Annotated in this window: 181 protein-coding genes, 5 tRNA genes and 4 pseudogenes (1 of these 190 running past the window's edge); 104 read left to right on the top strand and 86 right to left on the bottom strand. The window is 61.2% G+C overall.

Going from position 1 to position 220,092, the window contains the following annotated elements; genetic code table 11:
• The first annotated feature begins 104 nt into the window (after positions 1–104).
• Positions 105–1,919, top strand: a complete 1,815-nt coding sequence (locus AC5PZ0_RS09470) for an ABC transporter ATP-binding protein/permease (protein ID WP_493854775.1) — start codon at positions 105–107, stop codon at positions 1,917–1,919.
• 32 nt (positions 1,920–1,951) lie between these two features.
• Here the strand turns inward: AC5PZ0_RS09470 and AC5PZ0_RS09465 are convergent, their stop codons facing one another.
• Positions 1,952–2,656, bottom strand: a complete 705-nt coding sequence (locus AC5PZ0_RS09465) for an SOS response-associated peptidase family protein (protein ID WP_493854774.1) — start codon at positions 2,654–2,656, stop codon at positions 1,952–1,954.
• Between the two features lie 100 nt (positions 2,657–2,756).
• Here AC5PZ0_RS09465 and AC5PZ0_RS09460 point away from each other — a divergent pair, with 100 nt between their 5' ends.
• Positions 2,757–3,185 (top strand): LexA family protein, encoded by a 429-nt coding sequence (locus AC5PZ0_RS09460; RefSeq protein ID WP_027593988.1) that lies wholly within the window; start codon positions 2,757–2,759, stop codon positions 3,183–3,185.
• Between the two features lie 7 nt (positions 3,186–3,192).
• On the opposite strand, the gene AC5PZ0_RS09455 is transcribed toward AC5PZ0_RS09460, so the two are convergent.
• The gene (locus AC5PZ0_RS09455; RefSeq protein ID WP_493854773.1) at positions 3,193–4,395 is read right to left on the bottom strand and encodes an MFS transporter; all 1,203 of its coding nucleotides are present in this window, start codon (positions 4,393–4,395) and stop codon (positions 3,193–3,195) included.
• A gap of 135 nt (positions 4,396–4,530) precedes the next feature.
• Between AC5PZ0_RS09455 and AC5PZ0_RS09450 the strand changes: the two are divergent.
• From AC5PZ0_RS09450 to AC5PZ0_RS09420, 7 genes and pseudogenes are all read left to right on the top strand, one after another.
• Positions 4,531–4,845: pseudogene (locus AC5PZ0_RS09450) on the top strand (Y-family DNA polymerase); the annotation flags it as partial.
• A gap of 79 nt (positions 4,846–4,924) precedes the next feature.
• Positions 4,925–6,214: a site-specific integrase gene (locus AC5PZ0_RS09445; protein ID WP_493854772.1), complete on the top strand. Its 1,290-nt coding sequence runs from the start codon at positions 4,925–4,927 to the stop codon at positions 6,212–6,214.
• A complete protein-coding gene (locus AC5PZ0_RS09440; RefSeq protein ID WP_493854771.1) occupies positions 6,204–7,940 on the top strand; it encodes a site-specific integrase in 1,737 nt (578 codons plus the stop codon). Before AC5PZ0_RS09445 ends, AC5PZ0_RS09440 begins: the two co-directional genes overlap by 11 nt.
• Positions 7,937–9,979, top strand: a complete 2,043-nt coding sequence (locus AC5PZ0_RS09435; protein ID WP_289717644.1) for a death domain-containing protein — start codon at positions 7,937–7,939, stop codon at positions 9,977–9,979. Before AC5PZ0_RS09440 ends, AC5PZ0_RS09435 begins: the two co-directional genes overlap by 4 nt.
• Entirely contained in the window at positions 9,954–10,415 is a 462-nt protein-coding gene (locus tag AC5PZ0_RS09430; RefSeq protein WP_289717643.1) for a hypothetical protein, read from the top strand. The genes AC5PZ0_RS09435 and AC5PZ0_RS09430 overlap by 26 nt, the downstream gene beginning before the upstream one ends.
• Positions 10,416–10,508: 93 nt before the next feature.
• Positions 10,509–10,937, top strand: coding sequence for a LexA family protein (locus tag AC5PZ0_RS09425; protein ID WP_493854770.1), 429 nt, complete (start codon positions 10,509–10,511; stop codon positions 10,935–10,937).
• Positions 10,927–12,201, top strand: a complete 1,275-nt coding sequence (locus AC5PZ0_RS09420; protein WP_493854769.1) for a Y-family DNA polymerase — start codon at positions 10,927–10,929, stop codon at positions 12,199–12,201. The genes AC5PZ0_RS09425 and AC5PZ0_RS09420 overlap by 11 nt, the downstream gene beginning before the upstream one ends.
• 233 nt (positions 12,202–12,434) lie before the next feature.
• On the opposite strand, the gene AC5PZ0_RS09415 is transcribed toward AC5PZ0_RS09420, so the two are convergent.
• Entirely contained in the window at positions 12,435–12,710 is a 276-nt protein-coding gene (locus tag AC5PZ0_RS09415; RefSeq protein WP_493854768.1) for a helix-turn-helix domain-containing protein, read from the bottom strand.
• Between the two features lie 90 nt (positions 12,711–12,800).
• Between AC5PZ0_RS09415 and AC5PZ0_RS09410 the strand changes: the two genes are divergently transcribed.
• Entirely contained in the window at positions 12,801–13,217 is a 417-nt protein-coding gene (locus tag AC5PZ0_RS09410; protein WP_493854767.1) for a hypothetical protein, read from the top strand.
• 299 nt (positions 13,218–13,516) lie between these two features.
• Here the strand turns inward: AC5PZ0_RS09410 and AC5PZ0_RS09405 are convergent, their stop codons facing one another.
• Positions 13,517–13,696 (bottom strand): lipocalin-like domain-containing protein, encoded by a 180-nt coding sequence (locus AC5PZ0_RS09405; RefSeq protein ID WP_493854766.1) that lies wholly within the window; start codon positions 13,694–13,696, stop codon positions 13,517–13,519.
• Between the two features lie 9 nt (positions 13,697–13,705).
• Positions 13,706–14,470 (bottom strand): SDR family oxidoreductase, encoded by a 765-nt coding sequence (locus tag AC5PZ0_RS09400; protein ID WP_493854765.1) that lies wholly within the window; start codon positions 14,468–14,470, stop codon positions 13,706–13,708.
• Positions 14,471–14,572: 102 nt separating this feature from the next.
• Here AC5PZ0_RS09400 and AC5PZ0_RS09395 point away from each other — a divergent pair, with 102 nt between their 5' ends.
• The 3 genes from AC5PZ0_RS09395 (at position 14,573) to AC5PZ0_RS09385 (ending at position 17,872) form a co-directional block, all read left to right on the top strand.
• Positions 14,573–15,508 carry a LysR family transcriptional regulator gene (locus AC5PZ0_RS09395; protein ID WP_493854764.1) on the top strand — a complete coding sequence of 312 codons (936 nt, stop codon included), beginning with the start codon at positions 14,573–14,575 and terminating at the stop codon, positions 15,506–15,508.
• 148 nt (positions 15,509–15,656) lie between these two features.
• On the top strand, positions 15,657–16,766 hold the full coding sequence (locus tag AC5PZ0_RS09390; protein ID WP_493854763.1) for an alcohol dehydrogenase catalytic domain-containing protein: 1,110 nt from the start codon (positions 15,657–15,659) through the stop codon (positions 16,764–16,766).
• A gap of 104 nt (positions 16,767–16,870) precedes the next feature.
• Complete coding sequence (locus tag AC5PZ0_RS09385) at positions 16,871–17,872, top strand: AraC family transcriptional regulator (RefSeq protein ID WP_493854762.1); 1,002 nt, start codon at positions 16,871–16,873, stop codon at positions 17,870–17,872.
• Positions 17,873–18,297: 425 nt separating this feature from the next.
• Here the strand turns inward: AC5PZ0_RS09385 and AC5PZ0_RS09380 are convergent, their stop codons facing one another.
• The 5 genes from AC5PZ0_RS09380 to srpA all read right to left on the bottom strand — a co-directional run bounded on the left by AC5PZ0_RS09380 (position 18,298) and on the right by srpA (position 24,721).
• Positions 18,298–18,591, bottom strand: a complete 294-nt coding sequence (locus AC5PZ0_RS09380; RefSeq protein WP_493854761.1) for a LysR family transcriptional regulator — start codon at positions 18,589–18,591, stop codon at positions 18,298–18,300.
• Positions 18,578–18,898 carry an antibiotic biosynthesis monooxygenase gene (locus AC5PZ0_RS09375; RefSeq protein ID WP_493854760.1) on the bottom strand — a complete coding sequence of 107 codons (321 nt, stop codon included), beginning with the start codon at positions 18,896–18,898 and terminating at the stop codon, positions 18,578–18,580. The genes AC5PZ0_RS09380 and AC5PZ0_RS09375 overlap by 14 nt, the downstream gene beginning before the upstream one ends.
• A 112-nt stretch (positions 18,899–19,010) precedes the next feature.
• Positions 19,011–20,423: a solvent efflux RND transporter outer membrane subunit SrpC gene (gene srpC, locus AC5PZ0_RS09370; RefSeq protein ID WP_493854759.1), complete on the bottom strand. Its 1,413-nt coding sequence runs from the start codon at positions 20,421–20,423 to the stop codon at positions 19,011–19,013.
• Entirely contained in the window at positions 20,413–23,559 is a 3,147-nt protein-coding gene (gene srpB / locus AC5PZ0_RS09365) for a solvent efflux RND transporter permease subunit SrpB (protein WP_493854758.1), read from the bottom strand. Before srpB ends, srpC begins: the two co-directional genes overlap by 11 nt.
• Before the next feature lie 13 nt (positions 23,560–23,572).
• On the bottom strand, positions 23,573–24,721 hold the full coding sequence (srpA, locus tag AC5PZ0_RS09360) for a solvent efflux RND transporter periplasmic adaptor subunit SrpA (protein ID WP_493854757.1): 1,149 nt from the start codon (positions 24,719–24,721) through the stop codon (positions 23,573–23,575).
• 221 nt (positions 24,722–24,942) lie between these two features.
• On the opposite strand from srpA, the gene srpS reads away from it, so the two are divergent.
• Both srpS and AC5PZ0_RS09350 read left to right on the top strand, forming a co-directional pair.
• Positions 24,943–25,722, top strand: a complete 780-nt coding sequence (gene srpS / locus AC5PZ0_RS09355) for a solvent efflux transporter transcriptional repressor SrpS (RefSeq protein WP_493854756.1) — start codon at positions 24,943–24,945, stop codon at positions 25,720–25,722.
• 5 nt (positions 25,723–25,727) lie between these two features.
• Complete coding sequence (locus AC5PZ0_RS09350; protein WP_493854755.1) at positions 25,728–26,360, top strand: TetR family transcriptional regulator; 633 nt, start codon at positions 25,728–25,730, stop codon at positions 26,358–26,360.
• A 246-nt stretch (positions 26,361–26,606) separates the two neighbouring features.
• Here the strand turns inward: AC5PZ0_RS09350 and AC5PZ0_RS09345 are convergent, their stop codons facing one another.
• From AC5PZ0_RS09345 to AC5PZ0_RS09320, 6 genes are all read right to left on the bottom strand, one after another.
• On the bottom strand, positions 26,607–27,233 hold the full coding sequence (locus AC5PZ0_RS09345) for a glutathione S-transferase family protein (protein WP_493854754.1): 627 nt from the start codon (positions 27,231–27,233) through the stop codon (positions 26,607–26,609).
• Between the two features lie 326 nt (positions 27,234–27,559).
• The gene (locus tag AC5PZ0_RS09340; RefSeq protein ID WP_493854753.1) at positions 27,560–27,859 is read right to left on the bottom strand and encodes a putative quinol monooxygenase; all 300 of its coding nucleotides are present in this window, start codon (positions 27,857–27,859) and stop codon (positions 27,560–27,562) included.
• Positions 27,860–28,909, bottom strand: a complete 1,050-nt coding sequence (gene curA / locus AC5PZ0_RS09335) for an NADPH-dependent curcumin/dihydrocurcumin reductase (RefSeq protein ID WP_493854752.1) — start codon at positions 28,907–28,909, stop codon at positions 27,860–27,862. It abuts the gene before it with no gap.
• A gap of 22 nt (positions 28,910–28,931) precedes the next feature.
• Positions 28,932–30,365, bottom strand: a complete 1,434-nt coding sequence (locus AC5PZ0_RS09330; protein WP_493854751.1) for an aldehyde dehydrogenase family protein — start codon at positions 30,363–30,365, stop codon at positions 28,932–28,934.
• A gap of 110 nt (positions 30,366–30,475) precedes the next feature.
• The gene (locus tag AC5PZ0_RS09325; protein WP_493854750.1) at positions 30,476–31,153 is read right to left on the bottom strand and encodes a type 1 glutamine amidotransferase domain-containing protein; all 678 of its coding nucleotides are present in this window, start codon (positions 31,151–31,153) and stop codon (positions 30,476–30,478) included.
• A 30-nt stretch (positions 31,154–31,183) separates the two neighbouring features.
• Positions 31,184–31,783: a TetR/AcrR family transcriptional regulator gene (locus AC5PZ0_RS09320; RefSeq protein ID WP_493854749.1), complete on the bottom strand. Its 600-nt coding sequence runs from the start codon at positions 31,781–31,783 to the stop codon at positions 31,184–31,186.
• A 191-nt stretch (positions 31,784–31,974) separates the two neighbouring features.
• Between AC5PZ0_RS09320 and AC5PZ0_RS09315 the strand changes: the two genes are divergently transcribed.
• On the top strand, positions 31,975–32,913 hold the full coding sequence (locus tag AC5PZ0_RS09315) for a GlxA family transcriptional regulator (RefSeq protein ID WP_493854748.1): 939 nt from the start codon (positions 31,975–31,977) through the stop codon (positions 32,911–32,913).
• A gap of 630 nt (positions 32,914–33,543) precedes the next feature.
• Here AC5PZ0_RS09315 and AC5PZ0_RS09310 read toward each other — a convergent pair.
• From AC5PZ0_RS09310 to mhpB, 9 genes are all read right to left on the bottom strand, one after another.
• Positions 33,544–35,187 carry an acetolactate synthase large subunit gene (locus tag AC5PZ0_RS09310; RefSeq protein ID WP_493854747.1) on the bottom strand — a complete coding sequence of 548 codons (1,644 nt, stop codon included), beginning with the start codon at positions 35,185–35,187 and terminating at the stop codon, positions 33,544–33,546.
• A 199-nt stretch (positions 35,188–35,386) separates the two neighbouring features.
• Positions 35,387–37,135, bottom strand: a complete 1,749-nt coding sequence (locus AC5PZ0_RS09305) for an FAD-dependent monooxygenase (RefSeq protein ID WP_493854746.1) — start codon at positions 37,133–37,135, stop codon at positions 35,387–35,389.
• A gap of 413 nt (positions 37,136–37,548) precedes the next feature.
• The gene (locus tag AC5PZ0_RS09300; protein WP_493854745.1) at positions 37,549–38,817 is read right to left on the bottom strand and encodes an OprD family porin; all 1,269 of its coding nucleotides are present in this window, start codon (positions 38,815–38,817) and stop codon (positions 37,549–37,551) included.
• A gap of 41 nt (positions 38,818–38,858) precedes the next feature.
• A complete protein-coding gene (gene mhpT, locus AC5PZ0_RS09295; RefSeq protein ID WP_493854744.1) occupies positions 38,859–40,076 on the bottom strand; it encodes a 3-(3-hydroxy-phenyl)propionate transporter MhpT in 1,218 nt (405 codons plus the stop codon).
• A 266-nt stretch (positions 40,077–40,342) separates the two neighbouring features.
• The gene (gene mhpE / locus AC5PZ0_RS09290; protein WP_139657518.1) at positions 40,343–41,353 is read right to left on the bottom strand and encodes a 4-hydroxy-2-oxovalerate aldolase; all 1,011 of its coding nucleotides are present in this window, start codon (positions 41,351–41,353) and stop codon (positions 40,343–40,345) included.
• A gap of 11 nt (positions 41,354–41,364) precedes the next feature.
• Positions 41,365–42,303, bottom strand: coding sequence for an acetaldehyde dehydrogenase (acetylating) (locus AC5PZ0_RS09285; RefSeq protein ID WP_493854743.1), 939 nt, complete (start codon positions 42,301–42,303; stop codon positions 41,365–41,367).
• Positions 42,304–42,315: 12 nt separating this feature from the next.
• A complete protein-coding gene (mhpD, locus tag AC5PZ0_RS09280) occupies positions 42,316–43,110 on the bottom strand; it encodes a 2-keto-4-pentenoate hydratase (protein WP_023383534.1) in 795 nt (264 codons plus the stop codon).
• A gap of 11 nt (positions 43,111–43,121) precedes the next feature.
• Positions 43,122–43,979, bottom strand: a complete 858-nt coding sequence (locus AC5PZ0_RS09275; protein ID WP_493854742.1) for an alpha/beta fold hydrolase — start codon at positions 43,977–43,979, stop codon at positions 43,122–43,124.
• A gap of 23 nt (positions 43,980–44,002) precedes the next feature.
• Positions 44,003–44,947 (bottom strand): 3-carboxyethylcatechol 2,3-dioxygenase, encoded by a 945-nt coding sequence (gene mhpB / locus AC5PZ0_RS09270; RefSeq protein ID WP_493854741.1) that lies wholly within the window; start codon positions 44,945–44,947, stop codon positions 44,003–44,005.
• Positions 44,948–45,275: 328 nt separating this feature from the next.
• On the opposite strand from mhpB, the gene AC5PZ0_RS09265 reads away from it, so the two are divergent.
• Entirely contained in the window at positions 45,276–45,941 is a 666-nt protein-coding gene (locus AC5PZ0_RS09265) for a GntR family transcriptional regulator (protein WP_493854740.1), read from the top strand.
• Here the strand turns inward: AC5PZ0_RS09265 and AC5PZ0_RS09260 are convergent.
• From AC5PZ0_RS09260 to AC5PZ0_RS09250, 3 genes are read right to left on the bottom strand one after another with little or no spacing between them, the layout of a single operon-like run.
• Positions 45,936–46,853: a SphA family protein gene (locus tag AC5PZ0_RS09260; protein ID WP_493854739.1), complete on the bottom strand. Its 918-nt coding sequence runs from the start codon at positions 46,851–46,853 to the stop codon at positions 45,936–45,938. The two genes, AC5PZ0_RS09265 and AC5PZ0_RS09260, sit on opposite strands and share 6 nt — an antisense overlap.
• A gap of 20 nt (positions 46,854–46,873) precedes the next feature.
• Positions 46,874–47,413: a cupin domain-containing protein gene (locus tag AC5PZ0_RS09255; protein ID WP_493854738.1), complete on the bottom strand. Its 540-nt coding sequence runs from the start codon at positions 47,411–47,413 to the stop codon at positions 46,874–46,876.
• A 45-nt stretch (positions 47,414–47,458) separates the two neighbouring features.
• Positions 47,459–48,574 carry an alcohol dehydrogenase catalytic domain-containing protein gene (locus tag AC5PZ0_RS09250; protein ID WP_493854737.1) on the bottom strand — a complete coding sequence of 372 codons (1,116 nt, stop codon included), beginning with the start codon at positions 48,572–48,574 and terminating at the stop codon, positions 47,459–47,461.
• 1,085 nt (positions 48,575–49,659) lie between these two features.
• On the opposite strand from AC5PZ0_RS09250, the pseudogene AC5PZ0_RS09245 reads away from it, so the two are divergent.
• Positions 49,660–50,625, top strand: a pseudogene (locus tag AC5PZ0_RS09245) (Y-family DNA polymerase); the annotation flags it as partial.
• A gap of 58 nt (positions 50,626–50,683) precedes the next feature.
• On the opposite strand, the gene AC5PZ0_RS09240 reads toward AC5PZ0_RS09245, so the two are convergent.
• The 3 genes from AC5PZ0_RS09240 to AC5PZ0_RS09230 form a co-directional block, all read right to left on the bottom strand.
• Complete coding sequence (locus tag AC5PZ0_RS09240) at positions 50,684–50,998, bottom strand: helix-turn-helix domain-containing protein (RefSeq protein ID WP_099429958.1); 315 nt, start codon at positions 50,996–50,998, stop codon at positions 50,684–50,686.
• The gene (locus tag AC5PZ0_RS09235) at positions 50,985–51,305 is read right to left on the bottom strand and encodes a transcriptional regulator (protein WP_099429957.1); all 321 of its coding nucleotides are present in this window, start codon (positions 51,303–51,305) and stop codon (positions 50,985–50,987) included. The genes AC5PZ0_RS09240 and AC5PZ0_RS09235 overlap by 14 nt, the downstream gene beginning before the upstream one ends.
• 104 nt (positions 51,306–51,409) lie before the next feature.
• Positions 51,410–52,693: an arsenic transporter gene (locus AC5PZ0_RS09230; RefSeq protein WP_027593985.1), complete on the bottom strand. Its 1,284-nt coding sequence runs from the start codon at positions 52,691–52,693 to the stop codon at positions 51,410–51,412.
• 240 nt (positions 52,694–52,933) lie between these two features.
• Between AC5PZ0_RS09230 and AC5PZ0_RS09225 the strand changes: the two genes are divergently transcribed.
• The 5 genes from AC5PZ0_RS09225 (at position 52,934) to AC5PZ0_RS09205 (ending at position 58,111) form a co-directional block, all read left to right on the top strand.
• The gene (locus AC5PZ0_RS09225; RefSeq protein ID WP_493854736.1) at positions 52,934–55,174 is read left to right on the top strand and encodes a TonB-dependent siderophore receptor; all 2,241 of its coding nucleotides are present in this window, start codon (positions 52,934–52,936) and stop codon (positions 55,172–55,174) included.
• Between the two features lie 176 nt (positions 55,175–55,350).
• Positions 55,351–55,638 carry a hypothetical protein gene (locus tag AC5PZ0_RS09220; RefSeq protein ID WP_027593983.1) on the top strand — a complete coding sequence of 96 codons (288 nt, stop codon included), beginning with the start codon at positions 55,351–55,353 and terminating at the stop codon, positions 55,636–55,638.
• The gene (locus tag AC5PZ0_RS09215; protein ID WP_493854735.1) at positions 55,635–57,155 is read left to right on the top strand and encodes a PepSY-associated TM helix domain-containing protein; all 1,521 of its coding nucleotides are present in this window, start codon (positions 55,635–55,637) and stop codon (positions 57,153–57,155) included. Before AC5PZ0_RS09220 ends, AC5PZ0_RS09215 begins: the two co-directional genes overlap by 4 nt.
• Positions 57,152–57,484 (top strand): DUF3325 domain-containing protein, encoded by a 333-nt coding sequence (locus tag AC5PZ0_RS09210; RefSeq protein WP_027593981.1) that lies wholly within the window; start codon positions 57,152–57,154, stop codon positions 57,482–57,484. Before AC5PZ0_RS09215 ends, AC5PZ0_RS09210 begins: the two co-directional genes overlap by 4 nt.
• Positions 57,485–57,571: 87 nt before the next feature.
• The gene (locus tag AC5PZ0_RS09205; protein WP_099429954.1) at positions 57,572–58,111 is read left to right on the top strand and encodes a histidine phosphatase family protein; all 540 of its coding nucleotides are present in this window, start codon (positions 57,572–57,574) and stop codon (positions 58,109–58,111) included.
• A gap of 12 nt (positions 58,112–58,123) precedes the next feature.
• On the opposite strand, the gene AC5PZ0_RS09200 is transcribed toward AC5PZ0_RS09205, so the two are convergent.
• Positions 58,124–58,909, bottom strand: a complete 786-nt coding sequence (locus AC5PZ0_RS09200; RefSeq protein WP_027593979.1) for a sulfite exporter TauE/SafE family protein — start codon at positions 58,907–58,909, stop codon at positions 58,124–58,126.
• Between the two features lie 121 nt (positions 58,910–59,030).
• Positions 59,031–59,636 (bottom strand): helix-turn-helix domain-containing protein, encoded by a 606-nt coding sequence (locus AC5PZ0_RS09195; RefSeq protein ID WP_033694146.1) that lies wholly within the window; start codon positions 59,634–59,636, stop codon positions 59,031–59,033.
• 115 nt (positions 59,637–59,751) lie between these two features.
• Between AC5PZ0_RS09195 and AC5PZ0_RS09190 the strand changes: the two genes are divergently transcribed.
• The 3 genes from AC5PZ0_RS09190 (at position 59,752) to AC5PZ0_RS09180 (ending at position 62,511) form a co-directional block, all read left to right on the top strand.
• Positions 59,752–60,888: an NAD(P)/FAD-dependent oxidoreductase gene (locus AC5PZ0_RS09190; protein ID WP_493854734.1), complete on the top strand. Its 1,137-nt coding sequence runs from the start codon at positions 59,752–59,754 to the stop codon at positions 60,886–60,888.
• Positions 60,889–60,900: 12 nt separating this feature from the next.
• Positions 60,901–61,278: a RidA family protein gene (locus AC5PZ0_RS09185; RefSeq protein ID WP_027593976.1), complete on the top strand. Its 378-nt coding sequence runs from the start codon at positions 60,901–60,903 to the stop codon at positions 61,276–61,278.
• A gap of 168 nt (positions 61,279–61,446) precedes the next feature.
• Positions 61,447–62,511 (top strand): YkvI family membrane protein, encoded by a 1,065-nt coding sequence (locus tag AC5PZ0_RS09180; RefSeq protein WP_099429949.1) that lies wholly within the window; start codon positions 61,447–61,449, stop codon positions 62,509–62,511.
• 79 nt (positions 62,512–62,590) lie between these two features.
• Here the strand turns inward: AC5PZ0_RS09180 and mcpA are convergent, their stop codons facing one another.
• Positions 62,591–64,477 carry a methyl-accepting chemotaxis protein McpA gene (mcpA, locus tag AC5PZ0_RS09175; protein ID WP_493854733.1) on the bottom strand — a complete coding sequence of 629 codons (1,887 nt, stop codon included), beginning with the start codon at positions 64,475–64,477 and terminating at the stop codon, positions 62,591–62,593.
• A gap of 141 nt (positions 64,478–64,618) precedes the next feature.
• Complete coding sequence (locus tag AC5PZ0_RS09170; protein WP_099453457.1) at positions 64,619–65,497, bottom strand: LysR family transcriptional regulator; 879 nt, start codon at positions 65,495–65,497, stop codon at positions 64,619–64,621.
• Between the two features lie 102 nt (positions 65,498–65,599).
• Between AC5PZ0_RS09170 and AC5PZ0_RS09165 the strand changes: the two genes are divergently transcribed.
• Positions 65,600–66,028, top strand: a complete 429-nt coding sequence (locus tag AC5PZ0_RS09165) for a PACE efflux transporter (protein ID WP_027593972.1) — start codon at positions 65,600–65,602, stop codon at positions 66,026–66,028.
• 62 nt (positions 66,029–66,090) lie between these two features.
• On the opposite strand, the gene AC5PZ0_RS09160 is transcribed toward AC5PZ0_RS09165, so the two are convergent.
• From AC5PZ0_RS09160 to AC5PZ0_RS09140, 5 genes are all read right to left on the bottom strand, one after another.
• Positions 66,091–67,155 (bottom strand): hypothetical protein, encoded by a 1,065-nt coding sequence (locus AC5PZ0_RS09160; protein ID WP_274887026.1) that lies wholly within the window; start codon positions 67,153–67,155, stop codon positions 66,091–66,093.
• 110 nt (positions 67,156–67,265) lie between these two features.
• A complete protein-coding gene (locus AC5PZ0_RS09155; protein ID WP_027593970.1) occupies positions 67,266–67,946 on the bottom strand; it encodes a GntR family transcriptional regulator in 681 nt (226 codons plus the stop codon).
• Positions 67,947–67,961: 15 nt separating this feature from the next.
• Positions 67,962–68,666: a FadR/GntR family transcriptional regulator gene (locus tag AC5PZ0_RS09150; RefSeq protein ID WP_099453459.1), complete on the bottom strand. Its 705-nt coding sequence runs from the start codon at positions 68,664–68,666 to the stop codon at positions 67,962–67,964.
• A gap of 44 nt (positions 68,667–68,710) precedes the next feature.
• The gene (locus AC5PZ0_RS09145) at positions 68,711–70,021 is read right to left on the bottom strand and encodes a C4-dicarboxylate transporter DctA (RefSeq protein ID WP_099429945.1); all 1,311 of its coding nucleotides are present in this window, start codon (positions 70,019–70,021) and stop codon (positions 68,711–68,713) included.
• Between the two features lie 247 nt (positions 70,022–70,268).
• On the bottom strand, positions 70,269–70,583 hold the full coding sequence (locus AC5PZ0_RS09140) for a helix-turn-helix domain-containing protein (protein ID WP_027593967.1): 315 nt from the start codon (positions 70,581–70,583) through the stop codon (positions 70,269–70,271).
• A 164-nt stretch (positions 70,584–70,747) separates the two neighbouring features.
• Here AC5PZ0_RS09140 and AC5PZ0_RS09135 point away from each other — a divergent pair.
• From AC5PZ0_RS09135 to AC5PZ0_RS09125, 3 genes and pseudogenes are all read left to right on the top strand, one after another.
• Positions 70,748–71,179, top strand: a pseudogene (locus AC5PZ0_RS09135) (PAS domain-containing protein); the annotation flags it as partial.
• A 126-nt stretch (positions 71,180–71,305) separates the two neighbouring features.
• Positions 71,306–72,415: a methyl-accepting chemotaxis protein gene (locus AC5PZ0_RS09130; protein WP_493854782.1), complete on the top strand. Its 1,110-nt coding sequence runs from the start codon at positions 71,306–71,308 to the stop codon at positions 72,413–72,415.
• A gap of 12 nt (positions 72,416–72,427) precedes the next feature.
• Entirely contained in the window at positions 72,428–74,122 is a 1,695-nt protein-coding gene (locus AC5PZ0_RS09125; protein ID WP_493854732.1) for a putative bifunctional diguanylate cyclase/phosphodiesterase, read from the top strand.
• 70 nt (positions 74,123–74,192) lie between these two features.
• On the opposite strand, the gene AC5PZ0_RS09120 is transcribed toward AC5PZ0_RS09125, so the two are convergent.
• On the bottom strand, positions 74,193–79,019 hold the full coding sequence (locus AC5PZ0_RS09120) for a dermonecrotic toxin domain-containing protein (protein ID WP_493854731.1): 4,827 nt from the start codon (positions 79,017–79,019) through the stop codon (positions 74,193–74,195).
• Positions 79,020–79,094: 75 nt separating this feature from the next.
• Entirely contained in the window at positions 79,095–80,882 is a 1,788-nt protein-coding gene (locus AC5PZ0_RS09115; protein ID WP_493854730.1) for a sigma-54-dependent Fis family transcriptional regulator, read from the bottom strand.
• Positions 80,883–81,105: 223 nt separating this feature from the next.
• On the opposite strand from AC5PZ0_RS09115, the gene AC5PZ0_RS09110 reads away from it, so the two are divergent.
• From AC5PZ0_RS09110 to AC5PZ0_RS09085, 6 genes are read left to right on the top strand one after another with little or no spacing between them, the layout of a single operon-like run.
• Positions 81,106–82,200, top strand: a complete 1,095-nt coding sequence (locus AC5PZ0_RS09110) for an ABC transporter ATP-binding protein (protein WP_493854729.1) — start codon at positions 81,106–81,108, stop codon at positions 82,198–82,200.
• Complete coding sequence (locus AC5PZ0_RS09105; RefSeq protein WP_493854728.1) at positions 82,200–83,297, top strand: ABC transporter ATP-binding protein; 1,098 nt, start codon at positions 82,200–82,202, stop codon at positions 83,295–83,297. Before AC5PZ0_RS09110 ends, AC5PZ0_RS09105 begins: the two co-directional genes overlap by 1 nt.
• Positions 83,294–84,157, top strand: coding sequence for a carbohydrate ABC transporter permease (locus tag AC5PZ0_RS09100; protein ID WP_027593961.1), 864 nt, complete (start codon positions 83,294–83,296; stop codon positions 84,155–84,157). Before AC5PZ0_RS09105 ends, AC5PZ0_RS09100 begins: the two co-directional genes overlap by 4 nt.
• 3 nt (positions 84,158–84,160) lie before the next feature.
• The gene (locus AC5PZ0_RS09095) at positions 84,161–84,961 is read left to right on the top strand and encodes a carbohydrate ABC transporter permease (protein ID WP_027593960.1); all 801 of its coding nucleotides are present in this window, start codon (positions 84,161–84,163) and stop codon (positions 84,959–84,961) included.
• Between the two features lie 12 nt (positions 84,962–84,973).
• Entirely contained in the window at positions 84,974–85,246 is a 273-nt protein-coding gene (locus AC5PZ0_RS09090; RefSeq protein ID WP_027593959.1) for a DUF2160 domain-containing protein, read from the top strand.
• Between the two features lie 37 nt (positions 85,247–85,283).
• On the top strand, positions 85,284–87,023 hold the full coding sequence (locus AC5PZ0_RS09085; RefSeq protein WP_027593958.1) for an ABC transporter substrate-binding protein: 1,740 nt from the start codon (positions 85,284–85,286) through the stop codon (positions 87,021–87,023).
• 184 nt (positions 87,024–87,207) lie between these two features.
• Here the strand turns inward: AC5PZ0_RS09085 and folD are convergent, their stop codons facing one another.
• The gene (gene folD, locus AC5PZ0_RS09080; RefSeq protein ID WP_027593957.1) at positions 87,208–88,062 is read right to left on the bottom strand and encodes a bifunctional methylenetetrahydrofolate dehydrogenase/methenyltetrahydrofolate cyclohydrolase FolD; all 855 of its coding nucleotides are present in this window, start codon (positions 88,060–88,062) and stop codon (positions 87,208–87,210) included.
• Between the two features lie 270 nt (positions 88,063–88,332).
• On the opposite strand from folD, the gene AC5PZ0_RS09075 reads away from it, so the two are divergent.
• The 4 genes from AC5PZ0_RS09075 to AC5PZ0_RS09060 all read left to right on the top strand — a co-directional run bounded on the left by AC5PZ0_RS09075 (position 88,333) and on the right by AC5PZ0_RS09060 (position 88,774).
• A tRNA-Arg gene (locus AC5PZ0_RS09075) sits at positions 88,333–88,409 on the top strand.
• A gap of 40 nt (positions 88,410–88,449) precedes the next feature.
• Positions 88,450–88,525: transfer RNA gene (locus AC5PZ0_RS09070), tRNA-His, on the top strand.
• 52 nt (positions 88,526–88,577) lie between these two features.
• Positions 88,578–88,662: transfer RNA gene (locus AC5PZ0_RS09065), tRNA-Leu, on the top strand.
• A gap of 36 nt (positions 88,663–88,698) precedes the next feature.
• Positions 88,699–88,774: transfer RNA gene (locus AC5PZ0_RS09060), tRNA-His, on the top strand.
• Between the two features lie 148 nt (positions 88,775–88,922).
• Here AC5PZ0_RS09060 and AC5PZ0_RS09055 read toward each other — a convergent pair.
• A complete protein-coding gene (locus tag AC5PZ0_RS09055; protein ID WP_027593956.1) occupies positions 88,923–89,225 on the bottom strand; it encodes a helix-turn-helix domain-containing protein in 303 nt (100 codons plus the stop codon).
• Positions 89,222–89,578, bottom strand: a complete 357-nt coding sequence (locus tag AC5PZ0_RS09050; RefSeq protein WP_454244166.1) for a type II toxin-antitoxin system RelE/ParE family toxin — start codon at positions 89,576–89,578, stop codon at positions 89,222–89,224. Before AC5PZ0_RS09050 ends, AC5PZ0_RS09055 begins: the two co-directional genes overlap by 4 nt.
• Positions 89,579–89,793: 215 nt before the next feature.
• Between AC5PZ0_RS09050 and AC5PZ0_RS09045 the strand changes: the two genes are divergently transcribed.
• From AC5PZ0_RS09045 to AC5PZ0_RS09015, 7 genes are all read left to right on the top strand, one after another.
• Positions 89,794–90,093, top strand: coding sequence for a DUF6388 family protein (locus AC5PZ0_RS09045; protein WP_238210583.1), 300 nt, complete (start codon positions 89,794–89,796; stop codon positions 90,091–90,093).
• Between the two features lie 247 nt (positions 90,094–90,340).
• Entirely contained in the window at positions 90,341–91,654 is a 1,314-nt protein-coding gene (tig, locus tag AC5PZ0_RS09040; RefSeq protein WP_493854727.1) for a trigger factor, read from the top strand.
• A 91-nt stretch (positions 91,655–91,745) separates the two neighbouring features.
• The gene (clpP, locus tag AC5PZ0_RS09035; RefSeq protein WP_027593952.1) at positions 91,746–92,387 is read left to right on the top strand and encodes an ATP-dependent Clp endopeptidase proteolytic subunit ClpP; all 642 of its coding nucleotides are present in this window, start codon (positions 91,746–91,748) and stop codon (positions 92,385–92,387) included.
• A 108-nt stretch (positions 92,388–92,495) separates the two neighbouring features.
• Complete coding sequence (clpX, locus tag AC5PZ0_RS09030) at positions 92,496–93,779, top strand: ATP-dependent Clp protease ATP-binding subunit ClpX (protein ID WP_033699106.1); 1,284 nt, start codon at positions 92,496–92,498, stop codon at positions 93,777–93,779.
• Positions 93,780–93,945: 166 nt separating this feature from the next.
• Positions 93,946–96,342 (top strand): endopeptidase La, encoded by a 2,397-nt coding sequence (gene lon, locus AC5PZ0_RS09025; protein WP_027593950.1) that lies wholly within the window; start codon positions 93,946–93,948, stop codon positions 96,340–96,342.
• Positions 96,343–96,494: 152 nt separating this feature from the next.
• On the top strand, positions 96,495–96,767 hold the full coding sequence (locus AC5PZ0_RS09020) for an HU family DNA-binding protein (protein ID WP_027593949.1): 273 nt from the start codon (positions 96,495–96,497) through the stop codon (positions 96,765–96,767).
• 182 nt (positions 96,768–96,949) lie between these two features.
• Entirely contained in the window at positions 96,950–98,821 is a 1,872-nt protein-coding gene (locus AC5PZ0_RS09015; RefSeq protein ID WP_186679025.1) for a SurA N-terminal domain-containing protein, read from the top strand.
• Between the two features lie 73 nt (positions 98,822–98,894).
• On the opposite strand, the gene AC5PZ0_RS09010 is transcribed toward AC5PZ0_RS09015, so the two are convergent.
• Positions 98,895–99,935: a patatin-like phospholipase family protein gene (locus AC5PZ0_RS09010; protein ID WP_027593947.1), complete on the bottom strand. Its 1,041-nt coding sequence runs from the start codon at positions 99,933–99,935 to the stop codon at positions 98,895–98,897.
• Between the two features lie 162 nt (positions 99,936–100,097).
• Here AC5PZ0_RS09010 and AC5PZ0_RS09005 point away from each other — a divergent pair, with 162 nt between their 5' ends.
• The 3 genes from AC5PZ0_RS09005 to AC5PZ0_RS08995 all read left to right on the top strand — a co-directional run bounded on the left by AC5PZ0_RS09005 (position 100,098) and on the right by AC5PZ0_RS08995 (position 102,073).
• The gene (locus tag AC5PZ0_RS09005) at positions 100,098–100,376 is read left to right on the top strand and encodes a hypothetical protein (RefSeq protein WP_027593946.1); all 279 of its coding nucleotides are present in this window, start codon (positions 100,098–100,100) and stop codon (positions 100,374–100,376) included.
• 14 nt (positions 100,377–100,390) lie between these two features.
• A complete protein-coding gene (locus AC5PZ0_RS09000) occupies positions 100,391–101,158 on the top strand; it encodes a CHAD domain-containing protein (protein ID WP_493854726.1) in 768 nt (255 codons plus the stop codon).
• Between the two features lie 117 nt (positions 101,159–101,275).
• Positions 101,276–102,073 (top strand): acyl-CoA thioesterase, encoded by a 798-nt coding sequence (locus AC5PZ0_RS08995; RefSeq protein WP_493854725.1) that lies wholly within the window; start codon positions 101,276–101,278, stop codon positions 102,071–102,073.
• Positions 102,074–102,089: 16 nt separating this feature from the next.
• Here the strand turns inward: AC5PZ0_RS08995 and AC5PZ0_RS08990 are convergent, their stop codons facing one another.
• From AC5PZ0_RS08990 to AC5PZ0_RS08980, 3 genes are all read right to left on the bottom strand, one after another.
• Complete coding sequence (locus AC5PZ0_RS08990) at positions 102,090–102,458, bottom strand: Mpo1-like protein (protein WP_027593943.1); 369 nt, start codon at positions 102,456–102,458, stop codon at positions 102,090–102,092.
• A gap of 88 nt (positions 102,459–102,546) precedes the next feature.
• A complete protein-coding gene (locus AC5PZ0_RS08985; RefSeq protein WP_493854724.1) occupies positions 102,547–104,025 on the bottom strand; it encodes a methyl-accepting chemotaxis protein in 1,479 nt (492 codons plus the stop codon).
• A gap of 330 nt (positions 104,026–104,355) precedes the next feature.
• A complete protein-coding gene (locus tag AC5PZ0_RS08980; RefSeq protein ID WP_493854723.1) occupies positions 104,356–105,153 on the bottom strand; it encodes a TatD family hydrolase in 798 nt (265 codons plus the stop codon).
• Positions 105,154–105,310: 157 nt separating this feature from the next.
• On the opposite strand from AC5PZ0_RS08980, the gene AC5PZ0_RS08975 reads away from it, so the two are divergent.
• From AC5PZ0_RS08975 to greB, 4 genes are all read left to right on the top strand, one after another.
• Positions 105,311–106,717 carry an MltF family protein gene (locus AC5PZ0_RS08975; RefSeq protein WP_493854781.1) on the top strand — a complete coding sequence of 469 codons (1,407 nt, stop codon included), beginning with the start codon at positions 105,311–105,313 and terminating at the stop codon, positions 106,715–106,717.
• A 112-nt stretch (positions 106,718–106,829) separates the two neighbouring features.
• Positions 106,830–107,267 (top strand): DoxX family protein, encoded by a 438-nt coding sequence (locus AC5PZ0_RS08970; RefSeq protein ID WP_085273231.1) that lies wholly within the window; start codon positions 106,830–106,832, stop codon positions 107,265–107,267.
• A 208-nt stretch (positions 107,268–107,475) separates the two neighbouring features.
• On the top strand, positions 107,476–107,793 hold the full coding sequence (locus AC5PZ0_RS08965) for a hypothetical protein (protein ID WP_027593938.1): 318 nt from the start codon (positions 107,476–107,478) through the stop codon (positions 107,791–107,793).
• A gap of 11 nt (positions 107,794–107,804) precedes the next feature.
• A complete protein-coding gene (gene greB, locus AC5PZ0_RS08960; protein WP_099429931.1) occupies positions 107,805–108,275 on the top strand; it encodes a transcription elongation factor GreB in 471 nt (156 codons plus the stop codon).
• A 115-nt stretch (positions 108,276–108,390) separates the two neighbouring features.
• Here greB and AC5PZ0_RS08955 read toward each other — a convergent pair whose 3' ends face one another.
• A complete protein-coding gene (locus tag AC5PZ0_RS08955) occupies positions 108,391–110,898 on the bottom strand; it encodes an ABC transporter permease (RefSeq protein WP_493854722.1) in 2,508 nt (835 codons plus the stop codon).
• Between the two features lie 4 nt (positions 110,899–110,902).
• A complete protein-coding gene (locus AC5PZ0_RS08950; protein ID WP_027593935.1) occupies positions 110,903–111,586 on the bottom strand; it encodes an ABC transporter ATP-binding protein in 684 nt (227 codons plus the stop codon).
• 10 nt (positions 111,587–111,596) lie between these two features.
• Between AC5PZ0_RS08950 and AC5PZ0_RS08945 the strand changes: the two genes are divergently transcribed.
• The 3 genes from AC5PZ0_RS08945 to AC5PZ0_RS08935 all read left to right on the top strand — a co-directional run bounded on the left by AC5PZ0_RS08945 (position 111,597) and on the right by AC5PZ0_RS08935 (position 113,639).
• Positions 111,597–112,202, top strand: coding sequence for an arylesterase (locus tag AC5PZ0_RS08945; protein WP_027593934.1), 606 nt, complete (start codon positions 111,597–111,599; stop codon positions 112,200–112,202).
• Positions 112,203–112,260: 58 nt separating this feature from the next.
• On the top strand, positions 112,261–112,542 hold the full coding sequence (locus tag AC5PZ0_RS08940) for a hypothetical protein (protein ID WP_099453482.1): 282 nt from the start codon (positions 112,261–112,263) through the stop codon (positions 112,540–112,542).
• Between the two features lie 119 nt (positions 112,543–112,661).
• Positions 112,662–113,639 carry a L,D-transpeptidase family protein gene (locus tag AC5PZ0_RS08935; RefSeq protein WP_085273233.1) on the top strand — a complete coding sequence of 326 codons (978 nt, stop codon included), beginning with the start codon at positions 112,662–112,664 and terminating at the stop codon, positions 113,637–113,639.
• A 123-nt stretch (positions 113,640–113,762) separates the two neighbouring features.
• On the opposite strand, the gene oprI is transcribed toward AC5PZ0_RS08935, so the two are convergent.
• Positions 113,763–114,014, bottom strand: coding sequence for an outer membrane lipoprotei OprI (oprI, locus tag AC5PZ0_RS08930; RefSeq protein WP_003259780.1), 252 nt, complete (start codon positions 114,012–114,014; stop codon positions 113,763–113,765).
• Positions 114,015–114,520: 506 nt separating this feature from the next.
• On the opposite strand from oprI, the gene AC5PZ0_RS08925 reads away from it, so the two are divergent.
• A complete protein-coding gene (locus AC5PZ0_RS08925; protein WP_025338432.1) occupies positions 114,521–114,802 on the top strand; it encodes a GNAT family N-acetyltransferase in 282 nt (93 codons plus the stop codon).
• Positions 114,803–114,841: 39 nt separating this feature from the next.
• On the opposite strand, the gene AC5PZ0_RS08920 is transcribed toward AC5PZ0_RS08925, so the two are convergent.
• The gene (locus AC5PZ0_RS08920) at positions 114,842–115,918 is read right to left on the bottom strand and encodes a 3-deoxy-7-phosphoheptulonate synthase (protein WP_099429929.1); all 1,077 of its coding nucleotides are present in this window, start codon (positions 115,916–115,918) and stop codon (positions 114,842–114,844) included.
• Between the two features lie 233 nt (positions 115,919–116,151).
• On the opposite strand from AC5PZ0_RS08920, the gene AC5PZ0_RS08915 reads away from it, so the two are divergent.
• The 3 genes from AC5PZ0_RS08915 to cysB all read left to right on the top strand — a co-directional run bounded on the left by AC5PZ0_RS08915 (position 116,152) and on the right by cysB (position 118,806).
• On the top strand, positions 116,152–117,099 hold the full coding sequence (locus tag AC5PZ0_RS08915; protein WP_493854721.1) for a putative 2-dehydropantoate 2-reductase: 948 nt from the start codon (positions 116,152–116,154) through the stop codon (positions 117,097–117,099).
• A 105-nt stretch (positions 117,100–117,204) separates the two neighbouring features.
• The gene (locus tag AC5PZ0_RS08910) at positions 117,205–117,702 is read left to right on the top strand and encodes a universal stress protein (protein ID WP_493854720.1); all 498 of its coding nucleotides are present in this window, start codon (positions 117,205–117,207) and stop codon (positions 117,700–117,702) included.
• Between the two features lie 129 nt (positions 117,703–117,831).
• Complete coding sequence (cysB, locus tag AC5PZ0_RS08905; protein WP_027593928.1) at positions 117,832–118,806, top strand: HTH-type transcriptional regulator CysB; 975 nt, start codon at positions 117,832–117,834, stop codon at positions 118,804–118,806.
• A gap of 55 nt (positions 118,807–118,861) precedes the next feature.
• Here the strand turns inward: cysB and AC5PZ0_RS08900 are convergent, their stop codons facing one another.
• From AC5PZ0_RS08900 to rloA, 5 genes are all read right to left on the bottom strand, one after another.
• Entirely contained in the window at positions 118,862–119,596 is a 735-nt protein-coding gene (locus AC5PZ0_RS08900; RefSeq protein WP_099429928.1) for a phosphoadenylyl-sulfate reductase, read from the bottom strand.
• Between the two features lie 104 nt (positions 119,597–119,700).
• A complete protein-coding gene (pabB, locus tag AC5PZ0_RS08895; RefSeq protein WP_493854719.1) occupies positions 119,701–121,044 on the bottom strand; it encodes an aminodeoxychorismate synthase component I in 1,344 nt (447 codons plus the stop codon).
• Positions 121,045–121,237: 193 nt separating this feature from the next.
• The gene (locus AC5PZ0_RS08890; RefSeq protein WP_099429926.1) at positions 121,238–122,218 is read right to left on the bottom strand and encodes an alpha-L-glutamate ligase-like protein; all 981 of its coding nucleotides are present in this window, start codon (positions 122,216–122,218) and stop codon (positions 121,238–121,240) included.
• Positions 122,218–123,753, bottom strand: coding sequence for an osmotic stress tolerance membrane protein RloB (gene rloB, locus AC5PZ0_RS08885; RefSeq protein ID WP_027593924.1), 1,536 nt, complete (start codon positions 123,751–123,753; stop codon positions 122,218–122,220). Before rloB ends, AC5PZ0_RS08890 begins: the two co-directional genes overlap by 1 nt.
• Positions 123,754–123,758: 5 nt before the next feature.
• Entirely contained in the window at positions 123,759–124,295 is a 537-nt protein-coding gene (gene rloA / locus AC5PZ0_RS08880) for a retropepsin-like aspartic peptidase RloA (protein ID WP_027593923.1), read from the bottom strand.
• A gap of 293 nt (positions 124,296–124,588) precedes the next feature.
• On the opposite strand from rloA, the gene AC5PZ0_RS08875 reads away from it, so the two are divergent.
• The 6 genes from AC5PZ0_RS08875 to prpD all read left to right on the top strand — a co-directional run bounded on the left by AC5PZ0_RS08875 (position 124,589) and on the right by prpD (position 133,222).
• On the top strand, positions 124,589–125,305 hold the full coding sequence (locus AC5PZ0_RS08875) for a GntR family transcriptional regulator (protein ID WP_027593922.1): 717 nt from the start codon (positions 124,589–124,591) through the stop codon (positions 125,303–125,305).
• A complete protein-coding gene (gene prpB, locus AC5PZ0_RS08870; RefSeq protein WP_027593921.1) occupies positions 125,302–126,192 on the top strand; it encodes a methylisocitrate lyase in 891 nt (296 codons plus the stop codon). The genes AC5PZ0_RS08875 and prpB overlap by 4 nt, the downstream gene beginning before the upstream one ends.
• Positions 126,193–126,365: 173 nt before the next feature.
• The gene (gene prpC / locus AC5PZ0_RS08865) at positions 126,366–127,493 is read left to right on the top strand and encodes a bifunctional 2-methylcitrate synthase/citrate synthase (RefSeq protein WP_099429924.1); all 1,128 of its coding nucleotides are present in this window, start codon (positions 126,366–126,368) and stop codon (positions 127,491–127,493) included.
• A 161-nt stretch (positions 127,494–127,654) separates the two neighbouring features.
• Positions 127,655–130,243, top strand: a complete 2,589-nt coding sequence (acnD, locus tag AC5PZ0_RS08860; protein WP_493854780.1) for a Fe/S-dependent 2-methylisocitrate dehydratase AcnD — start codon at positions 127,655–127,657, stop codon at positions 130,241–130,243.
• A 163-nt stretch (positions 130,244–130,406) separates the two neighbouring features.
• The gene (gene prpF / locus AC5PZ0_RS08855; RefSeq protein ID WP_493854718.1) at positions 130,407–131,597 is read left to right on the top strand and encodes a 2-methylaconitate cis-trans isomerase PrpF; all 1,191 of its coding nucleotides are present in this window, start codon (positions 130,407–130,409) and stop codon (positions 131,595–131,597) included.
• 140 nt (positions 131,598–131,737) lie between these two features.
• The gene (prpD, locus tag AC5PZ0_RS08850; RefSeq protein WP_265968912.1) at positions 131,738–133,222 is read left to right on the top strand and encodes a 2-methylcitrate dehydratase; all 1,485 of its coding nucleotides are present in this window, start codon (positions 131,738–131,740) and stop codon (positions 133,220–133,222) included.
• Positions 133,223–133,428: 206 nt separating this feature from the next.
• Here the strand turns inward: prpD and acnB are convergent, their stop codons facing one another.
• Complete coding sequence (gene acnB, locus AC5PZ0_RS08845) at positions 133,429–136,038, bottom strand: bifunctional aconitate hydratase 2/2-methylisocitrate dehydratase (protein ID WP_099429920.1); 2,610 nt, start codon at positions 136,036–136,038, stop codon at positions 133,429–133,431.
• Positions 136,039–136,442: 404 nt separating this feature from the next.
• Between acnB and AC5PZ0_RS08840 the strand changes: the two genes are divergently transcribed.
• Complete coding sequence (locus AC5PZ0_RS08840; protein WP_172960418.1) at positions 136,443–136,922, top strand: DUF1289 domain-containing protein; 480 nt, start codon at positions 136,443–136,445, stop codon at positions 136,920–136,922.
• A 102-nt stretch (positions 136,923–137,024) separates the two neighbouring features.
• Here AC5PZ0_RS08840 and queD read toward each other — a convergent pair whose 3' ends face one another.
• The gene (gene queD / locus AC5PZ0_RS08835; protein WP_033699061.1) at positions 137,025–137,381 is read right to left on the bottom strand and encodes a 6-carboxytetrahydropterin synthase QueD; all 357 of its coding nucleotides are present in this window, start codon (positions 137,379–137,381) and stop codon (positions 137,025–137,027) included.
• Positions 137,382–137,515: 134 nt separating this feature from the next.
• Between queD and AC5PZ0_RS08830 the strand changes: the two genes are divergently transcribed.
• The 5 genes from AC5PZ0_RS08830 (at position 137,516) to AC5PZ0_RS08810 (ending at position 141,565) form a co-directional block, all read left to right on the top strand.
• A complete protein-coding gene (locus AC5PZ0_RS08830; protein ID WP_099429918.1) occupies positions 137,516–137,824 on the top strand; it encodes a PepSY domain-containing protein in 309 nt (102 codons plus the stop codon).
• Positions 137,824–138,138: a PepSY domain-containing protein gene (locus tag AC5PZ0_RS08825; RefSeq protein ID WP_027593912.1), complete on the top strand. Its 315-nt coding sequence runs from the start codon at positions 137,824–137,826 to the stop codon at positions 138,136–138,138. Before AC5PZ0_RS08830 ends, AC5PZ0_RS08825 begins: the two co-directional genes overlap by 1 nt.
• Positions 138,139–138,807 (top strand): response regulator transcription factor, encoded by a 669-nt coding sequence (locus AC5PZ0_RS08820; protein WP_027593911.1) that lies wholly within the window; start codon positions 138,139–138,141, stop codon positions 138,805–138,807.
• Complete coding sequence (locus tag AC5PZ0_RS08815; RefSeq protein WP_493854717.1) at positions 138,804–140,123, top strand: ATP-binding protein; 1,320 nt, start codon at positions 138,804–138,806, stop codon at positions 140,121–140,123. Before AC5PZ0_RS08820 ends, AC5PZ0_RS08815 begins: the two co-directional genes overlap by 4 nt.
• A 284-nt stretch (positions 140,124–140,407) precedes the next feature.
• On the top strand, positions 140,408–141,565 hold the full coding sequence (locus tag AC5PZ0_RS08810; protein WP_493854716.1) for an HPP family protein: 1,158 nt from the start codon (positions 140,408–140,410) through the stop codon (positions 141,563–141,565).
• On the opposite strand, the gene AC5PZ0_RS08805 is transcribed toward AC5PZ0_RS08810, so the two are convergent.
• Positions 141,539–142,405 carry a LysR family transcriptional regulator gene (locus AC5PZ0_RS08805; protein ID WP_085273236.1) on the bottom strand — a complete coding sequence of 289 codons (867 nt, stop codon included), beginning with the start codon at positions 142,403–142,405 and terminating at the stop codon, positions 141,539–141,541. The genes AC5PZ0_RS08810 and AC5PZ0_RS08805 overlap by 27 nt on opposite strands.
• A 181-nt stretch (positions 142,406–142,586) precedes the next feature.
• On the opposite strand from AC5PZ0_RS08805, the gene AC5PZ0_RS08800 reads away from it, so the two are divergent.
• Positions 142,587–144,476, top strand: a complete 1,890-nt coding sequence (locus AC5PZ0_RS08800; protein WP_493854715.1) for a propionyl-CoA synthetase — start codon at positions 142,587–142,589, stop codon at positions 144,474–144,476.
• 114 nt (positions 144,477–144,590) lie between these two features.
• Here AC5PZ0_RS08800 and zapE read toward each other — a convergent pair whose 3' ends face one another.
• The gene (gene zapE, locus AC5PZ0_RS08795) at positions 144,591–145,676 is read right to left on the bottom strand and encodes a cell division protein ZapE (RefSeq protein ID WP_493854714.1); all 1,086 of its coding nucleotides are present in this window, start codon (positions 145,674–145,676) and stop codon (positions 144,591–144,593) included.
• 117 nt (positions 145,677–145,793) lie between these two features.
• The gene (locus AC5PZ0_RS08790) at positions 145,794–146,036 is read right to left on the bottom strand and encodes a hypothetical protein (protein WP_493854713.1); all 243 of its coding nucleotides are present in this window, start codon (positions 146,034–146,036) and stop codon (positions 145,794–145,796) included.
• A 269-nt stretch (positions 146,037–146,305) separates the two neighbouring features.
• Here AC5PZ0_RS08790 and AC5PZ0_RS08785 point away from each other — a divergent pair.
• Positions 146,306–146,380: transfer RNA gene (locus AC5PZ0_RS08785), tRNA-Gln, on the top strand.
• Positions 146,381–146,624: 244 nt separating this feature from the next.
• On the opposite strand, the gene AC5PZ0_RS08780 is transcribed toward AC5PZ0_RS08785, so the two are convergent.
• The 3 genes from AC5PZ0_RS08780 to AC5PZ0_RS08770 are packed head-to-tail and all read right to left on the bottom strand — an operon-like array spanning position 146,625 to position 151,752.
• On the bottom strand, positions 146,625–149,012 hold the full coding sequence (locus AC5PZ0_RS08780; RefSeq protein WP_493854712.1) for a hybrid sensor histidine kinase/response regulator: 2,388 nt from the start codon (positions 149,010–149,012) through the stop codon (positions 146,625–146,627).
• A gap of 13 nt (positions 149,013–149,025) precedes the next feature.
• Positions 149,026–149,487 (bottom strand): response regulator, encoded by a 462-nt coding sequence (locus tag AC5PZ0_RS08775; RefSeq protein WP_027593903.1) that lies wholly within the window; start codon positions 149,485–149,487, stop codon positions 149,026–149,028.
• Positions 149,488–149,502: 15 nt separating this feature from the next.
• Entirely contained in the window at positions 149,503–151,752 is a 2,250-nt protein-coding gene (locus AC5PZ0_RS08770) for an ATP-binding protein (RefSeq protein ID WP_493854779.1), read from the bottom strand.
• A gap of 307 nt (positions 151,753–152,059) precedes the next feature.
• On the opposite strand from AC5PZ0_RS08770, the gene AC5PZ0_RS08765 reads away from it, so the two are divergent.
• The 7 genes from AC5PZ0_RS08765 to AC5PZ0_RS08735 all read left to right on the top strand — a co-directional run bounded on the left by AC5PZ0_RS08765 (position 152,060) and on the right by AC5PZ0_RS08735 (position 158,400).
• Complete coding sequence (locus tag AC5PZ0_RS08765) at positions 152,060–152,587, top strand: Csu type fimbrial protein (RefSeq protein WP_027593901.1); 528 nt, start codon at positions 152,060–152,062, stop codon at positions 152,585–152,587.
• 30 nt (positions 152,588–152,617) lie between these two features.
• Positions 152,618–153,154, top strand: coding sequence for a Csu type fimbrial protein (locus AC5PZ0_RS08760; protein ID WP_099429911.1), 537 nt, complete (start codon positions 152,618–152,620; stop codon positions 153,152–153,154).
• A gap of 18 nt (positions 153,155–153,172) precedes the next feature.
• Positions 153,173–153,706: a Csu type fimbrial protein gene (locus AC5PZ0_RS08755; RefSeq protein WP_027593899.1), complete on the top strand. Its 534-nt coding sequence runs from the start codon at positions 153,173–153,175 to the stop codon at positions 153,704–153,706.
• Between the two features lie 3 nt (positions 153,707–153,709).
• Positions 153,710–154,213 (top strand): Csu type fimbrial protein, encoded by a 504-nt coding sequence (locus AC5PZ0_RS08750; RefSeq protein ID WP_493854711.1) that lies wholly within the window; start codon positions 153,710–153,712, stop codon positions 154,211–154,213.
• A 39-nt stretch (positions 154,214–154,252) separates the two neighbouring features.
• Positions 154,253–155,029, top strand: a complete 777-nt coding sequence (locus AC5PZ0_RS08745; RefSeq protein WP_099429910.1) for a fimbrial biogenesis chaperone — start codon at positions 154,253–154,255, stop codon at positions 155,027–155,029.
• A 162-nt stretch (positions 155,030–155,191) separates the two neighbouring features.
• The gene (locus AC5PZ0_RS08740) at positions 155,192–157,435 is read left to right on the top strand and encodes a fimbria/pilus outer membrane usher protein (RefSeq protein ID WP_493854778.1); all 2,244 of its coding nucleotides are present in this window, start codon (positions 155,192–155,194) and stop codon (positions 157,433–157,435) included.
• A complete protein-coding gene (locus AC5PZ0_RS08735) occupies positions 157,432–158,400 on the top strand; it encodes a Csu type fimbrial protein (protein ID WP_493854710.1) in 969 nt (322 codons plus the stop codon). The genes AC5PZ0_RS08740 and AC5PZ0_RS08735 overlap by 4 nt, the downstream gene beginning before the upstream one ends.
• A 117-nt stretch (positions 158,401–158,517) precedes the next feature.
• Here AC5PZ0_RS08735 and AC5PZ0_RS08730 read toward each other — a convergent pair whose 3' ends face one another.
• A complete protein-coding gene (locus AC5PZ0_RS08730) occupies positions 158,518–159,666 on the bottom strand; it encodes a M14 family metallopeptidase (RefSeq protein WP_493854709.1) in 1,149 nt (382 codons plus the stop codon).
• 209 nt (positions 159,667–159,875) lie between these two features.
• On the opposite strand from AC5PZ0_RS08730, the gene AC5PZ0_RS08725 reads away from it, so the two are divergent.
• A complete protein-coding gene (locus AC5PZ0_RS08725; protein WP_493854708.1) occupies positions 159,876–160,841 on the top strand; it encodes an ABC transporter substrate-binding protein in 966 nt (321 codons plus the stop codon).
• Between the two features lie 133 nt (positions 160,842–160,974).
• On the opposite strand, the gene AC5PZ0_RS08720 is transcribed toward AC5PZ0_RS08725, so the two are convergent.
• Both AC5PZ0_RS08720 and AC5PZ0_RS08715 read right to left on the bottom strand, forming a co-directional pair.
• Positions 160,975–161,217, bottom strand: coding sequence for a hypothetical protein (locus tag AC5PZ0_RS08720; RefSeq protein WP_099429905.1), 243 nt, complete (start codon positions 161,215–161,217; stop codon positions 160,975–160,977).
• On the bottom strand, positions 161,210–161,992 hold the full coding sequence (locus AC5PZ0_RS08715) for an MlaA family lipoprotein (RefSeq protein WP_099429904.1): 783 nt from the start codon (positions 161,990–161,992) through the stop codon (positions 161,210–161,212). The genes AC5PZ0_RS08720 and AC5PZ0_RS08715 overlap by 8 nt, the downstream gene beginning before the upstream one ends.
• A 269-nt stretch (positions 161,993–162,261) precedes the next feature.
• Here AC5PZ0_RS08715 and AC5PZ0_RS08710 point away from each other — a divergent pair, with 269 nt between their 5' ends.
• Together AC5PZ0_RS08710 and AC5PZ0_RS08705 are read left to right on the top strand one after the other, a co-directional pair.
• Positions 162,262–162,975, top strand: coding sequence for a response regulator (locus AC5PZ0_RS08710; RefSeq protein WP_027593890.1), 714 nt, complete (start codon positions 162,262–162,264; stop codon positions 162,973–162,975).
• Positions 162,972–164,327 (top strand): sensor histidine kinase, encoded by a 1,356-nt coding sequence (locus tag AC5PZ0_RS08705; protein ID WP_493854707.1) that lies wholly within the window; start codon positions 162,972–162,974, stop codon positions 164,325–164,327. Before AC5PZ0_RS08710 ends, AC5PZ0_RS08705 begins: the two co-directional genes overlap by 4 nt.
• A gap of 14 nt (positions 164,328–164,341) precedes the next feature.
• Here the strand turns inward: AC5PZ0_RS08705 and AC5PZ0_RS08700 are convergent, their stop codons facing one another.
• From AC5PZ0_RS08700 to dkgB, 3 genes are all read right to left on the bottom strand, one after another.
• A complete protein-coding gene (locus AC5PZ0_RS08700) occupies positions 164,342–164,806 on the bottom strand; it encodes a nuclear transport factor 2 family protein (protein WP_027593888.1) in 465 nt (154 codons plus the stop codon).
• A gap of 306 nt (positions 164,807–165,112) precedes the next feature.
• Positions 165,113–166,294 carry an MFS transporter gene (locus tag AC5PZ0_RS08695; RefSeq protein ID WP_493854706.1) on the bottom strand — a complete coding sequence of 394 codons (1,182 nt, stop codon included), beginning with the start codon at positions 166,292–166,294 and terminating at the stop codon, positions 165,113–165,115.
• Between the two features lie 148 nt (positions 166,295–166,442).
• Positions 166,443–167,246 (bottom strand): 2,5-didehydrogluconate reductase DkgB, encoded by an 804-nt coding sequence (dkgB, locus tag AC5PZ0_RS08690; protein ID WP_493854705.1) that lies wholly within the window; start codon positions 167,244–167,246, stop codon positions 166,443–166,445.
• 288 nt (positions 167,247–167,534) lie between these two features.
• Here dkgB and AC5PZ0_RS08685 point away from each other — a divergent pair, with 288 nt between their 5' ends.
• The 4 genes from AC5PZ0_RS08685 to AC5PZ0_RS08670 all read left to right on the top strand — a co-directional run bounded on the left by AC5PZ0_RS08685 (position 167,535) and on the right by AC5PZ0_RS08670 (position 182,389).
• The gene (locus tag AC5PZ0_RS08685; RefSeq protein ID WP_493854704.1) at positions 167,535–169,490 is read left to right on the top strand and encodes a dermonecrotic toxin domain-containing protein; all 1,956 of its coding nucleotides are present in this window, start codon (positions 167,535–167,537) and stop codon (positions 169,488–169,490) included.
• Between the two features lie 2 nt (positions 169,491–169,492).
• Positions 169,493–172,990: an NEL-type E3 ubiquitin ligase domain-containing protein gene (locus AC5PZ0_RS08680; protein WP_493854703.1), complete on the top strand. Its 3,498-nt coding sequence runs from the start codon at positions 169,493–169,495 to the stop codon at positions 172,988–172,990.
• 63 nt (positions 172,991–173,053) lie between these two features.
• A complete protein-coding gene (locus tag AC5PZ0_RS08675; RefSeq protein WP_493854702.1) occupies positions 173,054–177,082 on the top strand; it encodes a dermonecrotic toxin domain-containing protein in 4,029 nt (1,342 codons plus the stop codon).
• Positions 177,083–177,172: 90 nt separating this feature from the next.
• Positions 177,173–182,389, top strand: a complete 5,217-nt coding sequence (locus AC5PZ0_RS08670; RefSeq protein ID WP_493854701.1) for an NEL-type E3 ubiquitin ligase domain-containing protein — start codon at positions 177,173–177,175, stop codon at positions 182,387–182,389.
• A gap of 72 nt (positions 182,390–182,461) precedes the next feature.
• Here AC5PZ0_RS08670 and AC5PZ0_RS08665 read toward each other — a convergent pair whose 3' ends face one another.
• Both AC5PZ0_RS08665 and AC5PZ0_RS08660 read right to left on the bottom strand, forming a co-directional pair.
• Positions 182,462–182,956: a DUF934 domain-containing protein gene (locus tag AC5PZ0_RS08665; RefSeq protein WP_027593883.1), complete on the bottom strand. Its 495-nt coding sequence runs from the start codon at positions 182,954–182,956 to the stop codon at positions 182,462–182,464.
• Entirely contained in the window at positions 182,940–184,592 is a 1,653-nt protein-coding gene (locus AC5PZ0_RS08660; RefSeq protein ID WP_099429897.1) for a nitrite/sulfite reductase, read from the bottom strand. Before AC5PZ0_RS08660 ends, AC5PZ0_RS08665 begins: the two co-directional genes overlap by 17 nt.
• Positions 184,593–184,807: 215 nt before the next feature.
• Here AC5PZ0_RS08660 and AC5PZ0_RS08655 point away from each other — a divergent pair, with 215 nt between their 5' ends.
• Positions 184,808–185,884 carry an ABC transporter substrate-binding protein gene (locus AC5PZ0_RS08655; protein ID WP_493854700.1) on the top strand — a complete coding sequence of 359 codons (1,077 nt, stop codon included), beginning with the start codon at positions 184,808–184,810 and terminating at the stop codon, positions 185,882–185,884.
• Positions 185,885–185,958: 74 nt separating this feature from the next.
• Complete coding sequence (locus tag AC5PZ0_RS08650; protein WP_493854699.1) at positions 185,959–190,695, top strand: hypothetical protein; 4,737 nt, start codon at positions 185,959–185,961, stop codon at positions 190,693–190,695.
• A gap of 288 nt (positions 190,696–190,983) precedes the next feature.
• On the opposite strand, the gene AC5PZ0_RS08645 is transcribed toward AC5PZ0_RS08650, so the two are convergent.
• Together AC5PZ0_RS08645 and metH are read right to left on the bottom strand one after the other, a co-directional pair.
• Positions 190,984–191,202 (bottom strand): DUF2970 domain-containing protein, encoded by a 219-nt coding sequence (locus tag AC5PZ0_RS08645; RefSeq protein WP_099453514.1) that lies wholly within the window; start codon positions 191,200–191,202, stop codon positions 190,984–190,986.
• Between the two features lie 164 nt (positions 191,203–191,366).
• Positions 191,367–195,074 carry a methionine synthase gene (gene metH / locus AC5PZ0_RS08640; protein WP_493854698.1) on the bottom strand — a complete coding sequence of 1,236 codons (3,708 nt, stop codon included), beginning with the start codon at positions 195,072–195,074 and terminating at the stop codon, positions 191,367–191,369.
• A gap of 134 nt (positions 195,075–195,208) precedes the next feature.
• On the opposite strand from metH, the gene AC5PZ0_RS08635 reads away from it, so the two are divergent.
• The 5 genes from AC5PZ0_RS08635 to AC5PZ0_RS08615 all read left to right on the top strand — a co-directional run bounded on the left by AC5PZ0_RS08635 (position 195,209) and on the right by AC5PZ0_RS08615 (position 200,728).
• A complete protein-coding gene (locus AC5PZ0_RS08635; protein WP_371918139.1) occupies positions 195,209–197,548 on the top strand; it encodes a fatty acid cis/trans isomerase in 2,340 nt (779 codons plus the stop codon).
• A gap of 191 nt (positions 197,549–197,739) precedes the next feature.
• Positions 197,740–198,774, top strand: coding sequence for an acyltransferase family protein (locus AC5PZ0_RS08630; protein WP_493854697.1), 1,035 nt, complete (start codon positions 197,740–197,742; stop codon positions 198,772–198,774).
• 58 nt (positions 198,775–198,832) lie between these two features.
• Positions 198,833–199,417: a Fe-S biogenesis protein NfuA gene (nfuA, locus tag AC5PZ0_RS08625; protein WP_012271640.1), complete on the top strand. Its 585-nt coding sequence runs from the start codon at positions 198,833–198,835 to the stop codon at positions 199,415–199,417.
• Positions 199,418–199,631: 214 nt separating this feature from the next.
• The gene (locus tag AC5PZ0_RS08620; protein WP_027593876.1) at positions 199,632–200,240 is read left to right on the top strand and encodes an SCO family protein; all 609 of its coding nucleotides are present in this window, start codon (positions 199,632–199,634) and stop codon (positions 200,238–200,240) included.
• Positions 200,240–200,728, top strand: coding sequence for a copper chaperone PCu(A)C (locus tag AC5PZ0_RS08615; RefSeq protein WP_099429891.1), 489 nt, complete (start codon positions 200,240–200,242; stop codon positions 200,726–200,728). Before AC5PZ0_RS08620 ends, AC5PZ0_RS08615 begins: the two co-directional genes overlap by 1 nt.
• Before the next feature lie 35 nt (positions 200,729–200,763).
• Here the strand turns inward: AC5PZ0_RS08615 and AC5PZ0_RS08610 are convergent, their stop codons facing one another.
• From AC5PZ0_RS08610 to AC5PZ0_RS08575, 8 genes are all read right to left on the bottom strand, one after another.
• The gene (locus AC5PZ0_RS08610; protein WP_027593874.1) at positions 200,764–200,991 is read right to left on the bottom strand and encodes a hypothetical protein; all 228 of its coding nucleotides are present in this window, start codon (positions 200,989–200,991) and stop codon (positions 200,764–200,766) included.
• Positions 200,992–201,067: 76 nt separating this feature from the next.
• Positions 201,068–201,901 carry an AraC family transcriptional regulator gene (locus AC5PZ0_RS08605; protein WP_085273250.1) on the bottom strand — a complete coding sequence of 278 codons (834 nt, stop codon included), beginning with the start codon at positions 201,899–201,901 and terminating at the stop codon, positions 201,068–201,070.
• The gene (locus tag AC5PZ0_RS08600; protein ID WP_099429890.1) at positions 201,898–202,212 is read right to left on the bottom strand and encodes an AzlD domain-containing protein; all 315 of its coding nucleotides are present in this window, start codon (positions 202,210–202,212) and stop codon (positions 201,898–201,900) included. Before AC5PZ0_RS08600 ends, AC5PZ0_RS08605 begins: the two co-directional genes overlap by 4 nt.
• Complete coding sequence (locus AC5PZ0_RS08595; protein ID WP_493854696.1) at positions 202,209–202,910, bottom strand: AzlC family ABC transporter permease; 702 nt, start codon at positions 202,908–202,910, stop codon at positions 202,209–202,211. The genes AC5PZ0_RS08600 and AC5PZ0_RS08595 overlap by 4 nt, the downstream gene beginning before the upstream one ends.
• 90 nt (positions 202,911–203,000) lie before the next feature.
• Positions 203,001–203,696: an SEL1-like repeat protein gene (locus tag AC5PZ0_RS08590; protein WP_027593870.1), complete on the bottom strand. Its 696-nt coding sequence runs from the start codon at positions 203,694–203,696 to the stop codon at positions 203,001–203,003.
• Positions 203,697–203,852: 156 nt separating this feature from the next.
• Positions 203,853–204,947, bottom strand: a complete 1,095-nt coding sequence (locus tag AC5PZ0_RS08585) for a hypothetical protein (protein WP_493854695.1) — start codon at positions 204,945–204,947, stop codon at positions 203,853–203,855.
• Positions 204,948–204,972: 25 nt separating this feature from the next.
• Positions 204,973–205,599: a LysE family translocator gene (locus AC5PZ0_RS08580; protein WP_493854694.1), complete on the bottom strand. Its 627-nt coding sequence runs from the start codon at positions 205,597–205,599 to the stop codon at positions 204,973–204,975.
• Between the two features lie 2 nt (positions 205,600–205,601).
• Positions 205,602–206,378, bottom strand: a complete 777-nt coding sequence (locus AC5PZ0_RS08575) for a YqcI/YcgG family protein (protein ID WP_027593867.1) — start codon at positions 206,376–206,378, stop codon at positions 205,602–205,604.
• 160 nt (positions 206,379–206,538) lie between these two features.
• Between AC5PZ0_RS08575 and AC5PZ0_RS08570 the strand changes: the two genes are divergently transcribed.
• Positions 206,539–207,459, top strand: a complete 921-nt coding sequence (locus AC5PZ0_RS08570; protein ID WP_493854693.1) for a LysR substrate-binding domain-containing protein — start codon at positions 206,539–206,541, stop codon at positions 207,457–207,459.
• Here the strand turns inward: AC5PZ0_RS08570 and AC5PZ0_RS08565 are convergent.
• Positions 207,444–208,349: a LysR family transcriptional regulator gene (locus tag AC5PZ0_RS08565; RefSeq protein WP_493854692.1), complete on the bottom strand. Its 906-nt coding sequence runs from the start codon at positions 208,347–208,349 to the stop codon at positions 207,444–207,446. The two genes, AC5PZ0_RS08570 and AC5PZ0_RS08565, sit on opposite strands and share 16 nt — an antisense overlap.
• A gap of 119 nt (positions 208,350–208,468) precedes the next feature.
• Here AC5PZ0_RS08565 and AC5PZ0_RS08560 point away from each other — a divergent pair, with 119 nt between their 5' ends.
• The 7 genes and pseudogenes from AC5PZ0_RS08560 to AC5PZ0_RS08530 all read left to right on the top strand — a co-directional run bounded on the left by AC5PZ0_RS08560 (position 208,469) and on the right by AC5PZ0_RS08530 (position 219,709).
• Positions 208,469–209,659: an MFS transporter gene (locus tag AC5PZ0_RS08560; RefSeq protein WP_274887116.1), complete on the top strand. Its 1,191-nt coding sequence runs from the start codon at positions 208,469–208,471 to the stop codon at positions 209,657–209,659.
• Positions 209,660–209,883: 224 nt separating this feature from the next.
• Complete coding sequence (locus AC5PZ0_RS08555) at positions 209,884–212,244, top strand: DNA polymerase II (RefSeq protein ID WP_493854691.1); 2,361 nt, start codon at positions 209,884–209,886, stop codon at positions 212,242–212,244.
• A 79-nt stretch (positions 212,245–212,323) separates the two neighbouring features.
• Positions 212,324–216,859: an NEL-type E3 ubiquitin ligase domain-containing protein gene (locus tag AC5PZ0_RS08550; RefSeq protein ID WP_493854690.1), complete on the top strand. Its 4,536-nt coding sequence runs from the start codon at positions 212,324–212,326 to the stop codon at positions 216,857–216,859.
• Between the two features lie 228 nt (positions 216,860–217,087).
• On the top strand, positions 217,088–217,648 hold the full coding sequence (locus tag AC5PZ0_RS08545) for a DUF4174 domain-containing protein (protein ID WP_027593861.1): 561 nt from the start codon (positions 217,088–217,090) through the stop codon (positions 217,646–217,648).
• 164 nt (positions 217,649–217,812) lie between these two features.
• Positions 217,813–218,103, top strand: a pseudogene (locus tag AC5PZ0_RS08540) (HvfA family oxazolone/thioamide-modified RiPP metallophore); the annotation flags it as partial.
• Positions 218,104–218,196: 93 nt separating this feature from the next.
• Positions 218,197–219,033: an HvfB family MNIO-type RiPP peptide maturase gene (locus tag AC5PZ0_RS08535; RefSeq protein WP_493854689.1), complete on the top strand. Its 837-nt coding sequence runs from the start codon at positions 218,197–218,199 to the stop codon at positions 219,031–219,033.
• Positions 219,014–219,709, top strand: coding sequence for an HvfC family RiPP maturation protein (locus AC5PZ0_RS08530; protein WP_493854688.1), 696 nt, complete (start codon positions 219,014–219,016; stop codon positions 219,707–219,709). The genes AC5PZ0_RS08535 and AC5PZ0_RS08530 overlap by 20 nt, the downstream gene beginning before the upstream one ends.
• A 53-nt stretch (positions 219,710–219,762) precedes the next feature.
• Here the strand turns inward: AC5PZ0_RS08530 and AC5PZ0_RS08525 are convergent, their stop codons facing one another.
• Positions 219,763–220,092: the 3' portion of an HvfX family Cu-binding RiPP maturation protein gene (locus tag AC5PZ0_RS08525; RefSeq protein WP_225876655.1), read on the bottom strand. Its footprint extends 180 nt past the window's final position; 330 of the gene's 510 nt are visible here — the last part of the coding sequence; its start codon lies off the right edge, out of view; its stop codon occupies positions 219,763–219,765.

Genomic DNA, 220,092 nt, shown 5'->3' with positions numbered 1-220,092 from the left:
CCGGCCGTCAACACTGGCCGTGATGATGAAACATGCGTCATCCATGCCTGATAAAACCTGAGGTAATGCTACCCTCGCGGAAATACTCAGCATGGATAACCATCATGGAAATGAACTGGCACCAGGCCTTGCAAGAGAGCCTGAGCTGGCTGGCAATCGCCTCGTTCATCACCCTGGTCTGCTTCACCGCAGCGGCGACACTGGCAGTGCGTTTTACACGCTGGGGCAGCCAATTCTGGCAGCTCGCCGGGTCGTATTTCAGCTTGAGGCGCAGCTGGCGGCCGCTGTTGGTGTTTGCCCTGTTATTGGTGATGACGCTGTTCTCGGTGCGCCTGAACGTGCTGTTTTCGTTCTGGTACAACGGTTTCTACAGCGCCCTGCAAGGCCTGGATCAGAGCGCCTTCTGGTACCTGCTAGGCGTATTTGCGGTGCTCGCCACCATCCACGTGCTGCGCTCGCTGTTCACGTTCTACGTGACCCAGGCCTTCAGCATTCACTGGCGAGTCTGGCTCACCAAGCGCCTGACGCACGACTGGATGCACGGCGATGCTTACTACCGTGGCCAGTTCCTCGCCGAGCCCGTAGACAACCCCGACCAGCGTATCGAGCTGGACGTCAATGCTTTCGTCACCAACTCCGTGTCGCTTGCACTCGGCGCAGTCAGTGCGCTGGTGTCGTTGGTGGCATTCACGGGCATCCTCTGGGGTTTGTCGGCACCGCTGGCAGTGGCGGGGGTCGAGATCCCACGGGCGATGGTCTTTGCCGTGTACCTGTACGTGATCGTTGCCACTTGGATTGCCTTTCGCCTTGGGCGCCCGTTGATTCGTCTGAACTTCCTCAACGAGAAACTCACCGCTAACTTCCGTTACGCGCTGATGCGCCTGCGTGAAAATGCCGAGAACATCGCCTTCTATCAAGGTGCACAGGTAGAGCGGGGCACACTGTTGGGCCGCTTTGGCGCATTGATTGTCAACGCTTGGGCATTAGTCTTCCGAAACTTGAAGTTCAGCGGTTTCAACCTGGGTATCAGCCAGGTTGCCGTGGTGTTTCCCTTCATCCTTCAGGCGCCGCGTTTCTTCAGTGGCGCTATCAAGCTTGGCGACGTGATGCAGACCTCACAGGCCTTTGGCCAGGTGCAGGATTCGTTGTCGTTCTTCCGCGAATCCTACGACGCATTCGCCCAGTACCGCGCCACCCTCGATCGTTTGACGGGCTTTCTCGATGCCAATGAACAGGCCAGTTCGCTGCCGCGCGTCACTACCGAGCAACAGCCGCATGCCCTGGACATTGCCGGTTTGCAGGTACTGCGCCCCGATGGCCATCCCCTTATTGCCAACCTTGATCTGAGCCTGCGCGCTGGCCAGGCGCTGTTGATCAAAGGGCCTTCAGGGAGTGGTAAAACCACCTTGTTGCGTGCATTGGCTGGGCTCTGGCCTTACGCTGAGGGTGAGGTCAGGCGCCCCGTGGGGCACCAGGCGTTGTTCCTGTCTCAGCGCCCGTACCTGCCTCTAGGCGACCTGCGCACCGTTATCGCCTACCCATCGGCCAGCGCACCAGAGCATGAAGTGCGCATGCAGCAAGCCCTGCGCCAGGTCAACCTGGCCCACCTTGCCGAACGCCTGGACGTCAGTTGCGACTGGTCGCACATCCTCTCGGTGGGTGAGCAACAGCGCTTGGCGTTTGCCCGGGTTCTGTTCAACCAGCCCCAAGTAGTGTTTCTCGACGAGTCCACCTCGGCCATGGACGAAGGGCTGGAGCATACGTTGTATGGGCTACTGCGCAGCGAGATGCCGCAGGCCCTGTTGGTGAGTGTTGGCCACCGCAGTACGTTGGCGGCGTTCCACACACATCGGCTCGAGGTGGATGGGCATGGGGGCTGGTCGGTCATGGAGCAGCAACCGGCGCACGTTCCGGTTTAGCGGAGGGGTAGGAGGGAAATGACAGCGCAGCGTCAGGGTTGATGCTCGGCATCCTGCATCACGATCAACTCGGCCCCGTCGTTGCGCACATTTCCGACAGCCTTGCTCACCGGGAACCACTCGAACGCCTCGACCGGCAGGCACCGCTCTCGTGCCAGGCGCTCGGCTTCCTCGGCGGGTACGTCAGCGTCAATCCATATGCGCGCATCCGCCGGCTCAAGCACCAGAGGCCGGCGGTCATGGATGTCGACCATGCCCTCGTCACTGGCGGCGGTGATGATCACGAAGCCATCGCCTTCGTTAGGCGCCATCCTCGAGTGCACTTCGGCCAACGCGGCCATGAACATCGGTGCCTGGCTTTTCAGGCGGATGTAGTACGGCTGCTTGCGTTTGGCGTCCTGTGGGTCGGCCACCCATTCGTACCAACCATCCGCCATCACCAACGCCCGCCCCTGCGGCCACAGGGCTTTGAAAAACTTGCCGGTAGTAACCGTTTCTACCCGGGCGTTGATCGGGGCGGGGCGTTTGCCGGTGGCCCAGAACGGTGCCCAGCCCCAGTGGCAGGGGTCGACGCGCAGCCCGTCCTCGGCACGGTGCAGGATCAGCACCCGGCTGCCGGGGGCGACGTTGTAGCGACCGATCGGCAGGTTGTCATAGCCGCTGATCACGTCCTGTTCGGCGTTCAGTTCACGCAGGTAATCGGCCAAGCCTTGAGACTGGGCGAAGCGTCCACACATGGAATGTACCCCCACTTGTCGAAATGTCCTACGCCGAAATTGACCTGATGCTCGGTAGATCGATACTGTATCTATATACAGTTAAATTCAAGGCCGTGCCATGACTTCCATCCTGGGTCCCATCACCTGCGGTAGCGGTGCTGTTTCGCGTTATCTGTTCCGCATCCCGGCTGGCTTTCCGTCGCCGGCGGCGGACCACATGGAGCAGCCCATCTCGCTCGATGAGTTGTTCAACCTGCGTGCCCCGCATATGTATCTGGTCAGGATAGACGGCGACAGCATGCAGGGCGCCGGGATCTTCGACGGCGATCTGGTGCTGGTCGACCGCTCCCTCGAAGCGCGGCATGGCCAGATCGTGATCGCAGCGGTCAATGGCGAACCGCTGTGCAAGCGGCTGCATAAGGTGGGTGGGCAGGTGGTGCTGCGCTCGGAGAACCCGCGTTACCCCCCACGTTACATCCTCGAAGGCGATGAGTTGACGATCTGGGGTGTAGTGACCTTCAGCGTGCGCAGCCACGATCCGAAATAGCGGCCGTTCAGCGCAGCAAGCCAACCCCAGTCAGGGTAATCCCAGCGAACACTGCGCCCAGCAGAAAGGTGGCCTGGAACCCGACCCCATCCCACATCAGCCCGGCCACCACGCTGGCCACCAGCAGCGCAACGCCGGTCAGCAGGTGGAACAGGCCGAACGCGGTACCGCGCAGGTTGGCCGGGGCGCTGTCGGCGATCAGCGCGGCAAAGACGCCTTGGGTGAAACCCAGGTGCAGCCCCCAGGCCACTACCCCCAGCGCCAGCCCGGCCCAGCCGGGCCACAACGCCAGCATCACGTCAGCCAGCAGCAGCAGCCCCAGCCCTGCCATCAGTACACCACGGCGGCCAAGCCTGTCCGACAGCACTCCGGCGGGGTAGGCCGACAGCGAATAGGCCAAGGCCATTACCACCAGAACCGCCGGTGCCCATAACGCGGCCAGGCCCATGTCCTGGGCGCGCAGCAACAAAAAGGCCTCACTGAAGCGTGCCAAGGTAAACACCATGGCCAATGCGATCAGTCGCCAGTAGCCGGCGCCAAGCCGCCTCAGTTGGTGCAGGGGCAGTGGCGAACGCACCGGTCGCGACGTGGCCGTGGCCTCGGGCTCGTGCACGAACACCACAAGCGTGCCGACCGCCACAAGCGCAGGGATCACCGCCACCCAGAACACCGTCTGGAAATGACTGGCCGTGAGCCACATCAGCAAGATCGCCAGCAATGGCCCAAGGAAGGCGCCGACAGTGTCCAGTGCCTGGCGCAGGCCGAAGGCGGCGCCGCGCAATTCGGGCGGCGTCACGTCGGCCACCAATGCATCCCGCGGCGCCCCGCGGATGCCCTTGCCGATACGGTCGACAAAGCGTGCCGCGATCAACCAGTCCAGGCCAGAGGCCAAGGGGAATACGGGTTTGGTCAGCGCGCCCAGGCCGTAGCCCACGACCGTGAGCAGCTTGCGCTTGCCCAGCCGGTCGCTCAGTGCGCCGGAAAACACCTTGGTGATCGATGCGGTCGCCTCGGCGATACCTTCGATAAAGCCGACCGCCACCACCGAGGTGCCGAGCACGGTCACCATGTAAAGCGGCAGCAGGGCGTGGATCATCTCCGAGGAAATGTCCATGAACATCGACACGAAGCCAAGCGCCCAAACACTGCGCGGGATCTTTGGCAGGCCATCGGCGGCAATCGTATGGCCGGTTTTTTCGGTGGTGCGCATTGGCCGTCTCGCGGGGGTTGCTACGTTCAGAACTGTAGGAGCCAGCGCGCAGGATGCAAATCGGATGAATGGAGGAGGCGATAGCGCGCTTATAAGGTGTACTGTATAAATGTACAGTCAACGTAAGCCTTCGAAATGAACCCACAGCCCGTTTATGCCCTGATCGACTGCAACAGTTTCTACGCCAGCTGCGAGCGTGTGTTCCGCCCCGATCTGCTGCGCACGCCCATCGTCGTGCTCAGCAACAACGATGGGTGCATCATCGCCCGCAGTGCCGAGGCCAAGCAGTGGGTGAAGATGGGCCAGCCGTATTACCAGGTGAAGGACCTGTTGCGCCGCCATGGCGTGGTGGCTTTTTCATCCAACTATGCGTTGTACGGTGACATGAGCCAGCGGGTGATGGCGGTAATCGAAGGCATGGTCCCGGCACTGGAGGTGTATTCCATCGATAACGGTAAGGTGTAGGGTATGGACATCCACACAACAAGGTAGAGACCATGGACATGATGGTGTTCGCTGAGGCTGCCGAATGGTCACGTTAGAGCGCATCTGCTTTTCACCCCATTACCACACACAAGAGTCTGGCGCGGTCGCTTACTCTCCAAGCGGAAGCCGTCAAGTGATCGAAGGGTTACCGCAGATCTTTTGGACTGACGGTACCCCGTGGAGAGAGGCAAATCTTTGGGCAGTGGAGCGCGTGACTACTGGCGAGGCGACGCTAAAGACCGTTACTAGCAATATGAACGGTCTATTGAATTACGCTAAATTCCTTGAGTCCCGTAACTTGCAGTGGTTTGAGTTTCCTGTCCGAAAAGCTGATCGCTGCTTGGTATTATATCGGGGAGCGCTTATCAAATTACGCAATGTCGGAGGGGTTAGCCCATCGACAGCGTCGGAATACATGAGAAATTGCGTAAAATTTTATAAGTGGATAAAGGCGAAAGACCTCTTGGCTCCTCATGTCGCACTGTGGCGCGAGAAATCTTACTTTATAAAGTTTTTTGATCAGGTTGGCTTCGAGCGCACACTCAGTGGTGTAACTACTGATCTTGGTATTCCAAATAGGCGTCGACTTGGGTTGACTCTAGAAGGTGGGCTTCTGCCAGTATCCGAAGTTGATAGGGATAGAATATTGGATTTTGCAAAGGCTAACGCCACGCCGGAGCTCTATCTGATGATGGCGGTTGGGTTCTTTACAGGTATGAGGCTCGGTAGCATTTGCGACCTTAAGATTGATACGCTGGAGCGTGCAGTTCCAGACCCGTGTGCTCAAGGCCTTCTTCGTATAGCCATTGGACCGGGAGCGTCCCCAGCGGTACATACAAAGTTTGAAGTGACCGGTCAGGTTTGGATTCCCCACGCCCTGCGGAACGCATTGCTGGAGTACGTTCAAAGTTGGCGACGAATGGAGCGAGAAGTTAAAGCATTACCTGGTAATCGTAATTTGGTGTTTTTGACCCGTTTTGGCAATCCTTACGGGAGACGTGGAAGCGATCAATCTTCGGCAGTGAACGTAGAAATGTCAGCGCTACGGAAGTCTGGTATTGCTTCCGGATTAGTTGCTCTTCGGAGATTTCGCTTTCATCAAACTAGATGTACGTTTGGCACTGTGTTGGCGCAAGTCGCACTTAGTGCTTGTGCCGATGTCTCCGTGGTTGTAGCGATGGTTAGCGATGCGCTACTTCATGGGCGCAATTCTGAGTCAACCACCTTTAAATATATACGCTTCGTTCAGGCAATACCCGCTAAACAAGCGATTTCAAACAGTTTTATGTCTGCCTTCATCGGCGTCAGCTTCGAGAGATCACATGGTGAATAACTTCGAAGGTGTACTTACATTTCCCATGCTCGAATATGGTGCCACTGAAACTCCATGGGACTTGAGGCCCTTGCTTTTTCGCGGGGGTGCTGCTGTGAGGGTAAATAAGGTAAGCCAATTAATCGAGTCCAATAAATTAGGAAACCTCCTCACAGAACGTATTGAACTAGTAACCAGGCTTCATGAGAACCTGGCTGATGATCTTGCCGGTGGTGGGAGTCGGTTCTCCGCAGATAACAAGGTGACTGTTCTCCGCAAGTTTTTTGCCTGGGTCGACGCTGAAGAATTCCCTTTGAGTCTTGATTCAGCCCCTGATGCATTTATTCGCTGGTCTGAGCACATGGTTCAATGCCATCGAATTCGTAAGGAGTTTAGTGATCGCACACTTTATGAGCTTACTAAGCTCATTGCAACGATGCTAGATAAAGTCTTGGGTAGTAAGGCTAGTTTGAGTAAAAGAATTCGAGTTCGAAAGCCGCGAGGTAACGGTAAAGTTCACACATCTCACTCTGCTAAACAAAGTCTTCAAGAAACCTTTGAGTTTGGTCGTTTTCTGGCTGCTATTTGCGATGCCCTGACCTGGGAGGTGATAACTGGGCCTTTGCCTGTAAAAGTCATGCTGAGTTCAGGGCGGATGCTAGAATTGTGGTCAGGGCTACGCAATCCGGAAAAGTATGCAGCGCAACGAAAAATGCCTCAGGCCCAACGAAAAATCGATGCTACGAAAGGTTTTAACGAGGCATGGATAAACGACAGGTCTTTGAGAACTCGTACCCCGCTCGTAAATCTACGAATTGAAAGTGAGATGCTGATGTTTATTGCCCAGACAGGGCTAAATTTAAAGCAAGCTCATACGTTGAGGCTAGATCAGTACCACTACACTAGCCATCTCGATGGCTATCAGGTCCGCGCCTACAACGAACGGCGGGAGGGCGAGGTATTATTTGAAATTTTCTCCAGCTACAAGAAGTGGTTTGAGCGTTATTTGATCTGGCGAGCCCAGTGGTTTTCTGTTGATGATGAGGCCTTACTTTTTCCACTCGTTCGTAGTGGTGGCCGACTCGTGGGTACTGCTCCGCAGTTCACTAACTTAACGCGTATTTGTGGTGAAGTTGGGGTTGTGCTTGTGAGACCTTTGAAGCTCCGGGGCACGCGCATCAATTGGCTTCTTCGACAATCACAGAACCCGGAGCAGGTCGCTGAAATTGCACAGCATGCTGTGGGAACTCTCCTGAGGGTTTATGCGGAGCCACATCCACAGACGGCTATGCTTGAAATCACACGTTTCCATCAAATTAACGATCCTTCGATATCATCGCCAGCCCCTGGTCGCTGCGTTTCAGTAGCACCAGAACCTCTGGATACATCCCTAAAGAACGTGCCGGAACCGGATTGTATCAACGCCGCTGGATGCTTATTCTGTATGCATCATCGCGATATCGAAAGTGCTGACCACGTTTGGTCTCTTGCAAGTCTCCGTCATCTAAAGTCCTTAGAGTTGGCCCGCTATCGTCCGCCTGCTCATTATGAGCAAAGTATTTCGGAGCATCCTACTTTTCAGGTTGTAGATCGATTGACAGCCAAGCTTCGTTTTTTTGAGCAGAGTAGCGCAATTCGCAAGGAGTGGGTCGTCGAAGCTACAGCCCGTATTCACGAAGAAGACTACCACCCGGCTTGGTACGGTTTTATACGTTTAGCAGAACTTCAAAAGGAATCAGCGTTGTGAAAGATTTCCTTCATGAACTTGGACTTGCCATCGAATCTCCTATTGTAGGGCCGGACGCTATTAATTACCGTCCACCAAGTTGGCCGCCGCACCCTAATTGGCCGGTCATCATCGATGCGGCAGGTAAAACTGTTAGCTGCTGGGGTGATTCTGTTTGGCGTCTCGATCCTTGGGCCGGAAAAAAAGTTACTTTGAATTTCGGAGATAGCTCCTCCCAGAAATATGCGGCAGCGATTGATTCGAAAAATGCGGACCTACTCCGAATAATTACTGGATGGTGGATGTTTGGTCCAAGTGCAGCACGAGGTTACAGAGGGCTTAAAACTCGCTTCGATCAAATTCGCAAGCTTTTCGTTTTGTGTTCACAAGAGGGGATTTTGGCATCTGAGCTAGCTCATTTTCCACGCGTGATTGACCGTCTATCATCAGTTCTACAAGTTTCCCGCGCAGGCGAGCTTCTCGGGTTGCTGCACGAGCTGTACGAGCGGCGTGATGCCCTGGGGTTCGTTTTACTGGATCGAGGCGGCTTAGCCTGCCTAGCAGCATCAATACCAGAACATCAGACCGCGCAAACCGCTTATATCCCACCGCGAATTTGGGCATACCAAGTTTCGCGCTTGCGAGAGTGTCTCGAGGACTTTCTGGAACATCGAAAGGATTTCGAGGCCTGCTATCGCTTTAGCAGTACTGCGCATGTCTATAATTACGCTAGGTTCATAAAAGGTGATAATTCTGCAAAATATCGTCCGTTTCAGCCTCCTAGTGGTGGTGAGCATGGTCGAGTGACTGGTTGTCGTTACTATGGCCATTTTGTTAATATTGCGCGCAGATTTGGCGTCGCAAATTTGATCAGTCGCTGGCTAGGGGTCAAAGAGGAAGATTTCCGCCCTAATACATTGAGTAGTTACCTTGTATTTATAAGCCATGTTGGGCTAGCTTATATTCTGAATTTCAGTCTCATGCGCGTCGAGGAAGCGTGGGGCCTTCGCTCAGATTGTTTACAGATTGAGAGTGACCCCCAGTTTGGTGATATTCACGTCTTAAGTGGGAAAACCACTAAGACAATGTCCGATCAAAGGGCGATTTGGGTGACTTCACCATCTGTAACGGTAGCTATTCAAGCAATGCGAGCGGTCGCTGAGCTTCGTCAGGAGATTGCTTTAATAACGCTGCCAGATCTAGTTGCTACTAAGTCATCCTCACTATATCTTATCGATTACCAGTTTGCGCCTTGGCTAACAAAAAAACATGCTGGCTCTAAGTCATTGCGTCCAAGTATTTATAGCTATAAAAGACTTTTGCAGTCGGGTATTAAGTTGTTTGATCCGGAGCAGTTACGCATTACACCCAAGGACTTTGAGTTGGCTCGAATGGTGACGCCCACGTTAACCGATGAGTTTGCGGTCGGCGAAATCTGGCCCTTGGCGTGGCATCAGTTAAGGCGAACTGGTGCTGTCAATATGCAGGCATCTGGTTGGGTCAGCGACGCCTCCTTACAGTTCCAGCTTAAGCATGTTGTGCGTGCAATGAGCCTTTACTATGGACAAAACCACTCAAAGGTTCGGCTGGAAGACAAAGCTCATACCTACTATGTGCGAACCATGTATGAAGTTTTAGGTAAGCAGTTGCAGCAACTCGCAACCGATAGATTTATTAGCCCTCATGGAGAAAAGAGAAAGGCTGAGATAGTGCGCTTGGTTTCGGCAGTAGAGGAAAAAAAGTTGATTAGTTTGGCAGAGCGAGGGCTGGTAGCCCATCGGCCTGTAGTGCTCGGCGTATGTACTAGTAGAATCCCGTGCCCATACGGAGGGATCGATAATATTGCTCATTGTGGCGGAGGAGATTCGGAGGCAGATCCAAAGCCTTGTGCTCATGTGCTGTATGACTCTAGGCTACTCGACCAGGTCGAGAATCTTGAAGCCGTCTTAGATGAGCTTATAGAGACCGCCGATGCTAATAGTCCACTAATGGGATCCCTAGAAGCTCAAAAACGTAGTGTGGAGAATTATCGAAATGTCATTCGCGAATCAACCTCCTGAATCGGGACGGCGGTTAAGCGCGGGGGATCTTTACCGGGCAGCGTTTGAGCGACTGAAGGCGAACGAGCCTGAACGACTTCCTAAAGGTGCTCTCGTCAGCCAGAACAACGTGGCCAAGGAAGCCGGCAGCGATCCGTCGGCTCTCAAAAAAAGCCGCTTCCCTTTGTTGATTGAAGAGATCCAGAGGTTTGTTGAGGGGCAGGCCCAGGCGCGCCCCCCATCAGTGCATCAGACTAAGGTGCTTGCACGCAAAACGAACCGGGGTCTTAAGCAGCGGATTGCAGAGATCACTCAGCAACGAGATCGCCTTGCCAGTCTGTTGAGCGAAGCGGACGCTACCATTCTGGAGCTCTACGACCGCATTTCTGAGCTAGAACAGCAGTTACCGCCAACGAATGTGCTTCCAATCGATCCGCGAGGCCGTAAGCGTCTCTGAGCAAGCTCCGACGAATCACCAGCGAGCGGGATTGACCCGAGACTGAATCAAGGATTAACTGTATGCATGTACAGTTATTCTTGAGCGTTCGCCATGACCATCACCTTTTTAGGCAAGCCAACCGGTGGTGCCGCCAAGCTTCCCTGCTATTCCTTTCGCGTACCTGCAGGCTTCCCTTCACCTGCGACCGACCACCTGGAAGGCGACATTTCTCTTGACGACCTTTTCGAGTTGCGAGCGCCCCATGTTTATCTGGTCAAAATAGAAGGGGATAGCATGCAGGGATCGGGGATTTTTTCGGGCGATCTGGTCATTGTCGACAGGAGCCGGGAGGCCGAGCACGGCGATGTAGTCATCGCGGCGTTGAACAATGAGCCAGTTTGTAAGCGTCTTCACAAGCGTGACGGGGTGGTGATACTCAAATCGGAAAACCCCAGCTATCCCGCGCGATACGTCCTTGAAGGAGATGAGCTATTGATTTGGGGCGTAGTCCGTTTCAGTGTGCGTGATCATGCGCAATGATCAAGTGTTCGCGCTGGTTGATTGCAACTCATTTTATGCGAGCTGCGAGCGTATCTTTCGACCCGATCTGGAAAAAACGCCTATCGTAGTGCTGAGTAATAATGATGGGTGTGTGATCGCACGGTCGTATGACGCAAAACCGTTTGTGAAAATGGGTGAGCCTTTCTTCCAAATTAGAGACAAGCTAAAACGGCATGGAATTGTTCCGTTTTCTAGTAATTATGCTTTGTATGGCAATATCTCCGAGCGGGTTATGACGCTCCTAGAATCTTCCGTAGAACGTTGTGAACGTTATTCTATTGATGAGGCTTGGCTCGATCTGACAGGCATGCCGGGAGACATGGAGGCTTTCAGTCGCGACTTACGTCAACGAGTTCTTCGCTGCACTAGCATTCCAGTTGGTGTCGGTATCGCACACACCAAGACGTTAGCCAAGTTGGCTAACCATACGGCCAAAAGGCTCCAGGCTCACACTGGTGGAGTGGTGGACATTCGCGATAATTTTAAACGCGATTGGGTTTTGCGTAATACTGCGGTAACGGAGGTTTGGGGAGTTGGACGTCGTATGGCGGAACACTTCGGGGCTATGGGCATACGCACGGCAATGGACTTGGCAAGAGCCGACGCGTGGACGCTTCGACAGAAGTTCAGCGTAGTGGTGGAGAAGACGGCGCGTGAACTAGCTGGCACGCCCTGCTTGGAACTGGACGAAGCAGAGCCGCCAAAGCAGGAGATCTGTTGCAGCCGGATGTTTGGCAAGCGACTGACTGAGCTTGTGCTGATCAAGCAAGCCGTGGCCACTTACGTCGCGCGTGCTGCTGAAAAACTCCGAGCGCAGGGCTCAGTGTGCAAGCGAATACGCGTAAGCATCCGCACCGGGATGTTTAACCCGGATGAGGCGCACCACGCCCAAGGCGTGCTGGTTGAGCTGCCTTACCCAACCTGCGACACCCTGCTAATGACCAGATTCGCCACCGATGCTGTGTCGAAGATTTACAGGCCTGGTTTCCGGTATAGCAAGGCGGAGGTACTGCTGATGGAACTGCGTCAACCTGGAGAGTTCTCAGAGGATTTGTTCGCGCTTAAGCAGCCAGTTGCGTGTGGCCGACTTATGCAGGTTATGGATGATATCAACGACCGGTGGGGGCGCGGGACAATGCGGGTTGCTCGCGTGCCTGTCGCGCCGGATTGGGGGATGCGAAGAGAAATGATGAGCCAGTCTTACACCACGCGGATTGATCAACTGTGGACCGTAAATTGTTGAGTTTCTAAACGCCCCTTTTCTAACGCTGCCGTGGGTTCCATCACTAGGGCGAGGGGCCCAAGCGTCTCAGGGTGACGACTTATAGGGATGCATACCCAACGGGTATAGTGACGCCGATTTTTTAATTGCCTTTCAGCGAGGGTAGGCATATTGCTACCAGATCAGCGTCACTGAGATCCATTGCTCAGCAGATATAATTCTCACCAGAAAGCTTGGCCCTCGGTGGCAAAGCCTCAGCATTCATCGCTGATTTCTGCCCTTACACGAGCGAATAGTTCGTCAAGACTGCCCCCCGACTGGAGCAAAAAGCCTTCAGCCAAAATGCTCAGTGGATGCACGCCCATCACGTCGGCGATCGAGGTGAGCTTGTTGACGGTTACCGCTTTCATCCCCCGCTCCAATGAGCTGATGTAGGTTCGACTGCTGATGCTGCCAAAGTCCTCTTGGGTAAAGCCGTTGCGAAGGCGAGCATTGCGCAGTGCCTGGCCGACAGCGTCATTCAGTTCCATTTGCGACTCCTGCAAAAGGAACGATGAAGCGTCATTGAACACTAAAGGACTACAATCTATAGTGTTCATTTTCGGTACAGGGTGGCCTGCATGTTCGTGACTCATCCAGGCGCTGAGCTTCGCAGTAGCTTGCACTTCGCTGACGGCAGTAGGTTATGGGCGATCGTCGAGCAGGAGCTATCCGTACCGTGGTTATATGTGTGCGTAAGGCAACTGGACAACAGCTTTGATTTTCAGCGGATGATGCTCGTTTCGTGTGTGGAGCATTTCTGTCAGCTGCTGGAAAGTCTGCCGGTTAACGCGACCGTGACTCGCGTAATGAGTGTAATGCCTAGCGATGATGGCTCTGGGGCATGGTCAATGGTGCCTGCTCAAGCGATAGAGGTGCTTGAGATTGATGACCGATCAACGTTCATGATCACTCTCGCCAACGGTACGCGATATGAAGAGTCGGTCAGGGACGTGACCCTGCTTGGCGGTCGGCGCATGCTCTATCGTTCAGGCTGACAGGCCTGCCAACCAGCCACTGCCTGTAATTTGCTGTACCACCCATTGGTGAGGTAACAGCTTCTGCCCACCGCCTCAGGTTGTTAACCACTTTTTTTCACTGTAAACCACAGTGGTTTACAGTGAAAAAAAGTGGTTAACAAGGACAGGTCAAGTCGGCTCGTTTACCCTCTCTCAACTGCTTCTATGGTGTGGGTGAGCTCACCCGCGTGCTCATCCACATTAAAGGGGCCGCTGTAGGAGATGTAGGACAGGCCTTGAGGTCGGTATTCCGCATCGGTGCCCTCAAACCAGTCACCTCAAGAAAACACTTCCCTGGTTGGCATGCTCAGCTGAGCCGACATATAGCCATCTGCCGTGTAGGTTATGAAGCCTTCAGGATGTTCGCCGAAGGGATGCACAGGGGTAGATCCGTCCACTGGGTATTCTGTGTAGGATTCGAGCACCCAAGTTCCAATCAGTTTTGCACGCATGCTCATGGTCGTACCTCACATCGTCTGCTGCATGTCGTTGTCGATTGGCAAAAGCTGTCCGGAGATAGACTTGCCTGCGTCCGATGCCAGGAAGACTGCTAGTTCTCCAATGTCCTTCGGATCCACCAAGCGTTTGAGGGATTGAACCGAAAGCGCCTTGCTACGCTCTTCCTCCACCGAGCTGCCGCTGAGATTGGCCCTCCCTTTGAGTACGTTCTCGAAGCGTTCACCTTCGACAGCTCCGGGCAAAATGGCGTTGACACGAATCCCATACGCGCCGAGCTCACGTGAAAGGCTCTTGGTGAAACCAATCAGTCCCCATTTACTGGTCGAGTAGGGGGAGCGATCTGGGTAGCCCAGTCGTCCCGCAACAGAAGACATGTTAATGATTGAGGGGTGTAATGAACGCTTGAGTGCAGGGACGGCCAAGCGCGTAACGTTGAAGGTCCCATTCAAATTTATCTGTATGACCTTGTCCCACTCATCTGGATCAAGTTGCTCCACTGGAGCGGTGGGGCCGGATACCCCGGCATTGTTGACGAGCACATCTAAACCACCCATGGCTTCGATAATGACTGGAATATCGAGTTCAAGGCTGAGGCGATCAGATACATCGCATACTGCAGTGCGAATATCAGGATGCTCTAGATGAAGGCGGTTTAAGGCGTCAGTGTCGATGTCCACTACCGTGACGTCAGCGCCGCGGCTGCTGAAGGCCAGAGCGATCGCATACCCGATACCAGATGCTCCTGCCGTTATCAGTACTTTCTGTTTGGTCATGGTCGATCCCCATAGCGTAGGTCTGCCGAAACATTAAAATCCTGCGAAGCTATCCGTGAAATTGTTTATCGTTATGCGACCTATCATCGGGATGGATTGGTTATGGACCTGTCGCGTATCGATCTCAACCTCATGGTTTCGCTGGACACGCTACTTGCTGAGTTGAACGTGACTAAGGCAGCTTCACGCCTTCACATCAGCCAGCCGGCAATGTCTGCGCAGCTTTCACGCTTGCGCGAACTGATGGGCGATCCGCTGTTGGTCCCGATTCAAAAAGGCCGGAGCATGACCCCCACCGCCCGGGCCATGGCGCTACGGGGACCTCTACGCTCGGCATTGAAGAATCTCGGCTCAGTCATTCAAAGTGAGCTGGGATTTGATCCTTGGAATGACAAGAGAGTCTTCCGGATAGCCGCTTGTGATACCGCCTTGAGCAACATCTGTCAGCCGTTGATTGCCTCGATCAGCAAGCAAGCTGGTACCCAAATTCAGGTCTCTCTCAATGCCGTTGATCCTGGACTCATTGGAAAGCAAATGGAGGAAGGTGTTTTCGATCTGCTGATCGACTCAAGCCGCGGCGTTCCTCCGGGGATCAAATGCACAACGTTGGGGACCGATGAGTTCGTTATGGCGCAGCGCAAAGGGCACCCTCGTGGCGGCGAGCCCCTTACCCTTGATGGATACTGTGAACTCGATCATCTTGTCGTATCGCCAGAGCGGGAGAGCTTTAGGGGCTATATGGATGAGTATTTACGCTCCGCCGGCATGAGCCGAAGGATCTACCTTACCGTGCCGACCGCTGGGATGGTTCCAGGGATTCTGATGTCGACGGACTTGGTCTGTACGATGCCTCGCATGCTTATTCAGTCCCAGAACGATGCCATCGAGACGTTTGAGTTGCCATTTGAAAGCGAGCCTTTCCATCTCGTGATGGCTTGGCATCCGAGGGACGATTCTGACGCGGCTCTTAGCTGGCTGCGTCAGTTGGCCCAAGATCTGGCCGCACCCCCTCAACCGCCATCGAGCGGCGTCAAATAATTTCGTTATCTGGATAGCGTCTACCTGACTTGGATATTCATGTTGGAAGTCGAGCGGATAATTGGAGGTGTGGCCGATGTGCCGGTCACACCTCAATGGCTTGCAAGAGCCCCACAGCCCTGACAACGAAAAAAAGAGGGTTTGCTTCATGCCTGGTACGATGTTGGCTGCTCGCCTCCACGAAGTGGGTGGCAAATTCACCGTGGACGAAATTCCGCTTCCTGTTGTTGGAGAGCATGACGTCCTGATCAAAACTGCCGCCTGTGGCGTTATCCCTAATCTACGTAACGTCGTCACAAATTTCCCTGAGTGGTACCCGTTTTTACCTCTACCTGAGCTGCCTGCTGTGTTCGGGTTGGACGCCGCTGGCACCGTGGTATCGGTTGGCCGCTCTGTGAAGGATTTCAAGGAAGGTGATCGGGTCTATGTCAATCCAGGACTGAGTTGCGGTAGCTGCAAACAGTGCCTGGCCGGGCTTCCGACGCGGTGTGCTAGCTACACCTTCATGGGCTATTTCGGATTTAGCCCTTCGTCGAAAGAGGTATTCCGCGAGTATCGCCATGCAGGGTACGCCCAGTATCTCCGAGCACCTGCACGTAACCTCATTACGTTGGCTGATGACTTGCCCTTTGCAGTAGCCACGCGTCTTGGATACCTAGGTACTGCTTACTCTGCGTTGAAAAAACTCGAACTCACACCAGGTAAGAGCTTGCTGGTACTGGGAGCCTCTGGAACCTTGGGTATCGGTGCGACCCTTGCCGCAGTGGCGATGGGCGTGACGGACATCATTGTGGCAGCACGAGATGGGGCTGTACTCGAACGACTTCGCCAACTGGCGCCAAAGCGCATTCGCACCCTGCAGATCACGAGTACCGATTTGCACCCAAGCATTCGTGAAATGGCTCCGTTCGGAGTTGATGCAGTCGTTGATACGCTTGGCGCGAAGGCTCCCTCGGAGCTTTCTGTTTCTTCCATGAGCGCTGTCACGTCGGGAGGAAAAATCGTACAGATCGGAGGTGTAAGCGGACCTATTCCGATCGATCCACACCCGTTCATGTGCACCCAGCTTCAGTACATCGGCTCCCTATGGTTCACCACGGCTGAAGCTCAGGAGTTGATGGCGTTGATCAGAGCGGGTCTGCTCGACACCAATCAGTGGGTACCTCGCCCCTACACATTGGACCAGCTCAACCAAGCCCTTGAAGACATCCAAACCGATGCGAGCGGCTTCTTGAACTACCACATCGTGCACGATTAACGGCGAAGCATGGCGACGACACAGATCGTCGCCATGACGTTGTTCTCAACGCCCTTTTGTTCTAGTTTGCTCGTATAAGTCATTGCCGTTGTCGAGGGCGTTCCATGGCCTGGCCCAATGTCGCTCCATTCATACCTCCTGATCAGGTCCTAGCGGATTTCAGCGTATGCGAGTCGTCCGACCTAGAGCAGGCGGTGCTGTGCGGTGAGCGGATGTTCTGCAAGAACCGGCTTGAGAAAAAGGGAGCTGACTTCATGGCTCGATTTTTTCATCGATCAGCCGGTGAGGCTGGGGTTGCCAGAATGTCCTTTGGGGGAGAGGTCGCGATCAATCCAGGGAAGTTGGATGACATCGTACTGGTTCAGTCGGTCCTCACTGGACATGAGCACGTGATCAGTGATCAGTTACGCCTCATCTGCAACCCAGGACATGCCACTGTTTTCAACTACCACCAGCACTCCTTTTTCAATCATTTCCCTGGCACTGACAAGCTGCTGGTGCGCATAGACCGAACGCTGCTGGAAACCATGCTTCAACGTCAGCTGGGGAGGAGTATCAAGCACGACATTTACTTTCAGCCGCACCTGCCCACGGATACTTTTGCTGGTCAGAACTGGCTGCAGACACTGGGCTGGGCTTACAGCCAGCTATCGTCCAAGTCACTTTCATCGTATCTAGAAAGCCAAATTGGTGAGGTGCTGGCGTCTTCTTTGCTCGAATTCCATGAAAGTAACCACAGCCAGGCGCTGCGTGAGTCGGCCGAAAAGAAAGTAGTCCCTGCGGTTGTTCGGCTGATTGAGGAGTTCATGGAAGAGCATGCGCAAGAGGCGCTCACGATCTCCCAAATTGCAAGGCACGCTGGCGTGACTGCTCGAACAGTTCAGCTGAGCTTTCAACGTTATCGTGGGCAATCGCCTATGCAATGGCTAAAGGAAATTCGCCTGCAACGCGTTCGTGTTGAACTCGAAACCAAGCAGCTCCTTGGGGGGGAGGTGTCGTCCACGGCATTGAAATGGGGATTTACTCATCTCGGTCGATTTTCCGCTGAATATAAACAGCGATTCGGAGAATCACCGTCCATGACGCTCAGGCGGCGAGGGAGCTAATGAGCTCTGCTCCATATTTTTCATCACCAACTTATAAAGTTAACCCTGCGCCTTGTTTGTAGGAAGGTGTTTATCGAGTAGGTTAACAGGCGTATCGATAGTCACTATTAGTAGGTTCGATTTCACAGGTTAGAGGCTTTCCATTATTGTGGCTCTCGATGAAGTGAGGCCCGGTACCCCTCTTTGTAACAACCGAGTGTCCTTCATTTGCCCCTTTGGTGTTGCCGCTTGCCAGCAGGCGGCTTTTTTCCAAAATCTATTTAGTCATTGCGTCTTCAAATAGCACGTAATGGCCTATTGGTTCCTTGGGGTGGAATAAAAACCTCCCTTTACTATGGCCGTTAGGCCATAGTTTTTTTCGTCCCCGTTTTTTCAGAAGCTGAAATTGTCTGCAAAGTGGCGTTTGATATGCCTAGTGAATAGCGCTATCCAGTGCGCTGTGCATCCAGTGTAGCAAGCGCTTCCTGCAAGGTGTGGAATGCAGGCTCTAGAGTGATAGCGAGCTGATCGGCCCGCTTAGTTGGTATCCAAGCGCGCCTCCCCAGAAAAAGCTCGTCGCCAAATCGTTTGCGAAGCTTGGCTATAGTGTTACTGATTGCTGGCTGCTTCACCCCCAAATGTTCAGAAGCTCTTGTTACACCGCCCTCACGATAAACCACCAAAAAAGTGATCAGGCTATGCAGGTCTGCTTCCAGCAAGATTTTCTCAAGGTTCTGCATGTTGACCCCGCATATCGGTTTCCATAAATAAGGACCTAAAGGAGATGCTTCGGCAATTGGATGTCAAGCACTCCATCAGCGCTGTGAAACTAGAGCTTGAAAAATGTTCTATCATATGTTCTTGATCATTCCAGAAGCCGCTTATGATCATCGAGCTGAAATTTTTGTGTAGCGCAATTATTGAATAGTTCATGCAGCCCGGCTCGGTTCGGAGCACATTGACCAGCTCGTCAATGACTAGAAGAACATCATCGTCAGGACGGTTGTCAAAGCGGATCTCTAATGCGCTTACTGATATCAACTCCATTGCTATTCCTCTCGAATAAAAGTTGGTGATGACTCACCACTTTGGATCGAAAAAGCGTTTAAGTATTCTCTTGAAAGACGGGCAGCGCTATAGCAAGCCGCTGCCCGTAATTTCAGTTTTGGCTCATATGCCAGCCGCCACCAAGCGCTTTATAAAGTTGCACTTCACTGTTGATTTGATCAAGCTGGTCGTTTAACAGCTTCTGCTGTGAGGCGAATAGCTCGCGCTGAGCATCCAATACAGTCAAATAGCTATCAATACCCTGGTCATATCGCTGCTGAGCTAGGTCAAAGTATGATTTATAGTTATCGACTAGCTCGCGTTGGGCGCTAAGTTGCTTGCCAAATGTTCCCCTCGCAGCGAGTCCATCGGCCACCTCTCGAAAAGCTGTTTGGATACTTTTTTCGTAGGTCGCAACATTCACATCTTTCTGAATTTCTGCGTAATCGAGATTGGCTCGCAACTTTCCTGCATTGAAGATCGGGACACTAATTTGTGGAGCGAAGCTCCAGCTGTCGGATCCGCCGTTGAACAAGCCGTCCAGATCGCTGCTTGCTGAACCCACTGAAGCTGTCAGGCTAATGCGGGGAAAGAAGGCCGCACGAGCCGCGCCGATATTGGCATTTGCGGCCAAAAGTTGATGTTCAGCTGCACGAATGTCTGGTCTGTTGAGCAGCAGATCCGCTGGTAGCCCCGCTGGAACCTTACTTAGGGCGCTCATGGCCAATGGCGAGCCGTGCGGCAAATCAGATGGAATCTTGCTGCCCAGCAACAATTGCAGTGCGTTCACATCCTGCGCGATGCGTCGGGTGTACAAGGCCTGCTGAGCCTGGGCTTGGTTAACCAAAGTCCTGGCCTGTCGAACATCTAGCTCAGACGAAGTGCCTGCTGCTGCACTGGACTCGATCATTGCCAAGCTTTCAACATAGCTGGTCAGCGTGGCGTCCGTCAGATCCAAAAGCGCTTGGTCAGTTCGCCACAGAAAATAAGTAGTCGCCACATCGCTTATGAGGGCGATCTGAACGCTGCGCTGCGCCTCCTCTGTAGCCAGATACTTCTCAAGCGCTTGGCTCGATAAGCTTTGGATACGGCCAAACAAGTCCAACTCATAGGCAGTTACCAAGCCAACTTGGTACTGGCTGTCGATACGAGAGTCGCCTGTGGAGGACAAGTCGTCCGGTAAACGGGTTCGATTTCCGGATGCATCGCCATCAAGCGTGGGAAACCGCTCCGCTCTCTGGATGCGGTAGAGCGCCCTGTAAGATTCAACATTTTTGGCAGCGATCCGAAGATCTCTGTTGTTATCAAGCGCCGCACCTAGGAGGCGCACCAGCGCTGGATCTTTGAAGAACTCCTTTGTCTGGGGAAGCGCGGCTGCGGCCTCCCGCTGGACTTCTTGCCCTTCGTAAGCCTGACCCGCAGGCCATTGCGCCTGTACAGGTGAGGCTGGCTGCTGATAGTCGGGGATCAAGCTGCATCCGCCGAGCATCAGCAACGCAAATACGGGGAGCGACTTAAACTTCATGAGTCACCTCCTTCGTTTGTGACTTTCGTTTCATGAACCCTTCGAACAACTTGACTACCACCACATAGAACAGTGGAACAAAGAAGACGGCCAGTACGGTTGCGGTGATCATTCCTCCGACCACGCCCGTAGCAATCGAATGCTGACTACCAGCCCCTGCACCGGATGCGATGGCCATCGGAAGCACACCGAAGGTGAATGCTAGCGAGGTCATCAGAATCGGACGCAGACGCAGCTTGGCGGCCTCAATCGCAGCCTTGACGATCGGATAGCCTTCCTTCTCGTACAGCTCTTTTGCGAATTCCACGATCAAGATGGCGTTCTTAGCCGACAGACCAACAGTGGTCATCAAGCCGACCTGGAAGTAAACATCCGCGGTCAGGTCGCGCCACAGCGTCGCCAATACCGCACCCAAGATGCCCAGAGGAACGACCATGATCACCGAGACCGGTACCGACCAGCTTTCATACAGTGCGGCGAGGCACAGGAACACAATGAGCACAGTCAATCCATAGAGCAAAGGTGCCTGATCCCCGGTTTGAATTTCTTCATAAGACAGACCGGTGTAGCTCACGCCGATACCGGCCGGCAGCTTTTGCATAATTTCAGCAATGGCAATCATCGCGTCACCAGTGCTGTATCCCGGGGCTGGTTCGCCGAGGATGTTCAGGGACGAGATGCCACCATAGCGCTCCAGCTTAGGCGAACCGTTCACCCACACACCGGTTGCAAACGCCGAGAATGGAACCATCTGGCCGAGGCTGTTGCGCACGTACCATTTATCGAAGTCCTCAGGGGAGATTCGTGAGATGTCTTCGCCCTGGACGTACACCCGTTTGACGCGGCCGCGGTCGATGAAGTCGTTGACATACATCGAGCCCCAGGCTGCCGACATCGTTTCGTTGATAGACGCGATGCTTACCTGCAGCGCACGGGCTTTTTCGTCATCAATGTTCACCTGGAACTGCGGCTCGTCATCCTTACCATTCGGACGCACTGCTTGGAGCTTGGGATTTTCGCTTGCCAGCTGCAGGAATTGGTTGCGAGCGGCCATCAATGCTTCGTGGCCAAGACCGAGGTTGTCCTGGAGATACAGGTTGAAGCCCATCGCGTTCCCCATTTCCAGAATGGCAGGGGGTACGAATGCCATTACGCTTGCATCTTTGATTTTGGCAAAGTGCTGATTAGCCCGTTGTGCGATGCTGAATACGTCTTGGCCAGCGCCGTGACGCTCTTTCCAATCCTTGAACGTGATCAGCACTAGTCCCGAGTTCTGACCACGACCAGCGAAGTTGAAACCGTTCACTGTCATGAAGTGCTCAACCAACGCTCCTTCATCATTGGCAAGATAGTCTCGTACCTCTTGAAGTACACCTTCAGTGCGTTCTGCAGAAGCGTTTGCCGGTGTGCGGACTTCGATCATCATCAAGCCCTGATCCTCGTTGGGCAAAAATGCCTTCGGGATCTGAGTGAACAAATAGCCCGTTCCTCCCGTGATGAGCAAGAACGCAAGTAGGTATCTGCCGCGCCCCTTCAGCATTGCGCCGACCCCTCGTTCGAAGCGCAGCGTGCCGCGGTCGAAGATGCGGTTAAACCAGCCGAAGAAGCCCTTTTTCTCGTGGTGGTGATCGCCTTCTGGAGCCTTGAGGATGGTCACGCAAAGTGCTGGGGTGAATACCAAAGCAACAAAGATCGACAGTCCCATGCAGACCACGATGGTGATCGCGAACTGTTGGTAGATGATGCCAGCGGAGCCACCAAAGAAAGCCATCGGCACGAATACAGCCGACAGCACCATGCCGATACCCACCAAGGCCCCGGAGATCTGGTCCATCGACTTGCGTGTAGCCTCAAGGGGCGTCAAGCCCTCGTCGTGCATGAGCCGCTCTACGTTCTCGACCACGACGATCGCATCGTCGACCAGCAAGCCGATGGCGAGCACCATGGCGTACATGGTGAGTACGTTGATATTGAGGCCGAAGTACGGCAGAAGGGCGAATGTGGCGAGCAGCACCACAGGAACAGCCAAGGTGGGAATCAGTGTTGCTCGGAAGCTCTGCAGGAACAGGTACATGACCAGGAAGACCAGCACCACTGCCTCGAAGATGGTGTGCACTACCGACTCAATCGAAGCATCCACGACAGGTGTTGTGTCATATGGGTAAATGACCTCTACGCCGTCTGGCAGATAGGCCTTTTGCTGCTCCATCAGCTTCTTGACCGCCTCAACGGTCTCCAGCAAGTTGCCACCGGTGGACAAACGAAGCGCCAGACTTGCGGTTGGCGAGTCCTTGTATTGTGCAGAAATGGCGAAGCTGTCAGCCCCCAGTTCCGCACGCCCGACATCCTTCACTCGTACCTGTGATCCGTCCGCATTCACCTTGACCAAAATCTCATCGAACTGGCTCGGCGTCGTCATACGCGTTTTGCCGAGTACGGTCGCATTCAACTGCACGCCTGAGCGAGTAGGTAAACCACCCAGCTGGCCCGATGAGACTTGGACGTTCTGCTCTCGTATCGCATTTGCGACATCGGTAGGTGTCAGTTGATAGCTGTTGAGCTTGCCGGGATCCAACCAGATACGCATCGCGTAAGGGGAACCAAACAGCTGGAAATCGCCAACTCCAGGGATGCGCGAAATTGGATCCTGAAGCTGTGAAGCAATCAGGTTGCCCAGATCGAAGTTATCGAGCTTGCCTGAACGATCCACCAAGCTCATGACCAGGAAGAAGTTCATCTGATACTTCACAACGCGAAGACCTTGACGCTGAACCTCCTCTGGCAAACGAGGCGTCGCCAGCTGCAGCTTGTTCTGCACCTGAACCTGAGCGATGTCCGGATCGGTTCCCTGTTCAAAGGTCACGATGATGGTCATGCTGCCGTCAGATGCGCTCTCAGCCGACATATACCGGAAACCATCAAGACCACTAAGCTGCTGCTCAATAACCTGGACTACAGTGTCCTGAACAGTTTGTGCAGAAGCACCTGGGTAGCTGACCTGGATCGACACGGCAGGTGCCGCGATGTTTGGATATTGACTGATCGGCATCTTGGCCAGCGACAGCGCGCCGGCAAGCATAGCCACGATAGCGAGAACCCAGGCGAAGATCGGCCTGTCGATGAAGAAACGAGACATGAATCGGGCCCCCTCAGTTAGCCGAGGCTTCAGTGGCAGAGGCGAAGCCGTCTACCAAATTGACATTTTTGGCCTCAACCGCGTTGACAGCGATGCCGCTGCGTACACGTTGAACACCCTCGGTAACGATTCGCTCTCCCTCGGTCACCCCTTTGCTGATCAGCCAGGCGTTGCCCACTGTTCGGAGTGTCTGAACCTCACGAGCCTCGATGGTGTTATCGGCTTTTACCACCCAGACGCTTGGCACTCCTCGCGTATCTCGGCTGATGGCTTGTTGCGGTACTAAAATCGCGGCCTTCTGCACACCCTCCTTCAGCAGGGCATGAACAAACATACCTGGCAGCAGCTTGCGATTAGGATTTGGAAATTCAGCGCGAAGGGTCACAGAACCCGTTGTCGGATCAACGCTGACCTCTGAAAACTTCAGAGTCCCCGGCAACGGATACGCGCTCCCGTCATCTAGCGTGAGGCTGACCTCAGCCTGGTTCTCGCCTGTGTTCTGAAGACGCCCTGACTCCAATGCCTTCTGCAACCCAAGAAGCTTTGTGATCGGCTGGGTGACGTCGACATAAATAGGGTCCAGCTGAGTGACCGTGGCGAGCGATTGAGCTTGTCCGTTGGTAACGAGCGCACCCTCGGTAACCACCGAGCGACCGATGCGGCCGGAGATTGGCGAAAGCACTCGGGTGTACTGAACGTCGATGCGAGCGACCTGATAGTCGGCTTCTGCTTGTTTCCAAGCGGCAAGCGCATCGTCGTACTGCTGCTTGCTGACCGCCTTGGTCTTCAACAACGTTTCATAGCGTCGAGCCAGATTTTCTGCAGTCGTTCTATTTGCTTCTGCACGACGCAGCTGCGCCTCATAGGTGCGCGGATCAATTTGATAGAGCTGCTGCCCCAGTTTTACTTCAGCCCCTTCAACAAACGAACGCTTTTGAAGAATTCCTGACACCTGTGGGCGCACCTCCGCTACTCGGTAAGCCGACGTACGACCGGGTAGGTCAGTGGTCAGGGTCAAGGCTTGCGAGCGCACCGTGTATACGCCCACGTCGGGTGGTGTAGAAGCCGAAATTGCCTGCTCTTTTTCTCCACACCCCGTTATCAAAATCAACGCAGCGAAAGGAATTGAGTGAATTGCACGCGTAGGTCGTATGTGTCTCACCGGTTGGCTCCATCTCTCCGCCTCTATCACGAGGCTTATGCTGAATCGTATTGCGATAGAGTGTACCATCATACGATACTGGTCGTGCAAGCAAGCGAGATTGACCGTTGGTCGAGGATCTTGAGCCTGGCGTTTTGGAAGGGTGACTGGCGAGGCTGGTCTTGGAGCTTTAAAGTAGCGACCATGCAGATACGCCGCAGTGATCTACGCAGAGGAGAGATATGAATCAGTCAGAAGAAGTCGGTGGCAAAGCAGGAGGCATTCAGGTCATTGCCAGAGCCGCCTCCATCATGCGAGCCCTTGGCAGTCATCCGCACGGGTTAAGCTTGGCGGCAATCGCTCAGGTGGTTGGATTGCCACGTTCGACAGTGCAGAGAATCATCAACGCTTTGGAGGAAGAGTTTCTTGTGGAGGCCCTGAGGCCTAACGGAGGTTTCCGACTCGGCCCGGCTCTTGGTCAGCTCATCAACCAGGCGCAAACGGACATCCTCTCTTTGGTCAAACCTTACCTTCGTACACTGGCTGAGGAACTCGATGAATCGGTCTGTCTGGCTTCCCTGGCAGGTGACAAGATTTACGTGCTGGACCGCATAGTCTCAGAAAGAGAGTTGAGAGTCGTATTCCCTATCGGAATCAATGTGCCGGCTGCATCGACAGCTGCAGGTAAGGTCCTTCTGGCGGCATTGCCAGAGGAAACGCTGCAATCAGCACTCGGCGGTCAGCTTGAGGTATTCACCCCCAACACTCTGGATCGAAAGGCGCTCATCAAACAGCTCAGTGAAGTCCGGGTGAGTGGTATTGCCAGCGATCTGGATGAGCATATTGATGGTGTGTGCTCATTCGCAACACTGTTAGATACTTACCTTGGCTATTACTCCCTTGCCGTCGTGATGCCTACTTCTAGAGCGAGCACACAGTCTGATGTGATCAAGAAATCGCTGCTATTGAGTAAGCAGAGCATTGAGCGCGCTATCGGTCGCGCGTCAAAGAAAGCGCTATAAAAGGTATGGCTAGGAAGACGGCAGCCGAGGCAGAAGAGACACGGCAGCGAATCATTGAGGCCGCAGTCGGTGTGTTCGCTTCCCAAGGAGTGTCAGACACTACGCTAGAGCACATTGCTCAAAAAGCGGGCGTCACGCGTGGCGCCGTCTACTGGCACTTTAAAGGAAAGCAGGAGTTACTTCAGGCAGTGCTGTCCTCTCGGCGGCATCCACTTGAACTGGAATTTTCAGGAGGTGGAGATATCGACCTTGCTTGGAATGCTGTGGTATCCGCCATGGTGGACGCTGTTCATAGCCCCCAATCAAAGCAGTTTTCGGAAATATTGATTTATCAAGGTCTGAATCAGTCGAGTATTATCCATAATCGTTTGGTTGAGGCGAGTGACCGGTTTGTCAAGTACCTTTATCAAACCCTCCGGCATGCTATTTCTCGAGGTGAATTGCCGTCAACCCTAGATCTATACACCTGTATAGCGGTGTTCAAGGGGTTGATCACCGGGCTGCTTTATGAGGGGCTAAAAAGTGAGGATCAACCGATTCAAATAATTCAAGTAGCGCTACGGTCATTCCTGGCGTTGCTTAAAAAGCCACCTCGCCACTTGTTGCGCGATGAAACTCAAGATTTGGCGAGCTCATGAAAGTTTTAGAATTTATTCAGTCCAAAGCACTATCAAGATATAAATTCCTCGTTATCGAGGTAACCGTAAGGGCTTTCCACCCTGCGCTGAGACGCCAACAATTCACTGATCGCACCATTTAGCTCATCAGTTTTCTAGCAGATTTGGTTGCCTGCCGGCTGAAGAAAGACAACCGCCGGCAGCGCAATAAGCCGCATTAGTTGAGTACCTGATACACGCTCAGGACCTCTCAAGCTCAGCATTTCGTTAGGAGTTTTTGTGCTCCAGCTTCAATGCTCTTTTCCAGCTGTCCAGTGTGGTTAAGCGCTCAAGGTACGCAGTTAGGTGGGGGTACTGCAGTCCTTCTCTGAGCTGTTCAACTACAGTGATAGCAACGAATGCAATCATGAAGTCGGCCCCGGACAGTTTTTCACCCAGGATGAAAGTCTTTTCTGCAAGCATGCTGTCAAGGAAGCCTAATACCTTTTCAGACTCGGTCTTTGTGTAGCCCTCAAGAAATTTCAATTCTGAGCCCGCATCCACTTCAAATTGAGCAAATATCTTGAGTAGTATAGGTACCATTGCAGAACTTTCTGCAAAATGAACCCATTGCAGGTACTGAATATAGTCCGGTGAGCTGAGCTGTGGCTCTAGGTCAGGCGCAAATCGACGGATCAAGTATTCAACAATGGCACCTGACTCAGCCATTATTTGACCTTCAATTTCAATAATTGGAGATTTGCCTAGCGGATGAATGTTCTTCAGGTCTTCCGGGGCGAGATGGGTTACGGGATCACGTTGATAGCGAACTAACTCGTAACTAACCCCCATTTCCTCCAAGAGCCAAAGGACGCGTAAAGATCGAGATGCGTTGAGATGATGAAGCTTGATCATAGAAGGCCTCAATTGGACGTGTCGTCAAGTCGGCCTGCCTAGACACTGGAGAGCTTGGCAGGCTGAGGTATTATTTGAGTAGGGCGACCATTGCCGTGGTTACATTTTTTACGCTCGTTGCTTCTGCACAGTGATCAATATGACGCCTTCGATCACGAATTTGCTTTAATTCGGACCCTTTTCATAGTGACCATAAGGATAGGAACCCCATTCTCGATCAGTAGTGGCACCACATCTGTCAACTCCACCGTGGCTTAGTGTCGAACGTATAGAGCTGTACGGGGCAATACAAGGTAATTCGGCCTCACACCGCCCCAACGACGGAGTTAAATAATGCCAATGTCATCCAGCAGGTGTACCTGGCGCTCGCTAACCAACTCTTCGGCTTGCTCTGCCATCGCTAAGTAATGCGGCATTTGCCGGTGCAACTCAATCGCCGCCATATCTGTCCACCGTTCTATGAAAACAAACAGCCTGGGTTCGCTCTGACTGCGGTGAAGTGCGTAGGCCAAGCAACCAATTTCGGCATTCGAAGGGGTGATGCAAGCGCGCAATACTTGCTCGAGGGCATCAGCTTGGCCGTCATGTGCCATGAGTATAGCGACCACTACGATAGGGCCAGTCATTTATACGCCCTCTTGTTCATCGGTACCGACACGAATCACTAATTTGCCGAAATGTGCGCCCTGCAGTAATCCGATAAATGCTTCGGGAGCGTTATGAAGCCCTTCGACCATTGCCTCGCGATAGTGGATACGGCCTTCGGCAAACCACTGTGACATCTGCTGGTAGAACTCATCGAAGCGGTGACCGTAGTCATCGAAAATGATGAAGCCTTGCATTTTGATGCGCTTTCTCAGAATTGTTCCCATCAGTAGCGGCAGGCGGTTTGGCCCAGATGGCAGGTCGGTGTCGTTGTAGTGGGCTATGATGCCGCATACTGGAATACGTGCCTTTGCGTTTAGGAGCGGCAATACAGTGTCGAAGACCTTGCCACCCACGTTTTCGTAATACACATCGATGCCTTGCGGACAGGCTTGGGCTAATTGATCTGCGAAGTTTGGCGCGTGATAATCCAGGCAAGCGTCGAAGCCCAGGGTCTCGATCGCGTATTGGCACTTCTCGGCCCCACCTGCCACCCCGATTACACGGCAGCCCTTGATCTTTCCGATTTGCCCGACGGTGGCACCCACAGGACCGGTGGCTGACGCCACCACCAGGGTTTCGCCGGTTTTCGGGTTACCAATGTCTAGCAAGCCCATGTAGGCGGTAAATCCAGGCATGCCGAATACACCTAGGGCGTAGGAAGGCTGCTGTGGTGATGCACCCAGGTTCATCAAGCCAGCGCTATCGACTACGGCGTAGTCTTGCCAGCCGTTCTGCGATAGCACCCAGTCCCCAACGGTGTAATCAGGGTGGCGAGATTCCACAACCCGGCTGACAGTACCACCGACCATTACATCACCCACTGCCACTGGTGGTGCATAGGATGGCGCATCGCTCATGCGCCCACGCATATAAGGGTCAAGCGAGAGGTAAACGGTACGAAGCAGCACTTGGCCGGGGCCAGGTTGTGGTACGGAGGTGTTCTCAAGGCGGAAATTATCGAGAGTCGGCACGCCGTGAGGGCGCGACGCCAGAACTAGTCGGCGATTGGTAGTTGGTTGCTGCGGCATTCGTGAGGCTCCTTTGATCAAATTACTTCTTGATCAATATCGTTTTCGGGTTGGTGAACAACAAGCGACCTTCGTGGCCCCCTTCGGTGCCCAAGCCCGACTGTTTTTGCCCGCCAAACGGTATGTCTACGCCTTGGGTATGAATCTCATTTACCCAGACCATACCCGCCTCGATCCGGTTGGCCACAGCGACAGCCGTTTGGACATCACGCCCCCATACAGAGCCCCCCAAGCCATAAGGGCTGTTATTGGCGCGCTCAATCACTTCTTCCACGCTGTCATAAGCCAAAATTGGCACGATTGGACCGAACTGTTCTTCCTGTACGATCTTCGAATTTTCCGGCGGGTTGTCTACTACGGTCACCGGAATAAAATAGCCAGGGCGGCTGTCATCGATTTCGCCACCCAACACCACCTTCTGGCCATTGGTTTTGATGTCTTCAAGGAAAGTGCGCAGCTTGTCGAACTGCATTTTGTTCTGCACCGGGCCGACTTTAGTGTTTGGGTCTAGGCCATCGCCTAGCGTTTGCTGGCTGGCATAGGCGACGAATGCGGTAACGAACTCTGCGTGGAAAGAGTGGTGGACGTACAGACGCTTCACGCCCACGCACCACTGGCCAGAGTTGCCCACCGCGCCCCAAAATAATTGCGGGATGATCGATTTCCAGTCAGCGTCAGGCAATACTACAGCGGCGTCATTACCGCCCATTTCCAAGGTCAAGCGCTTGACCGTGCCGGCGGCAGAGCGAATCACATGCTTACCGGTTTCAGTCGAACCGGTGAAGCTGATTTTGGCGATATCGGGATGCCCGGTCATCTGCGGGCCCAGCTCATTGCCTCCAGCAACCACTGACATCACACCTGCGGGGAGTATCGACTGGGCGATCTGCCCAAACCGTAGAGAGGTGAGCGGCGTGAACGGCGACGGTTTTATCACAATCGTGTTGCCGGTTAGCAGTGCCGGCGCAACTTTCCACAGCGCTAAGAGGACCGGGAAGTTCCAAGGGGTAATGGCACCGACTACGCCCAACGGTGTGTGGTGCAACTCGACCACATGGCTATCAGTCTCTTCAAGGATTTCCACGGGGATACGGCGCGTGGCCGTCTCGCGGATCCAGTGAATGGCTAGGTCAACTTCAACCTGCGCCCCGCTGGTTAAAGGCTTGCCTTGTTCTTTAGTTAGCAGAACGGCCAAATCTTCGCGGTGACTGTGCAAGGCATCCGCGTAGGTCAGTAGATACTGACCGCGTTGTTCGTAGCTTAGCGCAGCCCAAGGTTTGAAAGCAGACTTGGCGGCGGCGATGGCTACGTCTAGCTGTTCCGGACTAGCCGATGGCGCCTGTGCGAAGACCTCGCCGGTTGCCGGGTTGTAGACTGGAATGGTGCTTTCAGCAGTAGCCAGATCACCAGCAATAGATAAGTAGTAGGGGCCATTAAAAATGTTGCTATCAGGCATGTCTAAACTCCAGCAATACGATGTGTGCTAATTTCGGGGCGCACGAAGCCAATGCGCGCCGGCTTCAGTGCGCCAGTTTGAATTAATGTGTGGACTTAGGAGAGAAAGGCTTAAGCCAGTTGCTGAAGCAGTGCCAGGGCGACGCCTTCGGAGCTTGCCGGGTTTTGCCCAGTGATCAGTTGGCCGTCGACCACGGTATGGGGGTGCCAGTCGGTAATTTTCTCGAACTGCCCGCCCAAGGCATTGAACTCATCCTCAATGAGGAACGGCACCACGTCAGTCAATTGCACGGCGGCTTCTTCGCTATTGGTAAAGCCGGTCACCCGCCGGCCTTTGACCAGGGGTTCACCGCTAGCCGTACGTACGTGGCGCAACACGCCTGGCGCATGGCATACGAAAGCAGTTGGTTTGCCAGCGCGCTCGAAGTCTTCGATCAGCGCGATCGACACTGGTGACTCGGCCAAGTCCCACAGCGGGCCGTGACCGCCGGCATAAAAGATTCCATCGAATTGCCTTTCGTCAACTGTATCCAGGCGCAGAGTGTTGGCCAGAACCTGTTGAGCAGCAATATCGGATTTGAAGCGATGAGTCATCTCGGTTTGGGAATCGGGCAAGTCACTTTTCGGGTCGAGTGGGGGTTGGCCCCCTGCTGGTGAGGCGACTACTACCTTCGCGCCAGCGTCGGTCAGCACGTAGTAGGGGGCTGCGAACTCTTCCAGCCAAAAGCCGGTTTTTTCACCGGTGTCACCCAGCGAATCATGTGAAGTCAAAACCATCAGTACGTTCATTGATAAGCCCTCCAGGGCGTTTGCAGAGGATTAGCTTTTGAGGGTATGCATTGTTTCTTTCATTGCCATTTCGAAGGGCTCAGTGGAGCGAGTGATCTTGGCCATGATGCTGGCGCCTAGCCACAGGAAGTAGAGGCGGGCTGCCAGTGACGAGGCCGGCTCCTGAAGCTGCAACGAGCGGTCAGCGACCGCCCTGTCGAGCGCGGCGGCTATGCGCTGAACAATTTTCGCTGTGCCTCGGGCTAATGCTTGGCGCATGGCCTCCGACAGATCTGAAACCTCGGCGCCCAGCTTGACCACGAGGCATTTTCCGTTGCCCACGTGGATGGTCTGGCTCTCAAACCAACGTTGCCAATAAAGGGTGATTCGGTCGCGGCCTGACAAGCTGGGAACCGCGAGCAGAAGGTCCATTTCGGCGGTGTAGCGCTCGAAGTAATCGTCCAGCAAAGCTTCACCGAATCCGTCTTTGGACGAGAAGTAGTGATAGAACGACCCCTTGGGCACGCCGGCAGCATTCAACACTTCATTTATACCCACGGCGGAAAAACCTTTCTGGCTGACAATGCGCTGAGCGCAGTCGAGGATCCTGCTCCGTGTAGGTTGCTGTTCATTAGTGATCATGATGTTCATCGGTTGATTAGACCGGTCGTCTAGGTTGTTGGGACTGATTCTAGGACTGTGACCGGCTAGCAACAATGTCAAATACGCCATGATTTCAGCCACTCCTGGAACACCACATCTACAGGTTCGCGCCCCACGCTTGTTAAGCTGGCGAACTGCCCTGAAAATCGGCTCATCACCTGTTCTATCGGAGCATTGATATGCACCATGTTGCGCTGATCGTTTATCCACAGTTCCAGTCGTTGAGCATGGCACTGGGTTCAGTATTTGAGTGCGCTAATTTATTGCACGGTGAGCCTGTTTACCGTCTCACTCTGGTTTCCGAATCGGGCGGGTTGATCATGTCGTCTCAGGGTTTTGCAGTCGAGACACAGCCGATGCAGGCCGGCTCCTACGATACGGTGATTGTTAGCGGTTTCCTGGAGGAGGGAGTGCCGACGGCTGGTTTGCTGCGCTGCGTCACCGAGGCAGCGGCAGCTTCTAGACGAGTGGCGTCCTTGTGTACTGGGATCTTCGTACTGGCAGAAACCGGTCTTCTAGCCGGCAAACGTGCCACCACCCATTGGCTGCATGTGCCTGCTTTTCGCCAACGCTATCCAGACATCCGTTTGGAAGAGGACCGCCTATTTGTCGTCGACGGACAAATCTGGACTGGCGCAGGCATGAGCTCCGGTATAGACATGGCGTTGGCCATGGTCGAGCATGATCTTGGCCGCGACCTCGTCCGCCAAGTGGCGTACAAACTGTTGATTTCGGAGCGGCGCAGTGGTGACCATTCACAGTGTTCGGCGCTTCTAGCTATGGAGCCGAAGTCTGATCGGATACAGCTGGTGCTAGCTTACGCACGTGAAAACCTACGCAGTGATCTGTCGGTGGAGGCGCTTGCCGAAGTGGCACGGCTTAGTCCCCGGCAGTTCAGCCGGGTATTTCGCGAGCAGACTGGAGAAACGCCGGCCAAATGCGTTGAAAAGCTACGGGTGGAGGCGGCTCGGCTTATGCTGGAAACCAGTCGTCATCCTGTGGAGGTTATCGCCCGTGAGACGGGATTTGTTGATCGTGAACGGCTACGCCAAGCTTTTCTGCGTGCATTTGGCAAGCCGCCGCAGGCTTTGCGTAAAGAGCTGATTGCCGGTGTCTAGGCTCGTGAAAATTAAAACTATGTCGAAAAAAGAAGCGCTGTATGAAATTGGTTTGGGGCACGAGTTTGGTGAGTGACGTTCAGCCCATCGGCTTCCAAGGATCCAACGATTATGAGTTTCCGACACATGCTGGAGACGTTAATTCGGCGCAGAGACTCTGGCAAAGATCAAAAAACTCCTTACGAAACGGAGGTTCAGCATCGCGTCTAGGCACGGTTGTCCATGCCGACATAGTTCAAACGCTGAGATCGTCGAGAAGCTCTTAGCTGTACGCGATCTGAACTGCACTAATTTTACAATGGCAAGCAGTACTTTATCGGCTTCAGGCGAACACAGGCGCGTATGCAAAGTCCACTGCACAGCAGCGAATGTGGCTGAAATGGCTATCGAGCGGATAAGCGCAGGCATGCTTTATTTCATGGTGGTGCGCCAGCGTTTATCGTTAGCTACTGAGAGGCTCGTCCGCGAGGCCCGGCAATCGCGGCTTCTCTATCTTCATAGATTATCTGCTGCGGACAATTGAGCTTTCTTCAGCCTCACAGTCGGCTTCAGTCAGCTCTTGGGTGACTTGTTCGGAATTGACTAGGCACACTATTGCGTGCCTAGTTCTGCTGCACGTGGTAGCGAATCTTAAATCGCCAGTGACCGCTCACGCAGCTCGCTGTTGAGGATGCGGTCGTTCTCGCTGTAATCCACCGGGCAGTCGATCACATGCACGCCGGGGTTGGAAACGCAGTGATCCAGCAGCGGCAGCAAGGCATCCGCGCTTTCCACCCGGTAGCCATTGGCACCGTAGGCTTCGGCGTATTTGACGAAGTCCGGGTTGCCGTAGTCCAGGCCGAAATCGGTGAAGCCCATGTTGGCCTGCTTCCAGCGGATCATGCCGTAGCCGTCGTCACGCAGGATCACCACGGTGACGTGCATGCCGAGGCGAACTGCGGTTTCCAGCTCTTGGCTGTTCATCATGAAGCCGCCGTCGCCGCATACCGAAATCACCGGGCGGTCCGGGTACACCAGGTGCGCCGCCATGGCCGATGGCAGGCCGGCGCCCATGGTCGCCAGGGCGTTGTCGAGCAGCACGGTGTTGGGCTTGTGCGCCTTGTAGTTGCGGGCGAACCAGATCTTGTAGATGCCGTTGTCCAGGGCAACGATGCCTTCGGACGGCAGCACACGACGGATGTCGGCCACCAGGCGCTGCGGGTAGACCGGGAAGCGGTCGTCGTCGCCGCCTTCGGCGATCTGCGCTTCGTTCGCTTCACGGATGGCCATCAGGCGGGTGAAGTCCCAGTGCGAGGTGTCGCCCAGGCCTTCGGCGATCTGCCAGACGGCGTTGGCGATATCGCCGATCACTTCGACCTGCGGGAAGTACACGGCATCGACTTCGGCGGAGCGGAAGCTGATGTGAATGACTTCGGTACCGCCACGGACCATGAAGAACGGCGGCTTCTCGATCACGTCGTGGCCAATGTTGATGATCAGGTCGGCCGCTTCGATGGCGCGGTGGACGAAGTCACCCGACGACAGCGCGGCGTTGCCCAGGAAGCGCGGGCTGCGCTCGTCGACCACACCCTTGCCCAGCTGGGTGGTGACAAACGGGATGCCGGTCTTGTCGATCAGCTGCTTGAGGACCTTGGCGGTCATCTTGCGGTTGGCGCCGGCACCGATCACCAGGATCGGGCTGCGTGCGGTGCGCAGTTTTTCGATGGCGGCTTCGATGGCCACATGCTCGGCCAGCGGGCGGCGGTGCAGGCTGCGCGGGATCGGCATGGCATCGGTCTGCTCGGCAGCGATGTCTTCCGGCAGCTCCAGGTGCACGGCACCCGGCTTTTCTTCTTCGGCCAGGCGGAACGCTTCACGCATGCGCGACGGGATGTTGTCGGCCGAGGCGAACTGGTGGGTGTACTTGGTGATGGGCGCCATCATCCCGCACACGTCAATGATCTGGAAGCGGCCCTGCTTGGACTTCTTGATCGGCTTCTGGCCGGTAATCATCATCATCGGCATGCCGCCAAGGTAGGCGTACGCACTGGCGGTTACCAGGTTGGTCGCGCCAGGGCCCAGGGTCGACAAGCTGACGCCGGTCTTGCCGGTCAGGCGGCCATAAGTGGCGGCCATGAAGCCCGCGGACTGCTCGTGGCGGGTCAGTACCAGCTTGATCTTCGACTTGCGCAGGGATTCCAGCAGGTCGAGGTTTTCCTCACCAGGAATGCCGAACACATACTCGACACCTTCGTTTTCCAGGCATTGCACAACGACATCAGCGGCCTTAGCCATAGTTCACCCTCATCGCACTCAAGGCAGATTGAGCCCATAAGGTGAGGCGTAGCGGGAGGTGCGCCACTCTACTCACGGGCCCTTATCGATTGATTTTTTGTTTCTAACGTTCGCAGCGCAGAGGGCCTAGTGGCTTCCTGCGCTGCTGGGAGCGAATAAAAAGAAGGCCCGGCATCGCGCCGGGCCTTTGAGGTAATGCTTAACCCAGGACGCTTTGGAGCGCCTGCTGCAGTTCTGAGGCCGCTTCTCCGGCAGACCAAACAGCATTGCTGTGCCGCCAGGCGATATAACCGTCAGGTCGAATCAGAAGTGCACCTGCCTCGTGAATTTCTCGAACCGATTGCCAATCACAGTAAAGGTCCGCAGTACCTTTCGCGCCTGTGACAACGATCTTGAGGAACGGAAGGTTCAAGCCCTCTGCAGCAGCCACCCATGCTTGACCTGCAAGTCCTGTGATCAGGGTCATTTGCCCTTTGCCCACGACATCGAGCGTAGAAATCCGGTGACCGGTCTCGTCAACCAGCCATGCGTGAGGAAGCTTGGCACCTGCGCGAGTGGTGGCCTGCAAGTAGAGTTCTTTGTCCCGGGCCCAGAGCTCAACTCCGTCCCTTGGATCAGGCTTAACTGCAGAGGACACGTAGCGCTGGTTCAACTCGACCCCCTGAGCGTTGAATTCGCGACTCTTGATTTCCAGCGCCTTCTGCAGGTTCAAGCGAACTTCCACACCCGCCGGGCTTGGGTCGCGCATGCGATCAAGCAACTTGGCGATGGTGTCCACGCCATTGCCGAAGTTGAAGCAGTCTTTCAGCAAGGCATAGTCCTTACGGGACTGGTTGGCACGCGCCACGATTTGCTTGCCCACGGGAGCGCGCTCTGCGGTGTAGCTTTCCAGTAGATTCGGGTCGGCGAATCCTTTGAGGACGTAAGCCAGTTTCCAGGCGAGGTTGAAACCGTCCTGCATGCAGGTGTTGGAGCCCAGCCCGCTGGATGGCGGATGACGGTGCACAGCGTCGCCGGCACAGAACACGCGACCACGGGAGTATTCGGTGGCATGTGCTTGGTTTACATACCAGGTCGACATCCGCTCAACCTCGACTTCCAACTTGGGATCGCCGACCAAGAGACGGATCTTCTCCAAAACAGCTTCTGGGGACAGGTCGGGGGCGCCTTTGGCCATGTCGAAGCCCCAGCCGGCAATCCATTGATCCCACGGGCGAATGGCGCGCAGCAAACCCATCCCTATCTCACCAAATCCAGCTTCTGGAGTAGCGATCCACTGTAGGATGCTCGGGCGATGTTGTACGTACTTGCTCAGATCTGCGTTGAAGATGACGTAAGCGGTTCCGGCTCTGGCCATCTCGCCAACAATCGGCAGATCGATCTCTTTGGCTACCTTGGAGTTAGCTCCATCGGCACCCACCAGGTACTTCGCGCGAACTTCGTACTCGACACCGGTCAGAACGTCTTTCATGCGGGCGGTCACACCTTCGGCATCTTGCACGTGGCTTAGATACTCGGTGTTAAAGCTCAGTTGAGCACCGCGGATCGCGGCATGCTTCAGAAGGATCGCTTCCATCTCGGGCTGGATGAGATCCAGCATGGTGCATGGGCTGCCTTGGACGTAGTCGCCCTTGCGTTTGTCGCCAGTACCCCAGGTACGCATACGTGCGATTTCTTCACCGGCCAGGCTGGTGGTGAAAAGCGTATCGCCCATCTGCTCCCAAGGTGTGGCTGCTCTGATAACTTCGTCTTCCAACCCAAGATCACGCACGACCTCCATGGCGCGCTGGTTCGTGATATGGGCTCGCGGCGAGTTCGCCAGCCAGTTGAACATGGTGACCATTTTGACCCGCACACCGTAGGTGGCTAGCGCCAAGGCAGTAGTTGCACCAGCTGGGCCAGTGCCGATCACCAATACGTCGGTATCGAAGCTAGAGGAGGTAGTCATTTATTATTCTCCAGGCATTACATGTTGATGCTCTGAACTTGCACGCAAGCCCGGAACATGTCCGACAAGTCCCAAAGCCAGCTAGCACGAAGCAGCACCGACATGGCGTTCGAGACATTAAAAAATTGGGGAAACGACGGGCTCTACTGGCACCCGCGGCTCGGGCGAGCGATGCGAATGAGGGGGAAGAGATTCATGGTACCTCCTGATCTTGTATTTTTTTTTCAGGCCATCAGAGTGTCTGATTCAGCGGTGTTAGCTGACAGGCGAGATCACTCAACTCATGCTTACATGCTAGCATGTAAGAATAGCGGTCGCAATCGTCTGGAAATGCCTTTCGTCACGCCAAAAAAAGCCACGAGGTGAGTTCGTGGCTAAGGGTGCAGCGCGTAGCGAGTGGGACTACGTCGTCTTCACCAAAGGGCAAAGGTGTAATCAATGTTCACACGAAGCTCATTGTCATCCCGGTGTGAAGCTCCAGGGCCGAAGTCATTTCGATACCAAGCGTGTCTGACCCGGAATGCCACGTCCTTGAACGTGCCGCTTTGGATCACATAGGAGAGCTCGACGTCTTTTTCTGACTCTTTGAGCTTGTTGCCGCCGAGATTCGGAAGGTCAATGTTGTCCCCGCTGACGTAGCGCAGCATGCCCTTCAGGCCGGGGATGCCAACGGCAACAAAGTCGTAGTCGTACTTGACCTGCCAGCTTCTCTCCTTGGGGTTTAGGAACTCCGAACTCAGTGTGCCTTCCGTGATCACCAGTGGTTCGGTACCAAAGAGATAGGGCATTGCAGTATCCCCAGTCAGCTGCATGTAGCCAGCGCCAAGACGATGCACGCCGAGCTGGTAGGTCAGCATCAAGGCGGTGTTGCGGTTATCAACCTTCCCAGCTTTTGCGGACCCATTGTCTTTGGAATCATAGAAGCGGAAGTCGGAAGTGAGCCGCCCTGGGCCCAGCTCACGGTTGTCCACGAAACCGAGGTAGTTCTTGTCGTAGATGTCTTCAAGCTCTGCGTAGTAATACTTGAGCGTGAGGTTCTTCGACCAGGCGTAATCGCCGCCAAGGAAATAAAACGCATCAGACTCCGCAGAGCCGTTGAAGCGTCCGTTTGGGGCTGAAACTCGCATTTTTTGGTAGTCAGTAGAGTCCCGCAGGTTGATTCGGTCGAGCCAACCCGCGTGCAGAGAAAGATCTGTGATGTCTTGCGAGCGCAGGTAGGTGCCGCGGAAGGTTTGTGGCAGCAGCCGTGTTGGACTTGCGAACGCGATTGGCAAGAACGTGCTCACGGTTCCGTACTGAAGCTCAGTTTTGGAAACCTTGACCTTCGCTGTCAGCCCTAGCTCGGAGTAGTCCTTGGCTGGCTCCCTGGTGGAAGTAGAGAACGGCAATAGACCGGTGCCGACACGATCTGGTGAGGAGTCAAGGCGCAACCCCATCATGGCTTGAGCATCCAGTCCAAAGCCGACTACGCCCTCGGTGAAGCCCGAATTGAAGTTGACGATGAAGCCTTGGGCCCACTCTCGCGCTGCAGCTTGCGGTGTCTGGTTGATGTAGTTGCGATCGAAGTAGTAGTTGCGCAGTGTTACCTTGGCTTTCGAATCTTCCACGAAGCCGGCCGCTTGTAGCGAAGCTGCATTTGCAGCCAGCAGCCCTGCGAATGCAATTTTTTTTGATTTGCTCATGTCGTGTCTTCTTTCTTGTTTTTGTGATGACGCAATGCCGCTCAAACCACCGAAGGGCTCAGCTCAGGGCGTTTCTTCAGCGACGAGAGATAAAGCAGCGAGATAGCCGCCAGAACGATGCCGGGCGCCGAGGCCAACATGACACCGCCTGCACCGGCTCCAAGGACCATCATTTTTCCTACGACAAGTGGACCTGTCATTGCACCGATACGACCGACTGCGAGTGCTGCACCGGTCCCGGTAGCCCGACCATTGGCGGGATAGAACTGAGGAGCGAGGGCGTAGAGGACGCACTGGCCACCCGTTGTGAAAATGCCTGCCAAGAATCCTGCGCCGATCATGGTAGGGAGTGAGGCCGCCACTGTGAGGCAGGCCAAAGAAATCAGGATGCCCCCATATACCAGAGCCGACATGGCCCAGATAGGCAGGCGATCCATGGCAACGCCGAGCATCAAGGTACCCACGGCCGCGCCGAGCTGCATGGCCAATACTACGACGCTTGCCTCGCTTGGCTTGAATCCCTGTCCAATCAGGATGCTTGGCAGCCAGTTGATCAGGATGTAGGTGACCATCAGTGTGAAGAAGAAGCTAACCCACAGGAGCAGGGTTTTCTTCAGTGCACCGCCTTCAACCAAGATGGCTTTGGTGGAGGGAACTTCGATCGTGGTGGTGGCAGCAATCGATTGCTTGTACACGTCGGGTAGGAAGAGAACCAGCAAGGGAACAATGACCAAAGGGACCACGCCGCCGACGTAGAAGACGAGCTTCCAGCCAGCCCCGAAATCCAGCAGCCCAATGGCGGCTGCCAACGCGGCCCCCAGCGGTACACCGCAATACATCAAGCTGACTGCTGTGCCTCGCATGCGCTCACCAGCAGCCTCAGATGCGAGTGCAATGAGGTTGGGCAACGATGCACCCAGGCCCACACCTGTCAGGAACCGGGCGAATAGCAACGCGCTGAAGCTCCAGGCTACCGTTGTGACGAGAGAGAAGATGCCGAACAGTGCAACAGAGGCGATGAGCACTTTTTTCCGGCCATAGCGATCAGCCAGACGGCCGCCAACGAAAGCGCCTGGAAGCATACCCAGGACGCCAACACTGAAAACCCAGCCCATTTCCAGCTTATCCAAGCTGTACTCGGCAGACATGCCGTGGGCCGCAATTCCTGGTGCTTGGAGATCCAGGCCTTCCATCAGTGCAACGAGGAAGCAAAGCGCGATGGTGATGAAAAGTTTGGTCTTATCGGTTTTATCAGTCATAACGACCCCCTCCGAAGCCCTTTGAAAGGTCTTCAGAAATCACATGATTGTGGTTTTAGTAACGCCAGTGATGTGGAACTACATCAGCTCAGTAATCACTCAAGAAAGAGTGAGTAGGTGGGCTGATCACTGCGTGTTCGGAGGTGCTGCGAGTCGGGAGTCTGCGAGGCATTCATCTGGTGATCTCTCTTATTGTTGTGTCATAGACCCCCTCCCTTACGGGAGGGGATTGCTGCAGACAGCTTGCGTGGAGCTGTCTGCGAACCTCAGCGCTTCAGCAAATCCAATGCGACGTCGACGATCATGTCTTCCTGGCCGCCAACCATGCGGCGTTTGCCCAGCTCGACCAAGATGTCTACTGCTTTGATGCCGTAGCGAGCAGCTGCAACTTCTGCATGGCGAAGGAAGCTCGAATACACACCGGCGTAACCGAGCGCGAGAGTCTCTCGGTCAACACGTACCGGGCGGTCCTGGAGTGGGCGAACCAGGTCATCTGCTGCATCCATCAGGGCGTACAGGTCAGTGCCGTGGTTCCAGCCCAGCTTGTCTGCGGCTGCAATGAAAACTTCCAGTGGTGCATTACCAGCACCGGCGCCCATCCCCGAAAGACTCGCGTCGATGCGGTCACAGCCTTCCTCGACGGCGACGATCGAGTTGGCTACGCCTAGGCTCAGGTTGTGGTGCGCGTGGATACCGGTGTGAGTGGCCGGATCGAGCACCGCTTTCACTGCGCGGAAGCGCGCACGGATGTCATCCATATTCATCGCGCCGCCGGAGTCGACGACGTAAATGCAGGTGGCACCGTAGCTTTCCATCAGTTTTGCCTGCTGCGCGAGCCCTTCGGGGGTCTGCATGTGGCTCATCATCAGGAAGCCTACCGTGTCCATACCAAGCTCACGGGCGTACTCGATGTGTTGCTTGGAGACATCGGCCTCGGTGCAATGCGTGGCAACACGGACGACGCGAGCGCCTGCGGTATAGGCAGCTTTGAGGTCGTGCAGAGTACCAATGCCGGGGAGCAGCAGCGTTGCAATCTTGGCGTGCTTCACCGCGTCGGCGGCAGCTTCGATCCACTCGATATCGGTATGCGCACCAAAGCCGTAGTTGAAACTTGAGCCCTGGAGACCGTCACCGTGGGCTACTTCGATCGAATCTACTTTGGCGGCATCCAGTGCACGAGCGATCGCCTGGACCTGATCGAGTGAATACTGGTGACGAATGGCATGCATACCATCACGCAGCGTCACGTCGGAGATGTAGAGCTTTTTACCGTTCATATCTGCGCTCCTCAGACCTGGCTCATCGACTGTGCCATGCGCTCGGCGGTAGCCAGCGCAGCGGAAGTCATGATGTCGAGATTGCCTGCGTACGCCGGCAAGTAATGGGCAGCACCCTCGACCTCAAGGAAAACAGAGGTCTTAAGGCCACTGAATTTGCCCAGGCCGGGGATGTTCAAAGGGGCAGATTCAGGGATGACTTCAAACTGCACTTTCTGCTTGAGACGGTAGCCAGGGACATATGCGTTCACTGCTGAGACCATTTCTTCAATGGATGCCTCGACGCGCTCCTGGTCAGCTGCTTCAGACAGCACGTAGACGGTGTCGCGCATCATCAGCGGAGGCTCAGCCGGGTTCATGATGATGATGGCTTTACCTTTAGCTGCGCCGCCAATCACCTCGATCGCTTTCGACGTAGTTTCGGTGAACTCGTCAATGTTGGCCCGAGTGCCAGGCCCTGCCGATTTGGAGGCAATCGAAGCGATGATCTCTGCGTATTGCACCTTGGCAACACGCGATACTGCAGCGACCATGGGAATAGTCGCTTGCCCACCGCACGTGACCATGTTGAGGTTCTGCGCGTTGACATGCTCTTCGAGGTTCACGACCGGCACGCAGTAAGGGCCGATAGCTGCTGGAGTAAGGTCGATCACACGGATGCCCGGCTTGCACTCGCGCAGCAAGGCGTCGTTTTTGACGTGAGCACCGGCACTGGTTGCATCGAATACGAAGTCGATGTCAGCAAACTCTGGCATCTTTACCAGCCCAGCTACACCTTCGTGAGTGGTCGCCACGCCCATCCGCCCAGCGCGGGCAAGACCGTCCGAGGCCGGGTCGATACCAACCATAACTGCCATTTCCAGGTGCTTGGAATTGCGCAGGATCTTGATCATTAAGTCGGTGCCGATGTTTCCGGAGCCGACGATGGCGACTTTGCGTTTTGTTGTCATTTTAGATCTCCATCACTCGACACTGAACGACACGCCGACGCGGCCAAGGCCATCGATCTCGGCTTCAAAATGATCACCTGGGCTTACGCCAACCATCGGCCCTAATGCACCGGTGAGGATGATGTCACCTGCTTTCAGTGGCTCACCAAACTCAGCCATTGTGCGGGCGAGCCAAACGGCTGCGTTCAGCGGGTTACCCAGGCATTCAGCGCCACTTCCGGAGCTGACAAGTTCACCGTTTTTCGAGAGGCGCATCGTTGCCCCCCGCAGGTCAAGCCCGTCGATGCGCTGTGCAGGACCACCGAGCACAAAGCATCCGCTTGATGCGTTGTCTGCTACGGTGTCGGCGAACTTGATGTTCCAGCCCTCAATGCGGCTGCCGACAATTTCAAGCGCCGGGAGTACCCAGCCGGTAGCAGCGATGACATCTGCGAAGGTTGTGGAAGCGCTAGGTAGGTCGCGTTCCAGAACCAGTGCAATTTCTGCCTCGATTTTGGGCTGCAGAACACGTTCGAACGGAACCACTTCGTTGTCGCCGTAAGCCATGTCAGCGAACAGGCATCCGAAGTCCGGCTGGTCTACGCCCAACTGGGCCTGGACTTTGGGATTGGTCAAACCGATCTTGCGGCCAACCAGGCGTTGTCCATTGGCGATGGCGTAGGCTTGGTTCAAGCGTTGAATCGCATAGGCACTTTCCACGTTTGTGGCGCCGATGACGTCACGCAGTGGTCCAACTGGCTCGCCCTTTCCTTCAGCTCTGCGCAGATCTGCCGCCAAGCGCTCAAGGGTCTCTTGTGTGATGTTCATCGTGACCTCGATCAGTGGGTGAGGAAGTCGAGAACCATGCGGTTGAACGTGTCCGCGTGTTCCCATTGGGCCCAGTGGCCGCATTTGTTGAAGACATGCAGTTGTGAGTTGGGAATGCCGGCAACCAGACGCAGACCGGTGTCCATCGGCACAAAGCGGTCATTGCGGCCCCAAACTACGAGGGTTTCGGCCTGAATCTCGCCGAGGCGATGGCCGAAGTCAGGGAACTGCTTGAGGTTCGCTGCGAGACTAGCGGTGAAGTTTTCGAGGTGGTCTTTACGAGCCAGCATGTTGTCCAGGCGCGCTTGGAACAGCTCTTCGGTCAGGTCACTGGTGTCGTAAACGAAGATGTTCATCATCTTCTTGAGGTTTTCGATCGTTGGTTCGCGGTACAGGCCGTTGAGCAATTTGATGCCTTCAGTCGGCATTGATACGAATGGGCTGACACCACCGGTGCCACCGCCCATAAGCACGAGTTTGCCTACGCGCTCAGGCCAGGTCAGCGTGAAAGCTACAGCGGTATGGCCACCCATGGAGTTGCCGAGCAAGTGCACCTTGTCCAGGTCCAGCTTATCGACCAAGCCTTTCAGAACGCGGGCATTAAGATCGGAGCGAGAGCCGGTGCTGACGATCGAATCACTTTTACTCCAGCCAGGGCAGTCCATGAGGATGACCCGGAAGCCAGCCTCTACCAGTGGCTCGATGTTGCGATTGAAGTTGGCCCAGCCGCTAGCACCAGGGCCTGAACCGTGCAGCATGACAACCGTTTCTTTGCCTTCACCGCAGTCGTTGTAATGAATATTCAGATCCAGCTCGCCGTCTTGGATGCGCACGAATTTGCTGGTGTCTTTTTCAGTAATTGCAGTCACGATTGAATCTCCGTGAAGGTGTGTTAGCGCTGAGAGTGCGCACTGATTGAGCCGAAACCTGCGATCCACTCTGGGATCTCTCGGTAATAGCGATCTGTCGCGGTGTATGCGCCGTGGGCAGCGAGCGCTGAGAAGGCTGCGACCCAGGCCTTGACCTCATGCGTGGATTTACCGGCCAATTCGGAAAGGTGTGCGTTGGGGAGGTGATCCAGGTCGCTCAAAAGGTCCTGCTCAACAACGTCGAGGAAGTACTGATCCCACTCGGGATTCAGCGGATGCAGGGTGTTCTGGTCTTCGACAAACCGCTCAGCTGCGATGACCACTCGTTGAGAGCGGGCTGTGCGCTCGTCTTCTGGCAGATTGCGTCCACTGCCCATGAGCCGATCAGCCATCCGGGCATCAACTTTGGCTAACTCTGGAACTGGCGGTTGGTGTGAAAGGCCTCCCGATCCCAGGAACAGCACCCGCTTGTTCAGAGTGCGGGTGAATCGACCGACCGCATCACCCATCAGTCTGACTCGCTCGAAGGTAGGCAGAGGCGGGGCCACGCAGTTCACGAAGATCGGCAAGACCGGATATTTGTCCAAACCGCCAAGAAGGAATTCGAGCGGCTGAGCGAAGCCGTGGTCGACCTGCATGCGATACGAAACTGGCATGTCGATGCCATTGCTCAGCAGAGATTCAGCGCAAGCTTCTGCGATGGATTTGGGGACAGAAAGGGTGCCGGCAAGCGAGCCGAAATCGCCGATGGCTTCAGCGGCCATGCCCAGGCAGAAAGGGGGCATGACATCGTAGAAGAATCCGTTGTAATGGTCTGGAGCGAAAAGCACCACGAGCTCAGGATCGAAAGCGGCGATGCGTGCACGGGCAGCGCGGACCACCTCATCCACTTCATCGAGCACGTTCTTGGGCGGATCGAAATGCCCAATGAGGGGTGTGTGCGATAGGCAATGCAGGTAAGCGTTCATCGATACGAAACCTTTACGTCGTGCCCCAGGCAGGCCGCCTCGCACTGGGACGGCATGAGCGTTTTCCTCAATGCCTCACAACGGCAGGGGGGCAACGCCATGCAGGTAGATTTGTTTTTGTCTGCCTGATCATCATGCACGCTAGAATGCTAGCATGCAAGCTTGACGATGCCCGCTCATCGTCGGATGGATCCTCGCCATACGAACTGGGTTGCGACGGATGACGAAGCGATGGGTGCAAAAATCTGGTTTACTATCCGAAATGCTAGTATGCAAGCCAGTTAGCGAAATGTTGAACCGCGCACTCAGCCCTAGGAAAACCACACCGATGCAAGTGGCAAACAAGAAGACCGCTATTTATCAGCACATTTTGGAGCGGCTGCTGAATCGTAGGTATGCGTTCGGCGAAAAGATCCTCGTAAAAGAAATTGGCGAAGAGACTGGTGTCAGTCGTCAGCCAATCATGACCGCACTGAACAGCCTGCAGGAAAGGGGCTTTGTCGTGATCACCGCCCAGGTTGGATGTGAGGTCGTGCACCCTACACGATTGGAGGTCGATGACTTCTACCAAATGTTTGCGAACAATGAAGCGCTTATCGCAGGGCTTGCTGCTGAACGTGGCTCCCCTGATGAAGTGCTGCGTATGTCCGAGCTCAACGACAAAATTAGAAGTATCAATCCAGCTCACAGCGATGCTGCAGACAGTTATCGAACTTTAAACGTCGAATTCCATCGTGTGCTGCATGCAATGGCGAAATCGCCAATACTCTCGGCACGCCAAGTAGCAAATTTTGAGCTGTCCGACTTTTTCATCGTGCAGACTTGTGGCTTTCAAGTGCATTTGGATGCTGCTACTGATGAACACGATGAGATTCTTGCAGCGCTGAAAACGAGGAACAAAAAGGCCGCAGCCAATGCGGCTGCGAGCCATATTCACAGTGTGGCGAAGGACGTCGTGTCTAAAATGTCTGAGGAAGCGAAGCTCGCCTCATAGTGGGAAGGCGAACTCAACCCATACCGAGTCGCCTTTTGGGCCGTTTTTGACCGCGGTCTCACGCATCCACTTGAGGACGACTCCTGACTTCTGATCGAACGCATAGAAGATCTGTGGGCCAACGGCGAATTTGCTCAACCGATTCCCGTCATCGAGGTCACCATGGTCGTAGCGATCGTCGGTGACCTGCTTGGTGTAATAACCCACCAAGCCTAACTGAACCTGAGGATTCGACTGCAGCCTGTAGCCGAGCAGGTAGTCAATGTTGAACACGTTGCCTGAGCGATAGTCGGTGTCGTCGTTCTTCGCATTGATAGTGAAGGTTGGTGCAATCGACACCTCCCAGTTAGGATGGGGGAACCAGGTTAGGTCGAATTCCTGAGTATAGCTAGCATTGCCTGTAGGGCTATTCGCTAACTTATTGCCGTCATAGTTTCCCAATGGGACGAAGGCGCTGAATCCCGTTAGCAAATGCAAGTTTTCGGAAGGCGAGTAGCCGACATACAGAGGGGTCAGATACAGTTGCCTGAAACCGGAGTCGGTATCGCTATTTCCGAATGCCTCAACCTTGATCTTGTTCGCTGAACCGATAATTCCACTGCTGAGTGTAACGCCGCTATCGAATTTAACGTCCCATGTGTGCACTACTCGAATGGCTTGAACAAAGTTTTCCAAACTGAATCCGGGTACAGAGGATTTGCCGCTGTTATCTTTAAAACTGTCCGCCTTGTAATAGGCGGTATAGCTGTACAAAGAGGTTTCACCTGGGGGAGGCAAGATCGCCGGAAGAACGGTCTGTACACCTAACGGCCAAACGGTATCTCCATTTTCAGTTCCGTAGCAGAGCGAAGTAACGAGCAAAGAGCATCCGAGCGCGCTGGTAACGCCAGCGCGTGTTACATAACTTTTCATTGTTATTATCCTATGTATTTTTACAGCTTGGTGTGTGCCCCAATAAGGACGAATGTTACCAGCGCAGGTTCGGTGCCAGGGTTTCGCCAAGCATGGATATTGCCTTGCTGCACCACGACGTCTCCGCTCGCAAGCTCCCTTATCTGGCCGTCGTCCAGCTCTAGAACGAGAGGGCCTTTGACCACAATGCCATAGTCAATTGTCGGAGAAGCGTGCATACCTGGTCGCTCAGGATCGAAGCATTCATACAGTCCGAGTAGGTGGCGTTGCTGCTCAGCATGAGCCTCCTCGGGATTGAAATCCGAGGACTGGAAGATTGAGTCAGGCGGGAAACTCACCGCCAGACATTTGGTTTCTCCAGGCTGAGGCAGCAGGGAAGAGGTGGCTTGAACTGGGTCGTCAAATACTTCAGGAACGGTCGGAGACGCCACCGTTTGCCAAATTAAAGAGGTAGCGAATCCCGGAACCTTTTTGTATTCATAGGTCTGAGGCGCTAAACCGTCGGATAGGAACACAGCTTTACCATTCTGCGTACCTGCAACCACTCGTCTCACTTTCATGTTCGGTCTCCGATTGAGCGCCGCCCGATCGAGCGGCGCTGCGGTTCAGGTCAGGCTGGGATTGATTACAACGTTGGTGAAACCGCCTTTGCGGTCTGCTATTGCATCCATTGCCTCGTTGACCTGTTCGATGGCGAAGACCTCCTGGTCGAAGACCGAAAGATCCAAAGTGCCAGCGGCAGCCATTTCGGCCATGTCCTGACCCTCTGCCACAGTGAACCAGAGGGAGCCGATTACGCTGATCTGGAAGCACATGAGTTTGAACATCGGCACCGGCAGGTCCTCAGACATACCCCCGATATCCACCATGCGACCGCCGCGGCGAAGCGCACCAATTGCCTCAACGGTAAGCTCATGAGGAGCGCCTGGGCCCACCGCATCGATGAAGACGTCAGCACCGAGTTCATCTGTGTGCTTCCGAACCCAATCCCCCAGTGGCTCATCGCCGACAGAAATAGCGAAGATGCGATCTGGGGCGAGAGCGCGAACTCGCTCCAACAATTGGCGGTTGCGAGCCATCGCGAAGATTTTTGTAGCCCCCATCGCCAGGGCAAGCAGGACGGCTCCAAGTCCGAGCGTACCGGTGGCGCCACTGATCAGCACAGACTGGCCAGAGCACACGCCAGCTTTGCGAAGGGCCGAATAGGCGGTGCCGAGATAGCCAAACCGGCACCCTTGCTCGAAGGTGATAGCTTCCGGGAGCTTGACCAAGCCCGACGCCGGCGCGGTCATGTATTGGCACAATCCGCCGTAGGGGTAGTCTTCAAAGATTTCTTGGGAGCCTGGCCCAAACCCGAAGTAGCCCTGGAAGGTAAATGCGGTGCAGTTGATGTGCTGACCGCGCAGGCAGGCATGACAGGAGCCGCAGCTACGGCCGGGGTTCACGTACACCCGGTCTCCGACTTTGATGCCGTGCACGCCTTCACCCACTTCTTTAACAATGCCTGCAGCGTCCAAACCGTAGACCGCCGGCAGCTTCGGGAGGGGGAGGTAGGGGAACCAGGTGGAGTAGCTCTCGATGACATTGCGAAGGTTAGGCACCAAGTTGCAAGCCTTGACCTCAACAACTACGTCGTGTGCACGTGGTTTCGGGACCTCGATCGAGTCGAGCTGGAAGGTCGGGCCAACCTTATGCAGACGGGCAGCTTTCATCATGTTCATTTTCTATTTTCCTTATTTTCATTGGGCCAGAGGCCGTGGGCACAAAACAGGCAGACACCTCTAGCTCAAGAAAGCGAAAGGACTTAACTGCTTGGGAAAACGATTCGGATAAGACCTGCCATGATGGCGGCCTTTGGAGGACCGCTTCACGTGGAGGAATGACGTGAAGGCTGAGGGGGCTTTGCACGCAATGCTGACCATGATGGGCACCGCTTGTTTGTATTTATGAACGCATCATGCATCACTGGAATGCTAGCATGCAAGATGTCTTTCGATGGACGGAGCCAGTCTCGGCTGCTCCTGTTCGGCGCGGGTATTCATGGTCTCGATGGCCAGCGAACTGCGTCGATGCGTACCACTGGAGTAGTGCAGGCTGCAGGTCCATTTGCTGCAGCCTTTGTGTTGAGCGCTCAGGGCACCTCTATGATGTTGTTGCTAATGGCGATGATGGGCGCGTTGGCGCTCTGGGGAAGTCTATATCTGTCAGCTAGGTCATCGGCTTGAAGTTGCTCTTGCCGGTTTCTCGGCCTAGCGAAGCGATTGAGGAAGGATCCTGGTTTGCCTCCCTCACATGGAAAGCGTGGAGCTAAATGAGTTACGCATGGGGTCAGGGAGGTCGAGACTCGCGCATCAGTCTATGAAGCCGCTGCGCATGCCCATAAGGAAATCTGTTGTGGATCTGAGAAAAATTCCCGCTTGATCAGCGGTAGGACCGGAGAGCTGGCCAATACGGAGAGTGACCTTTTCGGTTACGTACTGCTGGCCCTTTGATATTTCGCAGGCTAGCATGATTTCGCGAACTACAGGTCCCAAATGGTGGCTGTCCAAATAACCGGATTTCATCACCGACAGCCCATAACAATGGTAGCAGGACGCCTCTGCCACCTGGCAGGGACAGGGCAGCAGCTTGTCACGTACGCATCCCTGCGTAGGTTGGCCACCGGTGGTAGGTGGCTGATAGCTATGGACATAGATCGAGAAAAATCAGTGGAATTGACGCTTTGCTATGGACATCCTCGCTGTAGGCTCAAGCCACAGGCGACAAGATGCGGGAGTATGTCCATAGCTGCTAATCTTTCCTTTAAATCGACGAAGCCTTCGCCGACCTGACCGGCGTACCCGGAGACCTCGACTACCTGGGCCGCGGCATCCGCGAGCGGGTGCTCAAGCACACCGGCATCCCCGTCGGCGTCGGCATCGCGGGTACCAAGACCCTGGCCAAGCTGGCCAACCACGCGGCCAAACGCTGGGCCGTTCACAGCGGTGGGGTGGTCGACCTGCGCATCGCGTCGCAGTGTGAGTGGGTGTTGAAGAAGTGCGACGTGTCCGAGGTCTGGGGCATCGGCAAACGCCTCACCGCGCACCTGCAGGGCATGGGAATCCGCTCCGCCTGGGACTTGTCACGCGCCGATCCAGGCCTGCTGCGCAAGACCTTCAGCGTGGTGGTGGAAAAGACCGCCCGCGAATTGGCGGGCACGCCGTGCCTGCAACTGCAGGACATCGACCCGCCACGCCAGGAAATCTGTTGCAGCCGCATGTTCGGCAAGCGCCTGACCGAGCTGGCACCCATCAAGGAAGCCGTGGCCACCTACGTGATGCGCGCCTCGGAGAAGTTGCGTAGCCAGCGTTCCCTGGCGAGCAAGATGCGCGTCAGCATCCGTACCGGTATGTTCAACCCGGACGAGGCCAAGTACGCCAACGGCGTGGTGGTGCAGTTGCCGTATCCGACAGATGACGTGCGGCTGCTCACACGCATGGCCCTGGAGGCGGTGGGGCGTATCTATCGGCAGGGCTTTCGCTACAGCAAGGCAGAAGTGTTGTTGCTGGAGCTGTGCCAGCGTGGGCAATTCACCGGCGACTTGTTTGCCCCGTCGCAGACGGTGCATGCGGAGCGGGTAATGGGTGTGATCGACGGTGTCAACGCACGTTGGGGTAGGGGCACGCTGCGCAGTGCAGCGGTACCGGCGGCAGCGGAATGGGCAATGCGGCGCGAGTTGATGAGCGCAGGCTTCACGACGCAGATGGCCGGGTTATGGCGGGTTAATCGCTGAGTCTGAGGAGGGCTGCATTGCAGCCCATCGTCGGAAACCCAGCTGAGTCCAGCCCGATTTACCGATCCTGCAGAACCTCGCGGAACACGTCTGGGCGAGAAGCTGCGATATGTAACAATGAACGAGCTGCACCAGAAGGGGTGCGGCGGCCTTGTTCCCACTCTTGGAGGGTACGCACCGAAACGCCTAGCAGCTCTGCGAATTTGAGCTGTGAAAGCCCCGTTCTGCTTCGGGCTTCGGCTGCCTCGGTCACCTCCACCTGGTGCACAGCGCCGTAGCGGCCCGCCTTCACATCCCGGATGGACTCCAGTAATTCTTCACCGATATTGCGAGTGGAATCGCGCAACATCAGGTCTTTTTCAGTCAGGGGCATGGGTGAGCTCCTTTGCAATCTTGCGCAGTACGTGCGCGGGGATATTCTCGGTGGCGCTTTTACAGTAAATCAGCAGTGCAACCAACGTACCGTTGGTGAGCTGGGCTGTGTAGATCACCCGGACCGCTCCTCGTTTGCCTTTGCCGTCCAAGCACCAGCGTACCTTGCGGCATCCCCCTGAGCCGGGAATAACCGTTCCGGCATCAGGGTCATTCGCAAGGTAGGACATGAATGCCCCGTGCTCTTCTATGGACCAATAATCGGGCCATTGTCTTGAAAAAAGTGGGGCTTCAATGATTGTTAGCATACTGTATCCCTACGTCCTTGACGTAGGGATTTTGCTAGAGTTGGGCTAGATGACGAAGCGCAAGGTTGTATCAGGTGGTTGCTAATGAAGCAGTCCAGGCACTATCAAATACTCAATCGCACCGCCAAAGCCGCCAATGTCACCAGCAACACCGGCACCGTCAGCAACACCCCGACCTTGAAGTAATACCCCCAGCCGATGCTGACCCCTTTGCGCGCCAGCACATGCAGCCACAGCAGCGTGGCCAGGCTGCCAATCGGGGTGATCTTCGGCCCCAGGTCACAGCCAATCACGTTGGCGTAGATCATCGCTTCGCGCACCACGCCTTGCGCCTCGCTGGCATGGATCGACAGCGCACCGATCAGCACGCTGGGCAGGTTGTTCATCACCGACGACAACAGCGCGGCAATCAGCCCGGTACCGAGCGAAGCCGCCCATACCCCATGGCCGGCCAGCCAGTTCAGCACGCTGCCCAGCGAGTCGGTCAGGCCGGCATTGCGCAACCCGTAGACCACCAGGTACATCCCCAGTGAAAACACCACGATCTGCCACGGGGCTTCGCGCAGCACGCGGCGTGTGGAAATAACGTGACCACGGGCAGCGACGGCGAACAGTACGGCCGCGCAGGCCGCGGCCACGGCACTGACCGGGATACCCAACGGCTCGAGCACGAACAGGCTGGCCAGCAACGCCAGCAGCACCACCCAACCGACACGAAACGTCGCGCGGTCTCGGATGGCCATGGCTGGCAGCTTGAGCTCATCGGTGGCATAGCGCAGCGGGATATCGCGGCCGAAGTACACCCTCAGCACCAACAAGGTGGCTGCCACGGCCACCAGGTTCACCGGCACCATGACCGAGGCATAGGCGTTGAAACCCAGGCCGAAGTAGTCCGCCGAGACAATGTTCACCAGGTTCGACACCACCAGGGGCAGGCTCGCAGTGTCGGCGATAAAGCCCGCACCCATGACGAAGGCCAGGGTGGCGGCGGGCGAGAAGCGCAGCGCCAGCAGCATCGACATGACGATGGGGGTAAGGATCAACGCCGCGCCGTCATTGGCGAACAGCGCCGAAACAGCGGCCCCCAGCAGCACCATGAAGGCGAACAGGCGGCGCCCGTCACCTCCCGCCCACCGCGCCACGTGCAGCGCCGCCCACTCGAAGAAGCCAGCTTCGTCCAGCAGCAGGCTGATGATGATGAGGGCGATGAACGTCGCCGTGGCGTTCCAGATGATGGCCCAGACCGTGGGGATGTCGTGCAGCGACACCACCCCGCACACCAGCGCGAGCACGGCGCCCAAGGTGGCGCTCCAGCCGACGCCCAGGCCTTTGGGCTGCCAGATGACCAGGGTCAGGGTGAACAGGAAAATCAACGCGGCTGGGAGCATGAACACAATGTCTCGAAGGGCCAAAGAAGCCGCCACAGAGTAGGGCAAGCACGGGCGTTTCAGCAAAGTTCCGTTACAAACATGTAAGTTTCGTAAATAAGATTTAAACCCATTTGAGAATCACTATATTTACCACCCCTGTTGGCCTCCACTTTGTAGTTGCGAGGCCGGTGGGCGAGGGCTCGCCGGCTTCCTGGCAGGGATGTGCCTTTTCGCTCATGAATCGCAGGAGATGTACCGATGCAATCCAGACCTTCACCCAACAGCCTGGCCCTGGCGTTCGTTGCGTTGGCCTCGCCGGCCATGGTCGCGACTGCCGCCCAGGCTGAAGAGCAACGCGCCGGTGAAGTGCTGGAGGTGCCTGCTGCGCAAGGCGCGCTGGTCATTCAGGACACCCTGGTCACCGCCGAGCGCGAAGCGCGGCAGGCGCTGGGTTCGTCGATCATCACCGAAGAGGACATCAAGCGTCATCCCCCGGCCAATGACCTGTCCGAACTGATCCGCCGCGAACCGGGGGTCAACCTGACCGGCAACAGTGCCAGCGGTGCGCGCGGCAACAACCGGCAGATCGACCTGCGCGGCATGGGGCCGGAAAACACCTTGATCCTCATCGACGGCAAGCCTTCGAGCGCTCGCAATGCGGTGCGCTATGGCTGGAACGGCGACCGCGATACCCGTGGCGAAACCAACTGGGTGCCGGCCGAAGCGGTCGAGCGCATCGAGATCCTGCGCGGCCCGGCGGCGGCGCGTTACGGCTCTGGCGCCATGGGCGGGGTGGTCAACATCATCACCAAGCGCCCGACCGATGAGCTCAAAGGCAGCGTCAGCCTGTACACGCAGATGCCCGAAGACAGCGCCGAGGGGGCCAGCCGTCGTACCAACTTCAACCTGGGGGGCGGCCTCACCGAAAACTTGGGTTTCCGCCTGTATGGTGGCCTGGCCAAGACCGACGCCGACGACCTGGACATCAACGCCAGCCATGCCAACAGTGCGCTGTCGGCCGGCCGCGAAGGCGTGCGCAACAAAGACATCAACGGGATGCTGAGCTGGAAACTCAACGACGAGCACCGCTTTGAAACCAGCGCCGGCTACAGCCGACAAGGCAACATTTATGCTGGCGACACCATGAACAGCAACGGCGGCAGCAATGTCGATCTGATCTCCAGCCTGTATGGCCACGAGACCAACGTGATGCAGCGCAACACCTATGACCTGACCCACCTGGGCGATTTCGCCTGGGGCACCAGCAAGACCACGCTGGCCTACGAGTACGTGCGCAACTGGCGCCTCAACGAAGGCTTGGCCGGGGGCCCGGAAGGCGCGATCAACGACAGCGGCGCCGCCATGTCGCGGCTGCGCAATACTCGTCTGAGCAGCGAAGTTAACCTGCCATTCGCCATGGGCAGCACCGAGCATGTACTGACCCTGGGTGGCGAATACCTGTACGAGTCGCTCAACGATCAGGGCTCGTTCCGCCCGCAGAGTTTTGACCCCAGTGGCGGTGGCAACGACGCGATCAGCGGCTTCGACCGCAGCAACTCGAAGATGACCGCCAAGAGCTACGCGCTGTTCGTCGAAGACAACATCATTGTCGGCGACACCACCGTCACCCCAGGCCTGCGCTTTGACCACCACGAGACCTTCGGCGACAACTTCAGCCCCAGCCTTAACCTGTCGCACAAGCTGACCGAGGCGCTGTCGGTCAAGGGCGGTATCGCCCGCGCCTACAAGGTGCCGAACCTGTACCAGTCCAACCCCAACTACCTGCTCTACAGCCGTGGTAACGGTTGCAGCGTGCAGCAGACCAACTCGGGTGGTTGCTACCTACAGGGCAACGCCGACCTCAAGCCAGAAATCAGCGTCAACAAAGAGATCGGCCTGCTGTACGACCGTGGCACCTGGCGCACCAGCGCGACCTACTTCCGCAACGATTACAAGAACAAGATCATCGGCGACACCGATGTGCTCTACACCATCAACAGTGGCCGCCGCGTGACGCAGTGGGAGAACGCCGGCGAAGCGCGCGTGGAAGGGATCGAGGGCAACTTCTTCATCGAGCTGAGCCCGACCCTGGACTGGAACACCAACCTGACCTGGATGCTCGACAATGACAACCGCGAGACGGGCGAGCCGCTGTCGGTGATCCCAGAGTACACGGTCAATACCACCCTCGACTGGCGCGCCACCGACAAACTGTCGTTCCAGGTGGCAGGCACTTACTTCGGCAAGCAGAAGTCGCCGACCTACAACTACCGCACCCAGGAAAGCTACGACCAGGAGGCGCAGCAGGATGTCGAAGCCTACGGCCTGGTGGACGTGAGCACAGGGTACAAGTTCAACGCCAACTATGACGTGCGGGTGGGGGTGAACAACGTGTTCGATAAGCAGATCCTGCGCGGTGGCAATGCCAGCAGCTCGGGCGCCAACACTTACAACCAGCCGGGTCGGGCGGTGTTTGCTTCGTTGAATATCACCTTCTGATCCCGGGGCCGCGGTGCGGCCCAATCCCCCTGTAGGAGCAGCCTTGTGCTGCGAAGAGGCCGGTGACAACAGCGAAGACTCTCGGGGCTGTCATCGACCGCTTCGCAGCACAAGGCTGCTCCTACAGGGCGATCGGCATGCGCAGCAGCCCACCCAAGACCCTCGAGGAGCTTCCGATGATCCAAGCCCCCGCCTGGCTGCAGATCTTCTCCCGCAGCACCGCGGCATTGCTGGGCGGTTACGCGTTCAGCTACGCCGCCAGTGCCTGCCTGGCCCGGTTGCTGCCGCTGTCGTCCGCCGACGCGGTCATTGTCGCGACCCTGCCAGCCTTCATCTTCTACACCGGCGCAATCCTCTGGGCCTTTGCCAGCCGTGATGCCGTGCGTGCCTGGGCGCCGCTGGTGCTTGCTGCACCGCTGGCACTGATCGGCTTCTGGCCGCAGGCACTGAGGTGGCTGGCATGAAGAATACCTTCACCCAATCGATGGCCTGGTTGCACACCTGGGCCGGGCTGATTTTCGGCTGGCTGCTGTTTGCCATCTTCGTCACCGGCACCCTGGCGGTGTTCGACAAGGAGCTCAATCACTGGATGCAGCCGGAGGTCCCGGCAACCGAGGTGTCCCAGGCCGACGCCGCGCGGCGGGCCGTTGCCTATCTGCAAGCCCACGAACCGAAGGCCGGCAACTGGGGCATCAGCCTGCCCACCGAGCGTTCGCCCGGGTTGCGGGTGTCCACCGGCGAACGTCGCCATGGCGGTGGCGTGCAGCTCGACCCGCGTACCGGCGAGGCCATCGAGGTGCGTGACAGTGTCGGCGGCAACTTCTTTTTCCGCTTCCATTTCACCCTCGACTTGCCGCGCAACTGGGGCATCTTCGTGGTCGGTGCGCTGGCGTTGGTGATGCTGGCGGCACTGGTCACGGGCATCGTGATCCACAAAAAGATCTTCAAGGAGTTCTTTACCTTCCGGCCCAACAAGGGCCAGCGCTCATGGCTGGACTTTCACAATGCCAGCGCCGTGCTGTTGCTGCCGTTCCACCTGATGATCACCTACACCGGGTTGGTGATCTTCATGCTCATCTATATCCCGGCAGGGGTCGATGCATTGTTCGAAGGCGACAGCCGCGCGTACTTCCAGGCGCAGGGCAATGCCCGACTGGAGCAGCCACGGCAACTGGCCAGGCAGCCGGGCGAACTGGTTGATGTGGCGCCGTTGCTGGCCCAGGCCGAGGCGCGGCTGGGGCCGATTGGCGGCTTGAACATCCGCAACCCCAACACCGCAGGCGCGCGTATTGAAATCCGCCCCGAGCTGGGCAACCGGATCGCCCTCGCCAAAGGCCAGGCGATGGTCTTCGATGGCGTCAGCGGCGAGCTGCTTAGCGATGTGCCTGAGTGGCGTGCGGCCCCGCTGACCCAGCGGGTGATGGTCGGTTTTCACTTTGCCCAGTTCGGCGGCTACCCGATGCGTTGGCTGTACTTCATTTGCGGGGTGGTCAGTTGCGTGATGATCGCCAGTGGGCTGGTGCTGTTTTGCGTCAAGCGTGGGCGCAAATATGCCAGCGCCACGGCGCAGCCTTCGGCGCGGCGCTGGTACCGGGTAGCCGAAGTGTGCAATGTCGGCTTCGTCAGCGGGTTGTTACTGGCCTGCGTGGCCCTGCTGTGGGCCAGCCGCTTGTTGCCGGTTGAACTCGTGCAACGGGAAAACTGGGAGGTGCGCGTGTTCTTTGGCACGTGGCTGCTGGCGCTGCTGCACGCGGGGGTGAGGCCGGCACGGCGCGCCTGGGTCGAGCAATTGCTGTTGGTGGCGCTGCTGTGCATCGGCTTGGCCGCGTTGGGTGGCATGGCTGACGCGATGCGCCTGGGTGTGGTGGCGTGTGCGATGGTGTTGGGCGTGTTGTTGGGGCTGGTGGCTTGGCGGGTACGTCAGGCTGCGTCGGCGCCGCAGAAGACCAGGGCAGGGCGAAGCGTGGAGGCGGGCGCATGATGATGTGGGTTACAGGCGGTATGTTGTTCGCCTACGTCGGGATGCTCGCGTTGTGCCAGGGCTTGGAGCGGCATTACAAGCATGTCTGGAATCGGCCCTGCCCACGTGGCCTACGCCTGGGGTTGCGAGGGGCAGGGTGGCTGGCGCTGCTGGTCAGCCTGCTGCTGTGCGCCCAGGCCTGGGGTTGGGCCATGGGGCCGGTGGCGTGGTTCGGGGCGCTGTCGCTGGCAGGGATGCTGCTGGTGATGCTATTGCCCTACTGGCCGCGGCTGGCCGTCGGCTTGTCGGCGGCAGTGCCGGTGTGGGGTGTGATGTTGCTGCTGGCTTGATCCGCACAGGCCAGGCGCATTTCGTCGCGCAAAAAAAGTGGCGGCATGCTAAACCATCCGCTCCCGCCTGCCATGAAGAGAGCACCGGTGAAAGCCGTTCGCCTGACCCTCGTTTGCCATGCCCTGACCCACGCGCAGAAGACGGGCTGCCTGCCCCGGCCGGAGGACGGCATCCTGGCGCTTGAGCAACCGCCCGTGTCAGCTGGGCCTGCCGTGCAGGTGCTGAGTGCGCCGGAGCGGCGGGCCTGCGAGACAGCGGCATTTTTATCGTCGCAAGCACGGGTCGAACCGGCATTGGCGGATTGCGACCTGGGGTGTTGGCAAGGCTTGCCGCTCAAGCAGTTGCAGGCAGCCCATCCACAGGCGTTGTCCGAATGGCTGGAAAATCCCGACAGCACACCGCATGGCGGCGAATCGTTCGCCCAGCTGTGCCAGCGCGTGGCGGCTTGGCTAGCGGCGTTCGACACGCCGGGTGAATGGCTGGCGGTGACTCACCCCATGGTCATCCGCGCCGTACTGGTCCAGCTATTGGGGTGTCCGATGAGCGCCCATCAGCGCATTGATGTGCTACCGCTATCGCGCCTTGAACTCAGCTTCGCCGGGCAGTGGCGTCTGCGTCTGGGTTGATAGCGGTGGCGGTCAGAAGGCCAGTTTGTAGCCGATCAGCAACAGCATCGCGGCCAGGCACGGGCGCAGCACGCGGTCGGAAATCCGCCCGGTAAGGTGGCTGCCCATGTAGATACCCGGCAGCGAACCGAGCAGCAGGTAGCCCAACAGCGACCAGTCCATGTTGCCCATGCCGGCGTGGCCCAGGCCCGCGACCAAGGTCAGCGGTACCGCGTGGGCGATTTCGGTGCCGACCAGGCGGCGGGTCACCAGGAAGGGATAAAGCAGGAACAAGGCCACGGTGCCCAATGCGCCAGCGCCGATGGAGGTCAGGGTGACCATGACCCCCAGCACGACGCCGGTGAGCACGGTCAGCGTGTTCAGGCTGCGGTCGCTGAGGTGATAGTGGTCACCGGCATGACGGCTGGCGAATGCCTGCAGGCGCGATTTGAACAGAATGGCCAGTGCGGTGAGGATCAACACCACGGCCAGGCCTTGTTTGATGATGGCGTTGAGCGCCGAGGTGTCGGTATGCAGGGTGCTGAGGAACCACAGGGTGAGTGCGGCGGCGGGCACGCTGCCCAGGCTCAGCAGGCCGGTGATTTTCCAGTCGATGTTCTTGTTGCGGGCATGCACCCAGACGCCACTGGCCTTGGTGATGGCGGCATAAAGCAGGTCGGTGCCGACAGCGGTGGCCGGGTTGATGCCAAACCACAAAAGAATAGGGGTCATCAGCGAGCCGCCACCTACGCCGGTCATACCGACGATGAAACCCACGACCAGCCCGGCAAGGGTGAAACCGAAAGAACCTACATCCATACGCTACTCGACTGCCCAACTTTGCCCGTTATCGGATGGAAGCCAGCATATAGAATTTTTAATAGCCAAATAGACTAGTTCGTTATTAGGTTATAACTGCGTGGTGCCTGTGCGGCACCGCTTAGCGGTCCGTCATGACCACCATCACCTGCGCATCACCGCCGTCTTCGCTTTCCGACAGGTAGATATGCCCCACCTGGCTATTGAAGTAGGCCGTCTCTTGCGGGCCGATGCTGACGGCTTCACCCGTCTCGAACTCAATGCGCACACGCCCGCTGAGCACCAGTGCGAACTCTTGGCCTGGGTGGCGGATAAAGTCGTCGAACTGCCCGCGTTCGCGGGCGATGATGCGGGCATAGGCGGGTGTCATGCGCCGCTCGGGGAATGCACCGGCGATCGGGTGGTAGTCGTAGGTACCCGTCGCGTAGCCTGCCACCGCGGCCAGTGAGTCCACCACCACGGTGACCGGCACCGGCGTATCCGCCGTGCCGCTGGCACGGAACAGCTGCGCGATATCGACATTCAGCGCGCGGGCAGCGGCGGCCAGTTTTTCGTAACTTACCGAGACCTGGGCAAGCTCCATTTTCGACAAGGTCGACACCGGCACGCCGCTGGCTTCGGACAATTGCTTGAGGGTCAATTGGCGCGCCTTGCGCACTTGGCGCAGGCGTCTGCCGACGGCGGCGCGGTCTAGCAAGGGCAGTGCATCGGGACGGTCATCGGGCATTCGGGGCACTCGGCATACGGCGTTGGTCGGGCATATTACCTTGGACCCTTGCGCATTTCTAAATTCTCATATATTAGAATTCTCATAAATGATAATTATCGAAGCAGGAGCGTGCATGACCCCGATCTACGACACCCTGATCATCGGCGCAGGCATTGCCGGCGCCTCCTTGGGTTATCGCCTGGGTGGCCAGCAACGGGTGCTGCTGCTCGAGCGCGAGTCACAGCCTGGCTATCACTCGACCGGGCGCTCGGCGGCCATGTTCATGGAGGCCTACGGCACGCCGCAGATTCAGGCACTGACCCGTGCCAGCCGCGCGTTCTACGAAGCGCCGCCCGCAGGCTTCTGCGAACACCCTTTGCTTGAGCCGCGCGGCTGCCTCTATGTCGCCAGCCATGAACAACAGCAACTGCTCGAACAGACCCATGCGCAGAACCTGGCCAATGGCACTGAAGTCAGCCTGCTCGACCGCGACGCGGCGCTGGCGCTGGTGCCGAGCCTGCGGCCCGAGGTCGTGGCCGGCGCGGTGCTAGAGCCAGGCGCCATGGACCTGGATGTACACGCGCTGCACCAAGGGTTTTTGCGCGGCTATCGGGCTGCCGGGGGTGAACTGCGCTGCAACGCGGAATTGGCCAAGGCCCGCTTGCTCGATGGCGTGTGGCAGGTGGAATTGAGCGATGGCAGCTGTGTCCAGGCTCATCAACTGGTCAATGCGGCAGGTGCCTGGGCCGACCGCGTCGCCGAGCAATGCGGCGTGGCGCCCATCGGCCTGCAGCCGTGCCGCCGCAGCGCGTTTACTTTCCCCGGCCCCGCCGAGCAAAACTTCGCCCGTTGGCCAGCGGTGATTGGCGTCGACGAGAGCTTCTATTTCAAGCCCGACGCCGGGCAACTGCTCGGCTCGCCCGCCAACGCCGACCCGGTCGAACCCCAGGATGCCGCGCCCGAAGAGCTCGATGTGGCGTTGGGCATCTACAACATCGAAGCCATGACCACGCTGACTATCCGCCGCCCAAGCCACAGTTGGGCCGGTTTGCGTTCGTTTGTTGCCGATGGCGACCTGGTGATTGGTTTTGATGCACGCATGCCTGCGTTTTTCTGGCTGGCGGCGCAAGGTGGCTATGGCATCCAGTCGGCCGCAGGTGCTTCGCGCCTGGCAGCTGACCTGCTGCTTGGCCAGCCGCTGTGCCCTAGCCTTGTCAGCCAGGGGGTGGCGCCTGAACGCTTGTCCCCGGCACGTTTCCAGCAACCCTGAAAGGAGCTTTTTATGAGCAATGATATCCAGCGTTTTCCCAGCAGCCTGCCATTTCCGTTTTCCCGTGGGGTAAAAGCCGGCGGCTTCCTGTTTCTGTCTGGCCAAGTACCGATGAGTGCCGGCGGCGAAGTGGTACGGGGTGATATCCAGACCCAGACCCGCGCGGCCTGCGAACGCATCGCCGAGAGCCTGGAGGCGTGCGGGGCACGCTTCGATCAAGTGGTGAAAGCCACGGTGTGGCTGTCGGACATGAGCCACTTCGCCGGCTTCAACGAGGTTTACAAGGAATTCTTCGGCGCCGCCTTGCCGGTTCGTTCGACGGTGGCCTCGGCGTTGGCGCTGGGGGTGGATGTGGAGATCGAGGTGCAGGCGTTTATCGGCCAAGCGTAACCGTTCACTGATCCAGCAGGAAATTGTAGGCGCAGCCTAGTGCTGCGTAAGGTGGCCAGATGCCCATGGCATTGCTGTGGTGCTGAAGGCCTCTTCGCAGCACAAGGCTGCTCCTACAGGGGTTCTTTGCCGCAGTGACGCACAACAACAATAAAACCAGAGGTTCACATGCAAGAGCAGCTGAAAATCGCCGGGGCCTTCGTTGGCGTGATCGTGGGGGCGGGCTTTGCTTCGGGGCGGGAACTGTTGTTGTTCTTTGTCGATTTCGGGGTATGGGGGCTGGTCGGCGCGCTGGTCAGCGCCGCCTTGTTCACCTTCCTCGGCATGGCCCTGGCGGGCTTGGGCAACCGGCTGCGGGCCACATCGCACAAGGATGTGATACAGGCCATCTGTGGCCGTCACCTGGGCCTGTTCGTCGACTGGCTGATCACCTTCTTCATGTTCGCCGTCACCGTGGTCATGCTGGCCGGTGGGGGTGCACTGCTGGAGCAGCAGTTCGGCATCCCGGCGTTGACCGGCAGCGTGCTGATGACGGTCGTGGTGGTGGGCATCGTGTGCCTGGACGTGCGCAAGGTGATCCTGGCCATCGGCGCGATCACCCCGTTGTTGATCCTGGTGGCGTCGGCGATTGCACTGTACGCAGTGTTTACCCGCGAGCAGAGCTTTGCCGACCTCGATCACCTGGCGAGCCAGCAGCAGGCCGGTACCCGTCATTGGCTGTTGGGCGCGTTCTTGTATGTGTCCTACAACATCGTTGCCGGTGCGCCGATCCTGGCCATTCTGGGGGGCTCGGCCAAGGGCGAGAAGACTGCAGTGTGGGGCGGGTTGCTGGGCGGTGCAGCGCTCGGTGGCTTGATGTTGGTGATGAGCGCCGGGCTGTTGTCGCGCCTGGACAGCGTCGCCGATCTGCCGATGCCGATGCTGTCGATTGCCAATGAGGTGTCGCCGCTGTTGGGGCTGGTGATGTGCCTGATCATTTTCGGCATGATCGTGAACACGGCGGTGGGCACTATGTTCTCGTTCCTTTCGCGGCTGTTGCCGGCGGGCACGGCGACGTTTCGCTGGGGCTCGGTGGTGACCGGGGTGGTGGCGTTTGGCTGTAGCCTGGTGGGGTTCATCAGCCTGGTGGGCGAGGTGTATCCGCTGTTTGGCTACCTGGGTTTTGTGCTGATGGCGGCGGTGTTGCTGGCCTGGGTGCGGCGGGGTAAGGCGGTAAAAGCGGTGGTGGTGTAGCGGGGTTGCTGCGCAGCTCATTCGCGGGCAAGCCCGCTCCCACAGGGGTGTGGAGAGGGCTTGCTGGCGAACGTGACAGTTAGATTCTGAAGCTGCCCACCAGCTGCTTCAGTCGGCCAGCCTGTTGGGCCAGCTGATCGCAGTGCAGCAGTGTCTCGTTCAGGTTCTCGACGCCTTGCTGGTTGAGGGCGTTGATCTGGGTGATGTCCAGGTTGAGGCTCTCGACCACGGCAGTCTGCTCTTCAGTGGCAGTGGCCACCGACTGGTTCATGCCATCGATCTCGCCAATGCGCTGGGTCACGCTGGCCAGGCGCACACCGGCCTGGTTGGCCACCTGCACGGTCTGTTCGCTGGAGACCTGGCTGGTGTTCATGGTATGCACCGCCTCGCGCGAGCCCACTTGCAGGCTGGTGATCATGCGATGGATCTCTTCGGCCGACTCCTGGGTGCGGTGCGCCAGGTTGCGCACCTCGTCGGCGACCACGGCGAAGCCACGGCCGGCTTCACCGGCACGCGCGGCTTCGATGGCGGCGTTGAGCGCCAGCAGGTTGGTCTGCTGGGAAATGCCTTTGATCACATCGAGAATCTTGCCGATTTCGTCGGTGCTGGCGTTGAGCGTTTCAATCTGCGCGCACGATTCGCTGATGCGCTGCGACAGGGCGGTCATGGCACTGATCGCTTCCTCGACCACTTCGCGGCCACCGTGGGCCTGCTCGCTGGCGCCGCTGGCATGCTGCGAGGCATCGGCGGCGTTGCGCGCGATCTCTTGGGTAGCCGCGCCCAGCTCGTTGATGGCTGCCGCCACACTGTTGGTGCGCATGCTCTGTTCTTCGGAGCCGGTGATCGAAGCGTTGGAGGCGTTGACCACCTTTTCCGACAGGTCATGCACCAGTCGCGTGGCCGACGACACTTCACTGATCGAGGCATGGATGCGTTCAACGAACCGGTTGAACGACATCGCCAGTTCGCCGAACTCGTCCTTGTTCTGCACGGCCAGGCGGCGGGTGAGGTCACCTTCACCTTCAGCGATGTCGCGCATGGCACGGCCCATGGTGGTCAGCGGTTGCATCAGCACCGGGATCAACAAGCCCAGCAGGCCGGCGATGGCGGCCACGGCGATGAGCATGGCGATGATCGCCGAGGTGCGGAATTGGCTAAGGGCGGCGTAGGCCTTGTCCTTGTCGATCGACAGGCCGATGTACCACTGGGCCGACGGCAGGCCGTTGACCGGGGCAAAGGAGATCAGGCGGTCCTGGCCATTGAGGGTGACATCCTGCATGCCCGAGGCGACGCGCAGGCCACTGCCGGGGTAGATGTCCTTGAGGTTTTTCATCACCTGGTCTTTGTCCGGGCTGACGATGACCTGGCCATTGCTGTCAGCAAGGAAGGCATGGCCGATGCCGCCGAAATCGACCGAGTTGATGATTTCGACCAAGGTGTCGAGGGTCACGTCGCCGCCGACCACACCGATCAGTTCACCGTTGCCTTTGCCCTTCACGGGGGTGGCAATGGTGACCATCAGGCCGCCGACGGCGCCTTGGTAAGGTGCGGTCAAAACGGTCTGCCCGGCGCTTGCCGCGGTGCTGTACCACGGGCGTTGGCGGGGGTCGTAACCGGCGGGCATCTGCGCGTCTGGGCGCTGGGTGAATGCACCGTTGGCCTGGCCCAAGTAGGTGAACAGGAAATTACGCGTATAGGACGGCTGCTCGATCAGGCCGTTCAGGGTATCACCGGCGCCTTGCTGGCCGATGTCCTGGGCCAGGTTTTCCAGCACCAGGATGCGCCCGCTCATCCAGTTCTGCACGCTGCTGGCGGTCAGTGCGCCGGATTGCTGCACCGAGGACTCGATATTCTGGCGAATGGTGTTGCGTTGCAGGTAGTCGTTGTAGAGGGTGAACAGGGCAAAAGCCAGGACCACGACGCCGCACGCGCTGAGCAGGATCTTGTGGCGAAATTTCAGGTTCATGTTTCGAGACCTTGAGCCAATCAGGGGGGAGGGCATAGCGCACTCATGACGCGCTGCGCCCTGTCGTCTGGCTATCGGCTTGAGGGGTAAAAAATTGAAACACTTAGCGAAATTTCTTTAGGCCGTTTCGACGAACGGCATTCAGCGTTTACACAGCTGTTCGATCAACAGCCGCGCCGCCTGGCGCAGCGGGTGCTGCTTGCGCCACAGGATGTGCACGGGCAACTGCAGTTCATTACGGGTATTGCGAAAATCCAGCCGCACCAGCCGCCCGGCCGCCAGCAGCGGTGCAATGCGCGAAAGCGGCAAGTCACCCCAGCCCAGGCCGGCCTCGACCATCTGCAGGGCGACGTCGAAGCTGTCGGTGGACCAGTGCGTGGCACCGATCAGGGCGCGCGGGTCGGTCAACGGCAGGTCGCGGCTGCGCACCAGGATCTGGCGCACATTGATCAGGTCTTCAAGGTAGTGAATGCGTGCGTCGAGCAGCGCCGGATGGGTGGGTGACAGGGTAGCCACCAGCGACTCCATGCCGATGTACTGGAAGCCGCGACGGGCATCGACCTGCAGGCCGGCGAAGGCCACGCAGAGGTCGGCGCGGCCACTGTCGAGCAAGTGCAGGGCTTCTTCCTGGGGGGCGCTGAGCAGCGCGATGTCCAGCAGCGGGTAGCGCTCACCGAGCTGGGCGATGGCGCTTAATAGCGGGCGATGGTCGACGTCGGGGACCACCGCGATGGTCAGGCTGCTCTCAAGCCCCTGGGACAACTCCAGGGCATGCACCTGCAGCAGCCCGAGTTGTTCGGCGATCAACCTGGCGTGAGGTTCCAGGGCCAAGGCCTGGGCCGTCGCCCGCACTTCGCGCGGGCCACGTTCGAACAGGCTGTACCCAAGCTCTGCCTCAAGGTTGCCGATGGCCATGCTCACGGCCGACGGCACCCGGTGCAGGGCGCGTGCGGCAGCGGAGAACGACCCGCGGTCGAGCACGGCGAGAAATAGCTGAATATTGTCGCTGGAAAAGTTCATGGCAGCCTCCTGTCAGTTGATCTGACAGCTGCTGACTTTTACTGTCAAGAAGATTGAAGCATTCTCGCCCCCATCGTTTTTTGACTTTGGAGGTAAACCCAGGTGCAGGGGCTCAAACGCAAACTGGTCTATGTGACTTTCTATGAACTGATCGGGTTGTGCATGTCCACCCTCGGGCTGGCGTATCTGTCAGACACCCAGGCTTCCCACACCGGGCCATTGGCCGTGATGATCACCACCATCGCGATGCTCTGGAACCTGATTTACAACACCCTGTTCGAGCGCTGGGAGGCCCGCCAGGCCAAACGCGGGCGCAGCGTGGCCCGGCGCGTGGCGCATGCCATCGGTTTTCAACTGACGTTGGTGGTGTACCTGATTCCGCTGATTGCCTGGTGGCTGGACATGAGCCTGGTCGAGGCGTTTCTGGTGGACCTGGCGTTCATCATCCTGGTGCCGTGCTACACCTTTGCCTACAACTGGGCATTCGACAGGCTCTTCGGCTTGCCCACCTCGGCGCTGGCCACTGCCTGACAGGTTGCTGAAACGCCCCTTGTGAGCAGCCTTGTGCTGCGAAGAGGCCCGCACAAGCAACCCTAAGGCGGCAGGCGTATCAACAACGGCGCCTGCCGCTGTTCCGCCTGCGGCGCTATCGGCTGCTCCACCGGCCGCGGCGCACTGGCCAGCAAACTGTCCTCGACCTGCCCCGACAGGTAATACACCCCCGCCATCGCCCCGCTCTGGCGGTTCTCCATCAACTCCTGCCATTCCTGGTTCAGCGCCACGTTGAGGATCACCCGCAACTGTTCGACCATCTGCGGTTGTTCACGGCCGTGGGTGATCATGCCGTACCCGGTTGCCGCCACCGAGATCATCGCCCCAGCCACCTTGCCCACCGCAGAGGCCACGGCACTGGCGATGCCGCGTGGGGCCAGGGTGGCGCCGAGCTTCTCGCTGGCGCGGGTGGCCACCGACGACAGGCCCACGTCGGTCTGCCCCGGGCCTTTGCTGGCTTGTTGGTGCAAATGCTCACGCATGGCTTGCCAAGCCGGTTGTTGGTCTAGCGACTTGGCCCGCAGCAGTTGGTAGAGGCTGGCGTTGCGTGCAGCGGGCGGGCCCAGAGCGATGGCGGGTATCCGGTTGAGGCGCTGGCTGAATTGCTCAGCCGGTGCGTTGTAGCGGGCGATGATGCCAGGCAGTTGCTGGCCGAACAGTTGCACGTACAGTTCACAGGCCCGGTCGCGAATACCCTCGGGGTTGATCTGCTCGGCCACGGGCTCGATCACCCGTTCGTGGTACTGCTCCTGCAGGTAAAGCGCTAGGCGTTTTTCTGCAGGCTCACGGCCCTCGCCACTGTCGATCTTGTACCAGGCGACCTTGAGGGTCAGCCATTGTTGGGTCCAGTAGCCGGTGAACCAGGGGATGAAGTCGCTCTCGGTGCGTTGCTGCACCTGCTCCTTCCACACCCGCATCGAGCGGCGGGCGTAATCGTTGGCCGACCCGGCGGCACCGACCGAAGCCTCGATCAGGTCCTGGTCGATGCGCTGCCAGGCAGCGGCGGTGAGCACGGCGGGCGGTGGCGGGGCGGGCGGGCGCTTGCTCGCACAGCCGCCGAGGGCCAGCAACAGGCACAGTAGCAGTAAGGGGGTACGCGAGCTCACGCGGCCGCCTCCCTGGGTAGAGGCTGGGGTGGTTTCTCGAGTATAGAGAGAAGGCTGCCAGTAGGAGCGGCCTTGCGTCGCGAAAGGCCGCTCCTATAACGACGAAAAACTCAGCCCAGGTCGAGCTTGTCTTGCAGGCGGTCGAGGTGCTCGTGCATCAGCGCCAGCGCTGCGGGGGCATCACCTGCCTCGACCGCATCGATGATTGCCGCATGTTCTTCCCAGGCACAGTGGTCGCAGCAGGGCGACTCATAGCGGGCGATGATCAGCGAGGTCATCGGCACCAAACCGTTGAGAAACCGCGCCAGCGGGGCGTTGGCGGCGACCTGCGCGAGCTTCAGGTGAAACTCGCCGCCCAGGCGGATGGCCGCGCAGCGCTCACCGTTTTCGTGGTGCTGGCGCTCCCGCTCGACCAGCAGGCGCAGCTGGCGGATCTGCGCCGGCCGGGCGCGTTGCGCGGCGAGGGTGATCAAGGTGGTTTCGGCCAGGCGCCTGGCACTGAGCACCTGGCGCGCCTGGTCGGGGTCGGGTGCGGCCAGGTGCGCGGTGTGGCTGGGGCGCTGAACCACCACCTGTTGGTCCGACAGGCGGCCGAGCACCCGGCGTATCACCGTGCGGCTGACACCAAAGGCATGGCCCAAGGCCTGCTCGGGCAGCAGTGCACCCGGCGGCAAGCGCTGTTCAAGGATTGCGTCGAACAGCCGTGGGTAGATCTGGTCGGCCGACAGGCGAGTTTCGCCGGCGGCGAGCAAGGCAGGCAGGCGGGGGGCGGCGTGGGCGCAGGCGGTCATGGTCGCTCTCCTGGGTCAAGGGCGGGGGTGTTCGTCCGGGATGTTGAGTTGGATGCCCATGCGCTGGCCTTCGGCAAGGATGTGCTGGCGCATCTGGGCGCTGGCCTCGGCGCTGTTGCGTTCGCGGATGGCGCGCACCACGGCATCGTTTTCCTTCAGCCGTGCGGCCAGGTGTTCGGGCGAGTTGCGCAGCATGTCGGCGCTCTGCTTGAGGGCGTTGCTGGTCTGCTGCACCACGCTCTGGAAGATCGGATTGGTGGTCAGGGCGAACAGCGCCTCATGCAAGGCGATGTAGGCTTTGACCCCGGCTTCGCTGTCATCGGCCTCCAGCGCTTCGCGCATGTCCATCAGCGTCAGGCGCAATTGGCCGATGTCGTGGCTGTTGGCCGATTGCGCGACCAGGCCGACGATGAAGGGCTCGAGGGTGTAGCGCAGCTCCAGTACATCGGCCAGGCTGGCCGACGCGCTGGTGTCGATGCCCGGCTCCTGCAGGGCAGCATCGGCATCCAGCACCAGCACGCCTTTACCGGGCAGCGCGCGCACCAGGCCCAGGGTTTCCAGCACGGTGACGGCTTCGCGCAGGCTGGGGCGGCTGATGCCCAGTTGTTCGGCCAGTTCGCGCTGGCCAGGCAGCATGTCGCCGGAGCGCCACTGGCCTCGGGCCAGGGCTTGGCGGAGTTTTTCCACCACTGAGTTGACGACGGTCGATGAGCTGATCACGGTTCGCTCCTGGAAGGGCCGGCGTCACCGCCGGCCGCGTTCGATCAGAATTCCTGTTGATGGATGTTGGGCTGCTTGCGGGGCGTGTGGGCAAAACCTGGTTTGCCAGCGAGTACGTTCTGCGCGCGCTCCAGGTCGATGTCCTTCTCCCAGCGCGCGATGGCCACGGTGGCCACGCAGTTGCCGATCAGGTTGGTCAGTGCCCGGCCGATACCCATGAACCAGTCCACTGCCAGCACCAGCACCAGGCCCACCACCGGAATGGCCGGCACGGCGGTCAAGGTGGCGGCGAGGATCACCAGCGCCGAGCCTGGGATGCCATGAGCGCCCTTGGAAGTCACCAGCGAGACCAGCAGGATGGTCAACAGGTCGGTCATCTCCAGTGGCGTGCCGGTGGCGTTGGCGATGAACACGATGGCCAGAGTCAGGTAGATGGAGAAACCGTCGAGGTTGAACGAGTAGCCGGTCGGGATCACCAGGCCGACGGTGGAGGTACCAATGCCCAAGTGCTCGAGCTTGCGCATGATCTGCGGCAGCACGGCATCGGAAGAGGCGGTGCCGAGGACGATGGTCAGCTCTTCACGCAGGTATTTGATCAGGGGCAGCAGTTTCAGGCCCGACAGGCGCATGACGGTACCGAGGACAATCAGCACGAAGCCGGCGCAGGTCAGGTAGAACAGCGCTACCAGGCCACCCAGGTGCTGCAGCGACTCGAGGCCATATTTGCTGGTGGTGAAGGCGATTGCGCCGAACACACCAATGGGCGCCAGGCGCACGATCATGCCCATGATGCGGAAGATCACGTGGCTAAGTTCGTTGATCAGCCGCGAAATACCTGCCGCCGAGTCGCCCACCAGGTTCAGCGCGCTGCCGAACAGCACCGAGAACAGCAGCACCTGCAGGATGTTGTTGTCAGCAAAGGCGCCGATCACCGACGTCGGGATCAGGTCCATGAAGAATGCGGTGGCGCCATGGATGTGCTGGCCGCGCTCGGCCAAGCTGCTGGCGTCGGCGCTGGACAACTGGTCCAGGTGGATGTTGGCACCGCTGCCAATGCCGCTGCTGAAGGCGAACACCAGGCCGATCACCAAGGCGATGGTGGTCAGTACTTCGAAGTAGATGACTGATTTCAGGCCGATCCGCCCAACCTTTTTCAAGTCGCCGGCACCGGAGATACCGCTGACCACCACACAGAAGACGATCAAGCCGATGAGCATCTTGATCAGCTTGATAAAGCCGTCACCGAGGGGTTTGAGTTGCAGGGAGACTTCGGGGAAGCTGAGGCCGCAGGCAATGCCGAGGGCAAGGCCCAGCACGACTTGCAGGAAGATCGAACGCGAGCACCATTTGAGCATGGGAGTGATCTCTGGTCGGTGTCCTTGCTTCGATGCCGCGAGGGTCAAAGAGCGCAGGACTTAATTATTGTGGTCTTACCGGTTTGTTCAGCGCGAGGCCATAAAAGCGCGAAAAATCCTACATTGCAAGTGATTTTGGCCTTACCGGTCTGACCAGTTGTGGGGCAATTGGCCCTGCCAGGCTCTAATTCGGTGCATGCCATTTATCGGGGCTGAACAGCGCCCCCAGGTAAACCGATGAATCAGGTCAGGGCTTGGCCAACGCCTGGTCCACTGCTGCAATCAGCTTGCCAAGATCTTTGGGCGGGGCGTTGTGGATGACACCGAACAGATAGGCGCGCTGTTCCTCTTCGTCGTCCGGTTCGGCGAAGAAGTCCTTGGGTTTGACACCCAGTACGCCTGCGAAGGCCATGAGCGCATCGACGCTGGGGGTATAGGCGCCGGTCTCGAAACGGCTGATGGTCTTGGGGTCGAAGCCGGTTCGCTCGGCGAATTGTGCCTGGGTCAGACCCGCCAGCTTGCGGTAGCGGCGCAGGGCAAAACCCAGAGCTGATCTCGTCATCACTTAATTCCCATTTAGAATCAAGAACTTAACGATATCTATCCGCATGGCGCAACGCCATGATCGATCACCTTTATTTGATTTATGTGATGAATTTCGTAGAATTCGCGGCTTGACCGGACAGTCATCGTCGAGTTTCCAGTGTCATTCGGCCTCATGCCGGTATGGCTGGAAGCGCATGTGCACATTGGAGCGGATCGCTGCGTATCGGTTCCGATGGTCGTCGATGGGCAGGGTGCCGGTTCGTCAGTGAATGGAGTCTCATCGTGCGTCTCAATCTCCCGGTAACCCCGGTCGAGCAACGTTTCCCCTCGGGTCAGCGGCTGATTTCCGCCACCGACACCGCCAGCCACATTACCTACTGCAACCCCGAATTTGCCGCCATCAGCGGTTACAGCGAGGCCGAGTTGATCGGCAGCCCGCACAACCTGGTGCGCCACCCCGACATGCCGCCAGCGGTGTACGCATTGATGTGGCGCTACCTCAAAGCCGGCAAAAGCTGGATGGGCATCGTCAAGAACCGCTGCCGCAATGGCGACTTCTACTGGGTCAATGCCTACGTCACGCCGATCCTTGAAGACGGCCGGGTGATCGGCTACGAATCGGTACGGGTCTGCCCGACCCGCGAACAAGTCAGCCGTGCCGAGGCCCTGTATGCGCGACTGCGCCAGGGCCAGGCGCCGCTGTCGTACGGCCGCCGCCTGGCGTTGCTGGGCCAGGCCATGGCCTTGCCGCTGCTGGGTGGTGTGTTGGCGGTGAGCGCCAACCAGTTCTGGCCAGGCTGGCCAGGGCAGGGCCTAACCCTTGCGTTGTTCGCGGCCTATGGCCTGTGGATGCGCAACGACCTGGGCCGCCAGTTGCGGCGGGTTATCCAGGGCGCCGAAGGCACCTTCGCCGACCCCACCGCTGCGCTGACCTACAGCGACCTGCCGGGCGCTGCCGGGCAACTGCAGCTGATTCTGATCGGTGAAGAGGCGCGCCTGAAAACCGCGTTGACCCGGCTCAGCGACCTGGCCACGCAGATGGCGGTAGCCGCGCACGATGCCGGGCGTCTGTCGCGTGGTACCGAAACGGCCCTGCTGGAGCAGCGCGCCGAAACCGACCTGAGCGCAACCGCGATGACCGAGATGACCGCCTCGATCGGCGAGGTGGTCAACCATGTGCAACTCACCGCCGCCGAGGCGCATACCGCGCACCTGCTGGCCGAGCAGGGCAGCCGCGTGGCCGATGCCAGTGGCACGGCGATTCGCGCCCTGGCCGGCACCGTGGACCAGATCAACCAAGCGGTCACCCACCTAGCTGGTCAGACCGGTGCCATCGCCGAGGCGGCGGGGATGATCCGGGGCATTGCCGAGCAAACCAACCTGCTGGCGCTCAATGCCGCCATCGAGGCCGCCCGTGCCGGTGAACAGGGCCGCGGCTTTGCCGTGGTGGCCGATGAGGTGCGGGCGCTGGCCGACAAGACCCGGCAGTCGACGTTGCATATCCAGGCCATCATCGATGGCCTGCGCAGCGGTGCCGAAGAAGCCGTGGCCATTGCCAGCCAAGGCATTCAGGGCGCCGAGCAGGGCGTTGCCCAGGTGCAGGAGGCCCAACAGGCGCTGCACGGTATTCGTGAAGCGGTGCAACGCATCAGCGGCATGAGCCAGCAGATGGCCACAGCCTCGCAGCAGCAGTCTGCCGTGGCTGAAGAGGTGTCGCGGCAGATCAACGGTGTGGCGGGCATTGCCCAGCACAGCGCCCATAGCGCCAACGCGGCCGCCTCGCGCGGTGCCGAGCTGGAGGAGGTGTGCGCCGGATTGCGCGCCCTCGTGGAGCGCTTCAACCGTTAGGGCAGGATGCTTATGGACGATAACTATCGCGCGGCCGTGGACGCGGCCGCGATCTTTTCCGAAACCGACCTGCGTGGCTGCATCACTTACGTCAACCAGCAGTTCTGCAGCATCTCCGGTTACAGCCGCGACGAACTGCTGGGCGCCAACCACCGCATTCTGAATTCCGGCCTGCACGAGCCGGAATTCTTCCTAGGCATGTGGCGGGCGCTGACGGCGGGCAAGGTGTGGAAGGGCGAGATCTGCAACCGCGCCAAGGACGGTTCGCTGTACTGGGTCGACAGCACCATGGTGCCACTGGTCGACCCAATGACCGGCAAGGTGCGCAAGTATGTGTCGATCCGCTTCGACGTCACCGAGAAGCGCCAATTGCTGCATACCTTGCAATGGCGGGTGGGGCACGATGTGCTGACCGGGCTGCCCAACCGCGCCTACCTGTCCGACCTGCTCAACCAGGCACTGGCGTTCTCGCGCCGTGAAGACATCCCGCTGGCGGTGTGCATGCTCGACCTGGATGGCTTCAAGGCGGTCAACGATGGCTACGGGCATGCCACCGGCGACCTGTTGCTGGTCGAAGTGGCGCAGCGCCTGAAGGGCATCTTGCGCGGGGGGGATGCCGTGGCCCGGTTGTCGGGTGACGAGTTTGTGCTGATCCTGCGCAATGTCAGCGACGACCGCCAGTTGCATGCGGCCCTGCGCCGGGTGCTGCGGGCGCTGGCGGCCACCTATGTGGTGCGCGAGCACACCCTCTCGCTGAGCGCCAGTATTGGCGTCACGCTGTACCCGCTCGACGATGAGGACGCCGATACCCTGGTGCGCCACGCCGACCAGGCCATGTATGTGGCCAAGCAGCGTGGGCGCAACCGTTACCACGTGTTCGATGTGTCCCAGGAGCAGGAACTCAAGGCCACCCACCAGACCGTGACACGGGTGCGTCGGGCACTGCGCAATCGCGAGCTGTGCCTGTACTACCAGCCCAAGGTCAACCTGCGCAGCGGCGAGGTGCTGGGTTTCGAGGCGTTGCTGCGCTGGCAACGGCCGGGGCGTGGCCTGGTGCCGCCGGGCGAGTTCCTGCCGTTGGTGGAACAAACCGACCTGATCACCGAAATTGGCGAATGGGTGATCCACCAGGCGCTGAGCCAGTTGCAGGCCTGGCAAGGGCAGGGGCAGCCGTGGTCGGTGAGTGTCAACATTGCTGCGCGCCATTTGCAGCGCAGTGATTTCGTCGAACGCCTGGAACAGTTGCTGGCGGAGCACCCCGGGGTTGACCCGGCACGGCTGGACCTGGAAATCGTCGAGTCGGTGGCCATCGACAACCTGCAGCATGTCAGCCGGTGCCTGGATGCTTGCCGGGCCTTGGGCGTGCGCTTTTCGCTGGACGATTTCGGCACCGGCTATTCGTCGCTGAGCTACCTCAAGCGCTTGCCGACCCAGACCATCAAGATCGACAAGTCGTTCGTGCGCGACATTCTCCATGACCAGGATGATCTGGCCCTGACCGGGGCGGTGATCGGGCTGGCGCGTGCGTTTGGCCGCGAGGTGGTTGCCGAAGGCCTGGAGAGTGTCGAGCATGGGCGGGTGCTGATGGCACTGGGTTGCGAGCTGGCGCAGGGGTACTTCATCGCCAGGCCGATGCCGGCGAGTGAAGTGCTGGCCTGGGCGCAGGGGTATCGGCAGCCTGAGCAATGGCGCAGCGTTAAAGGCTGAAGTCGAAGCGCTTGCAGCCGAATCGGCTGCGGGCGACACGCCCTGCAGGGGGCCTGCCACCCGCTGTACGTCAGCCGGCCTGGAACAGAGCCTGGGTCAACTGCCGGTAGAGCTGGTCTCGCGCCTGCTGGCGGGTGCTGAGCAGCAGGCGGCCAGCCAGCGCGTAAAGCTCGTCTTCGCCTCTGTAGCGCCCCGACACCAGGTCGATGCGCTGCAAGCTGCCCTCCACCCGCCATGCCAGCCCCGGTACGGTGTGGGTCTCGCGCTCCAGCGCGGTGATGAACGCCAACGGAACAGCGGGCCCGCGGTAGGCACCCGGCGCGGTGGTGGGTTCACTCAACTCGGTGTAGTACTCCGAAGCAGCCTCCCAGTCACGTGCGAGCGTTTCGAATGGCTCAGGCCGTAGCCGCCGAACCCAGGCGCGCCAGAAGGGTTGCTCGCTCGCCCAGCGTGCCAGGAAGGCAGCATCCGCCTCAGTTTCGACTGCCAGGGCCAGGCGTTGCAGGGTGGTCTCGCTCAGTTGCGCCAGGTAGCCGAAGGCGATCTGCCCAGGTTGTTCGGGCAGGCCCAGGCGTTCGCGCAGGGCGATGCGTGCGACCAGGGCGATTTCAATTTCGTCGGGCGGGGTTCGCGGGTCGCTCAGGTGCGCATCGCTCAAGTCGTCTTCCGCCACCAGGGCTGGTGCGGTCTGGCGTTCGCTGTCGTTTTGCGCATCGTTCAAGGCCTGCCGGCGTGCCCGGCGAGCGTTGTACAGGGCGCCTATGCGTTCATCCAGGCGGCCCTGGCGGGCCAGGCCAGTGGCGACGGACACAGCGACCGCTTCGTCGGTGGCGCCGGGGTGCGCGGCGGCCACGCTACGCCATACCGACACCTGCGTTTCGACCCGCTGGAACAGCAGGCTGGCCTGGTCCACGCAGGCCTCGGCTGCGTCGTTGATCTCGGTGAGTACTTGCTCACGCAGCTCGGCGAGGCCCCAGCCCGCGTCACCGACGTCTTCGCGGGTGAGCGTGCGCAGTACATGCACGATGCGCTCACGCGTGCGCACCGGGTTAGCCAGGTACTCCGGCGTTTGCGCCATGCGTTCGGCCAGGCGGTACACGGGCGCCCACTCAGCGTCTTCGGCATTGGCCTCGCGGTGTGCCTCAAGCTCGGGGGGCAATTCGATCACCCAGGCCTCGTCCTCCAGGGCATCCATGTCTGGGATGGCCGTCAGCCCTGCACCGAACAGGCTGCGTTGGGCCTGCTCACTGAAAGGGTTGTCGTCGAAGTCGTAATAGGTGCCTTCATCCCCGTTGCGTATCGCTTCAGCGAACGCCGTGTCGTGCAATTCGGGTGCATCGACCAACCGGTTGCCACTGAGGTCGAGCGAGCGCAGCACGAGTGGGCGTTGGTTCATCAAGCCTGGCAGGCCTTCGGGCCATTGGGTGATACCGGCATGGTCGAGGTCCAGGGTTTGCAGGTGCTGCCAGCCGGTCACGTCGGGTGCCAACTGCAGGGGGTTTTCCCCTAGGCGCAGCGAGTGCAGCTGGTTGAGGCGGCCCAGCGCCGCGCGGCTTTCTGCGGTGAGGGTGATTTCGCACGAGCCCAGGCTCAATTCGGTCAGCGCGGGCCAGCCTTGCAACGCTTCGAAGTGTTCGGTTTGCAGTGCGAGCCTGTTCAAGTCGGCCCTCAGCGCGTACAGGTGCTGCAACTGGCCGAGCCGCTGCAGAGCGGCGACAGGCAGGCTCTCCAGGCCGCCAGAGAGGTTGAGCCGCTGCAGGCGGGGCAGGTGCGTCAGCAGATCGATATTGCGTGCCTCCTGCAAAGCCACGACGTTGCACTGCAGGTCCAGGGTTTCCAGTTCGGTCATCTGAGCCAGGGCGCCAGGCAGCAAACGCAGCCTGTTGCTGGCCAGGTCCAGGTTACGCACGCCAGGGAAGGCCTGCAGGAAGCCATCGAGGTTGATCGCTTCGCCATCGGGTGAGTCGACGATCGTCAGCCACCGGACGTGCTCCAGGCGCGTGGGTAAGGTCGGCAAGGCGCCCAGGTCCTGGGCTTCCAGCACCAGGTCCAGCTGATCGGCCTCCACGCCTTCCCTGCGCCAGGCCTGGCGTATGCGCCGTGCGGCCTCCGTCCGCGCAGCGGTGCGTTGTTCGAGGGTGTCCACCGCCAGGCCTTCTGTGTCATTTACCCAGCCATCCAGTGTGGTGTTCAGGCGCTGGTATTCTTCGCGCAACTGTTCGAGCAGCCGGGTGAAGGCGCCTGGGCTTTCACCGGCCTCCAGGCGCAAGCGCTGGCGCAGCCACTCGCGGTCACCGGGGTGGCGGCTGGGGTACAGCGTGTCGAACAGCTCGTCGTCATTCAGCCAGCCCCGGCCACGGCCGCTGAGGGGGTAGCCGACACGGCCGCCCGGCGCGAGCCGTGTGGGCCGCCGATACAGGGTGCGCACAGGCGCCATACCTAATTGCTTGGCGGCGTACGTGCGGTTGCCGGCGGCCTGTTCGAACAGGGCGTCACGCAAGGGCAGAGGGTCATGTATCTGCAAGCCAAGGGCGATGCGCTCGCTGTCAGGCAGGGCGTTGAGAATGGCCTGGTAGAGCGTCGTGTGGCCGGCCAGCGGTTGGCCGTGTTCGTCGTAGGGTTGGTAGCCCCGATCATCGCGCACCACGGTTTTGCCGGCTCGTCCCTGGGCGCCAGTGCCCTGCAGTCGTGGGCCTTGCAGGTTGCCCTCTCGCAATTCGAGTTGCACTTCGCCCGTCCAACCCGGTAACCGTCGCAGAATACCCACGGCCAGGGCATCACGGTCCTGCACCGGGCCGCTGTCCTGATAGAAGCGCAGCAGGGCGCGGTCGAGGCGTGCTTCGTGCTGGTAGGCGCGGGCTGTTTCGGCTACCGAGAGCGGCAATCGGCCCCTTCGTTGGCCTAGGGCCAGGTCCTTGGTACGGGTATTGGCAAGGATCTCGGCCTTGGCTCTGCGGCTAAGGGACGGGAAGTCCCGGCCAAGCAGCAGCGTGATGGCGTCGGTGCTGGCCGCTGTGGGGGTATCGGTGGCGCCCAGTGCTTGCAAACAGTCGAGCAGCAGGGCGGGGGCGGCTTCCTGATCGACCACCACGCGGCGTACGGCCGCTTCGCTGAAACCACTGCAGCGCAGGGCGCGCAGCAGGGTTTCATCACTCACCGCCGGGCCGCTGTTGGCGATGCGCCGCACCAGTTTGGCCGCGTCCCACGCCAAGGGCTGTTCGTGCTCCAGCAACCACGGCACCTGGCCATTGCCGAGCAGGCGAGGGGCGCGTTGATGGCCTTTCGCGTGTGCCAGCTGCCAGCGACTGTCGGGGGCTTTTTCCAGCGGCATGGCCTTGCCCTCCAGGTTGATCCACGGTTGGCCCTGCCAGTGGTGCAAGCCATCCGCTCCAGGGGTGCCTGGCGGCCAGGGCGCCTCGCGGGTGAAGGGGCGCAGGTCGCCGTGCCACAGGCGCTGGCCTGTTCTGCCGGGGAGGCGTGTCCAGTTTTCAAGGGGGCCTGCCAGCTGGACCGCGCTGTGCACGGCACCCAGTGCCGCAACCTGCAGCAGGCTGTTGAGCACACCGAACAGATGGCTGATGGCGGCCTCGGTTTCGCCTTCGTTCAGCGCATGGACGCCTTCGAGGAACTCGCCCACGATTTGCGCCCCGCCGACCACCAGCATCACCTCGCCCAAGGCGGGCACGAAAAAGCTGGCCACATTCAGTACAGTCAGCCCCACACCCAGCCAACCGAGCAGCCGGGCAGTTTGCGCCGCCGCGTCGAACTGCGCCGTGGGCACAGCCAGTGTCACGGCATCTGCCAAGGTGGTTTGCACCTGGTTGCTGGCCCTAGCGGTGAAGCATTCGCCGGGCCACGGCGTGAAGTCCAGTGGCAGGCGGGCGTTCTTGTCCAGGGTTTCTTGCCACAGGTCGTGGGGCGAGGGGAACAGCCGGTTGATCCAGTTGAAGGACTCACCTTTCTCCAGTGTAGGTGGGGTCGGGTGCAGCGCTGCGTAGGGGTAGCGCGGGTAGAGTGTGTGCCTTAGTCGCGCGGCGAAGGCGGGTTGCTGCGCGTGGCTGACAAAGCGTTTGAAATACACACGAAAAGGCTCCTCCCATAGCCGCTTCGTGAGTGCTGCGCCGACGGCCTGCAAGGACGAGTACTGGTGCAGGGTGCCTTGGGTGTCCCCAGGCAGGTAAAGCAGGCACGGCTCAGTCTGCCCGTGTGGCTCGAGTCGCAGCAGCAGGGCGCCACTCAGCGGGAAACCGAGCAGGCTCAGGTAGCCACATTGCAGGCGCATCGCCCCACTGAGCGTCTGTACCTCGCGCGCGCCGGCAAGCGCGGCCTCGCCCAAGGCTTCGCCGCGGCTGTCGATATGCCCTTGCAGCCGCGCTGATAACAATTCGACCGCGAAGGCGGCACGGTCCTGCTCACCCAGCAACGCACGAAAATCAGCGGTGTCGACGTGCTCGCGCAGGTGGTCCAGGTAGCGCTGGCCAAGGTCGAGGCGCCGTACGCCTTTCACGAATCGCACGCTGTCGAGCTGTTCCAGTTCAGGCGCATCCTGGTTGGCATAGAGGCGTACCGGCGTGTCCGCTTGCAGATTCTGCAGGGCAGCTTCCAGCCAGGACCGACTGCGCAGGTGGCCCGTGGTGCGCTCGGTCAACACGGTGGTATCGAGTGGAGGCAGCGACACCCCGGGGTACCAGTGTGCGAGCGCGTCCTTCAACAACGGTCGGCAGAACGCCTCTACCGATTGCAGCGGGGCAAGGGCCTTCTGCAGTGCACGTGTGGCGCGGTGGCTGTGCAGCAGGTGGGTTTTCAGGGCCTGACGCTGATGCGGGGAAGTCTGGCGAAGCCAGCCGGGCAGGCGCTGTTGAATCAGGGCTACGTGATGGGGGTGCAAATGGCTCATGGGCTGCTCCTGACAGGTTGGAGCAGCGAGGGTAATGACCCGCATTAGCCCGGCTTCAGTATGCTGATAGCACCTTCAACGCCCACCCTGCAGGTGGGCGGGTTCGAGCCCCTGTTCACGCAAGCGTTTGTACAGGGTGGTGCGGCTGATGCCGAGCAGGCGTGCCAGCGATGAGATGTTGCCGCCGCAGCTGTGCAGCAGGTTGGCCAGGTCCGTGGCAGGGGCGGGTGGCGAGCATGCGCAAGGTGTGCCGGCCTGGGCAATGAAACACGCTGAAAAGTGTTCGGTGCCGATGGGCTGGCTGCCAGCGAGGGCCAGCGCCACCTGCACTACGCTGTTGAGCTGGCGCAGGTTACCTGGCCAGGGGTGGTGCAACAGCAGGTCGAGTATGTGCGGGGGCAGTTGCCGGGGTTGCCCGGGGGCGAGATGCCGGGCGTGCACCTGCTCGATCAGCGCGTGCCGATCACTTCGCTCGCGCAAGGCGGGCAACACCAGGGTCAGCCCGGCCACGCGGTAGTAGAGGTCTTCGCGAAACTGCCCGTTGCGCACGGCTTCGGCCAGGTCGCGGTTGCTGGCCGAAACCACGCGGATGTCCACGGTCACCGGCTCGCCGCTGCCCAATGGCTGGATGCTGCGCGATTGCAACACGCGCAGCAGCCGGGCTTGGGTCGGCAGCGGCATGTCGCCGATTTCGTCGAGAAACAAGATGCCGTGGTCGGCCTTGCGGATCAGCCCGGGGTTGCCCTTGTGGTGGGCGCCGGTAAAGGCCCCTTTGTCATAGCCGAACAGCTCCGACTCGACCAGCTCGGCGGGGATCGCCGCGCAGTTGACTGCAATCAGCGGCTGCCCGGCGCGGCGGCTGGCGCGGTGCAGTGCCTCGACGAAGACTTCCTTGCCAACCCCGGTTTCGCCTTGGATCAACACCGGGATGTCTTTTTCCAGTAACAGGCTGGCCTGGGCCAAGGCGTTGTCCAGGCGTGGGTCGACAGGGCCAGGGGCCGGGCGTTTGGGGCCGTGGCGCGGCGCTTGCCACTGGCAGTGGAAGCGGTGGCGCCCGGCGGCCTGCAAGGCGAAGGGCTGTTGCGGCGGCTGGGCAAGCAACTGCTGCAACGGGACTTGGAACAGTTGCTCGAGGTTTTGCCGCAGCGGGTTGTCGCCGAGCAGGCTGTCGGCCCGGTGATTGGCCGCAATGACCTGGCCGCGCTCATCGAACACCAGCAAGCCCGCCCAGGGGCTGTCGAGGTTGTCGGAGGCGCTGTTGAACAGCAGTTGGGCGTGGTGGTCGGCATGCTGCGCCAGTATCAAACGGTTCTCCAGGCTCTGGCCCATCATCCGTACCAGGCCGAGCGTCTGGCTGGCAGGCAAGTACCCGTCGCTGGCCACATCGAGCGCGCCGACCAGCTGCCGTTCGCCATCGAACACCGGCGCCGCAGCGCTGCACAGGTAGCGGTTCTGGCGCAGGAAGTGTTCATCCTGGCCCACATGAATTGCCTCGGCGCAGACCAGCGCCGTGCCGAGTGCGTTGGTGCCGACGCCGCGCTCGTGCCAGTGTGCGCCGGCACTGAAGCCGTGGCGCTGGCGCGGGTCGACGAAGCGCCGCGAACCCCAGCTGTCGAGCAGGCAGCCACCGGCGTCGGCCAGCATCACCAGGTAGCTGGCGTTGCCCAGCAGGTGTGCGTATTGCGGCAGCACCTCATCGCGTGTCAGGCGCAGCAGGGCCTGGCGGCGCTCCAGCAGGGCGCTCAGTTCGGCCGGCGGCAGGCAATCGAAATCGGGTGGGCTTTGCGGTTGCAGGCCGTGGTCGCGACAACGCGCCCAGGATGCCTGGATCAGTTGGGCATGCGGCGAAGCGGATGCGGCCATGGGCCTGTCCTGTGTGATTGTTGTTATCAGCCGACCGCTGTTCAGTGTCGTCCACCGTTGTTCATTGTCAAACCTTGGCGTGTTCAGTTGTCCAGCGAATGTGTTCAGCTGTGAACAGGCCATGGCTGACCTTGCGCGGTGAGGGCGCGCGGCAGAGCGTTCAGGCTGGGCTGGCACGAAACTCGCTCTGCCCAGCGGACAACAATCCTAAAAAGGCCACGCCATGTCCTTGGTGCTGGAGCAGGTCAGCCGCAGTGTCGATAACCAGGCCTGCATCGTCGATGCGTCCCTGCGTTTCGAGCCGGGCTCGTTCAACGTTTTGCTCGGCCGCACCCTGGCCGGCAAGACCAGCCTGATGCGCCTGATGGCCGGGCTCGACCGCCCGGACCTGGGCCATGTGCTGCTGGACGGCAACGATGTCACCGGGGTGCCGGTGCGCCTGCGTAACGTATCGATGGTGTATCAGCAGTTCATCAACTACCCGACCTTGAGCGTGTACGAAAACATCGCCTCGCCCCTGCGCCAGGCGCGCCTGGCCGAATCGGAAATTCGCCGGCGGGTGCAGGAAACCGCCGAGATGCTGCGCATCGAAGCCTACCTGCAGCGGTTGCCGCTGGAGCTGTCCGGCGGCCAGCAGCAACGCACGGCGATGGCCCGGGCGCTGGTCAAGGACGCCTCGCTGATCCTCTTCGATGAGCCCTTGGTCAACCTCGATTACAAGCTGCGTGAAGGCCTGCGCCAGGAGCTGCGGGCGTTGTTTGCGGCGCGTAATTGCATTGCCGTGTACGCCACCACCGAACCCAACGAAGCGCTGGCGCTGGGCGGCACCACGACGATCCTGCATGAGGGGCGCATCGTGCAGAGCGGCCCGACCGCTGCGGTCTATCAGCAGCCCAGCAGCGTGCTGGCCGCCGAGCTGTTTTCCGAGCCGCCGATCAACCTGGTGCCTGGGCGCATCGCCGGCAACGAGGTGAGCCTGGCGCAGGCGGTGCACTTTGCCCGCAATGCCGACCTGCAGCGCCTGGGTGATGGTGACTACCGCTTTGGCGTGCGCCCCAGCCACATCACCCTGGTGCCGACCCATGATGATGACCTGGAGCTGGCGGTGCTGGTGGAGCTGGCCGAGATCAGTGGCTCGGAAACCTTCCTTCACGTGCGCAATGAACACTGGCGGATGACCCTGCACCTGCCGGGTGTGCACGAGTACCAGGTGGACACCCCGATCCGCGTGTTCATCCCCACGCACAAGCTGTTTGTCTTCGACGCTGCCGGGGCCTTGGTGCAGGCTCCAGGCGTGCGTCAGGCGAGGAGTCGCTGATGGCCGAGATCCGACTGCGCCAGCTGGCGCACAGTTACAGCCGACAACCGACCTCGGAGGCGGACTACGCCCTGCACGCGCTGGAGCATGTGTGGGAGCAAGGCGGCGCCTATGCCTTACTCGGGCCTTCGGGGTGCGGCAAGTCGACCTTGCTCAATATCATTTCGGGGCTGCTTACGCCCTCCCATGGCGACGTGCTGTTCGACGGCAAGCCCGTGAACGCGCTGTCGCCGCAGGCGCGCAACATCGCCCAGGTGTTTCAGTTTCCGGTGGTGTACGACACCATGACGGTGTTCGACAACCTGGCCTTCCCCCTGCGAAACCAGGGCGTGGACGAGGGCAGGGTGCGTGCCCGGGTCGAAGAGATCGCCGAGGTACTCGACCTGTCCGCTGTGCTGAAAAAGAAGGCGCGCAACCTCAGCGCCGACGAGAAGCAAAAGGTTTCGATGGGCCGTGGCCTGGTGCGCGATGACGTCTCGGCGATCCTCTTCGACGAGCCGTTGACGGTGATCGACCCGCACCTGAAGTGGAAGCTGCGACGCAAGCTCAAGCAGATCCATGAGCAGTTCAACATCACCATGATCTACGTCACCCACGACCAGTTGGAGGCTTCGACCTTCGCTGACAAGATCGCGGTGATGCACGGCGGGCGCATCGTCCAGTTCGGCACCCCGCGCGAGTTGTTCGAGCGCCCGCGGCACACCTTTGTCGGCTACTTCATTGGCAGCCCCGGCATGAACTTCATCGACGTGCGTGCCGAAGCCGATGGCGTCAGTTTTGATGGCTTGCACCTGACGCTGTCCGAAGGCCTGCGCGAACGCTTGGCAGCAACCACCGGCGGGCGCCTGCAAGTGGGCATCCGGCCGGAGTTCGTGCAGCTTTGGGACAGCCCGCTCGACAACGCGTTTGCCGTGCAGGTGCTGGATATCGAAGACCTGGGCACCTACCGCATCGTCACCTTCCAGCTCGGCAGCGCCACGCTCAAGGCGCGCCTGGGCGAGGATCGCCCGCTGCCGGCGGGGCAGGCCTGGGTCACCCTGCCGAGCCAGTGGCTGATGCTGTATATCGACGATGTACTGCTGGAGGCCGGGCCATGAACAAGGTGCGCAACAACAAGGCGTGGTGGTTGGTACTGCCGGTGTTCGTGCTGGTGGCGTTCAGCGCCGTGGTGCCGATGATGACCGTGGTCAACTATTCGGTGCAGGACATCTTCGACCAGTCCAACCGCTATTTCGTCGGTGCCGACTGGTACCGCCAGGTGTTGCGCGACCCGGCCTTGCACGATGCCTTGCTGCGCCAGTTCATCTATTCCGGCTGCGTGCTGCTGATCGAAATTCCATTGGGCATCGCCATCGCCTTGACGATGCCGACCAAGGGGCGCATGGCCTCGATCTGCCTGATCGTGATGGCTATTCCACTGCTCATTCCCTGGAACGTGGTCGGCACCATCTGGCAGATCTTCGGCCGCGCCGACATCGGCCTGCTCGGTGCCACGCTGGCCAAGCTTGGGGTCAACTACAACTATGCCGGCGACCCGTTCGATGCTTGGCTCACGGTGCTGGTGATGGACGTCTGGCACTGGACGTCGCTGGTGGCGCTGCTGTGTTATTCGGGCCTGCGCGCCATCCCGGATGTCTATTACCAGGCTGCCCGCATCGACCGGGCTTCGGCCTGGGCAGTGTTCCGCCATATCCAGCTGCCAAAGCTGAAGAACGTGCTGCTGATTGCGGTGATGTTGCGTTTCATGGACAGCTTCATGATCTACACCGAGCCGTTCGTGCTGACCGGTGGCGGGCCTGGCAACGCCACCACCTTCCTCAGCCAGACCCTCACGCGCATGGCGGTAGGGCAGTTCGACCTGGGGCCGGCCGCGGCGTTTTCGCTGGTGTACTTCCTGATCATCCTGCTGGTGTCGTGGCTGTTCTATACCGCCATGACGCACGCCGACAAGGACTAGGCCATGAGCGCGCGCAAAGCAGTGCCACTGTTGCTGTACTTCTTCTTCCTGCTGGTGCCGATCTACTGGCTGCTGAACATGTCGTTCAAGAGCAACACCGAAATCCTTGGCGGCCTGACCCTGTGGCCGCAGGCATTCACGCTGGACAACTACCGGGTGATCTTTACCGATGCGAGCTGGTACAGCGGCTATATCAACTCGCTGTACTACGTGTGCCTGAACACAGTCATTTCGTTGGCGGTGGCGTTGCCGGCGGCCTATGCCTTCTCGCGCTATCGCTTCCTGGGTGACCGCCATCTGTTTTTCTGGTTGTTGACCAACCGCATGGCACCGCCGGCGGTGTTCCTGCTGCCGTTTTTCCAGCTGTATTCCTCGATTGGCCTGTTTGACACGCACATTGCCGTGGCGCTGGCCCACTGCCTGTTCAACGTGCCGCTGGCGGTGTGGATTCTTGAAGGCTTCATGTCGGGGGTGCCGAAAGAGATCGACGAAACGGCCTACATCGACGGGTACAGCTTCCCGCGTTTCTTCGTGAAGATCTTCATCCCGCTGATCGGCTCCGGCATCGGTGTGACGGCGTTTTTCTGCTTCATGTTTTCCTGGGTCGAACTGCTGCTGGCGCGCACCCTGACTTCGGTGAACGCCAAACCTATCGCGGCGGTGATGACCCGAACCGTGTCCGCTTCGGGGATAGATTGGGGCGTGCTGGCGGCGGCCGGGGTGTTGACCATCCTGCCCGGCATGCTGGTGATCTGGTTTGTCCGCAACCATGTCGCCAAGGGCTTTGCCCTCGGCCGAGTGTGAGGAGGGGAGCACATGGAATGGATGGCCTGGACCTTGCCCACGGCGCTGTTCTTCGCGGCCGTCGGCATGCTGCTGTTGTGCATGACCCTGCTTGAACTGCGCCGCCCCTGCGTGGAGCGGCGCGGCTTCCTGCCGATCGTCACCAGCCGTGGCGACCGGTTGTTCATCGGCCTGCTGGCCAGCGCCTACCTGCACTTGCTGGTAGTCGGGGTCAGCGACTGGCCTTTGTGGGTGGCCTCGCTGCTGTCGCTGGGCTGGCTCGTGGTGGTGTTGCGCTGGGGCTGAGCGACGGCTCCGGGAATAACTCAATCGGGAGATCACAATGTTCCACAACAATCATAAACGGCGACATTTGACCCTGGCCGCGTTGCTGGTGCTGGCCAGCGTGCACGGGATGGCGTGGGCCGACCAGTACGAAGACGCGGCGAACAAGTGGATCGGCAGTGAGTTCAAACCGTCGACCCTGACCCCTGAACAGCAGTTGGCCGAACTCAAGTGGTTCATCAAGGCTGCCGAACCGTTTCGTGGGATGAAGATCAACGTGGTGTCGGAAACCATCACCACCCATGAATACGAGTCCAAGGTGCTGGCCAAGGCATTCAGCGAGATCACCGGCATCCAGCTGACCCACGACCTGCTGCAGGAAGGCGACGTGGTGGAGAAGCTGCAGACACAGATGCAGTCGGATAAGAACATCTATGACGGCTGGGTCAATGATTCGGACCTGATCGGCACGCACTTTCGTTACGGCAAGGTCGAGTCGATCACTGACCTGATGGCCAACGAGGGCAAGGCCTACACCTCGCCGACGCTGGACTTGAAAGACTTCATCGGCATCTCCTTCACCACCGCGCCGGATGGCAAGGTCTACCAACTGCCTGACCAGCAGTTCGCCAACCTTTACTGGTTCCGTGCCGACTGGTTCGAGCGGCCTGAGCTAAAAGCCAAATTCAAGGAAAAGTACGGCTATGAACTGGGCGTGCCGGTGAACTGGTCGGCCTACGAGGACATCGCCCAATTCTTCACCGAAGACGTCAAGGAAATCGACGGCAAGCGCGTGTACGGCCACATGGACTACGGCAAGAAAGACCCCTCGCTGGGGTGGCGCTTCACCGATGCCTGGTTCTCGATGGCCGGTGGTGGCGACAAAGGCCTGCCCAATGGTTTGCCAGTGGACGAGTGGGGGATTCGCGTCGAGGACTGCCACCCGGTGGGCTCGAGCGTTACCCGAGGCGGTGACACAAACGGCCCCGCGGCGGTCTATGCGACGCAGAAGTACGTGGACTGGATGCGTGCCTATGCGCCCAAGGAAGCCCAGGGCATGACCTTCTCTGAGGCGGGCCCGGTGCCGGCCCAAGGCAACATTGCCCAGCAGATCTTCTGGTACACGGCTTTTACCGCCGACATGACCAAACCCGGCTTGCCGGTGGTCAATGCCGACGGCACGCCGAAGTGGCGCATGGCGCCGTCGCCGAAAGGGCCGTATTGGGAGGAGGGGATGAAGTTGGGCTATCAGGACACGGGGTCGTGGACCTTCTTCAAATCCACCCCGGAGAAGCAACGCCTGGCCGCCTGGTTGTATGCGCAGTTCGTAACCTCCAAGACCGTGTCGCTGAAAAAGACCATCGTCGGCCTGACGCCGATTCGTGAGTCGGACATCAACTCCCAGGCCATGACGGACCTGGCGCCCAAGCTGGGTGGGTTGGTGGAGTTCTACCGCAGCCCGGCGCGGGTGCAATGGACGCCTACCGGCACCAACGTGCCCGATTACCCGCGGCTGGCGCAGTTGTGGTGGAGCCATATCGCCGAAGTGGCCAGTGGCGAAAAGACCCCGCAGGAGGCGCTGGATGGCCTGGCCCGCGATCAGGACCGCATGATGGAACGGCTGCAGCGTTCCAACGCACAGGCGACCTGTGCACCGAAGCTCAATCCGGAAAAGGATGCCCAGTACTGGTACGACCAGCCGGGTGCGCCGAAGCCGAAGCTGGCTAACGAGAAGCCCAAGGGCGAGACGGTGAGCTACACCGAGTTGCTGAAATCGTGGGAGGCAGCGCGCAAGTAATCGGCTGATGACCGCGTTGGCCTCTTCGCGGGGCAAGCCCGCACAGGTTCATCGCTGTCTTGAAGACAGGTGCCGAACCTGTGGGAGCGGGCTTGCCCCGCGAAGAGGCCGGTGCAGCAAGCCGAAAACCTTCAGGCAAAAAAAACGGCACCTGCAGAAGGTGCCGTTTTCATGTCACGCCTTGTTACTTATGCAGCTCTTCCGCCGCATACAGCGTGTTTTCCAGCAAGCACGCCCGGGTCATCGGCCCGACACCACCCGGCACCGGGGTGATCCAGCCCGCGCGCGGCAGGGCGGTCTCGTAGACCACATCGCCGACCAGCTTGCCGTCTTCCTGGCGGTTGATGCCCACGTCGATGACGATGGCGCCTTCCTTGACCCACTCACCCTTGACCAGCCCCGGCTTGCCGGCGGCCACGACCACCAGGTCGGCACGGCCAACGTGGCCGGCGAGGTCCTTGGTGAAGCGGTGGCAGACAGTGACGGTGCAGCCGGCCAGCAGCAGTTCCATGGCCATGGGGCGGCCCACGATGTTGGACGCGCCGACGATCACCGCGTTCATGCCGTACAGGTCCTGACCGGTGCTTTCGAGCAGGGTCATGATGCCTTTGGGCGTGCACGGGCGCAGCAGCGGGATGCGCTGGGCCAAGCGACCGATGTTGTAAGGGTGGAAGCCATCGACATCCTTGTCCGGACGAATACGCTCGAGCAGCAGCGAGGCGTCCAGGTGCGCGGGCAGCGGCAGCTGCAGCAGGATACCGTCGACAGCCGGGTCATCATTGAGGCGGTCGATCAGGTCGGTCAGGGTTTGCTGCGTGGTTTCGCTGGGCAGGTCGAACGCCTGGGAAATGAAGCCGACCTCTTCACAGTCCTTGCGCTTGTGCGAGACATAGACTTGGGAGGCGGGGTCGGTGCCGACCAGGATCACAGCCAGGCCTGGGGTGCGCAGGCCTTGCTGGCGACGCTCCACGACACGTTGAGCGATCTGCTGGCGCAGGCTGGCGGCGATCGCCTTGCCATCGATTAGGTGTGCAGTCATAGACGCGTGATTAACCATCGAGAAGGAAACAATAAAGAGGGCACATTCTCGCACGACACGGCCCGAGGGCAAAGGCGGGTGGTCGGGCAAATCCCCTAACCCCTTAAATAATTTAAATTTTTTTGAGAAAGATGTTGACGACCCTGCGCCTCGACTATAACATTCGCCGCACTTGTCGGGCACTGCCTAGCACTGGTTGGCAAAGTCGGGCAGAATGAGTGGTTTAGCGGTTCTCTGCTAAAGCATCGTTCGGTTAGGCTGATCGCTTATGCGCCCGTAGCTCAGCTGGATAGAGCATCCGCCTTCTAAGCGGATGGTCGCAGGTTCGAGTCCTGCCGGGTGCGCCATCAGGCAGCTTAGGCAAGCAAGTAGATGTACCGCAATATGGTGGGCGTAGCTCAGTTGGTAGAGCGCCGGATTGTGATTCCGGTTGTCGTGGGTTCGATTCCCATCGTCCACCCCATATTTTACAGAGGCGCCTTGATAGTATCTGGCGCCTTTGTTTTAAGCGTTACGCGGACGTGGTGAAATTGGTAGACACACTGGATTTAGGTTCCAGCGGCGCAAGCTGTAAGAGTTCGAGTCTCTTCGTCCGCACCATGCTTCTGTAAGGTTGTACCGCAACACCGCAATATGGTGGGCGTAGCTCAGTTGGTAGAGCGCCGGATTGTGATTCCGGTTGTCGTGGGTTCGATTCCCATCGTCCACCCCATATTTTTCGAAGGCGCCTTGATCGTAAGATCGGGCGCCTTTGTTTTTTGCGTTTCATGTTGGCGGGTGGGGCGTCTTTTTGTGAAGGGGCTGCCTGCAGCGGCCTCTTCGTCGTGTTTTTTGCCTGGCAGGTCAGGGGCAGGCCGTGCTCACGCCGGGGTGTGTTCCTTGTCTGGCACCAGTCGCACCTCCACACGCTGCCCAAGGGCTCTGGCTGCGCTGGCCAGGGTTGCCAGTGTCATACCTGGGTCGTTCTGGTCCAATGCTCTGTCAATCGCTGTTCTGCTGGTGTGCATGCGTTCAGCCAGCGCCTTCTTGCTCATCTTTTTGGCTTTCATGGCCTCGGCTATCTGCCAGGCAATGACGCGTTTGAGTGCGGTTGCGGAAACCTCTTCTGCAAGGTCCTGCTCTGCCAGGAAGTCTTCGAAGTTGGAGCCGATGTGTGGGTTCATCTGTTATCCCTCTTTAGTGCAGCTTTACGCTGCCTGGCAGTTTCCAGGTCGATCGTGGGTGTTTTTCGGCTTTTCTTGATGAAGCCGTGAAGCAGGATCATCGTCTTTCCTGTTGTGGTGAAAAGCACGCGGGCAATGGTGTCGACGAGATTCACCCTGATCTCCCAGAGGTCTTTCTCAAGCTTTCTTACGAGTGGCATGCCGATTGGCCATCCGATTTGGACTGTTTTGATCTCGGTGCCGATCAAGTGCTTGTAAGTGCGGGGCAGTGAGGTCAGCCAATCGCGTACCGGCTCGTTACCTGCTTCGGTGCGATAGAAGTGAGCCTCCAGTGGCATGATTTTCTTGTTCATGGAATAGTACCAAAAAAGGTACTCCATTCAACCTGCAGGAGCCCTCTCGCGGTATAGGCGTATTCCTACAGCCTGGTAGGCGCAGTCTCTGACGTGGGGGTTTTTGGGTGGGATCTACATGCACCCCCTTGCAATCCTCTGGTGACACCCCAATAAAAGCTGATAGATTTCAGCCGGTTGAAACACCGGCCCCGCGGTCGGCAGAGGATAACCCCATGATTGCAAAAGAAGCCCGTCAGGCCCTGGCGCTGCAGCGCTTCGCCGAAGCCAATCCGCAACTGCTCGAAGAAATCCGCGAGTTGGATGCGCGTGAGCAAGCTCAGCAGATCGAGTGGGCGTTCGAAGATGCGGCGCAGGAGCAGGGCGTCGAGCCTTGGGAGCTGGCGCTGCAACTGATCGCCGAAAGCCCCGAGCAACTGCAGGCCATGCGCCTGGAGACCCATCGCGAGGTCGCTGAGGCGCTGGGCATGGCGTGGGAAGAGTACTGCCAGTTCAACGAGATCGACCCTCAATAAAGGAAGCGATTTCGTAGGCAGCAGTTGTTTGACAAGTTATTACGGCTGCGCGTCGCCAAAGGCGTTGCGCAGCCTCAATTGAAAGGGGCTCGGCGGTAAGCCGTGCGGGCCTTGCAAGTTAATCGACCGGCGTGGTTTCCCGTCGTCCCGAGTGGGGTGACTTCTGCTGCGCGACTCACTAGAATGCTTGCCCTTGATTCTGGAGTCGGGCTAACGCCGGCTAACGTCTGTGCAACGAGGAATATCCATGCAAGTTTCTGTTGAAAACACTTCCGCTCTCGAGCGCCGCATGACCATCGCCGTCCCGGCCGAGCGCGTCGAGACCGAAGTCAACAAGCGTCTGCAACAGACTGCCCGTCGTGCCAAGGTTGCAGGCTTCCGTCCTGGCAAGGTACCGATGAGCGTGATCCGTCAGCGTTTCGAAGCTGAAGCCCGTCAGGAAGTGTTCGGTGATCTGGTCCAGTCTTCGTTCTACGAAGCCGTGGTCGAGCAGAAGCTGAACCCGGCCGGCGCTCCAGCCGTCGAGCCGAAGTCCTTCGAAAAGGGCAAGGACCTGGAATTCGTCGCAATCTTCGAAGTGTTCCCAGAGTTCACCGTTGCTGGCCTGGAGTCGATCAACGTCGAGCGCCTGAGCGCCGAAGTGGCTGACGCCGACCTGGACAACATGCTGGAAGTCCTGCGCAAGCAGAACACCCGCTTCGAAGAAGTTGATCGCGCCGCGCAGAACGACGACCAGGTCAACATCGACTTCGTCGGCAAGGTCGACGGTGAAGTGTTCGCTGGCGGTTCGGCCAAGGGCACCCAGCTGGTTCTGGGCTCCGGCCGCATGATCCCAGGCTTCGAAGAAGGCCTGGTTGGCGCCAAGGCTGGCGAAGAGCGCGTTGTCAACGTGACCTTCCCTGAGGACTATCAGAACCTGGACCTGGCCGGCAAGGCCGCCGAGTTCACCATCACCGTCAACAGCGTTTCGGCCCCTGCGCTGCCTGAGCTGAACGAAGCCTTCTTCGCTCAGTTCGGCATCAAGGAATCGACCCTGGAAGGCTTCCGCGCCGAAGTTCGCAAGAACATGGAGCGTGAACTGCGTCAGGCAATCAAGGCCAAGGTCAAGAACCAGGTCATGGACGGTCTGCTGGCTGCCAACCCGATCGAAGTGCCAAAAGCCCTGCTGGAAAACGAAGTCAACCGTCTGCGCGTGCAGGCTGTTCAGCAGTTCGGTGGCAACATCAAGCCTGAGCAACTGCCGGCTGAGCTGTTCGAAGAGCAAGCCAAGCGCCGTGTGGTCCTGGGCCTGATCGTCGCTGAAGTGGTCAAGCAGTTCGAACTGAAGCCAGACGAAGGCAAGGTTCGCGAAATGATCGAAGAAATGGCTTCGGCTTACCAAGAGCCTGAGCAGGTCATCTCCTGGTACTACAAGAACGACCAGCAACTGAACGAAGTCCGTTCGGTTGTGCTGGAAGAACAAGTTGTAGATACTGTTCTGCAGAAAGCGACTGTGACCGACAAGTCGGTCTCGTACGAAGAAGCCGTAAAACCAGCCCAGGCACCTGCCGAAGCCGAGTAATACGCTACTCTCGTAGGAAACCCCCACAAGCCAGCCTTCGCGCTGGCTTGTGCGTATTCAAGCCATGACTATTTGGGAGTGAGCGCAGGACATGTCCCGCAATTCTTATATTCAGCAGAGCTCTGACATCCAGGCCGCAGGCGGCCTGGTCCCGATGGTTATCGAGCAGTCCGCCCGTGGCGAGCGCGCTTACGACATCTACTCGCGCCTGTTGAAGGAGCGTGTGATTTTCCTGGTTGGCCCGGTAGAGGATTACATGGCCAACCTCGTCGTAGCGCAGATGCTGTTCCTCGAAGCGGAAAACCCGGACAAGGATATCCATCTGTACATCAACTCGCCGGGTGGCTCGGTCACCGCTGGCATGTCGATCTACGACACCATGCAGTTCATCAAGCCGGACGTTTCGACCATCTGCATCGGCCAGGCCTGCAGCATGGGCGCGTTCCTGCTGACTGCCGGTGCCAAAGGCAAGCGTCACTGCCTGCCGAACTCGCGCGTGATGATTCACCAGCCGCTGGGCGGCTTCCAGGGCCAGGCTACCGATATCGAGATCCATGCCCAGGAAATCCTCAATATCAAGGCGCGTCTGAACGAGCTGCTGGCCTACCACACTGGCCAGGATCTGGAGACCATCAAGCGCGACACCGAGCGTGACAACTTCATGAGCGCCTCGCGCGCGGCCGAGTACGGCCTGATCGACTCGGTATACGACAAGCGGCAACTGGCCTCCTGATCCCAGGGGCCAGAGCAGGTGGGTGCCGAAAGCGCCTACCTGCGGACTTGAAAAAGCCCGCAATTGCCTTCATCTTGTGTTGCAAGCCTACCGGATTGGATCGATCGAATGACTGACACCCGTAACGGCGAGGACAGCGGCAAATTGCTCTATTGCTCCTTCTGCGGCAAAAGCCAGCACGAAGTGCGCAAATTGATTGCCGGGCCCTCGGTATTTATCTGCGACGAGTGCGTCGACCTGTGCAACGACATCATCCGTGAGGAGGTGCAGGAAGCCCAGGCCGAGAGCAGCGCGCACAAATTGCCTTCGCCGAAAGAAATCAGCGGCATCCTGGACCAGTACGTGATTGGTCAGGAGCGCGCCAAGAAGGTGCTGGCCGTAGCGGTATACAACCACTACAAGCGCCTTAACCAGCGTGACAAGAAGGGCGACGAAGTCGAACTCGGCAAGAGTAACATCCTGCTCATCGGGCCTACTGGCTCGGGCAAGACCCTGCTCGCCGAAACCCTTGCACGCCTGTTGAACGTACCGTTCACCATTGCCGATGCCACCACCCTGACCGAAGCCGGTTATGTGGGTGAGGACGTCGAGAACATCATTCAGAAACTGCTGCAGAAGTGCGACTACGACGTGGAAAAGGCCCAAATGGGCATTGTCTACATCGACGAAATCGACAAGATTTCGCGCAAGTCGGACAACCCGTCCATCACCCGTGACGTCTCGGGCGAAGGCGTGCAGCAGGCGCTGTTGAAGCTGATCGAAGGCACCGTTGCTTCGGTTCCACCGCAAGGTGGGCGCAAGCACCCGCAACAGGAATTCTTGCAGGTTGATACCCGCAACATCCTGTTCATTTGCGGTGGCGCGTTCTCTGGCCTGGAAAAGGTCATCCAGAACCGCTCCACCAAGGGTGGCATCGGCTTCAGTGCAGAAGTACGTAGCAAGGAAGAAGGCAAGAAAGTTGGCGAGTCCTTGCGTGAAGTCGAGCCGGACGATCTGGTCAAGTTTGGCCTGATCCCAGAGTTCGTCGGCCGTTTGCCAGTACTGGCGACGCTCGATGAGCTGGACGAGGCTGCGTTGATGCAGATCCTCACCGAGCCGAAAAACGCACTGACCAAGCAGTATGCCAAGCTGTTCGAGATGGAAAGCGTCGACCTCGAGTTCCGCAGCGATGCGCTCAAGGCCGTTGCTCGCAAGGCTCTGGAGCGCAAGACGGGCGCCCGTGGCCTGCGTTCCATCCTCGAAGGCGTGCTGCTCGACACCATGTACGAGATTCCTTCGCAGAAGGATGTCAGCAAGGTGGTGATCGATGAGAGCGTCATCGAAGGGACTTCGCAGCCGCTGATGATCTACGAGAACAGCGAGCCGCAAGCCAAGGCCGCACCCGACGCCTGATTCAGGTGATGCTTGGGTGATGGTTGCAAGCAAGAAAGGGGCCTACGGGCCCCTTTCTGCTTTTCCTGCGCAAGCGCTTGTAATTTCCCAAGCGTGCCCCCACATTAGGTCCAAGCATCATTTCCACCGGTTTCCGGCCATCAAGGCCGCTGTTAGAGGCGAAATCATGAAGACCACCCTCGACTTGCCTCTTTTGCCATTGCGCGATGTCGTTGTTTACCCGCACATGGTCATCCCGCTGTTTGTGGGGCGCGAAAAATCCATTGAAGCCCTAGAGGCCGCGATGACGGGCGAGAAGCAGATTTTGCTGCTGGCCCAGAAAAACCCAGCCGATGACGATCCAGGCGAAGATGCCTTGTACCGCGTCGGCACCGTTGCCACCGTACTGCAATTGCTGAAGCTGCCCGATGGCACCGTCAAGGTGCTGGTAGAGGGCGAGCAGCGTGGCGCGGTAGAGCGCTTCACGGAAGTGGAAGGGCACATCCGTGCCGAAGTCTCCCTGATCGACGAAGTCGACGCCGCCGAGCGCGAGTCGGAGGTCTTCGTGCGCACGTTGCTGTCGCAGTTCGAACAGTACGTGCAACTGGGCAAAAAAGTCCCTGCCGAAGTACTGTCCTCGTTGAACAGCATCGAAGAGCCTGGGCGCCTGGTCGATACCATGGCCGCGCACATGGCGCTGAAAATCGAACAGAAGCAGGAAATCCTCGAGATTGTCGACCTGGCGACACGCGTCGAGCACGTGTTGGCGTTGCTGGATGCCGAAATCGACCTGTTGCAGGTCGAGAAGCGCATCCGTGGTCGGGTCAAGAAGCAGATGGAGCGCAGCCAGCGCGAGTACTACCTGAATGAGCAGATGAAGGCCATTCAGAAAGAGCTCGGCGATGGCGACGAAGGCCACAACGAAGTCGAAGAGCTGAAAAAGCGCATCGAAGCCGCTGGCCTGCCCAAAGATGCCCTGACCAAGGCCCAGGCCGAGCTGAACAAGCTCAAGCAGATGTCGCCGATGTCGGCCGAGGCTACGGTGGTTCGCTCCTACCTCGACTGGCTCGTGCAGGTGCCGTGGAAGGCCCAGAGCAAGGTGCGCCTGGACCTGACCAAGGCCGAGGAAATCCTCGATGCCGACCACTATGGCCTGGAAGAGGTCAAGGAACGCATTCTCGAATACCTTGCCGTGCAAAAGCGCGTCAAGAAAATCCGTGGCCCGGTGCTGTGCCTGGTCGGCCCGCCTGGCGTCGGTAAAACCTCGCTGGCCGAGTCGATTGCCGCTGCTACCAACCGCAAGTTCGTGCGCATGGCCCTCGGCGGTGTGCGTGACGAGGCCGAGATCCGTGGCCACCGTCGCACCTACATTGGCTCCATGCCAGGTCGTCTGATCCAGAAGATGACCAAGGTCGGCGTGCGTAACCCGCTGTTCCTGCTCGACGAAATCGACAAGATGGGCAGTGACATGCGTGGCGACCCTGCCTCGGCGCTGCTCGAAGTGCTCGACCCTGAGCAGAACCACAACTTCAACGACCACTACCTGGAAGTCGACTACGACCTCTCGGACGTGATGTTCCTGTGCACCTCCAACTCGATGAACATCCCGCCAGCGCTGCTGGACCGGATGGAGGTCATCCGTCTGCCGGGCTACACCGAAGACGAGAAGATCAACATCGCAGTCAAGTACCTGGTGCCCAAGCAGGTCAAAGCCAACGGCTTGAAGAAGGAAGAGCTCGAGGTCGATATCTCGGCGATCCGCGACATTATTCGCTACTACACCCGCGAAGCCGGTGTGCGGGGCCTGGAGCGGCAAATTGCCAAGGTCTGCCGCAAGGTGGTCAAGGAACATACCGGCCAGAAGCAGGTCAAGGTCAAGGTGTCCAGCGAGCAGCTCGAGCACCTGCTGGGCGTGCGCAAGTTCCGCTACGGCCTCGCCGAGCAGCAGGACCAGATCGGCCAGGTAACCGGCCTGGCATGGACCCAAGTGGGCGGCGAGTTGCTGACCATCGAGGCCGTGGTCATCCCTGGCAAGGGCCAGCTGATCAAGACCGGTTCCCTGGGCGATGTCATGGTCGAGTCGATCACTGCCGCGCAGACCGTGGTACGCAGCCGCGCCCGCAGCCTGGGCATCGCAGCCGACTTCCACGAGAAGCACGATGTGCACATCCACATGCCTGAAGGTGCTACGCCGAAGGATGGCCCGAGTGCCGGTGTTGGCATGTGCACCGCACTGGTGTCGGCGCTGACACAGATTCCGGTGCGTGCCGATGTGGCCATGACCGGCGAGATCACCCTGCGTGGCCAGGTGCTGGCCATTGGTGGGTTGAAGGAAAAACTGCTGGCGGCACACCGTGGTGGTATCAAGACGGTGATCATTCCCGAGGAGAATGTTCGCGATCTGAAGGAGATTCCGGAAAATATCAAACAGGATCTTCAGATCAAACCGGTCAAATGGATTGACGAAGTCCTGCAAATTGCGCTGCAATACGCCCCGGAGCCCTTGCCAGATGTGGCTCCGGAGATTGTCGCGAAGGAAGAGAAGCGCGACAGCGACGCGAAGGAAAGAATCAGCACGCATTAGTAGTTTTTGGCTGGGGGGCTTTCCTTGACAGTTTTTTCGGGGCCTTGCTATAAAGCGGCACGCTATTGTTATCAGGCCACCCAGCACTCGTTTGATACGCTTTTCATTACATACTTAGAAACAAACTCAATAGAGAAATAAGGGGACTTAGAGTGAACAAGTCGGAACTGATTGACGCTATCGCTGCATCGGCTGACATTTCCAAAGCTACCGCAGGTAAGGCTCTGGACGCTGTGATCGACTCCGTAACGGGTGCCCTGAAAGCAGGCGACGACGTCGTTCTGGTTGGCTTCGGCACCTTCTCGGTCAAGGAGCGCGCCGAGCGCACCGGCCGCAACCCGCAAACCGGCAACGCCATCAAAATCGCTGCTGCCAAGGTTCCAGGTTTCAAGGCTGGCAAAGGCCTGAAAGACGCCGTCAACTAAGTCGTCTCTTTCAGCCGGGCCCGGCTTCGCCAGGTCCGAGCACGTTAAGGCGGGTCGCAAACGTTCCCGCCTGACACGTTTGCTAAGAAAAGGCGCATCCTCGGATGCGCCTTTCTTTTATCAGGATTCTACCCACGCTCCGCGGTTGTCGACGCAGTGGTACAGCCGTTTCTGGGGGACGCATGCTGCAAAATATCAGGGACAATTCACAAGGTTGGATTGCCAAGACCATCATCGGCCTAATCGTCGTGTTGATGGCGTTGACCGGCTTCGAGGCCATTTTCCAGGCTGCCAGCCATAGCCAGGACGCCGCCAAGGTGAACGGCCAGACCATCAGCCAGAACGAGCTGAGCCAAGCGGCCGACATGCAGCGCCGCCAGCTGATGCAACAGCTGGGCAAGGATTTCGACCCTGCACTGCTGGATGACAAGCTGCTGCGTGATGAGGCGCTCAAAGGCCTGATCACCCGCAAGCTGTTGTTGCAAGGTGCTGAAGATGCCAAGTTCGCCTTCTCCGAGGCCGCGCTGGATCAAGTGATCCTGCAAACCCCGGAATTCCAGGTTGACGGCAAGTTCAACGCCGATCGTTTCGACCAGGTCATTCGCCAGATGGGCTACGGCCGCCTGCAATTCCGCGACATGCTCGCCGAAGAAATGCTCATTGGCCAATTGCGTACCGGCCTTGCCGGCAGCAGCTTCGTCACTGACAAGCAGGTCGAGGCGTTTGCACGCCTTGAGAAGCAGACCCGTGATTTCGCCTCCCTGACCTTCAAGGCCGACCCGGCCGCGGTCAAGGTCAGCGAAGAAGAGGTCAAGGCGCACTACGAGAAGCATGCCAAGGAATTCATGTCGCCCGACCAGGTGGTCATCGATTACATCGAGCTGAAAAAGTCGGTGTTCTTCGACCAGGTCAAGGTCAGCGACGACGAACTCAAGGCCCAGTACGAGAAAGAAATCGCCAACCTCGCCGAGCAGCGCCATGCGGCGCACATTCTCATCGAGGTCAACGACAAGGTCACCGACGCCCAGGCCAAGGCCCGTGCCGAAGAGATCGAGCAGCGCCTGGCCAAGGGTGAAAACTTCGCCGCACTGGCCAAGGAGTTCTCCCAGGACCCAGGTTCGGCCAACAGCGGTGGTGACCTTGGCTTCGCCGGCCCGGGCGTGTACGACCCAGCCTTCGAAGATGCTTTGTACAAGCTGAAGGATGGCCAGGTATCGGCCCCGGTTCGCACCGAGTTCGGTTACCACCTGATCAAGCTGCTGGGTGTCGAGGCGCCGGAAGTGCCGAGCTTCGCCAGCCTGAAAGACAAGCTCACCCGTGACCTGAAGATCCCGCTGGTGGAACAGCGCTACGTCGACGCCAGCAAGCAGTTGCAGGATGCCGCGTACGAGGCGTCTGACCTGGCTCAGCCGGCACAGGACCTGAACCTGAAGGTGCACACCTCCGCAGCCTTCGGCCGTGAGGGTGGCGAAGGTATCACCGCCAACCGCGCAGTGGTCCAGGCGGCGTTCTCGGAAGAAGTGCTGGAAGAGGGTGCCAACAGCACCGCCATCGAGCTCGATCCGGAAACCACCGTGGTGCTGCGCGTCAAGGAGCACCGCAAGCCAGAACAACTGCCGCTGGAAGCCGTGGCCAAGAACATCAGCGAACACCTGGCCAAGGAGAAGGCGACTGCCGAGCTCAAGACCAAGGCGGACAAGCTGATTGCCGGCCTGCGTGATGGTTCTGTTGCCGCTGGCAGCGTCCATGAAGGGCAGGGCTGGAAAGCCTACGAGGCGGTGACCCGCGGTGAGGAAGGTATCGACCCGGCCGAACTGCAGGCCGTGTTCCGCCTGGGCAAGCCGCAAGCCAAGGACAAGCCGGTGTACAGCAGCGTGGTCCTGGGCGATGGCAGCCTGGTTGTCTTGCAGCTCAAAGGTGTCAACGAAGGCGCCGCCGCCACCGACGAAGAGAAGCAGCAGATTCGCCGCTACCTCGCGTCGCGTGCCGGCCAGCAAGACTTTGCGGCTTACCGCAAGCAGCTGGAAGCCAATGCCGATATCACCCGTTACTGAGTGATCACTGCATGACAAGACAGGCCGCATAATGCGGCCTGTCTTGTTTCTGGCCTTTTGTAGGAGCGGCCTCCTAGCGCTTCACCCCTTCGTAGTTGTCCAGCGTGTCCCGCGCAATCTCCCGCCCCAAGGCGATTAGCTCGGGGGCCTTGTAGAACTCGAAGAACCGGCACACCCGCTTCGGTACGTTGATCAACACATCTGGCGGGTAACCGGCGATCTTGTACTGCGCCAACGACGTCTGCATCACCTCGAAGCTCTGGTTGATCAGGTCCAGCAGCGAAGCCGGCCCCACGTTGTCGATGATGAACGAGCCGGTGGCCGACTTGGGTGCGCCTTCGCGCTCGGGCGCGGCCGCGGGCTGCTGGCCTTCCGGGTCGGCGACGTCCGCCAGCCATGGGCTGGGTGGGGCCAGGCCTTCGGCAACGATTTCCTGTTCGATACGTATCAGTTCTTCCGCCGGCTTGCGCCGGAACGGCAGGCGCGACCCCAGTGAGCTAAGCAGCGAATCGAAGCGCATCTTGAAGGCTGCCGGGCGTTCGATCACCGGCAACTGGTACTGCTTCTGGTTGGTGGCGTTGAGGTTGACCGCGATGATCAGGTCGCAGTGGCTGGACACCACCGGCACGATCGGCAGCGGGTTGAGAATGCCGCCATCGACCAGCATGCGGTTGCCCTGCATCACTGGGGTGAACAGGCTAGGGATCGCCGCCGAAGCGCGCATGGCCTGGTGCAGGCAACCTTCCTGAAACCAGATTTCCTGCTGGTGGGTGAGGTCGGTGGCTACGGCGGTGTAGGGAATGCGCAACTGTTCGATGTTGATGTCGCCGACGATTTTGCGGATCTGTCCGAAAACCTTGTCACCGCGGATCGCACCGAGGCGAAAGCTGACGTCGACCAGGCGCAGTACATCCAGATAGTCGAGGCTTTCGATCCAGTTGCGATACTCGTCAAGTTTGCCGGCGGCGTAGATGCCGCCAATCACTGCCCCCATGGAGCAGCCGGCAATGCAGGCAATGTCGTAGCCGCGCCGCTCTATTTCTTCGATCACCCCGATATGTGCATACCCTCGTGCACCCCCCGACCCCAACACCAGCGCCACGCGTTTACTCATGATTTTCCCTCAGCCTGTGCAACCATGGTTTAACAATGCACCCATTGCTGCCTGTGCTTCAATGTAGACCGCGCTGATCTACGCTAAGCAAAGCCCATACGCGGGCACTTTTTGCTTGCCCATGCGTCGAACAGCCACTCTTTTGACTTTGAGGAATTACCGATGAAAGCCTGGATCTGCCTTCCACTGATTGCCCTGGCCCTTGCTGGCTGTGCGGGCAAGACGGCCTACCGTGACAGCTGCGCGACCCAGCTGGATGCCGCCTGGAAGGAGCTCGACCTGGCCAAGGCCGAAGGGTTTGCCGGTACTGTCAGTTATTCGAAGGCGTTGTCGCTGCTGACGGGGGCCAAGACCCAGCAGCAGTTCGAAGGTTTTGAAGGGTGTACCAAGAAGGCCGAGAAGGCGCGTTTCTACATTCGTGAGTCGCGCGCTGGCCGCTGACCGAGGAGCGTCCCATGTCTGCCATGCTCGATCATGTCGTGTCACAAATCCTGGCCTTGCAAGTGCGCCTGCTGGCCTGCCGCGAGCGGCTTGCCGCGGATACCGACAGCGAGGCACTGCACGACCTGCGCATCGCTGTACGGCGCTTGCGCAGCCTGCTGCGGCCGCTGCGGGGGTTGCCGGGTGTCGAACAGCTGGAGGGCGCTGCCAAGTCCCTGGGCACATTGACGACGCCGTTGCGTGACCGGGAGGTGCTGGCGGCCGAGTTGGTCGAGCGGGGCTTGGTCGAGGCCGGGCAGCGGCGGCTGGCAGGGCGGGGCAAGGCCTTTGCCAGTGTCGCTGGTAGCCCGCAACTGACCCGTCTGCTGGCGATCGTGGATGCGTTTCCGTTGTTCCTGCGTGCGGCGGATCGCGAGGGCCTGGCGGATGCGCTGGAAAAACGCATCGACAAACGCTTGGTTCAGCAATGGCGCAAGCTGCGTAAGGCACTGGCCGATCCGGCCCACGATCGGCATCGGCTGCGGCTGTTGATCAAGCGTGCACGCTACGGTGATGAGGCGTATCCGCAGCTTGAGCATGCCGGAAAAAAACTGCAACGCCTGCTGAAAAAGGCTCAGGGCGACCTGGGCACTTGGCATGACCGCCTGCAATGGTTGCTGCAAGCGCGCGAGCACGCCGACCTGGCGCCGTGCAAGATCGACTGGGAGCAAGAGCTGCATGAGGCGGAGCGTCAATCCGACCTCACGCTGGAGGCTTTGCAGGTGGCGTTGAAGCAGCGATAGCCCGGCATATGACCGATTTAGGGCCTGATCGGTGTAGGCGGGCTGGTTAGTATGTTTCGATGCAGGGCGCGTGCACTACGTGCCCCCAGATCGATACGCTGCAGGAGCCTACGTGCGATGAACTTCACTGAACTGCTCGACGCCGTGCGAGCGAATGCTGAATCGGTAACCGTCCCCCCGACATGGGCCCAAGGCCGCGCGGCCTTCGGCGGGTTGATGGCTGCCATGGTCTATGAAGCAATGCGCCTGAAATTGACCGATGACCGCCCTGTGCGCTCCTTGGCCATCAGCTTCGTGGCGCCTGCGGCGGCGGGTGTACCGATTCGTTTCGAAGTCGACGTGCTGCGTGAAGGCAAGGCTGTCAGTACCTTGCTTGGCCGAGCGGTGCAGGAAGGGCAGGTGGTGACGCTGGTACAGGGCAACTTCGGTGCAGGCCGCCCCTCGGTGGTCGACATCCCAGCGCAACCGGCGTTTGCCATGAAGCCGCTGGAGCAAACCGCCCCAGAACTGCCTTACATCAAAGGCGTGACCCCGGAATTCATGCGCCATGTGGCCCTTCGCTGGGCGGTGGGCGGGCTGCCGTTCAGTGGCAACGATTCACGGCAGATGGGCGGCTGGGTACGCTTGCGCAACATCGCCGACGAAGCGTTGAACGTGTCTCACCTGCTGGCTTTGGTAGATGCTTGGCCACCGAGCCTGTTGCCGCACCTGAAACAGCCGGCAGCCGGCAGTACGCTGACTTGGACCATCGAATTCATCCAGCCCACGCCAAAGCTGTCGACGCTGGACTGGTGCCGGTATTGCGTCGAGACCGAGTACGCGCGTGATGGTTATGGGCATGCCGCCGCCGCGCTCTGGTCGGAAAAGGGCGAGTTACTGGCGCTAAGCCGCCAAACGGTTACAGTTTTCGCCTAGATGTCCTCTTCAGCCTTCAGTGGCGATGCTTGTGCCGTTCGCGCCAGGCCCGCCACCAGGCACCGCTCAGTACAAAGCGCGGAAAGGTGATGAACTGTTCCGTCAGCAGGCGCTGTACGGCGTCCTTGCGGTTGGCAAACGGCTCGGGTTGTTGCGCTTCTAGTCGATGCCCGTGACGTTGCAAGCCCAGGCCAGCGATCAGAGAAATGATGCCAACGGCAAGCTGACCCAGGTCCAGGGCAAACAGGCCGGACAGCACCAGCAGCACACCGAGAATGAACAGAGGTACGGCAATCAGGTGCAGCGCCAGGTTGGTCGGGTGGCGATGGTTATGGTGATAGCCACGCCATTGCCAGGCGGGCAGATTGGGCAGGCGTTTGCTCATGGGCATTTCCTCTCGGTCATGCCCAAAGCTTAGTGCGGCCTGGGGGAGGGGGCCAATCGAGCCTGGCTATCGTGACACGCTAAAGTGACTATAGCTTGAGCTGGCCTATGGCCTTGTTCAGCTCGCCAGCAAGGGTCGCTAATTCGTTGCTGGTGGTGGCCGAGCCGACGGTCTGTTGCACGGTGTGTTCGGTGACATCACGGATGCTCACCACCGCCCGGTTCATTTCTTCGGCCACCTGGCTCTGCTCTGCGGCAGCCACGGCGATTTGGGTATTGCTTTCGCGCATCTGCGCCACTGCACCGGTAATCTCGGCCAGCGCCTCACCGGCTGCCTGAGCCTGTTTAACGCAATCGTCGGCCTTGTACGAGCTTTCCTGCATGAACTCCACTGCATCGCGGGTGCCGGACTGAAGCGCGGAGACCATGGTGGTGATCTCGTCGGTCGAGGTCTGCACGCGTTTGGCCAGGTTGCGTACTTCATCGGCGACCACCGCGAAGCCGCGGCCCAAGTCGCCCGCGCGTGCTGCTTCGATGGCGGCGTTCAGTGCCAGCAGGTTGGTTTGCTCGGCAATGCTGTGGATCACCCCCACCACGCCGTTGATCTTCTGGCTGTCCTCGGCCAGTTGGCGGATCATCTCGGCGGTCTGCTGCACGCCGCTGGACAGCCCTGCGATCGAATCCTGTACGCGGCTAACCACTTCCTGGCCGCTGCCGGCGAGCGTATCGGCCGTCTGCGACAGGTCGCGGGTAGCGCCGGCATGCTGGGCAATGTGGTGCACCGTGGCCGACATCTCGTTGATGGCCGTGGCGGCCTGGTCGGTTTCACTTTGCTGGCCGAGCATGCCGTGGCGCACGTCGTTCATGCTAGACGCCAGGCGCGCTGCACCGGCGTCGAGTTGCGCGGCGGTGAGGGCCACGGTGCTGACCACACGGTGGTAGGTCGACTGCATGGCATTGAAGGCCCCTGCCATCTGGCCGACTTCGTCGCCACATGCCAACGGCACCCGCGCCGACAGGTCGCCGGTCTTCTCCACGTGCAGCATGACGTCCTTGAGGGTGTTGAGCTGGCTGAGCAGGAAGCGGATCAGCAACTGCGAAGCTCCGAGCATGGCCAGCATCAGGATCAGTACGCACACGGCGTAGTTGGTGAAGCGTTCGAAGAACACCTGGCGCACGCTTGGCGACTGGGCCACTACGGCAACCTGCTGGTCGCCGTGTTGCAGCACCTGGGCGCCGCGCAGCGGGTTGTCGCCCAGCAGCCACGCGGCGGGCAGGTCGACCCAGCCCTGGGCGTTGCGCAGGGCTTCGATCGGTTCGCCAGCAAAACTTGGCGTCTGGCCCGGCAACCAGCTGATGACATTGGCTTGCCGGGGCAGCGCTTGCCCGGCAGGCCAGGCGGACAACAGCTGGGCTTGTGCCGCAGCTTGCGCCTGGGCCGCGTCGGCGCGGGCGCGTTGCTCCAGGTGCACGGCGTAGAGCACCAGCAGCAAGGTCGTGACAAAGGCCACCGCGTTGACGGCCCAGAACTTGTACTTCAGGGAAACATTGCTAAGCCAGGCACCCATGGGCAGGTCTTCTCTGAGTTGAGCGGAAACAATATTGGCAAGGTGCCATCATTGTGCCTGCACCCGACAGAGGCATTCTTGATATGTATCAAGAAAAAACAGGCAGGGGTTAATGCCAGTCAGTTAAGCTTCATCCGCCTTAATTGGGGCTGCTGTGCAGCCCATCGCAGCGGTTCGGCGCCCCGACAAGCCAGCTCCTACAGGTGAGCGAGATTCTCAAGAAATACGCTACATCTGTAGGAGCTGGCTTGTCGGGGCGCCGAACCGCTGCGATGGGCCGCGCAGCGGCCCCCTAGGCCCTAACTGACTGGCATTAGGGCTGGGGCCAGCTTAGGCTAGCCGAAAGAATGCCCGTGCAGCCGCCGTCGTATGGGCTGCCGTGTGCTCCACGGGCTCGCCCCGGTGCAACGCCACTTCCCTCAGCACCTCCGGTAGAAACGCCGGTTCGTTACGGCCGTTTTTAGGCTTGGGCCTCAGGCTGCGCGGCAGCAGGTAGGGCGCATCGCTCTCGAGCATCAGGCGGCCTTCCGGGATGTTGCCGACCAGGGGATGCAGGTGCGTTCCGCGGCGTTCATCGCAGATCCAGCCGGTTATGCCGATGTGCAGGTCCATGTCCAGATAGGCGAACAATGCTTCACGCTCGCCGGTAAAACAGTGCACCACGGCACCGCTCAGGTGGTCGCGGTAGCCCCTCAGGATGGCCAGTAAGCGCTCGCTGGCATCACGTTCGTGCAGAAACACCGGCAAGCCCAGTTCGGCAGCCAGCGCCAGTTGAGCTTCCAAGGCCTTTTCCTGCAGCGGGCGAGGGGAGAAGTCGCGGTTGAAGTCCAAGCCGCATTCGCCCACTGCCCGTACCCGTTGCTCATTCAGCAATTGGCGCAGCTGAGGCTCGCTGTTGGCATCCCAGGATTTGGCATCGTGAGGGTGCACGCCAGCGGTGGCGAACAGGTGTTCAGCGCTTGCATCCAGCTGCTGGCACAGCTCCAGCGCCTTCTCGCTGACCGCCAGGCTGGTGCCCGTCAGGACCATCTGCGCCACGCCAGCTTCGATGGCGCGCTCGACGATGGCCGCCTGTTGGTCGTGGAAACTGCTGTTGGTCAGGTTGACGCCGATATCGATCAGTTGCATGGTGCTATCTCGTGCCGCGGGGCGGCCAGCATAGCAAAATCCGCGTTTTTCGGAAAAAACCAAGAACTTCATGCTGTTGCCGTGGTCTTCTGCCGTCATTTATCACGAAGCGGCGATGCCACATGAACGCCGCCCACCGACCTCGGACACGCTTCGCATGCTGCGATACCTGCTGACCTTCTTGCTGATGCTTGGGCTGACCACTGCTGGTGCTGCCCAGGCACGCCTGCCAGGGCCGCAGCAGAATATCCCGCCCAGCAAGCTGCGTGACCTGCAGCAGATCCGTAGCAGCAAGGTGCTGCGGGTGTTGGTCAATCAAAGCCGCAACAGCTCTGGCGAGGTCAAGGGCGAGCCGGTCGGCATCGAATACTATCGCCTGCGCGCGCTTGAGCATTACCTGAATGCCCGGGCTGGCGATGGGCAGCAGATTCAGCTGAAACTCATCCCCCGCGCCAAAGAGCAGTTGCTGGGTGCCCTGCAGCGCGGCGAAGGGGACTTGGCTGCCCCGGGTGAACTGCTCGACCCGGTGGTGGTGCGGGGCGTCAGCAGTAGCGCGCCGGTGCTCGACCAGGTGCCGCTGATGCTGGTCGGGCGCAAAGGCGAGCGCAGCTTCAGCCATGTCGAGCAGTTGTCGGGGCGTACGGTCGCCTTGACCAGTGCCAGTGCCGCCGGGCCTTTGATCCAGCAGGTGAACCAGCAATTGGCCTTGCGCAAGCGTGCGCCGATCAAGGTTGAGTGGGTCGACTCGACCCTGGCGGTGGAAGACGTGCTGGAAATGGTCCAGGCCGGTATCTATCACCTGACAGTGGTCGAGCGCCCGATTGCCCTGCGTTGGGCCAGGGTGATGCCGCGTCTGCGCCTGGACAGCCGTGTGCACCTGGGGGCGCCGCAAGCCATGCGCTGGTACGTGGGGCGCGACGCGCCGCGGCTGCTGGCCAGCGTCGATCGCTTTCTGCAGGGTTACCGCGCACCGGATAACCAGGATGCCGCGTTCGAGCGCATCTACCGTCGCCAGTACCGCGTACACAACCCCTTGGCGAGCAAGGATCGGCAGCGGCTGAGCGCAGTGCGTGCGGTGCTGCAGAAGCATGGCGAGGCGCAGCAGATCGACTGGCTCAACCTGGCCGCGCTCGCCTTCAAGGAATCGACACTCAACCCATCGGCCCGCGGCACGGGCGGCGCCCATGGCCTGATGCAGATTACCCCGTCGGCCGCGCAACGGGTCGGGGTGAGCAATACCGCCACGGTCGATGGCAACGTCCAAGCCAGTGCCCGCTACCTGGCGCTGATCCGGCGCAAGTTCTTTGCCAGTGCCCAGATCAACGAGCGAGAGCGCATGGCGTTTGTGCTGGCGGCCTATAACCTGGGGCCTGAACGGGTCCAGGCGATGCGTGCCGAAGCCCGCCGTCGGGGGCTCAACGGCAACCAGTGGTTCTTCCAGACCGAGCGCATTGCGATGGAGCAGGTGGGCATGGGGCCAGTCAACTTCGTCAACAGTGTCAACAAGTACTTCCTGGCGTTCAACCGTGAGCGTGCTGTTCTGGAGCGAGTAGCCAAGCGCTGACAAATCGATTTTGTAGATTGTTATGTTGGGGTTTTTGCGATTTTCATATTCATTGAATTGATTATGATGGCGCCATTCCAACACAACTTCCCGGATTCAAGGACGCCACAACATGAACACCACCTCCCTCAACGCAGTGATCGCAACCCGTGCAGGCGCTGGCCTCAGCGTGATCCGTATCCTGGTCGGCATCATCTTCATGGCGCATGGCGCGCAGAAGCTGTTCGGCCTGTTTGGCGGCTATGGCCTGGAGGGCACCGGCCAGTGGATGGAAAGCATCGGGCTGGCACCGGGTTACCTGATGGCCTTGCTGTCTGGCAGCGCCGAGTTCTTCGGCGGCCTGGCCCTGGTGATCGGCCTGCTGGCACGCCCAGCGGCCCTGGCGCTGACGGTCACCCTGGTGGTGGCGATCTTTTCGGTGCACATCGGCAACGGCCTGTTCATGGCCAACAACGGTTATGAATTTGCCCTGGCGCTGCTGGCCGGCACCCTGGCGGTGATGATCGAAGGTGCAGGTCGCTTCTCCCTCGACCGCCTGATCGCCCGCTGACAGGCCCCGGGCCTCAAGCTGCATCGTGCAGCTTGAGGCTTGAATCTTTGCGCTTGTAGCTCTAGCATACCGCCTGCGCCGATTTAAACAGCTACTTGCGGGGCGCAGGAGAGGCCCCCTCCGGGTCATCCGAAATACCGCTAAAGCGCTGGTTCGGTGACGCCTCCCACCGCTGCCCAGCGGGATTCGCGAGGCGGAGAGAAGCACCATGAGTTGCCCACGTAGCCCACGTACTAGCGTCTGTTTGAGCCCGTTGCCTGCAAACGAGGCCTCCCGCACACCGCGCATCCTGCTCGGTGGCCAGCATCAGCCTACCCTTTTGCGTCATCTCGAAGGCCTTTCACGTCGCAAGGGCCAGGCGCGTGCCTTTCTTATCCAGTTCACCGAAACCTGCTGCCATCTCGCGCAGTATGGCAACGACCGTTTCGATTTGGCGGTCATTCAGGCCCCGGCCTCTGCCGAGGCCGCCGAAGTCATTGGCCATCTCACCCGCATCGCTCGTCAAGGCCTGATCACCCGCCGTTGAGGAGAACGCTGTTGAGCACCAACATCATCACCACCGAAGGCCATGAGGCCCTGAAAAAAGAGCTGGATCACCTGTGGCGTGTCTACCGCCCCGAGATCACCCAGAAGGTGACCTGGGCGGCATCGCTGGGTGATCGCAGCGAGAATGCCGATTACCAATACAACAAGAAGCTGTTGCGCGAGATCGACCGCCGGGTCCGGTATCTGCGCAAGCGCCTTGAGGATGTAAAGGTCGTGGCGTATTCGCCAGAGCAGGAAGGGAAGGTGTTTTTCGGTGCCTGGGTCGAGATCGAGAACGACGAGGGCGAGACCAAGAAGTTTCGCATTGTCGGGTATGACGAGATCTATGGGCGTAACGACTACATCTCGATCGACTCACCCATGGCCCGTGCCTTGCTCAAAAAGGAGGAGGGCGACGAGGTGGTGGTGCAGACCCCGACCGGCGACGCGGCCTGGTACGTCAACAGCATCAGCTACGTGTAGGAACGGCCCTAGGGGTATAACGCGGTCGATGTGGGAGCGGCCTTGTGCCGCGATGGGCCGCAGAGCGGCCCCAGCATTCTTAAGTGAACAGCATTACGCTCCTGTAGCGGTTTTTTCACCCCTCCCGCAACACCGTCAACGGGCTGGCATTGAGCGCCCGCCGCGTGCCGAGCACCCCAGCACCCCCCACCAGCACTGCCCCCGCCAGAGGTAACACGAGCAGCCACGGGTGCGGGTTCCATTGCAGGTCGAAGGCATAGCGGTACAGCACCAGCGTGATCAACTCGCAACCCAGTGCAGCCAGCAACCCGCTGGCTGCGCCCAGCAGGCCAAACTCGATACGTCTTGCCTTGACCAGCAATGGCCGTGCCGCGCCCAGTGCCCGCAGCAGGGCGCCTTGGCGAATGCGTTCGTCCAGTGTTGCCTGCAAGCCGGCGAACAGCACCGCCAAGCCTGCCGCCAAGACGAACAGCAGTACGTACTCGACCGCCAGGGTGACCTGAGCAAGGATGCTGCGCAGCTGATCCAGCAACGCGTCAACCTGCAGGATGGTCACCGCCGGGAAAGCCCGTGACAGCGCGACCACATCCAGGTCATGGCCTGGGGCCAGATAGAAGCTGGTGAGGTAAGTCGTGGGCAACCCCTGCAGCGTGCCAGGCTGGAAGATCATGTAGAAGTTCGGCTGGAAGCTGTCCCAGTGCACACTGCGCAGGCTGCTGACCCGGGCCTGGCGTTGCTGGCCACCGATGTCGAAGGTCAGCAGGTCACCCAGTTGCAGCTTCAGGCTCGTGGCCAGTTCGGCTTCCACCGAAACGCCCGGTATCTCGTCGCCCGACGGCAGTGCCTGCCACCATTCACCTGCCGTCAGTGTATTGCCATTGGGCAGTTCGGCGGCCCAGGTCAGGCTGAGGTCGCGTTGCACGGCGCGCTCGCCGGCGGAGTCTTTGCTGACGATCTGCTGCACCGGTTGCTGGTTGATCTGGATCAGGCGGCCGGGCGTTACCGGGTACAGCGGTGCCGAGGCCGCATTGACCTGCTGCAGGTGTTGAGCGAAGGGCTCACGATCATCCGGCAGGATGTTCAGGGCGAAGTGGTTGGGTGCATCCTTGGGCAATTGTGCCTGCCAGGTGTCGAGCAGCTCGGCACGCAGCAATGCGACCAGCGCCATGGCCAGCAGAATCAGGCCAAAAGCCAGGGCCTGGCCAGCGGCAGCCAACGGATGGCGCAACAATTGCCCGAGCCCAAGGCGCCAGGCCAGCGGGGCACCGACCAACAGTTGGCGCAAGCTGCGCAGGCCCAGTAGCAGCAGGCCGCCGAGCACCACCGCCGCGACCAGGCCACCGCCCAGCAGTGCGAAGGTCAGCAGCAGGTCTAGGCTCAGGCGCCACATGATCAGGCCCAGGGCCAACAAGGCGGCGCCATACACCAGCCAACTGCTGGGTGGCACCGGCAGCAGGTCACGGCGCAGCACGCGCAGCGGGGGTACCTGGCCGAGGGCGGCAATGGGCGGCAGGGCGAAGCCGGCCAGGGCGACCAGCCCGGTGCCGATGCCGGCCAGCGCGGGTACGACACCGCCAGGCGGAACCACGCTCGGCAGAAGGCCGTGCAGCAGCCGGAACAGGCCCAGTTGCGCCAACCAGCCGAGCAGGGCGCCTGCCACGGCAGCCACCAGGCCAAGCATGGCCAGCTGCACACAGTACAGGCCCAGGGCCTGCCGACGGGAAAGGCCCAGGCAGCGAAGCAGCGCACTGGCATCCAGGCGCCGGGCGGCGTAGCGGCTGGCCGACATGGCCACGGCGACGCCGGCCAGCAATACCGCCACCAGGCTTGCCATGTTCAGGTAGCGCTCGGCTTTGCTCAGGGCGCCCCCAATCTGGCGGTTGCCATCGCGGGTGTCGAGCAGGCGCTGGTTGGCCGCGAGGTTTTTCTCCACGGCCTGGCGATACTGGGCCAGCGCTTCGACGTCGCCGCGCCACAGGTCGCGGTAGGACACCCGGCTGCCCGGCTGGATCACCTCGGTCGCGGCCAGGTCCGCCAGGTTCATCATTACCCGCGGGGTCAGGCTATAGAAGTTGTTGGCGCGGTCCGGCTCGTAGGTCAGTACGCGGCTCATGCGCAGGGTTTTCATGCCCACGTCGATGCTGTCACCGATCGCTAGCCCCAGCGCGGCCAGCAGCCTTGGTTCGACCCAGGCCTCCCCGGGCGCCGGGCCACCCCCGGGGGTTTCCTGGGCATAGGGGGCGGCGGCACTGCGGACTTGCCCGCGCAAGGGGTAGGCGCCGTCGGCGGCCTTGACGCTGGACAGCTGGATGCCGCTGTCACCGCCCACCACGCTGGTGAATTCGACCACTTGGGCGTGGCGCAAGCCGAGGGCCTTGCCTGCGCTGATCTGTTCGTCCCGGGCAGGTGCGCTGCCTTGCAGCACCAAGTCGGCACCGAGGAATTCGCTGGCACGTAATTGCATGGCGCCGTTGAGGCGGGCACCGAAGTAACCAATCGCCGTACTGGCCGCAACGGCCACCAGCAGGGCAAAGAACAGCACGCGCACTTCGCTGGCGCGGATGTCACGTAGCAACTGGCGCAACGCCAGGCCGCACAATCGGGAGAAGGGCATGCTGGTCATGAGCTCAGACCTCCACCGGGGCCACCAGGCGGCCGGCGTCCAGGCGGATAAGGCGCCGGCAGCGTCTGGCCAGGCGTTCGTCATGGGTGACCAGTACCAAGGTGGTGCCGCGCTCCTTGTTCAATTCGAACAGCAGGTCGCTGATGCGCTCGCCGGTGTGGCTGTCGAGGTTGCCGGTGGGCTCGTCGGCGAACAGCACGGCAGGTTGTGCCGCGAAGGCGCGGGCAATCGCCACCCGTTGTTGCTCGCCACCGGACAGCTGGCGCGGGGTGTGGCTCAGGCGCTTGCCCAGGCCAACCCGTTCGAGCAGGGTGCGGGCGTGTTCGCGGGCATCACGGCGGCCGTCCAACTCCAGGGGTAGCATGACGTTCTCCAAGGCGTTGAGGCTGTCTAGCAACTGGAATGACTGGAATACGAAGCCGACATGCTCGGCGCGCACGCGGGCGCGCTGGTCTTCGTCCAGTGGGCCCAGGTCATGCCCGGCGAGGATGACCTTGCCGGCGCTGGGCTGGTCGAGGCCGGCGAGCAAGCCGAGCAACGTTGACTTGCCTGAGCCCGAAGCACCGACGATGGCCAGGCTGTCGCCTTGGGCGAGATCGAGGGAGAGGGCGTGGAGGATGGTCAGATCGCCTTCCGCGCTGGGGACCACTTTGCTAAGGTTCTGCGCAACGAGAATGCTGGGGCCCATGGAGAATCCAATGCGAATGTGGTGGTTGAGTGCCGGTCTGGCCTTGTGTTGCCTGGCCCAGAGCGCCACGGCGGGAACGGTGCTGGTGGTTGGCGATAGTATCAGCGCCGGTTTTGGCCTGGATAGCCGCCAGGGGTGGGTCTCTTTGTTGCAGACCCGGCTCAAGGACGAAGGTTTCGATGATCAGGTGGTCAACGCGTCGATCAGCGGCGACACCAGTGCAGGAGGCCAGGCGCGGCTGCCGGCGCTGCTTGCAGCGCACAAGCCGGCGGTGGTGGTGCTGGAGTTGGGCGGCAATGACGGGCTGCGCGGGCAGCCGCCGCAGCAATTGCAACAAAATCTTGCTTCGATGATCGAGAGCGCTCGGCAAGCAGGTGCCAAGGTGCTGTTGCTGGGGATGCGCCTGCCGCCCAACTATGGTGTGCGTTACACCACGGCGTTTGCCCAGGTGTATGAACAGTTGGCTGCGGAAAAACAGGTGCCGTTGGTGCCGTTTTTCCTGGAGGGTGTGGGCGGTGTGCCGGCGCTGATGCAAGCTGATGGCATCCATCCTGCGCAAGGTGCCCAGCAGCGCCTGCTGGAAAATGCCTGGCCGGCGATAAAACCCTTGCTGTGACGCTTTAAACGGGGCCGGCTTTCGGCTAAGGTTGCGCCCCCCGTTTCGAGAGCCCCCGATGCCGCGCCCTGCCTGGTCCCTTTATGCCTACCAACTGATCGAGCCTGACGAACAGCTCGACCTGTTTGCCTGCCAGGAAATTCGCGTCCACCTGGCGGCCCGCCAGCTTGAGCTGGGCGTGCCGGTCGACCGTACCTTGTGCGGCGGTTTGCTGCCCGCGCAGCCGCGCTGGTCCGGGGTGCAACGGTCGATCTACCGCGACGACCGCCTGTGCGCGCTCTGCCGCGCCATTCTCGACGCCCAGCGGCGCGGCATGCGCCCGGTGTGGCCGCAGCTTTGATGCCAAACCTGACACACCTTTCATCATCTGAAACGCTTGCGTGACGCCAATGCCTCCCGCTTGCATCGGTGCGGGTGTACAATCGATCCTCTTGACCCACCTTTCGAAGGATTTACCGGATGTTGCCGCGCTTTCCTGCCGTCACCCGTAGCCTGTCCCTGGCCGCCCTGCTGGTAGCGGGCCCCGCTGCTGCGCTGGAGCTGCCATTGCCACCCCCCGGTGAAGACATCGTCGGCCAGGTGCAGGTGATCAAGGCAAAGTACGAAGACACCTTCGCCGATATCGGCACTGCCAACGACCTTGGCTACCTGGAAATGATCGCCGCCAACCCGGGCGTCGACCCTTGGTTGCCGGGTGCCGGTACCGAAATCATCCTGCCGACCCGCTATGTGCTGCCGCCGGGGCCGCGCGAAGGCGTGGTCATCAACCTGGCCGAGTACCGTCTGTACTACTACCCGAAAGGGCAGAGCGTGGTGTACACCTTCCCGCTGGGCATTGGTCGTGAAGGTTGGGGTTCGCCAATCGCCAATACCAAGATCACCGCCAAAACCCCGAACCCGACCTGGACCCCGCCCGCTTCGATTCGCGCCGAGCACGCCGCCGACGGCGACATCCTGCCGACCGTGGTGCCTGCCGGGCCGGACAATCCGCTGGGCCCGTTCAAGTTCACCCTGGGTGTACCGGGTTACCTGATTCATGGTTCAAACAAGAAGTTTGGCATCGGCATGCGCACCAGTCACGGTTGCTTCCGCATGCTCAACAACAACGTGGTCGAGCTGTCGAAGATGGTGCCGGTAGGTACCCCAGTGCGCATCATCAACGAGCCTTACAAGTTCGGTATCAGTGCTGGCAAGGTCTACCTCGAAGCGCACACGCCGTTGGACGATCAAGGTAATCCGTCGGTGGTGGATAAGCACACTGCGGTTATCAATGCATTGCTCAAGCGTGAAGACCTGGCGAACAACCTGCGCATGAACTGGGACATGGTGCGTGACGTTGTCGCCGCTGAAGATGGCATGCCCGTCGAAATTGCCGTCCCAGTCGATAATCAGGGTACGGCGCCGATGGTTTCGAGCATCCCGCCTGAACTGCAGTAAGCGTTCGCGAGCTGCCCAGGGCCTGCCTTAGTGCAGGCCTTTTCGTTTGTGCACTGCTTGTTGCGGGGCAATAAAAAAGCCGACCCACAAGTGGGTCGGCTTCATAACAATCCGTGAGGACTATTACTTGCGGCTGGCTTTGTCCAGCATACGCAGAGCGCGCTCATTGGCTTCGTCAGCGGTTTGCTGAGCCTTCTGAGCGGCTGCCAGTGCGTCGTCAGCCTTACGGTAGGCTTCGTCTGCACGAGCTTGAGCGCGAGCTGCTGCGTCTTCAGTCGCAGTCAGACGAGCTTCGGTTTCTTTGGATACGCTGCTGCAACCGGTAGCCAGAACTGCGGCCAGAGCCAGAGCAGAGAATTTCAGAACGTTGTTCATCGTGTTCCCCTTCAAGGACTTTCTATTAAAGAGCCATCTCTCGGAAAAGAGAAACTGGCCGGCGTACATAGTACCCATTACTTGTAGTAAGTAAACTGACAGAGCGCAAGAACTGCAAAAAAAATGTTGCTCCAGGTCACGCCGACAAGATTTGCGACGCGTTTGTGAAAAAAACGTACAGGGGCCGCAACCGTCTGTACTACGGGAACTTTTTTGTTGAACTAACGGTGACTTTGTCTGTCGTTCAGCGTCTTAAGCCCTACAACATCCGGCGGCTGTTGGCGTAACGGGAAGAGTCCATTAGCGACGTTTTTTGCCGTTTTTTAACCGTTGCCACCTTGAGCAATCCTGCTTGCCGCGCCTACTATCTTGTGAATGCCCGACGGTAGAACGATTGCAATCGTCCTGTGGTCCAAGGGGCAACAGGTGGCGTAGAGGATTCTGTGCCGGATAAACCACCATCGGTTAAGGTATGGGTCTGCCGAGAAGACCTGCGAGGAGTAGTGATGAGCGAAGCGCTGACCATCCACCATGACCAAGCCGGTCATCAGTTCGAGACCAACGTGGACGGTCATCGTGCCTATCTGACGTACATGGATCTGGGCAAGCAGACGCTGGACATCTATCGCACCTTCGTGCCTAACGCCCTGCGCGGGCGTGGCATTGCCGCAGCGCTGACCGAGCGGGCCCTGGAGTATGCCGAGCAGATGGGGTACACGGTGATTCCGTCGTGCTCTTATGTAGAACGCTACATGGAACGCCAGCAGCGTCATTCGAGCAAAGTCTGAACCTGTAAAAAAAAGGGCCGCTTAGCGGCCCTTTTTTTGTCAGCCGCGCTGGCGCTGCGGCAGTACATCCTTGAGCTTGGCGTGCATGCTTCGCAAGGTCTTCTCAGTCGCAGACCAGTCAATACAGGCGTCGGTCACCGAAACACCATATTGCAGTTCGTTCAGGTCTTTCGGAATCGACTGGCAGCCCCAGTTCAAGTGGCTCTCGACCATCAGGCCGATGATCGACTGGTTACCTTCGAGGATTTGGTTCGCGACGTTTTCCATCACCAGTGGCTGCAGGGCCGGGTCCTTGTTGGAGTTGGCGTGGCTGCAGTCGACCATGATGTTGGCCTTGATCTTGGCCTTGGCCAGGTCTTGTTCGCACAAGGCGACGCTGACCGAATCATAATTCGGCTTGCCATTGCCGCCGCGCAGCACCACGTGACCGTAAGGGTTGCCCTTGGTGGTGACGATCGAGACGCCGCCTTCCTGGTTGATGCCAAGGAAGCGGTGCGGTTTGGACACCGACTGCAGAGCGTTGATCGCAACGGTCAGGCCGCCATCGGTGCCGTTCTTGAAGCCGACCGCCGAAGACAGGCCCGAGGCCATTTCGCGGTGGGTCTGGGATTCGGTGGTGCGGGCGCCGATGGCCGACCAGCTGATCAGGTCCTGCAGGTACTGCGGGGAGATCGGGTCGAGCGCTTCGGTAGCGGTCGGCAGGCCCATTTCAGCCAGGTCCAGCAGCAGTTGGCGGCCGATGTGCAGGCCGTCCTGGATCTTGAACGAGTCATCCAGGTACGGATCGTTGATCAGGCCTTTCCAGCCTACGGTGGTGCGCGGCTTCTCGAAGTACACGCGCATGACCAGATAGAGGGTGTCGGAGACTTCCGCAGCCAATACCTTCAGGCGTTCGGCGTACTCGTGGGCAGCCTTGATGTCGTGGATGGAGCAGGGGCCGACCACGACGAACAGGCGATGGTCCTTGCCGTCGAGAATATCGCGCACCACTTGGCGGCCGGCAGTCACGGTCTGCAAGGCCGTGGCGCTGAGGGGGATTTCCTTCTTGAGCTGATCGGGCGTGATCAGGGTCTCGTTGGAGGCAACGTTTAAGTCGTCGATCGGTAAATCAGCCATCGTGTTACTCGTCAGGTCACGGGTGCCGGCCGCCAGCAATCCCCGTGCGGCCCAGCAGCAAGAATGTTCGCAGCGGGGAGCCGAACCTTAGCGCGTTACAGGTGGCGCGACAATGGGCTTTGGCCCGTCAGGGCAGGGATTTTCCCGTGCTGGCGGCGCCGTTGCGCGATTGGGGTGCCCAGCGGGCCGGAACCGGTGTAAAAAAGCGCACTGACATTTACCTGGAGATCGGCATGCATCCGCGCAAACCACGTATCGGTATCATCGGCAGTGGTGCCATCGGCGGCTTTTATGGGTTGATGCTGGCGCGGGCCGGTTTCGACGTGCACTTCCTGCTGCGCAGCGAATACGAGGTGGTGCGCGACCAGGGGCTGGTGCTTGAAAGTGCCGTGCATGGCGTGTTGCAGATGCAGGTTCAGGCGTATGCCAATGTTGCCGACATGCCGCAGTGCGACTGGTTGCTGGTGGGCGCCAAGGCCACCAGCAACGACCAGCTGGCGCCGCTGATCGTGCAGGCCGCTGCACCCGACGCACGCGTGGTGCTGCTGCAGAATGGCCTGGGCGTGGAGGAGCAACTGCGCCCGGCATTGCGCGACGACATGCACCTGCTCGGCGGCCTGTGCTTCATTTGCGTCAATCGCCAGTCCCCGGGTGTGATCCGCCATCAGGCACTGGGTACGGTCAACCTGGGCTATCACAGTGGGCCGGCAAGCGAGGGTGGTGCTGCGCTGGTCAAGGAGGGGGCAGGGCTGTTCCAGGCGGCGGGTATCGATTCGCAGGCCATGGACAACCTGAGCCAGGCCCGTTGGCAGAAGCTGGTGTGGAACGTGCCGTATAACGGGCTTTCGGTGTTGCTCGGCGCCAGCACCACGCCGCTGATGGCCGCCCCGCATAGCCGGGCGCTGATCCAGGCGTTGATGGGCGAGGTGGTGCAAGGCGCTGCAGCGTGTGGCCATGTGCTGCCCGAGGGGTATGCCGAGCATCTGTTCCAGGTCACCGAACGGATGCCCGACTACTGGCCAAGCATGTACCACGACCATGCCCAGCAGCGCCCGCTGGAGCTTCAGGCCATTTATGGCGAGCCGCTGGCGCGCGCACGGGCGGCGGGCTGCAGCTTGCCGCGCATGGAGATGCTGTACCAGGCGCTGTCGTTCATCAGCCGCGATACACGCCCCATCTGACGCCTCCTGCGGCCCGCGCCAGCAGCACGCCGGACGGCAAAGCGTGCGTGCGGCGCGCTGCTAAGCTGAAGCTTGCTCTGCCGCAGCGGCAGTCGAGGAGGTCGAATGATCCGCTCCATGCTGTACGCCACCGACCTCGGTGTCTACGCCCCTTTTGTCATGCAGCACGCCCTGGCATTGGCGCGCACGTTCAATGCGGAGTTGTATGTGATTCACGCCGTGGAGCCCATGGGCCAGTTCGCCGAGTCGCTGCTGCAAAGCTATCTCGATGAGCAGACGCTCGACCAGTTGCACAGCCAGGGCGTCAACACGGTCATGGCGAATATCGAACAGCGCGTGCTGGAAAATTTTCGCGATGAACTGGGCGAGGAGGCGGACCTTGCGGTCATCAAGGCGGTGCGTGTGCGTCAGGGTGACCCTGCCCAGGTCATACTCGACCAGGCGCAGCGCTTGAGCGTCGATTTGCTGATTTTCGGAAGCCACAGTGCCGGCGCGGGCGCTGATGTGCCGCTGGGGCGAACGGCGGTGCGGTTGCTGCAGTTGTCGTCTGTGCCGGTGTATATGGTGCCGCTTGCACAGCACCTGGGGCGTAGGAAAACGTGAAGCTGGCCGTGGGCTATTACTGGGGCGCGTGTAACAAAATAGTTCTAGATTTATTTCCAGAACCACTAATATAGTTATATATCGTCGCTGCCTGCTGCCGCTGACTCACCGCTGAACCGAGGGAAACCTATGAAGCTTCAACAACTGCGCTACATCTGGGAAGTGGCGCACCACGACCTCAACGTCTCCGCGACGGCGCAGAGCCTGTATACCTCCCAGCCAGGTATCAGCAAGCAGATCCGTTTGCTCGAAGATGAGCTGGGCGTTGAAGTCTTTGCCCGCAGCGGCAAGCACCTGACCCGCGTCACGCCGGCAGGTGAGCGCATCATCAATACCGCTGGCGAAATCCTGCGCAAGGTCGAGAGCATCAAGCAGATCGCCCAGGAATTCTCCAACGAGAAGAAGGGCACCCTGTCCATCGCCACCACCCACACCCAGGCCCGTTACGCGCTGCCGCCGGTGATCAGCAGCTTCATCAAGCAGTACCCGGAAGTGGCCCTGCACATGCACCAGGGCTCGCCAATGCAAATTGCCGAGATGGCCGCTGATGGCACTGTCGACTTCGCCATCGCCACCGAGGCGCTGGAGTTGTTCGGCGACCTGATCATGATGCCGTGCTACAAGTGGAACCGCTGCGTGGTGGTTCCGCAGGGGCACCCGCTGACCAAGCTGCCGAAGCTGACCCTGGAAGCCGTTGCCGAATACCCGATCGTCACTTACGTGTTCGGTTTTACCGGCCGTTCCAAGCTGGACGAAGCCTTCAACCATCGCGGCCTGACGCCGAAAGTGGTGTTCACCGCCGCCGACGCCGACGTGATCAAGACTTACGTGCGCCTGGGTCTGGGTGTGGGCATCGTGGCCAAGATGGCCGTTGACACCAAGCTCGACAGCGACCTGGTGGCCCTGGATGCCAGCGAACTGTTCGAGGCCAGCATCACCAAGATCGGCTTCCGCCGTGGCACCTTCCTGCGCGGTTTCATGTGCGACTTCATCGAGAAGTTCGCCCCGCACCTGACCCGCGAAGTGATGGCCAAAGCCATCCAGTGCCATAACAAGCAAGAGCTTGAAGAGCTGTTCGAAGGCGTCGAGCTGCCGGTGCACTAAGCCATTCGAGCATGAAAAAACCGGCCCAGTGGGCCGGTTTTTCTTTACCTGTCGATCAGCCCTTGCTGATCAGGTTGCCGGCGTGCAGGCCGCATTCCTTCTGGGTCGACTCTTCCCACCACCAGCGGCCTTCGCGCTCGTGCTGGTTCGGCAGCACCGGGCGTGTGCACGGTTCGCAGCCAATGCTGATGAAGCCGCGCTCGTGCAGGCTGTTATAGGGCAGCTCGAGCATGCGGATGTAGCCCCACACTTCTTCGCTGCTCATCTGTGCCAGCGGGTTGAACTTGTACAGGGGGCGCTCGGGGGTAGAGAAGGCGCTGTCGATTTCCAGTGCCGCCACCTGGCTACGCGTGCCTGGGCTCTGGTCGCGACGCTGGCCGGTGGCCCAGGCGCTTACCGTGGCCAGTTTGCGGCGCAGGGGTTCGATCTTGCGGATGCCGCAGCACTCGCCGTGGCCGTCCTTGTAGAAGCTGAACAGGCCCTTTTCCTTGACGAACGGGTCGAGCTTGCTGCGATCCGGGCTGAGGATCTCGATCGGCAGGTTGTACTGCTCGCGGACCTGGTCGATGAAGCGGTAGGTCTCCGGGTGCAGGCGGCCGGTGTCGAGGCTGAAGACCTTGACCTGTTTGTTCAGCTTCCAGGCCATGTCGACCAGCACCACATCCTCGGCGCCGCTGAAGGAGATCCACAAGTCGTCGCCGAAATGCTCGAAGGCGAGTTTCAGGATGTCTTGCGGGGACTTGTTGGCATAGGTCGCGGCGAGGGCGGCGACGTCGAAGGGTTGGCTCATCAGGCGGTTTCCATCTTGGCTGTGGCGCTGTGCGCTCGTAATGAGGTGATGGTAACAAAAAATGCTGGGTTAGACGCCTGGCATAAAGGCCTTGTGGCGCCGAATCAGAGCTGTTGCAAGGTCTCCATCAGCACCCGAACCTTGGCAATCGATTCTTCGTATTCCGACGCCCAGTCGGAGTCCGCCACCACTGCGCCGCCGCCCCAGCAGCTGACCTGGCCATCCTTCACGAGCAAGCTGCGAATGGCGATGGAGCTGTCCATCTCGCCGCGCACATCCACGTACAGCAACGAGCCGCAATACAGTGCACGGCGGCTGGGCTCCAGTTCGTCGATGATCTGCATGGCGCGGATCTTCGGCGCCCCGGTGATTGAGCCGCCGGGGAAGCTGTCGCCGATCAGGTCGAGTGGGTCCTTGTCGGTGGCCAATTGCCCGGTGATGCTGCTGACCAGGTGGTGAACGTTGGGGTAGCTTTCCAGGCTGAACAACTCGGGCACCTTGACCGAGCCGATCTGGCAGGTACGGCCCAGGTCGTTGCGCAGCAGGTCGACGATCATCAGGTTTTCCGAGCGGTCCTTGGGGCTGTTCAGCAGCTCTTCGGCGTTGCGGGCGTCCTGGTCGGGGTTGCTTGAGCGTGGCCGGGTACCCTTGATCGGGCGAGTCTCGACCAGCCCTTGGCTGACGCGAATGAACCGCTCCGGCGAGAAGCTCAGCAGTGCGCTGCCATCGGCCAGTTGCTGGTAGCCGGAGAATGGCGTCGGGCACGCTTTGCGCAGCGCCTGATAGGCGCGCCACGGGTCGCCCTGGCACGGTGCGCGGAAGCGTTGTGTCAGGTTGATCTGGTAGCAATCGCCGGCCTGAATGTAGCGTTGCACCTGGTCGAACGCTGCTTGGTAGTGCTCGGGCTTCAAGTCGCCGGTCATGGCCGCCAGCAGTTGGAAATCGCCAGTTGCAGCACAATCGGGTGCTTCGAACAGGGCAATCAGGCGCTCGCGCTCAGCGCTTGCCAGGCTTGGGTGGAACACCAGCTGGCTGGTTGCCAGCGTGTGGTCGGTCACCAATGCCCAGCGGTACAGGCCAAGTTGTGCATCGGGCAGGCCGAGGTCATCGACGGCCAGGCTGGGCAGGTTTTCCAGGCGCCGGCCGAAGTCGTAGCTGAGGTAGCCGATCAGGCCGCCGGCAAACGGCAGTTCCACTCCAACCGGCAAGTCGGCGTGGCCCAGTTGCGCCAGCCCTGCGCGCAGCCGTTGCAGGAAGGCGCGGCCGTCCTCGTCTGCGTAGGCTTGCAGGTGTTGCACGGGCCAGGCGCTGAGCAAGTCGAAGCGGCCGCGTTCAGCACCGGGGCGGGCACTGTCGAGCAGAATCGCGCCGGGCGCCTGGCGCAGGCGGGCGAAATAGGCGGCAGGGTCAGGCTGGTAGGGCAGGGGGTGGAGCGTACAGGTCGGCATCAGTGTGGACGGCGATGTAAAAGCGAGGAGGGCGATTGTAGACCTGTGTAGGAAATGCGCCTAGCGTTAGCGCGACATTCAACATTGTGTTTTGCCCATTCGCAGCACAAGGCTGCTCCTACAGGGAAGGGCTGCGCGGTACCTGTAGGAGCAGCCTTGCGCTGCGAATGGCTGCAAAGCAGCCCCGGCAATTTCAGCGCGGATGCACGTGCCCGAACAGCCCTTGCGAGACACGAACGCGCTGTTCGGCATCCTCGGTCACACCGTCCTTGGCCAGCGCCTCGATGTGCGCCTCGATGGCGTGGGTGCGCTGGGTCAGCCCGCAGTCGTTGGCAATCTGGATGTTCAGGCCTGGGCGGGCGTTGAGTTCCAGAATCAGCGGGCCCTTTTCCTGGTCCAGCACCATGTCCACACCGATGTAGCCCAGGCCGCACAGCTCGTAGCAGCCGGCCGCAAGCTTCATGAAGCCGTCCCAGTTCGGCAGTTGCACGCCGTCCACGGCGTTGGTGGTGTCCGGGTGCTTGCTGATGATGTTGTTCAGCCAGGTGCCGCGCAGGGTCACCCCCGTGGCCAGGTCGACACCCACGCCGATGGCGCCCTGGTGCAGGTTGGCCTTGCCGCCGGACTGGCGGGTCGGCAGGCGCAGCATGGCCATGACGGGGTAGCCCATCAACACGATGATTCGGATGTCCGGCACGCCTTCGTAGCTGATGCTCTTGAAGATCTGGTCCGGCGTGACCCGGTACTCGATCAGCGCCCGGTCGCGGTGACCACCCAGCGAGTACAGGCCGGTAAGGATGCTCGAGATCTGGTGCTCGATTTCCTCGTGGCTGATGATCTTGCCCGACACCGTGCGGTAGCGGTCCTCGAAGCGGTCGGCGATCACCAGGATGCCGTCACCGCCGGCACCTTGCGCCGGCTTGATGACGAAATCACTGCGCCCGCCGATGATCTGGTCGAGCTTCTCGATCTCTTTCTCGGTCTCGATGACGCCGTACATTTCCGGCACATGGATGCCGGCCGCGAGCGCGCGCTCTTTGGTGATGATCTTGTCGTCGACGATCGGGTACAGGTGGCGCTTGTTGTACTTCAGGACATAGTCCGCGTTGCGCCGGTTGATACCCATGATGCCCCGGGCCTCCAGGGCTTTCCAGGTCTTGATCAGTCCGAACATCAGGCATCAGCCTTCTTCAGGAACGCCTTGAAGCGAACGAGCTCGGTCAGGCGGTAGCCGCGGTAGCGACCCATCGCCAGCATGAAGCCCACCAGAATCAGCAGCACCGCCGGGAAGGTGAAGACGAAGTACACCAGCTCCGGCACCATCATCAGCAGGTGCGCGACGGACGCTGCGAACAGGGTGCCGATGGCCACTTTCATGGCATGGCCACCGCCGCGCTCTTCCCAGGTGATCGACAGGCGTTCGATGGTCATGGTCAGGATCACCATCGGGAACAGCGCCACCGACAACCCGCGCTCCAGGCCCAGCTTGTGGCTGAACAGGCTGATGGCGGCGATCAGCACCACCACGAAGGTCAGCACCACCGACAGGCGTGGCAGCATCTGCAGCTTGAGGTGTTCAAGGTACGAGCGCAGTGACAGGCCCAGCGCCGTGATTACCGTGAACAACACGATACCGAAGCCCAGTTGAGTCTCGCGGAAGGCCAGGGCGATCAGTACCGGGGTGAAGGTACCCAGGGTCTGCAGGCCGATCAGGTTGCGCAGCACCAGGATCACCAGCACGCCGATCGGGATCATCACCATGATCATGAAGGTCTGCTGGGTCTGCAGCGGCAGGCCGTACAGCGAGTACTCGAGGAAGTCGGCGTCGGTGTTCTCGTCGGTCAGCTTGGCCAGGCGGATGGCGTTCATCTCGCTGTTGTTCATGCTGAAGGTGACGTTGGCTTTCTTGCCGCCATCGACGGTGATCAGGTTGTCATCACCGGTCCACCACAGCAGGCGGTCGTTGGGCAGGCCCTGCTCGCCGGTGTCCGGGTTGAAGTACAGCCAGTCGTTGCCGTTGAAGCTGCGCAGCCACAGTTCTGGGGTCTGCGGGGTGTCGGCGACCAGGCGGATGGTGTGGACCTTTTCCATCGGCACGTGGGCGATGGACAACAGCAGGTCGATGACCTGGGCCTTCTTCATGGCCGAGGTGTCGCCGGCCAGCAGCAGCTTGACGTTGTCGTCGTTGAGGTTGTTGACCCGCTTGATGGTTTCGCTGACGAAGGTCTCAACGTCGGCCGAATGCTGGCGGATAGGCGCCATCAGGGCTTCGGCGGCGATCTTCTCGGGGCCGTCGACTGCCAGGCTGTCACGGAAGGTCGGGCCCTTGATGGTGGTCTTTTCGTTGCTGTAGCGCTTGGTCAGCACCAGGCGGTAGTAAAGCGTCTGGTTGCCGCTGGCGCGGCGTGCCGACCAGGTCACCTTGCGGTTGCCGTCGGCACGGTTGACGCTCACCCCATAGTTGTTGGAGATGAAGCTCTCGTTGAGGCTGACGTAGTCGCGGTTCAGTGGCGGCACGAACATCTGCACCTTGACCGGGTCCTTGGTGCTGGCCACGAACTCGACCTTGGCGTCGATATTCCACAGGTCGTCGGTTTCGTCTTCGGTCACCGGGATGCCGAGGAAGAAGATCTGATAAGCGGTGACCGCCACGCCCAGCAGCACCAGGACGGTGATCAGGACTTTCAGATGGAGGGTAAGAGAGCGCATCGGGATTACTCTGCTTTAGGAGCGTCGGTGGCACAGGCAGGTTTGCCGGCCGCGTATTTAAGGCTTGGGTCGACCAGCGCGTCGAAGTGCTTGAGCGCCTCGGAGCCGATCAGCAGCGGGAACTGGAACGCGCTGCGGTCGGTGAGGTTGACTTCGATGGTGCGCAGGGCCTGGCCCATGCAGATTTCGAGTTCGATGACCGGGCGCGCGGTGTAGGCCTTGCCCGATTCGGCATCGTAGTCGCCTGCCCGTCGCTTGATCTTGCTGACGCGCGCGAGGGGGCGTTCGATCGGGTGCGAATGGGCGGCATCGATGGCCAGGTAGAAACGCACCCAGCTCTCGCCGTTACGCTTGAAGCGCTTGATGTCGCGGGCGCTGAGCGAGGCGGTCTTGGCACCGGTGTCGAGCTTGGCGGCCACTTCCAGGTCCAGGTCGCCCAGCTTTGCGTATTCGTTGAGACCGTACACGGTCTTGCCCGCCGCTTGGCCGATGGCCGGCAGCAGGGTGAGGCATAGCAGCAATAAAACGGGTGTAAGTCTCATAATCCTGGCGCGGTACTGTGCAGGGTTCGGGGCAAGGCGACTGGCAACGACTGCGCAAGCTTCCTCGTTCATCTGTCAACAACATGAATAGATGACAGACACGCTATCCATACTCCGTCGGAGGCGCGGCATTCTATCACGCCGACGTCTTGACGCCAGCGCGTCGCGATCTGACAGCGGCGGGGCAGGGTTAGTTCGTTATTAGACGATTGTCGACAATGTTCATTTTGTCTTTGACTGATCGCGCTTAATTAGCTAATTTCTGGCCATGTGATTATCAGGGTGTCGACAATATGCTGGACCTATCCACTCCCAGCCCAGCGTTGGCGGACGAAACGGAAACCTTGTCCGAAAACGTCTTTCGGCGCATCCAAGCGGCCATCGTCAAGGGTGACATCGCCCCGGGCAGCAAGATCTCCGAGCCGGAGCTGGCGCGCACCTACGGCATCAGCCGCGGGCCGCTGCGCGAGGCCATCCACCGCCTCGAAGGCCAGCGCCTGCTGGTGCGCGTGCCGCATGTCGGGGCGCGGGTGGTGTCGCTCAACCATGCCGAGCTGATCGAGCTGTACGAAATCCGCGAATCGCTCGAAGGCATGGCCTGCCGCCTGGCCGCCGAGCGCATGAGCCAGGCCGATATCGACGAACTGCGCCGGGTGCTCGACACCCATGAGCGCGATGCGGCGTTCCAGGCGGGTGTCGGCTACTACCAGCAGGAAGGTGACTACGACTTCCACTACCGGATCATCCAGGGCAGCGGCAACCAGACCCTGGTCAAGATGCTGTGTGGCGAGCTGTACCAGCTCGTGCGCATGTACCGCATCCAATTCTCCGCCACGCCCAATCGGCCACGCCAGGCGTTTGCCGAACACCACCGGATTCTCGATGCCATCGCCGACCGTGACGGTGAACTGGCCGAACTCCTGATGCGCCGCCACATCGGCGCGTCCAAACGCAACATCGAGCGTCACTACCTGGACGCCAACGACAATAGCCCACGAGGTGATTCATGACTGTGAAGAGCACGCCCGGCCAACGTTTCCGCGACGCGGTTGCCGCCGAACATCCCTTGCAGGTAGTCGGCGCCATCAACGCCAACCATGCCCTGCTGGCCAAGCGCGCCGGCTTCAAGGCCATCTACCTGTCCGGTGGCGGCGTGGCCGCAGGCTCCCTGGGCCTGCCGGACCTGGGTATCAGCGGCCTGGACGATGTGCTCACCGATGTGCGCCGCATCACCGACGTCTGCGACGTGCCGCTGCTGGTGGATGTCGACACCGGCTTCGGTGCCTCGGCGTTCAACGTGGCGCGTACCGTGCGCTCGATGAGCAAGTTCGGCGCAGCCGCCATCCACATCGAAGACCAGGTTGGCGCCAAGCGTTGTGGCCACCGCCCGAACAAGGAAATCGTCACCCAGCAGGAAATGGTCGACCGTATCAAGGCCGCCGTCGATGCCCGTACCGATGACAGCTTCGTAATCATGGCGCGCACCGATGCCCTGGCCGTCGAAGGCTTGAATGCTGCGCTGGACCGTGCCGCAGCGTGCGTCGAGGCCGGCGCCGACATGATCTTCCCGGAGGCCATTACCGAGCTTTCGATGTACAAGACCTTCGCTGACCGTGTGCAAGCGCCGATTCTGGCCAACATCACTGAATTCGGCGCCACGCCGCTGTACACCACCGAAGAGCTGGCGTCGGTCGACGTGTCGCTGGTGCTGTACCCGCTGTCGGCGTTCCGCGCCATGAACAAGGCGGCCGAGAATGTCTACACGGCGCTGCGTCGTGACGGCACCCAGAAGAACGTGGTCGACACCATGCAGACCCGCATGGAGCTCTACGATGCCATTGGTTACCACGCCTTCGAGCAGAGCCTCGATGCGTTGTTTGCCCAGAAGAAAGGATAAGTGACCGCCTGTGCTGGCCCTTTCGCGGGACAAGCCCGCTCCCGCAGGTACAGCGCAAGTTTCAAAAGCTGTGTTGGACCTGTGGGAGCGGGCTTGCCCGCGAAGAGGCCGGTACAGGCAAACCGAATTAGCCAGCAAGAAATCCATAACAAATTCAAGAAAGGAGAAACACCATGGCCGAAGCAAAAGTACTCAGTGGCGCAGGCCTGCGTGGCCAGGTGGCCGGCCAGACCGCACTGTCGACCGTTGGCCAGGCCGGTGCCGGCCTGACCTACCGTGGCTACGACGTCCGTGACCTGGCGGCTGATGCTGAATTCGAAGAAGTGGCCTACCTGCTGCTGTACGGCGAGCTGCCAAGCAAAGCACAGCTGGCCGAATACAAGCACAAGCTGAAAGGCCTGCGTGACCTGCCGCAAGCCCTCAAGGAAGTGCTCGAGCGCATCCCGCGCGACGCCCACCCGATGGACGTGATGCGCACCGGCTGCTCGGTGCTGGGCACCCTAGAGCCCGAACTCACCTTCGAAGCCCAGCACGACAAGACCGACCGCCTGCTGGCGCTGTTCCCGGCCGTGATGTGCTACTGGTACCGCTTCACCCACCATGGCGTGCGCATCGACTGCACCAGCGATGAAGACACCCTCGGCGGGCATTTCCTGCACCTGCTGCACGGCAAGAAGCCAAGCGAGTTGCACGTCAAGGTGATGAACGTGTCGCTGATCCTCTATGCGGAGCACGAATTCAACGCCTCGACCTTCACCGCACGCGTCTGCGCTTCGACCCTGTCCGACCTGTACTCCTGCGTCACCGCCGCCATCGGCTCGCTGCGTGGCCCGCTGCACGGCGGTGCCAACGAAGCGGCGATGGAACTGATCGAACGCTTCCAGAGCCCGCAGGACGCCACGGCCGAGCTGCTCAAGATGCTGGAGCGCAAGGACAAGATCATGGGCTTTGGCCATGCCATCTACAAAGAGTCCGACCCGCGCAACGAGGTGATCAAGGGCTGGTCGAAGCAACTGGCTGACGAGGTCGGTGACAAGGTCCTGTACCCAGTGTCCGAAGCCATCGACAAGACCATGTGGGAGCAGAAACGCCTGTTCCCTAACGCCGACTTCTACCATGCGTCGGCGTACCACTTCATGGGCATTCCGACCAAGCTGTTCACCCCGATCTTCGTCTGCTCGCGCCTGACCGGCTGGGCGGCGCACGTGTTCGAACAGCGTGCCAACAACCGCATCATTCGCCCGAGCGCCGAGTATGTCGGCGTCGAACAGCGCCAGTTCGTGCCGATCGAGCAGCGCTGAATAGATCTAGAGAGGCAACCCGTTCCCTTGTGGGAGCGGGCTTGCCCGCGAAGGCGTCAGACCGGGCAACCGATGTGCACCTGCTGACGCCTTCGCGGGCAAGCCCGCTCCCACAGGGACGGAGCAACCTTCCGAATCCTGTGACCGAGCCTGATTCCATGATGAACACCGCATTCCGCAAGCACCTGCCAGGCACCGACCTGGACTACTTCGATGCCCGCGCGGCAGTCGAGGCTATCAAGCCCGGCGCCTACGACGGGTTGCCCTACACCTCGCGCGTGCTCGCCGAAAACCTGGTGCGCCGCTGCGACCCCGCCACCCTCGACGCCTCGCTCAGCCAACTGATCGAGCGCAAGCGCGACCTCGACTTCCCGTGGTTCCCGGCGCGCGTGGTGTGCCACGATATCCTCGGCCAAACCGCTCTGGTCGACCTGGCCGGCCTGCGTGACGCCATTGCCGACAAGGGCGGCGACCCGGCCCAGGTCAACCCGGTGGTGCCGGTGCAGTTGATCGTCGACCACTCCCTGGCGGTCGAGTGCGGTGGTTTCGACCCGCAGGCGTTCGAGAAAAACCGTGCCATCGAAGACCGCCGTAACGAAGACCGTTTCCACTTCATCAACTGGACCAAGAAGGCGTTCAAGAACGTCGACGTGATCCAGCCGGGCAACGGCATCATGCACCAGATCAACCTGGAGAAGATGTCACCGGTGATCCACAGCGACCGCGGCGTGGCCTACCCGGATACCTGCGTTGGCACCGACAGCCACACCCCGCATGTCGACGCCCTGGGCGTGATCGCCATTGGTGTCGGCGGCCTGGAAGCCGAGAACGTGATGCTCGGCCGCGCCTCGTGGATGCGCCTGCCGGAAATTGTCGGCGTCGAGCTGACCGGCAAGCTGGCACCGAACATCACCGCCACCGACCTGGTGCTGGCCCTGACCGAGTTCCTGCGTAAACAGAAAGTCGTCGGCGCCTACCTCGAGTTCCACGGCGAGGGTGCCCGTGCCCTGACCCTGGGCGACCGCGCGACCATCTCCAACATGGCCCCTGAATACGGCGCCACTGCAGCGATGTTCGCCATCGACCAGCAGACCATCGACTACCTCAAGCTGACCGGTCGCGAAGAGCAGCAGGTCAAGCTGGTGGAAACCTACGCCAAGGCCACCGGCCTGTGGGCCGACAGCCTGGCCGGCGCCGTCTACGAGCGTACCCTGAGCTTCGACCTGTCGAGTGTGGTGCGCAACATGGCCGGCCCGTCGAACCCGCATGCCCGCGTTGCCACCAGCGACCTGGCGGCCAAGGGCATCGCCGGGGCCTGGGAAGATGTCCCGGGGCAAATGCCGGACGGCGCGGTCATCATCGCCGCCATCACCAGCTGCACCAACACCAGCAACCCGCGCAACGTGATCGCAGCGGGCCTTTTGGCACGCAATGCCAACAAGCTGGGCCTGGCGCGCAAACCCTGGGTCAAATCCTCGCTGGCGCCAGGCTCCAAGGCTGTGCAGCTGTACCTGGAAGAAGCAGGGCTTGAGAAAGAGCTGGAGAACCTGGGCTTTGGCATCGTCGCTTTCGCCTGCACCACCTGCAACGGCATGTCCGGTGCGCTGGACCCGGTGATCCAGCAAGAGATCGTCGAGCGTGACCTGTATGCCACTGCGGTGTTGTCGGGTAACCGCAACTTCGACGGGCGCATCCACCCTTACGCCAAGCAGGCGTTCCTGGCCTCGCCGCCGCTGGTGGTGGCCTACGCCATCGCCGGGACCATCCGGTTCGACATCGAGAAAGACGTGCTGGGCGTGGTCGACGGCAAGGAAATCCGCCTCAAGGATATCTGGCCGAGCGATGAAGAAATCGACGCCGTGGTGCGTGCCTCGGTCAAGCCGGAGCAGTTCCGCAAGGTTTACATTCCGATGTTCGCCATTGAGGAAGACCGTGGGCCGAAGGTGGCGCCGCTGTACGCCTGGCGCCCGATGAGCACCTATATCCGCCGTCCGCCGTACTGGGAAGGTGCCCTGGCCGGTGAGCGCACCCTGCGTGGCATGCGCCCGCTGGCGGTGCTGCCGGACAACATCACTACCGATCACCTGTCACCGTCCAACGCCATCATGATGGACAGCGCGGCGGGTGAGTACTTGGCGAAAATGGGCTTGCCGGAGGAGGACTTCAACTCCTACGCCACCCACCGTGGCGACCACCTGACCGCCCAGCGCGCCACCTTCGCCAACCCCAAGCTGTTCAACGAAATGGTGCGCCAGGACGACGGCAGCGTGAAACAGGGCTCGTTGGCGCGCATCGAGCCGGAAGGCAAGGTGACCCGCATGTGGGAGGCGATCGAGACCTACATGGAGCGCAAGCAGCCGCTGATCATCGTCGCCGGTGCCGACTACGGCCAGGGCTCGTCCCGTGACTGGGCGGCCAAGGGGGTGCGCCTGGCGGGTGTCGAGGCGATCGTGGCCGAAGGCTTTGAACGCATTCACCGCACCAACCTGGTGGGCATGGGCGTGCTGCCGCTGGAGTTCAAGCCGGGTACGGACCGCAACACCCTGGGTCTGGATGGCAGTGAGACCTATGATGTGCTCGGTGAGCGCAAGCCGCGTGCAACGCTGACGCTGGTGGTTACCCGTCGCAATGGCGAGCGGGTCGAGGTGCCGGTGACCTGCCGCCTGGATACCGCCGAGGAAGTGTCGATCTACGAGGCGGGCGGGGTGCTGCAGCGCTTTGCCCAAGACTTCCTCGAAGCGACCGCGTAGTGGCATGGGGCTGCTTTGCAGCCCATTCGCGGGGCAAGCCCGCTCCCACAGGGTAGGTGTGGCGCTGCCGGTTTGCACTGTACCTGTGGGAGCGGGCTAGCCCCGCGAATGGGTCGCGTAGCGGCCCTAGGGTTATTGCATATTCAAACAGGACACTTAAGCAATGGCACACGCACCACAAATCAAGATCCCCGCCACCTACATCCGTGGCGGTACCAGCAAAGGCGTATTCTTCCGCCTGGACGACCTCCCCGAGCCGGCGCAGATCCCAGGCCCAGCCCGCGATGCGCTGCTGTTGCGGGTGATCGGCAGCCCCGACCCCTACGGCAAGCAGATCGATGGCATGGGCGGCGCGACCTCGAGCACCAGTAAAACGGTGATCCTCTCGCGCAGCATCAAGCCCGAACACGACGTCGACTATCTGTTTGGCCAGGTCAGCATCGACAAGGCTTTCGTCGACTGGAGCGGTAACTGCGGCAACCTGTCTGCCGCGGTCGGTTCCTTCGCCATCAGCAGCGGCCTGGTCGACCCGGCGCGGGTGCCGCGTAACGGCATCGCCACCGTACGTATCTGGCAAGCCAACATCGGCAAGACCATCATCGCCCATGTGCCGATCACCGAAGGTGAAGTACAGGAAACCGGTGATTTCGAACTCGACGGCGTGACCTTCCCGGCGGCCGAGGTTCAGCTGGAGTTCCTGGACCCAGCTGCCGACGAAGAGGGCGCAGGTGGGTCGATGTTCCCTACCGGCAACCTGGTAGATGACCTGGAAGTGCCAGGGGTTGGCACGTTCAAGGCAACCCTGATCAATGCGGGTATCCCGACCATCTTCGTCAATGCCAGCGATATCGGCTACACCGGCGCCGAGCTGCAGGACGCGATCAACGGTGACCCGCAAGCGCTGCTGCGTTTCGAGACGATCCGTGCCTACGGCGCCGTGCGCATGGGCCTGATCGAGCATGTCGACCAGGCGGCCGGGCGTCAGCACACGCCGAAAGTGGCCTTCGTCGCGCCACCGAGCACCTACACTGCGTCCAGTGGCAAGGTAGTAGAGGCGGCTGACATCGACCTGCTGGTGCGTGCGTTGTCCATGGGCAAGCTGCACCACGCGATGATGGGCACTGCCGCGGTCGCCATCGGTACCGCTGCCGCCATCCCAGGCACGCTGGTCAACCTCGCCGCCGGCGGGCGCGAGCGCAGTGCCGTACGGTTCGGTCACCCTTCAGGCACCCTGCGGGTTGGCGCCGAAGCGCGTCAGGTGAAGGGCGAATGGACGGTGACCAAGGCAATCATGAGCCGCAGTGCTCGCGTGCTGATGGAAGGCTGGGTGAGGGTGCCTGGCGATAGCTTCTGACGCACCACTGGCGCTCGGCGTTCGATGACTGGGGCCGCTTCGCGGCCCATCGCCGGCAAGCCGGCTCCCACACCGAACCTGTGGGAGCTGGCTTGCCGGTGATGGGCTGCCAGGCAGCCCCACAATCACAGGAGCTGCAAATGAGCGCCAACGTGGACCTTAACCAGCGCCCGGACTACGACCGGGTGCTGCAAACCCTCGCCGACTACGTCCTCACCTACCGGGTCGAATCCCCGGAGGCACTGGACACCGCGCGCAACTGCCTGATGGACACCCTAGGCTGCGGCCTGCTGGCCCTGCGCTTCCCCGAATGCACCAAACACCTCGGCCCGTTGGTGGAAGGCACGGTGGTGCCGAATGGTGCCCGCGTGCCCGGCACCGCCTACCGCCTCGATCCGGTCAAAGCCGCCTGGGACATTGGCTGCATCGTGCGCTGGCTGGACTACAACGACACCTGGCTGGCCGCCGAGTGGGCGCACCCTTCAGACAACCTCGGCGGCATTCTGGCCGTGGCCGATCACCTGTCGCAAAAACACGTAGCAAAGGGTGAACGCCCACTGCTGATGCGCGAAGTGCTCGAAGCCATGGTCATGGCGCACGAGATCCAGGGCGTGTTGGCGCTGGAGAATTCGTTCAATCGCGTGGGCCTGGACCACGTGATCCTGGTCAAGGTGGCTTCCACGGCCGTGTGCGCCAAGCTGATGGGGGCCAGCCGCGAGCAACTGCTGTCGGCGTTGTCGCATGCCTTTGTCGATGGCCAGGCGCTGCGCACCTACCGCCATGCACCCAACGCAGGCTCGCGCAAGTCCTGGGCTGCTGGCGATGCGTCCAGCCGGGGTGTGCGCCTGGCCGATATCGCGCTGCGTGGCGAGATGGGTGTGCCTGGCGTGCTCACGGCACCGCAATGGGGCTTCTATGATGTGTCATTCAGTCATACCAACAAGGACCTGGCGCTCAAACCCTCTGCCCAGCAGGAGTTGCGTCTGCCGCAGCCCTTGGCCAGCTATGTGATGGAGAACGTGCTGTTCAAAGTCAGTTTCCCGGCCGAGTTCCACGCCCAGACGGCCTGTGAAGCCGCCGTCCTGCTGCACCCGCAGGTGCGCAATCGCCTGCATGAGGTGGACCGTATTGTCATTACCACGCAGGAGTCGGCAATTCGCATCATCTCCAAGGTCGGCCCACTGGCCAATGCCGCTGACCGTGATCACTGCCTGCAGTACATGGTGGCGGTGCCGCTGATTTTTGGCCATCTGGTGGCCGAGCATTACGAGGATGTCTTCCACGCTGCCCACCCGAGTATCGACCGCTTGCGCGACAAGATGGAGGTGGTCGAGGACCCGCGCTTCACCCGTGAATACCTGGAGGCTGACAAGCGCTCGATCGCCAACGGCTTGCAGGTGTTTTTCAAGGATGGCAGCAGCACCGAGCAGGTGGTGGTGGAGTACCCGGTCGGTCACAGGCGTCGGCGCGGGGAGGGCATACCGTTGCTGGAGGCGAAGTTCAGGGAGAACCTGGCGACGCGGTTTGCGCGGCAACGGTGTGAGGCGATTTTCGAGCTGTGCGAGGATCAGCAAAAGCTGGAAGCGACGGCGGTGCACAGGTTTGTGGATCTGTTCGTGATGTGAGGTTTCCAGTGCGCTCCTCTTCGCGGGGCAAGCCCGCACACAGGGGCCGAGCAAGCCTTGACTGCCCCCAGGAAGTTGGATGGGTGTCCAACTTCTTGAGGACAGTCCAAACCCGTGGGAGCGGGCTTGCCCCGCGAAGAGGCCTGAGAGGGCAATAAAAAAACCCCAGCATTTCTGCTGGGGTTTTTTTTACAGCGTACTGCTACTTACGCTTGAACAACCGGGATCTTGGCGTTGGCCGCAGCCTCGCGGAACTCGGCGATCTGGTCGAAGCTCAGGTAGCGGTAGACGTCGGCAGCCATGCTGTCGATGTCCTGCGCGTACTGCATGTACTCTTCGACAGTCGGCAGTTTGCCGATGATCGAAGCGACAGCAGCCAGCTCGGCCGATGCCAGGTACACGTTGGTGGCGTCGCCCAGACGGTTCGGGAAGTTACGGGTCGAGGTGGAGACCACGGTCGAACCGGTCTGCACACGTGCCTGGTTACCCATGCACAGCGAGCAGCCTGGCATTTCCATGCGCGCACCGGCCTTGCCGTAGATGCCGTAGTAGCCTTCTTCGGTCAGCTGGTGAGCGTCCATCTTGGTTGGCGGAGCCAGCCACAGACGGGTCGGAATGCCACCCTTGACCTTCTCCAGCAGCTTGCCGGCAGCGCGGAAGTGACCGATGTTGGTCATGCACGAACCGATGAACACTTCGTCGATCTTCTCGCCCTGTACCGAAGACAGCAGGCGGGCATCGTCCGGGTCGTTCGGCGCGCAGAGCACAGGCTCTTTGACGTCGGCCAGGTCGATTTCGATGATTTCGGCGTATTCGGCATCGGCGTCGGCCGACAGCAGCTCAGGCTTGGCCAGCCAGGCTTCCATGGCCTGGGCGCGACGCTCCAGGGTGCGGGCATCGCCGTAGCCTTCGCCGATCATCCAGCGCAGCAGGGTGATGTTGGAAGTCAGGTACTCGGCGATGGCCTTTTCTGGCAGCTTGATGGTGCAACCGGCAGCCGAACGTTCAGCCGAGGCGTCGGACAGTTCGAACGCTTGCTCGACGGTCAGTTCGTCCAGGCCTTCGATTTCCAGGATGCGGCCGGAGAAGGCGTTTTTCTTGCCCTTCTTCTCGACGGTCAGCAGGCCCTTCTGGATGGCGTAGTAAGGGATGGCATGAACCAGGTCACGCAGGGTGATGCCAGGTTGCAGCTTGCCCTTGAAACGCACCAGGATCGACTCTGGCATGTCCAGCGGCATGACGCCGGTGGCGGCAGCGAAGGCCACCAGGCCGGAACCGGCCGGGAACGAGATGCCGATCGGGAAGCGGGTGTGCGAGTCGCCACCGGTGCCGACGGTGTCAGGCATCAGCATGCGGTTCAGCCAGCTGTGGATGATGCCGTCGCCTGGGCGCAGCGACACGCCGCCACGGGTGCGGATGAAGTCTGGCAGGGTGTGGTGGGTGGTGACGTCGATCGGCTTCGGATAGGCCGCAGTGTGGCAGAACGACTGCATGACCAGGTCAGCGGAGAAGCCCAGACACGCCAGGTCTTTCAGCTCGTCGCGGGTCATCGGGCCAGTGGTGTCCTGGGAACCGACGGTGGTCATCTTCGGCTCGCAGTAGGCACCTGGGCGCACGCCCTGGCCTTCTGGCAGGCCGCACGCACGGCCGACCATCTTCTGTGCCAGGGTGAAGCCCTTGGTCGAAGCGGCAGGCTGCTCCGGTTTCTTGAACAGGTCGACAGGGCCCAGGCCCAGCTCGGCGCGGGCTTTATCGGTCAGGCCACGGCCAACGATCAGCGGGATACGACCACCTGCGCGGACTTCGTCCAGCAGCACTTCGGTTTTCAGCTCGAAGTTGGTGACCAGTTCGTCGCTGCCGTGACGGCGCACTTCACCTTTGAACGGGTAGACGTCGATGACGTCGCCCATGGCCAGGTTGGTGCAGTCGAACTCGATTGGCAGGGCGCCGGCGTCTTCCATGGTGTTGTAGAAGATCGGGGCGATCTTGGTGCCGAAGCAGAAGCCACCGGCGCGCTTGTTCGGCACGTATGGAATGTCGTCACCGAAGAACCACAGCACCGAGTTGGTGGCGGATTTACGCGACGAACCGGTACCGACCACGTCACCCACGTAGGCAACTGGGAAGCCTTTGGCCTTGACCGCTTCGATCTGGGCCAGAGGGCCGACCGAACCTGGCTGCTGTGGCTCGATGCCGTCACGGGCCATTTTCAGCATGGCCAGGGCGTGCAGCGGGATGTCAGGGCGCGACCAGGCGTCCGGGGCAGGGGACAGGTCGTCGGTGTTGGTTTCGCCAGGCACCTTGAACACGGTCAGGGTGTACTTGTCGGCGATGGCCGGACGCGAGGTGAACCACTCGCCGGCAGCCCAGGACTCGAGCACGGCCTTGGCGTGGACGTTGCCCGCCTTGGCTTTTTCGGCTACGTCGTGGAAGGCATCGAACATCAGCAGGGTGTGCTTGAGCTTTTCGGCCGCGACGGCGCCCAGTTCGGCGTCATCCAGCAGCGCGACCAGCGTTTCGATGTTGTAGCCGCCCTGCATGGTGCCCAGCAGTTCGGTGGCGAGCTTGCGGTCGATCAGCGGGGATTTGGTTTCGCCCTTGGCCACGGCGGACAGGAAGGCAGCCTTGACATAGGCAGCTTCGTCTACCCCTGGCGGTACACGGTTGGTGATCAGGTCTACGAGGAAGGCTTCTTCGCCGGCCGGCGGGTTTTTCAGCAGCTCGACCAGGCCTGCAGTTTGTTCGGCGTTCAGCGGCTGGGGCACGATACCCAGGGCGGCACGCTCTTCGATGTGTTTGCGGTAGGCTTCAAGCACAGTTATTACCCTCATCAGTGGTCCCTAAAGGGAGTCCGGGACGCTCATCCAGCATTCCCTGCACCCATGCGCAATGACGGCTTCTTGGGCCGCCCAGCCAGGGTCGCAGAGAATCCTTACAGAAGCTGCTTTCAAAGTTTTACGCCTGCAGAACGGGGAGCTGATGAGGGCTGGCACGGGCATGCGAGGGTGCATGGCCCGGGCCAACGCCGTTCTACCGGATTAACTGTGCTCGTGACGCTTTGAAAACAGCTTCCAACGGACATTGTTGCCTTGAAAAGGCCGGATGATTCTACGGCAAAAAAAGCCTGAAGGTAAGGCGGCGAAGATGACTTTAACGAGTGACCCTGGTTAGACAAAGGGCTAACATGGGCCCGTGTTCCACCGCCAAGCCGTTGTTTTTCATGTCCAACAAGTCCATCAAGACCCCTTGCGTCGGCCTGTGCTCCACGGTGTACGGAGACACGGTATGCCGTGGCTGCAAGCGTTTTCACCATGAAGTGATCAACTGGAACGGCTACGACGACGCGCAGAAGCGCGCCGTGTGGCTGCGTCTGGAGCAGTTGCTGGTGCAGGTGATGATGGCCAAGCTGGAAGTCTTCGACAAAAGCCTGCTGCGCCTGCAGCTGGAACAGCGCTCCATCCGCTTCGTCGAGCAACAGTCGGAATATTGCTGGGCTTACCAGTTGATCGCCCGTGGGGCCCGGATGATCCGTGACCTGGAGGCTTACGGCATGGTATTGCTGCCGGAGTTTCGAGGCTGGGAACTGCCGCAGTTGCGCGACGCCATCGACCGCGAGTTCTTTCTGCTGTCCGAGGCGCATTACCAGCGCTATATCGCCCCGAGCTTCTTGCGCGATGCCCTGGAGAATGGGCAGGGCTGAGATTTCACTGGCCTCTTCGCGGGGCAAGCCCGCTCCCACAGGATGCTGCGTATTAAGTGTGGGAGCGGGCTTGCCCGCGAAGAGGCCAGTGAAGATACCGGCTCAGTCGCCGGTATATTCGCACCCGCTGGTGCAGGTCTCGTGAATGCGCACCTTCGACAGCTCTGGCAGCAACGGCTTGACCTGCTCCCAGATCCACTTGGCGATCACTTCGCTGGTGGGGTTTTCAAGGCCTGGAATGTCATTCAGGTAGTTGTGGTCCAGCTGTTCGTAGATCGGCTTGAAGATCGCCTTGATCTCGGAAAAATCACGAATCCACCCGGTGTGCGGGTCAAGCGGGCCGGTCAGGTGCAGGCCGACCTTGAACGAGTGACCGTGCAGGCGACCACACTTGTGCCCGGCAGGAACGTGCGGCAGGCGGTGGGCCGATTCGAATGTGAACTCTTTGAAAATTTCCACGCTGTCAGAACTCTGTATGAATCAAGAATGCGCGCAGTTTATCATGGCGCCAGCTGTTTTCAGGTTGAATTAAGGACCGCTGGGTAATCTTAACCCCGTAGACAACTTGAACATCTCTCAGGAGAGAAGACACGATGAAAACCTTGACTGCCCTGTTCACCGCCGCCGCCCTTACCCTGGGCGCCAATGCCGCTTTCGCCAAGGACGTTCAGCCTGACGAAGTGGTCAAACTGGTCAACGCCAAGACCATCAAGTCGCTGGATGAGCTGAAAGCCACCGCCATGGCCAAGCACCCAGGCGCCACGGTCAAAGACTCGGAACTTGAAGACGAATACGGCCGCTACATCTACAAGGTCGAGCTGCGCGACGCACAGAACGTCGAGTGGGACGTCGACCTGGATGCCAAGACCGGTGAAGTACTCAAGGACGCACGAGACAACTGATGATCCACTTACCGCGGCCAGCGCGATACCTCGCGCTTTCGCTGCTGGCTGTCTGCTCCCTGGCGGCTGCCCGTGACCTGGATCAGGACGAGGCCCTGGCGTTGCGCCAGAAGGGCGTCATCCTGCCGCTCGAGCAACTGCTGGAAACCGCCCTGGGGCGTCACCCCGGGGCGCGTTTGTTGGAGGCCGAGCTGGAAGAAGACGACGATCGCTACGAATACGAAGTCGAGTTGCTGACTGCCGAAGGTGTGGTCCGCGAAATCAAGCTAGACGCCAGTACCGGTGCCCTGCTCAAAGACGAGGAAGACGACTGAATGCGCCTGTTGCTTGTCGAGGACAATGTCCCGCTGGCCGATGAACTGATCGCCGGCCTGCAGCGCCAGGGCTACGCCGTGGACTGGCTGGCCGATGGCCGCGATGCGGTGTACCAGGGCCAGAGCGAACCGTACGACCTGATTATCCTGGACCTCGGCTTGCCAGGCTTGCCGGGGCTCGACGTGCTCGCCCAGTGGCGTGCCGCTGGCCTGGCCACGCCAGTGCTGGTGCTGACCGCCCGCGGCTCCTGGGCCGAGCGCATCGAAGGCCTCAAGGCCGGTGCCGACGACTACCTGAGCAAACCCTTCCACCCCGAAGAGTTGCAGTTGCGCATTCAGGCGTTACTGCGCCGTGCCCGTGGCCTGGCCAACCAGCCCACCTTGGAAGCCGCCGGTCTGCACCTGGATGAAAGCCGGCAGTGCGTGAGCCGTGACGGTGTCGATATCCAGCTGACCGCTGCCGAGTTTCGGCTGCTGCGTTATTTCATGCTGCACCCGCAGCAGATCCTGTCCAAGAGCCACCTGGCCGAGCACCTTTACGATGGCGAGACGGAGCGCGATTCCAATGTCCTTGAAGTGCACGTCAACCACCTGCGCCGCAAGTTGGGCCGCAGTGTGATCGAGACGCGCCGCGGGCAAGGCTATATCTACGCCGGGAGCGTCGCGTGAAGTCGATTCAGGCGCGGCTGAGCCTGGGTCTGGTGGCCGTGCTGGTGGTGGTGGGTGTGGTGCTGGCGCAACTCACCCTGTGGCTGTTCGAGGCGGGCCTGCAGCGCTACCTGGAAAACGGCTTGCGCAAGGAAAGCGAGAATCTGCTGGTGGCCCTGGTGCGGGGGCCTTCAGGTTTACAGTTGGATGAGCGGCGCATTTCTGCGGCCTATCAGCGGCCGTTTTCCGGGTATTACTTTCGCATCGATTTTGACCAGGGCACCTGGCGCTCGCGTTCGCTGTGGGACCTGGACATGTCCAAGCCCGCCGCTCCTGGGCTTTCCGATAGCCACGAGCTGGGCCCAGAGGGGCAGCAATTGCTGGCGCTGCGTGCTGACTATCGCCGCCTAGGCCAGGACATCTCGATCAGCGTGGCGCAGGATTACTCACCGGTGCGTGAAGGCTTCCGGCGCATGCAGCAGATCGGCCTGGGCATGGGGCTGGTGGCGTTGATACTGGTGCTGGTGCTCCAGCGCGTCACGGTTAAGCGCTCATTGCGCCCGCTGGAGCGTGCCCGCCAGCAGATCGCCCAGTTGCAACAAGGGCAGCGCTCGCAACTGGATGCCGAAGTGCCTGTCGAGCTGGCGCCGCTGGTGGGGCAGATCAACCACTTGCTGAGCCACACCGAAGACAGCTTGCGGCGCTCGCGCAATGCACTGGGCAACCTTGGCCATGCGCTGAAGACGCCGTTGGCGGTCTTGCTGAGCCTGGCGTCCAGCGCGCGTTTGGAGGGCCTGCCGGACGTGCGCGAGCAAATGCGCGCGCAGCTTGAGCACATTCAGCAGCGCCTGGCACGCGAACTCAACCGCGCTCGCCTGGCGGGCGACGCCTTGCCCGGTGCCCAGTTCGACTGCGATGCCGAATTGCCGGGGCTGTTGGGCACCTTGGGCATGATCCACGGCGAAGGCCTGTTGCTTGAGCGGGACGTACCGCCGGGTCTGCTGTTGCCGTGGGACCGCGAGGACGTTCTGGAGTTGTTGGGCAACCTGCTGGACAACGCTTGCAAATGGGCAGACTGCGAAGTGCGCCTGGGCATTGCACCGAGCGACGGCGGTTACCGGCTGTGGGTCGACGATGATGGCCCAGGTATTCCAGAAAGCCAGCGCCTGCAGGTGCTGGAGCGGGGCTCGCGGCTGGATGAGCAGGTCGATGGGCATGGCCTTGGGCTGGGCATCGTGCGCGATATCGTCGAGGCCTGGGGCGGGCAACTGGCGCTGCTTCAGAGCCCGTTGGGCGGGTTGCGGGTCAGCATCGACTTGCCGCGCAGGGCTAGATAATGCCGGGGCCGCTTCGCGCCCCTTTCGCGACGCAAGGCCGCGCCCACAGAACTGTCGCAGCGGGCCTGTGAGCAGATCACCACTGCAAAAAAATTGCAGTACAGGCGCATTTTTTTGAATTGGCCCTTGCCAACCCCACCCGGCACAATCCCCGCACGAAACTTCCCAGTTTCCATCTCTCCACGGACGGAGCCCCTTGCGCTATTGCTCTGGCAATACAGGGCCCAGGCCAGCTTGGCTGGGCTTTCTTTTTAACCAGAAAAACTACGATTTCGATTATTCACATGCCTGCTTCGCGTTCCGAAAGTCGTCTGCAGCGGCTGTTGCCCGCACCCCTGAATATCCCCCCCAAAGAATGGCTGCGCGCTGGTATCGGCGCCTTGCTTGGCTTGTTCCTGGCCGGCTGGCTGACCAGCATGGCCTATGGCCCTGGCATCGCTTTGCACCTTCTGGGCCCTTTGGCCGCCTCGGCAGTTTTGGTATTCGCCGTGCATTCCGGGCCTTTGGCCCAGCCCTGGCCCGTGCTGGGCAGTTACGCCCTGGCGGGCGCCGTCGGCCTGGCCATGCGCCAGGGTTTCGGGCCCGAGCTTTGGGTGGCGGCTGCTGCCCTGGCGCTCTCGGTACTGGTGATGTGCCTGTTGCGCTGCCTGCACCCGCCGGGCGGCGGTGTGGCGGTCAGTGCGGTGCTGGCCGACCCGGGCCTGACTGCGTTGGGGGATCACCTGCTGGAGCCGGTGCTGCTCAATGCGCTGATTCTGGTGGCAGTGGCGGTGGTCTACAACCGCCTGACTGGCGTGCGTTACCCCAAAGGCACGGCCCCACGCAAAGAGATGCATCACACCCACGACCCACTGCCCAGCGAGCGTGTCGGGGTCAGCGGCGCCGACCTGGACCAGGCCCTTGAAGAGCTGGGCGAGTTCGTCGACGTCACCCGGGACGAACTGGAGCGCATCATCCTCGCCACCGAACAGCATGCCTTGCAGCGCAGCCTGGGCGGTATCACAGCAGCCTCCGTGATGTCGCGCGATGTGCAGTTCGCGTCACCGGACACCACCCTGGAGCAGGCGTGGAAGCTGCTGGCCAGCCACCACTTGAAAACCCTGCCGGTGCTTCAGCACGGCAAGCTGGTCGGCATCGTCAGCTTAAGTGACCTGGTCGGACCGGCCATGCAACGCGGGCGGTTCCGCTGGCGTGGCCTGTTCGGGCGCAAGGCAGTGCGCATGGAGCAGGTGATGAGCCGGCGGGTGGTCAGTGTCAGCAGCCAGCACCCGCTGGAACGCCTGCTGCCTTTGCTGTGCGAGCAAGGGCTGCACTGCCTGCCGGTGCTCGACAATGGCCAGCTGGTCGGTGTGGTCACCCAGACTGACCTGATCGCCGGCCTCAAGCGGCAATTGCTGAGCGCCGCCGGCAGTGCCTCAGATAACCGGGTCCCAGCGCTGTGACCAATCGCTGGCGCCGGCAGCCACCAGCTGGCGGAGTATCGCGAAGGCCTGTTGCAGCGCTTCGCTGTCGCGCTTGCGCGGGTACACCAGAAACGTCGGGTAGGTGAACTCTGGCGCCTGCGGCACGCGCTCGAACACGCCGCTGTCCAGGTAAGCCTGCACCACGCGGGTACGGAAGTAGCCACTACCGCCCTGGTCGAGGATGAACTGCAGGGCCAGCGGCCCGAGGTTGAAACTCAGTGCCGGGCGCGCGCAGTCGGGCAGGGCGGCGTCGTGCTGGCGGCGGAACGCCTCGCCCCAGTCGATGTAAATGTACGGGTCAGGCTGATCGACCCGGCGCACGCGGATCAGCTTCTCTTCCATCAATTGCTCGACTTGCAGGCCTGGCCCGTAAGTCGGCTGATAGACCAGCGCGGCGTCCAGCAGGCCCATTTCGACCTTGCGCAGCAGCGATTCGCCGTCGCTCACTTCGCTGCGGATGGCATGGCTGGGCAGTTCGCGGTGCAGCGCACTGACCCAATCGAGCATCATCGGGTTACCCAGGCTCACTTCGCCGCCCACATGCAGCACTTGCTGGCAACCTTCGGGCAGCGGCAGGTCACGGCGCGCCGCCTCCCAGGTCTGCACCAGCTGGTTGGCATAGCTGACGAAGGCCTCACCATCGCTGGTCAGGCTGGCGCCGTTGCGGCTGCGCACGAACAACTGGCAGCCCAGTTGCTGCTCAAGGCGCTGAACCCGCGCCGTGATCGCCGTTTGTGACACGAACAGGCGTTCGGCGGCGGCGACCAGGCTGCCGCAGCGCACGATTTCCAGAAAGGTACGGGCCTGATCGATGTCCATGGGCTGCTCGGTGGCTAAAAGGGGCGGCCTATTCTAGAGGCTTTGCACCGTTATGGGGCGTATTCGTGTTGTCTGCAAATTTGCAGGTCGGTTGTGACTTTAGTCCCATGGCGCGCCCGGCGTGGCGGTCCATACTCAAGTTTCGCCCTTCAATAACAACAAGTACCGGGTTCCCTTCGACATGAGCTATCAGCACAGCTACGCCCACTCCATCGCCGACCCTGCCGCTTTCTGGGCCGAGCAAGCCGCGCACCTGGCCTGGCACCGCAAGCCTTCCCTGACCCTGCAGGAAAACCCAGACGGCACCCACCGCTGGTTTGCTGACGGCCGCCTGAACAGCTGCCACCTGGCACTCGACCATCAGATCGAACAAGGCCGAGGCGAGCAGTTGGCGCTGATCTACGACTCGCCGGTGACCGGTACTCAACAGACGTATACCTACCACCAGTTACGCGACGAGGTGGCACGCCTGGCCGGTTTGCTGCGCCAGTTGGGGGTCGGCAAGGGCGATGGGGTGATCATCTACATGCCCATGGTGCCGCAGGCGGCCATGGCCATGCTGGCGTGCGCGCGGATTGGTGCAGTGCATTCGGTGGTATTCGGCGGTTTTGCCGCCAACGAGCTGGCCTTGCGCATCGATGATGCCCGCCCCACGTTTCTGCTGACGGCGTCCTGTGGCCTGGAGTTCGACCGGGTAATCGAATACAAGCCGCTGGTCGATCGTGCCCTACAGTTGGCCCGTCACCAGCCGCGCAACGTGCTGGTCCTGCAACGCCCCCAGGCCACTGCCCAATTGCAGCCGGGCCGCGACCTGGACTGGCAGCAGGCGTTGGCAACGGCCGAGCCGGTGGCCCCTGTCGAGCTGGGCGCCGGTGACCCGCTGTACATCATGTACACCTCCGGCACCACCGGAAAGCCCAAGGGCATCGTGCGTGAAAACGGCGGCAACGCGGTTGCGCTGTGCTATGCCATGCGCCACATCTACGGCATGCAGGCGGGCGATGTGTGGTGGGGTATTTCTGACGTGGGTTGGGTGGTGGGCCATTCGCTGATCGTCTACGGGCCGTTGATGAGCGGCTGCACCACGGTGTTCTACGAAGGCAAGCCGATTCGCACCCCGGACGCCTCCGCCTACTGGCGCGTGGTCGAGCAATACAAGGTCAACGCGTTGTTCTGTGCGCCGACCGCCATGCGCGCCATCCGCAAGGAAGATCCGGACGGTGAGCGGATCAAAGGGCACGACCTGAGCTCGCTGCGCCAGTTGTTCCTGGCCGGGGAAAAACTCGATTCAAGCACCCACGAATGGCTGGAGCGGGTCACTGGCAAACCTGTGCACGACCATTGGTGGCAAACCGAGACCGGCTGGCCGGTCACCGCGCCCTGCGTTGGGCTGGAGGGCAGCGCGGCGCGTGCAGGGTCCAGCAACCGCGCAGTGCCGGGTTACCACGTGCGTGTGCTGGACGATGACGGCCATGTGTTGGGGCCGAACCACCAGGGGTCGATCGTGATCGCGCTGCCGTTGCCGCCCGGCTGCAGCCAGACCCTGTGGGGCGATCACGAGCGCTACCTGCAAGCGTACCTGCGCACTTACCCGGGCTACTACCACACGGGCGATGGCGGCTACCTGGACGATGACGGCTTCGTCTACATCATGGGGCGCACGGACGACGTGATCAACGTCTCTGGGCATCGCCTGTCCACCGGTGAAATGGAGGACCTGGTGGCGCGTCACCCGGCCGTGGCCGAGTGCGCGGTGATCGGCGTGCATGACGATATCAAGGGTCAGGTGCCGTTGGCGCTGGTGGTGCTGAAAGATGGCGAGGGCATTGCCGAATCGCAGTTGCTGGTGGACCTGGTCGGCAGTGTGCGCGAAGAAATCGGTGCGCTGGCGTGTTTCAACCGGGTGCGATTGGTCAAGCGGCTGCCCAAGACCCGGTCGGGGAAAATTTTGCGGGCGGTGCTGCGCAAGATTGCCGATGGGCAGGACTATGTGCCGCCGTCGACCTTGGATGATCCGGCGGTGCTAGGGGAGATCGAGGCGGTGTTGGCGGACCTGCCACGGGCGGGTTGATTCGGTGGTATTGATGGCCCATTCGCGGGGCAAGCCCGCTCCCACAGGAAGCCCCCGGCTTTCAGGTTCGGTGACATGCCGGCGGGAGCGGGCTTGCCCCGCGAATGCGCCAGTTCAGCCAACAAAGTACTCAGGCCCCACCTGATGCAACTGCCCCAAGCGGCTGCGGGTGCGCATCAGGTCGGCAATCGCTCCGCCCAGGCTTTCGTCCAGCGGCCGCCGCCCGATCACTGTCACCTGCTTGTCCTGGTCATACAGCACATCCACCAGGTTGACGAACCGCTGCTGCGCTGCCAGCGAACATTCCGACAGGTCGTCCAGCCCATCGATCACCCACGCATCGTACTGCGCCGCCAGTGCCAGGTAATCGATCACCGCGGTAGGCTGTTCGCACAGGTCGTCGAAGGCGAACATCACCTGCCGGTCGTTACTGGCCAGCACGCGCAGGCTGCGTTTATTGATGTCGAATGTGGCCGGCTGCGCGTCCGGTACGTTCACCGCCTGGCGTTGCTCGGCAGTGCCGGGCCACACATAGTGCCCCTGGGTAAAACGCTGATGCTCGCGGTTGGCCGGCAGGCTGCGAAAGTCGGTGTCGCCACCGACTTCCAGCACCCGCATGCGCCCGTTGATCAGGCGGATCACCGGCAGGAAGCGTTCGTGGTACAGCGGATTGGGCAGCAGGCCTTCAGGTGCGTAGTTCGACGTTACTAACAGGAAAACCCCACGCTCGAACAGCGCGGTGAACAGCCGAGTGAGCAGCATGGCATCGCCGATGTCATGCACATGGAACTCGTCGAAGCACAACACCCGGCACTGGCCAATCAGCTCGTCCAAGGTAGCGCCCAGTGCATCGTCCAGCGCGCGGTGGCGGTGCATGCCCTGGTGCAGGCGGGCAAAAAAATCATGGAAGTGCAGGCGTCGTTTGGCCTCTACCGGCACAGCCTGGAAAAACCCGTCGAGCAGCCAGCTTTTGCCGCGGCCGACCGAGCCGTGCAGGTACAGGCTGCACGGTTGCCCGTGTTCCAGCTGCGCCAGTTGCTCGGCCATGCTGTGGATGACCCGGCATTGGCCGTCACTGAGCTGGTAGCCACGGCTGCACGCCTTGTCTTCGAACCAGGCCAGCAGTTCGCTTTCAGGGGCAGTGTTGGCGCGCAGGCGCTGGCCGAGCTGACGCAACGGGGTAGGGATCCAGGCAGGCAAATCGATAGCTCCTTGGTCGATGGCGGTGCAGGGCGCAGCTTGCGCGACGGTCGCCATTTTGACCAATAGAGAAAGCAGTGGGCAATGATCGCCTGACGAGATAGGTCGAGCGCCCGCTTAGGCTTTGCGCTCCAGCTGGCGCTCGATCATGTACTTCACCGTCAACCGGCGCTCCTTGAGGTGGCGCAGGTCTTCGTCGACGAAGTTGCCGGCCGAGATCGATTCGGCGGCCAGCACCTGGTTGTCGATGTCTATGTACTCGTCCAGCAGGCGGTCGAGGGCTTTGTCTTGCTGGCGACGTTGCTGGACGATTTCCCGCGGGTAGTGCAGGTCTTGGTAAAGGTCGTGTGAGACAGGCATGGATACCTCCTTGGTCAATGAATGCGCCTATCTGATTGGAAAGGCGAAATGCGATTGTGTTGAAGCCATGCAGGCGGAAAGCGACGGATGGTTGCCAGGATGGGGTATTGGCAGAGGGAAGGGACTAACTTGCTGTTTTAAAGCATTTTTTTTACATCAGGGGGTTCACAGGCCGAAAGAATGTTGTTAAAGTGCCGCGCATTCCAAGACAACAACCCAGTTGTCACTCAGTTGGAATTGTCAGAGCAGCGTTTGCTGCATCTCGATACAGGGGCGTCGCCAAGCGGTAAGGCAGCAGGTTTTGATCCTGCCATGCGTTGGTTCGAATCCAGCCGCCCCTGCCATTTTCTGATTCAACTCAATATTTCTTCCCGGTGCTTAGCCAGATAGCGCTGGGTTTTGTCGTTTCCGGTTTTTAGTCCTGGCATGCCTGCCAAACTGTAGGAGCAGCCTTGTGCTGCGAAGAGGCCAGTGACCGTCAGGGGATGTCCGCTGCGGCTGCCGGCCTCTTCGCAGCACAAGGCTGCTCCTACAGTTAGCGTGCATACAGCAGGTACAGTTGGCGTGCATACAACAGGTGCTGTAAAGCTACGCCGAGACCCGCAGCAATTCACTCAGCACCCGCGCCAATTCTTCGGCCTGCACCGGTTTTTGAATCACCAGGCTACCGGGCAGTTCCAACCCTTCCAGTTCCGCATACCCCGTCAGAAACACCACCGGTAAACGCGGGTGTCGCTCGCGCGCTGCCAGGGCCAACTGCGCGCCATTGAATTCGGGCATGGCGAAATCGGTCAGCAGCAGGTCGATGCCGTCGTCGAGCAATGCCAGTGCCTGTTCGCCGCTGTGTGCCTGGCGCACCTGATAGCCGTACTGGCGCAGCACATCGCCGAGCATGTCGCGTACCAGGTGGTCGTCATCTACCAGCAAGACAGTGTGGTTTTGGCCACTGTCACCGATCGGCTGGGAAACCTCTGGCACCACGGGCTCGCTCTGCGCTTCACCCTTGACCGCCGGCAGGTACACCGCCACTTGGGTGCCGCGCCCGGGCACGGTGTCAATGCGCACGCCGCCGCCCGACTGCTTGGCGAAGCCAAACACCTGGGCCAGGCCAAGCCCCGAACCCTTGCCGATGTCCTTGGTGGTGAAAAACGGCTCGAACACTTTGGCCAGCACGTCTTCGCTCATGCCGCAGCCGGTATCGCGGATGCTCAGCATCACGTACTCGCCAGGGTCCGGGTCTTCCGGGCGCTGGGGGCGGGCCTCGATGTGGGTGTTGCGGGTGTAGAGGGTCAGTTGGCCGCCGTCGGGCATGGCGTCGCGGGCATTGATCGCCAGGTTGAGGATGATCATCTCGGTCTGGGTCGGGTCGGTCAGTGCCTGCCACAGCTGCGGATCCAGGTCCAGGCGCACCGACACGTTACCGCCCAGGGTGCGGCGCAGCAGTTCCTCAAGACCGGCCAGCGTCCGGTTCAGGTTCAGCGGCACGGGCTCCAGGCGCTGGCGCCGGGAGAAGGCCAGCAACTGCGAGGTCAGCTTGGCACCGCGTTCGCCTGCTTCACGGATGTGTGTGAGGCGGGTGCGCGCTTTGTCCAGGTCGGCCTTGTTGAGGTCCCGTTCAAGGAAGCTGGCACCGGTGAGGATCACCGTCAGCAGGTTGTTGAAGTCGTGCGCCACACCCGCGGTCAACTGGCCGACCGCTTCCAGGCGCTGCATCTGTTGCAGCGCAGCCTCGATACGCTCGCGTTCAGTGATTTGTTCACGCAGGCGGGTGTTGGCCTCGGCCAGCCCCAGGGCGGACTCGCGCTCGCTGGTGATGTCGCGGGCCACCACGTACAGCAGGGTGTCTTCGGGTACCACCACCCAAGATAGCCAGCGCTGCTGGCCGCCGGCATGCAGGATGCGGCCGACAAAGCGCGCGCTGGTGCGGCCGTGGGCGAGGGCGGCCAGCTCCGTGAGGAAAAGCTCCTGATCGGGCTCGGGCAGCAGGTGCAACAGTGACGTCTGGCTCAGGCGCTCGCGCGAAAGGCCCAGGCTGGCTTCCCAGGCCGGGTTGAGGGCGACCGGTGTGAGGTCTTTGTTCAGCACCGCCAACAAGTCTTGCGACAGCTCCCAGGCGCGGTCGCGTTCACGGGTACGGCGCTCGACCCGTTCGCCAAGCATCTCGTTCAGTTGCTTGAGGGCGAGGGTAGCCTGGCGTTGGGTGTGAATGTCCTGCAGCACGCCAGAAAAGCGCACGCACTGGTCATCGACGAACTGGCTCTGGCCGCTGCTGAGCAGCCAGCGGGGTTCCAGGCCGTGGGGTTGCGCGATGCGGAACTCGACCCGGTAGTGGCCGCCGCTCTCGGGGCGCATGGCATGCTGCACGGCGTCGCGGACCATGGCCAGGTCTTCGGGGTAGATGCCGGCGAAGAACACGTCCAAGGTCATCTCGGTGCTGGTTGGCAGCCCGAACAAGGTCTTGCAGCGGTCGTCCCACAGCAACAGGCCTTCCTGTGGGCGCAGGTCCCAGGTGCCCATGCCGGCGGCGTCGATGGCGATGCGGGCGCGCGCCTCGACATCCGCCAGCGCTTCTTCGGCGCGGCGCCGACGCTGGCGTTCCTGCACTTCGGTCAACGCCCGGCGCACGGCCTTTGGCAGCAGCGGCAGGTTTTTTTTCAGTACATAGTCGGTGGCACCCAGGCGGATCATCTCCACCGCGTGCTCTTCACCGTAGATGCCGGAGAGGAAGATGAACGGGGTGTCTGGCGCCAGGCGCTGGGCGATGGCCAGCACGTCGGTACCGGACGAGCCGGGCAGCACACAGTCGCAAAGGATCAGGTCGTAGTGGCTCTCACGCAGGGCGTGTTCGACGCCGACATGATCGAACACCAACTGCGACTGAACGTGCAGCCCGCTGCGCTCCAGGCGCAGCAGGGTCAGCTCGGCGTCCATCGAGCTGTCTTCGACCATCAAGAGTTTCAGCGGCGTTGGCAGCATCTTCGCGGTGGCCTCAGTTGCTGCCGCGGCGGTTTAGGCGCAGCGAGCCGGGTGGCGGTTCGTTGAGCACGGCCCAGAACACCCCGAGGTCGGAGATGGCGGCGACGAATTCCTTGAATTCCACGGGCTTGACCACGTAGGCATTGACCCCCAGTTCGTAGGCGCGCAACAGGTCGGGCTCCTCCCGCGACGAGGTCAGCATCACGGTCGGGATGCTGCGCAGGTCAGGGGTGGTGCGAACTTCCTTGAGCACTTCCAGGCCATCGACTTTGGGCAGTTTCAGGTCCAGCAGCAGCACGGCGGGGTTGCCACCGTCGCGTTCGGCATAGGCATTGCGGCGCAACAGGTAGTCGAGCGCATCGGCGCCGTCACGCAGCACGATGACTTCGTTGGCCAACTGGCTGCGCTCCAGCGCCAGCAGCGTCAGCTCCAGGTCCCGGGGGTTGTCTTCTACCAGCAGGATAGGTTTGAGCATGATGGTACAGGGGCCTCATGTAGTCGCGGCGGGGCGCGGGAGGGTGAAATGGAAACTGGCGCCCTGGTCGATCTGGCCTTCGGCCCAGACACGGCCGTCATGGCGCTCAATGATGCGGCGTACGCTTGCCAGGCCTATCCCGGTGCCTTCGAAGTCTTCCATGCGGTGCAGGCGCTGGAACACGCCGAACAGCTTGTTGGCGTAGGCCATGTCGAAGCCTACGCCGTTATCGCGGATGCACACCTCGACCTCGTCTGGGTGCTCCTGGGCGCGGATCTCGATGCGCGCAGGGTCGCGACCGCGGGTGTATTTGATGGCGTTGCCAATCAGGTTTTGCAGCGCCAGGTTGATGAACGCTGGGTCAGCGATCACCTTGGGCAGGGGGGCGATGTCCCAGACAATTTCGCGGCCCTGGTAGTCCGGTGCCAGCTCGGCGCGTATGGCGTCGACCAGGGCATTGAGGTCGACATCCGACAGGCGCAGGGCCGAGCGGCCCATTTGCGAGAAATTCAGCAGGTTGTCCACCAGGCTGCCAGCGAACTGCGCGGCTTCGCCTATGTGCTGCAAGAAACGCCGGCCGCGCTCGCTCAGGCCTTGGCCTTCGATTTCGCCGAGCAACTCGGTGTACCCGGCAATGTGCCGCAAGGGCGCACGCAGGTCGTGGGACACGCTGTAGGAAAAGGCTTCGAGTTCTTTGTTCGAGCGGCGCAGTTCGCCAGCCAGTTGTGCCAGCTCTTCGGCCTTGCGCAGGACGATGCCCAGCACGGCAGTGCGCAGCTCCACCACGCCTTCGACGATCAACGGGTCCCAGGCTTGGCAAAAGCCGCGTACCTCTTCCTGCCAGCGTTCAAAGCTGTGCCGCGGGTCGAGCTGGCCTTGCGGCCCGACCTGTTTGCTTGGCTGCCCGGCCCAGTTGACCGTGCGCACCTGCTCGGGGCGGAACCACAGCAGGTAGTGCGAGTGGATTTGAGAGATGGCCACTGCCAGCACACCGCCGACATGGTCTGCCAGTTCAGGCAGCTCGTCGATGTCGCGGCGTACGTTGTCGCTGTGAAAGACCGTGCCCTCACCGCGCTGGGCCAACCAGTGCACCAGCGCCGTGACTTGCGCCTGCGGTGGCGTCTTGCCGATCAGGTCACAACGGTCGGCGGAGATCACTGCGGCGCCGCTGGCTCCGGCGAACTCCAGCAGCACATCGGGCAGGTCGCGCAGGCCCTCACTGACGCTGTCGTGATCGGCCATTGACGAGATCATCCGCACGATGTGCTGGCGCAGGTCGAGCAGGGTACGCGTGCTGGCGTGGGATTCACGCGACTCGATCTGCAGCGACAACACGCTGGCCAGCAGCTCACAGGCGGTACGGGTACGCAGGTCCACCGGGCGTGGCTGGTCATGGTGGCAGGACACCAGCCCCCACAGTTGCCCGTCGACCACGATCGACAGCGACATCGAGGCCAGCGTGCCCATGTTGCGCATGTACTGCAGGTGCACCGGCGACACGCTGCGCAGCGCGGCGAAACTCATGTCCAGCGCCTTGCCGGTGCGGGGGTTGGCGGCGGGTACCAGCTTGGAGGGCTGGTAGTTGGCGTCTTCGATCACGCGAATGCGGTTGACCCGATACAGTTCGCGCGCCTGGCGCGGGATGTCCGAGGCGGGGAAGCACAGGCCCAGATAGCTGGGGTAGCCGGGGTCGGCCACCTCGGCCAGCACCTGGCCATTGCCTTCGCTGTCGAACCGGTACGCCTTGACCCGGCCGAACCCGGTGATGCGCTTGAGCTGTTCCACCGACTGCTGCAGCAGGTCTTCAAGGCTGGCGGCCAGGTGCAGGTTGCCGACGAAGCTGCGCACCAGTGGGTAGTAATCACCTTGCTCAGCCAGGTCGGCCGGCAAGCGCACAGGCTCGAACTCGACGATCAGCACCTGGTCGTGACGGTGGGCCAGCACGCGCAGCTTGTCGCGCCAGAGCGCACCTGGGCGCAGGCACACGTCGCCGATATGGAACGGAAAGGCCTCGTCGTCGGGCAGGCGTGCAAGGTGCGCGCGCATATCGAAGCCGTCACCGACCAGCTCGGCCAAAGGGCAGCCCAGCAGCTCCCTGGCGGGCAAGCCTAGCCAGTGCTCGGCGTTTTCGCTGGCCTGGAGGATGTGCAGGTCGGTCTCGTCCAGCACCAGCAGAAACCCGTGGGGCTGGATGCTGCCCGGCACCTGGATCGGCTCCTGGGCACAGCGCTCTACGGCCTCGGCGAGGGGGTTGTCTGCAGTTATCAATGAAAACGCTCCTGTCATGCCCGCCCATGCAGCGGTCACGTGTCTGGTGCAGGACGATGGTTGACATGCACCGTACCAGAATGTCGGCTGATTTGCCGGCTCATGGCCATTGGAGGCACTGTGCGACGAGGGGTTCGGTGGCATCGAAGATTTTTTCGCGGTGGCCGCGAACGCCCGCTATCGCTTTATCGCTAATACAAAAAAATGGCTTGAAGCCATCACTGCTATTCCACCCCGCTGCTACGCTCCAATGGGTACACAGCTTCAATGCAAAGCGTCAGCACACAGCGATAAGGATTATAAAGTGACGGAACGCTTTTTGGCCGCGTTGTTTGGCCTGTTGTTGAGCGGCAGTGCCGTAGCGACGGACTTTCTCGTTGAAGTGCGGGTCCTGGTGCAGCGGGGTTGCATGCTGGTCAACCAGACGCGAGATGCCGGGGCACAAGCGCTGGGCCTGATTGACCTGGGCAGTGCCGCGCGGCTAGATGGCCCAGGCGCGCCCTTGAGCGGTGTACTGCACAGCCAGCGGCCGCCACGCCTGGAATGCAACCCCGACACGCCCTATCAGGTGCGGGTCGATGGCGGCCAGCACGGTGGCGCAGGTGAACTGCGCTTTCTGGCCAACGACGACGGCAAGGCCCGGCCTATTCCTTATCGCTTGTACCGCGACCCCGCCTGGCGCGAGCCGCTGGCGGTCGATGTCGCGCACTCGGCGCGGGTGCCGAGCAGCGGTTCGATCGAGCTCCCGCTCTACGCCCGTATCGACAAACTGGCCTGGGTACCACAGGCAGGCCTGTATGGCGACCTGCTCAAGATCACGGTCACCTGGTAAGGACGCCACCATGCACAAGGACGCGACGCCATGAACCGCACCTCGATCCTGCTGCTTACCCTCGGCCCGCTGCTGTTGCCCGGTGGTGCGGCCCATGGCACCACCACCGGGTTCATCCAGGCGCGGCTGGTGATCAGTGCGGCCTGCCAGATCAGCAGCGGCACCGACCAGCCTGCAACCCTGGGCAACCCTGGCCTGATGGACTTCGGTGAACGTGGCCCGAACTGGGACCAGCCACTGCGCAGCCGGGTCGACGAAGTGGCCGGTGAGGGCAGCTTGCAGATCAGTTGCACGCCCGAAGTCAGGGCCTTCAACGTGCGGATCAACGGCGGCCTGAATGGCAATGACGGCGTACGGCGCCTGAGCAACGGCCGTGAACTGATCCCATATCAACTGGCGGTGGACCCGGGTGGCAACAGCCGCTACGGCATCGGCCAGGCCCGCGCCTTCACCATCAGCAGCACCCAGCAGATACCGATTCCGATCTACGGCGTGGTAGTGGCGCAACCGCGCGCGCTGCCTGCCGGGCTGTACCGCGACACCCTGAGAGTGACCCTGGACTGGTAACCACGCAAGGAGACTTCGATGCGCACGAACCTCACCCACTGCATCCTCGCCGGCCTCGGTTTGGCCTTGGCTTCCCAGGCCCAGGCCGCCACGGTGACCGGTAACATCACCTCGACGCTGACACTGATCGCGGCCTGCCAGGTCAATGGCAGTTCCGCGAGCTCAGGGTTGAACTTCGGTACCCTCAACTTCGGCACCCAGGATGCCCTGTTCGGTACTGCCAACGCCCAGGTGCTTGGCGGCACGGGTAGCGCCTTGAGCATCCTGTGTTCGGCGGGCAGCATCCCGGCGATCCGCGTGCGGGCCGGTAGCCACGATGGCCAGTCCAGCGGCGGCACGCGTGCACTCGCCGATGGCGCCGGCAACTTCGTGCCCTACGACTTCTACACCGATACAGGGCGCACCCAGGTTCTGGTCATTGACGCCACCATCACCTTGCCGACCAGTACCGGCGTGGCCCAGACCGTCAACCTGTATGGCCAGGCGCGCGGCAAGGCGGGCCTGCCAGCGGGGGTGTACACCGACACGGTGGCCGTCGAGCTGACCTTCTGAGCCATGCGCGGTTGGCTGGCAAGTGGCATCACGGGTATCGGTGTGCTGCTGGCCACGCCTCTGGGGGCGGTGCCCACCAGCACGTTCCTGGTGAATGCGCAGATTGTCGCCGGTTGCCTGGTCGTCGGTGGCGTGAGCAACTACGGCACGCTCGACTTCGGCACCCAGTCGGCGCTGGCCAGCGGCACCCTGAGCACCTCACTGGGGGGCGCCAGTGTGACGTTTCAGTGCACACCCGGGGTAACCCTGAACATGAGCCTGGATGGCGGCCAGAACAACGCCAGTGGCACACGCAACCTCAAACGCACGGGCGGCACGCAAGTGTTGGCCTATCAGTTGTACCGCGACGCGGCGTACAGCCAAGCCTTCGGCATTGGCCAGAGCGTGGCGGTCAGTTACACCGACCCCACGTCCATCAAATTGCCGGTGTACGGCAGAACCCAGTTGACCGGCACGCTGCCGGCAGGGACCTACACCGATGTAGTGCAAGTGACGGTGACCTGGTGAAACGGCCAGCACCCATGACAGCAGTCTAAGGAGAGTGGCATGTGGGCAGGCGCGAAGTGGGCGCGTGGTTTGATCGGGTTATCGCTGCTGGCAAGCCTGCCGGCGGGGGCAGCCACCTCGGTGCTGATCTGGCCGATTGACCCGGTGCTGGAGGCTGACCAGAAGGCCGGCGCACTGTGGCTGGAAAACCGCGGCACTGCGCCGGCGAACCTGCAGGTGCGGGTGTTCGCCTGGCGCCAGGGTGATTACCAAGAGCAGTTTCAGGCACAGCGCGACATCATTGGCAGCCCGCCCGTGGCCAATATCGCCCCGGGGCAAAAGCAGTTGATCCGCCTGACCCGCACCGGCAGTTCGCCCGCCGGCCAAGAGCAGGCCTATCGCATCATCATCGACGAAATCCCCCCAGCAGTCCCGGCAGACAACGCCAGTCAGGGCGCTACGGCCGCGATCCGCCTGCAGATGCGTTATTCGGTGCCGCTGTTCGTCTACGGCGAAGGGTTGTGGGGCAAGGCCGACCCTGAAGGCAAACGTAATGCCGAAGGAGTGGGCAAGCCGCAACTGAGCTGGCACGCAGTGACCGTGCAGGGCAAACCCTACGTCGAGCTGCGCAACACCGGCCCGGTGCATGCGCGCCTGACCGATGTGGTGGTGCAGCAAGGCAGCCAGAGCAAACCGTTGGCCGAAGGCCTGCTGGGCTATGTATTGCCCGGTGCCAGCATGCGTTGGCCGGCGCCGCTGGCGCCGAGCGCCGGCAGTGTGCTGAAAGGGCGGGTCAATGGCCAGAACGTGGCGGATGCCATCCGCCAAGGTCAATGAGCCTGCGGCTGAATGAAGGGCAGGGGCCAGGGAGGACCCGGCAATGGTCGGAAACCGTGTGTGAAATGGCTGTCGGCGACGCCGCGCCGCTGGTGCCTGGGGCTGGCCCTGTTCGGCCCCTGCCTGGCGCTGGCCGACGACCTGCCGCCACCACCCACGGAGATGTCCGCCATCGCCGACGCCACGCTGTACCTCGACCTGCTGGTGAACCAGATGCCCAGGGCTGAACTGGTGCCCGTGCAGCAACGGGCCGGGCAGCTGTTCCTGGGCAGTGATGTGCTGCGCGCGGCCGGCATCAGCCTGCCGAACGATCCCCAGGGCGAGGTGGCACTGGATGCCGTGCCAAGCCTGCACGCCGACTACGACAGCCAGAACCAGCGCCTGCTACTGCAGGTGCCGCCGGCCTGGTTGCCGGACCAACAGGTGGGCGATCGCAACCTGTACCCGGCCAGCGATGCGCGCAGCAGTTTCGGCGCCTTGTTCAACTACGACCTGTACCTGAATGACACCGATGAGGGTGGCACCTACCTGGCAGCCTGGAACGAACTGCGCCTGTTCGACAGCTGGGGGACGTTCTCCAGTACCGGCCAGTGGCGCCAGTCGTTCAATGGCGCCCAGGCCGATCAGTCGCGCCAGGGCTTCCTGCGTTACGACAGCACCTGGCGCTTCACTGATGAACAACGGCTGCTCAGCTACGAAGCTGGTGATTTCGTCACCGGTGCCTTGCCCTGGACCAGTGCGGTGCGGGTCGGCGGCCTGCAACTGTCGCGCGATTTCGCGGCTCGTCCGGACCTGGTGACCTACCCGCTGCCCGCATTCGCCGGAGAGGCGGTGGTACCTACTTCGCTGGACCTGTTCATCAACGGCTACAAGTCCAGCACCACCGAGCTGCAGCCCGGCCCGTACACCCTGACCAACGTGCCGTTCATCAACGGTGCTGGCGAGGCGGTGGTGGTAACCACCGACGCCCTCGGCCGGCAGGTGTCGACCACGCTGCCGTTCTATGTCACCAGCAGCCTGCTGCAAAAGGGCCTGTCGGACTTCTCGGTAGCTGCCGGTAGCCTGCGCCGCGATTATGCAGTGCGCGATTTCAGTTATGGCCCAGGAGTCGCCTCGGGGAGCTTGCGCTATGGCCTCAGCGACAGCTTTACCCTGGAGAGCCACCTCGAAACCGCCGAGTCACTGGTACTGGGCGGCTTGGGTGGCAACATGCGCCTGGGCAACTTCGGGGTGCTGAATGCGGCTTTGGCACAGAGCCAGTTCGACGGCGAGAAGGGCCATCAGGTCGCCCTCGGCTACCAGTACAACAGCCAGCGCATCGGCTTCAGCTACCAGCGCCTGCAGCGCCATGGCGACTACGCCGACCTGTCGCGGGTCGACAGCCCGGACATGCAGTTGAGCCAACGTAGCGAGCAGGTCACCGTCAGCCTCAACCTCAATGAATACGGCAGCCTCGGCGCTGGCTATTTCGACGTACGCGCCGCAGACGCTTCGCGCACGCGCCTGATCAACCTGAGCTGGAGCAAGCCGCTGTGGGGCAACAGCAGCATCTACCTGTCGGCCAACCGCGAAATCGGTGACAGCCAGTGGGCTGTGCAGGCGCAATTGGTCATGCCGTTCGACCTTAACGGTACCCTGGCGTTAAGCGCAGAACGCAGCAAGGAAGGCGAGGACTTGCAGCGGGTCAACTACAGCAGGGCGGTGCCGGTGGGTGGCGGCGTCGGGTACAACCTGGGGTATGCCACCGGTGGCAACCGCGATGCCTATCGCCAGGCCGATGTCACCTGGCGCCTGCAGTCGGTGCAGTTGCAGGCCGGTGTATACGGCAGCAGTGGCGAGATGACCCGTTGGGCAGACGCCAGCGGCTCGCTGGTCTGGATGGACGCCGGGGTGTTCGCCGCCAACCGCATCGACGACGCCTTCGTGGTGGTCAGCACCAACGGCTACGCCGATGTGCCGGTGCGCTACGAGAACCAGCAGATCGGCCGCACCGACAGCAGCGGCCATTTGTTGGTGCCGTACAGCAGCGGTTACTACCGGGGCAAGTATGAGATCGACCCGATGGACCTGCCGCCCGACATCCTGGCACCCGAAGTGGAGCAGCGTGTGGCGGTGCGTCGTGGCAGCGGCTACTTGCTGGAGTTCCCGCTCAGGCGCGTGCTGGCGGCGAGTATCGAGTTGGTGGACGCTAGCCAGCAGGTGATCAAGCTCGGCAGCCGAGTGACCCACGAGGAAAGTGGCAGCCAGGCGGTGGTTGGCTGGGATGGGTTGGTCTACCTGGAGAACCTCTCGCCGCACAACCGCCTGCAGGTGGCGCTGGAGGGCGGAGGGCAGTGCCAAGTCGAATTCGACCTGCCTGAAGGCGCAGGCTCGGTCCCCTTGATCGGCCCATTGGTGTGCCGATGAAGGCCTGGCAGCGAGGGTTGTGGGCGTGCGCGCTGCTGCTGCCGGCAGGTGCGGCGTGGGCCAAGTGCTTGTCGGTGCCAACCTCGCCCGCAGCGTTTGGCACCATCAGTTCGACCCTGGTACGTAGCACGGTACAGACCGCCTTCAGCAGCAATTCGGGGTTGCAGTGCAACGGCTCGGTGCTCAGTGTGCTCGGCAGTGGCGATACCTTCAAAGCGACCATTCTGCCGGCTACCGGAGGTTTGGTCGGCCCCACCGGTGACGTCATCCCCTACACGCTGTATGCCGACAGCAGCACCAACTACCCGATCACTCGTGGTGTGGCCTTCGATTTTGCCCGCAACGGCATTCTTGACCTGCTCGGGTTGCTCAACGGTACACCCAAGGCGGTGCCGATCTACATGCGCACGCAGCTCAACAGTAACGTCGCGGCGGGGCTTTACCAGGAGACGCTGAGCGTCAACTGGGCCTGGAACTACTGCGATGGGATTGGCATTGGCGGTTTGTGCATCGGCCGAGATAACAGTTCCGGCACCCAGTTTCTCACGGTCAGCCTGACGGTCAGCAACGACTGCCAGATCACCACACCCACCATCAGTTTCGGCAGTGCGCCGGTGGTGTCGGGGTTTGCCACGGTGAACCAAGGCGTGAGCCTGTCATGTACCAAGGGCACCAGCTACACGGTGGGGCTGGATGACGGGCAGAACGTGTCGGGTGGGCGGCGCAGGATGAAGTCGGCGGCCAACAACTACCTGGCCTACGATATCTTCAAGAGCGCCAGTGCAGTGCGCTGGGGCTCGGTCACCGGTGCCCGGCGTTCGAGCAGTGATGCCGATATCAATCCAGGGGTGGGTACGGGGACAGGCAGCCAGGTGTTCAACTACAACGCCAAGGTGTACACCGACCAGGCCACACCGCCGGCGGCGAGCTACACCGACAGTGTGACGTTGGATGTGCAGTTTTAGCGTTCTACTGAACCTGCCTCTTCGCGGGCAAGTCGGACCGCCGCACCGCCGCTCCCACCCGAACTGTGTAGCCTCAAATTGTGGGAGCGGGCTTGCCCCGCGAAGGGGCCTTGAAGGTCAACGCAGGTCGTCAGCCATCTTCAGCAATGTCTCCAACACTGCCCCTGCCAGCGCCTTCGACCGCGCCCCAGACCACCCGGTAACGGCATTGGGTGCATCGTCATGGTCCTTGAAGGGCATTTCCAGCGTCAGTGACAGGCAGTCATGAGCCATGCCCACCGCATTGCACGCCAGCGTGGTATTGGCTTGCCCAGGCTCATCACGTGTATAGCCATGCACGGTCTGGAAGTCCGGGGTCACGCTGCACAGCGTGCTCCGGAACTGCTCCTCCAGCTTAGCCAGGCGTGGTGTGTAACCGGGGTTGCCCTCGCACGCCGCAGTGAACACATGAGGGATTTCTTCATCCCCGTGCACATCGATGAACGCATCCACCCCGTACTGCTTCATCTGCGCCTGGGCAAAGAACACCTCAGGGCTGAACTCGACGCTGGCGTCCTGCCAGGCACGGTTGAGGTCCTTGCCCTTGAAGTTGGTGCGCAGATGCCCGAGGAAGGCGCCGTCCGGGTTCATGTTGGGGATCAGGTACAGGTCAGCCTTTGCCAGCAGTTGCTGCACCTGGCCATCGTTGGCTTGCAGGCGGTCGATCACGCCCTCCATGAACCACTCGGCCATGTGCTCGCCCGGGTGTTGCTGGGCAATCAGCCACAGCTTGCGCTTGCCGGTTGCGCCGTCGCCTGCACGCAGCAAGGGGATATCGCGCCCTTGCACGCTGCGGCCGCTGGCCAGCAGTTCGACACCGGGGATCTGCTTGGCGCGCTCGATCAGTTGATTGTGGCGCGCGCGCGGGTAGGGCTCGAAATAGGCGAACCAGATTTGTTCCTGCTCGGCAGTCACTTCGAATGACAATGCCTTGCCATCGAACTGGCTGGGTACGCGGAACCAGGTCTGCTGGTCGTAGGAGGCCACGGCGTTGTACCCGGCCCAGGCATTCTTGTAGGAGGATGCGGAGGCGTTATCCAGGCTGAAGCGATGGACCTGGCCCGGCGTCAACCCGCTGACCTTGAAGTGGAACCACTGGAAGTGGCCGCTGTGGGTGTCCGGCCGGATGGCCAGGTGGACCTTGGCAGGGTTGCTGGCATCCAGTACCTGGATGTTGCCGGAATCGAAATCGCAGTCGATCTGCAGGGGGGACAGCGTCACGGTCATCGCCGGGCTCCTTGACGGGCTTTGTTGTGGGGTTACTGTACACCGGTTGCGCGCTTGAGTGATGCAGGTGGCCTGTTGCTTCAGGTGTCGAGGGTGCGATAGTCACTGGTTTGTGCTTTGTTTTGCATATTAGGTTATCGCTAAAATCAATTTCATTTATTAATTGGCTGCGGCTAGAGTCCAGGTTCCCTACCTGCAAGGAGCCGCGGATGTCCATCCGATCCCACCTTCTGATGATTGCCGCCAGCGCATTGCTGGCGACCCAAGCCTTCGCAACCGAACGCCTGACCCTGCGCATTGGTGACCAGAAAGGCAACATGCGTGCGCAGCTGGAGGCCGCCGGTGCCTTGCGCGACTTGCCCTACGACATTCAATGGGCCGAGTTCCCCGCCGCTGCGCCCTTGGCCGAGGCGCTGAATGCTGGGGCGATTGATGCCGGCATCATCGGCGATGCACCGTTGCTGTTCGTGCTCGCCTCCGGGGCGCCGGTCAAGGCGATCGCCGTCGACAAGTCCGACCCTTACGGCACGGCATTGTTGGTGAACCCCGACGCGCCCTTCAACAGCGCCGCCGACCTCAAGGGCAAGCGCATCGCCACGGGCTGCGGGTCGATTGGCCATCACCTGGCGCTCAAGGCCCTGGACCAGGCTGGCCTGTCGGAAAAGGACGTGGAGTTTCGCTTTCTCGGCCCGGTCGATGCCAAGATTGCCTTGGCCAATGGCGCGGTGGACGCCTGGTCGACCTGGGAACCCTACACCGCGCTGTCCGAGTTAAGCGGGCAGGGCAGGGTGCTGGTCAATGGGCGTGGCCTGTCCAGCGGCAACAGCTTCCTCGCAGCCACCGACAGCGCGCTGGAGGATGCGCCACGCCGGGCCGCACTGCAGGACTACCTGGCACGCCTGGCCGGCGCCCAGGTCTGGGCGTATCAGCACCTGGACAGTTATTCGAAAACCCTCGCGGCGATCATCGGCTTCCCTGAAGAGGCCGCGCGCCTGCAGTTCGAACGCCGCCAATTGCGCTGGCAGGCCATCGACGCCACCACCATTGCCGAACAACAGGAAACCGCCGACTTCTACAAGGCCCACGGCCTGATGAGCCAACGGCTGGATGTGGCACCGACCTTCGCCAGCGGCTTCAGCGTGCCCGCAGCCGATGCACTGGCCGCTCAACGCTGACCCTGTTGCGGGCTTGCCTGCGAGAGGCCACGGCAGTTACAGGGTTTCTCCGTAGTCGAAGGCGATCACCGACAAACAGATGGCGCCCTTGCTGCTTGCCGCAGTCAGCAATATGACGCTTTGAATGTCCTGATCAGGATGGCTCGCGCTCCAGGCTTTGCCGGGCCATCCACTTCAGCAGCGTTGCGATGGGCACGCGGCGGTGCACTTCGTGACGCTGCTGTGCAGCAGCGCCGTCGCCCGTGCGCTCGCGATAACGGCTCAGAATCAAATGCTGGCCATCCTCGGAGACCCGCGCCTCGAGCTCGTGCAGCACCTGCTGGCGAGTGTCGCGCTGCAGGCGCTTGAACAACACCACCGGCTGGGCATCATTCATCGGTGGGCACCCCTGTGCAGCTCGCCGGCCGTTTGCCAGGCGCGCCTGCCTTGCCTTCGGCCACCCGCTCGGCACGCTGTTGGGCGGTGTAGTCACGCACGGCCAGGTAGTAATCAGGCAGGATGCGCAACGTGTCGGTAACCGGCAGCGCTTCGGCGCGGCCATCCACCACACTGCCTGCCATGGCCACATTGCCCAGGGTGTCGACCGTGTCGCTGTTGTCGCCGAACGGGTCGACCGCCAAGCTCAGCAAGCTGCCGGTCGCATCGCGCAGGTTGTGGGTGCCCAGCAGCGGTAGCTCGACGATCGGGCCATCGGCGATGTTCCACACGCCGAAGGTTTGGCCAAAGTCCGACGTGTGTCGGGGTAGCCCCATCTTCCCGGACACATCGATCAAGCCGGCGACGCCCAGGGTCGTGTTGAACATGAAGCGCGTCAGGCTGGTCATCGCCCGTTCGCCGTTGCCTTGCAACAGGTCGTTGACCAAGACCTTGGGTTCGCCGAAGTTGGCGGCGAAGTTGTGCACGCCCTGCCGGGTGAAATCAGGCAATGCGCTATAGCCTCGGGCGACCGGTGCCAGCAGGTAATCGTCGACACTGCGGTTGAAGGCGAACACGGCGCGGTTGGCGGGCTCGGCGGGGTCGCTGAGCTGATAGGCCACAGGGCCACAGGCACTGGCAGGTGGCCGCTGGCTGCAGCCGCCGGCAGCGAGCAATGACAAGGCCAGTAGCGCATGGCGGGCTGAAAACCAGGCAGTGGGGGTAGCGGTGGGCATGGGCACATTCCAGACAAGAACTGGCGCCGATGGTGTGGCCGGTTGATTGCCTGGGAATGTCTGGATTATTGCCCGGCTGACACTTTGTTTCCGGGTTGAAATATATGACGGCAGCCCTGGGATGGCCGTAAAGTAAGCCTTTACTCTAGTGCCACTCAGTTAAGCGTCATCGGCTGTCATTGGGGCTGCTGTGCAGCCCATCGCAGCGGCCCCCTTGGCCCTAACTGACGGGCATTAGCTTTTACTCCCTCTGTTCGCGGTGCCCCGGTGTGAGCCATTTGCTGATTGTCGACGATGATGTCGAAGTACTCGACCTGCTGCAGAAGTTTCTCCGCCAGCACGGCTACGAGGTCGATGTGGCCAGTGATGGCCAAGGCCTTTGGCAGGCGCTCGAACGGCGCGTGCCGGACTTGGTCATTTTGGATGTCATGCTACCGGGCGACAGTGGCCTGGTGCTGTGCCAGCGCTTGCAGGCCGAGTACAAGGTAGCGGTGATCATGCTCACCGCCATGGGCGAACTGAGCGACCGTGTGGTGGGCTTGGAGCTGGGCGCGGACGACTACCTGACCAAGCCGTTCGCCGCTCGCGAGTTGCTGGCCCGGGTGCGGGCGGTGCTGCGCCGGGCAGGCGAGAGTCCGGGCAGCCCATTGCCTGCCTCGTCGCGTGCCGTACTCGAATTCTCTGGCTGGCAGCTGGACGTGCTGCGACGTGAGTTGCGCTCGCCGGAGGGGGTCATGATCCCCTTGTCCAACGGCGAATTCGAGCTGCTGCTGGTCTTCGCCGAGCACCCCAGGCGCGTGCTCAGCCGCCAGCAACTGCTGGACCTGGCGCGTGGCGAAGCGCACGAGGCCTATGACCGCAGCATCGACGTGCAGGTGAGCCGGCTGCGGCGCAAGCTTGAAAGCGACGGCGACAGCGAACCGTTGATCCGCACCTTGCGCAACGTCGGCTACCTGTTCACCGCCAGTGTGACCAAGCGATGAGGCTGTTGGCCTGGGCGCGCAGGGCCCTGCCACGGCCACGCGTCACCATTGCCCGCTGGATCGCGCTCACTACCCTGGCGGCCATGCTCAGCCTGCTGCTGCTCAAGTGGCTGTTCGGTGTGCTGCTCAGCGTCTGGGCGCAGCCGCCGTTGCTGGAAAGCGGCTTGATTGAGAAGGTTGCTACCGTCGCCCGCATGGTCGACGCCGCACCTGTGGCGCAGCGGCCGACCTTGGCCAGCGCCGCAGGTGATGTGTCGTATAGCGTGCAATGGCTACTGCAGCGTGACGAGGCCGGTTTGCCAGCCCTGGTAGATAACGAATTTCACCAAGGGGCGCCGACATTGCGCGCACTCCTGGCGCGCCCGGACGCGCAGATCGAAGTCTACGGGCCGTCCGACTTGCCCGCGCAGGCGCAACCGCGTGGCTATGCGCTTCTGATCGAACTGTCAGACAAGTCATGGCTGCTCTATCGCGCCACCGACCGCAGCTGGGGGCTGGATGAACTGCCGCGCAACCTGATCATTGTGGCGCTTATGATCGTCTCCAGCCTGGCGCTCGCGCTATTTGCCACGCGCTACCTGGCCCGCCCTCTGGAGCGCTTCGCCGAAGGCGCGCGGCGCTTTGGCAAGGACTTCAACGCCCCACCGATCCCAGTGGTCGGCCCTTACGACCTGCGCCAGGCCATTCTGGCTTTCAACGCCACCCAGGCCCAGCTCAAGCATTTTCTCGACGACCGCACGCAGATGCTCGCGGCGATTTCCCATGACCTGCGCGCCCCGTTGACCCGCATGCGCCTGCGCGCCGAGTTCATCGAAGAGGGCGAACTGCAGGCCAAGTTGTTCAAGGACGTGGACGAGATGCAGGCGATGGTCGACGCCGCGCTGCAGTTTTTCCGTGATGATGCACGGCTGGAGCCGGCCACGGCGTTCGACCTGGGCGAGCTGTTGTCGACCGTGGTCGACGACTTCAAGGATGCTGGGGTGGACATCGACCTCAGCGGGCCGCGCCGGTGGGTCTATGTAGGCCGCCCCATTGGTATCAAGCGGGTGATGGTCAACCTGATCGAAAATGCGGTGAAGTACGGCACCGAGCCGACGGTGCAGTTGGCGATCACTGACGAGCAGATCATCATCCGCGTTCTTGACCGAGGCCCGGGCATCCCAGAGCACTTGCAAGCATGCGTTTTCGAGCCCTTCTACCGCATCGAAGGCTCACGCAACAAGGACACCGGCGGGGTCGGCCTGGGCTTGCCGGCGGCGCGCGCTATTGTCCTTGAACAGGGCGGTAGCGTGACCCTGAGCAACCGCCAGGGCGGTGGGCTCGAGGTCACGGTCACGCTGCCTGTCGGCTGACCCACCGGTGGCGATCAGAGCCCCAGGTCACTGAGCCCGGGGTGATCGTCCGGGCGCCGCCCCAGGGGCCAATGGAACTTGCGATCCGCCTCGGCGATAGGTTGCTCGTTGATACTCGAATGGCGGTTCTGCATCAGGCCATCCTCGGCAAATTCCCAGTTCTCATTGCCATAGGCACGGAACCACTGGCCGCTGTCATCGTGGTACTCGTAGGCGTAGCGCACGGCAATGCGGTTGCCGGTGAAGGCCCACAGCTCCTTGATCAGGCGATACTCCAGTTCATGGTTCCACTTGCGTGTCAGAAAGGCCTCCACCTCGGCCCGACCACGGGGGAACTCGACACGGTTACGCCACACGGTATCGGGCGTGTACGCCAACGCCACCTTGGCGGCGTCGCGGCTGTTCCAGCCGTCTTCGGCAAGACGGACCTTTTCGATGGCGGTTTCGCGGGTGAAAGGGGGCAGCGGTGGGCGGGGCATCGTAGGCACTCCTCAGGTGGTTTATAGCTAGGAGCGTAGTCATCGAGGGCGGTACAGGGAATCGGCGTGCCCGGCACTTCATAATTGCGGGCGGCGGAATAATGTTGGGATGCGGAGGTCGCAAGTGAGTCCCTGACTCTGTGGGAGCAGCTGTCTTGTGGTGCTTGTTCCGGCCTCTTCGCGGGCAAGTCGGACCGCCGCACCGCCGCTCCCACCCGAACTGTGTAGCCTCCAAGTCTAGCGCCGCACCTGTGGGAGCCGTGCTAAATCAATGAAACATCCTCTCTAGGGGAGGTTATCAGGCGTTCAGGCTGCGCCGTCCAGCGCTGTGCCCGTCGCCTTCGCGCGCCCGCCGAGCCATACCAAAAGCAGCCCCGCAGCCGCCAGCAGCCCACCTGCCATCGGTACCGCCGCGTAGCCCAGGTTCAGGCTGATCACCGCACCCCCGAGCGCAGCGCCCACGGCATTGCCAAGGTTGAACGCGCCGACATTGATCGAAGAGGCCAGCCCTGGGGCCTCGGCGGCGGCGGTCATGACGCGCATCTGGAGTGGCGGCACCACGGCGAAAGTGAAGACACCCCACACCAGCAGCGCGAGTGCGGCGCCCTGGTGGCTGCCCAGCACCAGTGGCATCAGCAGCATGGTCACCGCCAAGGCACCCAGGAAGATCCGTGCCGCGCCGTCCAGTGACCAATCGGCCAGGCGGCCGCCGAGGCTGTTGCCCAAGGTGAAGCCCACGCCGATCAGGACCAGCCCGAGGGTGACGAAGCTGTCCGAGGCACCGGTCAGCTCGGCCAGCACCGGCGCCACGTAGGTGTACAGGGTGAACATGGCGCCGGCACCCAGCACGGTGGTGGCCATGGCCAGCAGCACGCTGGGGCGGGCAATCACGGCCAGTTCCTTGCGTACATGGGGCACGCTGCCGCGTTCGCCCTTGGGCAGGGCGTACCACAGCGCGGCCATGGCCAGCAGGCCGAGTACCGCCGTGCCGGCAAACGCCATGCGCCAGCCGACCTGCTGGCCGACCCAGGTGGCGGCAGGCACGCCGCCGATATTGGCGATGGTCAGGCCCATGAACATGGTCGCCACGGCGCTGGCCTGTTTGTCCTTGGGCACCACGCTGGCAGCAACCACGGCGCCCAGGCCGAAGAAGGCCCCGTGGTTGAGGCTGGTGACCAGTCGGGAGGCCAGCAGCGTGTAGTAGTCCGGCGAAAGTGCCGACAGCAGGTTGCCCAGGGTGAAGATGGCCATCAGCGACATCAGCGCGGCGCGCTTGCCAAAGCGGCTGAACAGCAAGGTCATGATCGGTGCACCGACCATCACGCCGATGGCGTAGGCGGTGATCAGCATGCCCGCGCTGGGGATGCTTGCATCGACGCCGTGGGCGATCACGGGCAACAGGCCCATGGGAGTGAATTCGGTGGTGCCGATGCCGAAGGCGCCGATGGCCAGGGCGAACAGGACCCGTTTGGGAGAAAGCGTGCTCATCGAGCGCTCCGGATGGGATGAAGGGGGGGGTAGGAGCAGCCTTGTGCTGCGAAGAGGCCCGTAAACACAGCGAAGATTCATGCTGGGTTCACCGGCCTCTTCGCAGCACAAGGCTGCTCCTACAGTGCAAGCTGCGGCGGCGGGGTGATTAGTCCCAGGCTGGCGCCAGGCTATCTGGGCTGACTTCACGCCCGTTGCGTTCGAGCGTGGCGATGCGCGCCATGTCGTCGGCGTCCAGGCGCAGGTCGCGGGCGAGCAGGTTGCTGGCCAGGTTCTCGCGTTTGGTCGACGACGGAATCACCGCATAGCCCAATTGCAGGGCCCATGCCAGGGCCACTTGCGCGACGGTGGCTTTGTGCTTGGCGGCGATCTCGGCCAGCACCGGGTCTTTCAGGACCTTGCCATAGGCCAGGGTCATGTAGGAGGTGACGGTGATGCCCTGATCCTGCAGGAACGCGGCCAGCTTGGCATTTTGCAGGTAAGGGCTGAGCTCGATCTGGTTGGTGGCGATTTCGCCCTCGCCAACCACCGCGATGGCCTGCTGGGTCAGGTCGATGTTGAAGTTGGACACACCGATCTGGCGGGTCAGGCCCTGCGCCTTGGCCTCAGCCAGGGCTGCCATGTACTCGGGCAGCTCGACGCCATTGCCCGGTGCCGGCCAGTGGATCAGCAACAGGTCGACATGGTCGGTACGCAGTTTGGCCAGGCTATCGCGCAGGCTGGGGACCAGCTTGTCGGCGGCGTAGTTGTCGACCCAGATCTTGGTGGTGATGAACAGCTCGCTGCGCGGCACGCCGCTTTCGGCGATGGCTTGGCCCACCTCGGCTTCGTTCTTGTAGATCTGTGCGGTGTCGATGACGCGGTAGCCCAGCGCCAGGGCCGACTTGACCGAATCGATGACCGCTTGGCCGGTGAGGCGGAAGGTGCCCAGGCCGAAAGAGGGAATGCTCATGATCTTGCTCCTGATGAGGCTACGTGAACCGAACGGTGCTGGCTTTGGTTGTTCAGGTGAGGGAGCAGTGTGCGGCTTCTCCAGAAGGTGATAAAGCCGTCGTCACTCCAAAGTACTTTGCGTCTGGAGCAAGAATTGGCGCTTGTGGATAAACGCACCGAGAGGTAATGGCGTCGCGATGCGCGCTCTGCGCAATCGCTTTTCAATGGCAAGCAGGTATTCATCTACCACCGCCGCCTGCAGCGCAGCTGATGTGATCAAGCCCCAATTAAAGCGGAGCGCTCGATCATGCCGATGGCAACCCATAGCGACGACCTGCTGGACGAGTTGATCGCCAGCCGCCTTCCCAACTGGCTGGCCAACGCCACACCGGAGCGTCTGAGGGCACTGAACCTGTGCCTGAGCCAGCAAATGGACGTTCAGCAGCAGCTACAGGGTCTTTACCAAGGGACTACTGGGCTCGATGACTTTGCCGCCCCCCTGCTACAACAGGCCCTGCACGATCAGCAGTTGCAGCTGGACGTGAGCAAGGCGCAGATTCAGTTGAAAGTCGTGCTCCCTGCACCTTTGGCAAAACTGCTGGGCAAGCCGCAAGTGCGGTTTTTCAAGCATTCGTTGCTTGAGGCCGCACTGCACAACTTCAGTGCGGGTGAGGCGGCCTCTCAGGACGGCGCGACATTGCTCGATGAAAACGCCAGCCCCCTTGCGTTTGCGCCCGTGGCATTCGCTGAGCTTTGTCGCACACTCGATGTGGGCAAGCAATATCAGGACTACCTCAAGGCCCGCTATCAAGCCCCGTTAGAGGAGGGGCGCCGTGTCAACCGGATAATCGAAGAGGGCCACCGTGCAGCATTGGAGGCGGCAGTGCGGCTGTCTGCCTTGAAGGGTGAGATCAATGAGCGAAGCTATCAGCTGTTTCTACCGCTCATGTCATCTGTGCCCACCGAGGGCAGTGATTCAGCGGTGTTGATCCCCAAAGCCCTGCGGCTGCTCGGCAAGCAAATTCGTGGGGCCATGGCCTTTGAAGTGCGGCAAGGTGGGCAGGCAACTGCACCTCTGGAAGGCGTACTTTGCTGGATCCCAGGTGACGAGCAGGGGGCCCTCACCTGGTATGGCAACTGGGACACGTTGTTCAGTAGCTTAGGCGAGCTGTTCCGGCTGCCCGGCTATGAGCCGTTTTTCCAGCGCTTCATCGGCCAGCGCGACCGAATGGCATTCACCCAGGCGCTGAGCAAAGCAAAAGCAGCGCGTGCTGCCCACCTGCCTGCCGAACTCGACGGCCGTCATGAAGCTATCGAGCTGCCGCTGTTCGAGCACATGCGTAAGGTGCAGCTCGACACGTTGCTTGATGATGCCAGGGTCTTGGCGGTACCCACGGCAGATCAGGACAGCAACGAGCGCAACGCGCGCCTGCACTTCTACCTCGATGCAGGCTTGTCCGTGCTTGGGGTCGCGAGCCTGTTCGTGCCTTGGTTGGGCTTGCCCTTGCTGGCCATTGCGGCGGTCGAGGTGGTCTCGGGGGTGTACGAGGGCTATGCCGATTGGCAACTGGGTGACCGGCAGGGAGCGCTCGAGCACCTGTTAGGCGTTGCCGAGAATATTGCCCTGGTTGGGGTAGGCGTCGGTGTCGGGGTGGTTGCTGGGCGTGTGCTCAAAAGCGCCGGCCTGGTGCGCCGGTTGGTGCCCGTGCGGTTGCATGAGGGGCAGGTAAGCCTGGTACACCCCGAACTGCCTGGTTACGAAGTGCTGGACGACACGTTGGCGGTGGGTGAGCGAGGCGGCGAGGCAGGGCAGGAGCGACTTCGCACCCACACTGGCACCTACAGGGTCGCTGAGGATCCGTTGACACGACAGCTGTGCATTTTGCACCCAACGCGCCTGCACGCCTACGCACCGTTGCTGGAGCACAATGGTGCCGGCGGCTGGCGCCATGCGCTTGAAGTTCCGCAGCAGTGGCAGGATGCAGCGCAGATGTTCAGGCGTTTGGGTAGCACGTTGAGTGAGGTATCCGATGCCACGGCAAACGATGTGCTGCACATCACCGGTTTTGATCAAGCACGCGTACGCCGCCTGCATGCGCAGAATGCGCCAGCCCCGCACAACTGCTCGATGCCCTGCAACGCTATCAGCTGCATCAACGTGAGCCCGGGCTGCAGGGTGCAGCATTCGAGCAACGGTTACAGGCGGAGCAGCCTTCGGCCTCCCCTGAGGCAAGTATTCTTCGGGGTGCTTTCCCTGGGCTGAGTGTGCGTGGTGCGCAGGAGATCGTCGCCAATGCCGAGCCAAGCCTGGTGCAACGCATGGTTACTCAGCGGAAGGTGCCCATGGCACTGGCTGGCACTGCCCGCTGGTACCTGCGCGATGCGCGCGTGGACCGCGCCTGCGCGGGCTTGTGGCAAGCACCGGCGATCAATGCCGATACCGAGCGGCTGGCCCTTGGGCTGATCGAAGGCTGGGCGCCTTGGCCTGAAGGCGAAAGGGTGGAGATACGCCAAGCGACTCGAGAGGGTGAATTGATCGCCTGGGCAGGGGCGAACAACGCCGATCAGGTGCGTATCATTGTCCGAGATAACGACCAATACCTGGCTTACAGCGGCACTGGCACACAGCTGACTAACGTTGTACAGGGTGAGAGCCTCTTTGAAGCGTTGCTAAAGCAGCTGGATGCAGCGCAGCGCGGTGTGCTGGGGGAGGCAGGGCAGTCCGCCACGCAGTTGGGTGATGGCTTGAGACAGCGCGCAAACGCGCGCCATGAACAGGCGGAACAATTGATTGGGCTGACACCTGCGTCATTGGGCTTGAGGCCACTCGCACGCTTGAGCGGCGGGCGTTTGGGCTATCCGTTAAGTGGCAGGCCGGGTATGCGTCTGCCAGAAGAACAACCTTCGTTGGTGATCGACGAGGCGCAGGTTCGCCCTCTTCTCGAAGGCCTGCGGCGCCTGTTCCCCGACCGCGAAGAGCAAACCCTGCGCCAGTACGCGGATGCCATTGCCCGCACGCCAAGGCGGGATGTCTGGAACCATTATGCTGACTTGGCGCGGCAGGTCAGTACATTGCGCACCAGCCTGGATACCTGGAGCCAAGCGGGGGATGCGGCGCAACGCGCTGCAGGTGCGGACCGTGGTATGCGACTGCATTGGAGTGCATCGCGAGCGATCATGGCGCAAGAGATTCTGCAGGCTTGGCATCCACAGTTGCCAGGTGAAACGCCAACCTTCCAACTTGATCTTGACGGCGCGCTGACCGGCGGGGTGCCAACGTTCCCGCACACCGTTGGCTGGGGCCGACTGAGCGGCTTGACGCTGCGCAATACCAGTGCGATGGAGTTGCCTCCCATCACTGCGCAACACTTTGCCGGCCTGCGTAGTTTGAGATTGATAAATACGGCCTTGGAGGCACTGCCCCAGTGGCTTGTAGACCTTGAACAACTCACCCATGTGAGCTTGCGAAGCAATCGCGTGGCGGCACTGCCGGCTCAACTTTCGCGCATGGCGCGTTTGTCGAGCCTGGACCTGGGCCACAATCGTTTGACGGTGATCCCGCAGGTGCTTGGGCAATTGGGCGAACTGCGGACCTTGAATCTGGAAAGCAACGGTATCGTCATCGATGCACACAACAGTGCTCGTCTGGAAGGCATGCGACAGCTGGAGGTGCTGATACTCGACGGTAACCCGCTGGCGAGCATGCCGTCGTTGGTCAGAAGCATCGAGTTGAGACGGGTTACGCTGCGCAACACTCAACTGCAGGCGTTTCCAACAGAGCTGCTTGGCCAGCATCCGGGTATGAGCCTAGCGCTTGAGGGTAACAGGATCGTTGAGCTGGATGATGAGTCTTTGCGATTGATCGCTCGCGACAGGGCGCGTATTTGCCTCGATTACAACCCCTTGTCCCAGGCGTCAGTTCAGCGACTGGACGCCAATGATCGCTTGGAACCGGTGGATCCGTTTGCACCTCAAGAGGGGGATCAGATGCTTGCAGATGATCCTCAGCGCGTGCAGGCGCTTCGTGCCATCTTGATTAGGATTGGCAACCAGGTGACCAATGCCAGTGCGCATCTGCCGCAGCATGAGGTGTTGGCTGCACATCTCAATGTGCTTGAGCAGGCCAGTACGTTGCGAGAAAGCCTGGAAGAGTGGTGCGGCGACGACCCTGGCCGGCTGGCCTTTGCACGGCGTCTGCTTGGAAGCTGGCTGCCGGAGGTGCCGGGAAGCGTATCGCCCCCCCACGAGCGACATTTTGCCCTGCGCATTGACGGTGCGCAGATTGGTGCATTGCCGCCATTTCCTGACACGATCAGTTGGGGGCGGCTGCGCTGGCTGCGGCTGATAAACATCGATTTTTCCAGCGTCGCGCCCGACTACTTCAGCCGCTTCACTAATCTGATTCAGTTGCGGATCAACAACTGCCACCTCAGCGAAGTGCCGGCATGGGTCTGTGACCTGCGCAGGCTGGATGATCTGTCATTGTCCAACAACCAGTTGGCGTCGCTGCCTGAAGGCTTGGAGCGATTGACTGATCTGACGATGCTGTTTCTGAATGACAATCGCCTCACCCAGGTACCCGACGCCTTGCGCGGATTTGGCCGGCTTCAACGGTTGGGCCTGGCGAACAACCAGATTGTCGTGGATGTCGGGGGCGCCGCTCGACTGAACGCATTGTCAGCGCTGAGGATGCTGAACCTGAGCACTAACCCGCTCGGTAGCCTACCGACGCTACCGCAAAGCACTTCACTGGAGAGCGTGGCGGTCGCCAATTGCCAACTGGGCGAGTTCCCTTTGGCGCTTATGCGTGAACACCCCAACCTGACGCTCAGGCTCGATGGCAATCGTATCAGTGAGCTGAGTGAGGAAGCGGTCCGCTTGATCCGAGCGAACCCTCAGGGCGTCAACCTCCAGCTCAATCCACTGTCTGACGACAGCGCGCGTCGGTTGGCGGCTGTCCAGCCAGTGTTGGAGCCTGCGCAACCGCCTCAGCCGGGGCCACAGCCGGAGCCACACCCGGAACCACAGTTGCAAGCTCAGGCTGCCCGTGCGCCGGAGCGGGTAGTGGTTAGGATGGCGAACCCGCAGGCTCAGCATCATGGCGTCGACGCCTCGCGTGATCGGTGGCTGCAAGGCCTGCCCTCGCCACTTCAGCAGCAACGGCAAGCGCAATGGGCACGGCTCACGGCAGAGCCAGGTGTCGAAGATTGGTTGGCGTTCCTCGACGGTTTGAGTCGAACCGCAGATTTTCAGCAGGATGTTGAAGCCCTACAGGCGCGAGTGTGGAGCCTGATCGACGCCTGTGAATTGAATGAGCGTGTTCGAGGGGCCATTTTCGATGAGGTGCAACGAGACGGCATGGCCGAGAGCTATCTCGCCCAGCTCGATCGGCTTGAGTTCGCCAGGGTTCGCGCGCTGCGCACTGAGGGCCTGCAGGATGATGATCTTGAGCGTGCCTATGTACAGTTAGCCCGCGAACAGTTGTCCCTTTTGCAGGAAGGTAGGCCTGAAGCACTTATCGAATCGCTTGCAGGCAGCAGGTACTGGCAGGACTATCTCCATCAGCGCTTTACTGAACGGTTTGATGCTCGGCTACTGGGTTTCAATACGCGCGTGGATGCGTTGGATGCCCTGGCGATCGATCCAAATGAATACATGCAGCGTATGGCAGTGTTGGCGGCTGAGCGAAACGCTGTGTTCCATACGTTGATTCGTGAGCTCACCGTTGAGGCGTGCATGCGTCATCCTGCGCAGGAGCATTAAGTACCGCAGTGGTGAGGGGGAATGCTGTTTATCTCGGGTTTTGACCAACCAGAGAAGCCGCCAATGCCCTCACCACAGCCTCAACCCAACGCAGTGGATACCCTGATCGCCAGCCGCTTGCCGGCCTGGCTTGCCAGCGCATCCGAGGATCACTTGGGCAAACTGCGGGTTAGTCTGCAGCGCCAGCAACGCAGCCAGCACCGCTTGGCTGAGCTGTTTTCCCGTGTCACGCCACTGGACGCTTTTGCCAAGACATTGCTAGACCAGGCACTGAGTGATCGCCAGTTGCCAGCGCTGGATGTGCGCCAGGTGAAGCTGCGCACCACCACCACCCTTCCGATTGCATCGGTGGGCCCTGGCGGGCTGGGCAAGTCGGTAAGCGAGATCGCTGAGGTGAGTTTGCTGACGGCCGCGCTGCACAATTTCAGCGAGCATGAGGCACCGCCCTCTGGTGCTTTTCAAAGCCACGTCATCGTCGATGCGCAAGGTGAACCGCAATCACTGAGCCCGCAGGTCTATGTAGCGCTTTGCCGAAGTGTCGACGTGGGTGGGCGCTATCAGCGCCATCTTGAGTCAATTCTGTTGGGGCCGGGGGAGAGGAGCAAGCAGGTGGAGACCCTGCTCGAAGACAGCGCGCGTGCCAACCTGGAGGCTGATGTACGTCTGGCTGTGCTCAAGGGCGAAATTGATGAGCGCCTGTACCTGCAGTTCCTCCCTGTTCTTTCAACGGTGGCCGTGGTGGACTCCGACACTACGCGCCTGTTGCCATTCGATCTGCGTGTGCTGGGCAAGCAGCTGCGCGGTGTGTTGGCTTTCGAGGCGCGGCGAGGGGGGCTGACGAGTGCGCCTCTGGAGGGTGTGGTGCTATGGGTTCCCGATGACCCCCACGGTCCGCTGCAGCGTTTTGCGACGTGGGATGAGTTGTGGCACGGCCTGGGCCGACGATGCCAGGCGAAGGGCTACCCAGCCTTCATCCAGCGGTTCATCGGTGAGCGTGACCGCTGTGCCTTCAGCCGCACACTGCGTCGTTTGCTACAGGCCAGAGCGGGCGCGCTGCCGATTCAGCTAGATGGTCGCAGCCAAGCGATTGACCGGCCGTTGTTCCCGCATCTGCGAAAAGTCCGCCTCGATACGCTGCTGGACGATGCGCGTGTACTGGCCACGCCAACTGCCGAGGCGGACCAGGCTGAGCGCGAACGACGCATGGGCGACTATGCCAGCGCAGGGTACGATCTCTTGGGATTGGCCAGCCTGTTTGTCCCTGTTCTTGGCCTGCCGCTGCTGGGCATTGCCGCCCTGCAGATCGCGGACGAAGTCTATGAAGGGTATGCCGATTGGCAGCTAGGTGACCGTGAGGGGGCGATGAACCACTTGTGGGGCGTTGCCGAAAACCTGACTGCCGGCGTTGCCGTGGCATCGATTGGGCTCGTGGCGGGACGACTGATCGAGCGTTCGGCGTACGTTGATGCGCTGGTGCCGGTGTTGAAGGCACACGACGAGGTTCGCCTGATCGATGCCGAACTACCCGGCTACGCGGTGCCGCAGTTGGGGTTGGCCGTTGGCGAGCGTACCCGCGTGGCCGGGCAGACACGGCTGCGCACCCACCTGGCAACCTACCAGATAGCCGAGGATGCGCAAGGCGCGGGCTTGCGTATTCAGCACCCCAGCAGACCGAGCGCCTACTCGCCCTGGCTCGACAGCAACGGCGAGGGCGGTTGGAGCCATCAGTTGGAAACCCCCCAGCACTGGCAAGGGGCGACGCAGTTGATGCAGCGCTTGAACAGCGCATGGGCGGCGCTTGACCCCCTGACGGCCGAGCGTGTCATGCACACGACCGGCTTTGATGAGGCGCGCCTGCGGCGCCTGCACCTTGAGCATGCGCCAGCACCGGCGCGGCTGCATGATGCCTTGCAGCGCTATCAGTTGCATGCGCAGTACCCTGAATTGCACGGCGATGCGTTTGAGCTGCACCTGAATGGGCTGCAACGCCCGCTGGAGGCGGCAGAGCAGCTGTTGAAGCGTGACTTCCCCGGACTTACCCCGCGCGCTGCGCGGCAGATCACCCAGCGCGCCGGGCCTGAAGAGGTCGAGCGCATGATCGGCACCCAGCGCGTGCCGCTTGCCTTGGCCAGCGAAGCGCGCTGGCTGTTGCGTGACAGCCGCCTGGACCGTGCCTGCGCAGGCTTCTATCAAGCGGCGGCGGTGAATGCCGACACCGAGCGGTTAGCATTTGGCCTGCTGGCTGATGCGGCGCCATGGGCACAAACCGTCCGAATCGAGCTGCGCAATGACAGCCTGAGCGGGGACCTGCTCGCCCACGTCGGGGCAGAAGGGGCCGCTGACGTGCGTTACGTCATCAGGCGCGGCCAGGGTTACCAAGCGTCGCCTGCAGCCAGCGAAAATGACACTCTGTTCCAGGCGCTGTGGTGGCACCTCGATGAGGCGCAAAAACAGGTGCTAGGTGAGGGTGGCCAGACCGGCGAGCAGCTTGGGCATGCCTTGGCGGTGCGGGCCGGTGAGCAACGTGAGCGCGCGGCAACATTGCTTGGCATGGCGTCAAAAGAGGGGGTAGTTCGTCCGCCCGTGCGTTTCGGCGATGGTCGGCTGGGCTACCCACTGAGTGGTGGCGATGCCCTGCGCCCACCGCGCGGTCAGGTTCTCACCACGGCAGACATGCGCGCTCGCCAGTCCATTCGCGCCGGGCTGCACCAGTTGTTCCCGCACCGCCCGGCACAGGATGTGATGTGGCTGGCGCTGCAACTGGCGCAAAGGCCAGGGCGCACGGTCTGGGCCGCTTTCAGTGAGTTGGCCAGGCAGGTCGAACGGCTCGACCTGAGCTTGCGCGCTTGGCGGGGGCAGGCTACGGCCGTCAATTACCATCGACGTCAGCGCGTCGGGCAGATGATTCGCGAGGCCTGGGAGCCGGATTTCTATGGCCCTGGCGGGGTCGATGAGTTGATTGTGCGCAACGAGCTTGTGGGCAGCCTGCCCGTGCTGCCGCCAGGTCTTCACTTCGGGCACTTGCACCGTCTGTGCCTGAGCAATGTCGGGCTGAGCGCGCTCGAGGGTGATTTCCTGGTGCGTTTTCCTCAGTTACGAAGCTTGCAACTGAGTGGCAACAGGCTGACGGAGGTGCCAGGGCTAGGCAACCTGTATCGCTTGATCAGCCTGGATGCGCAGCACAACCGGTTGACCACCCTCGAGGGGGTGCAGCACCTGTCGTCATTGACCCAGTTGATCGTGAACGACAACGCGCTCACGGAGGTACCGGGCTTGGCAACCCTGACCCGGCTCACGCGTTTGGACCTGCGTCGCAACCGCCTTGCTGCGCTAGACGGTGTGCAGGGCCTGACACTGCTGACCCAACTGGACCTCAGTGACAACCTGCTTTCAACACTTCCCGAGCAGATTCACCGGTTGATCCGGCTGCAGTACTTGAACCTGAGCAACAACCAGTTCACGTCGCTGCCGGCAGGTATCGAGCGCATGGTCGGTCTGACGCAGCTTAACCTGTCCGGCAATCGCCTTGGCGAGCTGCCGGGCACACTGAGCGGGCTGAACAGGCTGTTGCAACTGCACATGGGCGATAACCGGTTCAGCAGCGTACCCGCGGTGATTGGTAATCTGCCTGGCTTGAGAGTGCTCAACTTGCGCGGCAACCAGCTGGCTGCGATACCCGAGGGGCTGGAGCGGCTGCGGCAACTGACCGAGTTGTACCTGGCGGACAACCAGATCGTCATCGACGTGGCAGGCGGCCAGCGCTTGGAAGCGTTCATCGAATTGCGAACGTTCAGTTTGAATGGCAACCCGATAGGTATGATTCCGCCACTGCGCAACCTTGACCATTTGCGCCATCTGTCGCTTCGCTCGACTGGCCTGCGTGAATTCCCCTTGGCGTTCATGGAGCGTCATGCACAGGTCTATGTGGACCTCGCCGACAACCTCATCGTCGAACTGAGCGAGCGGGCATTGGCGTGGATTCGGCAGCACCCCAACCGGCTCAACCTGAACAACAACCCCCTTGATGAGCAGGATCTGGCACGTTGGCGGGCTGCGTGGGCTAAGTTCGACACGCTCAGCCAACGCGGCTGACGCCACTGTGTGCGGGGTGCTTTGCATAGTTACCGCAAGCGCCTCGCCCTGTACTGGTGCAATCCCAGCTCCGGCCTCAAGGAGCCTGCGATGCCAAATCTGCCCTTCGCCAATGATTCCCCCGACGCACTGATCGCCAGCCGCTTGCCTGCCTGGCTGACCGCGACCTCGCTAGATACCCTCTACGCCTTGCATGAAAGCCAGCGCTGGCAGCAGCAGGTCCAGCATGAGCTGTGCGGCTTGCTTGCGCAGATCACACCGCTGGATGCGTTTGCCGCGCCTTTGCTGCAACACGCATTACAGGCGCAACACCCGCTGACGCTCGATGTGCGTCGCGCCACGCTGCGGCGCAGAACCTTGCAGCGCTTTCCGTCGTTTGTTGCCCAGATCCCGGATGGGGTCAAAACGCAGGTCTACCAGCACAGCCTGTTGCAGTCGGCACTGCACAACTTCACCGAGGGCGAAACCCTCGCCACTGGGCTCATGCAGGGGAGTGCGGTATTGGACAGCGAGGGGCAAGCCCTCGGTCTGTCGCCCAGGGCGTTCACCTTGCTGTGCCGCTCGCTTGACCTGGGTGGGCAATATCAGGCTTACCTGCGGGGGCAGTTGACCCCAGGCGGGGAGGCTGGCCGGCAAATTGAAGCGTTGATGGAGGAGGGCTTTCGCGCAAGCCTGGAGGCCGCTCTGCGACAGTCGCTGGTCAATGGAGAGATCGTGGCGCATGCCTGTGAGCAATGTGCGCCGCTGGTGGCCATGGTCGCGACCAAGTCAGCGATCGCCGGGTTCGAACCGCGGCAGATCAGGGTGTTTGGCCAGCGGGTGCGAGGGGCCGTGGCCTTCCAGGTCCGTCATGCTGGCCAAGAAGGCGTGCTCTGCTGGATCCCCGATGACCCTCACGGCCCTTTGACCTGGTTCGCCTCCTGGGACTCGCTGTTCCTAACGTTGGGCAAACAGTTCCGCTTGCCGAAGTACATCGAGTTCTTCCAGCGGTTCATCGGTGAGCGAGACCGAGAAGCCTACACGCGAGCCCTGGACAACGCGTTGAAACGTGCGGGCCAAAATGCCCCTGTTCAGCTCGATGGCCGCCACGAGGCGATCGAGCTGCCGTTGTTCGAGCACTTGCGCAAGCAGCAGATCGATACCCTGCTGGACAACGCCAAAGTGCATGCCGTGCCCACCGCCGCTGTGGATGCTCAAGAGCGGGACCGGCGTTTGCACTTCTACCTGAGCTTTGCCCTCGACGCACTGGGCTTGGCGAGTTTCGCCTTACCGGTGCTGGCGTTGCCGTTGTTGGGCATCACAGCGCTGCAGGTGGCGGACGAGGTGTACGAGGGGTATGCCGATTGGCAGTTGGGTGACCGGCAGGGCGCACTGGAGCATGCCTATGCCGTGGCCGAGACGGTGATCATGACAGCAGCCAATGTCGGCGCGGGTGCTGCCTCGCATCGCTTGGCCCGTGCAGCCGTGGTCGATGAATTAGTCCCCGTGCAGGCCAGTCAGCACGGGTTGAAACTGTGCGACCCTGAGCTCCCCGGCTATGCCGTCGAGGGGCCAGGCGCTGTGGGGCAACTTACCGTGGCAGAGGGGCGAGAGTACCTGCGTACACCGGTAGCAAGGCACTTGACCGACCTGGACGCTGAATCGCAGCAACGGCGCGTCCGCCACCCTGTCCGCGTCAATGCCTATGCGCCCTTGCTTGAGGGCAATGATGCCGGCGGCTGGCAGCATGAACTCGAACGCCCCCACGAGTGGCAGGGGAGTGCTCAGTTGTTGCGTGACCTGGGCCATGACCTGGCGCAACTCGATGACCAGGTGGCCCATGAAGTGTTGCGTGCAACCGGGCTCGACGAGGACCGACTGCGCCGGCTGCATGTAGAACACGCACCGCCCCCTGCGCGGCTGCTGGATGCCGTGCAGCGTCATCAACTGCATGACCAGTTGCCTTGGTTGCGGGACGAAGGCTTCGAGCGTCATCTGCAGGCGCAGCAAGCGCCCCCCACGGCGGACGAAGCCCTGTTGCAGCGTGACTTTCCCGGGCTCACGGTAAGCGGGGCGCGGGAAATCATCGAGCACGCTACCGAGGCGCAGGTCGAGCACCTGCAAGCACGCCAGCGCGTACCGCTGGCCTTGGCCGAGCAGGCGCGCTGGTACCTGCGAGATGCGCGCCTGGACCGCGCCTGTGCAGGCCTGCTGCAAGCGGCAGCGCTCAATCGCGACAGCGAGCAACTGGCCTTGGCCTTGATTGCCGACCGGGCGCCCTGGCGAGCTGTACGCATAGAGCTGCGCAGCGGCACGCTGACCGGCGAGCGCACCGCCTGGGCGGGTGCCCAGGCCGCCACTGAAGTGCGCAGCGTGCTCAGAACTGCCAAGGGCTATCAGGCCTTGGATGCCTACGGGCGCCCCTTGACTGCGGCCCAGGCCGAAGACAGCCTGTTCCAGGCGCTGTTGCTGCAGCTCGACCCGTGGCAGCGTCGGGCGCTGGGTGAAGCCAGCGAGTCCCCGCAGGCACTGGCCGATGCCTTGTCGAAGTGGGCCAGCGAGCAGCGCGACAAGGCCGCCACCCTGCTGGGCATGGCGCCGGTCGGGCTGGGTTTTCGGCCACCGGTGCGGCTGGGCGATGGTCGCCTGGGCTACCCCCTGAGTGGGCGTGGCGAAAGCAGCAATCGCGCACTGCGCCGGGGTATTCAGCGGCTGTTCCCTGATTACGATGACAGCGCCCTCGAAGCCTTCACGAATACCGCCCGCGAGCAGGGGCTGACGCCCTGGAACTACTACCTGCAACTGTGCGAAGCGCTGCGTGCACTGGATCAGGCGTTAGGGCGCTGGCGCAGGCAATCGTCCGGGCCGATCCAGTTGATCAGGCGCACGCGCATGGCACGGCGCATTCGGCATGCCTGGCAGCGACGCGTTCGTGATGCCAGTGGCAACCCCATACTGGTCCTCGAAGGCACACGGTTGGGCAGCCTGCCCGACCTTCCGCCGGCGGTGAATTTTGATCATGTGACCGCGTTGACACTGCGCAACCTTGAGCTGACGGCGGTCAACGCCGATTTTCTCGCCCGCTTCCCGCGGCTGAACCAACTGGACCTGTCGCGAAACCGGCTGACAGCCATGCCCGATACCTCGCACATGGCGAACCTTGAATGGGTCGATCTCACCCACAATCGCATCGTTGACGTTAGTGAGGCGCAGGCCGCCGTGCTGCGGGCCAACCCCGACTGTGTACGCCTGCAAGGCAATCCGCTGTCACCGGTTGCGCTTGAACGGCTGAATGCTGCCCCGCCCCCTCCTGTGGTGGAAAGGGTAAATGAGCATGAACAGTGGTTCGAGGGGCTGAGCGAGGCGGAAGCCGCCCGGCGTCGCGGCCAGTGGGAGGCACTTCGGGCCGAAGCCGACAGCGCTGCGTTCTTTGGGTGCCTCGCAGAGCTACTGCATGCCGAGGCATTTACCCGCCAGGCCCAGGGCATGCGGCGTCGCGTTGGGGAATTGCTCAATGCGATGTATCACCATGCCCATGTGCGGCGCGCGGTGTTCGAGCAGGCGGCCCTGCCACGCGGGCGGGCGGACCTGGATGCGCTGGTCGTCAGGCTGCAGGTCGCGCTGCGCACCGATGGCCTGCGTGGCCGGCGGGTCGAGCGTGAGTTGCGCAACCTCGGCCGCGAGCTGTTCAGGCTCGATCAGGTCGACCGCTTTGCCGCACAGCACATCGAACGCTTGCAAGAGCGGCCGGGTGAGGCCGAGCAGGACGACATTCACCTGGCGTTCCGAGTAGGGCTAGCAGAGCCGTTGGGCCTCTATGGCCAGCCGACCTACCTGGACTTTCAGCATGTCGGCACAGTGACGCTGGGTGATCTGGTCGAGGCCGAGGCTGCCGTGCACCGCGCCGAGACGTCAGAGGCGCTCAGCCAGTTCCTGGTGCAGCAGGCGTTCTGGCAGGACCACGTGCGGGTCGAATACAGCACGCAGTTTGCAGCCATACGCCGCAGGTACGGTGCGCGTCTGGCCGCGTTGGTGCCAGAGCCGGGCCAGGACCATGCCCCAAGCGGACCGGTCAATGCGATCGTTGCGCAGCGTAGGGAAGAGGAGCAGGCATTAGCGTTGTCACTGGCGCGTGGCAACCCGTGGACCTGGTATCGGCTTGAACCTCCGCATGGGCCCGGCACCCTTGCCTATGCGCATTTGTCGCGGCAGCTTGAACACAGCTTCGAGGCGTGGCGCGGGCAACCCAGTGAGCCGGAATATGCTGCGCGGTCCTACATCGCCGGTGTGTTGCGCGAAGCCTGGCAGGCAAATTACCGAGATGAACTGCCGTCTTTGGGCTCATCCATCGATGGGCTGGCGGTCAGTTCGCTTCCCGAACTGCCGGCTGGCATCCAGTTCGAACGCCTGCGCGCGTTATCGCTGCGTAACCAGCAGCTTGCCACGCTCAGCGGCGATTTCCTGCGCCGCTTCCCCAACCTGGAGGACGTCGACCTCTCAGGCAATCAGCTCTCGGCCTTTGAGGGGCTTGAGCATCTGCCGCGCCTACGCAGGTTGAGTCTGGGGGGTAATTTGCTCGAGACCTTGGACGGCTTGGGCAATGCCAGGCAACTGACGGACCTGGACCTCAGTGGCAATCAGCTTGGCGAGTTGCCGGCCGGTATCGAGCAGTTGGAGCATCTGGCCAGCCTCGACCTTTCTTTCAATCAAATCGCTGCGCTGGATGACCGCGCAGGGCAACTGCCGAACCTTGAAAACCTGCAGCTGGGTGGCAACCTGCTGGATGATGTGCCACGCAGCCTTGGCAACCTTGCCCGGCTAAGCATCCTCAACCTCAGTGCCAATCGGCTGACCCGCGTGCCGGAGCAACTGAATGGCCTCGGCCGCTTGACCCGTCTGGATCTGCGCGACAACGCCATTGTCCTGGACGCCCAAAGCGAGTTGCGACTGGAATGGTTCTCCCGGTTGCAAGTCCTGAGCCTGGAGGGTAACCCGTTGGGTATGGCGCCGAGGCTGCACTACAACGTGCAACTGCGCTACCTGTCATTACGCGCAACCGGCTTGCGCAGTATGCCCCTGGCGTTGCTGCAGCGTCATCCCGACATGGTCGTGGACTTGCGTGGCAACCGTATCGCGGCATTGAGCGAGGAGGCACTCGGCTGGGTCGAGGCCCATCCGGAGACCGTAAACCTTGAGCACAATCACTTGAGCGAGGCGGTCATGGCGCGGGTGCGCAATGCGCTGGCGCGTCTGCAAGCAGAATGGGCGCGCGCGGCAGAAGCGGGGGAGGTGAGCGTGACCAGGAAGCCACCGGGGCGCAGGGGCTGACGGGCGGCGGTTGAAGAGGGGTGTGTAACAACGCCCCTGACCCGCCAGAGCGCGGGCCGGGGGCGATGAAGATCAGCGGCGGCGGAACAGCGGCAGCGGCTGGTCGGCGGCGGCCTGGTAGGTCACCGAGAAGTCCTTCAGGCTTTGCAGTGCGTCTTCCGGGTCCTTGTCGGCACGGATGGCAAACGCATCGAAGCCACAACGGGCCATGAAGAACAGCTGGTCGCGCAGCACGTCGCCAATGGCGCGCAGCTCACCGGTGAACTTGTAGCGGTCACGCAGCAGGCGCGCGTTGGAGTAGCTGCGCCCGTCGGTGAAAGCCGGGAAGTTCAAGGCGATGACCTGGAAGTGCTGCACGTCTTCGCCGATCTCTTCCGCTTCTTCGTCGCTGTCCAGCCAGATACCCAGGCCGCCGTCGCGGGCCTTGAGCACGTGGGCATGGTCGCGCCACAGTTGCAGCGGGACGATGTAGTCGTCGCAGTTGGTCAACTCGTCGAACGACGTTTCCTTGGGCAGCAGGTGCCAGGTTTCGTCGACGATCTCGTTGTTCTTAATGATTCGCTGCATAGACGCGTTCCTTGAAGGGGTCGATGCCGATACGCTGGTAGGTGTCGATGAAACGCTCTTCCTCGGTACGCTGCTCTACGTACACGGCGATCAGCTTTTCAATCACATCGGCCATGGCGTCCTGGGCGAAGGATGGGCCGAGGATCTTGCCCAGGCTCGCGTCACGCGCAGCGTTGCCGCCGAGGGACACCTGGTAGAACTCCTCGCCTTTCTTGTCCACGCCGAGGATGCCGATGTGGCCCACGTGGTGGTGGCCGCAGGCGTTCATGCAACCGGAGATGTTCAGGTCGATCTCGCCGATGTCGAACAGGTAGTCCAGGTCGTCGAAACGGCGCTGGATGGATTCGGCGATCGGGATCGACTTGGCGTTGGCCAGCGAGCAGTAGTCACCGCCCGGGCAGCAGATGATGTCGGTCAGCAGGCCGATGTTCGGCGTGGCAAAGCCACCTTCGCGCAGCTCCAGCCACAGGGCGTGCAGCTGGCGCTGCTCAACGTCGGCGAGGATGATGTTCTGCTCGTGCGAGGTGCGCAGGAAGCCGAAGCTGTAGCGCTCGGCGAGGTCCGCCACGGCGTCCAGCTGCTTGTCGGTCAGGTCGCCAGGGGCAACGCCGGTGGGCTTGAGCGACAAGGTCACGGCCACATAGCCAGGGCGCTTGTGGGCGCGGGTGTTGCGCGAGCGCCAGCGGGCGAAACCGGGGGCTTCGGCGTCCTGGGCGCTGTAGTCGACGTTGTCCAGGGCCAGGTAGTCCGGGTCGACAAAGTGGCGCGAAACACGCTGTACTTCGTCTTCGGTCAGGGTGCTGTTGCCGCCGCGCAGGTGGACCATTTCGGCCTCGACCTTTTCGGCGAACACTTCAGGCGTCAGTGCCTTGACCAGGATCTTGATCCGCGCCTTGTACTTGTTGTCACGGCGACCGTAACGGTTGTACACGCGCAGGATGGCGTCGAGGTAGCTGATCAGGTCCTGCCAAGGCAGGAACTCGTTGATGAACGCGCCGACCACCGGGGTACGCCCCAGGCCGCCGCCAACCAGTACACGGAAGCCCAGCTCGCCCGCTGCGTTGCGCACTGGCTCCAGGCCGATATCGTGCACTTCGATGGCCGCGCGGTCTTCTTTCGAGCCGTTGATGGCGATCTTGAACTTGCGCGGCAGGTAGGCGAATTCCGGGTGGAAGGTGGTCCACTGGCGGACGATCTCGCACCAAGGGCGCGGGTCGATGATTTCATCCGCGGCAACACCGGCGAACTGGTCGGTGGTGGTGTTGCGCAGGCAGTTGCCGCTGGTCTGGATCGCGTGCATCTGCACGGTGGCCAGCTCGGCGAGGATGTCTGGGATGTCTTCCAGCGCCGGCCAGTTGTACTGCACGTTCTGGCGGGTGGAAATGTGGGCATAGCCCTTGTCGTAGTCGCGAGCGATCTTGGCCAGTGTGCGGACCTGGCGCGCGTTCAGCTGGCCATAAGGCACGGCGACACGCAGCATCGGGGCGAAACGTTGGATATAAAGGCCGTTCTGCAGGCGCAGAGGGCGGAATTCTTCTTCGCTCAGCTCCCCGGCCAGGTAGCGGCGGGTCTGATCACGGAACTGCTTGACGCGGTCCTCGATGATCCGCTGATCGTACTCGTCGTATACGTACATAAAAGTCCTGTCTCAGGCTGCATGCAGCTATTCGCGCGCACGGCCGCGCACTCCGGTTCGGAGCTGGGGAACGATATCAGAGTGTGTTTATGCGCTAAAGTGATGTTTTTGCATATGAAAAGAACCAAACGAACTAAGTGAGACTGACTGGCATTTGTTCGTCCGCCTGTGCCGTGGGTTTATACTCGCGGGTTTGTTGCAAGGGGTGTAACCGCATGCTCAAGGCGCTTTGCCAAAGCTTGTGCCTGAGCCTGCCGTTGGCAGCCAATGCGCAGGCTGCTTCCGTCGTGTTCCTTAACCCAGGCTTGTCCACCGAGACATTTTGGGTCAGCTATGCGCGCTTCATGCAGGCAGCGGCTGACGACCTGGGCATGACGCTGCGGGTCGAATACAGCGAGCGCAATGCCGAGCGAACCCTGAGCCAAGCACGGGCGCTGCTCAAGGGCCCGCAGCGGCCGGACTACCTGGTGCTGGTCAACGAACAGTATGTGGCGCCGGAAATCATCCGCCTGTCGAAGGGGACCGGGGTCAAGCTGTTTCTGGTCAACAACGGGCTGACGGCCAGCCAGGCACAAAGCATCGAGGCGCAGCCCGAGAAGTACCCTCAGGTGCTGGGCACGCTGACCACCAACGACGAGCAGGCCGGTTACCAGATGCTGCACCAGATGGTTGCCTTGCTCCCGCGCACTGACGGGCCGGTGGACCTGGTGGCTTTCGCCGGGGTCAAAACCACGCCGGCCTCGCAACAGCGCGAAGCGGGCATGCGCCGTGCCTTGGCCGACTTCCCGCAGGTGCGCCTGCGCCAGGTGGTGTATGGCGGCTGGAGCCGTGAGCGCGCCTTCGAGCAGGCGCGTGTGTTGCTGCAGCGTTACCCGAACACCACGCTTGTGTGGTCGGCCAACGATGAGATGGCCTTCGGCGCCATGCAGGCATTCGAGGCGGCTGGGCGCATGCCAGGGCGCGATGCCGTGTTCAGCGCCGTCAACAGTTCGCCCGAGGCGTTGCGGGCGCGGGTCGACGGGCGCCTTGGGGTGTTGATGGGTGGGCACTTCACCTTGGGTGGCTGGGCCATGGTCATGCTGCACGACGATGCGCGCGGGCTGGTGGTCAATCGCGATGGCCTGCGTGAGCACAGCGTGCCCGCGCTGCAGTCGATTGACCAGGTAAAGGCGCGGCGTTGGCTCAAGTTGCTCGAGCAGGCTGATCATGGTGTCGATTTTCAGCCCTACAGCGCTGAAGGGCGCCCGGCTGACTACACGTACCCGTTTCTGACCGCACCGATGGATTACTGAATGGCATAGGTAAGTACCGCTGCAGGGCATTGGTGCCTTGTTCAGATGACAGCCTCTAATTAAAGGAGCCTGTCATGCCCAACTTGCCTGCCGCCGACAGCGTTAGCTCGGCTCACGTCGATACCCACATCACGCTATACCCCAGTGGTCATGAACCCATTCTGCTGACCGCAGATCAAAGCAATGCTGCAGCTCTGATGGCCAAGGCCCTCGGTGCAATGGAAGCGTTCTACGGGACGTTGAACAAGGCACAGCGCGCACGGCTGGACGCCTTGTATGGCACGCCCCGGGTGGGCGCCGATGCACTCATGAAGGTCGTGCAGGGCGCCAAGGCACAGGTCAGCCGCCAGCTCGCCGCGTTGTGTGGGCACGAGGTGAAGGTGGACGCTGTGCGTATTCACACGGCCCGCTCCGAAAAGCCCGATGTCAGCGAGCCACTGTGGGCTTGGCTCGCTCGCGGTACACCTGTCCAGCTTGCCCAGCCCCGGCTGACCCGGGATGCCAACAATTTTGTCGACAACAGTTGGCTGACGCTCGGTGGCGGTGCCTTGGTCAAGCAGGACGGCAGCCAGGTAACGGTTGATGAAGTTGTCAGCATTGGCCGTGAGCTGGACATCGGGGCCTCGATCGCCACCCAGTGTGATGCCTGGCTTGCGCAAGCGGAGGTGGCCTCGACGATCAGGCGCGAGTCGAATGCCAACCTCGAGATAGCACTGCTCAATGCCCTGAAAGTGGGGCAGATTACGCCTGCGCAGCTCTTGCAACTGCAGGCGAGCGCCGGCGTGTCGCTGGCGGGGATAGTGAGCTATGGCTTGCCAATCGCGGGGCTGACACTGCACAGAGGCAACTTCATGTTACGCGTGGAGGGGCATGACCTGCCGGTGTACGCCCTGAGTACAGCCAGCGGCGTTTACGTCTATGCGGGCCTGTTCCCCGAGGGCCGGTTGTTCGTTGCCAACGCCGCGCAAGGTTTCAGCGCCATGCAGGTATTCACCGAGGCGTTTCGCCGCGACCTTTGGGGCACTCGGCGTGAGCGTTCGGGGTGGTCATGGTCGCTGCTGACGCCATCGGCACAGCGGACGGTGAGCGCTAAGCTGCCGCAGCCGTTGGCAACTAGCACGGCCTACCCAGCAAGCGCCTATTGGGCCCATGGCGCCGGTGTTTACGCGAGCAAGGCGGACTATGATCGAGGCGCAAGCGGCGTGCGCTTCACTGCACCGTATCCGTTGTCGCGGGACACGGTCACCGGCCGATTGGCAAGCGCCTATGGCGCCTTGCTGGTGGGGAGGGTCAAAGAGCATTTCACGCCCAATCAGAGCAGCAGCCTGGAGCATGCCCAGCGCATCGGCGCCGAGGTGCTCGCCTTCGTGCTGGACGTCATCTTGATTGCGGTCCCTGGCGATGTGAAGTTCCCAGGCCGGGCGCTACTGTTCAAGGCCATGTTCGCCAAGCAGCTGGCCATTGACCTGCCGCAGAACCTGGTGCAATCGAAGTGGGATGAGGCGGCCGAAACGCTGGTGGATTTTTTCGAGACCGTGCTGGAAATGCAGCTCCTGCGCAAGGCGGGCACGCTGGTCAGGTCGCGGCTCGACAAGCTCAACCGAACGCTTTTGCCAGGTCGCACGGTGTCTACTGCCGATACAGGCGGTGTCGGCGTCACCCCGGTCACGGCCGTGCAGCGTTTGCGCAGCATGTTGCCATCGACGCTTCACGGCTTGAGCGATGATGCTGTGGCCACAGTGCTGCGTCATGCAGGGGTCAGCAAGCAGGCCTTGAATGCCATGTGGCGGGGGAAGGCCCCGATGGACATGGCACTTGCTGCAGCCGCCAGCGCAGCGATGAGCCGTGAGCTAATCGGGCAAACGGCATTGCTGATGGCGACTCCGCGCTACACGCAGCTGCCGGAAGCTGTGGAATGGCCGGTGGTGGGCTGGCTGGCCCACAGCCTGAATGTTCGCATCAGCGTCGAGGATGCCGACGGCCGCTCGCTCAGGGTATTCGAGCCTGAGCGCGGGACAGCAGAGGGTGAAGGCGCAGCGAAGCGTGAAGTCGTGCTGACTCGGCATGACCGATGGCATTACGGGACCGGTCAGGAAAATGGCAACGGCGAGACAGCCGATTCGCTGTTTTTCTACGTGCAGGCGCCCACCCGGCCTGGGCAGGTCGTTGACAATCGCGACGAGGTGGCAACGCGCTTGAAGCATGATGCCGCAAGCCAGTTCGAGCGACCGGAGCAGGCGTACCTGCTGCAGCGCGCCATCCACCACCACAACCGACCCCGTGCCAGCGTACCCAAGGGTGAAGGTGCACTGCTGGCCGTGTCGGTGGAGGGCAATGTCAAGCTCCCCGAGGAACGGCTGCAGGGCAGCGAGGCCCGTGCGGTCAGCGCCCACAGTGAACGTTGCGTCGCACAACCGCGAAGCCCAGCAAACCTGGCCAAGGCCAGGTACCAAGCGGACCTTGCCGCGCTGGCCGGTGCGCCAGGGCCCGCCGGCCCGCAATCCTTGACCTTCAGCGCAGAGTCGATGTACTTGAGCGCGCTGCTGCGTGTGTTCAGTGCGCACGACCTGCAGCAGCATATCGCGGTCAGGGTGGTGGCTGGCGGTAGAAGCGTCGCGGCCAGGGGTAGCGAGCAGGCTGCGCAGGTGCTGGTCCTGCAGCGTCGAGGTGAGGAGGGTGCCTATGTCTATAGGGGGCAACTGGACGGCGCCGACACCGTGGCACCGGCCAAGGACAGTTCGGCACCTGTGAGTGATGTGCTTCTACGGGGCATGGACGACGCTGCCCGCGAACGTCTAGGGATCAACATCAGCGATGCGCAGGCGCTGAATAGAGCGGTGATGGGCAAGCTGCTGGCCGATGCCGGAAGCGCTCCAATGCCAGGTGGCCTGAAAGGGCTGGACTTACGCGTCGACCCTGAGTTGGACGCCTACCTGCAAGCTGTGACGCTGCACGAAGTGCCTGGCGCCGACGGCCTGATCTTGCAGGACGACAAAGCATGGATACAGCGGGGGGCGGGCGCACTGGAAGTGCATCAGGAGGGGCCGTCGTGGCGGGTGCAGGGGCCAGGCGCGGCGCGTGGGCCGCTGTTGCACCGAAGTTACGGCGAATGGCGCCGTTTGCAGGAACCTGTGGAGGCTGTCGCCCAATTGGTTGACGGCCCCGTACTCGGCGCAGCGGTGCAGGCCAGATTGGCGGCGCTGCACGCCCGAGACCCGCTGGCACGCCTTTACCATGACACGGCCGCCAACGCAGGCGGCGGCGCGAGCTACATTGCCTTCCGTGGCCTGAGCAGCACCTTCTACCGGGTCAAGCCCGCTGAGCCGGGGGCGGTGGAGGTGGAAGTGGTCCGGCCCGCAGGCACCGGTGGCGGTGTATGGCTGCATCGGTTGCAGTCTGGCATCTGGCAACTTGCGCGTACCTTGCCAGGGGGCATGTACCACAATGCTGACCCCGCGCCGTGGCGGCCATGGCGCAGGCCCGGCGCGCAGCAACTCCCCCATACGTTGGGTTTGTCAGGTTCCACGCATGAAGGCACGTTCAGCCTTGCGGGCGGCACGCACAAAGCGTCCAATCGCTTCTTTCCATTTGTACGCCCCACGAACCGTCGTGCCGAATTCAACAGGCTGTTTGCCAATGCTCCGGAAAACGTACAGCGCAGCAGCGACAATGCCAACATCGCCGCGAAGGTTGAGCTGTTTCATCACCAATGGCGTTTGCCCGTGGATATCACGGCGCTGCGTTTCTTTCGCATGCCAGGCGAAATTACGTCAGAAGCCAAGCACATCAACGGGGCCTTGATTGCTGACCTGGTGACAGCCCAACAGGCAGGGCAGCCGCTGATCAGGCGTGTGCTGGAGCCCATGTCAGGGTCGGGCTTCTATGGCAATTTCGTCAGGGCCGCCGGGTTTCGTGGCGAAATGAGGATCAACGACATCAGCCCCCTGGTCACGCTGACGCAAACTGAAATCGTTCGGCAGCCCGATCGGGTAAAACACCATATTAATAACATCAAGCAGGCCTTGGTCGAGCTTTGGCAGGTCAATAATCATGACGTCGCTTTCGATCCGCAGACCTTGAGAATCGACCTCCCTGATGGCAACGCTTCCCGCACTTTCGTGAACTCTCCCCAGGTCGTACGTTATCGAGTCGACGTAAGACACTATTTTTACACGACGGTGGAAACGCAATACAGATTGCGCGATGGGGATATTGTGGTGTCTCCCGATTCGGCGTTCCTGGCAGACCCTGTAAACGGCGAGACCGAGGCAAGGGCCTACATTGCCGCCGCGTTCTATATCATGCAGACCAATTCGGTCCGGCACCGGGCACCTGTGGAGATCAATGAAATGGGCCGGCTCGACCTGCCGATGTCGATCGTCGTCACGGATGGCAATGCGGGCTCGGTGCTGTTGCTGGCCAATGGGCTGTCGAATCTCGACGGTCTGAATTACCTGAGCTATCTGCACAGTCATGAGCAAGGGCAAACGACCTTTTCCAGGGCCGACGGTTGGGAAATGCTTCGGGTGACCGACGGTGTAAGCAACCTGGGGGACCTGGCTATCCTCAGTGGTCACTTCAGCGATTTCTACCTTAACGAGGTGCAGTTCATGGACAGGGTCAGGGACCATGTCATGCCCTTTGTCCACAACCGTGGCCGGGTCATCATCACCAATGCTTACTCCCCGTACAAAGAGCGTGCCTATCTGGCGTTGGGGTTGCGGGTGTTCGTGCTGGAAAACGCAGCCGCGAGTTACCTGTTGGTGATGAACGATGCGGTGGCGAGGGATGCAGGCCTTGCCAATTCCTGAGCGTCGCCCGTCGCCGGACAAAAGACCTTGCTTGAGGAAAGGGCATTGCTCGTCTTAACTGCTGTGGGTGAAGTGCATTCCCATAACCACAACAAGAGGCAATGCAATGGGAAACTCAACCAAGGTCCGCAAAGCTGACAGCAGTGTCGATGCCTGGGCGATTCTTTGCTTGGTCGTCCTGGTGGTGGTCACCGCCGTGTATTGGGTCAGCCACCAGTAGACTGCCATTCAGACCGTGATGCAGCCAAAACGCCTGCGGGAGGGATTCCCGCAGGCGTTTTCATGGGCTCAACGCGCGGTCATGTGCATGGCCAATTGCACCAGGCCGATCAGTATCAGAATGAACAGCAGGGTGAACACGGTACCCATCGCAATGAAATGGCTGGCTTTGCCGTGGGTGAAATCGCGTGCGCGGTTCTTGCCGCTCTGCACACCGAAGGCGGCGGCGAGGATGCTGTGCAGCATTTGCCAGAAGGTGGGGGGCTTGCCTTGGCTTGAGTCGTCCATGGGGGCTCCTGGGTATTCGGAGGCAATCAGGGACAGTGTAGGCAATGGAAGGGATGTTGGCTTCGTTGGCCTCTTCGCGGGCAAGCCCGCTCCCACAGGAGGGGCGCGCAAATCCCTGTAGCAGCGGGCTTGCCCGCGAAGAGGCCAGTCAGGCTAGAACGGTCTTAGCTGTCGTACCCAAGGTTCGGCGCCAACCAACGCTCACTCACGCTCACCTCCTGGCCTTTACGCGCGCTGTAGCTGTCGATCTGGTCCTTGTCGACCTTGCCAACGGCAAAGTACTGCGCCTGCGGGTGGGCAAAGTACCAGCCACTGACCGCCGCCGCCGGGAACATCGCGAAGTGTTCGGTCAGGAACACGCCGCTTGGGCCTGTCTCGCCAATGGCCGTGCCGTCGAGCAGGCGGAACAGGGTTTCTTTCTCGGTGTGGTCCGGGCAGGCCGGGTAGCCGGGGGCAGGGCGGATGCCGCTGTACTGCTCCTTGATCAACGCTTCGTTGTCCAGGTGCTCGTCGCGGGCGTAACCCCAGTGCTCTTTACGCACCTGCTGGTGCAGCCATTCGGCGCAGGCTTCGGCCAGGCGGTCGGCCAAGGCCTTGACCATGATCGAGCTGTAGTCATCGCCCTTGTCCTGGTAGGCCTTGGCCACTTCCTCGGCGCCGATGCCCGCGGTGGTGATGAAGCCGCCGACGTAGTCGGTGACGCCGCTGTCTTTGGGTGCGACGAAGTCGGCCAGCGACCAGTTTGGCTTGTTGTCAGGCTTGATGGTCTGCTGGCGCAGGTGGTGCAAGGTGGCCAGGGGCTGGCCGTCATCGCCATAGACCTCGATGTCGTCATCGGCGACCTGGTTGGCTGGCCAGAAGCCGAACACGGCGCGGGCACTGATCAGCTTCTCGTCGATCAGTTTGTCGAGCATCTCGCGGGCGTCCTTGTACAGCGACGTCGCGGCCTCGCCGACCACTTCGTCGGTGAGGATGCGCGGGAATTTGCCGGCCAGGTCCCAGGAGATGAAGAACGGCGTCCAGTCGATGTACTCGGCCAGGGTGCGCAGGTCGATGTCTTCCAGCACCTTGACGCCGGTGAAGGTAGGCACGGCTGGCTGGTAGCTTGCCCAGTCATACTGCGGCTTGGCCGCGATGGCCTTGGCGTAGCTCAGGCGCTCGGTGCGGGCACTGCGGTTGGCGGTGCGCTCGCGCACTTCGACGTAATCCTGGCGGGTCTTCTCGACGAAGCCGGGCTTGAGCTCCTTGGACAACAATTGGGTTGCCACGCCGACGGCGCGCGAAGCGTCGGTGACGTAGATCACCGCGTCGTTGTTGTACTTGGGTTCGATCTTCACCGCCGTGTGCGCCTTGGAGGTGGTCGCGCCACCGATCATCAGCGGCAGGTTGAAACCCTGACGCTGCATTTCGCGGGCAACGTGGACCATCTCGTCCAGCGACGGGGTGATCAGGCCGGACAAGCCGATGATGTCGCATTTCTCGTCGCGTGCGGTCTGCAGGATTTTCTCGGCCGGCACCATCACGCCCAGGTCGACGATGTCGTAGCCGTTACAGCCCAGCACCACGCCGACGATGTTCTTGCCGATGTCGTGCACGTCGCCCTTGACCGTGGCCATCAGGATCTTGCCCTTGGCTTCGGGCTTGTCGCCTTTTTCGGCTTCGATGAACGGGATCAGGTGTGCCACGGCCTGCTTCATCACGCGCGCCGACTTGACCACCTGCGGCAAGAACATCTTACCGGCACCGAACAGGTCGCCGACCACGTTCATGCCGCTCATCAGCGGGCCTTCAATGACTTCGATCGGGCGCGCGCACTGCTGGCGGCACTCCTCGGTGTCTTCGACGATGTGCGCGGTGATGCCTTTGACCAGGGCATGTTCCAGGCGTTTGCCGACCGGCAGCGAGCGCCAGGCTTCGTTTTCGACTTCCTTGGTGGCGCCGCCGCCTTTGTAGTCGTCGGCGATGGCCAGCAGCGCATCGGTGCCTTCTGGGGTGCGGTTGAGCACCACGTCCTCGACCTTGTTGCGCAGGTCGGCCGGGATCTCGTCGTAGATTTCCAGCTGGCCGGCGTTGACGATACCCATGGTCAGGCCATTGCGGATGGCGTGGAACAGAAACACCGAGTGGATCGCTTCACGCACCGGGTTGTTGCCGCGGAACGAGAACGACACGTTGGACACGCCACCCGAGCTCAAGGCGTGGGGCAGGTGGTCGCGGATGTAGGCGCAGGCTTCGATGAAGTCGACAGCGTAGTTGTTGTGCTCTTCGATGCCGGTGGCGACGGCGAAGATGTTCGGGTCGAAGATGATGTCTTCCGGCGGGAAGCCGACTTCGTTGACCAGGATGTCGTAGCTGCGCTTGCAGATTTCCTTCTTGCGCGCGGCGGTGTCGGCCTGGCCGACCTCGTCGAAGGCCATCACCACCACGGCGGCGCCGTAGCGCTTGCACAGGCGGGCGTGGTGCTTGAACTGCTCGACGCCTTCCTTCATGGAAATCGAGTTGACGATGCCCTTGCCCTGGATGCACTTGAGGCCCGCCTCGATCACTTCCCACTTGGAGGAGTCGATCATGATCGGCACGCGGGAGATGTCCGGCTCGCCGGCGATCATGTTGAGGAAGCGGACCATGGCGGCCTGGGAGTCGAGCATCCCTTCGTCCATGTTGATGTCGATCACCTGGGCGCCGGCCTCGACCTGTTGCAGGGCCACTTCCAGGGCTTCGGTGTAGTTCTCTTCGCGGATCAGCCGGGCGAACTTGGCGGAACCGGTGATGTTGGTGCGCTCGCCCACGTTGACGAACAGCGACTGGCGGTCGATGGTGAACGGCTCCAGGCCCGACAGGCGGCAGGCCTTGGCGATTTCCGGGATCTCACGTGGCTTGTACTTTGCAACCGCCTCGGCGATGGCCTGGATGTGGCCCGGGGTGGTGCCGCAGCAGCCGCCGATGATGTTAAGGAAGCCGCTGGCAGCGAACTCCTCGACCACCGCGGCCATTTCGGCCGGGGTTTCGTCGTACTCACCGAAGGCGTTGGGCAGGCCGGCGTTGGGGTGCGCCGAGACGTGGGTGTCGGCCTTGGTCGACAGCTCTTCCAGGTACGGGCGCAGGTCCTTGGCGCCGAGGGCGCAGTTGAGGCCGACGGAAATCGGCTTGGCGTGGCGCACCGAGTTCCAGAAGGCTTCGGTGGTCTGGCCCGACAGGGTGCGGCCCGAGGCGTCGGTGATGGTGCCGGAGATCATGATCGGCAGTTCGACGTTGTCATCCTCGAACACCTGTTGCACGGCGAAGATCGCCGCCTTGGCATTGAGGGTGTCGAAGATGGTTTCGATCAGGATCAGGTCGGCGCCGCCCTCGATCAGGCCGCGGGTGGCCTCGATGTAGTTTTCTACCAGCTCGTCGAAGGTGACGTTGCGGTAGCCGGGGTCGTTGACGTCCGGGGAAATCGAGCAGGTGCGGCTGGTCGGGCCCAGTACGCCGGCGACGAAGCGCGGTTTGTCCGGCGTCTCCAGGGTCTTGGCGTCGGCCACCTGGCGGGCGATGCGCGCGCCTTCGACGTTCAGCTCGTAGACCAGCGACTCCATGCCGTAGTCGGCCTGGGAAATCTGCGTGGCGTTGAAGGTGTTGGTTTCGAGAATATCGGCGCCAGCGTCCAGGTAGGCTTTCTCGATCGCGGCGATGACATCAGGGCGGCTGAGCAGCAACAGGTCGTTGTTGCCTTTCACATCGCTTGGCCAATCGGCAAAGCGCGTGCCACGATAGTCGTGTTCCTCGAGGCGATAACTTTGGATCATAGTACCCATGCCGCCGTCGAGGATCAGGATGCGCTCTTTGAGTGCGTGCTGGAGTGCTTGGAGACGAGCGCTGCGGTCGGACATAGGAACTACCTGGTCGGGCGAATATCAGAAGGTGCCGAATCATAACAAAGCTGCGCGGTTTTTAGGCGCACTGCCCATTTGCATGAATTTAGCTCATGTTGGCGCAAGCACCCAAGGACGACCAGGCAATCGTGATGGCTTTCAAGAACCAGGACTTTCCGCACATGGTGCATCGTTGTATTCGTGCTTGGGCGGGCGTTTTCGCCTTGCTCATCAGTGGCGCGACCTTCGGGCAGGCTGCCCAATCGAGCCCGGCTATTTCCTACACCCGGGATATCCAGCCGATTTTCACCGAGAAGTGCGTGGCCTGCCATGCCTGCAACGACGCGGCCTGCCAGCTCAAGCTGGAAAGCCCTGAGGGCGCGGTGCGGGGGGCAACCAAGGTGCCGGTGTACCAAGGTGACCGCAGCGCGGCGGTGCCGACCACGCGGCTGTTCTACGACGCCCACAGCGAGGGCGAGTGGCGCAAGAAGGGCTTCTACTCGGTGCTTGACGGCCAGGGCAGCCAGGCCGCGCTGATGGCGCGCATGCTCGAGCTGGGGCACAAGACGCCGCTTACGCCCAATGCCAAGCTGCCCGAGGACATCGTTCTGGGCATCAACCGCAACAACATGTGCCCTTTGCCCCATGAGTTCGACGCCTACGCCGGCGCGCACCCCAAAGAAGGCATGCCGCTGGCGGTCACCGGCCTGACCGACCAGGAGTACACCACCCTGCAACGCTGGCTGGCGGCTGGCGCGCCGGTGGAGTATCAGCCGATTCAGCCGAGCGCGGTCGAGGCCAAGCAGATCGCCGACTGGGAAGAGTTGCTCAACCGCCCGGGTTCGACCGAGGCGCTGGTTGGCCGCTGGCTTTACGAGCACCTGTTCCTTGCGCACATCTACTTCGTCGGCGGCGAGCAGGGCCACTTCTTCCAGTGGGTGCGTTCCCGCACGCCCAGTGGCCAGCCGGTCGACGTGATCGCGACCCGACGCCCCAACGACCCGCCAGGCACCGACTTTTACTACCGGCTGATGCCGGTGCAGGGTGTGATCGTGCACAAGACGCACATCACTTACCCAATGGGGCCGCAGAAGCTCAAGCGGGTCAAGCAACTGTTCTACGCGGGGGACTGGCATGCCTCGGCGCTGCCAGGCTATGGCCCACGCCACCGGGCCAACCCGTTCGAAACCTTCGAGGCGATCCCGGCGGTGGCGCGTTACCAGTTCATGCTGGATAACGCCGAGTACTTCGTGCGCACCTTCATCCGTGGCCCGGTGTGCCGTGGGCAGATTGCAACCGACGTGATCCGCGACAACTTCTGGGCGCTGTTCCAGGAGCCGGCCCACGACCGCTACATCACCGATGCCCAGTACCGTGGCGAGGCCACGCCGCTGCTGGCCATGCCGGGCCAGATCGACGACGTGGGCAGTGTGCTGGGCCTCTGGCATGCCTACCGCGACAAGCGCAACGAATACGAAAAACTGCGCCGCGAAGCCTATGCCGAAATGCCGGCGCCGGGTTGGTCGACGCTGTGGGCCGGTAACGACAATGCACTGCTGAGCATCTTCCGTCACTTCGACAGCGCCTCGGTGACCAAGGGCCTGATCGGAGATGTGCCGCTCACCGTGTGGCTGTTCGACTACCCCTTGTTCGAGCGCACCTACTACCAATTGGCCGTCAACTTCGATGTGTTCGGCAACGTTTCGCACCAGTTGCAGACCCGCCTGTACTTCGACCTGATCCGCAATGGCGCGGAGGTCAACTTCCTGCGCCTGATGCCGGCCGACCAGCGTGGCGCGATCCTCAGTGACTGGTATCAGAACAGCGGCAAGGTGAAGATGTGGCTCGATTACGAGGACATCGACACTGACACCCCAAGCGGTATCAAGCTGGACCCGGCGAACCCAAAACGCGACTTCGGGCTCAAGCTGGTGCAGCGTACCGGCAGCCTGAATGCGGCGCCTGACCCGATCAACCGCTGCCAGGGGGCTTACTGCTCGCGGCCGCAGATGAACGAAGCGTTCCGCAATGTCGAGCAGTCGCTCAGCCGCCTGGTGTCGCGCCCGGCTGCCGGGCTCAAGGTCATCAACCAGCTGCCTGAAGCGACGATGCTGCGTATCGAAGGGCAGGGCGGCCAGCGCCAGGTGTACAGCCTGCTGCGCAACCGTGCGCACAGCAACGTTGCCTTCCTACTGGGTGAGGCCTACCGCTATCAGCCTGGGCTGGACACCCTGACTTTGTACCCTGGCGTGCTCAGCAGTTACCCGAACTTCATCTTCAACATTCCGGCCGAGGACGTGCCCGAGTTTGTCGAGGACATGGAGTATGCGCGTGATGATGCTGGCAAATTCGAGCGCATCGTCATGCGCTGGGGCGTGCGCCGCAGCCATCCGCAGTTCTGGCAGTACTTCCATGACCTTAATAGCTACATCAAGGAGACCCAGCCGGTGGAAGCGGGTGTGCTGGACATGAACCGCTACGAGAACCTCTGATCGGTCAACCTGACCTTTCCGAAACAACTGCGGTCGGAAAGGTTGGGTGGTCCGGGGGCTGCTTTGCAGCCCAATCGCGGGCAAGCCCACTCCTACAGGTTTTGCGTGGTCCCTGTAGGAGCGGGCTTGCCCGCGAACGAGTGCGAAGCGCTCGCCGAGGCCTCAATGCACCGGCAATCGCAGGGTATTTCATGCTGTATTCGCTTCAGGCACTGCGGGCGTTCGCCGCCTGGGTGGTGGTTTGCCACCATTTCATGCAGATCTTCTTCGACTTCAAGGCCAGCGGGCCCATCGGCCAACTGCTCACCGACCGGGGCGCTGTCGGCGTCGACATCTTCTTCGTCATCAGCGGCCTGGTTATCTACCTCTCCACCCGCGACAAAGCCATCGAACCCCGCCAGTTCCTGCTCAACCGGGTGCTGCGCATCGTCCCGGCGTACTGGTTCTACACCTTGGTCATGGCGGGCCTGCTGCTGGCGGCCAGCCGCTGGATGCCGCACCAGCAATTCGACTGGCACCACTTGCTGTTGTCGCTGCTGTTCGTGCCTGCGGAAAACCCTGGCGGGTATGGCCTTTATCCGACCTTGAACGTGGGCTGGACGCTGAACTTCGAGATGTTCTTCTACCTGCTGTTCGGTCTGGCATTCCTGGTCCGCCAACGCCATCAGCTGCTGCTGGTCACTGTCGCGCTGCTGCTGGTAAGTGAAGTGCTGGGGCGGCTGGGTGTGCTCAGCCGCTTCTACAACAACGACATCATTTATGAGTTCCTGCTCGGCATCGGCCTGGGTGTGCTGTATCGGCGCGGTGTGATCCGCCAGGGCATCTGGACGCCCCTGGCGTTGCTCGCGGTGGCGGGGTATGCCATCTACCACCTCGACGCCTCCCAGCGCCTGCTGCATTGGGGCCTGCCGAGCGCGCTGGTGGTGCTGGCCTTTGTCTCCCTGGAGCCGTTGTTCGCGGGTAACCGGCTGCTCAAGGCGCTGGGCGACTGTTCGTATTCGGTCTACCTGATTCACGTGCTGGTGCTGTATGCCGGCTGGTTCGCCAGCCAGCGGCTGCACCTGAACCCGTACCTGGTGTTTGCCCTGTGCGTGCCGTCCATTGGACTAATGTCGTGGTTCAGCTACCAGTGGCTGGAGCGCGGCCTGTACCGGCGGATGCAGGCCTGGCTGGCGGCGCCACGGGGGCAGGCGCCGGCGTATGCGCTTTCCCGAGTCAAATACTAGGACTTTGTACAAGGGCCAGGTTGGCGTACACTTGGCCGCAAGTCTGTGAGGAACTTCCATGAGCGCTATAACCATTACCGACGCCGCCCATGATTACCTGGCCGATCTGCTCTCCAAGCAGAATACGCCCGGCATCGGCATCCGCATTTTCATCACCCAGCCAGGCACCCAGTACGCAGAGACGTGCATTGCCTACTGCAAGCCGGGCGAAGAGAAGCCTGACGACACCGCCGTGGGTCTGAAGAGCTTCACCGCTTATCTCGATGCAGTCAGCGTACCTTTCCTGGAAGACGCGCTGGTCGATTACGCCACCGACCGCATGGGCGGCCAGCTGACCATCAAGGCGCCGAACGCCAAGGTGCCGATGGTCAACGAAGACAGCCCGATCAACGAGCGTATCAACTACTACCTGCAGACCGAGATCAACCCGGGCCTGGCCAGCCATGGCGGCCAGGTAAGCTTGGTGGACGTGGTCGACGACGGCATCGCTGTGCTGCAGTTCGGCGGCGGTTGCCAGGGCTGCGGCCAGGCCGACGTGACTCTGAAGGAAGGCATCGAGCGCACCCTGCTCGAGCGGATTCCGGAGCTCAAAGGTGTGCGCGACGTGACCGACCACACCCAGAAGGAAAACGCGTACTACTGATACCAGGGTTCGCCGCTTCCTTAGCAACAAACTGTTACGAGTTCAACCCCTGCGACAACAGGCCGCAGCCCGTATTCAAAGGGCTGCAGGCCATCTGCGCCTTCGTCGGGTAGAAGCACTTGGGGTGTCATGTAAGAATGCCCCGGTTTTTCAGCTGGCCCGTCCCAAGGGCCGGTACCTTTCCTGTAAAGGATGGCCTGTAAAGGATAGTTCCATGAATGATCTGTATACCCGGCGCGCGGTTGTCGCCGGGATGGGCGTTCTCGGGCTTGGCCTGCTGGCTGGCTGCAGCCCGGCCCGGGGTCTTGAGTTCAAGTACGGCAAGAACATGAGCAACGAAATCCTTGGGCGCAAGTTCAACCTCAAGGACCCCCAAGGCAACCCGCGTACCCTGTCGAGCTTCTACGGCAGCATGCCGATGATTTTCTTCGGCTTCACCCAGTGCCCGGCGGTCTGCCCGACCACGCTGGCGCGGGCGGCGCAAATCAGGCAGTTGCTCAGGGGCCGCGACCGTGACTTGTTCCAGGTGGTATTCATCACCCTGGACCCGGAGCGCGACACCCCCGAAGTGCTCGACGCCTACGTCAAAGCGTTCGACCCCTCGTTCACCGCGCTGACGGGCACCCCCGAAGAAATCGCCGAGGTGGCCAAAGAGTTCAAGGTGTTCTACGAGAAGGTCCCGGCCGGTGATACCTACACCATCTCTCATTCGTCCACCAGCTACGTCTACGATACGCGTGGCACCCTGCGCCTGAGCCTGGGCCATTCCCTGAATGCCAAGGAATGCGCTGAAGACCTGGTCACCCTGATGGAGATTTGCTAATGGCTGTTTCACTGCAACCGATCAAACGCGGCCTGGCCGCCATCGCCCTGCTGGGCCTTGCCCTGCCAGCCCTGGCCCAGACCACCGTGAGTGATGCCTGGGTCCGCGCCAGCGTGCCGCACCAGCAGTCCACCGGTGCCTTCATGACCCTCACGGCCAGCAGCGACAGCAAGCTGGTTGGCGTTGAATCGCCTGTGGCAAAGACCGTGCAAGTGCATGAAATGACCATGAACGGCGACGTGATGGGCATGCGCGAGGTCAAGGCCGTCGAGTTGCCGGCTGGTAAAGCAGTCACCCTGGACCCGAACGGCCTGCACGTGATGCTGATGGGGTTGAACCAGCAGGTGAAGGAAGGCGAGCAGGTGCCACTGACCCTGGTCATCGAAGATGCCAAGGGTGGCAAGGAAACGCTGCAGGTGCAAGCGCCAGTGCGTCCGCTCAACGCCGAGGCTGGCGGTGGGCATGACCACATGCACATGAAACACTGATTCATCTGGGGCCGCGCATAGCGGCCCCAATTCATTCAGCTACGAAAACGCGGCAATGGCCTGTCGAGGGTCAGCGAGGTCAAGGTCTTGCGTACCTGGGCTTCGTCGGCCTCCAGGGCCTTTAGACTCGCGCGGATCTTGCCGGCGGCGGGCACATCGCCCTGCCGGTCGATCCAGTCGGCAATCTCCTTGCAGGCACTGCTCAGGCAGGCCTGACGCTGGTTCATCAGCGATATGAGGGTGGTGAGCTCTCTTTCGGACATGGCAGGATCCTCCAATTCAGCCCTGTCAGTGTAGCAGTGGCCAGCAAGCTTGCCTGGGGCCGGGTGTCGCAGGGCGTCAGCTTGGCAGGCAGGCGCTGCGGTATGCGCCTGGGGTTACCCCATAGGCCTGCTTGAACTGCCGGCTCAAGTGGCTCTGGTCGGCAAACCCAAGCGCAAACGCCACCTCCGAAGCCGCCTGGCCGCGTTTCAAAAACTCACGGGCACGGGCCAGGCGCCGTTGCTTGAGCCAGGCATGGGGCGGCAGGCCGGTGGCCTGGCGAAACACCCGGGCGAAGTGGAAGGGTGACAGGTTGACCGCCGCCGCCAGGGCTTCAAGCGATGGCGGGTCGGCCAGCTGGCTCTCCAGCAGTTCACGGGCGCGGGCCACCGCCTGTGGCTCATGGCCGGGTGCAGCGGGTTCGGCGCATTGCCCATGGCGTTGCACCAGGGCCAGCACGGCATGGCGCCAGGCGGTTTGCTGTTCCAGGGCACTGGCTGCGCCTTCGGATAACTGGTGCAGCTGGCTGAAGGCGAGCGCCAGGGCCGGGTCCTGGATCACACTGTCCTTGAAGGTGGGCATGCCGTGGCGGCCCAGTTCCAGCTCCTCCAGCACGCCCGTTACCCGCTCATGTTCTGGGTAGAAACCGCGGTAGCGCCAGCCGGCTTCGTGGGCCGTGGCGCCGGTGTGCAGTTCGTCGGGGTTGATCAACACCATGCTGCCCACCGGGGCCAGGTGTTCGCTGCCACGATGCCAGAAGCGCTGGGCGCCCGACTCGATCACGGTGAACACGTAGCCCTCATGCACGTGCGGGGCGAAGCGCTGTTGAAAATACCGCGCGTGCAGCATTTCGACGTCGCCCAGCGCCGGCGCCTGCCACAGGTGCGTCTGCTCGCGCAGGGGCGTGGTCATGCCAGCCAGCTGCGCAGGAGGAAGAAGATCAACATGCTCACCAGCATGCTCAGCAACACACTGCGGGTCAACAGCACCAAGATGACGGCCACCACCGAGCCCAGCAGATAAGGGTTGAGCAGGCTCAGGTTCAGCTGGTGGTCAGGCATGAAGATGATCGGCCCGCAGATGGCGGTGAGCATGCCCGGCACCGCGAAGCCCAGAAACTGCCGGGCATTGGAACTCAGGCGCAAGGGCAGGCGTGGTTCAAGAAACGCATAGCGATTGAGAAACACGATGGCGCCCATGGCGAAAATCAGTAACCAGGTCATGCGCGGCCTCCAAAGCACTTTTGGCAAATGAAGCCGGCGCCCATGCCGAGCAGGCCAGCGGCCACCAGGGCGGTTTCCCAGTGCCAGGCACTGAACAGGACCGAGCAGAACAGCGACACGGCCACGCACACCACCGTGGCCAGGTTGCGCACCAGTGGCGCGATCAGGGCGACGAAGGTGGCGACAATCGAGAAGTCCAGGCCCAATTGGTCGAGGTGCGGGATGTTCTGGCCAAGGACGATGCCTGCCAAGGTGAACAGGTTCCAGGCGATGTAGAAGCTCAGGCCCACGCCTAGCGCATACCAGCGATTGAACTGCTGCTGGTCATAATGGCTGGTCAGGGCAAAGAACTCGTCGGTTAGCAAAAAGCCCAGGCCCAATCGCCAGCGCAGCGGCTGGTTCGACAGCACCGGGCGCATGGACAAGCCGTACAGCAGGTGCTGCGATGTCAGCAGCAAGGTGGTGAGCAGGATCGACGCCAGGTTGGCGCCGCCCTTGAGCATGCCGATCGCCACCAGTTGTGCGGCACCGGCAAAGACGATGGCCGACAGCCCTTGGCCTTGCCAGGCGCTGAGGTTGGCCTCGATGGCCATGGAGCCGGCCAGCAGGCCCCAGGGGGCGACGGCCAGGGAAAGCGGGAGGATGGCGATGGCGCCATGAACAAAGGCTTGGCGAGCGATGTGTGGGCTGTGGGGCATGGTGGCTGCAACGCGTGTACTCGGTTGGGCAGCATGCCAGAGTGAAGCGGGCCATGGCTTGAACGATCTTGCTGGTTTGTCGACTGGCCGCTATCGATGGCTGGTCAACCAGCGCTGCGCAGTCGAGCATCCGTTGATGTCCACGGCCTTCTGCAGCAAGGCCTGGCGATGCCCTGGGTCAAGGTCGGCCAGCACCCGGTACACCTCGGCCTGGTAGTCACGCTGGCGCCCCCACTGCATGTTCAGGCCTTGCGGCTGGCTGCGGTTGCAGGCCAGTCGTGTGGTGGGCTGTGGGTAGTAGGGGGCGTATTGGGGGGCCATGCTTGGGATCGCCTCCAGCGCAGCGCGATAGTCTGCGCTGGCGTTGTAGGGCGGGCACCAGGTGGCAATGGCCGGTGCCGGGGGCGCGAAGCCTTGCTTGAGGCTCGCCTCCAGCAAAGGGCAGGCAGCGTCCGGGATCTGGGCCACCGGCAGGTAGGTCATGTAGTACAGCGCCAGCCGATACTGCGCCACGGGGTGGCCAAGCTCCACCGACTTTTTCAGCAGTGCCACGGCGGTGGGCAAGGTGTGCGCCAGGGCCTGGCCTTGGCGGGTGAGCTCCGGGTCGCTGCCCACGGCAGTGCGCAGTGAGCTGGCGCCGTCGTCCTGGCTGTCGGCCTGCTCGAGCAAGGGCAGGGCCTGGCGGTAGAGCAAGTCGGCATGCGGGTCGATGCGCACGTCGAGCGCTTGCGCGGCCAGTGGCATCAAGGCGATCACCAGCGGCGACAGGGTTGCCACACGACTCACAGGCAGGCCTCGTGGGACGGGCAGTCACGACAGGCGGCCAGTGGTTGATGCACGGCTTGGATGTTCATCACAGGTACAGGTACGCCTCGGGCGAATCGGAACGACGACGTATTCTAGCCACCCAAGGGGCCTCGCCGGAAGACCGGCGGGCAACTGTCAGACGAGCTTGATAGGCGTGACCTTGCGCTGAGCGTGTTTTTCCTGGGCCAGGCCAAGCTTGGCGGTAATGACTTTGGCCAGTGCGTTGTTGCCCAGGTCGTTGAGGTGCAGGCGGTCGACGAACAGGTCGGCGCCAAACACGGGCGAGCTGCTGAGCATGCTGTTCATGTCATAGCAGGCTACGGGGTCGGCTTGGTCTTTGATGCGGCGAAAGAAGGCCGAGTGCAAGTGGCTGTCGAAGACCCCGTCCAGCAGGCGCTCGAAGTTCGCGGGCTGCCGCGCCAACGCCGCCAGCATGGCTTGCTCGCCCGCTGGCAGGGTTTCTCGGCACCAGGGCAGCAGCGGCTGAAGAATGAAAGTGAGGGTGGCGTGGCTGTCTGCCAGCAGCCGCTCCCACTGGCGCAGGGTGCGGCCGATGCTGTCGGCCGCGCGGGCCAGGCGCTTCTCAGGGGGCGACAGCGGCTGGGCGGCTGGAGGCGCGGGAGGGGGTGCGGCCAAGGCTTGGCCGATGCGCCGCCAAAGCGATTGCTGGCGGGGGGGCGAGGCAGGCGGCATGCCATCGCTGAAACTGTTCAAGGCTTCCTGAAAACCTGTGACGTGATGCGCCTCGCGGGGGCTGGCGAGGATTTCGTAGAGGGCCTCATGGGCCAAGGTATTGAGGCCGCTGAGCACCACCACGTGGCCGAGCTGGCCGAGGCGGTGCTGGTGAGTGAGGAACATCAGCAGCTCTTGGCCAGCATTGAGCCCACAGCCTGCCAGGCTCAGCCAGACCTCGCCGGTCAGCATCGACAGGTGCGAAGCCACCGTGTGCTCATCGCTGCTGGCACCGACGCCCAAGGCGGTGGAGCCCCCGACCAACAGGTTGATGCGCGGCGCCGTGCCGCGCTCGGCCGCCGAGAAGCGCTTGCCGGCGCAGTGGCTGTAGCGCAGGCCGAGCGCATCGGTGTTGATGGTGCCCGAGCGGTAGCCGCTCTCGTGGATGTGCAACGCGTGTGGCGCACGGCGGCTGCCCAGTTGCAGAAAGCGCTGGTAGTCCTGTTGCAGCGGCGAAGGAAGGCCCAAAACATCTGTGCTCGTGTCGGTCGATCTCATGGGCACTCCTTGCGAGGCATCCGGCTCAGGCCGCCAGTTCCTTGAGGTTGTACAGCAGGCCGCCGGCCGCGATCAGCAGCAGGGCAACGCCCGAGGCCAAGCTGATGACGCGATTGCTGCGCTGCGAAGCGATCTTGCCGATGGCGAAGATGTACAGGCTGAGCACGGCAAAATCGATGGCCACCCACAACAGCGACAGCACCACCATGCTCTTGCCGAACGACTCGGTGATCTGGATGAACTGAGGGAAGAAGGCGATGAAGAAGATGATGTCCTTGGGGTTGGAGATACCCACCATGAACCCTTGCAGCAGGCCGCCACGCCCAGGCCCAGGCGCTTCGTTCGCCGACTCTGGGGTGGGCGCCTGCAGGGCTTCCTTGAGGGTGCTCACGGCGATGTAGCCGATGAACAGGCAGCCCAGCAGGCTCATGCCGCTGAGCCAGGCCTTGTCGATGGCCGCGCTGGTCAGGATGATCCAGGCCGCCGCGCCAATCAGTACCAGGGACGCCCAATTGGTCCCCACGGCAGTGAACATGGCTTTGCGCGACCCGGAGGCGGCAGCGGTGTTGACGATCAGTGCCACCACTGGGCCAGGGGTGGCGATCAGCAGCAGGACAGTCAGGGCATAGGTGGCGGTGAGTGCGGTATTCACGGTCAATTCTCGATCAGTGTGTCGGCTGTTACATGGGCGTGGAACGGGCAGCGCGACGGGTTGAGCGAACCCGCCTCCTGTAGCTGGTACTGCTTCCACTCGTAGTTGTCGGCATCGCCGAACGCGCCAAGGGTGTCGGGCATGATGCCGTTGTTGTAATGCTGTACCCGCTCGCGGATACGGGCACGGATACGCTTGCCACTTTCGGTGCTGGCGTTGGCCACTTCGTCGAAGTTTTCCCGCGGGTTGATGACGAAGGTGATGTGCGGCCCCAGGTTGCGGCTTTTCATCTGTTGGTGGCCTGGGAAGTTCATGTTGATGAACAGCGGCATGCCGGCGTAGCAGAACGACCAGCCCGTGTCGTGAGGGTCAGTCGGCATCGCCTGTGGCCAAGGGTGCGGGTCGCGCGCGTGCACGCCCTGCAAGACTTTCCAGGCCAGCGCCTGTTGCTCGGCAAGGGTGTATTCGCTGGCGGTTTCGAGAAACACCACCAATGGGCTGCCGATGCGCTGCTTGAGCGGGATCGGTGTGATGGTGCGCACGTAGTCAGCCAGGCCCTGGGCGATGTCGTCGGCCAGTTGTTCGGCTCGGGCGAAGAGGATGTGGCAGGTCTCGCTGGCGACTGCCTTGCGGCCAAACAGGCAGGGGAATTCGGGGTTGGCGAGAATGCTGCGAAAATGTTGTATGGTTTTGTACGTCCAATGTTGCGTGTTCCGCACATGTTCAGCGGCCAGCTCTAGCGCATCCAGGCGATAGCAGTTTCCATAACCCGTAAACATGATTTCCCCAGGCATCTAATTAAGTAACGTTCCAGTCATATGCAGGCAGAATCGTTGGTAATCTTTATTATTTACCCGCATTTTCTGAGACAGACTTAACGTTGTAAAACGCGTGGAACTATGACCTACTATTAGTCTCACTCATGCTTCGGACGTCGCCATGTCGGAACGGATTCAGGCCTTGCACGCCCTGCGTGCTTTCGAGGTGGCCTCTCGTTATGGCTCCTTTACCCGTGCGGCGGAGGAGCTGGCGCTGACCCAAGGGGCGGTCAGCCACCACATCAAGACCCTCGAGGCCATGTTCGGCTGCGACCTGTTCGAGCGTCGGGGGCCAAAACTGAGCCTGACCGAGCACGGGCGCTTGCTGTCACAAGAGCTCAAGGTCGGCTTCAAGATCATCGAGAACGCCTGCGCGTTGCTGCGACAGGACCGTTATGGCGTGCGTCTGAAGGCGCCATCCACGCTCACCATGCGCTGGTTGCTCAGGGCCCTGGATGGCTTCAAGAAGCTCGATGACAGCAGCAGCGTGCAACTGTCGAGCGTGTGGATGGACATCGACAGCGTGGATTTCTATTCGGAGCCCTACGACTGCGCCATCCTGCTGGCCAACGGCCGTTTCCCCGCCGATGTCGAGAGCTTCAAGCTGTTCGATGAGTGGCTGATCCCGGTGTGCCATCCCGATTACATGGCGCAAGCCCAGCCCGACCTTGTCGACCTGCGCCAATGCGAGTTCCTGCACCCGTCGCCGGACCGTCGCGATTGGCGACGCTGGCTGGCGCGGATGGACGCACTGGATATCAGCATCGACCAGGGGCAGGTGTTCGATACCCTCGACCAGGGGATTTCGGCGGCCCAGCAAGGCCTGGGCATCTCGGTAGTGGACTTGGTGCTGGCCAGCTCCGACCTGTCGGCAGGGCGGCTAGTGACGCCGTTCAAGCACGCGGTGGCCACCGGTGACGGGTATTACATGACCTGGCTGAAATCTAGCCCCAAGGCCCGGCAGATGCACAAACTGCGTGATTTTCTGATCAGCCAGGTGCCGCCGTTGGCCTACAAGGACATCAACTATTTGTACGGTTGAGGGCTGCCGGGGAACACCCGCTCAAGCATGAAATCGATGAACACCCGCAGCTTGGGCGGCACCTGGCGCCCCGACGGCCACAACAGGTAGAAACTGCCACGCCGCTCCATGAAACTGTCGAGTACCGTCACCAGCGTGCCGGCGGCCAGTTCGCGGGGCACGCTGAAGTCTGGCAGGCAGGTGATGCCGCGGTGGTTGAGGGCGAAGCAGATGCGTGTCTCGACGTGGTTGCACACCATCGAAATGGGGATGTCATAGCCCTGGTCGGGGTGCTCCTGGCGCAGCGGCCAGGTCTCCAGCTTGCCGTTGCTGGGGAAGCGGTAGTGCAGGCAGGTGTGTGCACTCAGGTCGCGGGGGTGGGAGGGCGTGCCGCGTTCGCGCAGGTACTCGGGCGATGCCACCAGGCGATGCTGGAAGTGGCCGAGGAACTTGGCATTGAGGCGCGAATCCACGGGTTGACCGCCGCGCATCACCACATCGAACCCTTCACCGACGATATCCACCATGCGGTCGGTAAACTCCAGGTCCAGTTCAACCTCAGGGTACAACGCCATGAAGTCGGCCAGCGCCGGCATGACCAGCCCGGTGACCTGGGGCAGGCTCACACGCAGGCGACCGCGCGGGGTTTCACTGGCCTGTGACAGGGCCTGCTCGGTGGCCTCGATCTCAGCCAGGATACGGCGGCTGCGTTCAAGAAACAGCGTGCCTTCAGCCGTCAGCGTGATGCTGCGTGTGCTGCGGTGGAACAGGCGCACACCCAGGCGGCTTTCCAGCCGTGCCACGCGCTTGCCCACAGCCGAAGCGCTGATGCCCAACGACTGGCCTGCAGCCACGAAACTGCGGGTTTCGGCCACCCGGTTGAAGACTACGAAGCCGCTGAGGCTGTCCATTGCGCACTCCTGATTGCGGACATTAATGTCCGGGGTGAACGGCATTGTACCCATCTTTTTCCGCAATACCCCCGGCATGCACACTGCCGGCCTCGATCACCACTTCAAGGCACCCTGCAATGTCCCAGACTTCTTCCGCACCGCTACTGGGTGAAAGCGCCGAGCGCTTACCCTTGAGCGGCCTGCTGGCCCTGGCGATGACCGGCTTCATTGCCATCCTCAGCGAAACCCTGCCTGCCGGCCTGCTGGACCAGATCGCCGGCGGCATGGCGATCAGCCAGGCCATGGCCGGGCAGTGGGTCACGGCGTATGCATTGGGCTCGCTGCTGACGGCCATCCCGCTGGTGACCCTGACCCAAGGCTGGTATCGCCGCCGTGCACTGCTGCTGGCGATTGGTGGCTTCGTGCTGTTCAACGGGTTGACGGCCTTGTCGTCGTCCAATGCCCTTACCCTGGTGCTGCGCTTTTTCACCGGTGCCGCAGCCGGCCTGGCTTGGGGATTGATTGCCGGCCATGCCCGGCGCATGGTGCCGGTTGCCTTGCAGGGGCGGGCGATGGCGGTGGCCATGCTCGGCCAGCCGATAGCCTTGTCCCTCGGCTTGCCCATCGGTACCTGGCTAGGGGCACTGTTGGGGTGGCGGGCCACCTTTGTCGTGGTCACTGTGGTGGCGCTGCTGCTGGTCGTCTGGGTGTTGCGCGCCGTGCCGGACTACCCGGGGCAGGCCGCCGGCAAGCGACCGGCGGCGCTGCAGGTGTTGCGCACACCTGGCGTGGCGTTGGTGCTGTTGGTGATCATGACCTGGATCCTCGGCCACAACATTCTGTATACCTACATCGTGCCGTTGCTGGCGGCGGCGGGGATGGCCGCCGAAATCGGCCAGGTGTTGATGGTGTTCGGCTTGTCGGCGCTGGCGGGCATCGGCCTGGTCGGGCTGTTGGTCGATCGCCACCTACGCACGCTGGTGCTGCTCAGTCTGGCCGGTTTTGCCGTGGCCACGCTGGTGCTGGGGCAGGCGTCCTCGTGGGCCCTGTACCTGAGCATCGCGCTGTGGGGTGTGACCTACGGCGGCGCGCCAACACTGCTGCAGACGGCCTGCGCAGATGCGGCGGGCGAGGGCGGTGACGTAGCGCAGTCGATGCTGGTGACGGTATGGAACAGCGCCATTGCCTTGGGTGGGATTATCGGTGGGTTGCTGCTGACCGGGGCGGGCGTCGCCTGGTTTGGCCCCGTGGCGCTGGTATTGATTGGGCTGGCGTGGCTGCTGGCCTGGGCAGGGCGCCGTGGTGGGTTCAAGGCCGGCTCCCGATAGTTTCCCAGGCCTACGCGGTCGTTGTAGGAGCAGCCTTGTGCTGCGAAGAGGCCAGTACTGACCATGCAACTCTGCCAGGTTTACCGGCCTCTTCGCAGCACAAGGCTGCTCCTACAGAGGCCGGGTCGGATCTGAGGACAACGCAAGACATGGCAACCCCTGGATTGCCCTGCACAGGGTAGAATCGTCACTTACAGCACAACAGACGATCAGAGGTCCACGCGGTGGAATTGCAGCAGGGCTTTGTCCTGACCCGGCATTGGCATGACACACCCGAAGGCACGTGCGTGGAGTTCTGGCTGGCGACGGACCAAGGCCCGCGCCAGCTGCGCCTGGCGCCGCAAGTCTCGGTGGCGTTCATCGCGCAGGCGCAGGCCGAACATGCGCGCGTGCTGCTGGCCAACGAGCCGGGTGTAGAGCTTAAGCCCTTGCAACTGCGCGACTTCGATCAGCGCCCGGTGCTGGGCTTGTACTGCCGCCAGCATCGCCAGTTGATGCAACTGGAGCAACGCTTGCGCAACGCCGGCGTCGAGGTGTACGAAGCCGATATCCGCCCCCCCGAGCGCTACCTGATGGAGCGCTTCATCACGGCCCCGGTGCAGTTCACCGGCCAGCCAGACGCCCACGGCGTGCTCTGCGACGCCCAGCTCAAACCACTGCCAGACTACCGACCGCCGCTGCGCCTGGTGTCGCTGGATATCGAAACCAGCGAGCGCGGCGCGCTGTACAGCATCGCCCTCGAAGGCTGCGGCCAGCGCCAGGTGTACATGCTCGGCCCGGCCAACGGCGACAGCAGCGCGGTGGACTTTGACCTGCAGTACTGCGACGACCCTGCCGCGCTGCTCGATTGCCTCAACCAATGGATGGCCCGGCACGACCCGGATGCGATCATCGGCTGGAACCTGGTGCAGTTCGACCTGCGCCTGTTGCACGAACATGCCAAGCACCTGCAGGTGCCTTTGGCCCTGGGCCGCAACGGCGCGCCCATGGCCTTGCGCGCTCACGCCAGCGGCGGCCACGTGTTCGCCGATGCTCCTGGGCGCTTGCTGATCGACGGCATCGAAGCCTTGCGTTCGGCAACCTGGAGCTTCCCGTCGTTCAGCCTGGAGAGCGTTGCCCAGACGCTGCTGGGGGAGGGCAAGGCGATCAGCACGCCATACCAGCGCATGGATGAAATCAACCGCATGTTCGCCGAGGACAAACCGTCGCTGGCGCGCTACAACCTCAAGGACTGCGAACTGGTCACGCGCATCTTCGCCCACACCCGGCTGCTCGAGTTCCTGCTCGAGCGCGCCTCGGTCACCGGCTTGGCCGTGGACCGAAGCGGCGGTTCGGTGGCCGCGTTCTGCCATTTGTACATGCCGCAGATGCACCGTTTGGGCTTTGTCGCGCCCAACCTCGGCAGCCGCCCGGACGAAGCCAGCCCCGGCGGTTTTGTCATGGATTCGCGCCCTGGCCTCTACGATTCGGTGCTGGTGCTGGACTACAAGAGCCTGTACCCCTCGATCATCCGTACCTTCCTGATCGACCCAGTGGGCCTCGTCGAAGGCTTGCGTCAGCCCGACCCGCAGCACGCGGTCGAAGGTTTTCGCGGGGGGCGCTTTTCGCGCAGCCAGCACTGCCTGCCGGCCATTGTCGAGCGGGTATGGCAGGGCAGGGAGGCGGCCAAGCGCGCGGGCAACGCGCCGCTGTCGCAGGCCCTCAAAATCATCATGAATGCCTTCTACGGTGTGCTGGGTTCCAGTGGCTGCCGCTTCTTCGACCCGCGCCTGGCATCGTCGATCACCATGCGCGGGCACCAGATCATGCGCCAGACCCGCGAACTGATCGAAGCCCGCGGTTTCGATGTGATCTATGGCGATACCGACTCCACCTTCGTCTGGCTCAAAGGCGCCCATGACGAGGACGCTGCAGCGCGCATTGGCCGCGAGCTGGTGGCCGAGGTCAACCATTGGTGGCGCCGGCACTTGAGTGATTCGATGGGCCTGGAAAGTGCCCTGGAGTTGCAGTTCGAAACCCATTACCGACGCTTTCTGATGCCGACCATCCGCGGTACCGAAGAAGGCAGCAAGAAGCGCTACGCGGGGCTGGTGCAGCGCGCCGACGGCAGCGAGGAGATGGTCTACAAAGGCTTGGAGTCGGTACGCACCGACTGGTCGCCGCTGGCCCGGGAATTTCAGCAGGCGCTTTACGGGCGGATCTTCCGTGGCCAACCGTACCGCGACTATGTGCGCCAGTACGTGCAGCAGACCTTGGCCGGCGAACTCGATGAGTTGATGGTGTATCGCAAGCGCTTGCGTCGTCCGCTGGCCGATTACCAGCGCAACGTGCCGCCGCATGTCCGCGCCGCGCGCCTGGCCGATGAGTACAACACCCGCCTTGGCCGACCCCGGCAGTACCAGAACGGCGGCTGGATCAGCTACCTGATCACCACGGCCGGCCCTGAACCCTTGGAGAGCCTGCAGGCACCCATCGATTACGAGCATTACCTGAGCCGCCAACTGCAACCGGTGGCCGACGCCATCCTGCCCTTTGTCGGGGATGATTTCGCGGCGTTGACCGGCCGCCAGCTACAGCTGTTCTGAGCGCAGGCATTACCTATCTAGCGCCTCGACAAACCGCGGCTGCCTAGGCTGGCCTCTTTACCCACAAGAGGCTTTACGCATGGGCACTACACACTCGCCAGAGGATCAGGCTGGGGGCAATGCCGCCGTCCGCCTCGACACGCTGCAGCGCGACAGCGATGCGTTTCAGGATGGTTTCATCAGCAAGCGCTTGCCCCGTTGGTTGCGACAGGCGCCCATTGACCAACTGCCTGCGATCAGCCACGCCTTGGCCAAGAGCCTTGAAAGCCGTCAGCAACTGGGCGCGTTGCTGATGCGCATCGAAAACATCGATGGCTTCGTCGCCTCCAGGCTGGAGAAGGCGCTCAGCGAGCGTTACGGGGTGACCTACAACCTGCACCGGTTGAAGTTTCTCGAAGGGCGCCGTGAACCGGTGATCAACGCCCAGCCGGTGGGGGCTCACCTCACAGAAGTGGTGTACGACGAAAAACCACTGCTTGAGGTGGCACTGCGCAACTTTACCGCCGAGCAGGCCAGCGCGGGTGGCCAGCCGGCGGGCAACCGGTTGCTGGTACCGCGCTCGGGCGCGCGCAAACCGCCCACCGCCATCGCCTTTGCTGCGCTGTGCCGCGAGCTCGACCTGGGGCAGGGCTACCAGCAGCATCTGGACAGCATTCTGAAACCGGCCAATAACGAAAAACGCATCGAGACGTTGCTGGTCGATGCCGTGCGCTACGCCATGCTGGTGGATGGCTACAAGGCCCGGCAAGACAATTTGCTGGATGCCAGCGAGCTGAAATTGCTGGTGGGCATGTGCCTCGAGGGCAAGCTGCTGCGCCTGGCAGGTGACCTGGTGGTGGCCAAGCAGCTGAAGCTGCTCGGGTATGCCCTTGAGCAAGTGGTGGTGCTGGAGGTGATCGATCAAGGCCCCTTGTTCAACACCACGCGGCGTTTGCTGATGTATGTGCCGGGTGACCCGGTGGCGCCCTGGAGTGCATTTGGTAGCCTCAGTGACCTCAACCGTGAGTTGGGCCATCGCTTGCGCGTCAAGACGTATCAGCGATTTTTCAGCCGCTTCGTGCTCAGGCGCGACAGCCAGGCGTTCTTCGCCACGGTAACGCCCGTTTTAGATGACCTGCCGGCCTGGGCAAGTTATGACCTCGCCCCCCGTTTGCAGGCCTACCCGTCACCGCTGTTCAACAGCCTCGCACAGTCGCGTATCCGCCAGATCAAAGAGGATGCGGCAATGATCGCGGTGCCGGTGGCGCGGCTCGACCGCGGGGTCCAGCGTGCCCATGACGAGCGCCTGGCTGCCGAAGGCTGGCTGCTGCTGAACCTGGCGTCGTTTTTTGTCCCGGGCCTGGGCCTGGTCATGCTCGCGGTGACTGTCTGGGAGTTGCTGGGCGAGGTTTACCATGGCATCGAGGCCTTGCAGGCGGGTGATGCCCAGGAGGCACTCGACCATTTGACCCACGTCGCCACTGACCTTGCGGTGATTGCGGCGACGGTGGCGGGCGTTACGGTGGCGCGGCGGTTGTGGGCGCGTTCTGCCGTGGTCGATGCGATGGTGCCTGCACAGCTGGAGGACAGTAGCAGCAAGCTTTGGCAGCAGGACCTGGCACCTTACCGCAGCGTCGCGCCGGGGCCTGCGGCTACCCAGGATGCCTTGGGGATTCGACGCCACGCCGGGCAGGCCTGGATCGAAATGGACGGCCACCACTACCCTGTGGTCGACCCCGGTAGCGATGGCCAATGGCAGCTTCGCCCGCGCAGCGGCAATGGGCCTGCGCTGCGTCACAACGGTGCCGGCGCCTGGCGGGTCTGGAGCGAGCAACCTGCGCAATGGGATGACACCCACCGCATGTTCCGCCGCCTTGGCACGCCGTTGGACAGCATGACGGACGAGCAGATCGACCAGGTGCTGGGCTTTCATGACCTGGGTGCGGATGAGCTGCGGGCCCTGCATGTGTATGGGCGTGCGCCCGAGGCCGGCATGCTCGACAGCGCCGAGCGTTGCAGGATCGACCAACGGATTCGCCAGGTGATCAGCTGCTTGCGGGCGGGTGAGCCGGTCGAGGATGCCACCGTGTTGCAGCATGCCCAGCGCTTGCCGGGTGCAGCCGGTGCGTCGGACCCGCAGCTGGCCGAGCTCGCCTGGGCCCAGCGGCGCCTTTTATTGGGGCATGTGTATGACGCTGTGCAGGTCAGCGACAGCCCGGGCAGTGCCTTACTGCGCAACGTGTTTTCGGGTTTGCACCCGCGGGCCGCGCAAGCACTGCTGACGGCGGCCAATGGGGATGACCGACGGCGGTTGCTGCAGACTGGCCGCGTGCCATTGAACCTGGCCGAAGCGGCCAGGCGCGCTGTGGCGACCATTCGCAAGGTCAGGGTACTTGAAGCGTTGAGCCTGGATACCCCACAGAATGCCGACTTGGCGCGTGTCGCACTGGGGCTGCTCAAGCACTTGCCTGGCACTGGCCAAGGCGTGCGTTGGCGCTTGTTCGAAGGCCATCGCGGTGGGCCGCTGCTGGCATCGACCGAGGACGGCGCGCAGGCATTCGATTTGCTGCACCACGCGGGCACGTTCCAATTGCTGGATGCTCAAGCGGTGCCGCAAGGCGAGGCGGGCGAGCTGTTCGAGGTGATGGCCGCAGCCTATTCACCGTCCCAGCGCGAGTCGATGCAGGTAAGGGAACCCTTCGCCCATAACCTCAGAGTTGTGCTGGCGCGTGAGGCCCTACGACGTCGTGCCGAACTTGAAGGGCTGCTGGGTGTGCCCCCGGGAATGTTCCGCCCACCCCTGCGTTTGGCCGATGGCCGCCTGGGTTACCCCTTGGGTGGCCGTAACTCGGGTGGCCCTGGAAGGCCAGAGCGGGCGCTGGCACTGGCAGCGTCGGTGCGTGACCTGTTTCCCTCGTTCAGTGACGAACAGGTGGCGACATGGACCGACAATGTGCGGCGTTCGGGACGCCAAGTGGAAGCGGTATTGGCCCAATTGCGTGCAGAGTACAGGGTGCTGCGCAACAGCTTGGAAGGGTGGATCGGGGAAGCCCAAGGTGCGGTGAGGGAAGACCGTACCTGCATGCGCAACACGCTGCTCGATTGCTGGCGGCGCACCACCGACGCAGGGCAAACGCACCTCGACACCGACCACAACTACCGCATGGTCTTGTACAACATGCGGCCTGGGGAGCTGCCGGAAATGCCAGCACAGGTCAGCTTTGCTCATGTTTCCGATGTGTCACTGCTGCGCATGGAACTGCAGGACATTCCAGCGAGTTTTCTGCTTGCCTTCCCGCGCGCACGATTACTGGACCTGGGGGGGAATTTGCTGACCCGCTTGCCGCAACCGTTGCTGCAGATGCAGCACTTGCGTCAGTTGACCCTGACCAACAACCAGATCGTGTTGAACACCAGCCAGGCCGCTACGCTGGCAAGTGCCACGACCCTCGAGTACCTCGACCTGTCCCATAACCCACTGGGTCGCGCCTTCACCTTGAATGGGCTGACCGTTCTTCGCTGGCTGAACTTGCGCAATACGGGGCTGACGCAGTTTCCGCACGGCGTGGAGAGCCGCTCAAGCCTGGTGTACATGGACATGCGCGAGAACCGCCTGACGCGGATTCCAGAGTGGTTCTATCAACTGGCACCCGGCTTTCGGCGGCGCATCAGGTTGGCCGGTAACCCGTTTGAGAACGCCGAGCTGATTCGCCTGCAGGCGGCGCTGATGGGGCCGGCCATGCCGACGGACGAGGTGTTGCTTTACGAACAACTCGAGCGTGCCCGTGCCGTTTGGGGGGATGCTGTCGGGCCGCGTTATCGGGGCCTGCTGATGGCGGCTTGGGAGTCGGTAGACATAGGGGAGCCTGCCGATCGCTTCTTTCGCGTCCTGCAGCAGTTGCTGCAGTCCGCAGATTTTCATATCAATGCCGAAGCCCTCGCCCAGCGGGTACTGGCCGTGCTGCAGGCGATGGCCCGGGAGCCGGCCCTGCGCGAAGCCTTGATGGACATCGCCAATGACGAGTGGGGTTGCCAGGACGGCGCGACCTGGTGCCTCAGCAACCTTGAACTGAACGTGCTGGTGTGGCGTGCCCGGACGGATGATCCAGGCAATACCGAGCACGCCTTGCTTGCGTTGGGGCGGCGTTTGTGGCGCCTGGATGAGGTCGATCGGCTGGCTGTGCTGGACATCCTGAATCGCGGCGGCAACCCAGATGAAAGCGAAGTGGGGCTTGCCTATCGCCTCGGGTTGCGCGATCGCCTGAACTTGCCCATTGCAGTAGCCGACATGAGTTTTCGCCCCCTGGCAGGGGTCACTGAGGCGCACCTTGCACGGGCGCAAGCGCAAGTGCTCGAGGCAGAGACGCAGGAGGAAATCGCGCGTTCACTGGTGGACCGAACGTTCTGGCAGGGGCACTTGGAACGTGCTCACCCTGAACGCTTCGCGCAAGTGGACAGGCCGTTCCGGCGCCGCCTCGATCGCGTGCTCGACGATGAGGCGTTGACCGACGAGGCCAGGCAGGCTGAGTCGGATGCGATTCTTGCCGCGCAGCGCGCTGCCCGGCGCGGGTTGATGCTCGACATGACGCTGGCGGCATTGGAGGCCGGGCCTCCGGACGCTGGCATCGACGTGTAACAACACCGCGTGTGGGGCGTAGCACAGCCTTGCCAGCAGTGGCTTTGGGCTATGCTCAGTCAGGAGGCGGCCTTTTCGGCAAAGTCCGTCATCCTGATCTGACGCATGCCTGGAAATTGTCAGTTACTTTTCCTTCGCCACGCAGCTTTTGAAGTGGTTTAGGCTCCAGGTCGGATTTTTCTCCGTGATCTGTAGTCATTGGTTTATCGAGACATTAAGGAGATGTGTATGCTCGTCCGGTCACTGACCCTCGCTACCTTGCTCGCCGTCACCGGCCCACTGTTCGCCGCCGACAGCGACGCTCCATTGGCCAAGGAGCTGGGCAAGGCACGGCCTCTGGTGATCATTGCTCCCAGTTCTGCCGACCCGACATTGCGTGGGTTGAACAAAGCCTTGGAAGACCCGGAAATTCAAAAAGCCTTCAAGGAGCGCAGCTTGGTGCTGTACAGCGTTGCCAAGATGGTCGGCAAGCGCGAGGACAAGAACCTCGAGCAGCAGACCACCATGGCCCTGATCCGCGAACTCAAGCTTGGCGCGAGCGCGGGCACCAAGGTGATTCTGGTGGGCAAGGACGGTGAACGGCACATGCTCAAGGATGACGCCACGGGCGAGCCAATCGACCCGCAGGCCATCCTCAAGGCGGTCGATGAGCTGCCGGCGAGCGAGAAGGCCGTGACTGCGCCAGAGCCTGTCGCGGCGGCACCTGAAACCAAGGGCAAGGACAGCAAACCGGCCAAACCCGTCAAACCTGCCAAGCCCGCAGCGCCGCCCAAGCCGCTGGAAGACTGACAGCCTTCACCCGCCACTGGCCGCAGGGGCGGGTGCTCTGTATCACACTGTATCCTGCAGGCCTACAGACCGATTCATGTACAAAATGCCGATTTCGGCGATACAACCCCGACACACCCACCCGGCCTAATGGCTCCACTTTCCAACCACAGTGGAGCTACACCATGACTCATGCACGCAACACTCTCGGCCTGCTCGGCGCCGCCCTGATCGGCAGCATGGCCTTTGGCAGCAGCGCGTTCGCTGTCGAGCCGCTGTCCCAGGGGTATCAACTGGCGTCGGCCAAGGTGCCTGGCGAAGGCAAATGCGGTGAAGGCAAGTGCGGTGGCAGCGGCAAGGCCACCCAGGGTGAGGGCAAGTGCGGTGGCGACAAGAAGGCCAGCCATGGCGAAGGCAAGTGCGGTGAAGGTAAATGTGGCGGCGCTGGTAAGGCAGCAGAAGCCTCGTCCAGCGAAGTGACCGGTAAGTCTTGAGTTAAACCCTTGGAATGACACAACGCCCCTCCTGCTGGTCAGGCGGGGCGTTTTGCGTGTTGTGGAGACTTATCGATGACGACCACACCCTTGCTTGTCGGCCTTGGCCTGCGCCGTGGCCTGATGGCTGAATTGCTTACGCTGGAAGACGGTGCCGTGGATTTTCTGGAGTGCGCGCCAGAAAACTGGATTGGGGTCGGAGGCGCCTATGGCAAAGGCCTGGCGCAATTGACCGAACGGTTTGCGCTGGCCTGCCATGGGCTGTCCTTGTCCTTGGGCGGCAGCCTGCCGCTGGACCGGGGTTTGCTGGACCAGACCCGGCGCTTTCTCGATCGCCATCAGGTACGCCTGTACAGCGAACACCTGAGCTATTGCAGCGATGACGGTCACCTCTACGACCTGATGCCGATCCCCTTCACGCAAGAGGCTGTGCATCACGTCGCCGCCAGGATTCGTCAGGCCCAGGACCACTTGCAGCGGCGTATCGCCGTGGAAAACATCAGCTATTACGCGGCGCCCTACCAGGCGATGAGCGAGCTGGACTTCATTCGCGCGGTGCTCGACGAGGCCGACTGCGACCTGCTTCTGGACGTCAACAACGTGTTCGTCAACGCCTGCAACCATGGCTACGATGCGCAGGCCTTCCTTCAGGGGCTGCCGCCGGCACGCGTTGTCGGCATGCATGTGGCGGGTCATTACGACGAGGCCCCGGACCTCAAGGTGGATACCCACGGAGCACCGGTGAAGGAGGATGTCTGGTCGTTGTTCGCGATGGCCTGCAAGCATTTTGGCGCACAGCCGACAACGCTCGAGCGCGACTTCAACTACCCGCCCTTGGCCGAATTGCTCGAAGAGACTGACCGCATTCGCACGGTGCAGCAGGAGGTGTCGCATGAGCGAATTGTTGCGTGAACAGCAGTTCTCGCTGGCGCGGCATGTGCGAGATCCGCAGCGGCATGCCCCACCGCCAGGCATCGAGGCACGTCGGCTGAAGGTTTACCGTGAGCTGTTCTATGGCGCCATTGAAGGCCTGCTGGCCGGCAGCTTTCCGGTGCTGCGGCAAACCTTGGGCGAGCCGCGCTGGCATGCCCGCGTGCGGGACTTTTATGCCAACTACCGCAGCCAGACACCCTTGTTCACCGAGATCGCCGAAGCGTTCATCGACTACCTCCAGGGCGTCAAACTGGATGCCCCGTGGCAGTTGGAACTCGCCCACTACGAGTGGATCGAGGCCCAGCTTTACCTCAGCGATGCCGAAGACCCGGCTCATGACCCACAGGGTGACCTGCTGCAGGGGGAGCCGCTGCTGTCGTGCACGGCCAGGGTATTGGCCTACCGTTGGCCAGTTGACCGTATCGGCCCGGATTATCAACCGCAGGAGGCACCTGAACCCACCTTGCTGCTGGTCTACCGCGACGCCGGGCTGCAGGTACGCTTCGCTCGCCTGGCACCCATGGCTTACCGCTTGCTCACAGAGGTGAGGGGTACTGGGCTGGCGCGTCTGCACGCATTGGGTGGGGATCAGGAGCAAGGCTTGGCACTGCTGGAGAGCCTGCGCGCGCAAGGCATTGTCATCGGTACAGCCTGAGATAAAAAACGGGCTCGGCGCCTACTGGCCCCGAGCCCGTTGCTATTTACGCGTCATGCCCTGGCTGCGAGCCGCGCGTTGAGCCAGTGGTCAAGGCTCAGGCGGCCGGCCCCCTTGAGCAGCAGTGGCAGCAGTGCCACCAGGTAGATCAGCGGCAACTTGAAGTTGCCGAAACCCTGGTCGGTGATGGCATAACCCTGCGCCAGCTCCGCCAGGCTCGACCACTGTGACGGCCAATGCACCGCAGCAATGGCCACCACAGTGATGACCATGAGCCCGGCCGAGGCCAGCCGTGTGCCCAGGCCAAGCAACAGCAGTAAAGGCAGCACCAGCTCGGCCCACATCGACAGTTGCCAGTTCAGCGCTGCTGGCAGTGCGCTGAA

This window comes from Pseudomonas sp. 5.2 (assembly GCF_059025405.1).
Note: the sequence above shows the minus strand (reverse complement) of the source record. Positions and strands in the feature narration are given on the sequence as shown.

Excerpts from the sequence above, each read along its gene's own strand:
- AC5PZ0_RS09470 (WP_493854775.1), top strand. The coding sequence starts at position 105 with ATGGAAATGAACTGGCACCAGGCCTTGCAAGAGAGCCTGAGCTGGCTG.
- AC5PZ0_RS09465 (WP_493854774.1), bottom strand. The coding sequence starts at position 2,656 with ATGTGTGGACGCTTCGCCCAGTCTCAAGGCTTGGCCGATTACCTGCGT.
- AC5PZ0_RS09460 (WP_027593988.1), top strand. The coding sequence starts at position 2,757 with ATGACTTCCATCCTGGGTCCCATCACCTGCGGTAGCGGTGCTGTTTCG.
- AC5PZ0_RS09455 (WP_493854773.1), bottom strand. The coding sequence starts at position 4,395 with ATGCGCACCACCGAAAAAACCGGCCATACGATTGCCGCCGATGGCCTG.
- AC5PZ0_RS09445 (WP_493854772.1), top strand. The coding sequence starts at position 4,925 with ATGGTCACGTTAGAGCGCATCTGCTTTTCACCCCATTACCACACACAA.
- AC5PZ0_RS09440 (WP_493854771.1), top strand. The coding sequence starts at position 6,204 with ATGGTGAATAACTTCGAAGGTGTACTTACATTTCCCATGCTCGAATAT.
- AC5PZ0_RS09430 (WP_289717643.1), top strand. The coding sequence starts at position 9,954 with ATGTCATTCGCGAATCAACCTCCTGAATCGGGACGGCGGTTAAGCGCG.
- AC5PZ0_RS09425 (WP_493854770.1), top strand. The coding sequence starts at position 10,509 with ATGACCATCACCTTTTTAGGCAAGCCAACCGGTGGTGCCGCCAAGCTT.
- AC5PZ0_RS09420 (WP_493854769.1), top strand. The coding sequence starts at position 10,927 with ATGCGCAATGATCAAGTGTTCGCGCTGGTTGATTGCAACTCATTTTAT.
- AC5PZ0_RS09415 (WP_493854768.1), bottom strand. The coding sequence starts at position 12,710 with ATGGAACTGAATGACGCTGTCGGCCAGGCACTGCGCAATGCTCGCCTT.
- AC5PZ0_RS09410 (WP_493854767.1), top strand. The coding sequence starts at position 12,801 with ATGTTCGTGACTCATCCAGGCGCTGAGCTTCGCAGTAGCTTGCACTTC.
- AC5PZ0_RS09405 (WP_493854766.1), bottom strand. The coding sequence starts at position 13,696 with ATGAGCATGCGTGCAAAACTGATTGGAACTTGGGTGCTCGAATCCTAC.
- AC5PZ0_RS09400 (WP_493854765.1), bottom strand. The coding sequence starts at position 14,470 with ATGACCAAACAGAAAGTACTGATAACGGCAGGAGCATCTGGTATCGGG.
- AC5PZ0_RS09395 (WP_493854764.1), top strand. The coding sequence starts at position 14,573 with ATGGACCTGTCGCGTATCGATCTCAACCTCATGGTTTCGCTGGACACG.
- AC5PZ0_RS09390 (WP_493854763.1), top strand. The coding sequence starts at position 15,657 with ATGCCTGGTACGATGTTGGCTGCTCGCCTCCACGAAGTGGGTGGCAAA.
- AC5PZ0_RS09385 (WP_493854762.1), top strand. The coding sequence starts at position 16,871 with ATGGCCTGGCCCAATGTCGCTCCATTCATACCTCCTGATCAGGTCCTA.
- AC5PZ0_RS09380 (WP_493854761.1), bottom strand. The coding sequence starts at position 18,591 with ATGCAGAACCTTGAGAAAATCTTGCTGGAAGCAGACCTGCATAGCCTG.
- AC5PZ0_RS09375 (WP_493854760.1), bottom strand. The coding sequence starts at position 18,898 with ATGGAGTTGATATCAGTAAGCGCATTAGAGATCCGCTTTGACAACCGT.
- srpC (WP_493854759.1), bottom strand. The coding sequence starts at position 20,423 with ATGAAGTTTAAGTCGCTCCCCGTATTTGCGTTGCTGATGCTCGGCGGA.
- srpB (WP_493854758.1), bottom strand. The coding sequence starts at position 23,559 with ATGTCTCGTTTCTTCATCGACAGGCCGATCTTCGCCTGGGTTCTCGCT.
- srpS (WP_493854756.1), top strand. The coding sequence starts at position 24,943 with ATGAATCAGTCAGAAGAAGTCGGTGGCAAAGCAGGAGGCATTCAGGTC.
- AC5PZ0_RS09350 (WP_493854755.1), top strand. The coding sequence starts at position 25,728 with ATGGCTAGGAAGACGGCAGCCGAGGCAGAAGAGACACGGCAGCGAATC.
- AC5PZ0_RS09345 (WP_493854754.1), bottom strand. The coding sequence starts at position 27,233 with ATGATCAAGCTTCATCATCTCAACGCATCTCGATCTTTACGCGTCCTT.
- AC5PZ0_RS09340 (WP_493854753.1), bottom strand. The coding sequence starts at position 27,859 with ATGACTGGCCCTATCGTAGTGGTCGCTATACTCATGGCACATGACGGC.
- curA (WP_493854752.1), bottom strand. The coding sequence starts at position 28,909 with ATGCCGCAGCAACCAACTACCAATCGCCGACTAGTTCTGGCGTCGCGC.
- AC5PZ0_RS09330 (WP_493854751.1), bottom strand. The coding sequence starts at position 30,365 with ATGCCTGATAGCAACATTTTTAATGGCCCCTACTACTTATCTATTGCT.
- AC5PZ0_RS09325 (WP_493854750.1), bottom strand. The coding sequence starts at position 31,153 with ATGAACGTACTGATGGTTTTGACTTCACATGATTCGCTGGGTGACACC.
- AC5PZ0_RS09320 (WP_493854749.1), bottom strand. The coding sequence starts at position 31,783 with ATGAACATCATGATCACTAATGAACAGCAACCTACACGGAGCAGGATC.
- AC5PZ0_RS09315 (WP_493854748.1), top strand. The coding sequence starts at position 31,975 with ATGCACCATGTTGCGCTGATCGTTTATCCACAGTTCCAGTCGTTGAGC.
- AC5PZ0_RS09310 (WP_493854747.1), bottom strand. The coding sequence starts at position 35,187 with ATGGCTAAGGCCGCTGATGTCGTTGTGCAATGCCTGGAAAACGAAGGT.
- AC5PZ0_RS09305 (WP_493854746.1), bottom strand. The coding sequence starts at position 37,135 with ATGACTACCTCCTCTAGCTTCGATACCGACGTATTGGTGATCGGCACT.
- AC5PZ0_RS09300 (WP_493854745.1), bottom strand. The coding sequence starts at position 38,817 with ATGAGCAAATCAAAAAAAATTGCATTCGCAGGGCTGCTGGCTGCAAAT.
- mhpT (WP_493854744.1), bottom strand. The coding sequence starts at position 40,076 with ATGACTGATAAAACCGATAAGACCAAACTTTTCATCACCATCGCGCTT.
- mhpE (WP_139657518.1), bottom strand. The coding sequence starts at position 41,353 with ATGAACGGTAAAAAGCTCTACATCTCCGACGTGACGCTGCGTGATGGT.
- AC5PZ0_RS09285 (WP_493854743.1), bottom strand. The coding sequence starts at position 42,303 with ATGACAACAAAACGCAAAGTCGCCATCGTCGGCTCCGGAAACATCGGC.
- mhpD (WP_023383534.1), bottom strand. The coding sequence starts at position 43,110 with ATGAACATCACACAAGAGACCCTTGAGCGCTTGGCGGCAGATCTGCGC.
- mhpB (WP_493854741.1), bottom strand. The coding sequence starts at position 44,947 with ATGAACGCTTACCTGCATTGCCTATCGCACACACCCCTCATTGGGCAT.
- AC5PZ0_RS09265 (WP_493854740.1), top strand. The coding sequence starts at position 45,276 with ATGCAAGTGGCAAACAAGAAGACCGCTATTTATCAGCACATTTTGGAG.
- AC5PZ0_RS09260 (WP_493854739.1), bottom strand. The coding sequence starts at position 46,853 with ATGAAAAGTTATGTAACACGCGCTGGCGTTACCAGCGCGCTCGGATGC.
- AC5PZ0_RS09255 (WP_493854738.1), bottom strand. The coding sequence starts at position 47,413 with ATGAAAGTGAGACGAGTGGTTGCAGGTACGCAGAATGGTAAAGCTGTG.
- AC5PZ0_RS09250 (WP_493854737.1), bottom strand. The coding sequence starts at position 48,574 with ATGAACATGATGAAAGCTGCCCGTCTGCATAAGGTTGGCCCGACCTTC.
- AC5PZ0_RS09240 (WP_099429958.1), bottom strand. The coding sequence starts at position 50,998 with ATGCCCCTGACTGAAAAAGACCTGATGTTGCGCGATTCCACTCGCAAT.
- AC5PZ0_RS09235 (WP_099429957.1), bottom strand. The coding sequence starts at position 51,305 with ATGCTAACAATCATTGAAGCCCCACTTTTTTCAAGACAATGGCCCGAT.
- AC5PZ0_RS09230 (WP_027593985.1), bottom strand. The coding sequence starts at position 52,693 with ATGCTCCCAGCCGCGTTGATTTTCCTGTTCACCCTGACCCTGGTCATC.
- AC5PZ0_RS09225 (WP_493854736.1), top strand. The coding sequence starts at position 52,934 with ATGCAATCCAGACCTTCACCCAACAGCCTGGCCCTGGCGTTCGTTGCG.
- AC5PZ0_RS09220 (WP_027593983.1), top strand. The coding sequence starts at position 55,351 with ATGATCCAAGCCCCCGCCTGGCTGCAGATCTTCTCCCGCAGCACCGCG.
- AC5PZ0_RS09215 (WP_493854735.1), top strand. The coding sequence starts at position 55,635 with ATGAAGAATACCTTCACCCAATCGATGGCCTGGTTGCACACCTGGGCC.
- AC5PZ0_RS09210 (WP_027593981.1), top strand. The coding sequence starts at position 57,152 with ATGATGATGTGGGTTACAGGCGGTATGTTGTTCGCCTACGTCGGGATG.
- AC5PZ0_RS09200 (WP_027593979.1), bottom strand. The coding sequence starts at position 58,909 with ATGGATGTAGGTTCTTTCGGTTTCACCCTTGCCGGGCTGGTCGTGGGT.
- AC5PZ0_RS09195 (WP_033694146.1), bottom strand. The coding sequence starts at position 59,636 with ATGCCCGATGACCGTCCCGATGCACTGCCCTTGCTAGACCGCGCCGCC.
- AC5PZ0_RS09190 (WP_493854734.1), top strand. The coding sequence starts at position 59,752 with ATGACCCCGATCTACGACACCCTGATCATCGGCGCAGGCATTGCCGGC.
- AC5PZ0_RS09185 (WP_027593976.1), top strand. The coding sequence starts at position 60,901 with ATGAGCAATGATATCCAGCGTTTTCCCAGCAGCCTGCCATTTCCGTTT.
- AC5PZ0_RS09180 (WP_099429949.1), top strand. The coding sequence starts at position 61,447 with ATGCAAGAGCAGCTGAAAATCGCCGGGGCCTTCGTTGGCGTGATCGTG.
- mcpA (WP_493854733.1), bottom strand. The coding sequence starts at position 64,477 with ATGAACCTGAAATTTCGCCACAAGATCCTGCTCAGCGCGTGCGGCGTC.
- AC5PZ0_RS09170 (WP_099453457.1), bottom strand. The coding sequence starts at position 65,497 with ATGAACTTTTCCAGCGACAATATTCAGCTATTTCTCGCCGTGCTCGAC.
- AC5PZ0_RS09155 (WP_027593970.1), bottom strand. The coding sequence starts at position 67,946 with ATGACCGCCTGCGCCCACGCCGCCCCCCGCCTGCCTGCCTTGCTCGCC.
- AC5PZ0_RS09145 (WP_099429945.1), bottom strand. The coding sequence starts at position 70,021 with ATGCTCAAATGGTGCTCGCGTTCGATCTTCCTGCAAGTCGTGCTGGGC.
- AC5PZ0_RS09140 (WP_027593967.1), bottom strand. The coding sequence starts at position 70,583 with ATGACGAGATCAGCTCTGGGTTTTGCCCTGCGCCGCTACCGCAAGCTG.
- AC5PZ0_RS09130 (WP_493854782.1), top strand. The coding sequence starts at position 71,306 with ATGGCCTTGCCGCTGCTGGGTGGTGTGTTGGCGGTGAGCGCCAACCAG.
- AC5PZ0_RS09125 (WP_493854732.1), top strand. The coding sequence starts at position 72,428 with ATGGACGATAACTATCGCGCGGCCGTGGACGCGGCCGCGATCTTTTCC.
- AC5PZ0_RS09120 (WP_493854731.1), bottom strand. The coding sequence starts at position 79,019 with ATGAGCCATTTGCACCCCCATCACGTAGCCCTGATTCAACAGCGCCTG.
- AC5PZ0_RS09115 (WP_493854730.1), bottom strand. The coding sequence starts at position 80,882 with ATGGCCGCATCCGCTTCGCCGCATGCCCAACTGATCCAGGCATCCTGG.
- AC5PZ0_RS09110 (WP_493854729.1), top strand. The coding sequence starts at position 81,106 with ATGTCCTTGGTGCTGGAGCAGGTCAGCCGCAGTGTCGATAACCAGGCC.
- AC5PZ0_RS09105 (WP_493854728.1), top strand. The coding sequence starts at position 82,200 with ATGGCCGAGATCCGACTGCGCCAGCTGGCGCACAGTTACAGCCGACAA.
- AC5PZ0_RS09100 (WP_027593961.1), top strand. The coding sequence starts at position 83,294 with ATGAACAAGGTGCGCAACAACAAGGCGTGGTGGTTGGTACTGCCGGTG.
- AC5PZ0_RS09095 (WP_027593960.1), top strand. The coding sequence starts at position 84,161 with ATGAGCGCGCGCAAAGCAGTGCCACTGTTGCTGTACTTCTTCTTCCTG.
- AC5PZ0_RS09090 (WP_027593959.1), top strand. The coding sequence starts at position 84,974 with ATGGAATGGATGGCCTGGACCTTGCCCACGGCGCTGTTCTTCGCGGCC.
- AC5PZ0_RS09085 (WP_027593958.1), top strand. The coding sequence starts at position 85,284 with ATGTTCCACAACAATCATAAACGGCGACATTTGACCCTGGCCGCGTTG.
- folD (WP_027593957.1), bottom strand. The coding sequence starts at position 88,062 with ATGACTGCACACCTAATCGATGGCAAGGCGATCGCCGCCAGCCTGCGC.
- AC5PZ0_RS09055 (WP_027593956.1), bottom strand. The coding sequence starts at position 89,225 with ATGAACCCACACATCGGCTCCAACTTCGAAGACTTCCTGGCAGAGCAG.
- AC5PZ0_RS09050 (WP_454244166.1), bottom strand. The coding sequence starts at position 89,578 with ATGAACAAGAAAATCATGCCACTGGAGGCTCACTTCTATCGCACCGAA.
- AC5PZ0_RS09045 (WP_238210583.1), top strand. The coding sequence starts at position 89,794 with ATGATTGCAAAAGAAGCCCGTCAGGCCCTGGCGCTGCAGCGCTTCGCC.
- tig (WP_493854727.1), top strand. The coding sequence starts at position 90,341 with ATGCAAGTTTCTGTTGAAAACACTTCCGCTCTCGAGCGCCGCATGACC.
- clpP (WP_027593952.1), top strand. The coding sequence starts at position 91,746 with ATGTCCCGCAATTCTTATATTCAGCAGAGCTCTGACATCCAGGCCGCA.
- clpX (WP_033699106.1), top strand. The coding sequence starts at position 92,496 with ATGACTGACACCCGTAACGGCGAGGACAGCGGCAAATTGCTCTATTGC.
- lon (WP_027593950.1), top strand. The coding sequence starts at position 93,946 with ATGAAGACCACCCTCGACTTGCCTCTTTTGCCATTGCGCGATGTCGTT.
- AC5PZ0_RS09015 (WP_186679025.1), top strand. The coding sequence starts at position 96,950 with ATGCTGCAAAATATCAGGGACAATTCACAAGGTTGGATTGCCAAGACC.
- AC5PZ0_RS09010 (WP_027593947.1), bottom strand. The coding sequence starts at position 99,935 with ATGAGTAAACGCGTGGCGCTGGTGTTGGGGTCGGGGGGTGCACGAGGG.
- AC5PZ0_RS09005 (WP_027593946.1), top strand. The coding sequence starts at position 100,098 with ATGAAAGCCTGGATCTGCCTTCCACTGATTGCCCTGGCCCTTGCTGGC.
- AC5PZ0_RS09000 (WP_493854726.1), top strand. The coding sequence starts at position 100,391 with ATGTCTGCCATGCTCGATCATGTCGTGTCACAAATCCTGGCCTTGCAA.
- AC5PZ0_RS08995 (WP_493854725.1), top strand. The coding sequence starts at position 101,276 with ATGAACTTCACTGAACTGCTCGACGCCGTGCGAGCGAATGCTGAATCG.
- AC5PZ0_RS08990 (WP_027593943.1), bottom strand. The coding sequence starts at position 102,458 with ATGAGCAAACGCCTGCCCAATCTGCCCGCCTGGCAATGGCGTGGCTAT.
- AC5PZ0_RS08985 (WP_493854724.1), bottom strand. The coding sequence starts at position 104,025 with ATGGGTGCCTGGCTTAGCAATGTTTCCCTGAAGTACAAGTTCTGGGCC.
- AC5PZ0_RS08980 (WP_493854723.1), bottom strand. The coding sequence starts at position 105,153 with ATGCAACTGATCGATATCGGCGTCAACCTGACCAACAGCAGTTTCCAC.
- AC5PZ0_RS08975 (WP_493854781.1), top strand. The coding sequence starts at position 105,311 with ATGCTGCGATACCTGCTGACCTTCTTGCTGATGCTTGGGCTGACCACT.
- AC5PZ0_RS08970 (WP_085273231.1), top strand. The coding sequence starts at position 106,830 with ATGAACACCACCTCCCTCAACGCAGTGATCGCAACCCGTGCAGGCGCT.
- AC5PZ0_RS08965 (WP_027593938.1), top strand. The coding sequence starts at position 107,476 with ATGAGTTGCCCACGTAGCCCACGTACTAGCGTCTGTTTGAGCCCGTTG.
- AC5PZ0_RS08955 (WP_493854722.1), bottom strand. The coding sequence starts at position 110,898 with ATGACCAGCATGCCCTTCTCCCGATTGTGCGGCCTGGCGTTGCGCCAG.
- AC5PZ0_RS08950 (WP_027593935.1), bottom strand. The coding sequence starts at position 111,586 with ATGGGCCCCAGCATTCTCGTTGCGCAGAACCTTAGCAAAGTGGTCCCC.
- AC5PZ0_RS08945 (WP_027593934.1), top strand. The coding sequence starts at position 111,597 with ATGCGAATGTGGTGGTTGAGTGCCGGTCTGGCCTTGTGTTGCCTGGCC.
- AC5PZ0_RS08940 (WP_099453482.1), top strand. The coding sequence starts at position 112,261 with ATGCCGCGCCCTGCCTGGTCCCTTTATGCCTACCAACTGATCGAGCCT.
- AC5PZ0_RS08935 (WP_085273233.1), top strand. The coding sequence starts at position 112,662 with ATGTTGCCGCGCTTTCCTGCCGTCACCCGTAGCCTGTCCCTGGCCGCC.
- oprI (WP_003259780.1), bottom strand. The coding sequence starts at position 114,014 with ATGAACAACGTTCTGAAATTCTCTGCTCTGGCTCTGGCCGCAGTTCTG.
- AC5PZ0_RS08925 (WP_025338432.1), top strand. The coding sequence starts at position 114,521 with ATGAGCGAAGCGCTGACCATCCACCATGACCAAGCCGGTCATCAGTTC.
- AC5PZ0_RS08920 (WP_099429929.1), bottom strand. The coding sequence starts at position 115,918 with ATGGCTGATTTACCGATCGACGACTTAAACGTTGCCTCCAACGAGACC.
- AC5PZ0_RS08915 (WP_493854721.1), top strand. The coding sequence starts at position 116,152 with ATGCATCCGCGCAAACCACGTATCGGTATCATCGGCAGTGGTGCCATC.
- AC5PZ0_RS08910 (WP_493854720.1), top strand. The coding sequence starts at position 117,205 with ATGATCCGCTCCATGCTGTACGCCACCGACCTCGGTGTCTACGCCCCT.
- cysB (WP_027593928.1), top strand. The coding sequence starts at position 117,832 with ATGAAGCTTCAACAACTGCGCTACATCTGGGAAGTGGCGCACCACGAC.
- AC5PZ0_RS08900 (WP_099429928.1), bottom strand. The coding sequence starts at position 119,596 with ATGAGCCAACCCTTCGACGTCGCCGCCCTCGCCGCGACCTATGCCAAC.
- pabB (WP_493854719.1), bottom strand. The coding sequence starts at position 121,044 with ATGCCGACCTGTACGCTCCACCCCCTGCCCTACCAGCCTGACCCTGCC.
- AC5PZ0_RS08890 (WP_099429926.1), bottom strand. The coding sequence starts at position 122,218 with ATGTTCGGACTGATCAAGACCTGGAAAGCCCTGGAGGCCCGGGGCATC.
- rloB (WP_027593924.1), bottom strand. The coding sequence starts at position 123,753 with ATGCGCTCTCTTACCCTCCATCTGAAAGTCCTGATCACCGTCCTGGTG.
- rloA (WP_027593923.1), bottom strand. The coding sequence starts at position 124,295 with ATGAGACTTACACCCGTTTTATTGCTGCTATGCCTCACCCTGCTGCCG.
- AC5PZ0_RS08875 (WP_027593922.1), top strand. The coding sequence starts at position 124,589 with ATGCTGGACCTATCCACTCCCAGCCCAGCGTTGGCGGACGAAACGGAA.
- prpB (WP_027593921.1), top strand. The coding sequence starts at position 125,302 with ATGACTGTGAAGAGCACGCCCGGCCAACGTTTCCGCGACGCGGTTGCC.
- prpC (WP_099429924.1), top strand. The coding sequence starts at position 126,366 with ATGGCCGAAGCAAAAGTACTCAGTGGCGCAGGCCTGCGTGGCCAGGTG.
- acnD (WP_493854780.1), top strand. The coding sequence starts at position 127,655 with ATGAACACCGCATTCCGCAAGCACCTGCCAGGCACCGACCTGGACTAC.
- prpF (WP_493854718.1), top strand. The coding sequence starts at position 130,407 with ATGGCACACGCACCACAAATCAAGATCCCCGCCACCTACATCCGTGGC.
- prpD (WP_265968912.1), top strand. The coding sequence starts at position 131,738 with ATGAGCGCCAACGTGGACCTTAACCAGCGCCCGGACTACGACCGGGTG.
- AC5PZ0_RS08840 (WP_172960418.1), top strand. The coding sequence starts at position 136,443 with ATGTCCAACAAGTCCATCAAGACCCCTTGCGTCGGCCTGTGCTCCACG.
- AC5PZ0_RS08830 (WP_099429918.1), top strand. The coding sequence starts at position 137,516 with ATGAAAACCTTGACTGCCCTGTTCACCGCCGCCGCCCTTACCCTGGGC.
- AC5PZ0_RS08825 (WP_027593912.1), top strand. The coding sequence starts at position 137,824 with ATGATCCACTTACCGCGGCCAGCGCGATACCTCGCGCTTTCGCTGCTG.
- AC5PZ0_RS08820 (WP_027593911.1), top strand. The coding sequence starts at position 138,139 with ATGCGCCTGTTGCTTGTCGAGGACAATGTCCCGCTGGCCGATGAACTG.
- AC5PZ0_RS08810 (WP_493854716.1), top strand. The coding sequence starts at position 140,408 with ATGCCTGCTTCGCGTTCCGAAAGTCGTCTGCAGCGGCTGTTGCCCGCA.
- AC5PZ0_RS08805 (WP_085273236.1), bottom strand. The coding sequence starts at position 142,405 with ATGGACATCGATCAGGCCCGTACCTTTCTGGAAATCGTGCGCTGCGGC.
- AC5PZ0_RS08800 (WP_493854715.1), top strand. The coding sequence starts at position 142,587 with ATGAGCTATCAGCACAGCTACGCCCACTCCATCGCCGACCCTGCCGCT.
- AC5PZ0_RS08790 (WP_493854713.1), bottom strand. The coding sequence starts at position 146,036 with ATGCCTGTCTCACACGACCTTTACCAAGACCTGCACTACCCGCGGGAA.
- AC5PZ0_RS08780 (WP_493854712.1), bottom strand. The coding sequence starts at position 149,012 with ATGCTGCCAACGCCGCTGAAACTCTTGATGGTCGAAGACAGCTCGATG.
- AC5PZ0_RS08775 (WP_027593903.1), bottom strand. The coding sequence starts at position 149,487 with ATGCTCAAACCTATCCTGCTGGTAGAAGACAACCCCCGGGACCTGGAG.
- AC5PZ0_RS08760 (WP_099429911.1), top strand. The coding sequence starts at position 152,618 with ATGAACCGCACCTCGATCCTGCTGCTTACCCTCGGCCCGCTGCTGTTG.
- AC5PZ0_RS08755 (WP_027593899.1), top strand. The coding sequence starts at position 153,173 with ATGCGCACGAACCTCACCCACTGCATCCTCGCCGGCCTCGGTTTGGCC.
- AC5PZ0_RS08750 (WP_493854711.1), top strand. The coding sequence starts at position 153,710 with ATGCGCGGTTGGCTGGCAAGTGGCATCACGGGTATCGGTGTGCTGCTG.
- AC5PZ0_RS08745 (WP_099429910.1), top strand. The coding sequence starts at position 154,253 with ATGTGGGCAGGCGCGAAGTGGGCGCGTGGTTTGATCGGGTTATCGCTG.
- AC5PZ0_RS08740 (WP_493854778.1), top strand. The coding sequence starts at position 155,192 with ATGTCCGCCATCGCCGACGCCACGCTGTACCTCGACCTGCTGGTGAAC.
- AC5PZ0_RS08735 (WP_493854710.1), top strand. The coding sequence starts at position 157,432 with ATGAAGGCCTGGCAGCGAGGGTTGTGGGCGTGCGCGCTGCTGCTGCCG.
- AC5PZ0_RS08730 (WP_493854709.1), bottom strand. The coding sequence starts at position 159,666 with ATGACCGTGACGCTGTCCCCCCTGCAGATCGACTGCGATTTCGATTCC.
- AC5PZ0_RS08725 (WP_493854708.1), top strand. The coding sequence starts at position 159,876 with ATGTCCATCCGATCCCACCTTCTGATGATTGCCGCCAGCGCATTGCTG.
- AC5PZ0_RS08720 (WP_099429905.1), bottom strand. The coding sequence starts at position 161,217 with ATGAATGATGCCCAGCCGGTGGTGTTGTTCAAGCGCCTGCAGCGCGAC.
- AC5PZ0_RS08715 (WP_099429904.1), bottom strand. The coding sequence starts at position 161,992 with ATGCCCACCGCTACCCCCACTGCCTGGTTTTCAGCCCGCCATGCGCTA.
- AC5PZ0_RS08705 (WP_493854707.1), top strand. The coding sequence starts at position 162,972 with ATGAGGCTGTTGGCCTGGGCGCGCAGGGCCCTGCCACGGCCACGCGTC.
- AC5PZ0_RS08700 (WP_027593888.1), bottom strand. The coding sequence starts at position 164,806 with ATGCCCCGCCCACCGCTGCCCCCTTTCACCCGCGAAACCGCCATCGAA.
- AC5PZ0_RS08695 (WP_493854706.1), bottom strand. The coding sequence starts at position 166,294 with ATGAGCACGCTTTCTCCCAAACGGGTCCTGTTCGCCCTGGCCATCGGC.
- dkgB (WP_493854705.1), bottom strand. The coding sequence starts at position 167,246 with ATGAGCATTCCCTCTTTCGGCCTGGGCACCTTCCGCCTCACCGGCCAA.
- AC5PZ0_RS08685 (WP_493854704.1), top strand. The coding sequence starts at position 167,535 with ATGCCGATGGCAACCCATAGCGACGACCTGCTGGACGAGTTGATCGCC.
- AC5PZ0_RS08675 (WP_493854702.1), top strand. The coding sequence starts at position 173,054 with ATGCCCTCACCACAGCCTCAACCCAACGCAGTGGATACCCTGATCGCC.
- AC5PZ0_RS08670 (WP_493854701.1), top strand. The coding sequence starts at position 177,173 with ATGCCAAATCTGCCCTTCGCCAATGATTCCCCCGACGCACTGATCGCC.
- AC5PZ0_RS08665 (WP_027593883.1), bottom strand. The coding sequence starts at position 182,956 with ATGCAGCGAATCATTAAGAACAACGAGATCGTCGACGAAACCTGGCAC.
- AC5PZ0_RS08660 (WP_099429897.1), bottom strand. The coding sequence starts at position 184,592 with ATGTACGTATACGACGAGTACGATCAGCGGATCATCGAGGACCGCGTC.
- AC5PZ0_RS08655 (WP_493854700.1), top strand. The coding sequence starts at position 184,808 with ATGCTCAAGGCGCTTTGCCAAAGCTTGTGCCTGAGCCTGCCGTTGGCA.
- AC5PZ0_RS08650 (WP_493854699.1), top strand. The coding sequence starts at position 185,959 with ATGCCCAACTTGCCTGCCGCCGACAGCGTTAGCTCGGCTCACGTCGAT.
- AC5PZ0_RS08645 (WP_099453514.1), bottom strand. The coding sequence starts at position 191,202 with ATGGACGACTCAAGCCAAGGCAAGCCCCCCACCTTCTGGCAAATGCTG.
- metH (WP_493854698.1), bottom strand. The coding sequence starts at position 195,074 with ATGTCCGACCGCAGCGCTCGTCTCCAAGCACTCCAGCACGCACTCAAA.
- AC5PZ0_RS08635 (WP_371918139.1), top strand. The coding sequence starts at position 195,209 with ATGGCTTTCAAGAACCAGGACTTTCCGCACATGGTGCATCGTTGTATT.
- AC5PZ0_RS08630 (WP_493854697.1), top strand. The coding sequence starts at position 197,740 with ATGCTGTATTCGCTTCAGGCACTGCGGGCGTTCGCCGCCTGGGTGGTG.
- nfuA (WP_012271640.1), top strand. The coding sequence starts at position 198,833 with ATGAGCGCTATAACCATTACCGACGCCGCCCATGATTACCTGGCCGAT.
- AC5PZ0_RS08620 (WP_027593876.1), top strand. The coding sequence starts at position 199,632 with ATGAATGATCTGTATACCCGGCGCGCGGTTGTCGCCGGGATGGGCGTT.
- AC5PZ0_RS08615 (WP_099429891.1), top strand. The coding sequence starts at position 200,240 with ATGGCTGTTTCACTGCAACCGATCAAACGCGGCCTGGCCGCCATCGCC.
- AC5PZ0_RS08610 (WP_027593874.1), bottom strand. The coding sequence starts at position 200,991 with ATGTCCGAAAGAGAGCTCACCACCCTCATATCGCTGATGAACCAGCGT.
- AC5PZ0_RS08605 (WP_085273250.1), bottom strand. The coding sequence starts at position 201,901 with ATGACCACGCCCCTGCGCGAGCAGACGCACCTGTGGCAGGCGCCGGCG.
- AC5PZ0_RS08600 (WP_099429890.1), bottom strand. The coding sequence starts at position 202,212 with ATGACCTGGTTACTGATTTTCGCCATGGGCGCCATCGTGTTTCTCAAT.
- AC5PZ0_RS08595 (WP_493854696.1), bottom strand. The coding sequence starts at position 202,910 with ATGCCCCACAGCCCACACATCGCTCGCCAAGCCTTTGTTCATGGCGCC.
- AC5PZ0_RS08585 (WP_493854695.1), bottom strand. The coding sequence starts at position 204,947 with ATGAGATCGACCGACACGAGCACAGATGTTTTGGGCCTTCCTTCGCCG.
- AC5PZ0_RS08575 (WP_027593867.1), bottom strand. The coding sequence starts at position 206,378 with ATGTTTACGGGTTATGGAAACTGCTATCGCCTGGATGCGCTAGAGCTG.
- AC5PZ0_RS08570 (WP_493854693.1), top strand. The coding sequence starts at position 206,539 with ATGTCGGAACGGATTCAGGCCTTGCACGCCCTGCGTGCTTTCGAGGTG.
- AC5PZ0_RS08565 (WP_493854692.1), bottom strand. The coding sequence starts at position 208,349 with ATGGACAGCCTCAGCGGCTTCGTAGTCTTCAACCGGGTGGCCGAAACC.
- AC5PZ0_RS08560 (WP_274887116.1), top strand. The coding sequence starts at position 208,469 with ATGTCCCAGACTTCTTCCGCACCGCTACTGGGTGAAAGCGCCGAGCGC.
- AC5PZ0_RS08550 (WP_493854690.1), top strand. The coding sequence starts at position 212,324 with ATGGGCACTACACACTCGCCAGAGGATCAGGCTGGGGGCAATGCCGCC.
- AC5PZ0_RS08545 (WP_027593861.1), top strand. The coding sequence starts at position 217,088 with ATGCTCGTCCGGTCACTGACCCTCGCTACCTTGCTCGCCGTCACCGGC.
- AC5PZ0_RS08535 (WP_493854689.1), top strand. The coding sequence starts at position 218,197 with ATGACGACCACACCCTTGCTTGTCGGCCTTGGCCTGCGCCGTGGCCTG.
- AC5PZ0_RS08530 (WP_493854688.1), top strand. The coding sequence starts at position 219,014 with ATGAGCGAATTGTTGCGTGAACAGCAGTTCTCGCTGGCGCGGCATGTG.